The sequence below is a fragment of the Erythrobacter sp. 'gip.4 top 5' genome (assembly GCF_056495765.1).
Genome location: NZ_CP200270.1, coordinates 2,573,783 through 2,802,449, shown reverse-complemented (window position 1 = coordinate 2,802,449; position 228,667 = coordinate 2,573,783). Strand labels below are relative to the sequence as shown.

Below are 228,667 nucleotides of genomic sequence, written 5' to 3'. Positions count from 1 at the left end.
CCCCCTGTTGCAAACGGCACGACTGCGGCTGTTGGACGGCGAACAGCCGCCCGACTGCGCTTGTCGATCCCTGCGCGGTTTATCAGCACCAAGGGAACGCATGAATGTATCCTTGTTGATCTGTCATCCACCGGTGCACAGATTGCCATGGCTGCGCCTCTGCCATGCGGCGAGGTGGGGTTTCTGAAGGTTGCGGGAGTTGAGGTTTTTGGCGAAGCGGTGCGGTTTGTGCCCGGCCGTGGCGGAGGGGTGAACGGCTTGATGTTCGATGAATTGCTGCCCCATGCGGCCATCCTGTCGGTCCGGCATCATGCCGAAACCTTTCAGCAACGCGAACATCAAGCCCTTCTTGACCAGGTGCGATCCTGGGTGACCGGAGAAAAGTAACCGTTGATGCACCGCGATCGGCAAGGTTCGCACTTGCCAAATCGGGCACCACGGCATAAACGCAGCGCCAATCCCGGCATTGTCGAGACAAAGTTTGGATGCTGGCGCCTCCGGGGGCCGGCCTCAAACCGCGTTTCCGAACTGCCGAATCGCACGCAATTTTCTTGGGAGCCTGAATGGCCGATATCGCCCGCCTCACACAGCTTATCGAACCCGAAGCGACCGCGCTCGGCTTTGATCTGGTGCGTGTTGCGATGCTCCCGTCCGAAGCAGGTGATGGCGGTATGGCGTTGCAGGTCATGGCGGAAGACGCTGCCACCGGGCAACTGGTGATAGACCAGTGCGCCGCGTTGTCACGCCGAGTGTCAGACGTGATTGATGCGGCAGAAGAAGCGGGCGAAGTGCTGATCGAGGGGGCCTACCATCTTGAAGTCAGTTCGCCCGGCATTGATCGTCCGCTGACCCGCGAAAAGGATTTCGCGAATTGGGCCGGGCATGATGTGCGGATCGTCATGGACAAGGATTATGATGGTCAGCGCGTCAACAAGGGCGTGCTCGGCGGGCTGGAGGATGGTATGATCCTTATCGCCGAAGCCAAGGCAGGCGATGTGCGCTTGCCGCTGGCACAAATTCATACGGCCAAGCTCGTCCTGACCGACGCGCTGATCGCCGCCACCCGCCCACTGGATACCAGTGGAGTCGATGAACTCATCGAAGAAGAAAAGGCAGACGACTGATGAGTGCCATTTCCGCCAACAAGGCTGAACTCCTCGCCATCGCTAACGCGGTGGCAACGGAAAAGATGATCGACAAGTCCATCGTCATTGAGGCGATGGAAGAAGCGATCCAGAAATCTGCGCGTAACCGTTACGGCGCGGAAAACGATATTCGCGCAAGGCTCGATCCGCTGACCGGCGATCTGACTCTGTGGCGCGTGGTCGAGGTGGTCGAAGAGGTTGAAGATTACTTCAAGCAGGTCGATCTCAAGCAGGGCGACAAGCTGCAACCTGGTGCCAAGGTCGGTGATTTTATCGTCGATCCGCTGCCTCCGGTTGATCTGGGCCGCATTGACGCGCAATCGGCCAAGCAGGTGATCTTCCAGAAGGTCCGCGATGCCGAGCGCGAACGCCAGTTTGAAGAGTTCAAGGATCGTCAAGGCGAAGTCATCACCGGCGTGATCAAGTCGGTTGAATTCGGCCACGTGATCGTCAACCTCGGCCGTGCCGAAGGTGTGATCCGCCGCGATCAGCAGATTCCGCGCGAAGCTGCCCGCACCGGCGAGCGCGTGCGTGCGCTGATCACCAAGGTCGAGCGCAACAACCGCGGCCCGCAGATCTTCCTCAGCCGCGCGCATCCCGACTTCATGAAGAAGTTGTTCGCGCAAGAAGTCCCCGAAATCTACGACAACATCATCGAGATCAAGGCCGCCGCCCGTGACCCGGGCAGCCGCGCCAAGATTGGTGTGATCAGTCGTGACTCCAGCATTGACCCGGTCGGTGCCTGCGTCGGCATGAAGGGCAGCCGTGTGCAGGCCGTCGTGCAGGAATTGCAGGGCGAAAAGATCGACATCATTCCGTGGTCGGAAGACACCGCGACCTTTGTGGTCAACGCGTTGCAGCCTGCCACGGTCAGCCGCGTTGTGCTTGACGAAGACGATGGCCGCATCGAAGTGGTAGTGCCGGACGATCAGCTTTCCTTGGCGATCGGTCGCCGCGGCCAGAACGTGCGTCTGGCGAGCCAGCTAACCGGCCACCAGATCGATATCATGACCGAGGAAGAAGCCTCGGAGAAGCGCTCGAAGGAATTTGCCGAGCGTTCCAAGATGTTTGAAGAAGAGCTCGACGTTGACGAGACGCTGTCGCAGCTGCTCGTGGCCGAAGGCTTCGCCGAGCTTGAGGAGGTCGCCTATGTCGACCTCTCCGAACTCGCCAGTATCGAAGGCTTCGACGATGATCTCGCCGAGGAACTTCAGAGCCGGGCACTGGAAGCGCTCGAACGCCAGGAAGGCGCGCACCGCGAAGTGCGCCGTGGTCTGGGCGTGGAAGATGCGCTTGCCGAAATCCCGCACCTTAACGAAGCGATGCTGGTCACGCTCGGCAAAGCGGGGATCAAGACGCTCGACGATCTGGCGGATCTCGCCACCGACGAGCTGATCGCCAAGAAACGTGAAGCCCCGCGTCGCCGTGGCAATACCGATGGTCCGCCGCAGCGTCGTCCGCAGCGCGAAACCGACAAGGGCGGCGTTCTGGGCGACTACGGCCTCTCCGAAGAGCAGGGCAACGCCATCATTATGGCGGCCCGTGCGCATTGGTTCGAAGACGAAGTCGTCGCCGGACCCGACACGCAGGAGGCCGCCCATGCGGACTCCACCCAATGAGAGCCTGACGTCCGACATCGTTGAGCCGACGCTTCCCGACACTGCGGGGAGCGAGCGGCGCTGTATCCTCACCGGGGCGACCTCGGAACGGGACGCTTTGTTGCGTCTGGCGATTTCGTCGGACGGACTGGTGCTGCCTGACGCTGCGGCCAAGGCGCCTGGACGCGGGGCATGGATCGGCGTTAATCGTGCGGGTCTTGAAGCTGCTCTTGGTGATGGCCATCTCAAAAAGGCGCTGATGCGCGCCTTCAAAGGCGCACCTCTCACGATCCCGGAGGATCTGCCGCAAAAGGTCAAATCGTCGCTGGTGCGTGTTTTGTGTGACCGGCTGGGATTGGAATTGCGCAGCGGTAACATCGTGATGGGCTCGGCCCGGATCGAGGAACAGGCGCGCAGTGGACGAATTGCCGTCTTGCTTCATGCTGCCGACAGCAGCGAGGATGGGCGGCGTAAGCTTGACCAAGCTTGGCGAGTGGGCACTGATGCGGAGGGTTCTGGCCTGCGTGGGCAGGTCTTGCCTCTGGACCGCACCGCGCTGTCTGTGGCATTGGGCCGCGATAACGTAGTCCACCTGGGCGTCGCCGGTCATCCGGGTGACATGCGCGCGGCACATCGCGTGCTTCAGGCGGTTTCCCGACTGGTGCATTACACCGGGGATGATGGGGCGAACGCGACGAACGAAACGGGCCGGGATACATCCGGCCACGCTGATCAGCCTGATGGCGGGTCGGCGGACATTGATGAATACGTGAAGGACTGACGAGCGAATATGAGCGACGACAACGACACCCCACGCATCCGCAAACCCCTGGGCCTCAAGCGTTCGGTGGATGCGGGCGAGGTCAAGCAGACCTTCAGCCACGGCCGCACCAACAAGGTGGTGGTTGAGGTGAAGCGCCGCCGCGTGCTCGGCAAGCCTGGCAGCGAAGCGGCTGCACCGCCGCCCCCCCCGCCGCCGCCGCCGCCGCCCGCTCCGGTGGCCGAAGCATCGCGGCCGGCAGCCCCGCAACAGCGCTCGGCGCGCCCTGCGCCTGCGAGCGAGACCCCGCAGGAGCGAGTGAAGCGTCTTCAGCTTGAAGCCGAGGAAGAACGGCTGCGGATTGGCGAAGAAGCGCGCAAGCGTGAGGATGAAGAGCGTCTTCGCGCTGATGAGGACGAGCGCCGCCGCGCCGAGGAAAATCGCCGCGCCGAGGAAGAGGCCGAGCGTGAGCGTAACGCGCCCGCCGAAAAGCCCGCACCTGCCGCTGCTGAAGCAGCGCCCGAGCCTGCAGAAGTGCCCGCTGCTGCGGATGCGGCCGAGGAGGCTGGTGCGACACCTGCCGCAGAGGCTGTGGCTGCAAAGACCGATGTCGTTCCGGCCGCACGCCGCTTCACGCCTGTCGAACGCCCCGAGGTCAAGCGTCCCGAGGCCAAGGCCAAGAAGAAAGACGAGAAGCGTGCCGCACCCAGCGACGAAGGCAAGGATGCTCGCCGGTCGGGCAAGCTGACCGTCACGCGTGCGCTGAACGAGGATGAAGGTCGGCGTGCGCGCAGTCTCGCTGCGCTCAAGCGTGCGCGTGAAAAGGAACGCCGTGGCCAGGGCGGCCCGTCCAAGCCGCGTGAAAAGCAGGTGCGCGACGTGGTTGTGCCCGAAGCGATTACCGTCAGCGAGCTCGCCAACCGCATGGCCGAAAAGGGCGCGGATCTGGTCAAGGCGCTGTTCAATCTGGGCATGATGGTTACCGTCAACCAGACGATCGATCAGGACACGGCAGAATTGCTGGTTGAAGAGTTTGGCCACAACATCACGCGCGTGTCAGCCAGCGATGTCGATATCGACAGCAGCGTCGATATGGATCCGGAAGAAACGCTGGTGACGCGTCCGCCGGTTGTGACGATCATGGGCCATGTCGATCACGGCAAGACCAGCCTGCTCGATGCCCTGCGCGGTACAGACGTGGTGAAGGGTGAAGCCGGCGGCATCACTCAGCACATCGGCGCCTATCAGATCACCACCAAGGCGAAGGACAAGATCACCTTCCTCGATACGCCAGGCCACGCGGCCTTTACCGAAATGCGGATGCGCGGTGCGAATGTGACCGACATCGTCATTCTGGTGGTGGCTGGCGATGACGGGCTGATGCCGCAGACGGTCGAAGCCATCAATCATACCAAAGCGGCCGGCGTGCCGATGATCGTGGCGATCACCAAGTCGGACAAGCCCGAATTCAACCCGCAAAAGATCCGTGAACGCTTGCTCGAGCATGAAATCGTGGTCGAGGCGATGTCGGGCGATGTGCAGGATGTCGAGGTCTCGGCCAAGTCCGGTGCAGGGCTCGATAAGTTGATCGAGGCCATCGGCTTGCAGGCCGAACTGCTGGAACTGCGCGCGCGGCCCGATCGCGATGCCGAGGCGACCGTGATCGAAGCGCAACTCGACAAAGGCCGTGGCCCTGTCGCAACGGTGCTGGTCACGCGTGGCACGCTACGGCGGGGCGATACCTTCGTGGTGGGCACGCAAAGCGGCAAGGTGCGTGCGATCGTCGATGACAAGGGACAGCAGATCAAGGAAGCTGGCCCCTCGATGCCGGTCGAAGTGCTCGGCCTTGGCGGCGTTCCGTCAGCCGGTGACAATCTCTCGGTCGTGGAGAATGAACAGCGCGCGCGTGAAGTTGCCAAATATCGTCAGGAAATCGCAACGGAAAAGCGCACTGCGTTGGCCCCGACCAATTTCGATACGATGTTCAACACGCTGTCTTCCAACGTCATCGAATTTCCGGTGGTGGTGAAGGCGGACGTGCAAGGCTCCGTCGAGGCAATCATCAATGCGCTCCACAATCTGTCGAACGACGACATCAAGGTGCGCGTGCTCAATGGCGGCGTCGGTGCGATCACCGAGAGTGATGTGGTGTTGGCAGGCGGATCGAAGGCACCGATCATCGGCTTCAATGTGCGTCCAAACGCCAAAGCGCGCGAACTGCTGAAACGCGATAACGTGCGGATGATGTATTATGATGTCATCTATCACCTGACCGATGCCATCGCCAAGGAGATGATCGGCGAGCTTGGTCCGGAACGGGTTGAGCACGTGGTCGGCCGGGCACTCGTCAAAGAGGTGTTCAAGTCGGGCAAGCGCGACAAGGCCGCCGGTCTGTTGGTGGAAGAAGGGGTTATCCGCAAGGGTCTCTTCGCCCGTCTTACCCGCGCCGATGTTATCGTTTCAGCGACCAAGATCGGTTCGCTGCGGCGGTTCAAGGACGATGTCGACGAGGTTCGTACAGGTCTGGAATGCGGCGTGGTGCTGGAAGACACCAACGACATCAAGCCGGGCGACCAGCTTGAAGTCTTCTCGGTCGAGGAGCGTGAGCGGACGCTGTGAGCGAGGCAGCTTACTACCCAGACGATGCCGAGCAGTCGCCGCACACGGCGCTGCTCGGCTCGCAATTCGTCGGCTGGGACGCAGACACGCAGACCGCCACCATGCGCTTTACCGTAAAGCGTGAAATGACCACCTGGCGCGGCGGCGTGCAGGGTGGACTGGTGGCCGGCTATCTGGATGACGTGATGGGCTATGCCTATGTCGCGGCGACGGGGGGCGAAATGGCACCCCTTAATCTCGACATTTCCTTGACTCTGATCCGGTTGATCCCGGACGGCGCAAGCCTCATCGGTAAGGGCAGGGTGGTCAAGGCCGGGCGGCGGGTGGTCTTTCTCGAAGGCGAATTGCTGGCCGAAGATGGCACGCTTTACGCCCGATCGACCTCGACCGCTTTGCCAACCCCGCGCCCGACCGCGACCAGCACAGGGATGGCATCGTGACCAAGGTTCCGTTCACCGCCGAACAGCAATCGGTCCGGGTTCTCAAGGTGGGCGAGCGGGTCCGGCATATTTTGTCGGAGCTGCTTGCACGCGGCGATGTGCACGATGATGTCGTGCGCGCGGCGCACATCTCGGTCACGGAAGTGCGCATGACGCCCGATCTGCGGCACGCCACGGCCTATGTGAAGCCGCTCTTGGGGGCCGGAGAGGACGCAATTGTTCATGCGTTGCGTCAGAACACGGCCTTTCTCCAGCGCGAGGTCGCCCAGAGACTTGGGCTCAAGTTCGCTCCGAAGCTCAGGTTCCGCAAGGATGAAAGCTTTGCCGAAGCCGACCGGATCGAGACGTTGCTCCGCGATCCCAAGGTGCTGCGCGATCTCGATGAAGAGGATGGCGACGAAGACGCCTGACAGGGCACCCGGTGCGACTTTAGCGTGCCGGCTTGTCAGTGATGTCGAAACCGTCGGATACGCTGATCGCCAAAGCTGGCAATAAAACCATCCGTCAAAGGGCAGCAGGCTTGAACATGATGGCACCGAATTGCGCTAATCGGTTCCCACAGGACCGATCGGGCTCAGCGTGTGGTGAGGGGGTAATCTGACGCGATGGCTAAGCTTTACTTCTACTACGCCAGCATGAACGCTGGCAAAAGTTCGCACCTGCTCCAAGCCGATTTCAATTATCGCGAGCGCGGGATGGCGACAATGCTGTGGACGGCGGCGCTCGATAGTCGGTCGGGCGGGCAGGTCAAAAGTCGCATTGGTTTGGAACGCTCCGCACATCGGTTTCACAGCGATACCGACTTGTGGGCGGAGGTGAGCGCTGCGAATGCCGTTGCGCCGCTCGACTGCGTGATGGTGGACGAAGCGCAGTTCCTGACGCCAGAGCAGGTGTGGCAGCTGGCGCGGCTGGCGGACGAGAGCGGGGTTCCGGTGCTGTGTTATGGCCTGCGCACCGATTTTCAGGGCGAGTTGTTTCCCGGATCGGCGGTGCTGCTGGGGATCGCCGATGCGCTGATCGAGTTAAAGGCCGTGTGCCACTGCGGCCGCAAGGCGACCATGAATCTGCGCGTCGATGAAAAGGGCAAGGCCGTGCGCCAAGGCCAGCAGACCGAGATTGGTGGCAATGACCGCTACATTGCGCTGTGCCGCAAGCATTTTGCCGAAGCGATGGGGCGATGAGCGTGACGCGGGGCGTACCCCTGTCGGGCTGGCTGATCCTCGACAAGTCCAAAGGCATGGGATCAACCCAAGGCGTAAGCGCCATAAAGCGCGTGCTGCGCCAGAACGGCTATGCCAAGACCAAGGTGGGGCATGGTGGAACGCTCGATCCGCTGGCGCAAGGGGTGTTGCCGATTGCCTTGGGCGAGGCGACCAAGCTGGCCGGGCGGATGCTGGATGCGAGCAAGATCTATGAATTCACGGTGGCGTTCGGGGCCGAGACATCAACGCTCGATACCGAGGGCGACGTCGTAGCGACGAGCGACAACATCCCGGGCTTCGGCGAAATTGAGGATGTTCTTGCAGACTTCATCGGCGAGATTGATCAGGTACCGCCAGCCTATTCCGCGATCAAAATCGACGGGCGGCGCGCCTATGATCGGGCAAGGTCGGGCGAGGATGTCGAAGTGCCAGCCCGTCGGGTGACCATCTACGACATCGCCTATCTTGCTGAAGGCGCAGAAGCCGACGGGACGCGATGGGCTACCCTTCGGGCCCACGTCTCCAAAGGCACCTATATCCGCAGCCTCGCGCGCGACATTGCCTACGCGCTGGATACTTGCGGCCACGTCACCTATCTGCGACGGACCAAGGCTGGACCGTTCACGCAGCATCAGGCGATTTCGCTGGACTTGTTGGAGCAAACAGCTAAGCGCGAAGGCCTTGAACACCTCCTCCTGCCGTTAGAGGCAGGGCTGGACGACATCCCGGCCCTCCACCTCGATCAGACAAGCGCGCAGGCGGTCCGACAGGGCCGGGTGCTGTCTGACATGCCCCAATCATCCGGGCTTTATTTGGCGAAACGGGGCAACGTCCAGGTTGCGCTGATGGAAATCACGGATGGCACGGCCACGGTCGTGCGGGGTTTCAACCTTCCCGATGTCGCTGAGTAGAAAGAGACGTAGTATGTCGGTGACCGCCGAAGTTAAGCAGACAATCATTGCTGATAATGCCCGTGATTCCAACGACACAGGCAGCCCCGAAGTGCAGGTTGCGATCCTCACGCAGCGTATCCGCAACCTGACCGAGCACTTCAAGGATCACCACAAGGACAACCATTCGCGTCGCGGCCTGCTGATGATGGTCAACAAGCGCCGCACGCTGCTCGCATACCTCAAGAAGAAGGATGTCGAGCGCTACAATGCGCTGATCCAGAAGCTGGGCCTGCGTAAGTAAGAGTTTTGCATCAAAGGGCGGCTCAAACGGGCCGCCCTTTTTGCATATCGGGCGTGCAGGCATTCGGTCTGCGCGCCTTGGGGGCCAAAGCGCCCTGAACCGGACCGGGACGGTTGTTTCCCCGGCACAAGAGGCCCCGCGCAGCAATATGGCTGAGTGGGTTCAGAAGGAAAATACATGTTCGACACGAAAACCGTATCGCTGGAATGGGGCGGCAAAACCCTCACTCTGGAAACCGGGCATATTGCCCGTCAGGCCAATGGCGCCGTTCTGGCCACCTATGGCGAAACCGTGGTGCTGTGCGCCGTGACCGCCGCCAAGTCGGTCAAGGAAGGGCAGGATTTCTTCCCGCTCACCGTCCATTATCAGGAAAAGTTCTCGGCTGCCGGGCGTATCCCGGGCGGCTTCTTCAAGCGTGAACGCGGCGCCACGGAAAAGGAAACGCTGGTCAGCCGCTTGATCGATCGTCCGATCCGTCCGCTGTTCCCCGAAGGTTTCTATAACGAAATCAACGTAATTTGTCAGGTTCTGTCGTTTGACGGCGAAAACGAACCGGACATGGTCGCCATGATTGCAGCCTCGGCTGCCCTGACCATCAGCGGCTTGCCCTTCATGGGCCCGATCGGCGCCTGCCGCGTCGGTTACGTCGATGGCGAATACACCCTCAACCCCAAGCAGGATCGCGCGCTGGCCGATGGCCGCCTGGATCTGGTCGTTGCCGCCACGCAAGACGCGGTGATGATGGTGGAATCCGAAGCCAAGGAACTGACCGAGGATGAAATGCTCGGCGCAGTAATGTTCGCGCATAACGAGATCCGCAACGTCATCGGCGCGATCATTGATCTGGCCGAACAGGCCGCCAAGGAGCCTTGGACGGTCGATCTCAGCGATAACACCGCTGATATGAAGGCCAAGCTCAAGGATCTGATCGGCAGCGACATCGCGGCGGCTTACAAGGTCACTGACAAGTCGGCGCGTTCCAATCTGCTGAACGAAGCGCGGGCCAAGGCCAAGGCAGCGTTTGCCGACGAAGGCGGGCAGACCCAGAACGTGGCTGGCAAGCTGATGAAGAAGCTTGAAGCCGAAATCGTGCGTGGAGCGATCCTCAAGGATGGTCAGCGCATTGACGGTCGCGCGCTTGATCAGGTTCGTCCGATCGAAGCCATCGTCGGTTTCCTGCCGCGCACGCACGGTTCATCGCTGTTCACCCGCGGTGAAACGCAGGCGATCTGCACCACCACGCTAGGCACCAAGGATTCCGAGCAAATGATCGATGGGCTGGAAGGCCTTTGGTACACCAGCTTCATGCTGCACTATAACTTCCCGCCGTACTCGGTTGGCGAAGTGGGCCGCTTTGGCGGATCAAACCGTCGCGAGATCGGCCACGGCAAGCTTGCTTTCCGTGCGCTCAATCCGGTGCTGCCGAGCAAGGAAGATTTCCCCTACACCATCCGCGTGTTGTCAGACATTACCGAATCCAACGGCTCGTCCTCGATGGCGACTGTCTGCGGTGGCTGTCTGTCAATGCTGGACGCTGGCGTGCCTTTGACGTCGCCCGTTTCGGGTATCGCCATGGGTCTGATCCTCGAAGGGGATGACTTTGCGGTTCTGTCGGACATTCTGGGTGATGAAGATCACCTGGGCGACATGGACTTCAAGGTTGCTGGCACGGAAAACGGCATCACCACGATGCAGATGGACATCAAGATTGCCGGCATCACGCAGGAAATCATGGCCAAGGCGCTGGAACAGGCCAAGGCTGGCCGGATGCACATCTTGGGTGAAATGGCCAAGGCGCTGACCGGTGCCCGCACCGAAGTCAGCAAGCACGCACCGCGCATCGAGACGATCCAGATCGACAAGTCGAAGATCCGTGAAGTGATCGGTACCGGCGGCAAGGTGATCCGTGAAATCGTTGCCGAAACCGGCGCCAAGATCGACATTGACGATGAAGGCGTGATCAAGATCTCGTCCAGCAACGTTGACGAGATCGAAGCGGCGAAGAAGTGGATTCTCGGCATCACGCAGGAAGCGGAAGTCGGCAAGATCTATGACGGCAAGGTCGTGAACATCGTCGATTTCGGCGCGTTTGTGAACTTCATGGGCGGCAAGGATGGCCTCGTCCACGTTTCAGAAATGCGCAACGAGCGGGTCGAAAAGCCCACCGACGTTGTGTCTGAAGGCATGGAAGTGAAGGTCAAGGTGCTCGAGATCGATCAGCGCGGCAAGGTTCGCCTGTCGATGCGCGTCGTCGATCAGGAAACGGGCGCCGAACTGGAAGACACCCGCCCGGCACGTGAACCGCGTGAGCCCAGAGAAGGCGGACGCGAAGGCGGACGTGGCGGGGATCGCGGCGGTGATCGTCGTGGACCCAAGGGCAGTGGCGGCGGCGGACGCGGCGGTGATCGCGGTGGACGTGGCGGTAGCGATCGCGGTGGTGACCGCGGCAGCGCACCTGCTGGCCTGCCCGACTTCCTCAAGGACTGATCGCCTCATCTGAGGCAAACCATTGAGGCCGCCCGGAGCGATCCGGGCGGCCTCTTTGCTGACACAAGAGGCGCCAAGCGATGCTCAAACGCGAATTGATCGACAGCACACAGATTGAAGACGGGGTTTGCCTTGAGCTTTACGAACACGCCGGTCACTTCATGATCGTGCTGGGCCGCAATGAACTGATGAGCACCCGGATGCGGTTTTCGGAGGAGCAACTGGCTGAGCTGACCATCGAGCGGCTGGGTAAGTCCGATCCGCGCATCCTGATCGGTGGTTACGGCATGGGCTTCACCTACCGCGCGGCGGCCGCCCGGCTTGGCGGAAAGGCGCAGATTGTCGTGGCCGAGATATCCGAGACGATCCTGGATTGGGCGCAGGGTCCGATGGCGCAGCTTACTGGGGAAGGCCTGTCTGATCCGCGCCTTGATCTCAAGATTTGCGATGTTGCCGCGCTGATTGATGACGCCAACGATGGCACCTGTGCCAAGTTCGATGCGATCTTGCTGGATGTCGACAATGGGCCCGACGGGATCGTGCGCGATGCCAACAACCGGATTTATTCGCGTACAGGCTTGGCCAAGGCGCGCGACGCGTTACGGTCCGGCGGCATCCTCGCAGTATGGTCCGCCGGACCTGACGCGGCGTTTCGCAAGCGATTGTATGACACCGGACTGACTGTGACGGAATGGAACGTCCGTTCACGCCCTAACAACAAAGGCGCGCATCACATCATCTGGTTTGCTCAGAAGCCGTAGATTAACGTCACGCGGCTTAGCGTGTCGGTCTGAACTGCGCCGGGCGCCGGGTTGCTGTCATATTCAATCGCGTAGGAAAATCGCGCAGTCAGGCTGCTGTTGATGCTGGCATCAAGGCCTGTGATGAAATCAAGCGTGGTGTTGCGCGAATCGATGATGGCAATCGCTGAGCCGCCAGTTTCGGCGACCGCATTGGTGTCTTGGGTCAGCTTCAGCCGTTCCGTGATCGTCCAGTCAAAGTCGAGCCCGATCAGACCTGCGATACGACTTTCGGTTCGTCCATCGACGAATTCTGTCACGCGGTAGGCAGGCCCCGCCTTGACCGAAAGCTGGACATTATCGCCTGTAAGGGCCTGATAGCCAATGCCGCCCGACACGGCATAGCGTCCAGAAAAGCCCTGAAACCGGTCCCGTTCGTATTGCGCCAGTGCGTAGACGTAGAAATCGTCTGAGATGTTCACATTGGGCTCGTAACGCGCAAGATATTGCTCGCGCGTGGTGACGCCGTTGGCACGTTGGTAATCGACGCGGCCTGTCAGCCGGTGGCGCCAATCGATGCCCTGACGGTCGAGCAAAAGGCCTGCGGTGACACCGGTATTGCTGGAATTACCGGTCGCCCGGAAAGCGCCAAATTCACCGCTGCCGGACCATATGTCGAGCACGCCGGCGGAGCGGATCTGCCGCTCTTTCTCCTCCGCTTCGGCCGCTTTGCGGGCGGTGACGCCGGCCTCGAAATCCGCGACGATGGCGTCAATCTCGTCCTGATCAGAGGGGTTTGTCGTGCTAGCGACTTCAATAACCGCACGGATCTTGGCTTCATCGCCTGTGGCAATCGCCGCATCGATCATTGCGCGGACGGGCTCAGGTAACTCGGCGTGGGCCACGTTCGATACCGCAAGGGTTACCAGCGCAACCATCGCTGATGCGGACCTGACCATCACTTCAACGCTCCCATGGTCCCGCCTCAGCCGCAGCGGGCAGGGCGGGATAAGGGGTAAAACACGTGAGGCGTTACCGTACCCGCGGACCACCAAAGGGCAGCGGTGGGGGCGGACGGCGCACGCCGCGCGGAAGCTGGGCCTGATAGGCCCGGCCGCAATGTTCGACGCAATAGGGAAAGCCCGGGTTCACAGCCACGCCGCAGAAGTGGAAATCGGCCTCACCAGGGTGACCCATCGGCCAGCGGCACACCTTTTCCGATAGATCGAGCAGTGACGTTTTTCCCGCAATCTCGGGGCTGGGCTTGGCAGGAACCAGACGGCGGGGCGGAGCGGGCGGAATTGGCGCCTGCTGGTCGCCTGGACCCTGACGCAGGAAGCCGCCGGGGCCGACCGATACAATCTTAGGCAGATCCGAAGACGGTCCGGGGACCGGCTGCGAAGGGTTAGCTTTGACGGCATCATCCGTCTCGGGCGCGGTGCGCGCTGCGGGCGTGGCTGGGCGCGGCGCAGAACGTTCGGCTGGCGCGTTCGGCAAACTGCGCTGGACAGGTTCGGCGCGCGGCTCGGCGGCGCGCGGTGCAGGTGCGGCAGCAGGCTTCTTGACGGGCGCGGCCGCCTTTTTCTTGTCATTGGCCTTCACCGGAGAAGGGCGCGCCTTCAATCCAAGACGGTGTGCCTTGCCGATCACAGCATTGCGGCTGACCCCGCCAAGCTCCGTTGCGATTTCGCTTGCGGTGGAGCCGCCTTCCCACATTCTTTTGAGCGTTGCGATGCGCTCGTCCGTCCAGCCCATAAAATCTACCTGTTCCTGTGTCCGGCGCGTGCCACGTGGCGCTGATGCTTGTCAGAGCGCCTCGTGCGGCCTAGGCGCCTTAGCCATGGCCGACCGCGCACCTTCAACAAACCCGTTGCACGACGCTGCTCCCGTGACTGAATTGACGGCTGATGACAAGACCGGAGGGAGCATCCGGTTTGCTCCGCGCGGCGTCCCGGTCATTACCGGGATCAATCGCGTGGGACTGTTAGGCCTCTATATGAAGGAGGTGCGCCGGTTTCTCAAGGTCCAGACGCAGACGATTTGGGCTCCGGCGTTCACGACACTGCTGTTTCTTGTGATTTTCACGGTCGCATTGGGTCGCGAAGGCCGCGAAGTACTGGGTGTGCCCTTCGCCAACTTCGTTGCGCCGGGCCTTATCGTGATGGCGATGATGCAAAACGCCTTTGCCAATTCCAGCTTCTCGTTGCTCTCGGGAAAGATGCAGGGGACAATCATCGATCTGTTGATGCCGCCGCTGTCCTCTGGCGAGTTGATGGCCGGCATTATTGCCGCGGCGATGACGCGGGCGATTTTGGTTGGCTTCGCGGTGGCGCTGGCCGTGACGTTGTGGCCGGGTGTTTCGCTTGCGATGACGCACGCTTGGGCCGTAGTCTGGTTCGGACTGATGGGATCGCTGCTCTTGGCGATCATCGGGCTGGCCACCTCGATCTGGGCCGAAAAGTTTGATCACAACGCCGCTGTTACGAACTTCATTATTGCGCCGCTTTCGTTACTGTCAGGCACCTTTTATGTGATCGATAACCTTGATCCGGCCTTCCAGTGGGTGAGCCGATTGAACCCGTTTTTCTATGTGATCTCAGGCTTCCGGTACGGCTTTCTGGGAGCGAGTGACATCGGGCCTGATGCCACGCTGGTCGCGGCGGCGGGGGGTCTGCTGGTGCTCAACGCGGCGCTGGCTGCGGGTGTGTACGCGCTGCTGCGCTCAGGCTGGAAACTCAAAAGCTGAACCTCGGGGCCGGGGGCGGTTGTGCGCCATAAGGTTTATAGCCGTCTGCGCGCCCATGATGTCTGCCACCAGGCCGATTTCGAAATATTCGGTTTTGTGATCACCGTCGCTGTCTTTGCCGACCTTGATCGCCACTTGCAGTCTGCCTGATCCATCGCGCTTTTCGAAACGCTGCGTCAGACCGATCCGTTCAGCAGGCGCAGCCTTCACGATCAATTCGCGGCCCATTGCCAATTTGAGCGCGCGTTGCGTGGTGATCACGTAAAGCACGCGGCCGTGCTGAAACCAAGGCACAAACGGGCGCGCGAGCATTGCCATCCCGATGCCCACGAAAGGTAGTCCGAAAAGCGGGAAGGCCCACCCAATCCAGCCTGGTCCATCATCGCCCGATTGGGCCATGGCCCCGAAAGCGATTGCCGTCCACATCACCGAAAAAGCAGTCCAGGGAATGGCGAAAAAATAGAGCCCGAAGGCCATCGGTTCCAATCGGCCCGACTGCCATCCATGCCAAAGAATCGTCTCGTCGGACGCCAGTTCGCGCTCCAGAGCCAAGTGCAGACGGGCCATGGCGGGCGTATCGCGTTGAGGGTCTGCCTCGTTTGACATGGCAATTGTCTATCGCAAAAATGTTGTCAATGTGTGAGCGAGGCTCTCATCCGGTAGCGGCCGTCCTTGAAGCCTTCGAACAGCTGACGCACCGTCGGGTGATCGATCGGACCACCATCGGCGTCGCCGATCAGATTGCCCTGGCTTACATAGGCGACATACGACGAATCATCATTTTCGGCGAGCAGATGATAAAAGGGCTGATCGCGCTCGGGACGGATATCCTCGGGGATCGATTGATACCATTCTTCCGAATTGGCAAAAACCGGATCGACATCGAACACGACGCCGCGAAAGGCGAACAGGCGATGGCGAACCACATCACCAATGCCGAAGCGGGCGCGGGTCTGGCGCGGCGCAATGATCGTGCGCCCCGCTTGGCTGGAGAAAAACTCTGCGCGTTCCATACCGTTAATATGGGCGATTATCCGCGCAAAACAAGCTTGGGTACCGAGCTGTGGCAGAGATATGCCCCCAATTTGTGCACCGACAGGCCTTGGCAACGCGCACACCTTGGGCTAACGGGCGCGCTTCTTGTCAACGGCCGCGTCGACCAAGCGGTTTTATAGAGTGTGACAGGCCTCGTGGAGAGGTGGCAGAGTGGTCGAATGCGCCGCACTCGAAATGCGGTTTACCGGCGACGGTAACGTGGGTTCGAATCCCACCCTCTCCGCCACGAACCCCCAGCACTAGTCTTCCGACCGCAGGAGGTGCGCTAGACCCGCGCAAACCCGCGGCTTGCGGGCGGCAATCGGTCACTCTCCTTCGATAAACCCACGATCTCCGCCCCGATCTGGCGCGCTTTGCGCCGCCAGTCTCCGCCCCATTTGTGCTCGGTGCGGTTTCCCTGCCGTGCAGGGTATCAGCAGGGAATTTTGAAAGAAACGAGCCGGATGTGGCTATTTCGGGAGATATGGCGAAATCAGAAACGCAAAGTTAAGCGGGGTTTAGCGGTGATTTCGAGGTCGAATTCCCTGTAGATTCTGGCAGGGAATTTTAGAGCTGCGGCAGGGATTGCCATCACACGTGGCAGCGTAAATCCGTAAATAATTCAGCGACGCGCAGGCCAGCCCAAGACTTCGCGTTGGCGATGCCAGCACAGTGGAATCTGGGCATGGCGAAGCTCTTCGAGAGTGAGCTTCGGTGGCTGCCGGCCGGCAACAATGTCGCTTTGGATGTCGGGTGCGAGGAAGGCGAATTGGAGTGTAGTTCGCTTATAGTGGGAACGCGGCGATGCCTCGATGAAGGGGAGCCCGCGATGCAGCTCAATCATGGCATGCGCGGCGCGAAGCGCCTTGATCAACGAGCGATCTGGTTTGGATGTTCGCGAGCCGAGCGCGATGCTCTTTCTGCCACCACGCATCGGCATCGTCATAGGAATGGAGAGGCGAAATATTTGCTTGCTGGAGTGGACCATCCGTTCGCCGTCGCTCAAGCGAGAGGCAACGTCGCAAGCCCACTCGGCTGGAAGATCGATCAGGATCTCATGTTCACGCAGCCGAATTGCAAGTGGCAGGTCAAGCGGGCCGCTGGCATGGGGCATCCATCTTGCAACCGCCTCGCCGATTAACTTTTCGAATGCTGTCGCAGGCAGCCGCATGACCCGATCCTCAGTCTTGCCACCTTGTTGGAGCGAGGCCGACACGTAGTAACGATAGAGCTGTCCGCTGCGTCCACGTGAAAAGGTCGGCGTCATTGGCTCGTCCATCACATCAAACAACCGCCCGGTCAGCGAAGCCTTGGCAATACGCTGCTCGCCAGAGGCTCTGTGCCTGCGAGCTTGTGAGCTCAGTCGCTGTTGGACCGCATCGAACAGCACCAAATCGATAATCGCTGTATGAACGCCATCGTGCACGATGTCCTTATGCGGAATTCGGCCGACATAAATCTGGTTGCGCAGCAGGTGGAACAACGCTCCTCGGCTGAAGGGAAGACCGCCAGAGGTCCGGCCTGAACCAGTGACCCTCAGCTTAGATACGAACCCTTGCGCGTTAAGCTCACTCTGCAGCGCATGCACCGAGCCGAGTTCGAGATAGCGCGTAAAGATGTGGCGAACTGTAGCTGCTTCAGCATCGTTGACCTGCAGGATGCGTGTGCCAGAGGCAGGCAGATCATAACCTATCGGCACCTGCCCGCCCATCCACATGCCTTTGGCCTTGGAGGCGGCAATTTTGTCGCGGATGCGTTCTCCGGTAACCTCGCGCTCGAACTGGGCAAATGACAGCAGCACGTTGAGCGTCAGACGCCCCATGCTGCTGGTTGTGTTAAACGATTGGGTGACGCTGACAAAGCTAACCTCCCGGGCATCGAAGCGTTCAACGATGCGCGCGAAGTCGGTCAGGGCACGGGTCAGTCGGTCGATCTTGTATACCACGACTACATCGATCAGCCCGGCATCGACGTCTGCCAGCAAGCGTTTGAGGGCAGGGCGCTCCATTGTGCCGCCCGAGAACCCGCCGTCATCATACAGGGCAGGAAGACACTTCCATCCCTCATGGGCTTGGCTCTTCACATAGGCCTCGCCAGCCTCGCGCTGCGCATCCAAACTATTGAACGACTGGTCGAGGCCTTCATCCGAGCTTTTACGGGTGTAGATCGCGCAGCGAATGACCTTACGGCTCATGCGACATCCCGCAGACCAAAGAACCGCGGTCCGTTCCATTTGCTCCCAGCGATAGCGGTGGCCGCAGCTGAAAGGCTCGGAAACAACCTGCCCTCCCAGCGGAACCCTTCCTCTTCCACTACGACCTCAACCGGCCTGCCCTTCCAGGTTCGCGACAACCGTGCCCCGACACCGAGGTGACGGCCTTCAACTTCGATGGTGCCGGTACGGGCCAAGGCCTTGCGCGTGTCAGCATCGAGGCCGCCCATCGCTTCAGCTTGGATCCTCCAGGCAAGCATCATTCTCAGGGTCGGCACAGAGCGCAACGCGCAAGGATCGCTGTAGCGTTCCTTCCAGAACTGGCGCAAATCATCGAGGTCCATCGAACCGATCTCTTCGACCTGCTTTTGCAGAGCCAAGCGGCTCACTTCGCCGGTCCGGCCGATGGCGCAGCGTGATAGCGTCGGACGCCGTCCGCCTTGACACTGGTGATGGTGTGACCTTTGCGCTTGAGGCCGGTCATTGCTGCGCGGGTGGTATGTGGCAGCCAGGCGGTGGCCTCGATCATCTCGTCGAGGGATGCCCCGTGCTCGCGTTGCAGCAGCGCTATAACGCGTGCGGACTTGGTCTGCGGATTGGAAGCCAGTTCGGCTGTCGGCGCCAGTGCAGTAACCGGTGCTGACGAAACACCTTCGGCACCGGCCGAGGCTTCGTTCATCTCAAGATCCGGCTTGCCTTGTTTGGAAGGGATCTCGCGGACGCGCTTTGGCTTTGTAGTCTGGGTCATGGGTGGTTTCCTGTAAGACAGGCGGCTCCGTGCCGCTCTACCACCACAAGCCCCGACGGCCGGCCGTTCGGGGCAGCAGCTGGCGACTACCGTCGGCGGCTTGTCCGAACACCAATGCTTCGTTCCAACGCGAAGTCGAATGGAAAACGTGGAGTTCGACGAACCGGGCTAGAGAATCCGGTACCCACTTTTCGGCCATTGCTACCCGCATTCCAGTTGCTCAAAGGGCTGAGTCTCCTAATCTGTATGAATGGCTGCGTCTGGGACAAAACTTCCAATCGCTACTGCTTCTAGGCACACCATGTTCGGCTAGAAGCGGCCATGCTCGAAGTAGGGGAAATGGGCTTCGATTAATACTGGGTAAGCCTTATTTTGAGGTCAGTACCCGATCATTTTAAACGTCCCCACAAGACCGATCGAATGTCCTATTGATTAAAAGGCGCCTCCATGCAATTTTACCTTTTGATACAAGGGGGAATTCATGGGGCAACTACCGGACTTCGTTAAATCGGGAGAACCTGCACGGCTTTTCCCGGTCTTGGCGGACACGTCGAAGGAAGGACGGACCCTTTCTATCTTCCTCGCTTGTCTCGAGAGCGTCGGCGGCTTTGGCCGCGCGCTGCTGAGCGGGCTTGGGCAGAAGATTGGCACCCGCGGACGCATCGACACCTTCACTGAAGTCGTCCTCGGGAAGAGCGTCGGCGATGCAAAGCACCGTCCGGACGGCCTGATCGTAGTCAACACTGGCAAATCCACCTGGACAGCCCTCGTCGAGGCGAAGGTCGGCGCCGCTGAACTATCGAACGCCCAGATCGAGGGATACCTTAATCTCGCGAAGCTGAACGGCATCGATGCGGTGATCACGCTGTCGAACCAGTTCACGCCGCTTCCCACGCATCATCCGTTGACCGTCAGCCCCGTGTTAACCCGCAAGGTCGCGCTGTTCCACTGGTCGTGGGGGAACGTGATCACCCAAGCGCACCTGATGCAGGAACTTGGCGAGGTCGATGACCGCGAGCAGTTGATATTGCTTTCGGAACTGCGGCGGTTCCTCCTTCATCCCAGCTCCGGAGTGAAGGAGTTCGATCAGATGCCGGCGGCATGGTCGGAACTGTGCGAGAACGTCGCGGCGGGTGGCGTGATCAACGCCAAGAGTCAGCAGTGTCAGGACGTGGTCGGTTCGTGGCACCAGCTGCTCGACCGTCTCACCACGGTCATGAGTCGGCAGGTAAACGACCACGTGCAGATCGTGATGGGGCGGGCCGAAGCTACCGACCCGAATGAGCGCCTCAAAAAGGCTTCTGCCGCCCTAACTGCAGACGCCTCGCTTACCGCTGACATCGTCGTACCCAACGCCGCCGCCCCGATGCGGGTCTGCGCCGACTTCAGGAAGCGTGGGGTGAGCGTCTCGATGCGCCTTCGCGCACCGGGCGATCGGAAGTCCACCAAAGCTAGGGTGAGCTGGCTGCTGAAGCAGCTCGCGGGCGCAGAGCCAAAGGACTTGCACGTCAGGTTGTTCTGGCCTGGTCGGGCCAAGGCCACGCAGTATCCGCTGGCCACTCTGGCTGACAATCCCGAGATCGCGAACGACGAGCGGTCGGGCATAGTTGTCTCGTCCTTCGAGGTCCTGTTAGTACGCGAGCTCGGCGCGAAGTTCGGCCAGCGCAAGATCATCGTCGCCGAGCTGGTCAAGTCGGCAAGCCATTTTCACGCCAGCGTAGGCGGGCGGCTGACGGCATGGCAGCCGAAGCCGGCAAAGATTGCCGAGGGAAAGCTCGAACCCGCTTCCGTTGGCACCGAGGCCCTTCGTGACGAAGCCGAACGCGAGGCGCTTGAGCGCGCCGGTTGATGGTCTAGTCGGCATGGGTGCGTCGTATGGCGCGATAAGTATCGGAAGATATCGCCGGTCGGGCGGACTCGGGGTTGATGATGACGACAATGGATAACAAAGGATCGGCGCCTTCGCAGCAGCGGCGCGGCGAGGTAGCGAGGCTCTTTGACGAAACCCGTCGCCGCCTCGTCGAGACGGGAACGAGGAACCGCCTTGTCCATGTGAATCGGGCCAACACCCGTGGAAACACGATCAACGTCGTTAACGAGCGGTCCGACGATGTCCATGCCATCCTTGGCGGTTCAAAAGTGATGCGCTTCCTCGCGATCGGCCAAGACAAGTCGGACGACGACGATGTGCAACTTGCGACAATGGTAGGCGAGCCGAATGACGACCGCTATACTGACCTCCAACTAGAGACGCGTTTGGGACCCGACTCACTCCAGAAGAAGCTGCTTAAGATCGCTCGCGAGGCGCAGACCGCCGAGGAAGAGAGCGGCGTGAACATCCTCTACCTCGCGCTCGGCTTTCTGACTTGGTTCGAGGACCGAAACTCAGGGATCGAACGCGAAGCCCCACTGGTGCTCCTGCCCGTCGAGCTCGTGCGCAACCCCAGGACATCGACATACGACATCCGCGCGCGCGACGAAGAGGTCCTGACCAACCTTCCGCTGCTGCAGCGGCTCAAGGAAGACTTCGGCATCAACCTGCCCGAGATCGACACCGAAGAGGAATGGAAGCCCTCGAGCTACTTCGAGCGCGTCGAGGCCGTCATCGCCACCCGCGATCGCTGGCGCGTCAACCGCGATGCGATCCAGCTTGGCTTCTTTAGCTTCAGCAAGCTCCTGATGTACCGCGACCTTGATGTCGAATCTTGGCCCGACGAGGCACTGGCCGACCATCCGCTCACGCGTGGCCTTCTCTACGAGGGCTTCGCCAACGAGAAGCCCCTTTTCGGTCTCGAAGACCGACTTGACGACTTGCTCCCACCCGAGCGGATTTTCCACGTCGTTGACGCGGACGCATCGCAGGCGAAGGTGATCGAGGAAGTGCGGTCTGGCCGCAATCTTGTCGTGCAGGGCCCCCCAGGGACCGGGAAAAGTCAAACGATCACGAACATCATCGCGGCTGCAGCGAAGGATGGGAAGCGCGTGCTGTTCGTCGCCGAGAAGATGGCAGCACTATCCGTCGTTCACGACCGCTTGGTGAAGGTCGGCTTGCGCGACGTCTGCCTCGAACTCCACTCGCGTACGGCCAACAAGAAGATCGTCCTCGCCGAACTAGCGCGAACGATCTCGCAGGCCGCAGCGGTCCCTGAGATGCCCGATGCACCGCATTCCCTCACGAGCGTGCGTGACCGCCTGAACGGCATCGCGCAAGCCCTGCACGAGCCGATCGGATCGACAGGCGAGACCGCGTTCTCGGTCCTCGGCCGACAGGTCCGCTACATCGGCATGGACGCAGCCCCACCAGCGATGGATGCCGGTCCTCTTCTCAAGCTGACGCGGATCGAGGAAACTGCGCTGATCGACACGATCGAGCGCTATGGCGAACTGCTGGCCGCCGAGGGCGTCGATACGCCGCACCCGTTCGAGGGTGTGAGGAATCTCGATCTCCAGCCTGTCGAGCTGGCCCGCCTCGCCTCGGTGCTGACCATTGCCAAGTTAGCGCTCGAAGAGCTGGCCGCCGCCGCTGAGCAACCGCTCGCGGCTCTTGGACTGTCCCAGCCCATCACCCTTGAAATCGCAGATTCGCTGGTCGACCTGCTGTCGAGGCTAGAGGGCCTTCCGCATGGTGCCGGCCCCACCGCAGTATCCATGCTCGTCGCTTCGGATCCGGCCCGACTCCGCGAACTTCTCCAAGCCGGATCGGACTGGCGCATCGAATTTGAGGCGCAGGCGCCCAATTTCATCGACGCAGCCTTCGCCCACCCCGTAGCAGGACTGCGAGGCCCGCTCGTAGCCGGCTGCAACTCGTTCTTCTCTAGGCTCGGCGGGGCCTACCGCGGAGCGTCGCGAGAACTCGCGGGCCTGGTTCGCGCTCCGCTGCCGAAGCCCGCGGCGGACAGGGTGGCGTTAGTCGACGCACTGGGTGAGGTCGGGAGCAAACGGGCCATTTGGGAAAGTGATCAAGCTTATGGTGAGCACATCCTTGGCGATGCTTGGCGCGGCGACCGTAGTGACTTCCCCTTGCTGATCTCCATTGCGGGCTGGTGTGACAGGCTCAGCAGTGCGGCGCTCAAGGTGGCGCCCGTGGCCGCGAGTGAACTGGCCGCCTCGGGACAGGCGACGCTAATGCTTCGCCGACTGGTTGAGGCGGCAACCGCCGCCCGTTCGACGCTCACCGCCACAATCGACTTCCTCGACCTCGATCCGGCCACCGTTGGCGTCGAGCGGTTCGAGCAGGCCGATGCATGCGCCCTCGTGCGCCGCATCGGGAATATGGCGGTGGCGACCGACCGCTACGCGGGCTGGGTGCAGCTGGCACGGATGAATGGCCGGATAGCCGCTGCCGGTCTATCGGAACTCGGGGAACGCATGCGCACTGGCGCCGTCGATGGTTCGGCTGCCGTCATCGAAATGCGGTTCGCCCGCGCCGAGGGACTATGGCGCCATGCGCTCGACCAGTCTCCCGTACTACGCGAGTTGCCGATGGAGAAGCGCCACCAACTCGTCTCCACGTTCGGCCACCTTGAGCGCAAACGCCTGAAGGACAACGTCACCGACATCCTCGCAGGCCATCTCGCCCAGATCCCGCAGGGGGCACAGGGCGAGATGGGCGTCATCCGTAGCGAAATCGGCAAGAAAACTCGTCATCTCGCAATCCGTCGCCTGTTCGAGCGGGCCGGCACCGCGATCCAACGTATCAAGCCGGTACTTCTCATGAGCCCGATCTCGGTCGCCCAATACCTGCCGCCGAGCGCATTGTCGTTCGACCTGCTTGTCATCGACGAGGCCAGCCAAGTGCGTCCCGAAGACGCCCTAGGTGCGATCGCTCGCGCCAATCAGATCGTCGTGGTGGGCGACCAGAAGCAGCTGCCACCGTCCTCTTTCTTTGACAGGTTGGCGGCCAACGACGATGCCGACGAGGACGAGCCCGAACTGCTGGCGGGTGCCGCGAAGGTGGCCGCGATGGAAAGCGTGCTCACGCTGTGCGAGGCGCGCGGCCTCGGCTCGCGGATGCTGGAGTGGCACTACCGATCGCGTGATCCTTCGCTGATCAAGGTCTCGAACCGCGAGTTCTATGAAGACGGCCTGATTCTGCCGCCATCGCCGCTTCAGGCCGATCCGGAGTTCGGCTTGTGTTTCACGCAGGTCACAGGCGTCTACGACAAAGGCGGCAAGCGCGACAACCGCAAGGAGGGCGAGGCCATCGTCGCGCGCGTCGCCGAGCACGCACGCAAGCACCCGAGCCTGTCACTCGGGATCGTGACGTTCTCGTTTGCCCAGCGAAACCTGATCACTGAATTGCTCGAGCTAGGCCGTCGCAGCGACACCGTTCTCGACGCCTTCATGCGCGAGGGACAGTCCGAAGACATCTTCGTTAAGAACATTGAGAACGTTCAGGGCGACGAGCGCGACGTCATCCTCATCAGCGTCGGCTACGGCCCAGCCGTCGCGGGCGGCAGGCTCACGAGCATGTCGTTCGGTCCGGTAAACGGCGAGGGCGGGGAGCGTCGTCTCAACGTGCTCTTCACCCGCGCGCGGATCCGCTGCGAGGTGTTCGCCTCTTTTGATCCCGGCGACATCGATATCAGCAGAACCGCGGGCGATGGACCCCGGATACTCAAGCGTTTCCTCGAATACGCGAAGACGGGCCGGCTCGACGAGCCCTCGCCGACAGGACTCGGCGCCGACACGCCGTTCGAGGAGGATGTGGCCGACGTGATCCGCAGCTTCGGCTTCCTTGCAGATCCCCAGGTCGGTTCGGCCGGGTTCCGCATCGACATCGGCGTGCGCCATCCAGACCGGCCGGGGACTTACGTGCTGGCGGTCGAATGCGATGGCGCCGCCTATCACAGCGCGCTGTGGGCCCGAGAGCGGGATCGCCTTCGCCAGGACGTGCTTGAACACCTTGGCTGGAGATTCCATCGCATCTGGAGCACCGATTGGTTCTACAACCGCAGGGCCGAGATCGAGCGGCTACGTCTGGAACTAGTCGCAGCAAAGGATGCGGCCGAGGCGGGAATCAGGGTCGATGGGGCCAACAAGTCCCGGCCTGTTGCGCAGGGGGCTGACGGTCCCATTCCTGTGATCGCCATTCCCGACATTGTTGAACGCAAAATGCCGGCCTACCAGCGAGCCGTTTTCCCGGTTAACAGCGCGCAGGAGCCCCACGAGGTCAGCACGGTTGTCTTGGCCGATCTCGTCAAACGGATCGTCGAGGCTGAAGGCCCGATTCACGTCGAGGAGGCCGCGCGGCGCATCGCATCGTGCTTCGGTAAGGAGAAGGCGGGATCGCGCATCGTGACGGCGACACGAGCTGCGCTGACCCGCGCGCAGTCGCACGACAGCCAGCTGCTGTCGGACGGGACCTTCTGGTTCACAAGGGATCAGGCGGATGCGCCACCGGTGCGTGACCGCTCATTCGAAAGCGGAGCTACGCTTAAGGCAGCGAACATCTCCATGCTCGAGATCAAATCCGCAATGTCCCTCGCGCGCGAGGATAACGCTGGCGGCGATGATGCAGATCTAGTCCGGAGCGCCGCTCGGCTGCTTGGATTCCGCCGCGTTGGTGCCGACTTGCAGTCCCGACTATCTGAGGCGCTTTGATCGCATCGACCGGCTTTGTCGAATTCGGTTCGGGAAGAGAAATCCGACAATTACTGAGGCCGAGCTGAGCGGCATTCCAGCGATGGTGGTGGAGAATCGATTTGGACGAAAGGCAGATTGGCCGCTCCGATGGCTAAATCCTGAACGTCGGCCACGTTCAAATCGTGGTCTTCAACAGGTACGGGGTGCTACGCTCACGAATGGCGAAATCGGTAAAAAGCATTTGCCCCGTTGCTGACTCTGCAAAAACCAAATCTGGTCGGCAACTGCCGGAAGATCGTAGGAAATTTCCGACGTTCGCTTGCGGCATATCGAGCGGCAGCTCTTACCAGCAGCCGTCCTACAACCTTCGCCCGAGCGGCATAGTAGGACCACAAAAAACTGGGCGGGTTTCAGGCTGGCAGCTATCCAGTGATGCAATTTGCAAAGAGGACATCAGTTCGCAACGGAATCGCAATCGCTAAGATTCAAAGGCTCAAGCGGGTCACTTCCCCCGGTCTGCATTTTCTGGACGAACCTGATAGGCCTGACCATTGCTCGGAAGATCTCGCAGCCATACGGGAAATGGAGCGGATCGATCGTCATCGGTTCGTAAGCCCGGCTTGCCGACCTCTGCTGACAAAGAATGTATGGGAGACCGGTGTCGTTTCCAATCCAATGGAAGACGGCGGCAACCCATGCCACATCTATCACCCTGAGATTCCCAATTATTACGCTTGCAATCCTTGTTTTGCGAACCAGATTTATGCATGGCTAACATAGGGGGAAATAAAGTGGCGCGTCGTGTTTTTTTCAGCTTCCATTTCGACAAGGATTACTGGCGGACGCAGCAGGTGAGAAACATGGGAGCGCTCGAGGGGCAACCGCTGTGCACTCCCAACGCCTGGGAAGAAGTGAAGCGCAAGGGAAAGGCCTCCATCGAGAAATGGATCGCCGACAACATGCACGGCAAGAGCTGTGTCGTCGTATTGGTCGGATCCCAGACCGCGAGCCGCCCTTGGGTCATTCATGAAATAATCAAGGCGTGGGACGACAGGAGGGGTGTTCTCGGCATCCGGATTGACAGGCTGCTTGATCGCAACGGCCAGACCTCAGCCGCGGGGGCCAACCCGTTCGATTCGATCACCATCGGAGGCACCACCCGCAAGCTCTCGTCAGTGGTGCCGCTGATCACTCCCACGGGCAGTGACAGCAAGGCCGTTTACGCTTCGATCTCGAATGGCATCGAGAAATGGATCGAAGACGCGATCGCCATCCGTGGTCGTAACTGATGGTGTAAGAAAGGCGGCGAGATGGTGGTCCCTGCGACGACGAAGCGGTTCCTGAAGGACTACCCCGAGGCACTCATTGGCGGGGGCGGCGCCGTGTTCATTGGCGCCGGCGTTTCCATGGGAGCTGGCTACCCGTCATGGGCGTCGCTTTTGACGGAGGTTGGCGAGGAGCTCGGAGTGAAGTCTGGCGAACTTCATGATCTGGCCGCGCTCGCCCAGTGGAGCATCCAGGAGAACGGTTCCGCGACGCAGGTCAGGAACGTCATTAAGGAGCAGATCGGCGTCGAGCACGCCGTTCCCGAGACGCTAGAAATCATCGCCCGCCTGCCGATCAAGTTCATATGGACCACCAACTACGACAGGCTGGTCGAACGCGCCTTCGGCGGCATCAACCGGCCGATAGACACGGTCTCCGGGGCCGCCGACCTCGCCCTTCGCGCGACCGCCGGTGCGACCCGGCTGTTCAAGATGCACGGGTCAGTTGAGCGGCTGGACGATGTCGTCATTTCTACGGACGACTACGAACTTTACCGATCAAAGCGCGGCGCTTTCTTACCTCTGCTTCAGGCGCACCTGTCGAGTATGTCGATGCTGTTCCTTGGGATTAGCTTCACGGATCCGAACATCAAGCACGTGCTCTCGCTGATTCGCGAGAGCTTCACGTCGGCACCGCCAGAACACTTCGCCATCGTCCGTCCCCCGCAGCGAGAGGACTTCAAGACGGAGACCGAGTTCGAGGCGCGTAGCACCCAGCACAAGCTGTGGAGCCGAGATCTGAAGCGCTACGGCCTCGTCGTTGTCGAGATCGACGACTATGCAGAAGTGCCGGAGCTTCTGCGGCAGGTCGAACGCCGTGTGGCAGCGCGGCGGGTTTGGGTGAGCGGTAGCTGGCCGCCCGAGGCCGGTGGCGAAATCGCGAGAGTCTACAACATCGCGCAGGCCATCGGCCAGCTTGTGGGTGGCCGCGGTCGCGACCTCGTCAGTGGCGCGGGACTTGTCGTCGGATCCGCCTCCATCGCCGGTTTCCTAGACGCGCTGCGGTTGAGTGGCGGATGGGATCTCGAGCGGCGTCTCATTGCCCGTCCATTTCCCCAGCCGATACCCGGAGAGGCGCCTGACAGGGCGCAGTGGGCTGCCCTACGAGCCGAACTGGCCAGGATCGCCGGCGTCGTGATCTTCGTCGGCGGCATGAAGATCGACTCGACCACCGGCTCGCAGATTGTTGCGGGTGGGGTCCTCGACGAGTTCGAAGCCGCCAAGGCAGCTAAGTGCTTTGTCATTCCGGTCGGCTCAACCGGTGGTGCGGCGGCGCAGATCTCGGACAGCCTGATTGGCTCCTCCATAGATACGTCCGGGTACAACGCCATGCGGCCGACGGACGATGAACTGAAGGAGTTCGCGCGGGCCGACATTACGACCGAGGAGATTGTGAAGCTAATCACCGACATTCTCACGCGCATCGACAGGCGGGCCTGAAACTAGATGGCACAATACATTACTCGCGATGCGCTGCGCAGCGTCGCGACCGATTTGGGAGCTGTCGAAACGGCGAGGGTCAGGAAGGCCGCTGCTTCGAGATCGCTCGAAGGCTCCACCTTTCTCTCTCATTCAAGCAAGGACGATGATCTGGTAGCGGGTGCGATCCGAATTCTCGAAAACCACGGCGCAAAGGTCTATGTCGACGAGATCGATCCGGAAATGCCTCCCTACACGAGCGAAAAGACGGCCGCGCTTCTGAAGACTAGGATTCGCGATACGAGCCGGTTTGTCCTCCTCGCCAGCGAGAACAGCAAGGAAAGTAAATGGGTGCCGTGGGAGCTAGGCATCGCTGATGGCGTGAAGGGCGCTTCGAAGATCGCGCTCTTTCCAGCATCCGACTCCAGCTACAACCAGGCATGGGCATCATGGGAGTATCTTGGTCTCTACGACCGCATCGTCTGGGGAAAGCTCGAAAACTACCAGAAAGAAGTCTGGATGGTGATCGACGAAAGGAAGAATACCGCCTCTGAACTAAGCAAGTGGCTCAAGGGCTACTAGGCGTCGTTCAGCTCAGGCGGCGAGCGAACGGCAGATCACGGGATTAATCTAGGCCAAGCTGAATAGCCGAAATTACGGGGCCCTTCTGGCGGTCCGATGCGGCGCGTTTCATCGGCAGCCTCTGTCAAAAGCAGACGTTCGCAGTCTATGATCCAAATGACTGGCTGTGGGTCGGCAGCTGACCGTGCCCAGTTCACGCTGCGAACGGCGGCTTTGCCTCGCTTCTGGAAAAATCCTGCCATTCTGCAAGTGACCCTTTTCAAGACGGAGCCGTTCGGTGCCATAGCTCACTAAAGTAGGCACTTTCAAAGCCATTCCGGTCAAGGAGGCCACCATGGCTTACTTAAAGTATGATCTTGCTGCTCTAGACGGGCGGGACCAAACTATCCTTTAGTTGGAGCATAAACTCACCATCAAATGTCACACGTATACGACCAAGTTGTGAGACAGTTTCTACAAAACCAGAGAAAGTGCCCTCCATTTGATCGTGTGAATTAAGATGCCCGTAAGCATCGTAACCTGAGATTTGTTGATGGCTTACGGTTGATCTGGGCAACTCAGATGCCCCCATTTTCCAAAACTTAGAACCCGGCGGGCGCTCGTCTTTTTCATCTACAAATTTGAACCGGCTAGGCCTTGCTGGGTCTCTGGAGATAACTTGGTCTATTGACCTTACATCGATTCTATCCAATCCCATTTGCTCATTAAGTTGTTGCAACCCCTCGAAGGGCGCTCTCAGGCTGAACTGAGCGATCATTTCGCCTTCCTCTCCCCGCTGAACGGAACCACCCGTAACGGTAAAGCTTGTGCCCTCAAGCTCTGGAATAGGAACGCTTAAGTTGCGATAGGTTACGAAACCGCCAATAATCTTTGCCGATGAACCGAACCCCTCAGATAACGGATCGCCTCTCTCAAGCACTGGGCCTGCAACACCAAGAGCTGTCAAAAGACTAGTTACGCCACGCTTCCATCCCAACTTCGAAATGTCGGAATAGTGAATATCACTCAATCGCCTGCCACCACCAAGGTCTACTGACGGCAATTGCACTTTATGGACCAACAATGGGACGATCCATGGCTGCCCTGATGGTCTGAGCCTTGCCTCTTCAGCTGCGAACATCAGTTCTTCGTTTGCAACACTACGCTGACGTTTGATCCACTGATCGGTAAAGATTGGAACGTAGTATCCACCGTCCTCGATTGCCTTCCTAAGTGCATCTCTCCAATTCTGCCCAGGGAGAATTCTCCCGGCATCCTCTGAGAACCAAGGATCGAGACCGTTTGACCTTAACTGTAAGGCAATCCAATGAGCTAGCTTGGTATCTTCTGAGACGAAGGAGATGAAAACATGTGCCATGCGACGATGTTAGTGAACAGCTAGCGATTCCTGCAAGCCATTGAGTGACCGTTGTCGGGGCCAAACCGTGGACGACTATTCGTTCTCGGCCTCGCGCGCTATGTCAGCGCTTCAAAGCCAATATCTCGTCATCGCAAACATGTCCGCTTTTTTGTTCGTCGCGCAAATGCCACCGTTCCGCAAACCACCCAGTTGCAGTCCTCAGCGGGGTCGATGCTGGGTCCCGAAAGCCGCCGGGCGGCCTTCGGCGGAAGCAGGCGATCATTGCTCTGACCGTGAACGACCGGGTTTGGGTCCAGATCTGCCGACTCAATTTATCAGATTAAATGACTGCGATGGGTCTCTTGCTGGGCCGGACCTATCGTGAAAGAGCGGCCTAGCTTCGGTCACAAGCACTCGAAGCTACCCACAGAAATACTTAGTTGCTTGTGGGTGGTCGGCAAGTTGAGGTGGACGATAGGCTCGCGAACGATCTGGGCCGGGCACTGCGGACGCCTCAAGCCGTTTGATTACACTTGGATGAAGATTAAAGTCCGCCTCGACAAGGCGAGGATGGCGTTTCCAAGCCTTACGGAAGTACCACCGGTTGGTCATCTAAACTTCGTCATGCTGCAGCCCTAGTGGATCGGGTGAAGTGACAAGTAGTTTTTCTCTTATCCCTATCCAAGGTACGCAGGCCTTCAGCTCTCCGATCATCCAATCAAGCGCTATATCGCTCAGCCTAGACTCATCTTCAGGGTAACTGCCGCCAACATCACTATGGCAGCCAGCGAACCAGATCTGATCAAGCCATTTGGGCTCTTTCCCCTTGTTCTCTATCACCGCGGCCCGAGTAGCCCACTCTACGCGGGGAAAATCGACTCGGTTCTCGTCAATAGACAGCGCGTGGCGCGCAAATCCGACCTTCGGTGATAACCACCTGTCGTAGTACTCTTTGCGCCAATATGCTCGATGCGTGTTGCGCCAGATGTTGGTCCAGTCGAAGGGATTCCACCACTTGAGCGGAGCATCCGGAATTGGCTCAAAATATCGGATCTGGTCCTTTACCGTGCGCGCATACGCCAAGAGAGAAACCCCTGTAAGCACTCCGAAGATCAACTTCGGAACCCAATGCCAATCGAGGAAGACACTGGTCAGAAGCAAAAGTGCAGCAAGAGCGAATGTCCCGCGGACGAGCCACTTTGCTGCAATATTCTGAAGCGCAGCGACAGTGTCGAAAACACCGACAAAATGTGGCTCAACATTGCCTCGCTGGTTGTCCGACCCGTCGTCCGCTGTGCAGCCATAAGCAACTCGGAACCGCCCGCCCTTTTCCTCTCGCTGCATAAGGTATGGCTGCTCAGCCCGCGGCTTGCCTGTACCGTGGCCATACACGGACTTGACCGCTTCGGTGGCGACAGCACGAAGCGCGGGGCCGTATCGCGGCATGGGCGATCCGTCCGGCATCTGGGTCGGCACCCCGCACAAGTTCATCATGTTTGCGAGTGCACGCACCGTGTATGCACCGCGAGAAAAGCCAATCAGGATAATACGGTTGTCCCCCATCAGCACCAATGGCACAGATTTGAGGTTGTGATTTAAGGAGGGTTGGGGCTTCGTCGTAGTGACGAAGGAACGAAGATGAAGACCCAATCCTCCTTGAAAAAATCCCCTCCCAAGAAGGCCCCTGCTGAGCGAGTGGTGAAGGACATCCGGCGTGCAACCCGCCGACACTTCTCGGCCGAAGACAAGATCCGCATCGTGCTGGACGGCCTGCGCGGCGAAGACAGCATTGCCGAGCTGTGCCGCAAGGAAGGCATCGCTCAGAGCCTGTATTACACTTGGTCGAAGGAGTTCATGGAAGCCGGCAAGCGCCGGTTGGCCGGCGACACCGCCCGTGCCGCGACCACCGGCGAGGTGCAGGATCTGCGCCGCGAAGCCCGCGCCTTGAAGGAATGCGTAGCTGACCTGACGCTCGAGAACCGCCTGCTTAAAAAAAGCATGATCGCGGATGGGGGCGACGACGAATGAGGTATCCTGCTTCTGAAAAGCTGGAGATCATCAGGATCGTCGAGCAGTCGCACCTGCCCGCCAAGCGGACGCTGGATAAGCTCGGCATTGCCCGTCGGACGTTCTACCGCTGGTATGACCGCTACCTCGATGGTGGCCTGGAGGCGCTCGCGGATCGACCGTCAGCGCCGAGCCGGGTGTGGAACCGCATCGCGCCCGAGGTGCAGGACCAGATCATCGAAATGGCGCTGGAGCAGTCCGAGCTGTCACCGCGCGAGCTGGCCGTGCGATTTACCGATGAACGCCAATACTTTGTGTCCGAAGCCACGGTTTACCGCCTGCTGAAGGCCCATGATCTGATCACGAGCCCGGCCTACGTCGTGATCAAGGCTGCCGATCAGTTCCACACCAAGACCACCCGCCCGAACGAGATGTGGCAAACCGATTTTACCTACTTCAAGATTATCGGGTGGGGCTGGATGTATCTATCGACCGTCCTCGACGACTTCTCGCGCTACATCATCGCCTGGAAGTTGTGCACCAACATGCGGGCAGAGGATGTGACCGACACGCTGGACATGGCGCTCGCCGCATCAGGATGCGACAGTGCAACGGTGCTGCACAAGCCCAGACTGCTCAGCGATAACGGCCCCAGCTACATCGCGGGCGAACTGGCGGAATACATCGAGGCCAACAAGATGAGCCATGTGCGCGGCGCTCCGATGCATCCGCAGACCCAGGGTAAGATCGAGCGCTGGCACCAGACCCTCAAAAACCGCATCCTGCTGGAAAACTACTTCCTGCCCGGCGACCTTGAGACCCAGATCGAGACGTTCGTCGAGCACTACAACCACCAGCGCTACCATGAAGCGCTGTGCAACGTGACGCCCGCCGACGTCTACTTCGGCAGGGCACCGGCCATCATCAAACAGCGCGAAAGGATCAAGCGACAGACCATCGAACATCGGCGCTTGCAACACCGCAAGCTCGCCGCCTAAAACCAAACCCCAGACGAGGCCCGCACTCCGCTAATCTACGCCGCACATTGCGCCAAATGTTCTGACGACGGACATGGCCCAGTGCCTGCGCGACAGGCCTGCAGAAACTCTGGTGTCATTTGCTTCGCGCGCGACAATTGAACGGTTTGCGGCATTACAGATTTGATTTCTCGGAGCGGCCGACGGGGGTCTGTTGGCGTGGCTTAGGGCGCATTGTCGACCGGCAGCTTTATCAGCTTCAGACATTCAGCAAATGGGCCGCTCGTTCCGGACGGCGTGAGGTAGACAGCTGCATTACAGTCCTCACCTTAGTGACAGCAGCACCCGACCAGACCCAGTCATTTCCGAGCATCAACGGCAATGTCTGATTTTGCCGAAAGCCGCCATGCAGCTTTCGGGATCGCGCATTGATCACGCTCATGACTGCAGCTGGGTGGATAGCTGTCGGCAATCGAAAGGTAGATTTATCGAATCTGGACGCGCAGGGCGGGGCCCGCTTCGAAGGTCACAAAAAGCGAGCGAATACCAGCTACCTTTTGGCCTGTCTCGTCGGTGACAGGTAACGCGAATTGAGGATTTTTGGCGGCTTCGCAAGCAAGTTCATCAAGCTTTAGGGCGCCGCTGCTCTTGGCTATCAGAGCCCGATCCGAAAGTTGTTTAGCAATACCCGCCATATGTGATTCAGCCGTCTGTGCGAGCAGATGGAGTGGCACATGACATGGACTGGTATTGCCCGTTGCGAACATAGCCGGGATGGGTTGCGGTATCCAAGCGATTTGACGGAGCGAGAATGGGCGCTGACGGCGCCGTTCATTCCGCCCGCCAAAACCGGGGGCCGACGACGCAGCACCGACATGCGCGAGGTGTTGAACGCGCTGCTGTACATCGGCTCGGGTGGTTGTGCTTGGCGGATGCTGCCCAAATGTTTCCCGCCGGTGTCGACCGTGCAGCGCTATTTTTACGCATGGCGTGACAACGGATTGTTCGCCAGCATCAACACGGTGCTGGTGATGAACCTGCGCGAGGTCGAGGGACGCGAAGCCTCGCCGAGCGCTGGCGTGATCGACAGCCAGAGCGTCAAAACCACGGAAAGCGGCGGGGTTTGCGGCTATGACGCAGGCAAGAAGGTCAAGGGCCGAAAGCGCCATATCGTCACCGACACCTGCGGCTATCTGATCTTCATTCTCGTCCACGCCGCCGATATTCAGGACCGCGATGGCGCCGTCGATGTGCTCAAGGCGATCAGATATCGCTTCCCTTGGCTGCGCCACGTGTTCGCCGATGGCGGCTATGCTGGCGACAAGCTTCGGGACGCCCTCAGGGGGCATGGAGACTGGACGCTGGAAATCATCAAGCGGTCCGACACCGCCAAAGGCTTCGTCCTGTTGCCCCGCCGCTGGGTCGTCGAACGCACCTTCGCCTGGCTAGGCAGATGTCGCCGATTGGCCAAAGACTGGGAAACATCCATCGCCTCGTCAACCGCTTGGGCGCACATCGCCAGCATCCGTATGCTCACACGCAGAACCGCAAGATACTGCTACGCATGACAAACTTTTGAATCGGGCTCTCATACATTGTGATACATCGCCGTCATCACTCATCAATAATAGAACATCGACCAGAATTTCTGTATTCGACTGCAGTTCGGGCGACGTTACAACCAAGTCTGCCGCATCGTATGAACTGTTGCCGTTGCGCCCGTTCGGCATCCAGATTACCCTGTCGCGCCGAACCGAATAGGCGTTCAAGCCGTTTTCGTCAGACGCAGGTGTAAACCGCGCTCTTTTCGATACTGCGCTACAAACAGCTTGATCGAGATTATCGCGTCCGCTGCTAACGATGATGGCACAACCAACTGGCTTGCCTTTTTCATCGATCGTGAGGTCGAAAGTCGTGACCGCCGCATCTGAGCTTATCGCTGGAAGGTCGCGTGCCCGAACCCACTTTGCAGGATCATTCTTCGGATCAGCTTTCTGTGGTTCAGCAGCCGCAATGGCAAGAGCGCCGAGAATGGCTTCGATCATGATGGCTTTGATTCCAAGTGATGTTTTTCAGCTCGTCCAAGGATGATAGCGCGCGGTGATCATATTGAAAGAAAGGATGTCCGCTTCAGGGTCGATTTGAGAATTTCAGCTTTGGACGAAATACCCGTCGAAGCTGCCGGGCAGCTTTCGGGAAGCCAGATCGGTCCCGCTCATGACTGCTCGTGGGTTGAAAGCTGCCCGTCCGCTTCGAGCTTTAGTCAGTGCTACCGAGAGGAGCTTCTGCGTAACCGCCATGTTTTAGGTGGAGATCGAACCAGTCGATGAGCTCGCGCGTGATATCGCGGATGTTGGCAGGCGAATTGGCGAGCGAGTGGTTCTCTCCCCAGTATCGCAGCAACCTTGTCGGGCGGCCATTTCGGCGGAGTAGGGAAAACAGCGCCTCTGGCTGCGCGAGCGGCGCGCGCGCGTCGAGCTCCCCGTGGATTAGCAGCAGCGGTGTCTCGATCTGGTCGGCAAAGGTGAGGGGCGAGTTGCGGCGATAGAGAGCAGGATCCGTAGCGGGGTCGACCCTGAAGCCCAGCCCCGCCTCATAGATCGAACTGTTAACTGCCATATCCTGATCGATGCCGGGCCAATCCCGCGCCGCCGGATCGAACGCGCCGTAGTTGGTTGCAATGTCGGTTGCCCCTGCAATCGCGGCCGCCGCTTTGAAGCGGTCGGTCTGCGCTACCAGCGCGCTGACGGTGTAGCCGCCAAAGCTCTGGCCGAACACGCCAATGCGGTCGTTGTCGGTAATCCCGAGCTCGACCAGCTTGTCGATAGCGGGCAGGACACCTTCAGTGAAAGCGGCGAGCGGCTCAACAGGAGCTTCGCTGCGCCGGATCGGGATGGCCGGGATGACCACCACATAGCCGCGGCTTGCGTAAAGCTCGAGGTTGTAAAGACCCGGCATATGCGGATCGAGGAAGTAGTCGTCGATCCCGGATGGGCTGTAGCTGCCATAGACCCACATCAGCGTCGGATATCGCCTTGCGGGATCGTAACCCGCAGGAAACAGCACCGCCATCTTCAGCGCTGTGCCATCAGCGTGGCGATAATCAATCATGCGCCGCTCGCCCCAGGCGATATCGGCGAGATGCTGGTTATGTCGCATAAGAGCGCGGGGCGCCGCGGGACTGTCCCACGGTGTGAAGTTCACGACGCTGCCTTCAAACCCGTTTTCGGCCCAGACAATCCCGCTGCAATCACGATCGAGCAGCCGGGCGGACGACGCGAGAGTGATGCTCTCGGGGCGCGGGCCGTCGCTGGTCCAGAGGCTGTAGGCGGAGGCCCCGTCTTTCCACTCGGTGACAAGCTGTGCCGCGCTGCTGCAACCCGTTGGGTTGGAAGCCTGCCATGACACGAACCGGCGTGCGTCGGGATCGAAGCGGACAGGGCCGGCCTTGCTTTGCCCCGTGATCTGGCCATTTGGAAAGGTGCGGAGGCTGGCAGGCCATTCGACGCTGCCCTCGACCTCGGCCGTCCGGCCGGTAAGAACATCGACGAGCTGAAAACCGCTCGCGGCGTTGGAGTCCCTCACCAGCATTCGCGTCCGGTCAGCCCAGAGGGCATAGGTTGTCGCACGCGAATGCGCTGGCGCGGTTTCATTGAATGTGAGGCCGGGTGCTTGGGCAACCATCGCGAGGTCGCTTCCGGCAAGGGTCCAGAGGCTGGCTGATGTAATGTCCGCCGCCGGCCGGGCGCGCAGAGCGACGTATTCGGAACGCGGAGACCATCCAATGATGTCGAGCGGAAAATGTGCGCCGCTTGGTGCCTCAATCCGCTGCAAGGCGGGCCGTTCGCCAAGGTCGAGCATGAATAGGGCATTCTCCACCGCCCATGCCATGACATTCGGCATATCGGGTGACCGGCGGTGCGGCGGAATCGCCTGAACCGGTGCAAGAATTGCGGCGCGGCGGGCATCGGGCGAAAGGGCGATGGTCAGCGCGCCGAACATCGGGAATGCCGACACCTCGCCAATCTTGGTCGACGAGCCATCCGTCAGATTGAAGATCACCATTTCGGCCGAATAGTTACCCTCTGCCAAGTCCGCAGCTGCCGTGCCGCTGTCGGAGCGCGATACTGTCGGCACCTCGCCCGCACGAATCTCTTCGCCCGCCTGTGAAGCCTCGCGGTGGAACTTGGCGTAGCGATCCACCATCGCTGAACGCTCACCCGGCGGCATCAGCACCGCTAGCAGGCGATCCGGGCCGAGCCACAGGAAGGGCGCATTCTCGTCATTATCGCGGCACGTATTCGGGAGACTTGCCCCTGCAGCGCGCAGGTCAAGCTCGTTGAGCGGGGAGCCGTAGCGCACCTGCGTCATCATGGCGCGATCACTGACGCGCCGGGGCGCTTCGGCTCCGCGTTCCCACACGTAGAGGCGGGCATTGTCACCGCCGTGCGGCTCGCCTTGTTCGGGCGCGGTTGAAAGCATCGCCAGTCGCTTGCCGTCGGAGCTCCAGTAGGGGCACCAGAAGCCTGCCGCCGTCGCTTTGCCATCTGTAAGCTGACGCAGCTGCGATCCGTCGCGCTTTACCAGCCAGATGTCGGTGCGCGAGGAATCGATCTCGTAGGAATTGCGGCCATAGACCTCGCCCGATGTTGCGGGACGAGGCAGTGCAATCGCGATGTCTCCGGCATCCGGGGCACCATCGGCGCGGTCGACTGTTGTTGTTGCAAGGATATCGTCAATGGTCAAGGGGCGGGCAGCGGCGGTAACGCCGAGCAACATCGACAGGAGGCAAAGAAAAGCTGCTCTTGATGAATGTATTCTGGAAGCTTCTAACATTGCCGTCCTTCGACGCGAACATTCCCTGATCGTCCGAGGGGTTTAGCCAATCATCGCGACGGCGGCTATGGGGTCGCTTTGAGAATTTCGGCTTCTAGCGAAAAATCGGCTGAAGCCGCCAGGAAGGTTTTGGGATCGCACATCGGCCTCGTCCATGGCCGGAACTGGGTGGAAAGGCGAATGGCTGCCATCAAGATGTATCAGTATGCGTTTCTCTACTGAACTTCGAGCTGAACTGGCTTCGGATGGGGGAAGTCAATCGGAAGCGTCGGGCGGGGCGGCGGCCTCATCCTCCGGCTCATCCTCCGGCTCCGGGCCGAGATCAATCGCCGCGCCTGGCGGCGCCTTGGCGATCACTTCCATTAGTGTTTTTGCCCGAGCCGCAGCGCCGCCCCCATGCGGGTTAACTGCTACCGGCGCGAGGAAGTCGCCGGCGATGTCGAACTTGCCCTCTTTGATTAGCATCATCCCGGCATTGAGCTGCAAGCGATGGTCAAATGGCGCGAGCATCGCCGCGCGTTCCAGCGCCGCGCGGGCATTATCCGGTGGCACCGCACCGCGTTCGGCGTAGCTGCGAAAATAGAATATGAGCGGCAGCGGGTGATCATTCTCCATTGCGTTGAGCGCCGTGAACGGCTCCATCGCTGCTTTATATGCCGCCGCCGTGTCCGCCGCGTCTTGTGCTTGCCGGAAGAGAGCGAAACCCTTCTGCACGTAAGGATTGGTGCGTTTCGGATCGAGCGCAATCGCACGGTCGGCCGCAGCGATGGCCTCGGTATCATTGCCAGCATCATATTCAGCCTCGGCGAGCGCCGCCAGCACCCCCGCGTCGGCAGGATGACGCGCGGCAATGACCCGCACTTCCGGCAGAATCTCGAGCGCCTGTTCGCGGTTGACCCCGCGCTGCGAGCGGATTTGCAGCGGCAACATCTCGGCTTCGCCCGGTGGCAACGGGCGCAAGGTAATCGTGCCAGTGCTCAGCTTGTCGGAACTCAGCGAGAAGGTCATGAAGCTGCCGCGAAGGTAGGCCTTCAACTCGCGTTCGAGCGTGTTCAGATCACCAAACACCGCCTCCCCGGCCTCAAGCGGCGCCGCACCTTCGAGTAGTTTGATTTGATATGCCCGCAACTGCCCCTCGCGCTCTTGCGAGAAGGTAAGGTAGTGATAGAGCAGCCAGCTCTTGCCGTAGAATGCGGTGCGGCGGTTGCTATCGCTGTCGGCATAGCCCACCGCGCTCAGTAAATCGCGCACGTGAACGGGCGCGGCACGGGCCAGTTCGCCGCCGCGGTGTTGCGCAGCGCGCCCGATCAGCAAGCTGCCATCATCTTTGAAGGTTGCCGCCGCAAAGAACTCCGCCGCACCTTCGTTGAGCCAGCGCGGCATGGCAAAGCGCGAGGATGACATCAGGAAGTGGTGGGCATATTCGTGCAGCAGCACGATGGTGGAAAAGTCGGGATAGCCGTCCTGATTGCGGATCTCCTGCACGAAGGCGCGGCTGCCACCGGCACGCGGGATATAGAAGCCTGCGACATTGCGATTCTTGCCGCCTGCCAGATTGCGGATGTCGCGCTGGCTGCCAACGACATAGATCGTCACCCGGCTCGACGGGCTGGGCTTTTCGAGCTCGCGGCCGGTCAGGAAAGCCATCGCGCTGTGATAGCGCTCGAGATTCTCGGCGAACTGGCGGATGTCGCGTTCCTTATCGTCGGCGTAAATGACGAAGTGATCGCTCGAGGCTTCGTGCCATTCGGCCTGCGCGGGCCGGGCAACCGCAACCAGCGCCAACGCTACGATCAGAATGCGGACAATAGGAAAATTCATGCTGCGATCCTCTCCGCTGGGCCTGCGATTACCAAGCGAACGGACCTATCATAAGAATTTAGCTGTGCCGCGAAAGAGGCTTGCGGCGAATCGTATCGGATTTCTTCGTCGGCGTTGGCTCGGGTGTCTTCCAGATATTACCAGATCCAGCTCACTAAGACCGAGCCGTCGCCCACCGCGCTGGCGACCCGCTTGACCGATCCGTCTCGCACGCCGCCGACCGCGAACATTCCGGACGCGGTGGTGTCGGTTGCCGATAAGTTTGCCTGCGCGCCTCAGACGCTTCACGGGCGGGTTAAAAAAGCGGAGGTTGACAGAGGCAATCTTGCCGACCGATACTACCAACAAGATCAGGGCGTTAGAACGCGGGAACCTCGAGTTGTGCCAAATGTTCTAACGACGGACAGCAATTCATCGAAAGAAACCAAGACAGCCAGACCGGCGCCTAAGACGAGACCGACAAGAACCAGACCTTCGCGAGCTGCGCGATCTAGGCCTGGTCGCCCTTCAGGAGAGCACGATGTTCCACATGTTTGCCGCAGCGAGCCTTGCCATGCAGGGCCAGATCATCGCCACGACCCGCGAGCCGCGTGTTCCCGATCGCCAGGTCCAGACCGTCGAAGGCGAGTGCGGGGAACAACTGCTCTCCATTTCGGGGTTCGGATTGGCCCGTCCGGATTCGCTCACAGCGCGATTGTCGCTCGATCAGACCGAGTTGGCGATCACACCCGAGCTTCGGGACTATCTGTCGGTGCCGATGGCTACCTATCGTTTCGCGATCACCTGCGATCAGAGCGATGGCGCGTTCCTGATCAATGCGTATCGCGCCCATGCCCGGCCCGAAAGCGCGATCGAATACCGGCTGATAGCGATCACCGTCAGCGCCTCCAAGGCGGTGACAGCAAAGCCGGAGGAACAGCTTGAGCCGGGACAGTTCTGGTTCGAATAGCAGGTCGGTCGCATCGAAGAATGCGGCCATCAGGCTCGCGGTGACATCGACAGCAGTATACACCTTCTCGTCAAGTCTGTGTGGTAATTATCAAAAACGCGTAGATGACCATGCCGCATGCCCGGTCTGGATCACAAGGCGAACCATGCAACAAAGGAACTTTCTGTGGGGCTTGACCGTAGCGTAGCTGAGCACATGCCCGCCGTCCCGCGTGCTTGCCCGCGAAACGAACGACGTAGTCTTAGGGAGTTGGGCCTGAGCGGTCGATCGCTTTCGGCACTGCTGGCCGGACAAGCAAGTCTACTAAAAAGGTTGGACGGCTCTAAAAATAAAGCGACCTTCACACAACCATTGCAAGTCGAATGGACCTACCAACGGCGTCACTGATAAAGACCTAAGCGGAGGAATTTTCATGTTTACCGGCATTGTAGATTCGACAGCTAGGGTGAAATCCGCTTCGCTACAGGACAATATTCGGACTTTCGGCCTCGAATTTCGTCCGGGATTCACCGAGGGGCTGAAGCGCGGAGGAAGCGTTTCGGTCGACGGGGTATGCTTGACCGCCACGAAGTTTCATTCTGACGAGCTGGTGTCGTTTGATGTGATCGCCCAGAGTCTGGCAGTTACCACCTTAGCCGGCCTTGAAGAGGGGGCTGCTGTCAATGTTGAGCGCGCGGCGCACGACGGAGCTGAGATTGGAGGGCATCCGCTTTCTGGCCACGTCGATTTCGCCTCGCGGATCGTCGAGGTTGCTGTTGACGCTGGAAACAAACGCGTGCGCTTGGCCATCCCGTCCGATTTCAAACGCTACATTTTTGCCAAGGGTTACATAGCGATCAACGGTTGTAGCCTGACGATTGCCGAATGTGACCGCAAAAATGGGTGGTTCGATATCTGGTTAATCCCTGAAACCAGAGCAACGACGAATTGGGATGACAAGCGGGTCAATGACCATGTCAATGTCGAAATCGAGCGAGGCACGCAGGTCGTGGTCGATACTGTGCGCGAAACCGCTCAGGAAGCATTGGGGGACCTTTATCCGGTCTTGGTCAAGCTGTTTCAAGACAAGGACATTCCAATCGACGAACTCGTCACCAAGAGCCTAAATAGCAAGCTTTTCCAGTCGCGGTAAGGCGCGGTTACTATGACGTTCAGCCATCATCGTCGATCAGAAGGCTCGAATATCCTGACAAACGAAACGATCGAACTGAGCCGCAGGAGTGAATAGCTGCTGCAATTCCTCAATTGCCTCTGGAATGGTCGTGTCAGGCAAGGCCGTTTGACCGGCACCGGCTGCGATCCGGCCCGCAAATGTCGATCAGACAGTCTTTACCTCAGCAGTAACGAGCAAGGCGAAAAAGCTAGGTGGAATGTCGCAAATGGGGTCGGTTCCTGAATGGCAGATTTTTTCAAAGAAGGCAGATTCCTGCCGTTCGGCTTATGGTGGCGGGACCTGCCAGTCAGCTTTTGCGCGTTTCTCGCCAGCAGCTGCCATTCACCAATCGACCCCATAGCCGCCATTAAGATGGCTTCGCGCTGAAACTGAGCTCGCATCCGTTATCGGAACTGATGCGTCGCCAGCGCTGGAACCATAGCCGCCAGAATGGCCATTCCGATGAACAGGCCAACTAATACCAAGTCCCATTGATCAGAACCCATGCGCCCATTGGCGCATGCCGATGGACATGATGCGCCAGGGCTGATCGACGAGCTTGTTCCAAGCGAAGCAGCAATGGTCGACGATGTCGTCGTAGGATGAGAAGATGCGGTTGGAGAGCCAGTTGTCGCGCATGAACTGCCAGACGTTTTCGACGGGGTTGAGCTCCGGGCACCTGGGCGGCAGCGGCATGAGAGTGATGTTGGCGGGCACGACCAGTTCCGCCGAGCCATGCCATCCGGCCTGATCGAGGATCAAGACGGCATGCGCCCCCGGCGCGACGTGGAAGGCGATCTCTTCGAGGTGCATGCTCATGGCCTCGCTGTTGCAACGGGGCATGACGATGCCAGCACCCTTGCCCTCGGCGGGACAGATGGCCCCGAAGATCCAGGCTGAGGCCCGGCGCTGGTCTTTGGGCGCACAGGGCCGGGTTCCGCGCTTGGCCCAGCGGCGGGTGAGCTTGGTCTGTTGGCCTATGCGCGCCTCATCTTGCCACCACAGTTCTATCGCGGTGCCGTGCGGCAAGGATAGTCGGATTTTTGCCAACTGGCCTGCGAAGTTTTTTTAAAATCGGCAATGTCATCCGCTTTCTGGCCACGATGACGAGGGCGGGCCGAGAGCTTGCGGAAGCCCAGCGCGCGCATCTCACGGCTCAGCGTCTGTTTGGTAATCGACAGGCCAAACTCATCCCACACCCACTGCGCCAGATCGATGAGACGCCAGCGGACAACCCCGTGCGCCGCAGGAATCGGGCCTGCTTCAACTTGCTGCGCAAGAGCGCGGCGCTGCTCATCGCTCAGAATCGAGACTTTGCCGGGGGCCTTGCGTGACATCAGCCCGTCCGGGCCATCAGCATTGAAGCGGATCACCCAATCCCGCACGACCTGCAGCGTCACGCCAGCCGCTTTGGCCGCTTCGCTCCGGCTGCTGCCGTCCAGGATCAAGCCCAACGCCAACAACCGCCGTACCTGATCCGGATCGTCACATCGTCGGGAAAATCGGCTCAAATCCCGCGAAGTGAAATCTGATCGAACACCAATCGCCGTCGCCATCGCAAGCCTCCTCGTGCTTGCTCCGGTGAATCAGAAAATCAGCGCCTTGGAAATCCCCCATGAGTCAGCCTCATCGGGATTTGGTATAACGCATATCGTTCAGGGGTTGGCGCGACGAGCGTGTTAAACGGCAAAACCCATGGAAACCACTCGGCTTGCTGCGTCCGAGTGATCATCACGGCGAGCGCAACCAAGGTGCCGCCGATGCCGACGACAAGTGGCACGACGAAATTGGCGAAGCGCAAAGCGACCCACAGCTGAATGGCAACCACTGTGGTCATGGAGGCGGTCATGAGCGCACCTTGCTGCGCCAGCTGGGCCCAGGGAAAGGCCTCCCTGGGAAGGCCCGGCCCGATCGCGCCGCCCAGCAACGTGCCCAAGCTTGCGAAGCCGAGAACGAGCAGGGTCATCACGATTAACCTCATGGCCTGAGCCAACAGCGGGTTAGGGCGGACTTCGCCAGTCGGAAACGAGTTGCGGTTAGACGGACACAACCTGTCACCCCCATTCCGTTAGTAGGTGTTTTTGCCCTGACAGGACCCGCGATCTAACTCTTTCTTTTCAGACAAACGCGAATTTTGAGTGCGGCAGCAATCTAAGTAAGTTTTATAAAATTCGATCATCCTAGAACCGAGCACGACCTGCTGGCGTAGAGACCAAGATGTCAAAAACGCGCGGCCACACCGTAATCTATAGTTTTAGGAAAAATCTGGTTGAAATTTCAACAAAATTTGCCGCTTAACGTTCGATTGATGATGCCGTCAGCAGAATTTGCCTTAGGCCATGCTGCGATCCATCACGTTCGTCAGCGTGACCACACCGATGCTGCAGTTGATGCCGCACCCCACATGGCGGCTCGGTCCTGTGCGAACAATTTCAACCCGTTGGCCGTTAATGCTTCAAAGCTGTCCACCGTTTTCGTATATTTTGGCGGCCAGATGCGCGCTCTTTTTCTCGAACACACCGAACAAAAGAGCCTTCTCGAAAAGGGGAGAGCGCAAGCGCAAAGGCTCCCTTTCGTCCCGAATTTGTTTGATGGACGTCAGCCCAAAGTTGCACAGCGGAAATTTAGTAGTTTCCGAAACTAGGTGGAAAACCACTAGTAAGGTAATACCCAGTGCATCAGTGCGGCTACTTCCTTAATGTTTATTTTATTCGGAAGACTGACTTTAATCGCTCAAGATTTATTTCCCGGAGAATTTTTATGAATTTTTGTGAAGCTGCGACCCGCTCTTGTGTCCGCGACCACTTCCGCAAATCGCACTTGCGCGCCGGAACAGCCATGGTCGGAGCGTTGGCGCTCGGTGCAATGCTCCCAACAGTTGCGAGTGCGCAGGACGAGTGTGGAGCGCCAGTGGATGGCACGGTTACCTGTGCCCCGGACGGCAACCCCTATCCAAACGGCGTGACTTACATCGCGCCTCCCAGCGACCTAACGATCGTTTTGGAAGACGGCGTTGTCATCAATACCACAGGCGGACCAAATATTGGTGTGTTGGCCCTGGCCATCGGAAGTGAAAGTATAACCGTAGCTGGTGACACCAACACATCGATTACGACTAATGAATCGGGCGCCTTTGGTATTTTGGGTGCGACCAATGACGGCGCGCTCACGCTCGAGGCGGACCGCGTTACAACGTCAGGAAGCAACGCGACCGGTGTTTTTGCCAGTTCGGCCACGGGACTTACAACGGTTAGCGCCAATTCGATTGCGACTACCGGGGTGAATGCCGACGGGATCACGGCTAATACGAATAGCGGCGCGATCATCGTCGACGCGGGCACAATTACAACGTCGGGCAATGGCGCGAAGGGCGTGGACGCGCGTAGCGACGGTGCCAATGTGACTGTCACTGCCGACAGCATCAGCACCAGTGGCAATGCGACCGGCTTCATCGATCCCGGCGCAAACGGGATTATCGCAACCACAGGCGGCGCGGGTAATGTCACGGTTGATGCTGGAACGATCACGACTAATGGTACAGGCGCGATCGGGGTACGTGCGCAGACCTTCAATGGAACAGCGAAGGTGTCTGCCGATACCGTTACAACCAGCGGCGCCAACGCAAGCGGCATCAGTGTGAACGCCACTGGCGTCACAGGCATGGGTATGATCGACGCAGGCACGATTACGACTGGCGGCGATAATGCCAATGGCATCGTTGCAACCGGGCTCGGTGGCGTCGATGTGACGTTCGATGCCATTACCACGACGGGCGAAAACGCAGTTGGTGTGCTAATCCCGCAAGCAGCCTTATTTCAAGGCATTCGCGCAACACCGACGATCGTTGTCAGTGGCGGCGACATCACCACCTCAGGGGCGAATGCTGACGGTATCAGGGCATTTGCAACTGATACGGCAATGTTTGACCTCGATGGTAACATCGCCACTTCTGGCAACGGTGCGCGCGGTGTCTTCGCGACGGCAACAAACGGCGTGACGATTACCGGCACTGGCGATGTGGCGACAAGCGGCGACAATGCCAATGCGGTCGATGTGTCGAGCACGGCGGGGCCGATCGATCTTACCGTGGGCGACGTTTCCGCCGCCGGCAACCTGTCGGGCGGCGTACGTGCGATCGGTGGGCTCAACTCAAACGTGTCTGTGACAACGGGCAACGTTGTGACCTCGGGCACAGCAGGCAGCAACTACTCGTTTCTTCCCAATTCCACCGCCATCGTTGCGACCGCGCAAGGAACCGGTAAAGTCAGCGTTGACGCCGGCGATGTCTCTACCGCGGGCTTGGGTGCTGCGGGCGTGAATGCAACGGCGGCGCTTGGCGACGCAGATGTTGCCGTGGGCAATGTCCGCACGTTGGGCGATCGGGCCAATGGTGTGACCGTGCAAAGCGCAAGCGGCAATGTCGCAGTCACAACTGGCACGATTTCCACCAGTGGCGACAATTCGGCAGGGGTTTACGCGGTTGCCACCAGCGGCGCTGTAGCGATCGATACGGGTGCGATCACGACCGAAGGCTTTAATGCTCGCGGGATAAACGCCATCAGCGGCGCCGGTGGGGCGGACATCGCATTCACCACGGTCGAGGTAGGAGGAACCTTCTCCTCGGGGATCTCGGCGATCTCGACCGGCGGGGATGTTGTCGTCTCGGGCGCTAACGTCACAACGACTGGCGCCAGCAACTATGCGATCTATGCCGCATCGGATGTCGGTAATGTCGATGTGACCACCAGCGGTGATGTGTCATCGACGGGCCGGGGCAGCACTGGGATTTTTGCTTCATCAGAAACAGGGCGCACCACGGTAAACGTCAACAATGTTTCGGTTGTGGCTGCTGACGAGGCCGACCGAGCGACGACGCGCGCAGGGGTGGTCGCGACAGGCGCTAGCGCGATTGTCACCTCAACTGGCACAGTCAGGACTTCGGGCAGCGCGCTCTATGGCGGAACGGCCAACGGTGTGCAGGTAACCGGGACGGCAGGTTCGGCAACCGCCAATGTCAACAATGTCAGCACCACTGGATCGGGCGTTAATGGCGCACGTGCTGTCGTCGTTACGGCTACCGGCGGAGCTGGGGCTGCGACCGTCAATGGTACAGTTGCAACCACGGGGGCAGCGACTGACGCAGTTGTGGTCACGTCGGATCAGGCTGTTACCGTTACCAATCGAGGGACGATTACCGCGACCGGCGCTGGCAGCAACGGCGTCGTGACTACATCTGGCACAGGATCGACCATCATTAATTCCGGCAATCTTTCGGGTGCCAATTTCGCTCTGATCGCAAATGGTGGCCTCGCGACCGTAAGCAACAGCGGCGTCCTGACCGGACGAGTTCAATTGAGCGATGGCAACGACACGTTCACCAACACCGGTCGATTTGTGCTGACTGGTAATTCTAACTTCGGCTTGGGCAATGACAGTTTCATTAATAGCGGAACGATCGCAACACAGCTTGCTGCGCCCGGGACCGCAGGCTTTCTTGGCCTCGAGCTTCTCAGCAGCAGCGGATTGATCGAACTGCGCAATGGTCGCGTAGGCGACAACTTGTCGACGTCCGGCAATTTTGTCGGGAATAACGGCCAGCTTGGGATCGATGTCAATTTGGGTGCCAATACCTCGGATCGCCTGGTGATCGGCGGCAGTGCGACCGGCACCACTACGGTGCTCATTAACCGGCTCGACAATGGGCCCGTCACGCTGGGCACGAATACGACCATCATCCAGGCTGGGGCGGGTTCTGTGCCGACCGCATTTACGATCGATCCTTCGGTCGTCGATCAGGGTCTGATCCAGCTCGGCCTCGTGTTCAACCCGGACAATTCGACCTTCAACATTCAGGCGGCTCCGGGCGTCGGAGTATTCCGGACAGGTGCATTTGTCAGCAGCATGCGCAATCTTTGGCTCCAGTCAGCCGACGCATGGTCGGGTCAGTCGCGCGCGCTGCGCGACAATATCGCCGCCAATTCGGGCGGCGGCACGGGTGGCCGATTCTGGCTGCAAGGCTACGGGCAGAAGGAGGAGTTTGACCGCACGCGGGCGATCACTGTTGGCGGCATCGCAACCGATACGGATCTTGGCAGCGAACAGGACTACTTCGGCGCTCAGGTTGGTCTCGATCTTGGCGGCTCGGCAGGCGAGGGTGGTTTCGCTTTCGGGATAACCGGTGGCTATATGAACTCGAACCTCAGCTTCAACGGAACTGCTGATCGTGTGAATTTCGATGTCGTAAATGCTGGTGTCTATGCAAGCTACACCTCGGGAATGTTCTTTCTAAACGCGCTCGGCAAATACGACTATTACTGGGGCAAGAATGTCAGTCAGTCCGGCCGTTATGCCACGGATATGAACGGTTCTGTCTACGGCGCGCGCGGCGAAGCGGGTTTGCGCATTGGTGAGACTGTTTGGATCGAACCAGCGGTCAGCTTGTCGTATACCAATGTTGATATTGATGATTTCGACGTCGCGCAGGGCCGGTTCAGTTTCGAAGCAGACGAAGGGCTGTTGGGCAAGGCGGGCGCTCGATTAGGTGTCACTTTGGGATCAGCCGGCACGACCCGGGTACAGGGTTACATCGGCGGCAATTACGTTCGCGAATTTAACGGCCGAGACAGGGTCGCTTTCCTCAGCGGCGGGCAGAATGTGGCGTTTGCCCAAGACCGGCCAGATGACTTTGTCGAAGGGACTGTGGGTGTTAACATCGGATCGGATGGTGGAGCTATCAGCGGTTTCTTTGAAGGTCGTTATGCTACTGGCGATGACTATAACGGCTACGGCGGACGTGCTGGCATCCGTCTTCGCTTCTGACCCTTACATCTGTTAAAGTACAACGTGGACCGCACCTGATAAAGGTGTGGTCCACGCTTGTTTAGGTAAGCGCAATTTTGCGAAAAATTGCTCCAGCACTTGCCCCAAGGTGAGGGTTCATAATGAGTATTCAAGGCACAAAACCGTTACCCGGCGCGCCGCAATCTAATACAATTAATGTTTCGCGAGGGCTCGCTGATTGGCTGCTGGCTCACCGCGGCAGCCTAACATTTACATCATATCAGACCGGACAACTTTTTCTCGTTGGGGTTTTGCCTGACGGACGAATTTCGATCAATCAGCAGAACTACACCCGGGCGATGGGGGTATTTACCCAAACCGACCGAATTTACCTTGGAGCCATGAACCAGGTCTGGCGGCTGGAAAACATGCTGGGTCCAGGAGAATTGGGTAATGAGCATTTCGACGCTGTCTACGTTCCGCGCAATGCCCAAACCACTGGCGACATCGACATCCATGAGTTGGCGATTGCTCGGAATGGCCAAGTTATCTTCGTAAACACCAAATATAGCTGTCTCGCCACGCTCGACTTGAAGCACAGTTTTCAGCCGATCTGGAAGCCTGCGTTTATTTCCAAACTCGCTGGCGAAGATCGCTGCCATCTCAACGGGATGGCAATGGACGACGGTTCACCGCGCTACGTCACAGCGGTTAGCCGCTGCGACAGCGTCGGCGGTTGGCGCGAGCGCCGTGCCGAAGGCGGAGTTGTTATTGATGTAATGTCGAATGATACTCTCACCGATCGTCTTTCAATGCCGCACAGCCCACGGCTCGATCATGAAGGTACGCTTTGGGCCCTTGATTCAGGGCGCGGCCAGATCATTCGGATCGACCGCATTACTGGGGAAAAAACTGATGTGGCCTTCTGCCCGGGCTTTCTACGAGGTTTATCGCTGCATCAAGGTCATGCGATCGTCACGCTTTCAAAGCCCCGGGACGGCTCCTTCAAAGAGCTGAAGTTGCAATCCGAGCTTGAGGCGCGCGACGTTGAGGCTTGGTGCGGTGTGGTGATTGTCAACCTCTCCAGCGGCGATATCGTGGAATGGATCCGGCTCGATGGCGGCATCACCGAGTTATTTGATGTCGGCATTCTGCCTGGGGTACGCTGTCCAATGTCAGTCGGAGTCGATACGACCGAGATGCGGTCGACGATAACTTTTCCACCATTGCTAACAGCTGCTTCTGCCTGAGCGGCAGATTCGTGAAGACGGTCGGCCCTGTCAGAGCAATTGCACCTTGCTGACGGAACGGGTGCGATAGGTTAGGGCGGTGCAATGCCAAGACCGCGCAAGCTAGCTGGGCATTGGCACCGTGCATCGCTTCTTCGCGCGTCACCGGATCACGCGTAACAAAAGTCCGGGCACGCTATCCAGCAAAGCCGGCCCGACGTCTTGAGGCAGCGGCAGCGCTGATTCGACGACCAACTCGATCTCGATCCTGAGCGCCTCGGGTTTATCGACGAGACCTGGACCGCTACGAACATGACCGGCAGCCCTCGTCGGTGCCCGAAGGGCGAGAAGCTGCGTATGGGCTTCCCTCACGGCCATCTCAAAACCACCACGCTGGTCGCGGGCCTGCGTCTGAGCGTAAGCGGTGTCCTGAGCCCACGGTGCGCGGTTGATCTGGAGCGCCTAGTATCTGCGCCCTGATCATAGGGGCGCGCTGGTGCTATGACGATGTCATGTGATGATGCTGGTATGTCCCATGACGTCGGCACAATGAGGGTGTTCTGGAGTTTTCATGCGCTTGTCGATTGCTCTTTTCATCCTCGCGCACTTATACCAAGTCCCATTGATCAGAACCCATGCGCCCATTGGCGCATGCCGATGGACATGATGCGCCAGGGCTGATCGACGAGCTTGTTCCAAGCGAAGCAGCAATGGTCGACGATGTCGTCGTAGGATGAGAAGATGCGGTTGGAGAGCCAGTTGTCGCGCATGAACTGCCAGACGTTTTCGACGGGGTTGAGCTCCGGGCACCTGGGCGGCAGCGGCATGAGAGTGATGTTGGCGGGCACGACCAGTTCCGCCGAGCCATGCCATCCGGCCTGATCGAGGATCAAGACGGCATGCGCCCCCGGCGCGACGTGGAAGGCGATCTCTTCGAGGTGCATGCTCATGGCCTCGCTGTTGCAACGGGGCATGACGATGCCAGCACCCTTGCCCTCGGCGGGACAGATGGCCCCGAAGATCCAGGCTGAGGCCCGGCGCTGGTCTTTGGGCGCACAGGGCCGGGTTCCGCGCTTGGCCCAGCGGCGGGTGAGCTTGGTCTGTTGGCCTATGCGCGCCTCATCTTGCCACCACAGTTCTATCGCGGTGCCGTGCGGCAAGGATAGTCGGATTTTTGCCAACTGGCCTGCGAAGTTTTTTTAAAATCGGCAATGTCATCCGCTTTCTGGCCACGATGACGAGGGCGGGCCGAGAGCTTGCGGAAGCCCAGCGCGCGCATCTCACGGCTCAGCGTCTGTTTGGTAATCGACAGGCCAAACTCATCCCACACCCACTGCGCCAGATCGATGAGACGCCAGCGGACAACCCCGTGCGCCGCAGGAATCGGGCCTGCTTCAACTTGCTGCGCAAGAGCGCGGCGCTGCTCATCGCTCAGAATCGAGACTTTGCCGGGGGCCTTGCGTGACATCAGCCCGTCCGGGCCATCAGCATTGAAGCGGATCACCCAATCCCGCACGACCTGCAGCGTCACGCCAGCCGCTTTGGCCGCTTCGCTCCGGCTGCTGCCGTCCAGGATCAAGCCCAACGCCAACAACCGCCGTACCTGATCCGGATCGTCACATCGTCGGGAAAATCGGCTCAAATCCCGCGAAGTGAAATCTGATCGAACACCAATCGCCGTCGCCATCGCAAGCCTCCTCGTGCTTGCTCCGGTGAATCAGAAAATCAGCGCCTTGGAAATCCCCCATGAGTCAGCCTCATCGGGATTTGGTATTAGCCGATCCGGTAGCGGCACATTCAGACGTGGATGGGCCTCACACGGAACAAACAGTGGCCAGTGCAGAAGAGTCATTTGCACAACTCGTCCGAATGGTCGGTGTCTGGCGGCTCGCAGACAATCCGGAGAGTCCGCTTCAAATCGAGTTTTATCTGACAGCAGGTGAAACTGTGGTGGTTGAGAGTTGGCAAGTCCGCGGAAAGCCGCACTCTCTCACACTTTACCATCGTGATGGTAAAAGCTTACTGGCAACGCATTACTGTCCTCAAGGCAATCAGCCGCGGCTTGAGCTGGCAAGCCGGGACACAAGCCGGTTACACTTTGCCTTCCGGAATATCACTGATCTTGAGCCGGCGTCTGAAGCCTATCAGAACGACCTATGGTTCGACTTCTCCGATCCCGACCATCCCATTCGTAGTGAAATCTATGTCAGCAAAGATGGTGCGGGCACGCAAGAGCACGTGCGGCTTGTTTTTGTCGACAAGGATTAGTTTTTGAGAAGCTTGCGTAAACAATAGCAGCATCCTGACTGTGAACGCCCCGAAAGATGCAAGAGTAAATTCGGGTATTAGCGGTAGTCGGATGCCGCCATCTGTCCGGCCTGTTTGAGCGCCGCTGTGCCGCTGGCCCGTACGGGAGTTCGCGAACCGGATCCACATCACCCAAGTGTGCTCTGAGGCACTGTGGAAAGCGCTGTTTACCCGGTCCCGTGTCGCCGACTGTGGTGCCATAACCTCCTTTGGCCTCTTGCCTCTACCGACGACCTCTGGTGGTGGTGTCAGCATCTCCTTCAATCTCGCCAATGGCACTCTTGCCGATCATCACAGCAAGGCCGACTGCATCGACTGGACGCTTCTTTAAAGCGTGGCCTTTCAGGCATCGGGTTCATCCTGCTTTGCTTTGGCAATTCCTGCGCCTCCGCCAAAAATGAGGCCGATGACGAGGCCAAGCGCGATGTTGTCAATTATCACGCCGAGGATAATTCCGAGTGCCAATTGAACCGCTCCGGGATTGTCGGAGGCCGTTTGGTTTAAGTTATGCTGCCATGGCGGTGTCGTCCAGCATGGCATAGTATTGTTGTTCGGCTTCGGCGGGCGGGATGTTGCCGATTGGCTCCAGCAAACGCCGATGGTTGAACCAATCGACCCATTCCAATGTGGCGAACTCGACGGCCTCGAAGGAACGCCATGGTCCGCGGCGGTGGATCACTTCGGCCTTGTAAAGGCCATTGATCGTCTCCGCTAAAGCGTTGTCATAGCTGTCGCCGACGCTGCCGACCGATGGCTCGATGCCGGCTTCTGCGAGGCGTTCGGTATATTTTATCGATACATATTGCGATCCACGGTCGCTATGATGGACCAACCCGCCACGATGGACCGGTCGGCGGTCGTGCAAAGCCTGCTCCAGTGCATCGAGCACAAAGCTGGCATGCGCGGTCCTGCTGACCCGCCAGCCCACGATGTAGCGGGCGTAGACGTCGATCACGAATGCAACATAGACGAACCCGCTCCAGGCCGAGACGTAGGTAAAGTCCGAGACCCACAGCCTGTTCGGCGCCGGGGCATGGAACTGCCGGTTGACGCGATCCAGCGGGCAAGGTGCGGCCTTATCGCTGATCGTGGTGCGCACCGGCTTCCCGCGGATTACTCCATGCAAACCCATATCGCGCATCAGGCGTTCAACGGTGCAGCGGGCGATGGCGAACCCTTCACGCCTCATCTGCCGCCAGACCTTGCGCACGCCGTAAACAGCAAAGTTCTCGGCGAACACTCTGGCGATCTCGGGCTTGAGAGTGAGATCACGCTGCGCCCGCGCCGACAGGCGCAATGGATCCCGCCGCTGCGCGACATGCTTGCGGTAGGTGGAAGGGGCGATCGGCAAGACCTTGCAGATCGGCTCGACCCCATGAAGCTCGCGGTTATCATCGATAAACGCGATCAACGCTTGAACGGGCGGTCGAGCTCCGCCTGCGCAAAATATGCCGATGCCTTGCGCAATATCTCGTTGGCTTGGCGCAACTCGCGGTTCTCGCGTTCCAGCGCCTTGATCTTGATGGCAGTATCGGTCGGCACGCCAGCGCGCTTACTGCTGTCGACCTCCGCCTTCTTCACCCACTCGTGAAGCGCCTGAGGGGCGCAGCCAATCTTATCGGCAACCGACACCACGGCTGACCAGCGGGACGGATAATCGCCCTCGTGATCCAATATCATCCGCACCGCACGGGCGCGAACCTCCGGCGAAAACTTGTTCGTTGTCTCGCTCATAAGGACTCCATCTACTCAAGAGTTGGAGCCTCCGACAATCCCGGAGCGGTTCAAGGTGCAACATTGAGCTATGCGCAGCGGTCAAACAGCTTTGCTATGCCTCGGTGACGGAGTTTTGTTCGTTGCGGGTTATTGGATGGGCTCGTTAGGCGCCCCTCTGACCAACAAGAACAGGGCGCTTGATTTCCAAGCGGCTGAAGTGTGGGCTGGCGCGAACCTCCAGCGAAAACTTGTTTGTTGTCTTGCTCATATGGACTCCATCTACTCAAGAGTTGGAGGCTCTGATAATCTCGGACTGGTTCAATGGGATTGCAGATTCAATGTCCTTGTAACGAATTTCGCTAAGCTTATGAGAAATCAGGCTAACCTCTAAAATTTACCGATAATTAAGGTGTTCATGTCATCCTCAGATCAATGGCTTTGATCGGGGGTAAGTGATGAACGAAGTGTTTATCAAACAAAACGTTCCGAAACGTTTTACTGTTCTCTTGGGTGACCAAAGGGGCAGTACCTATGCCATGCTCGCTGCCTCACTTGTTCCGCTACTCGGCTTTGCCGGCATAGGCATTGACGCAGGGCGAGCATATATGGCTTCGTCCCGACTCCAGAGTGCCGTCGATGCCGCCACATTGGCCGCGGTGCGCGTGGAGCAAATTTATCCAGGAAACGGTACAACTCCGGGTCCAAAAACGGTGGAAACCGTAAATTCGTATCTCTACGCCAACATGCCCAATCAATTTATGGGCGCTAGCCAGCAGAAACCAGTTATTTCGGTCATACGTAAAGACGAAGAAGTCACTGTAAATGTATCCGTTGATGCCGGCGTACCAACGTCGCTCATGCGAGTTTTTGGTTTTGAGGTCCTCGACATCAATGCTGACGCCGTGGGCGTAGCGGGAAAGACGCTCCCAAGAGCTGTCGAAGCGATGATGGTGCTCGACGTGACGGGCTCGATGGACAGCAACCAGGGAATGACCTCGCTTAAAGCGTCTGTAAAAGATTTTCTCAACATTGTTTATGGCAATTCGCAGACGCGCAAGAATTTTGCGATCGGCATGATGCCTTACAATGTGATCGTAAATGTGGGCCGCCTTCTTCCGGGTGACAGGGTTCAAGCGATTGACGGATTTACAACAAAAGCCGCAAGCGACTCATATGGGTGGAAGGGCTGCATTTATGCCGATGAAACGAAGCGGTCACTAAGTTCCAACATCAATACAATTGACCCTGATACATATGACATGGGTAAGAACTTGCCAGGCGACCCCGGAGTGGCAAAGGCAAATCCGTTTATGTACCCGCCCATGTGGGTCGACAGCTTCCATTACCAGGATAATCGCTACAAGCTTGGCGAGGTGCCATCGCAAGCTATTGCGGCAGCCAATCACGAACCCATGCGCACATCACTGATTCGCGCATATGGAGATAACATCTGCCGTCTAGGCGGATCTGATGTTGCATGTTCCTCGAGCGCGAACGCTTTCGTAGATCCACAACGCTTGCCCGATTATTCGAATTGGAAGGCACCGTTATCGTACAATTCAACGGTTAAGCCATCAAATGCTGATAAACACGTTTCCAGATCTCCAAACTACGTGTGTCCGAGCGAAGCGCTCCCCATCAGCTACAGCCGCACAAAATCCTCGCTAGTCACCTACACTGACAATCTCCAGCCATTGTTCAACATCGGAACATGGCACAGTCAGGCGATGGCCTGGAGCTATCGGCTCATGGCCCGTGACGATGTGTTTACCCGGGCGCGGCCTGCTGATTCCGCTGTCCGGCGCGTCGTGATTTTCATGACTGACGGCAATTTTGACTCTAGAGACGATGGCCTGGATTCAAACCTTCGATCGCCCAATTTCCAGCGGGATACAGCTTACACAGGTTATGGATCTTACGCGGATAAAAGGGTGGTTAATGTCAATTACCCAAGCGGTAACAATGGGTTAAATTCCGCTCGAGCTGCACATCGCGATGCGATGGCTTTACGATTTGCGAAAACTTGCCAAGCGATGAAGTCTGAAGGTATCGAACTTTACACAATTACGTTCGCGATCGCCACCGGGACTGAAGGAAACGCGACACGTGAGATGTTTCGGACCTGTGCAACAGACAGAAACACCCATTTCTTCGAAACCAAGGATCCGGCAGATCTGCGTGCTGCGTTTACGACAATTGCCGCTGATCTTGTCGATGTGCACCTGTCCGAATGATGTCGACAATTTTCCGCCTCCTAAAAGATAAGCGCGCGACCGCGATAATCGAGTTTGCGCTCATCGCGCCACTCATGCTGTTGATATTGTGTGGATTTATGGAGTTTTCGCATGTGTCGTCGGCGCGAACGAGACTTGAGGGTTCGACCATGCGTGCGGCGCGGGCCGTTGCGGCAAGCGACTGCCCAAGCGAGCGACAAGCTCTAATGCAGCAGATCGTGACAGATGGAATGGAGGATATACCTTCGCCCAATGGCGGCATTGTAGAGGTCATTACTAAATCTTACTCAGATAAGTTTGGTGACGTTGGCGAGCCTGAGCCATTCAATGACGAAAATGGAAACTCAATCTGGAATCCAGGTGAAACTTTCACAGACGTGAATGGCAATGGCAAATATGATGACGACATGGGTACATCCGGATCAATCGGTGGAGCTGGTCAAGTCATCAGCTACACCGCCAGATACCAGGTGACGTCCTTGTTTGGTTTTATTAGCAATCAATTTCATGGATCAGGGATCTACAATATTGAGGCCAGCACCGTAATACGTAACGAGCCTATCTTTAATTCTACGGGGTGCAAATGAGAAATTTTAACTGCATTGGCACTTTGCGAAAAGTTGAACGCCATAAAGAGGGCGTCTCTGCAATCGAATTCGCTCTTATGTTGCCTTTGTTGGTATTGGTGGGCGCTGGCGGTCTTGAGTTGACAAATTTGGTATTGGCCAATCAGAAAATAGAGAGAATTGCATCCGTTGCGGCAGATAATGTCGCTCGCAATACGCTTGCGCCAAGCGAGCAGAGCTTCGCCGACACTTTTGAGGGGGTAGATGAAATCGCGGCACCGTTTGACTTCTATCCAAACGGTAGAATTATTATGACTGGTGTCATCGGCATTCCTGAAAACGGATCGGTGGTTCCCAAAGTTGTATGGCAACGCTGTCGCGGTCAATTAGCTGGGCCGGTCAGTGAGGTTGGGAAAGAGGCAAAAAATCCAGCATTGTGGGCAAATGGCCCAAACGCCAAGTTACCTAATGATATCAGATTATTACAGAACCAATTGGTCATAGTTTCAGAGGTATCCTATCGGTATGAACCTCTGATAAATCTCGCGCAGCTTCCAGGAAGCCCCAAAGAGCGAATAGCGCGGCAAAGATCTATCTTTGTTAGCCGAGGGCAGGCATTTCCGTATGTTACGCCCACTTCGGGTGTAACCCCGTCAAAATGTTCTTGATGAATCATTGGCAATAAATGTGATGTTGCAAATCCGAACGGTGCGGCATCTGCGTTTACTCAGTCGCATTTGATTTGACCTCCTGGCTTTCCCCTACCAGCAATTAGATTCTGACCTAAAGAGCACTGCTACCCAACCTTGGACTACTCAGCTATGGAACTTTTCGCCTTGCTCAAGCCCGGTGGGCTGGTTTTGATGCGTTGGATGGAGAGGTTCGATGTATCCATGCAGCCTGTTATAACTGGCTACGCACCTGGAGCGGCTAAGCATGGGCGGCGATCCGCTGAGGCCTTGGCCGGCACAATAGAGTTTGAACGCTTTCGAACGGTTCTGACCATGGGGCGATTGTGCCAACAGGTGTCGCCCGGCATTTGATCCGATTGCATTGTTTGAAGCGCCGCTAGTCCAAGCGGAGCATAATCTGTCCGATGCGTGCATCGCCAATATGACGTAACGATCGGCGACCTGTGCAGCTGGAAGTGTCTAGAAGCTTGCGGCATGATCGAAGTACGTGATCACGATGAATGACCGCCGGCACTCTTAAGTTGCATCTGGAAAGGGGGCCGGCGGTCAAAACACTAAGTGGGCTAACCCCCTCAGCCCGATCGTTTTCTCAGAAATATATTGATAAAATATAAATGCCAATTCTGCAGGTCCGATAGGAGTACTGACGGTCTAAGGGGCTCTGTCAGAGCAAATGCACCGTGCTGACGGAGTGGGTGCGATAGGCTAGGGCGGCGCAATGCCCAGATCCCGTAAGCCGGCCAGCCCTTTTCGCTACTTCAACTCCTCGCCCGAGGTAATCCGGCTGGTTGTGATGATGTATGTGCGCTTCCCCTTGAGCCTGCGGAACATCGAGGACCTGCTGGCCGAACGCGGCATCGACATCTGCCACGAGACGGTGCGATACTGGTGGAACCGGTTCGGTCCGCTGTTCGCCACTGATATTCGCCGCCAGCGGGTGAGCCGGATGAAAGGCTTCCAGCATTGGGAATGGCACCTCGACAAGGTCTACGTGAAGATCAACGGCGAAATGCATTACCTGTGGCGCGTGGTCGATCAGGAAGGCGAAGTGCTGGAAAGCTACGTCACCAAGACCCGTGACAAACAGGCCGCCCTCAAATTCATGAAGAAGGCGCTGAAGCGCCATGGCTCGCCCGAGACAATCACGACCGACGGTCTGCGCTCCTACAACGCTGCAATGACTGGTCTCGGCAATGCCCACAAACAGAGGGTGGGACGCTGGGCCAACAACCGGGTGGAGAGCAGCCACCTTCCGTTCCGACGACGCGAACGGGCCATGCTTCGGTTCCGACAGATGAAGTCGTTACAGAAATTCGCTTCTGTCCATGCCAACGTCCATAACCACTTCAATCTCGACCGCCACCTCATCGACCGTCAGACCTACAAGATCGCCCGCTCGGCCGCACTGGCTGAGTGGCAAAACCTCATGGTCTGACCCAACGCCTGGTAAGGGCAAGCTCTGCTAATTGGAGACGAGTTGCGATTAGACTGACAGCACCGCCAGTCACCCTTCCAAGATAGTCCAAGCTCCACCAAAAACTCATGCCGGCCCGTTACAATACAGGGTTTTACCGTCCAATTCGTTTCAGCCCAATTCGGCCCTAGCCAGATGCATTTCGAGGTAGATTGGGGGTAAGGAACTTTAGCGATTGGGGGGATTGGATGCTTACGGACAGGGCAATTCGCGCTGCAGCACCGAAGGACAAGGCTTACAAGGTATCCGACAGCGGCGGGCTCTTCCTGCATGTCTCGCCGAAGAGTCATAAATCGTGGCGTTTCAAGTATAGGCTGGATGGCAAAGAACAACTCCTCACTCTAGGCACCTTTCCAGAGGTCTCGCTCGCCGAGGCACGGGAGAAGCGCAACGATGCGCGCAAGCTGCTGCGGGAGGGCCGTGACCCCCGAGTTTCTGCCAAGCGTGCCAAGCTAGTTGGCAATAGCGGGACCTTCCAGACCTTTGAACAGGCAGCCCGCGAATGGCACACGGTCCAGAAGCCGAGGTGGAAACCGGTTCACGCCGATGATGTAATCACCAGCCTTGAGCGTGACATCTTCCCGCATCTGGGCACGATGCCGATGGGCGTGATCGATAAGCCGCTGCTGCTCTCGGTGCTAAAGAAGATCGAGGCCCGCGGATCGATTGAGACGGCACGACGGGTCAAACAACGGGTCGCTGCCATCTACCGCTACGTGAACGCGCGTGGCGCTGGGCTCGAGAATCCGGCGAACGACATCAATGATGCGCTCGCACCCCTGCCGCCCTCGAAGCGCTATCCTGCGTTGCTGGAGGTGGAGGCAATCAGGCGAATGCTAGGCGATATCGACCGAGCTGGCGCCTCTCCAGTCAGCCGTGTCTTAAACACCACCCATCATCGGCCCTGGGAGGCGCTGCGAGGTTCCGCAAGCGGTCTTGCGGCTTTGCCCCGTTTCTGGAGAAGTCATGCCGTTCGGCTCTCGACCCCAAGGCGGTCATTGGGGTGTCCTCGCCGCAAATGAAAGTGTACGCACCTTTGATGACTGCCCGAGAGCCTTGAGGCCTCTTCGCTGTGTCGATGTCACCGGTCCAAGACGGCTTCTTGCTCTTCACTCAAGGCTCGAAACGTGAGGACATTGTTCACCAGCAGCCCGCCGTAAAGGATGAGCAGAATTGCGGCCAAGCCCGGGCTCGCAAACGACCATATTGCTAGCCAGACTAGCAGCCAGAACCCGGCCATCCCGTAAACCCCACCCCAACTGATGACCCAGCGCAAAAGGGGATTCCCCTCACATTCGATACCGAAACGCCGGACAATCATGTGTGTAACCAGGTATTCCGAGAAGCTCATCACCATTGCCGCAACCAAGATATGGTTGGCCCAAGGTGCCAGCGCGGGGCGAGGCACGAACATGATCACCGCAGCCATCATTGCAGCGGTCGCGATCTGTACAATTCTTATCATGCAACCCTCTAATTCCACGAGGAATTAACAAGGGCACGGATCAGCAGCAAGACTCTGCTGAGGAAGATCGGCGATGAGTTGGAGCTGGCCTTCCGCAAACCACCCAACTTGCGTCATTAGCGGAGCCGACGCGCGATCCTGAAAGCGGCATGGCGGCTTTGCCCCCTTACGCCGGCATCGCACGTTCACACGATTGGTTAGCATGCATCTGGAGTTCGCCTCAACCGTTGGATCACTTTAGCAAGGGTCGGCTTCTGCCCAGCCGCCAGCAGGCTGGCGCGGAACAATCGCCCCACGAGGACAAGTTCAACCACGATTGCCAATGCAAGCAATACCCCGGAACCAACCAGTTCCCACGCCTCGATTCCCGATCCCAACCGAGCCAGCACTGCAAAAGGCGTCCACAGCGGTACCCAGGTAAAGATCTGGACCATGATCCCGTCATTCCCGGCAATCACCGCCTGCAAGAGGAAGGTGATTGGCAGCAGGATCGCAAAGAGCACCGGCATCATGTAGCCCTGCGCCTCGCTCATCGAATCCGCCATCGAACCGATGGCCACGAAGATCGCCGAGACCATGATGTAGCCCGCCAGAAAGAAGAAGATGATCGCCACAATGATTCCGGGCGACGAGATCGGCTCCAGCGCAGGTCGGATCATGTCGGCAATAATGCCCTGCGTCGCATAGGCGGCCACACCGGCGCAGCCCACCCACACCGACAGCATCATCAACCCAACGACGAGACCTCCTAGCAGCTTGCCATACATCAGTTCCTCGGGGCTGATGCAGGCCAACAGGCTTTCTATCAGCTTGTTCGAGCGTTCCTCCACAGAACCCTGCAACATCCAACTGCCCGACAGGATAAGGCTCATCATGAGAATATAGGAAAGCGCAATTGGTACGGTGGAACGCACCAAGAGAACTTCACGTGCACCGCCTCCGGGCGGCGGGGAGTCGATGGTGATGGTCGGCGCTATGGTCTGAACCAGCGCCGCGCGCTCTCCTGTAATACCGTCTTCAGCCAAAAGACGGGTGCGCAAGTCGGCTGTCAGCACCTCCTGCAGGGTAGAGATAAAGCTGCCGCGAACATCGTCCGCCGAATATATCCCGATTTTGCCATCCGTCGGATAAGCTTCGGGAATCATCACTATGATCTCAGGGTTGGTGTCATCGGGGTCATCTGCGAACAGGCCGCGCGCGGCGGCGGAGAAGGCCTCGCCCTGTACGGACAGCAATCCGGGTGGCGGGGGGACAAACCGGTAATCATGGTTTGGAATTTCGAACTGAGGCACACCGTCGGGCCGAACCGTCTCGATCTTTGCCAGCGCGGCTTCGATTCCACCGCTCGCCTCGAACGCGACGAGGTCCTGTGTCGTGTACCAAGCATCCCGCTTGGCCCACAGAGCGTCGCGGTCGGCAACCTCAAGATCATAGCGCTGTACATAGCGCGACAATTCACGCAGCAAGTATTGGGTTTCGTCGACCGTGAAACGCGCCTCTAGCGCCTTGGTCGCGTCCGCCCCCGAACGGTCGACGACAGTAACACGCGTGGGATCTGTGTCTGCAAGGGTCTCTCCCAACAACGGCCCCATCGCCAGCGCCACCGGCAGGATCAGCAATGTCAGCCAAAAGCTGCGCATCTTGAGAATCTGAGCCATTTCGCGCCGGGCAACGAGCAGAATGTGGGCGGTGTTCATGGCTTGACCTCCTCAGGCCCGACAAGCTGTACAAAGACATCATGCAAGCTTGCCTGGCGGTGGTCCCAGCGCCGCAAGGCGATACCCTGCGAAGAACAGTGCTCCAACACCGCGCCCGGATCAATTCCGGGCGCAAGGGTCAGCGTCCATTCGCGCCATTCCTCGCCCCCTATATCTTTACCAGAAGTGGCGATTGCTGACATTACCCCGGGCAGGGCTGACGGATCGGTCTTCGTGATCGCGATGAGTGTAGCGGGCAGCTGTGCGCGCGCCTCTGCGATCGTACCTTCAAACCGCTTGCACCCCTTCCTGAGCAGCAGCAGCCGGTCGCACAATCGCTCGGCGTGCTGCATGACATGGGTCGAGAAGATCACAGCCGCACCGCTCCGGGCGGCGCGCAAGATCTCGTTTTCGAGAAGCCCCTGGTTGACCGGATCAAGACCGGAGAACGGCTCGTCTAGCATGAGAAGTTCCGGCTCGTTTATCAGTGCGGTGGCCAGCTGCACCTTCTGCGCCATCCCCTTCGACATGTCACCGATCTGGCTTTTGGCCCGATCCGCCAAATCGAAGCGTTCGAGCAGTTGCAGTCCGCGGCTGCGAGCGAGCGGTTCGCGCAGCCCCTTAAGCCGCCCGAAATAGACGATCGTGTCAATCGCCGACATTCCCGAATAAAGTCCGCGTTCCTCGGGCAAAAATCCAATCGCGGACGTCGCGCGGCGATCCGGCGCTGCCCCAAGGACTTTGATCGTGCCCGATGTCGGGCGGATGATGTCGAGCACCATGCGCAAGGTCGTTGTCTTGCCCGCGCCGTTGCCCCCGAGAAAACCGAAGATCTCGCCGGACGAAACAGAAAAGGACAGATCATCAACCGCAAGCAACGTGCCGAAGCGCTTGGCCAGATGGTGAATTTGAAGGACTGACATGATGGACAGATCGGCTTTCTTTGGTCGGTCACCGCTATGAAGGTGTCGAGGAAACCGACAGCAGGCAAGTTACCGAAAGCCTTGTAATTTCTTCGCGCAGGGCCGCAAGACACATCTGATGTTGTCGACCACGTCGAATAAGCCACCGTTCCGGTTTCCACCCACGACCGGCCATGAGCGAGGCTGATGCGCGATCTTGAAAGCGGTCCTGCGGCTTTGCATTGCCTTGAAAAATTCCGGCCGTTCACAAATCGACCGCTGAGCGGACGAAATCCGGGCAAAGGGTTTCGATCTAAAGCGGTTGCGAAACCGCCCCCGTCCGCTCGATTTCATTGACGATGCAAATGTCGCCTGGGGCTCATTATGCGGATGCCTCCTCCAGCTATCTCGATGAGAGAGAAACCCAATGAGCCCCCGACAAATCCAATAATGCCAAATTCAAGTATGTAGAGGGCAAGTGAAGGATCGGTTGGCCGCAAAGTTGGTAGCACCCTGAAAACAACTAGAAGCCCCACTAGCGCAAAGGCAAGGCCGGAAATACCCGCGATCAGCCTCACGTTAGCTCGATAGCGACGGATGCGCTCCCTAATGGCAAATGCAAGGAAGACGCCAGGCAGCAGGCCAACTAGTTGAAGCAGATCATAATACATATTGGCACCTCAGCTCTGCCCGCAAGCCTATCTCGAAGGCGGTCCGGTCGCAATCGATTAACTCAGGTCTTTCTAGCTTCTCCGACTTGAGTGCGCAGCCAGCGTTTTCGGTATGCGAGCGGCCATTCGCCTATCCACCCATCATCAGCCATAAGAGGCGGCCCGGGGCGATCCCAAAAGCTGCCCTTTTGCGTGAGCGCGCCTGAGCCACCAAGGACGGCAATCAAGCTTCATCTGAAGCGTAGGCGATGTGGTCGGTTCGGCGCCCGTTCTTTCTTTGGGCCAATCAAGGCCATGGAGAAAAGTTATGACCTACTCTCACCTCGACCCGGCGATGCAGAAACGGGTCTCGTGGAATGCCGGCAGAACCGTAGGCACTAAGCGGCCGCTCACTCAAAAGCAGATTTGGGCGATCCGGTTCTTCCTTGATCGCGAGGAGCGGCTCCGTGACCGCGCCCTGTTCGACCTGGCGATCGACAGCAAGCTGCGGGGCTGCGATTTGGTGAAGCTTAAGATCGGCGACCTTGTGGCCAGATCTGAAGTCCGCGACCGCGCAATGATCATCCAGCAGAAGACAGGGCGACCCGTGCAATTTGAAATTACAGCAGACGCCCGAACAGGTCTGCTAACATGGCTCCTGCACCGGAGCGGTACCATCGATGATTTCGTGTTTCCAAGCAGAATTCGTGCCGGCCAACCGATCAATACGCGGCAGTATGCTCGCCTCGTCGATGAGTGGGTCAATCGCAGGGCTCTTGGTCGTCCGATTGTATGACTCTGTCAACGAGGTCAGCGCAATCCCATAAAAACCGCCAAGGCCGCGCGGCCCTCGGGAGTCTCCAGTGCGCCGCCATGCCCCATCGGCACAGCTTGGAAGCTCACTTTTGCCCCGCCAGCCTGAAGCGCTTGCGCAAATTCGCGCATCCGCGCAGGCCTGATCACCTTGTCTTGTATTCCTGAAATTAGCAGCACCGGTGCTCGTGCAGCAAGTGCAAAGCCGAGATAGTCGAACTTGCTTAGCGCCGGATCGACGCGCAGCTTGACGAAGGGCTTGGCAAGACCCGGCACAAAATCGCGTCCGACGGCCTGATAATCTGCCGCACTCCCTTCGATGATGAGCCCCGCAAACCCTCCTGATCGCGCCAGCGATGCCGCCATGCTGCCACCGAAAGACAATCCGTAGGCATAGACGGGCCCGCGCCCGACCCAGCCCGATCTTTTGAGAGAGTCCATCATCGCGAGGCCGAAGTCAGATGCGGCGTCTATCGTGGCGGGCAAAGTCGTCCCGCCGCGGCCGGGGTAGTCATATAAAATGATGTCCGCTCCGGTAACCTCTGCAAGTCGCGCCACCATACGGCTCGTGCCGACTGAATCTACAAATCCGGCATTGCCCGCGCTGTATATAATTACGGTTTCGCTTTCAGCGTTATCGAGCCTGACCGCGCGGACCACGCCAATCTCTCCCAAGGAAAGCAATTCATCGGTGGCGGCATAGCCGACCGGAACCTCTAACAAGGCATCAGGAGCGACCAAGCTCTCTCTGGGAAAGAAGCTGGCTTGCGAGATGACAGCTGCGCAACCGCTCAGGCTAAGGCCGAGTGTGCCGAGAAGCATCGCAGACTTGAAGGAAAACATGCGGTCCTCCACGAGAATTGCCAAGGTAACCAGAGTAATAGAAGATTGGTTCCGTGACCCTGTCGCTGCGCTGAACCGGGGATGGGCAACCTTGGCAATTGAGTTGCTGCGACGACCGGAATGGGGTCGGTTTCAGATTTTCCGCTGCTGGCAAAACATGGGCCAAAGCTGCCGGCCGGTCCGCAGGTTCGCGTGATGACCCCGCTTATGGTTGATTATAGGTGTTTTTTTGCTTGGCTGACCTGCATGATTGAGTGGGACGAGGAAGTCGGCATGTGATCAGGCGCCTTTTTTGGAATTGGAGCATAGCGAGTTGAGCGGGTTTACTATTTGGCGTTATCGGCGGGGACTCAGGGTTGCGGGAACAAGTGGGCACGTGGTGCTACGCTCTCGCACAGATGGCCTGTTTTCGGAACTTCACATCAACGGCAGTTGCGTCGCATACGACATGACTCCGCCGTTTGGGCCTGACGCGGTTCGCAACCACCGGTTGGTCGCAACGCTGCCTGATGGCTCTGCCCTCGACGTCGAGGCGGGCTACATCAGTGCGTTGAACACCGGCATCGCGGTTCGCCACAGGGGTGAACTCGTCCATGAGAGCCATCCAGGCAGAAAGATCGCTTATCCGGACGAATACAGGGAGGTTACTGTGTCCATGGACGCTGCGACGCTGACAGAAGCCCTTACAAAAGGCGTCAATGGGCCAGATGGCGCGAATGGATTGGCCAGTATTGATTTCGGTGTCTTCAAGCGTAACTGGATTCCGTTAACAGTCGACATTTTGCTGGGTTTGCTGTTCTACGTGGTCGCAAAGATGACCGATCTTACGACCGCCGCTTTGATCGGCGCCGCCACTGGGTTTGGGCTACTTGCGATCCAGCGGCTTGCAAAGATCGATCTCCTTGGCGGTCTCGCTCTGTTCGGGATCGTTTTGATGCTTTTGTCAGCTATCCTTGCGATCGCTTTCCAATCTGAAGAGGCCGTGAAGTATCGATCCTCGATCACTGGTCTCATCAGCGCAGCTCTGTTTTTCTTTGACGGATTAATGGGTGGCAACCGCCTGTCGGTCAGGCTTATGCATTATCTACCATATCGTGGAATTGATGCAGCACGCCTCGGAATTGGGATGGGCCTTTTGGGCGCTGTTATGGCCAGCCTAAACTTTCTCGTCGCGCAGCATGCCTCGACAGACATCTGGCTGTTTTACAGCACATTCGCAGATGTCGTCGTGGTGATGGCGCTGACTTTCTTCGTCTTCAGATATGCGCAGGGCAAGATGCTCCGCGGCGCTTATCCCCGCTACCAGCCGGCGGATACCTCAGATTGAGAGGAACAGTGCCACTGGAATAGAAGATGTCAACTTGAGGGTTGGCTTGAAAAATTTCCGCTGTTGGCACAATCTCTTCAGGAAGCCGCGAGGCAGCTTCGGGGATCATCGATTGATCTCCCTCGCATCCGCACTCGGCTATTAGGCCGAGGGGAAGCTTTTAAATGGGCCCCTAGAGGGCTTTGCAAGGGGCCGCGACTTTGCAACCTGGCTCGGGCTCACACCAAGGCAGCACTCGACCGGCGGCAAGGAGAGGCTCGGCGCAATCTCGAAGATCGGCGAGCGCACGCTGCGACGGCTGCTGATCATCGGCAGCAGTGCTGTGGTGCTGCAGGCCAGCAGGCGCGGCGCACCGCGCGGCTCCGGTTCGCGAACTCCCATACGGGCCAGCGGCATTACGACCGCGCAAACAGGCCGGACACATGGCAGCATCCGACTACCGCCAATACCCGATTTTTACTCTTGCATCTTTCGGGGCGTCCACAGATGGTTAGCTGAGGTGCTGCTTCCAGCGAAGGACGCGGCTGACATCGAACTCCTGATGGCGTCACCTTGCCGCGCGCCCGAGATGAGGCGCAACGCCACTTTACTCGCACTGCGGTTGGATGAAGGCGCCCGCCGAAGCGATCGATGTCGCGGACGTGCTGAAGCGCGAGGACTGGCTCGGACCGGACCGTAAACGCCAGGACGGTTGCTGTGGGGACACTGCGGCGCTAGACTCAAAGCCCTTTGATTATTATACCTTACTGGATGGTTTCTTGCATCCACGCCCCGCTCGCTGCAGCAATGCTCGTGTCATTACCTGATACCGCGCAGGCTGCGTCCCCGCCTTCGGCGCTGCCCCCGACACTTTCAGATGAACTGGTCCTTGAGGGCAATAACGTTATCTGTCCGTCGTCAGAACATTTGGCGCAATGTGCGGCGTAGATTAGCGGAGTGCGGGCCTCGTCTGGGGTTTGGTTTTAGGCGGCGAGCTTGCGGTGTTGCAAGCGCCGATGTTCGATGGTCTGTCGCTTGATCCTTTCGCGCTGTTTGATGATGGCCGGTGCCCTGCCGAAGTAGACGTCGGCGGGCGTCACGTTGCACAGCGCTTCATGGTAGCGCTGGTGGTTGTAGTGCTCGACGAACGTCTCGATCTGGGTCTCAAGGTCGCCGGGCAGGAAGTAGTTTTCCAGCAGGATGCGGTTTTTGAGGGTCTGGTGCCAGCGCTCGATCTTACCCTGGGTCTGCGGATGCATCGGAGCGCCGCGCACATGGCTCATCTTGTTGGCCTCGATGTATTCCGCCAGTTCGCCCGCGATGTAGCTGGGGCCGTTATCGCTGAGCAGTCTGGGCTTGTGCAGCACCGTTGCACTGTCGCATCCTGATGCGGCGAGCGCCATGTCCAGCGTGTCGGTCACATCCTCTGCCCGCATGTTGGTGCACAACTTCCAGGCGATGATGTAGCGCGAGAAGTCGTCGAGGACGGTCGATAGATACATCCAGCCCCACCCGATAATCTTGAAGTAGGTAAAATCGGTTTGCCACATCTCGTTCGGGCGGGTGGTCTTGGTGTGGAACTGATCGGCAGCCTTGATCACGACGTAGGCCGGGCTCGTGATCAGATCATGGGCCTTCAGCAGGCGGTAAACCGTGGCTTCGGACACAAAGTATTGGCGTTCATCGGTAAATCGCACGGCCAGCTCGCGCGGTGACAGCTCGGACTGCTCCAGCGCCATTTCGATGATCTGGTCCTGCACCTCGGGCGCGATGCGGTTCCACACCCGGCTCGGCGCTGACGGTCGATCCGCGAGCGCCTCCAGGCCACCATCGAGGTAGCGGTCATACCAGCGGTAGAACGTCCGACGGGCAATGCCGAGCTTATCCAGCGTCCGCTTGGCGGGCAGGTGCGACTGCTCGACGATCCTGATGATCTCCAGCTTTTCAGAAGCAGGATACCTCATTCGTCGTCGCCCCCATCCGCGATCATGCTTTTTTTAAGCAGGCGGTTCTCGAGCGTCAGGTCAGCTACGCATTCCTTCAAGGCGCGGGCTTCGCGGCGCAGATCCTGCACCTCGCCGGTGGTCGCGGCACGGGCGGTGTCGCCGGCCAACCGGCGCTTGCCGGCTTCCATGAACTCCTTCGACCAAGTGTAATACAGGCTCTGAGCGATGCCTTCCTTGCGGCACAGCTCGGCAATGCTGTCTTCGCCGCGCAGGCCGTCCAGCACGATGCGGATCTTGTCTTCGGCCGAGAAGTGTCGGCGGGTTGCACGCCGGATGTCCTTCACCACTCGCTCAGCAGGGGCCTTCTTGGGAGGGGATTTTTTCAAGGAGGATTGGGTCTTCATCTTCGTTCCTTCGTCACTACGACGAAGCCCCAACCCTCCTTAAATCACAACCTCAAATCTGTGCCATTGGTGCTGACGGGGGACACTTTCGTGATCTACGGTGTGCTGCGTACCGCTGATGCGGCCAGCCCGCTGGCTGCGCCGGCCGTCGCTGTCTCGCTCCTTGCGTTCGTCATCGTGTATTTCGCCGTTTTCGGCATCGGTGTTTGGTATGTTCTCAAGCTAATGTCCAAAGCGCCGCACGCTGGCGAATATGGTGTCAAGCGCGGCGATGTCGGTCCGATCCGAACCGCGGGGATCACGCCGGGGCCGACGCAGAATCCCGGTGGCAAGGAAGTCCTGCCCGCGGCCAAGCCTGAGAAGGAACTGGTGTGATGGATCTCACCGTCATCTGGGCCTTCATCATCGCCTTTGCGATCTTCGCCTATGTGGTGATGGACGGGTTTGATCTGGGCATCGGCATCCTGTTTCCGACCTTCCGGGTCGGTCAGGGCCGCAACCGGGCGATGAATTCGATCGCGCCGGTGTGGGATGGCAATGAGACGTGGCTGGTGCTGGGCGGCGGCGGGCTGTTTGCCGCGTTTCCGCTGGCCTACGCGGTGATCCTGCCGGCCACCTATCCGCTGGTCATCGCCATGCTTTTGGGCTTGGTCTTTCGCGGCGTGGCCTTTGAATATCGTTGGCGTGATGCAGCGCACCAGAACTTCTGGGATTTGGCATTCTTCGGCGGTTCGCTGGTCGCAGCGATGGCGCAAGGCATGATCCTGGGCGCGCTGCTGCAGGGCATCGATGTCGAAGGGCGCGCCTATTCGGGCGAGTGGCTGGACTGGCTCACGCCATACACCTTCCTTACCGGGCTCGGCACGGTTGCGGGATATGCGCTGCTGGGTAGCACCTGGCTGATCTGGAAGCTGGATGGCGGAGTGCAGGCCCATGCACGCTACGTTGCCAAGCGGGCAGCGTTTGCTACGATTGCGCTGATGGGCGCAGTTAGCCTCTACAACATCACGCTCAATGCCGAGTATGCGTCACACTGGCTATCCGCGCCCGAGATCTACTATGCTGCGCCCGTGCCGATCATCACGGCGATCATCGCGGTTTCGATGCTGCGCGCGATCACCAAGGAACGCAATTCCAAACCATTCTGGCTCGCCATTGCCCTGTTCTTCCTCGGCATGGCGGGGCTGGGGGGTCACGATTTGGCCCTTCGTCGTGCCGCCGGGCATCACCATCTGGGATGCCGCCGCGCCTGAATCCAGCCAGATCTTCATGCTGGTGGGCGTGGCCATCACCATGCCGCTGATCATTGCCTACACCATTTGGGCTTACTGGGTGTTCCGCGGCAAGGTAGCCGACGAGGGGTATCACTGATGTCCTCAAGCAGCGAAGCGATAGGACAACAAATTGCACCCTCCCGTAGCGCAGCGGTAGGACGCGAATAATGCTCGCGCCGCCTGAACGCCCCCCCGAAGCGCCCTTGTGGCAACGCCTGCTCTGGATGGCAGGGATCTGGGCGGCGAGCGTCGCCGTGCTGGGCGCGGTCGCCTACGTCATTCGCCTGTGGATCGCGCCCTGAGATATGACAAACGCAACCATCAAGGTCTGGTACGACGGCGCCTGTCCGCTGTGCCTGCGGGAGATCGGGCTGATGCGGCGGCTGGACACACGCGGGGCGATTGATTTCATCGATGTCGCAAAGGACGCTGATCCGTCCTGTCCGGTGGATCGGGCGCAACTGCTGGCGCGCTTCCATGCTGAAGAGAACGGTGTGATCCATGACGGCGCGGCCGCCTTTGCCGCGATGTGGCGGGCGATCCCGTTGCTGCGCCCGCTTGGGCTGGCGGCGCGGAACCGCACCGTTCTGCGTGTGCTGGAAGCCGCCTATCTCCGCTTTCTCAAGGTCCGCCCGCGCCTGCAACGCTTCTTCGCCTAGAAACCGCTTGCCCTGCACCGACTGATCGGCTGATCTGCCCCCATAAGAAACGGGAGAGAACAGCCGCCATGACGTATTTCGGCGCAATGCAGAACGAAATCTACAATGCGGGGCTGAGCGGCATTCTCCCGACCTTCCCGGTCGATTTCGCCACCCTTGAAAAGCGCGCCCATGAAGCCCTGGGCCCGATGCTGACGAATTATGTCGCGGGCGGCTGCGGGGACGAACACACGCAGGATCAAAACGCCGCCGCCTTCCACCACTGGGGCATGGTGCCGCGCATGATGGTAGACGCTGCGGTGCGCGACCTTTCGATCGAATTGTTCGGCCATACCTATCCCACCCCGCTCTTCATGGCTCCGATCGGGTTGAATGGCGAAGCATCGCTCGACCGCCATGGCGATATGGCTGCCGCCCGTGCTTCGGCGCTGACAGGAGTGCCGTTTTGCGCCTCGACACTCGCCAATGATCCGTTGGAGGATGTGAAAGCCGCCTGTGGCGAGACGCCTGCGTGGTTTCAGCTCTACACGCCCAAGAACAAGGAGCTGGCGGAAAGCCTGATCCGCCGCGCCGAGGAGGCGGGCTACAAGGCGCTGGTGGTGACGCTGGACACATGGGTCACTGGATGGCGCCCGCGTGATCTCAATGCGTCGAACTTTCCGCAATTGCGCGGCAAGGTGCTGCAGAACTACTTTACCGATCCGGTCTTCCGTTCGCTGCTGGCCAAGCCGCCCGAGCAGGACCCAGCCGCCGCCATCTTCACCTGGGCAGCGACCTTCGGACAGGTGCTGACGTGGGACGACATGGCGTGGTTCAAATCGGTGACCAAGCTGCCGATCGTGCTGAAAGGTATCTGTCACCCTGACGATGCGCGGCGTGCGGTCGATTGCGGGGCGGACGGGATCTACTGCTCAAATCACGGAGGACGACAGGCGAACGGTGGGATCGCGACGATTGACCTTCTGGCGGATGTTGTCGCCGCATCGGGCGACACGCCGGTGCTGTTCGATAGCGGCGTGCGATCAGGCACGGATGCGGTCAAGGCGCTGGCGATGGGCGCGCGCGCCGTGGGCGTGGGTCGGCCTTACACCTATGGGCTGGCGTTGGGCGGGGCCGAGGGCGCGGCCTGGGTGTTAAGATCGATCCTTGCCGAGGCTGACCTTTTGATGGCTGTTAACGGTTATCCCACGCTTGCCGATGTGCGGGCTGCCGGGGTGCGTCGGGCCGGTTGAGGGCAGCATGCGGGTCAAGCGCGTTAACCAAGATTGGTCTACGTTTTCCACAGGTTTGCTGTTAAACCTTGGGGATAGAAAAAGACCGACTCGGGGACGTAATCGATGACAAGACCAACCATCTGGTCGAGCGGACCGGATTCTATGCGCCGCACTGTCTGCCTTCAGGACGAACACTCGCGCCGGGCGCGATATGGCCGCATTCAGCCGATGCAGTCGCGCAAGTCGCTGCTGTCGCGGATCGCAGGTATGATCGCGCTGTCCTGACCCTGTTGTTCAGCCACCAGCCTTGGCCAGCATCACCAGCTTGGTTTCGGTGAAGGCGAGATAGCCTTCTTCGCCGCCTTCCGATCCAAAGCCGCTGTCGCCGACCCCGCCAAACGGGGTTTCGGGTGACGCAACGATAAGCTGGTTGATCCCCACCATGCCGGCGCGTAGCGCCCGGCCAAGATAATGCGCTTCGTCGAGGTCGCCGGAGAACGCATAGGCGGCGAGGCCATAGCGCAGCGAATTGGCAATCCCGACGGCGTCTTCGATAGCGTCGAAGGGCACAATGCCCGCAATCGGACCAAAGGGCTCCTCGGTCATGAACCGGCTGTCGAGGGCGGGGCTGGCGATCACGGTCGGCTCGAAGAAGAACCCGGTGCCCGCGATGACCGAGCCACCAGTGACCACTTCTCCGCGATTGCCGCCGGCATCGGCCACCACCGCTTCCATTGCGGCAATCCGGCGTCCGTGGGCGAGCGGACCCATGTCAACGCTGCTGTCGACGCCCGGATCGCCGACCTTGAGCCGGCCGGCCACGGCGGCAAATTCGGCGACAAAACGGTCATAAATGCTCCGGTCGACCAGAAAGCGGGTTGGTGAAACGCAGACCTGGCCGGCGTTGCGGAACTTGGTCGCGGCGCACATCGCGACCGCCCGGTCGAGATCGGCATGCTTGCTGACGATCACCGGCGCATGACCGCCCAATTCCGGGGTAAACCGCTTCATGTGGCTTGCCGCAAGCGCGCCCAGTTGCTTGCCCACCGCAGTCGATCCGGTAAAGCTGACCTTGCGGGTGATGGGCGAGGCGATCAGATGTTCGGACACCGGACCGGGATCGCCGTGAACGAGGTTCAGCACGCCCTTGGGCAAGCCGGCATCGACGAAGCATTCCACCAGCATTTGCGCCGATGCCGGGGTGTTTTCCGCCGGTTTGAGGATCGCAGTGCAGCCGGCTGCAAGCGCGCCACCGATTTTCTTGGCCGGCAGGTTCACCGGGAAGTTCCAGGGGGTCAGCAGCACGCTGGGTCCGACTGGTTCGTGCGTTACCATCTGGGCGATAAGCTGGGGCCCGCGCACCGGGATCATCCGCCCACCGCGGCGTTTTGCCTCCTCTCCGAGAAAATCGAGCACATCGGCAGCACTGGTGATTTCGCCAACGCCCTGGCTGTGCGGCTTGCCCATTTCAGCGGTGATTACGCGCGCGATCGCGGGTGCGCGTTCGCGCAGCAGGTCAGCGGCGCGGCGCAGAATGGCGTATCGCTCCGCCCCGGATGTCTGGCTCCATGCGCCAAAGGCGTCCCCCGCTGCTTGGAGTGCTGTGTCGAGCTGCGCGGGCGATGCCTTGGGACATTGACCAAGCACCGCGCCCGTGGCTGGGTTTACGACGTCCATCGTGCCGGCCTCTCCCGCTTCGATCCAAGCACCGTTGATCAAGAATTTGAGCGTGGGATAGGCAGTCACTGGAAAGGCTCCTCAGGCAAGGGGGTCGACGGCACACGTGCCTTTATGTTGGGCATACCCTAGCCGGATTTCCGTATCGCTGCGAGTGGCGTTGCATGCAGGCAGGCTTGCGATTGGCGCAGCATTCGGCGCGAGGCCGCCGGCTTCAATGCGCCAAACGCAACACACTGCGCGGTCATTTCACGCCGATTTGTGCGGCCGAATGGGATACTCTTGGGGTACGTAAACGTTATGTGAGTGATGCACCTGCAACCGAAAGATTGCCGCAATGAAACCGTTTGATACCAAGCCTTTGATCCGTCAGATTAATCCTGACATCGTGATCGAAACGCACGTCGCACCGCAGTCGGGAAGCGACCGGGTCGCGTTTGCCTTCGTGAAGCTGCTGCGTTTTTGCGCCGACCGCTTCTTTGCCAAGCGATACGGTCACCGCGCGGTTGTGCTGGAAACCGTGGCAGCGGTTCCGGGCATGGTCGGCGGGCTTTGGCAGCATCTCAATGCGCTGCGCACCATGCGCGACGATGAAGGCTGGATCCGCACGCTGCTTGATGAAGCCGAGAATGAGCGCATGCATCTGATGACCTTCATCGAGATTGCGCAACCCAATGCTTTCGAACGCTTTCTTGTGCTCGCCGTGCAGCTGATATTCTACAATTTCTACTTCTTCCTGTATCTGTTTGCACCGCGCACCGCGCACCGGGTCGTGGCCTATTTCGAGGAAGAGGCGGTGTTTAGCTACACCCAGTATCTTGCCGAGGTGGATGCCGGCCGGCTGGAGAATGTCGCAGCGCCGAAGATCGCGATCGATTACTGGCAGCTTCCGCAGGATGCGCGTCTGCGCGATGTTATTCTGGCCGTTCGTGCAGACGAAGCCGAACACCGCGATGTGAACCACTATTTCGTCGCGGAAATTGATCGCCGTGCGGATGTTTCACGCGAAACACGCGGCAAGGAAGGCCTAGAAGAGGTCAAGCACGATCTGGAGCGGGTCTAGCCCGCTCCGGCCAGCCTCGCACGCAGGCCGGACGCGGCAGGCAGCACCACCTTAAACAGCGACCACTTGCTGTTCAATCGCGCCAAAAATCGAATGATTGCGCGCATCGCGCATCTCGATCCGCACGACGTCACCTGATTGCATGAATGGCGTCTTTGCCGCGCCGTCCGCGATGGTTTCGATCATGCGGATTTCAGCGATGCAGGAATAGCCCGCGCCCCCTTCTGCCACCGGCGTCCCCGCGCCGCCATCCGCGCCTTTGTTCGAGACCGTGCCGCTCCCGATCACCGTTCCCGCGCTCAGATTGCGGGTCTTGGCGGCATGGGCGACCAATTGTGCGAGATTGAAGGTCGCGTCTTGACCGGCATTCGCCCGGCCAAACTGTGCGCCGTTATAATCGACCATCAGCGGCAGGTGGACCAGGCAATTGGCCCAGGCCTCGCCCAACTCGTCAGGCGTGACAGCGACGGGCGAGAACGCGCTGGCAGGTTTGGACTGGAAGAAGCCGAATCCCTTTTCCAGCTCGCCCGGAATCAACCCGCGCAAGCTGACATCGTTGACCAGCATGATGAGCTTGATGTGATCCACCGCATCCTCGGCGGAAACGCCCATCGGCACATCATCGGTGATGCAGGCAATCTCGCCCTCCATGTCGCAGCCCCACGCCGGATCACCCAGCGGAATATCCTGACGCGGACGCAAGAAACCATCCGAGCCGCCCTGATACATCAGCGGATCGGTGTAGAAGCTGTCCGGCACCTTGCTGCCGCGGGCCTGCCGCACAAGTTCGACGTGGTTGATATAGGCGCTGCCATCGGCCCATTGGTAGGCCCGCGGCAGCGGCGAGTGGGCCTGGCGTTCGTGAAACCGCTCGCACGGCACGGTTTCGTGCTCGACATCGCGGGCCAACACCTTGAGTTCGGGCGCCACGCGCTCCCAATTGTCGAGCGCGGCCTGCAAGGTGGGCGCGATGTAACCGGCGGCGCAGCAGCGGGTCAGGTCTTTGCTGACCACCACCAGCATCCCGTCGCGGGTACCATTATCGAGCGTTGCGAGTTTCATGGGGGTTCCTTTTTGCGCCAAACATCACGTGGCGTCGATCTGGTTATCGGGGTGGGCCGCCGCGAATGCAGGCAGGGCAAGACAGGCGGCCTCGATGCGGGTCATGTGGGGGCTGCTTGTCAGATCGTAGGCGAAGCGCCGCGCATTCGCGAGCTGCGGGATCAGCACGATCTCGAACAATCCCGGCGCATCGCCATGAAGAAAATTGCCCGTGCCCAACTGTGCGAGCCGCGCTTCGACCGGGTTCAAAGTGCGCGCCAGCCAGTGGCGATACCACACGTCGATTTCGTCCTGCGCATGGCCGAGCGGATCTTTGAGATATTTCAGCACCGGCAAATTGTTGACCGCGTGAATCTCCGTTGCGACGCCATAGGCGAGTTCGCGCACCGTATAGCGCGCCTCGATATCCTGCGGCAAAAAGCGAGGAGTGGGATAGGCTTCGTCCAGCCATTCCAGCAGCGCCATGGATTGCGCCCGGTCACGCCCGTCCGCCTCCAGCATCGGCAACGATCCAAAGGGGTTGCGCTGCGTGAAGCTTGCGTCCTTGTTCTCGGCGGTGACGAGGTTCACCGGCACATTCTCGAACGCAAGGCCCTTCAGGTTCAGCGCGATCCGCAGGCGGTAGGAGGTCGAGCTCCTGAAATAGCCGTATAGCTTCATTTTTTGTTTCCCCGCACGCCATCCGGCGCGCGAAATCCTCGCTCACACGGCCATCCGGCCGCGTCGCTGCGGGCGCCCGGTCGGACTTGTGGGCCTATCGGCCCGAGGGTTTTCTGCCAAGGTTTCACTAAAACGCTGCAATCCCCGTGATGGCACGGCCGAGGATCAGCGCGTGGACATCATGCGTGCCTTCATAGGTGTTGACCGTCTCAAGGTTCACCATGTGGCGGATCACCTGATATTCTTCGGCAATACCGTTGCCGCCATGCATGTCGCGCGCCTGACGGGCGATATCGAGCGCCTTGCCAACGTTGTTGCGCTTCACGATGGAAATCATGTCGGGCGCAAAGCGGCCTTCATCAATCAGGCGGCCCACGCGCAAGCTGGCTTGCAGGCCGAGTGCAATGTCGCTCATCATGTCGGCCAGCTTCTTCTGGAACAGTTGCGTGGCGGCGAGTGGCCGGCCGAACTGGTGGCGATCAAGGCCATATTGGCGCGAAGCGGCAAGGCAGAACTCCGCCGCTCCCATTGCGCCCCATGAAATCCCGTACCGCGCGCGGTTAAGGCAACCGAACGGGCCTTTGAGCCCTTCGACATTGGGAAGCAGCGCCGAGGCGGACACGCGCACGTCCTCCATCACGATCATGCCGGTGGTCGATGCGCGCAAGCTGATCTTGCCCTTGATCTTGGGCGCACTGAGGCCCGCCATGCCCTTGTCCAGCACGAAGCCACGGATTGCGCCGCCGTGTTCCTCGGACTTGGCCCAAACCACAAAGACATCCGCAAAGGGGGCGTTGCTGATCCAGGTCTTGCTGCCTGAAATGACGTAATCGTCCCCATCCTTTTTGGCCCATGTTTTCATCCCCGCCGGATCGCTGCCTGCGTCAGGCTCGGTCAGGCCAAAGCATCCGATCAGCGCGCCACTGGCGAGGCCGGGGAGGTATTGGCGGCGCTGTTCGTCCGAGCCATAGGCGTAGATCGGTTGCATCACGAGGCTGGACTGCACGCTCGCCATCGAGCGATAGCCGGAATCCACCCGCTCGATTTCGCGTGCGATCAGGCCGTAGGCGACATAGCCTGCGCCTGCGCCGCCGAACTCTTCGGGAATGGTCGCGCCAAGCAGCCCGGCCTTGCCCATCAACGGGAACAGTTCGGGCGCATCGATCTCTTCGCGGAACGCGGTGATTACGCGCGGCTGCAATTCGTCTTGTGCAAAGCCGTGCGCCGCGTCGCGGATCATCCGCTCTTCTTCGGTCAGCTGGCTTTCAAGATCGAAGGGATCCTCCCAATTGAATGGGGCGATGCCGGAATTCGGACGCGAAGTGTTGGTGCCGTGCAAGGGGCTGCTCCTGCTTTTCGTGTTCGTCACCGCCTTCGCAGGCTTGGCAGGCCGGGGCAAGAGGGGCCGGGCCGAGACGGACGGCAAGGCCGGTCAGGCCGGGGCCAGCACCCGGCTGACTGTATCGAGCAGCATCGCGGGCGGGCAGGGCTTGGCCAAGCTGATCGCACGCGGAAAGCGCGCTGCGACGTGGCGCACGGCGTGGCGCGCGGCGTGGCGTTCGGAATGGAGAATCACCGGCACGTTTTCGTCGATGAGTTTCTGAGCGAATTCGTAGGATGGCCCATCGGTCAGTTCGACATTGAGGATAGCCAGGTCCGGTTTTGTCTTCTGGCAGGCGAGCATCGCGAAAGATATGCCGGAATGCGGTCCTTCAACTTCGTAACCGGCTTCCTCGAAGGTGTCGCAAAGGTCAAAGGCAGCAATGACGTCGTTCTCGGCCACCAAAATGCGCAAAACCATCGACGCTCTCCCGCTCATTTTTCATCGAAGAGCGCAGATATATCACAGCATCGCTTTCAGCTTTGCGGTTTATTGTCCATTTCGGCCGAACTGTGCAACAAATGCGGTTTCATTGCCGGCGGCGAGCAGTTTGGCTTGTTCGACCCATTGATCGCGGGTGATGCGTCCGGAAAAGCGGCCAAGTTTGGCATCGAGCCGTTCGATCTCGGCAGGCTCCCATGCGGCGATCTGGGCAAAGGTGGTGATACCGAATTCGCCAAGCAGCGCGGAAAGCTTGGGGCCAAGGCCTTTGATGCGGGTGAGTTCATCGGGCGCGCCGGTGACGGGCGTGGGCGGCGTGGCGGACATGTCTGGCCCGGCTTCCGCATCGGTGCCGAGCGGCGAGGCGGCGACCGCCTGCGTGTTGGCGGCCGCCGAGATTTCGCCCTGAATGATTTCCACTGCCCGCGGCGCATCAATCAAAGCCTGATTGCGCGCAGCCCGGGCCGCGCCGTCCTCCAGCACATCGCGGGCAAGCGGCGTGGTGCTGTCATCCGTGATCACGCGCGCCTTGCGACCCATGCGTGCGAACAGCCAGACGGCCAGCACCAGCACGACCAGACCAATGATGATCAGCGGCAGATAGGTCATAAATTCAGGCGACATGGCGGGGGTTTGCTCCGTGGCGAATCATGGCGATAGGCGCTGCGCTCTAGCAGCCTCGTTGGTCTTTGCCCAAGCCCGCAGCCGTGTTCGGGCCAGGCTAGGGCACTGGCGCGGGTGCGACCTGTTTGCGAAACAACACCTTGTCGCCATCATCGAAGCCGCGCCGCCAGATGATCAGCGCATAGGTGGCAAGGATCGCGGGGATACCGAACACCAGTTCCGTCCACTCTGGCAGCCATGTAAAGGCATAGCCGACCAGCACGGCGGGCGCGGCGGCGTAAACCAGCGCCCAGCGCCAATTGGATACCGACGCTTTCAGAAGGTGTTTCAGCAAAAGTGCCTTGATCAGTGATGATACCGCCAGCGCGACCAGCAGTGCACCCGCGGCGCTTGCCGCTTCGTAGCCCTTGCCGAGGCCATATCGGTCCGCCGCTTCGATCAACGCAATGGTCAGCGCGGCTTGCAACGCGATCACTCCGACCGAGATCGCCAGATTGCGCTTCCTTGCGATGTAAACCAGCACGCTTTCCGAAACGACCGCCATGGATGCGGCGACCTCTGCCGCCAGCAAAAAGGCGAGCGCGGCTGTCCCAGCGACATAGTCCGGCCCCCATAGGCCCATCACCGCCTCGCCCGGCACGCCCAGCGCCAGCGCGATGCCAAGCTGCACCGCAATGATCCAGAACCCCACCTGTCGCACTTGGGCGGCGATCGCACCCATGTTGCCGGTCCGCAGGTTCTTGGTGATGACGGGGGAGAGGATCGGCTCGAAACTGGTTTTGAGCTTTTGCGGCAGCGATGCGATCTGCTGCGCGGCGTAATAAATGCCCACCGCCTGTGGCGGGGCGAACAGGCCGAGCATGAAAATGTCGAGCAACCGTGTCCCGCGTTCGATCGCATCCGCGCCTACCAGCGGGAAGGCGCGGCTGGCCATGGCGATCAGCGCGCGCGGGGCGGGGCGCCAGCCGCTGGGCAGGCCGAAGGTGCGAAGGAATGACCACAACGCGGTGAACAGCCCGGCGTAGATCGAGGCAATGAAGGCCAGCGCCAGGCCCGCATCGCGGGTGGCCGGGATGAAGAAAAAGACACCTGCCCCGATAGAGATCGTCCACGGCTCCACCACGGCGCGCGCGCGCACCATTGTGGCGATATCGAAGCGGTAGGCTTGCGCTGCGAGCAGGATTTCAGTGACAGCGAAGGCAGGGATGGCGGCAACTAGCCAGATGTCGAGCGGACTGTTGGTGCCATTGGGAAACATCGGCTCGGGAAAGGCCAGCAGCACCAGTGCCGCGACCCCCGAATAGGCCAGCGCCAGCAGGATGCCGTCATAAACGAGGTTTCTTTCGCCGTCACGATTGTCGCCCGCGCCTTCGGACAGGCGCTGCGCGAGGCCGCGTTTTTCCCCGAGCGAACAGACCAGCGCAACGATTTCGATCAGCACCAGCGCCGATGCAAAGCGGCCCAGCGCCTCCGCGCCATAAAGACGCGTGGCGATGACCAGAAAGGGGATGCGCGCGACCAGACGAAAGACAAAGCCCATCGTGTTGGTCCGCCCGCCCTTGGCGAGCGCGGCCAGATCGTCATCCGTCGTAGCGGTCACGCAGAGCGGTCCCGTTCGGCCTTGAGCGGCCGGGCCAGCAAGCTGGCGACGACCTTGCGGGCATCCTCGCCCTGAAGGATCGCATCGACCGCCGCGACAATCGGCATTCGCACGCCGCGCGTCACGGCAAGCGCGGCCAGAACCGGCGCGGTGTGCGCGCCCTCGGCCACGGTGCGGCGGTCAGCCATCAGTTCGGCGGGGTCCGCGCCTTCACCAAGCGCCTTGCCCAGCGAAAAATTGCGGCTGGCGGTGCTGGAGCAGGTCAGCACCAGGTCGCCCAGTCCGCACAATCCGCTCAGCGTCTCAGCGCGCGCCCCCAGGCTTTCGCCAAAGCGCAGCATTTCGGAAAATCCGCGTGCGATCAATGCCGCCCGCGCGTTCTGGCCTAGGCCAAGCCCGTCAACCACGCCGCAGGCAATCGCGAGCACGTTCTTCACCGCGCCGCCAATCTCCGCCCCGATCACATCGTCCGAATAATAGGGCCGGAAGGTCGGACGGGCGATGGCGGGCGCGATCCGATCCCACTGATCAGTGCCGCCGCCGCAAGCGAGCGTCACGGCGGTGGGCAACCCGGCAGCGACTTCATGCGCAAACGTCGGCCCCGACAACACGGCAATGGCGCTTTGCGGCGCGGCCTGGCTGGCGACATCGAACATCATGCGCCCGGTGCCCGCTTCGATCCCCTTGGAGCACAGCACCAGATCGCGAGGGCACGTGGCAAGCCCCTCCAGCACCCGGCCCAGCACTTGTGCCGGCGTGACGACCAGCGCGATGCCCAGTGCGGCAAACTCCGCCAGATCGCCGGTGGCGCGGATGGTGGGGGCAAGTGTCGCGGACGGCAGATACAGCGGATTGCGATGATCGGTGTTGATCGCGGCCACAACCTCGGGCTCGTAAGCCCAGATCAGCACATCGCGCCCGTCGCTGGCGAGCATCTGCGCAAGCGCCGTGCCCCATGCCCCTGCGCCAATGACGCCGATGGTTTCCAGGCCACTCATGCTTTGACCCCTGCCCCGCGCACGGTGTCTGCCGCCGGATCGAGCGGCCAGCGGGGGCGCGCGAGAAAATCGAGCGGATCGCCCGCGAAACCTGCGCCGCGCTGCCAGCCTTCTGCCGCCAGCCGTTCGCAGCCGGCCCAGGCGATCATCGCGGCGTTATCGGTGCACAAGGCCATGGGCGGCGCGGTGAATATCATGGCGTGCTCGGCGGCGAGGGTTTCGAGCGCCGCGCGCACATTTGCGTTGGCTGCGACTCCGCCTGCCACCACCAGCGCAGGGAAGGGGCCAGCGCGCTCCAACGCCTGTTCCAGCCGGTCGATCAGGCAATCGACCGCTGCTTGCTGGAAACTGGCCGCAATATCTTCAGGCGCGTGCGCGCCGCTGCCCGCAGCGCGCATCACCGCGCTTTTCAGCCCAGCGAAGGAAAAATGCGGCTCTGGCGAACCCTTGAGCGGGCGGGGCAGGGGGACAGCCTTGGCGTTGCCCTGCAGGGCCAGCCGTTCCACCGCAGGCCCGCCGGGATAGCCCAGACCCAGAATCTTTGCCGTCTTGTCGAACGCTTCGCCCAGCGCATCGTCGATGGTGGTGGCGAGGCGGCGATACCTGCCAACACCTTCCACAGCGAGAATCTGACAATGCCCGCCCGACACCAGCAGCAACAGATAGGGAAAAGCCAATGTTGGGTCGGCCAGCCGCGGGGAGAGCGCGTGGCCTTCAAGATGGTTGATTGCCAGCAGCGGCTTGCCTGACGCCATCGCCAACGCCTTGGCACTGACCAGTCCCACCATGACACCGCCGATCAGCCCCGGCCCAGCGGTTGCGGCAATCGCGTCGCAATCGTCCAGCGACACCCCGGCATCACCCATTACCTTGGCAATCATCGGCGCAAGCCGTTCGGCATGGGCGCGGGCGGCGATTTCCGGCACGACTCCGCCATAGGGCGCGTGTTCGGCCTCTTGGCTGGCGATCGCCTGTGCCACGACCGTCCCGTCGCCGCGCACCAGCGCCACGGCGGTTTCATCACAGCTCGATTCGATCCCCAGGACCAGCGGACCCGGGGCCAGCGCGGCATCAGAGGTGTGCGTTTGCCATCCCATCCGACTTCCATCTAGTCGCTATGGAAGCTAGGGCAAGCACAGCTATGACCCAAGACCCATCAAAGTCCCCGCGTTTACGCCTGGGCACTCGCAATTCCCCGCTTGCCATGGCGCAGGCCGTCGAAACCCGCGCGCGCCTGTGTGCCGCCCACGGCTGGAGCGAGGACGCGGTCGAACTCGTGCCCGTGCTGGCGAGCGGTGACAAGGTGCTGGATCGTCCGCTGTCCGAAATCGGCGGCAAGGCGCTGTGGACCAAGGAGTTGGATCAGTGGCTGGGCGAAGGCCGCATCGACCTGTCGGTACACTCGGCCAAGGATGTTGAGACAATCCGTCCCGATGCGTTCCATTTCCCAGCATTTCTGCCGCGCGCGGACCGACGTGACAGTCTGGTCGGCGCCGCGAGTATTGCCGCGATCCCGCAAGGCGCGGTGGTCGGCACCAGCGCACCGCGCCGGGCAGCACAGCTGCTGAACTTGCGGCCCGATTGCAAGGTCGTGATGTTTCGCGGCAATGTCGCCACGCGGCTGGGCAAATTGCAGGCGGGGGAAGCGGATGTGACCTTCCTTGCCGCAGCGGGTCTGGAACGACTTGGCCAGAGCGCGGCTGGCGTGCCGCTGGGCGAAGACGCGTGGATCCCTGCCGCAGCGCAAGGCGTGATCGCGATCGAATGCCGCGCCGATGATGCGCAAACAACCGCGCTGCTGGCCGCCATCGACCACGCGCCCACCCGCGCAGAGCTGGAAGCAGAGCGGGCATTGCTCGCCGAACTGGGCGGCACCTGCCATTCGCCCATCGCGGTGCTGTGCGTTCTGGCTGAGGGCGAACTGACCATGCGCGCCGCCTTGTTCAGCCCGGACGGGACCGAACGGATCGAGGGCAGCACGCGCTTTTCGCCGGGCGATCATGCGCCGGTTGAGGCGCTGGCCGCCGATCTGCTCGCTCGTACCACACCGGGGATCGCGCCGCATTTTCGCACGCAAAAATGACTTTTCATCTGATTGCGCTGCGCCCGGAGCCGGGCCTTGCCGCGACGCTTGGCAAGGCCCGCGACATGGGCTTTGCGATCACCGGGCTGGCGCTGTCCGAAATCCGCGCTGTCGCGTGGGATTGCCCTGATCCTGATGATTTTGACGGATTGCTGATCGGTAGCGCCAATGCCATCCTGCACGGCGGGCTGAACCTTGCGCGTCTGACGGCAAAACCGGTCTATGCCGTGGGCGCGGCGACAGCGATTGCCGCGCGCGATGCTGGCTTTGCGGTGGCGATGACGGGGAGCGGCGGGCTGCAAGGCGTGCTCGATGCGATTCCTGCCCCGGCGCACCTGCTGCGGATTGCAGGCGAAAAGCATATCCCACTTACGCCCCCGGCGGGTGTGACCTTTGCCGAAGTGATCGCCTATCGCAGTGTGCCTTTGCCGCTTGATCCCGTGGCCGACCGATTGGCCGAAGGCGCGGCGCTGGTGCTGCTTCATTCCGCCGCCACCGCGCAGCATTTTGCGCAAGAATGTGATCGGCTGGGCATCGCGCGCGCGGGCATCGCGCTCGCCGCGCTCGGACCGCGTATCGCCGCTGCTGCGGGGGCGGGCTGGGGCGCGGTTCACTGCGCCGCCCGGCCGGACGAGGCGACGTTGTTGCAATTGGCATTTGACTTGTGCCACCACCCGCGCTCCATCTGCGGCTCAACGGACCGGCTGCTGTAAGCGCAAGGCCGGACGACGCAGATGCAAGGTCGAGAAGAACGGACACCGATGGCAGCACAACCCGGACCATCGCCTTATAATGCCCGCCCCAAGCCTACCTCGGGCCGGGCGCTGATGCTGGCCGCGCTGGTCGCCTTTCTTGCAGGCGGCGCGCTGGTGGGCTGGGTGATGTGGTATAACCTGCAGCCCGGCCGTAACGGAGCCGCGCCATCGGACGTGGTGGCCGAAGCAGGCGCCGAACCGGACGCCTTGCCTGCGCCGCCGCTCACCGCCGAGCCGACACCCTTGGCGGCGGCGATAAAGGCGGAGCAGGCGGCGGAACGTGTGGCCGAACAGCAAGGCGGTATCGATCAGCGGCTCGCCGCCGCCGAACAACGCTTGACCCAGCTCGACCTGCAAGCACAGGCCGCCGCCGGCAATGCTGCACGCGCTGAAAGCCTGCTGATCGCCTTTGCCACCCGCCGCGCTGTCGAACGCGGGGCGGAGCTAGGCTACCTTTCGGACCAGCTCCGCCTGCGGTTCGGAGACCAGTGGCCCAATGCAGTCAGCACGATCATCGAGTTTTCCCGCAACCCGGTCCGGCTTGATGGCCTGGTGGCGCGACTTGAAGGCCTCGGCCCGCAATTGCGCATCAGCAGCGAAGGGCCCTCATGGTCAGCGTTCCAGCGTGAACTGGGTCAGCTGTTCGTGTTCCGCCGCGAAAGCACGCCCTCACCGCAGCCGCAACGCCGCCTTGAACGCGCACGATGGGCGCTGGAGCAGGGCCGGTATCGTGCCGCGATTGACGAGGTGAAGGGCATGCCCGGCGCGGCCAAGGCCGATGCATGGATCGCCGATGCTGAACGCTATCGCAAGGTGATGGAAGCGATGGAGGTGGTCGAAACCGCCGCCGTGCTTGACCAGCGCGGCCTTCGCGATGGCGCAGGCAATCCGGTCCGGCAATCGAGCCCGCTGATCAGGCCCTGAGGATTTCCGGCAGATCGCCCGATACGCCGCGGGCTTCGTCCATGAAAAAATCCTTGAGCATCGGCGTGCGCTGCACGGCGGCCATGCCCAGCCGGCGCACCGCCGAGGCGGTCTTTCCGGGAACGCCGAACAGGCGCGTCAGACCATCGGTGGCGAGCGCGACCATGAAGCTATCGAGCCCGCGCCAGGTTTCGTAACGCTTCAACAATTCCGGATCGCCCGGATCAAGACCAAGCCGTGCGCCATCGGCCAGCACTTCGACCAGCGCGCCCACATCGCGCAGACCCAGGTTCAGGCCCTGTCCGGCGATGGGGTGGATGCCGTGGGCGCTATCGCCGATCAGAGCGAGGCGTTCGCCTGTGATCTTGGCGGTGTGGTGAAAGCCCAGCGGCCAGCTTGACCGGTGGCCCACAGTCTTTACCTTGCCCAGAACGCCGCCCATGCGCTTTTCCACCTCGGCCAGAAACGCCCGGTCGCCCAGCTTCATCACGCCCGCGCCGTCGGCTTCCGAGACGGTCCACACCAGCGAGGAGCGATGCGTGCCATCGGCATCGTCGTTCAACGGCAGCAGCGCGAACGGCCCGGCGGGGTAGAAGATTTCCCATGCGACATGGCCGTGCGGCTTTTCGTGGGTCAGCCCGGCGATGATTGCGCGATGCTTGTAATCCCACTTGGCGATCGCAATGCCCGCAGCGTCGCGGGTGGGCGATTGCCGGCCCTCGGCAGCGATCATCAACCGGCCTCTGAGCTTCTGCCCGTCGGCCAGCAGCGCCGCAACGCCCAGCTGGCTGCGCTGCCGCTCAATCACATCGGCCTTGGCCACCCAATTGATCAGCGGTTCCTTGGCCGCAGCTTCGAACAGCGCGAGCCGTAAGCGGCGATTGGGAAACATCCGTCCCAGCGTGCCGCCGTCAGCGCCGGGCTGGAAATCGAGCCGGCCCGGCTTGTTCTGATCGGTCACGGCAATGCTGGCGATGTCGCAGGCGAATTGGTCGAGACCTGCGGCAATCCCGATATTTTCGAACAGATGCCAGCTTGCCGTCGAGATCGCTGTGGCGCGGTCATCGAAGCCCTCGGCGGTGAGTTCAGCCGGGTCGGCACGGTCGATCACATGGCTCGACATCCCCTTCTTCGCCGCTGCCAATGCCAGCGTCATGCCGACGAGGCCGCCGCCCAGGATCAGCAGGTCGCGCGGGTTGTCTGTTGTTGCTGTCACGTCTCGCGCTCCGATTGCGAAATTTAGGTGTGAAGCCTAGAGGGTAGCCGGTGCCCTACGCAACAATCTTCCCGCATCCGATCCGACAATTCGCTGCATGGGTGCTTGCGCTGATCGCAAGTCTCCTGCTGGCTGTTCCGTCTGCGGCGTACGAGGAAGTCGTGCCCACAGAGGCGCGTTACGGCGATGGCAACATCGCGGTGGAGCTGATTGCCGATGGCACGCCGCAGGCGGGCGGCGAATGGATGCTCGCGCTGCGCTTTACCCCCAAAACCTCCGAATGGCACGGGTACTGGTCAAACCCCGGTGACGCAGGGCAGGGGATGCGATTGTTCCTCGATCTGCCGGAGGGCTGGCAGATGGGCGCGCCGATTTATCCGGTGCCCCGGCGGCTTACGATCAGCGGCCTGATGAACCACATCTACGAAGGCCGCTATGTGGTGCTGGTGCCGGTCATGGTGCCTGCGGGCGCGGACGTGGTAGCGGCGCCGCGCATCACCGGCCATGTCGAATATCTGGCCTGCACCGATGAAATCTGCGTGCCGCAGGACAAGCTTCTGACCGCTCGCGCAGGCGGTGATTTCACGCGTTGGCGCGCCGAAGTCGCGCCGCTGCTGGACGCAAAAGCCAGCTTTGCAATTGTGGGCCAGACTTTGCGCGTCGCCATTCCGCTGCCCGCCAGCGCTGGCTTGACCGATCCGCACGTGTTCGTCGCCAACGACCGTCTCGTCGCCTACGCCGCCGCCCAGACCTTTCGACGGGCGGGTGATGTGCTGGTGGCCGAAATCCCGCTCGACGAATACGGCCAAGCCAAAGCCGATGCGCTGGGCGGCATCCTTGCTTTCGGGGACGGTGTGGGCGTGCGCTTTGCCGCGGCGCCCGGCGATGTCCCCACCGGCGGAGAACTGGTTGCCAGCCCGCAAGGCGCAGCGATCCCGCCGCTGTGGACTCTGATCCTCGGCGCGCTGGCGGGCGGGCTTTTGCTCAACATCATGCCTTGCGTCTTTCCGATCCTCAGCCTCAAGGCGATCGCACTGGCCCGTGCAGGCGAAAGCGAAGCGCGCGCGCAGGCCGAGGGGCTGGCCTATACCGCAGGCGTGGTGCTGGCCTGTATGGCGCTGGGTGCGCTGCTGCTGGGGTTGCGGGCGGCAGGCGAGCAGGTGGGCTGGGCGTTCCAGTTGCAGGAGCCGGGCGTTGTCGTGACGCTGCTGGTGCTGGCCGCCGCAATCACCGCGAACTTCGCAGGGCTTTTTGAACTGCCGGCGATTTCGGTCAGCATGGGGGGCGAGCGCACGGGAGCCTTTGCCACCGGGCTGCTTGCCGCTTTTGTGGCCACGCCCTGCACCGGGCCATTCATGGCGGCGGCGCTGGGCGCGGCGTTGTTGCTGCCGATCCCGCAGGCGTTGTTGCTGTTCGCGCTGCTGGGACTGGGGTTGGCGCTGCCGTTCCTGTTGCTCGGCTTCGTGCCGCCCTTGCGGCGGATGCTGCCCAGACCCGGCGCGTGGATGGAGCGGTTCCGGCGGATCATGGCGATCCCGATGGGGCTGACCGGTCTTGCGCTGTTGTGGTTGACGGTCCAGCTTGGCGGGCGACCCTTCGGCCTGATTGCGCTGGTGCTGGTGGCAGGCGTGCTGCTGGGTCTGTTCGCCGTTGGCAAGCTGCAACGCGGCGGCAAGATGGCCTGGCCCGCCTTCGGCCTCGTCGCTGCGCCCTTCGTGGCCTTTGCAGCGATCGCCTTGCCTTCGGTCTATGAGAGCCCAAGCGGCGCACCCAAGGCCAGCATTCACAATCCCCAGGCCTTCAGCCGCGATGCGCTGGCCGCAGCGCGTGCTTCGGGCAAGCCGGTGTTTGTGTGGTTTACCGCCGATTGGTGCGTCACCTGCAAGGTCAACGAAGCCGCAGCAATCGAGCGTGAGAGCGTGCGCGAAGCCTTTGCCGACGCGGGTGTGGTAACGATTGTGGGCGATTGGACCGTGCGCGATCCGGACATCACTGCCTTCCTTACCCAGCAGGGCGCAGCGGGCGTGCCGCTGTATCTGTGGTATGCTCCAGGCGCCGCAGCCCCGCAGCAATTGCCGCAGGTGCTTACACCGGATCTTCTGGAACGTGCGGCGTCACAAGACCGGTGATTGGGCGGCGGCGGGCGGCGCGAACAGATCCCGCGCTGTCGGTGCTTTTTCACGCGCGTCATTGCGGCAGGCGTCGACCAGCGTCATCGGCAGCGGGCTGGCGTTCAGCCTGACCAGTCCTGCGCCCGGAACCGTAACGGTCGCTTCGCGCTCGGGCTTCAGCGCGTTCCATTCGCGGGTTTTTGCGGGCATCTCGCCCTGCCATAGCATCCGGCCATCAACAGTGGTGGCGTCAACCGGAAAGCGACCGATCCAGCCATTGCCGATCAAGGCCAGCAGCGCCGCTGCGCCTTCATCGGCTGGCGCGTGGCGTGTGATCCTGAGACGCGCTTCGGGCTGACCGGCTTCGAGACATTCCAGCGCCAGCAGCACCGGTTGGCCCGGCACGCCATAGACCAGACGCAGCGGCTTGCGGGTTTGTGACCAGACCGCAAGGGTCGTATCGGGCGACGGCAGCGGTTCGGAGGGGCCTGCGGCAGGCGCGACCAGCGAAACGCGTGCGACGGCAGCATCGGTCGGCGGGGGCTTGCACCCGCTCAACAGGCCCGCCGCCGCCAGCCCGGTCAGCGCGGCAAGGGTTGTGATCTTCATGGCGGCGCCAAGTGACAGGATTGTGGGCGCGGTTCAAGCCCGCGACCGATCAGGCCTAGATCGCCGGACGATAACGCGGTTCGGGAGTAGGAAGACCGCGTTCGGTGGCTGTGTCGATCCGGAGTGAGACCGCGTTCACTCCGAGAACGTCGCACCGGATTAAATCAACGTACTAAGGCTTCCCGCCCATTCGTTTAGCCCGGACCTTGCCGTAGCGCGTCTTGCGCGTGCCCGGCTTTCCCTCGTTGCTGCGTCCCACAATCGGTGCGCGCTTCTCGCTGTCGGGTATCCCCAGTTCATCCGCCTCCAGTCGCCGGATTTCGTCGCGCAGGCGGCCAGCTTCCTCGAATTCGAGATTGGCGGCAGCGTTGCGCATCCGCTTTTCGAGGTCTTCGATGTAACCACGCAGGTTGTGGCCCACCAGATTGTTGCGTTCCGGATCGCCGGTATCCACCAGCACGCTATCCTGCGCGGCGGAGTGCGCGACGATGTCGTGGATGTTACGCTTGATGGTCTGGGGTGTGATGCCGTGTTCGGCATTGAAGGCTTCCTGGCGTGAGCGGCGCCGGTCGGTCTCTGCCAGCGCGCGTTCCATGCTGCCGGTCACGCGATCGGCATAAAGGATCACCCGGCCATCGACATTGCGTGCGGCGCGGCCGATGGTCTGGATCAGCGAGGTTTCGCTGCGCAGAAAGCCTTCCTTGTCGGCATCAAGAATGGCGACCAGCCCGCATTCGGGAATGTCGAGCCCTTCGCGCAGCAGGTTGATCCCGATCAGCACGTCATACACGCCGAGCCGCAGATCGCGGATCAGTTCGATGCGTTCGAGCGTCTCGACGTCCGAGTGCATGTACCGCACCCGCACGCCGGCCTCGTGCATGAATTCGGTGAGGTCTTCGGCCATCCGCTTGGTCAGCGTTGTCACCAGCGTGCGGTAGCCGTTCTTGGCGGTGGCGAGGCATTCCTGAATGCAATCCTGCACCTGATCCTCCACCGGACGGATCTCCACCGGCGGGTCGATCAGCCCGGTGGGGCGGATCACCTGTTCGGCAAAGACGCCGCCGGTCTGCTCCATTTCCCAGCTTCCCGGCGTGGCCGATACCGCAAAGGTCTGCGGGCGCATCGCGTCCCATTCGTTGAACCGTAAGGGGCGGTTGTCGATGCACGATGGCAGGCGGAAGCCGTATTCGGCGAGCGTCAGCTTGCGGCGGTGGTCCCCCTTCGCCATCGCGCCGATCTGGGGCACGGTCTGGTGGCTTTCATCAACGAACAGCAGCGCGTTTTCGGGCAGATATTCGAACAGCGTCGGCGGGGGTTCGCCGGGGAGCCGCCCCGTGAGAAACCGCGAGTAATTCTCGATCCCGTTGCAGCTTCCCGTCGCCGCGATCATTTCCAGATCGAAATGCGTGCGCTGTTCCAGCCGCTGGCGTTCCAGCAGCTTGCCTTCGATCTCGAGTTCCTTCAGCCGCTCCTCCAACTCAAACTTGATCGCGGCGGCCGCCTGTTTCATCGTCGGCCCCGGCGTGACGTAGTGCGAATTGGCGTAGACCCGCACCTTTTCCAGCGCGGCGCCTTTTGTGCCGGTGAGCGGATCGAATTCGGCAATGCCTTCGATTTCGTCACCAAAGAAGCTGATGCGCCAGGCCATGTCTTCATAGTGCGAGGGGAAGATTTCCAAGCTATCGCCGCGCACGCGAAAGGTGCCGCGGGTGAAGGCAGCATCGTTGCGCTTGTATTGCAGCGCCACCAGCTTGCGGATCAATTCGCGTTGGTCGACGCTTTCGCCCACCTTGATGTCGAAAATCATGGCCGAATAGGTTTCGACCGAGCCGATCCCGTAGATGCAGGAAACCGAAGCGACGATGATCACGTCATCGCGTTCAAGCAAGGATCGGGTCGCCGAGTGGCGCATTCGGTCGATCGCCTCGTTTACGCTCGATTCCTTTTCGATGTAGGTATCGGAGCGCGGCACGTAGGCTTCGGGCTGGTAATAGTCGTAATAGCTGACGAAATATTCGACCGCGTTTTCGGGAAAGAAGCTCTTGAATTCGCCGTAAAGCTGGGCGGCCAGGATCTTGTTGGGGGCAAGGATCAGGGCGGGGCGTTGCAGCGTCTCGATCACCTTGGCCATGGTGAAGGTCTTGCCCGAACCGGTAACGCCGAGCAGCACTTGCGTCTTTTCACCGTCAAGCGCGCTTTCAGTCAGTTCGGCAATGGCGGTTGGCTGGTCGCCGGCTGGTTCATATTCCGACACCAGCTTGAACGGGATGCCGCCCATCGACTTGTCGGGCCGGTTGGGACGGTGCGGGGTGAAGTCGGCCCCTGTTTGGGGCTCATCCAGTCCGCGGCGGATTACGAGTTCGGCCATGCCTTGCATATGCGGTTTGGCAGAGCGATTGTGAAGGGCCGGACGATTTCTGTGGGTCCATTCGGGCGGTGTTTGCGTTACTGTTGATGCAAACGGGGCAGGCCCGCCGCAGGGAGACACGTCAATGAAGCGCATCACCATCATCGCCGCCGCTGGCGCCGCTTTGCTTGCAGGATGTTCGGGCGGCGAAACCGATGCCGATGGAAATGGCGAAATCAGCAACACGGAAGTGGCTGCCAAGGTTGAAGCCGCCGGGGTCAAGCCGCAGCCCGGCCTCTACAAATCAACGGTGGTGATGACCGGGATCGACGTGCCCGGAATGCCGCCGGAAATGGAAGGCCACGGCGCGGGCCAGACGATCACCACCGAAGATTGTCTGACGCAGGAAGAGGTCGACAAGGGCTTTGAAGAGCTGATGAAGCAGGGCCAGAATGGCGAATGCAGCTACGACAGCTTCAACTTGGCGGGCGGCAAAATGGACGCGGTGATGGTGTGCAAAACGCCCGACGGCGAAGCACGCATGACCATGACCGGCGCCGCCACCGCGACCAGCACCGAATTCACCGCGCAAAGCAAAATGAATTTCGATGGCGTGGGTGAGGCAACGCTGAACTTTACTGGCAAGCATGAACGCATCGGGGAATGCCCCACGAAATAGAGCGCACACCAGGGTTGATCCGATTGTTACATTTCAGGGAACATTCATCGGTGGGATCGCTTAAGCTCGCATATGTCACCGCTCCGCTTTGTTCCTGATTTTCCGCGCTGGCCCGGCCCCTTGCTGGCGGCCGGTGCGCAGGCGCAGCAAGCCTATGCGGCATCCGCGCTGGCCCGGCGGGTCGCCCTGGCCCGCGAGGAATGCCCTGACGAACATCAGGTGGGCAAGCCGCGGTTGCTACGGTTCCTGGGCGAAGCCGATGCGCTGATCGAACCCTTGCGCCGGACAAGGCGCAAGCTCGCCATCGCGCCAACCGCCAACCCGCAAGTGGCCATGATCCTGCCGGGCTTCGGCGCCAATCCGATGCGGATGCGCTATCTGGCCCGCCAGCTTGAAGCGGCGGGTCACATCGTCAAGCGTTGGGGGCAGGGGCGCAACTGGGGCCCCGATCCTGAGCGGTTCGACCAGATCGAAGCGCGATTGCTGAAGCTTCATGCCCTTCATGGGCGCGAGGTCGTCCTCATCGGCTGGAGCCTTGGTGGGTTGTACGCGCGCGAAATGGCCAAGCGTCAGCCGCAGGCGGTGGCCAAGGTCATCACCATGGGTTCGCCTTTTTCGGGCAGCCCGCGCGCCAATAATGTGTGGCGGGCTTATCAATTCATCACCGGCCATTCGGTTGATGCGCCGCCGGTTGCTGCTGATCTATCGGTCAAGCCGCCGGTGGAAACGGTCGCCTTGTGGAGCGCCAATGATGGCGTGATCGCGCCGCGCTGCGCTGCCGGACGGGCGGGCGAACGCGACCGGGCGATTGCGCTGCGCTGCACGCACATGGGTTTCACCTATGATCCCCAAGTGGTCGCAACCTTGCTCGGGGAACTTGAAGCCACCCAAATCTGATCGTTTTGAAACGATCTTCGCTAATCTGATGCAACAGCTTTCCTTTTGCGAAAGGCGGGTTACATTGCTGCATTGCACATAAACGCAAGTGGGGGTCGATGCAGGCGCAAGGCAGCAATTTTGACGAAATGTTCGATGGCGAAGGCCGTACCCGGCCGGCCTATGCCGAATATTGCCGCTGGTACGCCGAACAGCCGCACGAACTCATGCGCCGCAAAAATCGCGAGGCGGACGATACGTTTCGCCGCACGGGCATCACTTTCAACGTCTATGGCGAGGATCAGGCCGAAGAACGTCTGATCCCCTTCGATATGGTCCCACGGATCATTACGGCATCGGAATGGCGCCGGGTTTCGCGCGGGATTGAACAGCGGGTGCGGGCGCTCAATTCGTTTTTGTACGATCTCTATCACCGTCAGGAGATTGTGCGGGCCGGGCGCCTGCCTCAACGCCTGCTGCGCAACAATGATGCATGGCTTGCCAACATGGTCGGCTTCACGCCGCCGGGCGGGATTTACACCCACATTGTCGGGATCGATCTGGTGCGCACCGGGCCGGATGAATTCTTCGTGCTGGAAGACAATGCGCGCACGCCATCGGGCGTCTCCTACATGCTGGAAAACCGCGAAACGATGATGGGGATGTTCCCCGATCTGTTCAGCCGGGTGGCGGTGGAAAGCGTCTCCGATTATCCGCGTAGGCTTGCCCGCAGCCTTGCGGCCTGCGTGCCTCCGGCCTTTTCAGGCGGGAAGCCAACCGTTGCGGTGCTCACCCCTGGCATCTTCAATTCGGCCTATTTTGAACACGCCTTTCTGGCCGATCAGATGGGGGCGGAACTCGTTGAAGGCAGCGATCTGCGCGTGGTTGAAGGGCGCGTGCAGATGCGCACCACGCGTGGCTACAAGCCGATCGACGTGCTGTATCGCCGGGTCGATGACGATTATCTCGATCCGCTCACCTTCAATCCCGATAGTGCGCTGGGCGTGCCGGGGATCATGGACGTGTACCGTTCGGGCGGCATCACCATCGCCAATGCGCCGGGAACCGGGGTTGCGGACGACAAGGCGATCTACAGCTTCATGCCCGATATCGTGGAGTTCTACACCGGCGAAAAGCCACTGCTGCCCAATGTCCAGACCTGGCGCTGCGCGGACAAGGACAGCCTTGCCTACGTGCTCGATAACCTTGCCAAACTGGTGGTCAAGGAAGTCCACGGATCGGGCGGTTACGGAATGCTGATCGGGCCGACATCGTCCAAGCGTGAAATCGCCGCGTTCCGCGAAAAGCTGATCGCGCGGCCTGAAAATTACATCGCGCAGCCCACGCTCGCGCTGTCGACCTGCCCGATCTACACCGCCAAGGGGCTCAGCCCCCGGCACCTCGATCTGCGGCCGTTCGTGCTGGTGTCTCCCGACAAGATCGACATCACGCCCGGCGGTCTTACGCGGGTTGCGCTCAAGAAAGGATCGCTGGTGGTCAATTCCTCGCAAGGCGGCGGCACCAAGGATACCTGGGTGCTGAAAGACTGATATGCTGGGACGCACTGCCAACAGCCTGTTCTGGATGTTCCGCTACCTTGAGCGGGCCGAGAATACCGCGCGCCTGCTCGAAGCGGCGCTGCGCATGGCGCTGACCCGCGATCTGGCGACGGCGGAGGCGGAATGGCGTTCAGTCATTGCGACGCTGGGCTTGCAGAAATCGTACGAAGCCCTGCATGATGGCTATGACGGTATGCAGGTCTGGAACTTCGTCCTGCGCGGGCCATCCAATCCCGGCAATGTCCGCGCCATGTTTGGCGGGGTGCGGTCCAATGCGCGCACGGCACGCACCAACATTTCGTCCGATCTGTGGGAAGCGGTCAACGAAAACTGGATGAAGCTGGAAACGCTGCTGGCCCGTCCGGTCGGGCAGATGGCCGTGGGCGAGGTGCTGGGCGTGATCCGCCGCGCCGGCACGCAGGTCCACGGTGCCTTCGATGGTTCGATGTTGCGTGACGAGGGCTATCATTTCTGCCGTGCAGGCACCTTCATCGAACGGTCAGATTCGACCGCGCGTATTCTCGACATGAAGTATTTCCTGCTGCTGCCTTCGCTGTCCTACGTTGGATCGAGCCTTGATACCGGACAATGGGAACAGGTGCTGCGATCGGTGGCGGGTGCGCGGGTCTATAGCTGGCTGAACGCCGGCCAGATCGAAGCGCGTGGCATTGTCGAATTTCTGGTGCTGGATGATCGCTTCCCGCGCAGCCTTGCCTTTTGTCGCAACGCCCTGCGTGCCTGTCTTGGCGCGCTGGCGACTACGCACGGCGTGGAAGGCGGCGCCGTTGCCCTGATGCGCGATTCCGATACCCGCATCAGCCATCTCAGCGTCGATCAGATATTCGAGCAGGGTCTGCACGAGTTTCTGATCGATTTTCTCGCCCGCAACGCCAGCATCAGCCAGGCCATTGCCGAGGATTACCGGTTCCGCGCATGAGCACGATGAAACTCAAGATCAAACACACCACCCACTATGCGTTTACGCAGCCGGTGGTCCATGCGCTCCAGCGGCTGCGGCTGACGCCCAAGGAAACGCAGGGCCAGCGGATTATCGAATGGAACATGACCTTCGATAACGCGCACGCTGAACTTCAATATGACGATCAGCATTTTAACCACGTCACGCTGATCGGGCTTGAGCAGGGCGCGCATGAGGTGACCGTGACCTGTGAGGGCGTGATTGAGACAGATGACAATGCCGGAGTGATCGGCCGGCATTCGGGCCACCTGCCGCTGTGGAGCTTTCTGCGTCAGACACCGCTGACCCGGCCCGGCGCCAAGCTGCGCGCCTTGCTGCGCGACGTGCCGGAACAGGCGAGCGCCGCGCCGCTCGAATTCCTGCACGCGCTGTCCAGCATGATCCGCGAACGCGTGATCTACGAAACCGGCCAGACCCACTCCGGCACCACCGCGGAGGAGGCAGTCGGCCAAGGCGCTGGCGTGTGCCAGGATCATGCGCATATCTTCATCGCCGCCGCGCGCGTGAACGGTATTCCGGCGCGCTATGTCAGCGGTTATCTGATGATGGATGATCGCATTCATCAAGAAGCGACGCATGCGTGGGCCGAAGCCCATGTCGAAGGACTGGGCTGGGTCGGCTTTGACGTGTCGAACGGCATCTCCCCTGATCCGCGCTATGTCCGTGTGGCAACGGGCAGTGATTACCGGGACGCTGCGCCCATAACCGGTATCAGCTTTGGCAGCACAGCGGATGAAGTGCTGACCGTGGGCGTTGCGGTGGAATCCCAGCCCACCACCAGCCAATCACAAAGCCAGAGCCAGAGCCAAAATCAGAGCCAGAGCTAAGGCCGGTTGTCGCCGCAGACCCACGCGCTTGTCCGCAAACTTTGCGCAACCGCGCGCTTCGGGCTAGGGCGCCGCTAACGGGATCGGGGCAACACAGGATGATGGTATGACCTATTGCGTTGGCATGGTGCTGGAAAAGGGCCTTGTGCTCATGAGCGACACCCGCACCAATTCGGGCGTCGACAACATCTCCACCTTCCGCAAGATGTTCCAGTGGAACGTGCCGGGCGAACGGATGATTGCGGTCATGACGGCGGGCAACCTTGCGACCACGCAGGCGGTGATCAGCCAACTTGACGAACGCACCAAGACGCCGAGTGAGCGGGACAATGCCCTGCTCAAAGGGCCGACCATGTTCCAGGTTGTGACCGAGATCGGGCGTCTGCTGCGCGCCACCATCGAAACCGCGCAGACGGTGAATGGCGAGGGCGGCAAGGGACGCTTTACCGCCACCATGATCGTAGCCGGGCAAATCGCGGGGATGCAGCCCCGCCTGTTCATGATCTATCCCGAGGGCAATTTCATCGAGGCCAGCTGGGACACGCCCTTCTTTCAGATCGGTGAAACCAAGTATGGCCGCCCGATCCTGCTGCGTGGATACAACCGGGAAATGACCTTCGAAGATGCGGTCAAGCTGATGATGGTCAGTTTCGACTCGACTCTGAAAGCTAACCTGTCCGTCGGCTTGCCGCTTGATCTGCTGGTGATCGGGAAAGACGAATTTGCCGCCACACACGAACATCGGATAACCGCGGACGACCCCTATTTTGACACGATTTCATCGGGTTGGGGGGATGCCCTGCGATCGGCCTTTCATTCTTTGCCGTCTTATCGGTTCAGCGATGACACTTAAGCGCTTTGCCTGATCTGGCTCCGATACGGAGCAAAATAATTCCATTGTTTGAGGCGCTTGGCCTATCGCGGAGACGGTAAATCGTCCGGATCGGCGGCGCTCTTGCGTGTAACCTTACATAGGTTAGCGCACAGACGATGGCATGACCCGCAAATCCTCCCTCCACTTCATCGATTCCTGCAGCCGCCAACGTGCAGAACTGGCCCGAGTGGGCTTTGCACTGGGGCATCATTGCGAGGTGTACGGGGATCTCTCCGAGCTTGCGGTGCACCCGCCCCGCGAAGGGATCATCGTGGCCCGCGATACCGCTGAGGACGGCGGTGTGGGGATGATCCTGGAACGGCTCGGTCGGCTGGGTATCTGGCTGCCGCTGATCGCTGTAGAGGTTCAGCCGCGGCCCGGCCGAATTGTCGAGGCGATCAAGGCCGGCGCGTTGGATTATCTGGCGCTGCCGCTTGACCCAGAACGCTTTACCCGTTGTCTGATGCGGATCGAGAAGGAGGCCGGACAGTTCGGCGCCGCCCGCCGCCGCATGATTGAAGCGCGCGACCGGATATCAGCTTTATCGGGCCGCGAACGCGAAGTGCTGGACTGGTTGGCTGAAGGCAGCAGCAACAAGGCCATCGCCCGTGAACTCGATATCAGCCCGCGCACGGTCGAAATTCACCGCGCCAACATGATGACCAAACTCGGCGCACGCCACGCGGCGGAAGCGGTCCGACTAAAATTGGAGGCGAAGCTGGAACCCAAGTTGCGGGCGTAGCGCCAAACGAAAGTGGCCCGGCTCCGCCTTTACCCCCGGCGAGACGCAAGCCCACGCAACCCGGTCTCTCTCAGCGTGTCCTCCTATGGCGGTCCCGGCTCTGCGGGTTTAGCAGACCGGGGCCGCCACATTCTCTTAATTTCGCCCCCCACTTTGCCGGCGCGACCTTTTCGTCATGCCCCCTTGCGCGGTTACCGGCAAAACTTCGCCCCTGTCCCTTCGAGATGGAAGTGATCTTCGTGCGCGGCATTGTATTCCGGGCCAAGCACGGTGCCAAACCGCTTGCAGGCGCTTTTGTGCACCACCCGGAGGAATTCGCGCGTGGCGGCGTCGCCGCGGTTCCAATCGCGCTTAACCTCCACACGGCGTCCGTTTTCCAGCACGAAAGCCGATACATCAATCGCCTCGGCGCGGGCATGGGCTGATCGGCGCTGGCTACCGGCCACATTGCGGCAGGAATAGGAACCCATCGTCTCGATCCGCGCAACCGGGCTGCCAAGTAAATCGCGGGCGGCACGATCAACGCCAAAGCGCGCCCAATCGCCAAAGGTCTTGGCGACGGTGCATTGAACTGGCCCCAGGTTGCTGAGGCCCAGCGGTGCGCGGTCTCCGGCCAGCGCCGTCAACTGCACGGTGCCCAACGTGTTGCACCCCGGCGCAGCGTAGGTATCGGGCAATGGGTTAAATCGTGCGCCGCTGTTGCCAAGATCAGCAAGGCAGCGGGCATCCTCAGGACGCGGCGCGTAGCTCTGCGGGGCGGACATGACAGGCACCGCCGGACGGGCTGGGGCGCGCGCCGCCTGACTCGCGCCGCCGGGCGCGGCGCCGCCGCTTCCGGGGATCAGCGAACCGCAGCCCGCCAGCATCACCGCGGCCGCCGCCATAATCACTGCACGAATTGTCGCTCGTCCCTTCATACTTAAGGACTATGGACTACGAATGGTTAACAGTCCGGAAACGAATGGCAAAAAACGACGTGATCGGCCGCCACAGCAGGAGCGCGAGGCTCAGGCGGTTGCGTCGCCCAGGTGGCGTGCGTCGCCTCGCGTCAGACCGCTCACCACCACGATCGCAATAAGCGCGGCGGCAAAGCCCGGAACGATTTCGTAAAGGCCGGGTCCGCCGAGGAAGGCTGAGTTCCAGCCCAGCGCGATCCATGCGGCGACCACGCCCGCACCCGTTACCAGACCCGCCACCGCGCCCGCGCCGGTCATGCCGCGCCCCTCGTCGCCATTCCAGGTCAGCGCCAATAAGATCAGCGGGCCGAAGGCAGCGCCAAAGCCCGCCCATGCGTTGGAAACAAGACCCAGCACTTCGCTTTGCGGATCAGCGGCAATCACCATCGCTGCGGCTGCGACCAGCGCCACGGCGACCCGGCTGACATTCACCGCCTCACGCTCGGACGCGTTCCGGCGCAGGAACAGGCGGTAGAAATCCTCTGTCAGCGAGGAGGAGGAAACCAGCAGCTGCGAGGAGATCGTGCTCATGATCGCCGCCAACAGCGCGGCATAAAGAAAGCCCGTCACGGCGGGGTGGAACAGCAATTGCGCCAGTACGATGAAAATCGTCTCTGGATCGTCAATCACCAGTCCGTTGCGCTCAACATAAGCGCGGCCTGCCAGCCCGAGGCCAAGCGAACCCACGAGCGCAATCCCCATCCAGCCCATGCCATAGGCTGCGGCGCGGGCCACATTCTTCACCTTGTCGATCGCCATGAAGCGCACGATGATATGGGGCTGGCCGAAATACCCCAGACCCCAAGTGACCGCGCTGATAAATCCGATCGCCGTCAGCCCCTGGGTGAGGTTGAGGAAACCCTCGACCGGGACCTGCGCCAGGCTTCCTCCCGCCGATCCGCCGGGGCCGAAGATCACCACCATCGGCATGATGATCAGCGCCACCATCATGATCAGGCCCTGCACGAAATCGGTGAGGCTGACCGCCAGAAACCCGCCGACCATGGTGTAGGCCAGCACGATCCCGGCGGTAATGAAAATGCCCATCATGTAATCGGACATTCCCGTGTTCGGGAGGATGCCGGCAAAGGCGGTCTCGAACAACTTGCCCCCGCCGACCAGCCCTGCGGCGGTGTAGACGGTAAAGAAGGCCACGATGATGATCGCGGACGTGACCCGCAGCATCGTGCCGCGTTCTGGAAAGCGGTTGGCGAGGAATTGCGGGATGGTGAGCGCATTGCCCAGCCTTTCGGTCTGTTCGCGCAGGCGCGGTGCAACGATGTTCCAGTTGGCCAGCGCGCCCACGAACAGCCCGATGCCGATCCACGCCTCGACGAGGCCAGCGGTGTAAAGCGCGCCCGGCAACCCCAGCAGCAACCAGCCCGACATATCTGATGCGCCCGCACTCAGCGCGGCGACCGAAGGCGGAAGGTTGCGCCCGGCAAGCAGGTATCCGGCGCTGTCCTCGGTCGACTTGCGCCAGGCATACAGCCCGATGGCAATCATGAGCACGAAGTAGGCAGCGAGCGAAGCAAGGGTATAGGCATTCATGGAGGGCGGGGTAACAAGAAGCGGCAGCGATTACTACCTTGCGCACGGCACGGGGCGCTTCTGAACGGCCCATGACCCGCCAGCACGAATTGTCGCACAGGCATCGTCTTGGCCGGACCTTGCCACGGCTCGCGGTTCGGTTCTTCTAAAAACACGACGAGCCGTGTTGCATTGCAACATGCCGATGGAACATCGTTACCACACGCCTAGTTAGGCACGGACATTCCAGCAGGAATTGTGATCAAAGTTCAAAGTTATTTGGAGTTTTCAATGACATTCGCAAAGACGTTAACCTTTACCAGCGGCTTGGTAGCGCTGTCGATCTCGTCGGCTGCGTTCGCGCAGAGTGACGACCGCTACTACAATGGCCCCTATATCTCGGGCGCCATCAGTCTTGAAATGCCCGAAGACCGGGGAAGCGATTCCATCGTGTTCGATACGAATGGCGATGGCACCTTCGGAGATTCCGTGAACACGGTGACGGGCGCCAATGCGTTCGCGCCCGGCTTCTGCCCTGGACCGGCCCTTTCAGCAGCTTCGGCGCGCTGTGGCGGCAACCCGCAAACAGAAGGCTATGCGCTGCGCATCGGTTATGACCGTCACCTCGGCGACGGACCCTTTGTAGCTGGTGTGTTGATTGAAGGTGCCCGTCAGGGTGCCGAAGAGTTCACGACGGGCTTCAGCACCACACCTGCATCTTACACCTTTGGCCGCGAAATTGATTGGACTGCCACTGCGCGCGGTCGTGTCGGCATTTCGCCGGGCGATGGTCGGACCCTGTTTTATGGCACCGGCGGTGCGGGCTTTGCTCGGATCGATCGCACCTTCACCACCACCAATGGTGCAAACTCCTTCACTCCGGAAGATTCGCGTGATTGGCAGTTTGGTTATCAGGTCGGCGGCGGCGCCGAGCTGATGTTGACCCGCAATCTTGGGCTGGGTCTTGAGTACCTGTATTCAAGCTACAACGATGACGATTACACCGTTGCCGTTGGTCCGGGCACCGCGCCTGCAACCAACCCGTTCCTGATCGATAACGGCGGCACAGATATGCGCCTGTCGAACGACCGGTTCGATTTTCACTCACTGCGCGCAACCGTGAACCTGCGCTTCTAATCGGTGATCGTCACCGCTCGAAAGGGCGGTGACAAACCCGGATACGAAAAAGCCCCCGCGTCAATTTCGACGCGGGGGCTTTTTTCATGCACGCATCAGGTGGCGGCCTAGATCGCCTCAGCTATCCTTCTTGCGGCGCATCTTCTTGCGTTCGTTCGGGTCCAGCTCGGCCTTGCGCAGGCGGATCGATTCAGGCGTCACTTCGACCATTTCGTCATCATCAATGTACGCAATCGACTGTTCCAGCGTCATGCGGCGCGGCGGGGTGAGGCGGATTGCTTCATCCTTGCCGCTCGACCGGACATTGGAAAGCTGCTTGGCCTTCATCGGGTTGACTTCCAGATCGTCAGGCTTGGCGTTCTCGCCGATGATCATGCCCTGATAGACCTTCATCTGCGCGCCCACGAACAACTCACCGCGCTCTTCCAGCATGTTGAGCGCGTAGGCATTGGCCTCGCCATCACCGTTGGAGATCAGCACACCGTTGATGCGGCCTTCGATCGGGCCTTTGTAGGCGTCATACTTTTCAAACAGACGGTTCATGATCCCGGTACCGCGTGTGTCGGACAGGAATTCGCCGTGGTAGCCGATCAGTCCGCGTGACGGGGCGGAGAAGGTGATGCGGGTCTTGCCGAGGCCCGAAGGGCGCATCTCGGTAAGATCGGCCTTGCGACGCTGCATCTTTTCAACCACCGTGCCCGAGTGTTCGTCATCCACGTCGATCACGACGGTTTCATACGGCTCCATGCGCTTGCCGCCTTCTTCGCGGAACAGCACCCGCGGGCGGCTGATGCCGAGCTCGAAGCCTTCGCGACGCATCGTTTCGATCAGCACGCCCAACTGCAATTCACCGCGACCGGCGACTTCGTAGGCGTCCTTGTCTTCGGACTCGGTCACGCGGATCGCGACGTTGGTTTCGGCTTCGCGCAGCAGGCGGTCGCGAATGATGCGGGTGGTGACCTTGCTGCCTTCGCGCCCGGCAAGCGGGCTGTCATTCACCGAGAACCGCATCGCCAGCGTCGGCGGGTCAATCGGCTGCGCGGCAATCGGTTCGCTGACCGAAGGATCGCAGATGGTGTTAGCGACGGTCGCCTTTTCGAGGCCCGCCAGCGCAATGATGTCGCCCGCACGCGCGACTTCGACCGGAACGCGCTCCAGCCCGTCAAAGCTCATCAGCTTGGTCGCGCGGCCCACTTCGACGACCTTGCCGTCCATGTCGATCGCATGGATCGGATCATTGACCCGGATGGTGCCCGACTGGACCCGGCCGGTGATGACGCGGCCCATGAAATTGTCGCGATCGAGCAGCGTCGCCAGGAAGCTGAACTTGGCGTCGGGATCGAGGCCGGGCGAACGGACATGCTCGATGATCTTTTCAAACAGCGGAGCAAGCGTACCTTCACGCCGTTCCTGGTCCTCGCTGGCGTAACCATCGCGGCCCGAAGCGTAGAGCACCGGGAATTCGAGCTGGTCGTCGGCAGCATCCAAGCTGACGAACAGATCGAACACTTCGTCCAGCACTTCTTGCGGGCGGCCATCGGGACGGTCGATCTTGTTGACGACCACGATGGGGCGAAGGCCCAGCGCCAGCGCCTTGCCGGTGACGAACTTGGTCTGCGGCATGGCGCCTTCGGCGCTGTCGACCAGCAAGATCACGCCATCAACCATCGAAAGGATGCGTTCCACCTCGGCGCCGAAATCGGCGTGGCCCGGGGTGTCGACGATATTGATGCGGGTCGTGTCGCCATTTTCCGAATGCCATTCGACACTGGTGCACTTGGCCAGAATGGTGATCCCGCGTTCCTTTTCGAGATCGCCGGAATCCATGGCGCGTTCTTCAACCCGCTGATTCTCGCGGAACGTGCCCGATTGGCGGAAAAGTTGGTCAACCAGCGTGGTCTTGCCGTGGTCAACGTGGGCGATGATCGCGATATTTCTAAGGGCGGACGACATGCGAGGGAAACTTCCGGTGAAAAGCCGGACACACGATGCGTCCGGGACAAGAAAAACAGGCACCGCAGGTGGCGCGATGCGTTAGGTACTGTTCATGGCAGGTTAGCGACAGCGGCCGGACGCTACGGCAAGCGCCGCTGATACGTCCGAGTGCTGCGTTGCAACATCGCGGTGGCGCCTAGCGCAACACAAGCCCGGGGGCAAGCGCGGGGCGCAGCCAGCGCAGCAACACGGCGCAATCGAGTGTGACTCTGGCGCAACAATTCTCCCGATTGGCCGCGAAAAGCGCCGTGTGGGCGCTTGTGAGTGGGACAGCACTGGCTTATCACCGCGATCGCATGATCACGGGAGAGAGCACACGGAAACGTGTGTGCCCAACAAAGGGCACCGGGATCGCGGCGTATTTTGGAGAGGAGCTTCCATGCATTCGACTTTCACCGGCTTTGCCGGCGCGTATCGATTCACCCTGCTTACAGGCGCTGCTACCTTTGCCCTGGCCATGCCGGGCACGGCCTTCGCTCAGGATCAGGTGCCTGACGTCGAAGAGCTTGAAACGTCCAATCAGATCATCGTTACAGCGACAAAGCGCGCTCAGACCTTGCAACAGACCCCGGTTGCTGTGTCGGTGACCTCTGCCGAAACAATTGAGCAGGCCCAGATCCGCGACATTGCTGATCTATCGTCGGTTGTTCCGTCTTTGCGCGTGTCCCAGTTGCAGAGCGCTTTTGCTACCACCTTCTCGATCCGTGGGTTCGGCACAGATGGCAACAACCTCGGGTTTGAACCGTCAGTTGCGGTGTTCGTGGACGGCGTTTATCGCAGCCGCGCCATTTCGCAGATTTCCGATCTTCCCAACCTTGAGCGTGTTGAAGTCCTGCGCGGACCGCAATCGACCCTGTTCGGCAAGAACGCCAGCGCGGGCGTGATTTCGCTCGTCAGCTCAGCGCCATCGTTTGATCTCGAAGGCAATGTCGAAGTATCTTACGGCAACTACGATGCCGTCGTAGCGCGTGGTTACATCACCGGTCCGATTTCCGACACGATCGCCGCAAGCTTCGCCGCCGGGATCAACAAGCGCGATGGCTTCATCACCAATGGGTTCAACGGCGATGACATCAACGATCGCGATCGCTGGTTCACCCGCGGCCAGTTGCTGTATGACAATGCCGAAAACTTCACGTTCCGCATTATCGGCGACTATGACGAGCTGAACGAGAAGTGCTGTGGCGTCGTCAATGTCCGTCCTTCGGCAGAAACCGGTTTGATCCAGCTGCTCGGTGGCCAGCTCAACGCGCCCGGCACCGAACTTGACGATGTCATCTTTTCTGATGTTGTTCCCTTTAACCGGGTCAAGAACTGGGGTATTTCCGGTCAGGCGGATTACGATTTCGGGAATATGACCCTAACGTCGATCACGGCGTATCGCGACACGTCAATTAGCGCAAATCAAGACGTCGACTTTACCAGTGCCGCCATCGCCAGCGGCGCGCAGATCGGCCAGTCCGACATCACGACCTTCACGCAGGAACTGCGGGTTGCATCCGATTTCGACGGTTTTGTGAACTTCCTCGTCGGCGGTTACTACTTCAAGGAAGATCTTGAGGTTTCGGACCAAATTGTTTTTGGCGAAGGCTTCCGTCCGTTTGCCAACGGTCTGATCTCGGCCGGATCGGGCGGCGCACTTAACCTTGGATCGCTCGAAGCATTGCTCGGGGCTCCGTCGGGAACCTTCTTTGGCAACGGCCAGGGCTTCTTCAGCAATTTTAAGCAGGATAACGAGGCCTACTCGATCTTCGGTCAGCTTGATTTCTCGGTAACCGATCGCCTTACTTTAACCGTCGGCGCGAACTACACCAAGGATGCCAAGGATGTGGTGTCGAACGGGCGGACGACCGAAGGATTTTCGCAGGTCGATCTGGACGCGGCGCAGTTTGCGCCGTCGCGCAACCTGTTGCTGTTCCAAGGCGCCTTGGCGCAGACCGTGGGCAACGCCCTCGGGCTTGGTCGATCGGCCACTGCGGCTGAAATCGGGGGTTTCGCGGGTGCAAATCAGGCCGCATTCGGCCAGATCAGCGCGGGCGCGCAGGCCTTTGCCACCGCAAACCAGAACAACCCTGCCGCCAATCCCTTCAACGGTTTGCGCGCATTTCAGTTCTTGCCGCCCATCGTCAACATTCCCAACGCCGTTGAAGACGGGCGGACACGCGACGATGAGGTAACGTACCTGGCCCGCGCCAATTATGAAGTGACCGACTCCATCAACGTGTACGCAAGCTATGCGACGGGTTTCAAAGCAAGCTCGTTCAATCTTTCGCGCGATTCGCGTCCATTGCCGGGCGACTTTTCACGGATCATCAGCCAAGGCCTTGGCGTTCCCAACCTTCGTCCGGGCACCCGATTTGCTCTGCCTGAGACATCATCCGTCTATGAACTCGGGATCAAGGCCAACTGGAATATTGTGGCTGCAAACCTGACCGTATTCCAGCAGACGCTCGAGGACTTCCAGTCCAACACCTTCATTGGCAGTTCTTTCGTGCTGGCAAACGCGGGCGAACTGGAAACCTTCGGGATCGAGTTTGACGGTTATGTCCGTCCGACCGACTCGCTCACGCTGTCGCTGGCGATGACCTATCTTGATTCAAAATATGTCAGCTTCCCAGGCTCGCCGGTGGGCGATCTGTCGGGCAGTACGGTGTCGGGCGTTCATCCGCTGAGCGCATCGTTTGGCGCGACGTGGGACAAGGATCTGGCCAATGGCGACCGTGTGATCCTGCGCGGCGATTACCAGTATGAGTCGCCTGTGCAGATCCTTGATGGTCTGACGAACTTCATCGGCGTAAATCCCGACGGAACGCCGGATTTTGAAGCTGCCCGTAACGCCGCGCGTGCGTTCACACGTGAAGTAAACAACGTCAACGCATCGTTCACCTATGCGCTGGACATGGGTCTGGAGTTTACGTTGTGGGCGCGCAATCTGCTTGATGATCGGTATATCACGACGATCTTCCCATCGGTGGCGCAAGGGCAGTCGATCTCCGGCTATCCCAACCAGCCACGCACCTACGGCGGCCTTGTGCGCTTCCGCTTCTGATTGGACAGATTACGATAGCAAAAGGGGGCCCTGCGCTAATGAAGCGCGGGGCCTTTTTTATTTGCCTGCGCATTGCGATTGTGGTGCCATGCAACCAGCCGGATGGTGAACGGCCAAAAGGGGGACGCAATCAATGCATTGGATGATCTTGCCATTCAAACGCTACGCCGACTTTCAAGGGCGGTCGCGGCGCAAGGAGTTCTGGATGTTCCAGCTGCTCAATATTGGCTTAACTGTGCTGCTGATCGCCCCGGCTTTCCTTTTTGCACCATCGACCAGCAATTCGGATTTCACGGCAGAAGGCGACAGCTTTGCAGCGGCAGCTGATTTCCAGAGTAATTTTGCCGATAGCCCGATCGAGCTGGCGCTGATCATCGCCTACGGCCTTTACGCGCTGGCCGCGCTGATCCCCGCGATCGCGGTCACCGTCCGACGCTTGCATGATCGTGACATGTCGGGCTAGTGGTATCCGGGGCTGGCCGTTGCCGGACTCATCCCGCTCATCGGTGTTCTCGCCAGCATTGCGCTGTTCGTGCTGATGGTGTTGCCGGGCACGGCGGGTAGCAATCGGTTCGGGACGGATCCCAAGGATCCCTACAATGAAGATGTGTTTGCCTGAGGCCCGTTGCTGCGCTCTGCTGCGAGGATGTAGGCTAAGGCCTACAACTCCCGCAGCGCCCGCGCCGGTTTGGCCCGCAGCAGCGGCAGCGAACCGGCCAGCGCGAAGACGAGCACGAGCGCAACGCCCAGGCCCAACACGCCCAGCACTTCACTCCAATCGGGCAGCCATTCGAATTGGAAGAGCTGGGTAATCACAACCCACGCAAGCCCGCCGCCAAGCCCCAGCGCCACCAGCGCCAGCACCACGGCCAGCAGGCCATACTCTGCCAGCTGCAACAACAGCACCTGCCGCCGGCTCGCGCCCAGTACGCGCAGCATCACCGTATCATAAGTGCGTGAGGCCCGTGCCGCCGCGATGGCGCCCATCAGCACCGCAAGGCCCGCCAGCACGGTCACGGCGGCAGCGGCCAGCGTGGCAAGGCTCACCTGTTCAAGGAGCTTGCGCGCCTCGACCAAAATCCCGCCCACTTCGATCACCGAGCTCGACGGCATTTCACGCACCAGCGCCCGCAACAGCGTACCGCGTGCCTCGGTGTCTGCGCCTTCGGGCAGGTCGATGGTGGCGGACAGGTTGTGCGGCGCATCGCTGATGGCATTGCGGCTGAACACCAGCAGGAAATTGAACCCCAGGCTTTCCCAGTCGATTTCGCGCAGCGAAGCGATCCGCGCGCTGCGTTCCACGCCCAGAATACCAACGGTGATGTAATCGCCCACCTCAAGCCCTGCCGCCCGCGCCAGGTCCGCATCGACTGACACCAGCGGCTCGCCATTGTGGAACGGGCTCCACCATTCGCCCGCGACCAGGCGGTTGCCCTGCGGGATCGTGTCGGCATAGGTCAGCCCGCGTTCGCCGCGCAGGCCCCATGCGCCTTCGGGAAGTTCGTCCAGATCGGCCACGCGGATCATCTGGTCCTTGGGCCCAAAGGCCAGCACCGCGCCGCGCATCGTCGGCACAGTGCGGATCGCCGCCTCAGGGAAATCCTGCTGGATCAGTTCGAAAAAGCGCGGTTCCTTGTCACGCGGCACATCCAGCACGAAGTAATCGGGGGCTTCGGCGGGCACGCGCTGCGCGATATTGCCATCGATTGCGCTTTGCACGGCGGCGAGCAGCACGAAAGCGGCAAGACCAAAGCCCAGCGCCGTCACCAGGGAACCCGTGGGCGCGCCGGGGCGGTGAATGTTGGAAAGCGCGCTGCGCAGCAGGGGGTTGGATGGACGCGGCAGCCGGCGGGCGAGGGTCTGGATACCCCAGCCAAGCCCGGCGAGCAGCACCAGCGCGCCGCCTGCCCCCAGCAGAAACCCGCCTGACAGCAGCGGCTGATCGGTGGTGAGCAGCGCCAGCGCGCAGATCGCCGCGAGGCCAAATGCGGTCGCCAGCAAGGCGCGCTTGTCCCGCGATAGTGGCACAATGCCCGACCGCATCAGCGCCATGGCAGGAAAGGTGCGGGCGCGCAGCAAGGGCGCGGCGGCAAAGGCAAAGGCCACCAGCAGGCCGTAACTCGCCGCCAGCAGCAGCGCGCCCGGCGCAATGATGAAGCCGCTTTGCACCGGCAGCAGCCCTTGCAAAGCGCCCGCCAGCAGCGGTGTAACCAGCACGCCAACCGCAAGCCCCGCGAGACTGCCCGCCAGCGCCGCAACGCCGATCTGCAGCGCGTAGATGCGCACAATATCGCTTGAGGTGGCGCCCAGCACCTTCAGCGTCGCAATGCTGGTGCGGCGCTGGTCAAGATAGGACGACACGCCGCCTGCAATCCCGATTCCGGCAATCACCAAGGCAGCCAAGCCCACCAGAGTCAGAAAATCGCTCATCTGCCGCACGAAGCGATCCGCACCGGGCGAAGCGCGGTCGCGGGTGCGGATATCGAACCCGGCATTGGGGAAGGCTTTGGTCAGCGCCTTTTCAACCGCTTCGGGATCGCGGGCGGCGTTGGCAAAGGCGATGCGGTGCTTGCTCTGGTACAGCGCGCCCGGCTCAAGCAGCCCGGCCTTACCGGGAATATCCTGCGCTACAATGATCGTCGGGCCAAGCTGGAAGCCTTCGGACAGGCGATCGGGCTCGTCCTGAATAATGCCCGCAACGCGCAAGGTGGCGGTGCCGACCTTGAAGTTGTCGCCAACGGCAATGCCAAGCCGTTCCAGCGCGGTCTGCGCGATCCAGGCGTCATTGCCTGCAGGGGCAGCGACCGCGCGGCCATCGGTCAGAATCAGCGCGCCGAACATCGGCCACTGCGCATCCACGGCCTTGAGTTCGATCGGCGCGGCCGCATCGGGCGTGCTCGCCATCGCTTGCATCCGGTAGCCGCTGGAAATTGTGCCATATTCGCCAAGCGCGGTGCGTTCATCGGCGCGCAGATCGCGCTGCCACACCTCGACCTCGAGATCGCCGCCGAGCAGTTCCTGCCCTGACGATTCGAGCTCACGTTCGATGGCGTTGGTCAGCGTGCCGATGGCGGAAAGCGCCGCTGTGCCGAGGAAAATGCACACCAGCAGCAGCCGCAGCCCTTTGAAGCGCGTGTTGAGATCGCGCCGGGCGATGCGCCACACGGTCGCCCACGGCATACGGGATGGCTGGCTCATGCCGTGCTGCCTGCCGTGTCCGACACGATCACGCCGTCCGCCATGGTCAGCACCCGCTCGCAGCGGGCGGCAAGGCTGGCGTCATGGGTGATGATCAGCAGCGTGGCCCCGGTTTCGGCGCGGCGGGCCAGCAGCAGGTTGATGATTTCCTCGCCGGTTGCGGCATCAAGGTTACCCGTGGGCTCGTCTGCAAAGATCAGGCCGGGGCGCGGCGCAGTGGCGCGGGCGATGGCGACGCGCTGTTGCTCGCCGCCGGAAAGCTGGGTGGGATAATGACCGGTGCGGTGCCCAAGCCCGACCGCTTCGAGTTCCGCGACGGCACGCGGGGCGGCGTCCGGCATGGCGGCGAGTTCCATCGGGGTGGCGACATTCTCGGCCGCTGTCATGGTGGGGAGCAGGTGAAAGGCCTGCAGCACAATGCCGATCCGGCCGCGCCTGGCTGCGGCAAGACCATCTTCGGAAAGATTGGAGAAATCCGCGCCTGCCACGGTTAGTGCGCCGCCGCTGGCGCGCTCAAGCCCCGAAAGCACCGCCATGAGCGAGCTTTTGCCCGAACCCGATGGGCCGAGCAGCGCGACCACCTGACCCTGCGGAATATCCAGATCGATACCCCGCAGAATCGTGACCGGCGCGGCCGTGCTGCCAAGGGTGAGGGTGAGATTGCGGGCGCTGATCGCGAGAGAGGGACTTGTCACACGGTTCCGATGGCATAGGTGAGAGGCAGCAACAAGTTACAGCTAGGGATGGAGTGCGGATGCACAAGCGCGTTTGGTCGATTAGGGGCGTCGTTGGTGGAGCCTCACTGGCTTTGGCGCTGATGCTGGCAGCCTGCGGGGACGCAGCGGACGATGCTTCGTCTACGGCCGAGGTAGCTGAAGACGGTGAGCCGGCCTTGCCCGCCATCCCGGTGATGGGGCCGGAACGCAAGATCATCGCCTTTGGGGACAGTTTGTTTGCCGGCTACAATCTCGACCCGCGCGATTCCTATCCCGAGAAGCTGGAAAACGCGCTGCGGGCCAAGGGCATGAACGCCGATGTCATCAATGCCGGCGTTTCGGGTGACACGACTCAGGCGGGCCTGAACCGGCTGGAATTTACACTTGCCGCGCAGGATACGCCGCCCGCGCTCTTGATTTTGGAACTGGGTGGCAATGATCTGCTGCGCGGGCTTTCGCCGGAGGAAACCAAGGCCAATCTGGCCAAGATGCTGACTATCCTACAGGCGCAAAAGGTGCCAGTTCTGCTGATGGGAATGCGCGCGCCCCCCAATTACGGTCCGGAGTTTCAGGCCGAATTTGACGCGCTTTATCGCGATCTGGCGAAGGAATATGGCGCGGCGCTGATCCCGTTCTGGTTGGAGGATATCTACCGCGATCCCTCCCTGTTTCAGGCTGACCGCATCCACCCCACCGCGGACGGCATTGAGCGACTGGTTGCGGCGACCTTGGCCGATGTCGAAGGGGCCTTGCCGCCGCCCGAGCGCCGCCAGGCCTCGCCAGACCCGTCCTAGACCCCGTTTAGACCCCGTTTAGACCCCGTTTAGACCCCTGCTAGACCCTAGTTAGATCGGCGTTAGACCGGTCCTAGACTCGTTCAGCCCGCCCCTTGCTGACGCGCCAGATCGCGGCTTCTGCGCGAATGGCGTCAAAGGGGGCGAGTTCGGTTCCGGTCATCCAGACCTGCGCCTTGCCTTCGCGCAGGCGCCGGAACAGCTCGGTGCGGCGGACCGGGTCGAGGTGCGCGGCCACCTCGTCGAGTAACAGCACGCTGGGACGGCCCGCCGCGGCCAGAATGCCGTGGGCCAGCGTGATCGCAATCAGCATGGCCTTCTGCTCGCCGGTCGAACAGGATGCGGCCAGCTGTCCGGTGGAGGCCATTTTGACTTCCATTTCATCACGTTGCGGGCCGATCAAGGCGCGGCCGGCGGCCCGGTCGCGCGGGCGGGCACGGGCAAGATCGGCGCGCAAGGCTGTCTCGTCGAGCGGACCGCCGGGGCGGTAGGTGAGCGCGGGCCGGGCGAAGGGTTCGGGGGGAAGGGCGGAGAGTTCGTCCATCAGCCGCAGCACCAGATCGGCGCGGGTGCGGGCCACAGCCGCGCCATGATCGGCCGCCTGCGCCTCGATCGCATCCATCCAGCGCGGATCGCCGTTGTTTTCCAGGAGCTTGCCGCGTTCGCGCAAGGCCGCTTCCAGCGCATTGACCCGCCGCGCATGATCGGCCGCAATCGCCAGCGCCATACGGTCCATGAAGCGCCGCCGTGTTCCCGCGCTATCGGTAAAAAGGCTGTCCATCGAGGGGGTCAGCCAGCTCATCGCAAGCCATTCGGCAAGGCTCGCCGCGCTGGCCGCCGCACCATTGACCCGCACCAGGCGCCGCCCTGGTTGCCCGGCCTCGGAATGGGTGCCGATCCGCGCCGATACAATTCCCGCCTCGGTCAGGCTCGCCCCGATCGCGAAAGGGAGCAGTGCACCCCCCGCCGTTCCCTTGCGCGCCAGATCGCCAAGGTTCGCGCGCCGAAGTCCGCGCCCTGGCCCGAGCAGCGACAGCGCTTCCAGCAGATTGGTCTTCCCCGCTCCGTTTTCGCCCACCAGCAGATTGAAATGCGCTGTGTCACCCAGCGTGGTCGCGGCGTGATTGCGGAAGTTTTCAAGGGTGATGCGGCTGAGGCCCATGGCTTTGCGGCGGGTAGCGGGAGGGGCGCGCTTTGGCCAGTCCGGGCCGCGCAAAACTCTGATCCCAATGCTTGGTGAAAAATCCCAAGCTTTCGGTTTGCTGAATAACCTGTTTGCGGGCTGTAAGGATCGAAATGGCGCAAATCCGCCATTTTTCGAGTTTGGCACACCTCCTGCAGAGTGTTCTGCGTCCCCGGGATGGTCCCGGACACCACCAAAAACACTTTCAGGAGACGCTTCATGTTCACCACCGATACCGCCAACCGCCTGTTCGCCGCCGCTTTCTCGGTCATCCTGTCGGCGTCGTTCTTCGCTTACGCGATCATCCCCGCCAGCCCGACCCTCATCGCCTGATCACCCATCACCACTCTCACACAAGGATCTCATCTCATGTTCGGCTCTGACTTCACCGCCCGCCTTGCTTCTGCTGCCTTCGCTGTTGTTTTGACCGTTGCCAGCTTCGCCTATGCTATCGTGCCTGCCAGCCCCGGCATGATTGCCTGATCGGCCACCCGCACTGCTTTTCGGAGACTGACTGACATGAACAACATCACGCGCAATTCCGACGGCAAGCCGCCGCGTGCAGGCTTCCACCTCGACAAGGCCAACGCCAAGGTCTTCGGCGTGTGTTCGGGCATTGCCGACTATTTCGCAATCGACACGATGCTGGTGCGAATCGGCTTTGTCTCTGCGACGCTGCTGGGCGTTGGTGCGCCGATCCTGATCTACATCGCGATCGCATTGATTGCGGATTGAGTGCAGCGACGAAAAGCGGTTCCCGGTTTTCGGGCCGCTGCACGCCGATCTGAACAACCGGGAGGGGCCAGCTTGGCCCCTCTCTTTTTACATGGCGCTGATGCCGCCATCCAGCTTAAGCTCTGCGCCGGTCATGAAGCGGCTTTCGTCGCTCGCCAGATACAGCACCGCGTTGGCGATATCGTTGGGTTCACCCACGAATTTAAGCGGGATCTGCCGCGCCAGCTTTTCCAGCAGCACGGCCTTATCGAGCGAAGCCGCACGGGCGGTTCCGTCAAGGATCGGCGTATCGACAAAGGTGGGGTGCACCGAATTGCAGCGGATATTCATGCCCTTTTTTGCGCAGTGGAGCGCGATCGATTTTGACAGCATCCACACCGCTGCCTTGGAGGCATTATAGGCGGGCATGGTATCGCTTGCGATCAGGCCCGCGATGCTCGAGATATTGATGATCGATCCCGGCGCGTGTTCGCGCATCAGCGGCAGCGCCTTCTGGCAACCGTGAAAGATCGAATTGACGTTGATATCGAAGCAACGCTGCCAATCGGCAAAATCACACACCTCGATATTGCCCGGCACACCGATCCCGGCATTGTTCACCAGCACGCTAAGCCCGCCGATGTGCTGGCGCGCCGCATCGACGGCCATGTCCCATTGTGCCGAATCGGTGACATCGTGGGCGATGCCGAATGCGGTGTCAGCGCCCATTTCGGCATTGATGATTGCGGCGGTTTCCTCAGCGCCGGAACCATTGATGTCGGTCGCCAGCACCCGCGCACCTTCCTGCGCCAGCCGGATGCAATGCGCCCGGCCCAGACCTTGCGCCGCGCCGGTTACCAAGGCCATCTTGCCTGCAACTCTGCCTGCCATAGTTCAATCCTCTCCCAAATATTCCGGTGTCAGCAGCATCGCGATGCGCACGTCGACAGCGTGCCCTGCGCGCCGCCATTCTGCCACGAAGCGCGAAAGATCGCGCAGCGCCACGCGGTGGACCGTGATGTTTTCACCCTCCGTACCCCCGCCTTGGCCGACGCGTTCGAGGCCTGTTGCTTTCAGCAAGGTAAAGCATTCTGAGACCATGCCGGGCGATGAATAGAATTCGCCAAGCACGTCGAGGTTGGCGGCGCGGAAGCCGGTTTCTTCCTCCAATTCGCGTGCGGCCGCGGTCAGAGCGCTTTCACCTTCGCCGCCCGCGTCATCGCCGACAAGGCCAGCCGGTATCTCAAGGCTGAAGCGGCTCAATGGCACGCGGTACTGGCTGACGAGGATCACGTGGCGGGTGCCATCCGGGTCATCGTCCAGCGCGATAATCGCTGCGGCGCGGATCCCGCGCGCCCGGCCAACATATTCCCAGCGCCCGCGCATCTTGGCGGTGATGAAGCGACCTTCCCACATTACCTCTTCGGGCAGTTCGGCGTCGCGGTCTTTTTGCACGGGAAACTCCGTCAGATGAGGCTGGAGAGCGCTCTTCGACAGGCTCGCAGGCGACCGGTCAAGAGCCTAAATGGCTAGATCTCGATCAGCCGATCCGGCAGTTCGTTCTCGTCATCGTCGCTGCGCGGAAAATGCGCGGCAAGGACATGGCCGACATCAGCTATGCCGACCGCGAGCCCTTCCGCTACGCGGCCCTTGCGGATCAGGCTGAGCATATCGCCCATCGCCTCGCCCCATACTTCAGCCGAAACGATCGCGGCGATGGTTTCATCGGCGACAATCTCGGCCCGGTGTTCGCGCATCGAAAGGTAGATCATCACGCCGGTGTGCCCCGTGGTGCGGCGTTCTGCACCAACCTTGAACTGGCGCACGGCCTGACCATGGACCCGGATCGTCTTGAGCGGGCCGGGGATCAGCGCAAACTTGAGCGCTTCCCACTGTTGCACCAGCATGACCACAATGAACGTGATGAGGCCCAAGGCGATGACCATGCTCGCCAGTTCGCCGGTGGACCATTCGTGGTCCCAGCCGCCGAAGGCCGCGTCCCAGGCTTCAAGGAAGGGAAGGGGCAAGGCCGCAAACACGCTCATGGCGGTAAAAGCCCCGCCCACTGCCCACAGCAGGGCAACATCAGCGTAACTGTCCGAACGATCTGCCAGCACCGTGACGATCTCGCCCGAGGTCGCCGCTTCGGCGGCCGTCACGGCGCGGCTGACAAGCAGGCGTCCGTCATCATCAAGATAAGCCATCGGCTACCACCCTCCCGAGGCGCCGCCGCCCCCGAACGAGCCGCCGCCGCCCCCAAAGCCGCCACCGCCAAAACCACCGCCACCAAAGCCACCGCCGCCGCGGCCACCACCGGATATCATGCCGCGCGCAATCGCGCTGCCGACCTCCCACAGGATGATATCACGCGCGGTATCGCCAAGATCGCGTTTGCCCCACGGGCCTTCGCCCTTGGAGCGATACTTGCGCCGCCGCCCGCGTCCGGCAAGGATTGGCAACACAAAGAAAAAGAACATGAAGGCAAGCCAGATCAAAGCCCCGATCGGAAAGCCGCCGTCGCTTGCCCGCGCTGCGCCCGCTTCGGCCGCGACCTTAGCGGCTTCTTCGGGCGGCAATTTCAGCTGCGCGATAATCGCATCAGCACCCGCCGCGATACCGCCGGGATAATTGCCGTCGCGAAAGGCGGGCAGGATCTGGTTCTGGATGATCAGCGAAGACAGCGCATCGGTGAGATAGCTTTCGAGACCATAGCCCACCTCGATCCGCACCTTGCGATCATTGGGCGCGACCAGCAACAGCGCGCCATCATTGCGGGTTTCATCCCCAAGGCCCCAGGCGCGGCCTAGCTGATAGCCATAGTCGGAAATATCATAGCCTTGCAGATCGGGAACGGTCGCCACCACCAACTGGCGCTGCGATTGGGTTTCGAGCGCTTCGAGCTTGGCGGTCAAGGCGGCCTCCGCCTCGGGCGAGAGAATATCGGCCGTATCGACCACCCGGCCGGTCAGCTCGGGAAACTGCGGCTGCGCGGCGAGGGGCGCGGAAAACCACGCCCCGGCCAGAACGAACAAAAATAACAGTGATCGCATCACGCCGATCAGTTCGCCGTCATGTCAAGTGTGGGCGCGGCTTCTGCGCCTTCGGTCACAGCGGCATAGGGCACCATCGCGTCGGCGCCGTGAATGATATTCGCGCCGATGGAATCGGGGAAGGTGCGGATCGTGGTATTATATTTGCGCACTGCTTCGTTATAGTCACGGATGGAGACGGCGATGCGGTTTTCCGTGCCTTCAAGCTGGCTTTGCAAGGCGAGGTAATTCTGGTTCGATTGGATGGTCGGATAGGCTTCAACGCTGGCGAGCAGACGGCCGATACCCGAACCAAGCTGGCTTTGCGCAGCGGCATATTGCTCCATCTTGGCCGGATCGTTAAGGTCAGCGCCTGAAATGTTGACGCTGGTCGCCCGCGCGCGCGCTTCGGTCACTTGCGTCAGGATCGTGCGCTCGTTTTCGCCTGCACCGCGCGTCACTTCGGCAAGGTTGGGGATAAGGTTGGCGCGGCGCTGAAACTGGGCTTCGACATCGGCCCACTTGGCCTTGGCTTCTTCCTCGGCCGCCGGAACGGAGTTGATCCCGCAAGCCGCAAGGCTAAGCGCAGCAAATGCAGCAAAGGCGCCGCGCAGCGTGGTGGCAAAATTCATGGGTTGATCCCTCCTGATTGCACGGGCCGGGCCCGGCGGCGTCATCCTGTATTGTCGATATAGCACACCACCTTGCCGCTTCAAGCGCCGTTCATGCCGTGGGCAGGCGTTTAAGGCGGCTTGGCAGGCGCGGGCTAGACTGCCAAACGTGGTAAACGGCAGGTAAGAAGGGGATAATCATGCTGTCAGAATTCAAAGCGTTCATCGCCAAGGGCAATGTCATCGATCTTGCTGTGGGGGTGATCATTGGTGCGGCATTCGGGGCGATCGTCAAATCGCTCACGGACGAGATCATCATGCCGATCGTCGGCGCGATCTTGGGCAATATCGACTTTTCGGACCGCTATGTTGTGCTCTCGGGCGAAGTTGCGCCCGGCACGCCGCTTGCCGCCGCGCGCGAAGCCGGCGCGAATGTGCTGGGGCTGGGCGCGTTTGTATCGGTGGTGATCAACTTCGTGATCCTCGCCTTCATCATCTTCTTGATGGTGCGTTACGTGAACAAGGTCACCGCGCAGTTCGCCAAGAAGGAAGAGGCCGCAGCGCCTGCCGGCCCGAATGAGGTCGATCTGCTGATCGAAATCCGCGATGCGCTGAAGAAGTAAACGCACGCTCACTTCACATTCAGGATTGCGGCGCTATATCAGATGTTGCCGGTTTCGACCGGATATGGCGATAAATTGCTGCGTACAATAGATGCAACGGACCCGGGGGCAGTACCCGGCGGCTCCACCAGAAGCGGCGGTCAGTGATGACTGTTCGCACCTCCTGATGGGGCCGAACTAGGATCGACGTGTGTTGAAAAGCGCAGTTTTTGCCCGGGCTGAGTAACCCGCATAAGGCTCAAAAACCATAAGTGCCAACGATAACGAAGCACTCGCAATCGCTGCGTAATTGATGGGCTAACGCCCTTCTTTTATTAGGCTAAAAAGCGCGGTTGGACCGAACCGGGCAACAGAATCGGATACCGGGCGTCCGGGGGTACGTAGCAACAGAAACCCCCACCTTTCCGACATTCTTATTGATGACCGTACGCATCCGCCAGGTGCAAACCGTCGAATTTTTGTCAGTCGGATGGTTCAAGCTGGCTGTGCAGCGCCGCCACTTGCTTTTCCAGCTTGAGGCAATCGAGGATCTTGGCCCCGGCCAGAAATACCGCGCCCGTGGTCGCCAGAAACAGAAGTTGCCCGCCGAGACCGGGATATTCCTGAAGGTAGGCCGAGCCACGCGCTGTCGCGCCGAGCGCCAGCGCGTAGATGATCACGAACGCCTCAAACCGGTTCTTGATCACAAACAGCCTACCAAGCTTATGCAGCATCGCGCGTCCCAATCTTCCCGCAACCCGGCCTCTGGCTGAGTCGCTTTAACAATTGAGTAACCTTACGCGTGGCGACGATGAGTCGCCAACTGCGTTAACCAAGCTGTGCCAGATCGAGCGCATCCAGCAAGGCCAGTCGTGCGGCAATCACGGTCGCTGCCAGAGCATCCGAGCCAATATCGTCGGGATCAATCTGCTCGGGCCAAGCCTGTGCGATCACACGTTCAATCGTGTCCGCCTTGGCGTCATCAAGGAGGAAGCGCGGATCGACCGTCGCCGGATCGCACACCACGCGCAGACGCAGGCACGCAGGGCCTCCGCCATTAGCCATCGACTGGCGCACATCGACCGGGATGACCTGCCGGATCGGGCCGTTTCCGGCTAGCATCGTTTCGACCCAGCCCCACACGGCCGCGCTTTCGCGGCATTCCTCAGGCACAATCAGCGCCATTTCTGTCCCGGACCCCGATCCGGGGTCGCCCGAGGGCAGGCTGAGCAATTGTACGTTGAACAGATAGGTGCGGATCGCCTCCTGCAAACTGACGGCGGACGCAGGCACCTCGACCACTTCGAGCGCGGGGAAAACAGCGCGGATCGCTTCATAGGCGCTCTGCTGGTCGGCAAAGGCTTCGGCGTGGGTGAACAGCACCCGTTCATTGGCCACCGCGACCACGTCATTGTGGAAAGCCCCGGTGGCGATCGCCTCAGGGTTCTGTTCGATGAACACCGTGCGTGCCGGATCAAGTCCATGAGCCCGCGCCACCACACGGCTGGCCTGTTCGTGCTGGCGCGCCGGGAAGCGCCCGCCGGCCTTGCCATAAACGAACACTTCGACGCCCGCAGAGCCGTGATTTTCGCACAGGCGCATATGATTGGCCGCGCCTTCATCGCCGAAGGTCGGCGGCACCGCATCATGGATCGCGAAATGGCGCGTGTCTGCGAAGGCCACCGCGAGCTGGGCTTGCGTATCGGGCCATTCCTGCGCGCGATGCAGCATCGTGACAAGGTTGGCGGGTGTCAGGTGACAGCGCCCGTCTGCGGTATCGGGCGCGGGCGAGACGGTCGCAGCGTTCGCAGTCCACATGCTCGACGCAGACCAGGCCGCGGCGCGCAATTGACCAGGCTCGCTGCCATCGAGCGCCAGCGCCCCGTGCAACGCGAGGTTGGGGCGACGCAGCGGCAGCAGGAAGCCCTGCACGCCCAGCCGCGCCAGATTTCCGCGCATCTTTTCCACCCCCTGCAACGCCGCTGCGCGGGGGAAAGATGGATTGCCCGCATGGCCCGCACTGGCGATATTGCCGAGGCTCAGGCCGGCATAATTGTGCGACGGGCCGACAATCCCGTCAAAATTGATTTCCGTCAGGCTCACCGCGCCACGCTCCATACCGTATCGCCATCGCTTACATCGAGCAGATCGGCGCTGGACGAATCAATGGCGATGCCGCCGCCATTGAGCGCATCGCCGTCCAGCACGCGCGCACCGAAACACGCCCTGAAGGTGCCAAGCCTGCCGGTCGCGAGGATCGCGCGTTCGCCCTCGCTCACATCCAAGCCTGTGACCATGCGCGACGAGCTGTTCTTGACGCTGGTGACATTGTCCGTGCGCGCCACCATGCTGGGCCCGCCATCGAAGATGTCGACATAGCCTTCGGCGCGGAAACCTTCGTCCTCCAGCATTCGCATCGCGGCGCGGCCCGTTGGGTGGGGCACGCCGATCACGCTGCGGGCGTCATCATCCAGCATGGCGATATAGACCGGGTGCTTGGGCATCAGATCAGCGATGAACTGGTTGCCGTTGATCGCATTGAAATAGTCCGCGTCCTGAAAGCTCATCCCAAAAAAGCGCCCCGCGACCCCGTCCCAGAAGGGCGATCCGCCGCGCTCGTCAATGATCCCGCGCAACTCGGCCAGAATGCGGTCGGCAAAGCGTTTGCGGTGCATCGCCACGAACAGATAGCGCGACCGGGCGAGCAGCAGGCCCAAGCCGCCTGCGCGTTCGTTGGGGTGGAGGAACAACCCGCCGACCTCGCTCGACCCTTCCAGATCGGTGACCAGACTGAGCAGTTCGGCGCGCACCGTGCGGTCCAGCTCCTGCGAATACTGGGTCAGGGTGTTGAGGCGATAGGAATAGAACGGCCAGCGCTGGCCGACTTTGCTCATCAGCTGGCAGGTGCCGCGCACTGCGCCGGACCGGGTGTCTTCGAGGACCAGCACAAACAATTCGTCTGCCAGCGTCTCACTGTCTTGCGCAAAAGCCGCCTCGGCCCGTTCCAGCTTGGTCTTGAGCGCCGTGCGATCGGGCGGCAGGTTGGTAAAACCGCCACCTGTCAGCTTAGCCATTTCATACAGTGCCTCCAGATCGGAAGCCCGTGCGGCGCGCAGGCGGAAGGTCAAGGCAAGGCTCCCTGGTCTAAATAGCCCATTGCAAGACGTTCGATCACGCGAGCGGACAGGGCTGCGCGTGTCACAAGGCTTGGGACGATGAGATATTCGTCCGGGCTGTGGATCGCGCCACCGCGCACGCCCATGGTGTCGACCACCGGGACGCCGCAGGCCGCGATGTTGTTGCCATCACACACGCCGCCAGAAGCTTGCCAGCGAATGTCCTCGCCCAGTTCCGCCCCGCAGGCGCGCACCAGATCGAACAGCCTTTGCGCCGCCGCATCCACCTTCTTGGGCGGGCGGGTCACGCCGCCGTGGCAGTGGAGGGTTACGCCATGCTCCGCCTCGATCGCGGTGAGCAGATGCGTCAGTGCATCATCGAACGCTGCGCCGGCCTCAACCGATTTGGGGCGGATGTTGAAGCGCAGCACGGCATGATCGGGCACCACATTGTTGGCCGCGCCGCCCTCCAGCTTGGCCGGATTGATGGTGAGATCGGCGTGCTCCATCGCTTTCAATCGCAGGATCAGATCGGCGCCCGCGACGATGGCGTTGCGCCCCTCGTGCGGATTGCGCCCGGCGTGGGCGCTTTTTCCTGTCACGATGATCGAATAGTTCCCCGTGCCGCCGCGCTCATGGGCGAGCGTACCGTCGGGCAAGGCGGCAGGTTCATAGGTCAGCGCGGCCAGCTTGCCCGCCGCCAGTTCCGCGATCAGCGCAGCGCTGGCGAGCGATCCGGTTTCCTCATCGGAATTGATCAGCACGTCATAGCCAAGGCCGGAGGCGCTGGCGGTCTGCTCGAAGGCTATCAGCGCGTGGAGCATGACTGCAATTCCGCCCTTCATGTCGGCCACACCGGGGCCGTTCAGGGTCTCTGCATCAAGCCAGCGCGGGCGCTGGAAGGCATGGTCCACGGGGAAAACCGTGTCCATGTGGCCGGTCAGCAAGATACGGCGATTGGCCTGCGGACGCACCCGCACAACCAGATGCTGCCCGTGGGGCTTTTCAAACGCCGCGCCATCGGAGGCAATTGCGGTGACAGAGGCGGGATCAACCAATTCCACTGTGCCGGGGAGGTTCGCGAAGGCTTCGGTCAGCATCCCGGCTTGTGCGGCCAGCCCGGCGAGGTTTGCGGTGCCGGTGTTGATTGCACACCATGTTTCGACCTGTGCCAGCATGGCAGCGCCGTCAATCGCAGTCAGGGTTGCATCCTGTGTCATGCCCCTTCTCTAGCCGCGCAGGCGTGGCTGTCCAACCCGTTGCAATCACGCCTGCCCTGCGCCATAGCGCGCCGGTCCTCTCCTCCCCAGGTCACGCCCCTAGCTAAGCCCAACGAGGACACACATGACTGACATGACCACCCGCGCCGGTATCGCTATCGATTCCCGGCTGGCGACACTCCTTGAAAGCGAAGTGCTGGCGCCGCTGGGCCGTGATGTGGATGCCTTCTGGCACAGCCTCGCGGCGCTGCTGGCGGACTTTGCGCCGCGCAATCGCGAACTGTTGGCGAAGCGTGAGAGCCTTCAGGCGCAGATCGATGCGTGGCATGGCGAACGCGTGGGCAAGCCGCATGACGCGGCGGCATACAAGGCGTTTCTGACAGACATCGGCTACCTCGTCCCCGAGCCGGGCGACTTCCAGATCGGCACCCAGAATGTCGATCCCGAAATCGCGACGATGGCCGGGCCGCAGCTGGTGGTGCCGATCCTCAATGCGCGCTTTCTGCTCAACGCCGCCAATGCGCGTTGGGGGAGCATTTACGATGCGTTCTACGGCACCGATGCGCTCGATGCGCCGCCTGCGCGGCCGGGCGGCTATGACGAAGCGCGCGGGAGCGCGGTGATCGCGCGCGGGCGGCAGTTTCTTGACGAGACCTTCCCGCTGGCAGGCGGTGCGCGCTGGGCCGATCTTGCAGGGCGCGCAGCCATCGCACTTACCGATCCAGCGCAGCAAATCGGCATCACCGAAGAAGGCATCTTTTTGAAAAACAATGGTCTACACGCGGAAATAGTCTTCGACGCGACCACCCCGGTCGGCGCCACCGACAAGGCCGGGATCGCTGATATCATCGTCGAATCCGCGCTCACCACCATTGCCGATTGCGAAGATTCGGTCGCGGCGGTCGATGCTGAGGACAAGCTGCTCGCCTATACCAATTGGCTTGGCATCATCCGCGGCGATTTGTCGGAGAGTTTCGACAAGGGCGGCAAGACGCTGACCCGCACGCTGGCGGAAGACAAGACCTTCACCGCGCCGGACGGAACCCAGCACACCCTGTCAGGCCGCAGCCTGATGTTCGTGCGCAATGTCGGCCACCTGATGACCAACCCCGCGATCCGCCTGCCCGATGGCAGCGAAATCCCCGAAGGCATCATGGACGCGGTCTTCACCAGCGCGATCAGTACGATCGATTTCGAGGGGCACGCCAAGTTCGGCAACTCGCGCTGCGGCTCGATCTACATCGTCAAACCCAAGATGCACGGTCCGGAAGAATGCGCCTTCACCAATGACCTGTTTGATGCAGTCGAAGACCTGCTCGGCCTGCCGCGCCACACCATCAAGGTCGGCGTGATGGACGAGGAACGCCGCACCAGCGCCAACCTTGCCGCCTGTATCCATGCGGTGCGCGACCGGATCGTGTTCATCAACACCGGCTTCCTTGATCGTACGGGCGATGAAATCCACACATCGATGCGCGCCGGACCGATGCTGCGCAAAGGCGCGATGAAGGGCAGCGACTGGCTCAAGTCCTACGAGGCACGCAATGTTGCGATCGGCCTCAAGCACGGTCTGTCGGGCAAGGCGCAGATTGGCAAGGGCATGTGGGCCGCGCCTGACCTGATGGGTCAGATGATGATCGAGAAAATCGGCCACCTGCGCGCCGGTGCCAACACAGCCTGGGTGCCATCCCCCACCGCCGCGACGCTGCACGCGCTGCATTATCACGCCGAAGATGTGTTCGCGATCCAGACGTCGCTGCCGGAACCGATGGGTCTTGATGCCCTTCTCAGCATCCCGTTGGCAGAGGGCGTGAATTGGTCCGAAGCGGAAATCCGTGAGGAACTGGACAATAACTGTCAGGGATTGCTGGGCTACGTGGTGCGCTGGATCGATCAGGGCGTCGGTTGTTCCAAGGTGCCGGACATCAATGATGTAGGCCTTATGGAAGACCGCGCCACGTTGCGCATCTCCTCGCAGCACATCGCCAATTGGCTGTTGCATGGCGTTGTTACGGAAGCGCAGGTGCTGGATAGCCTCGCCCGCATGGCCGCGAAGGTCGATGCCCAGAACGCTGGCGATCCGCTGTACGAGCCGCTGACCGGCAACACGGACGGCGTGGCTCTTAGCGCAGCTAAGGCATTGATCTTTCAGGGGGCGGAGCAGCCCAGCGGCTACACCGAACCGCTGCTGCACGCGTGGCGTTTGAAGAAGAAGGCGGGCTGACCCCTTTTCCTACACGCGGTGACTGCGGCAGGCTTGCCTCATGGCCTGCCGCGCACTCCTGTTCTGCTCGTCCGAAACAGGTTGGCAAAGGCCGCGGACTTTCCGTTCCAGGACAGTGTCTCATGTGTCTCCAACACGGGTCGGCAGATACAGGACCGCAGGCGGGGGACCGCAGGAGGGGGACCGGGGCGGCGCGAATTACACCGTAAGAGCGCGCGCCAATGCCACAAATTCGGCCACGCTGACCGTTTCGGCGCGGCGGGTTTCGTCGATCCCGAGGGCACCGAGCGCCGCCAGCGCGCCGGGCACGCCCTTGAGGCTCTGGCGCAGCATCTTGCGGCGCTGGCCAAAGGCGGCTTCGGTGAGGCGTTCGAGCATCCGGGCCGATACCCCTTCGGGCATTGGCGAAGGGGTCACATGGATCACAGCGCTCATCACCTTTGGGGCCGGTGTAAAGGCGCTGCGATGGACCTTCATGGCGAGGCGTGCTTCGGCCCGCCACTGAGCGAGCACGGCGAGGCGGCCATAGGCGTCGTCTCCGGCCCCGGCCACGATCCGGTCGGCGACTTCGCGCTGAAACATCAAGGTGAGCGATTGCCATTGTCCCGAGGCTTGGGGCGGCCATGCCTCGCCGCCAAGCCAGCGCACGAACAGCGCGGTGCCGACGTTGTAAGGCAAGTTGGAGGCGACATGGAACGGCTGGTCTTGCATCAACGCGGCGTGACTGATCTTGAGGGCATCGCCTTCAACGACTGTCAGTTGGCCCGGAAAGCTCTCGCCCAATTCAGCCAGAGCGGGAAGACAGCGGCGATCCATCTCAATCGCAGTGACGCGCGCTCCGGCCCGCAGCAGCGCGCGGGTGAGGCCGCCGGGGCCGGGGCCAACCTCCAGCACCTGCGCGCCGGCAAGGTTTCCTGGCAAGGCCGCGATGCGGGCAAGCAACTGCTCATCAAGCAGGAAGTTTTGCCCCAACGCTTTCGACGCGGCAAGGTTATGCCTTTGAATAACATCGCGAATGGGTGGGAGGTCAACCACCGGTTGTATTCCGCGCGACCGCCATCTCGGCTGCCATCACAATCGCTGCGGCCATCGCACCCGGATCGGCACAACCTTGCCCGGCAATGTCGAACGCGGTGCCGTGATCGGGCGAGGTTCGGATGATGGGCAGGCCCAAGGTCACATTGACACCTTTGTCGAACTCGAGGGCCTTCAGGGGGATAAGCGCCTGATCGTGATACATGCACAAAGCTGCATCATAGCCTTCGCGGGCGCGGGGCGTGAACAGGGCATCGCCCGGCACAGGGCCAAAAGCATCGATCCCTTCGGCTTGCAGAGCGGCAATGGTCGGCGCGATGATGCGGGTATCCTCGTCACCAAACTGCCCGTCTTCGCCCGCGTGCGGATTAAGCGCGGCAATCGCAAGCTTGGGGCGCAACAGGCCGAAATCTCTGTGCAAAGCTGCCGATACAATCCGCGCCTTGTGAAGGATCAGTTCGGCAGAAATCAAGCCGGGTACTTCGGCCAGTGAAACATGGACTGTCAGGGGAACGGTGCGGAGTGAGGGCCCTGCCAGCATCATCACGGCATCGCGATAAGGCCGTTTGCACACATCGGCGAGATACTCGGTCTGGCCCGGATAGCGCCACCCGATCGCCGCCAGCGCCCCTTTGGAAACCGGCGCCGTCACCAGGCCGCAGGCTCCCTGTGACACAGCCAATTTTGCCCCCCACTGGAGCGAGGCAAGCGCCAACTGGGCGCCTTCTGGCGTGGGTCTGGAAGGGGTTGAGGGGCCATCGATGCCGGCCAACACGGGAAGGCCAGCGGCAGACGCGAATACGGCTTCAGCCGGGTCCGCAATCGGAATGATCGGGCAGTCGATTTTCAGCGTCTCGGCCAGCTCGCGCAAAAGCTGCGCGCCCCCTGCCACAAAGGCGGGAGGCGCGCGGCCTTCGGACCGCAATCGCGCCCAGGCGCCAAGGATCACTTCCGGCCCGATCCCGGCCGGATCGCCGAGGCTGATCGCAAGCGGCGCGGCCGGAGACGCTGACATTGCTGTCAATTGTATTCGATGTAAGCGTCGTTACGCAGATCGCGCAAGAAGCGCTGGGCGCGCTTGCTGACGCGTTCTTCTTCCAATTGGTCCATCACCGCTGCGAAGGTCGGAGCACCGGAATCGGCGGGATCGTCGCGACCACACAGCATGAACACTCGCACGCCTTCCTGGATATTGCCGAAGGGCGGGGTGGCCTGACCGATCTGGAGATTGAGGAGGATGTCACGCAACTGCACGGGCAGAACTTCGGCCTTGATCTGGTCGTTGGTCACCACTTGGGCGCCAATCTCTGCGGCTCCAGCATCGACATCGCCGCAGCCACGCAAGCCATCGACGAATTTGCCAAATTGACTCACCCGCGCTTCAGCTTGTTGCTGTGTGGTACCAGCTGGAAACGTGATCGACACCTGCTTGAGATTGAGGATGGCCTGTGCGGGATCCGCCATCAAAACCTGCCGCTTGTTGATGAGGTAAAGGATCGAAAAACCGCCGGGGATCTCGATTGGTCCTTGCAACTGCCCGGCGCTCATCGTGCGCACCGCTGCTGCGAGCGGCGCAGGCAACTGGCCCAGACGCACCCACCCAAGATCGCCGCCGACGACCGCAGTGGTGGCTTCGGAATACTGGCGGGCATAGGCAACAAAGCTGCCGCCTTGCTGCAATTGCTCCACGATTTGCTTGGCATTGGCCAGCACGGCTTCCCGGTTTTCGCTGGTAGATGAAAGATAGATTTCGCCCATCCGGTATTCGTCTGTACCCTTCGCTTCGTTCATGCGCTTGAGCGAATCGTTGACTTCATCGGCCGAGATATTGACGAACGGCATGATGTTGCGGCGAAGCAGGTTTTCCCATGCAGCTTCCCCTTCAATCTGACGCTTGAGCGATGCAGGTGTTGATCCTATCGAAAGCAGATAGGCGTCCATTTTCTTGGCATCACCACCGAAATTCTGGGCGGCCAGCTGCTGATAAGTTCGTTCGACCTCTTCAGCCTTTACTGCCAGCTCGGCAGCGGCGGCAGCCTGGACCTTGAGTGTTTCGTCAATCAGATTGCGCAAAACCTGCACGCGCAGGCGCAGCTTTTCCTCGGGTGAGATTTCTGCTTCCGATGCTGCCGTTACCAGCGCGACACGCTGATCGATGTCAGAGCCGGTAATGACGAAGCCATTGACGATCGCGGTGGCAGTGCGGCGATCTGGATCGACATTGCCGAACAATGTGATGTCCTCGGGCAGGCCGAAGGGATTGTCCGAAGTCGGCACGGCAACGGTTTGTGCTGGCGCCGCAACCGGCGTCAACGCAAGGCCGATCATCCCGGCCGCCGCCAGCGCGGTGCCGGTTTTGGCTAACAGCGTTTTGGTAAACAGCTTTACACTCACTCGTTTGTTCCCGTCGTTTGGACCGACTAGCGGCCCGAATTGCTGCGTGACCCCTCACGCGGTTGGCTGCCGATGGCGCGCACCGGCTGAATGGAAGCTGAGTCCCGCCGCCGTTCTTCGACGTACGCAGCCATCGACCTTTGCTCGTGCCCTTAACGCTATTTCCGAAGGCTGCCAATTCACGCAGATGATTCGCGCCTGGCAGCTCTGCCTCAGCGAAAGCCGAGATTGCGCAACGCAAAGAACACCTGAAACGCATTCCCGCGCCTAGCATCGCCTGCGTCGATGAAATCGCGCCGCCAGGTGGCACCGAATTCGATGCAGTCGTCAGCATAGGCGACGCCAAGGCGCGTGCGGATCGGTTCGAATCCGTCGGGCAAGAACACCGGGTCATCCTCTTCGTCCGTCAAGTTGACCACGCCCGAACCGAACACCGACCACTTGCGCCCAATGGCTACCCGCGCCGCAGCGCGCAGTTCCTCGCGGTCACGCAGATCTTCTACTGTGACAATGTTGCGATCGAGCCGGAGGTAACCGAGCTCGAGATAAGTCCGGCGCGAACCGACGGTTGCATCGATCTCGTTACGGCGGACTGTCAAATTGTCTTTGTCCAAGCGGAAGCGGTGCGTGAAGCTGACCAGATTGCGAAAGCGCACTTCGGTGCGTCCGACGAAATCTGTGACACGTTCGGACAGGCCCGTCCCTTCGGGGAAAAGGTTCGGATCGGGTGTATCGATCCGGAAAGATTGGCCTACGGTCGTCTTGACCCGCCAGCCGGGACGCTGCAACTCCCAATCCACGCCCCACGTGACACGGCTGCCGTCCTCGACCCGGTCATAGCCGGGGAAGCGGTTAAGTGCGAAAAGGTTGGAATCTTCAAGATCGATCGCGCGCGCATCCTCGTTCGGGACGGCAAGGTTGCGCACCGGCGGGCTGCCGACGAATTGCAGGCGCGGTTTGAACACCTGTGTGCCGCCAAGGGCTTCACCCACAAAGGGCCATTCGACATCGATCGCCGCTGTGGCGATCCCACGCGTGGTCCAGCCTTCTGTGCCGCGATAGGCCTCCGTCACTGTCGCAAGAGTGTTATTGGTGTTATAGACATCGCCGCGCACCAGAGCGGTCAGCGTGACGAGCTGCCCCATGCCCGTCAGCCGTTTCAAATCCCATTGCGCGCCGGCAAAGGCGCGCTGGGTGTCCTGACCATCATTGCGCAGCAGCGCGAGGCTGTTCGCCTGCACCATCAGATTACCACCAAGAATGCGATCGCCGACCTTCTGGCGGTAATCGATGGCGGGAAGCGCCAGCGGCACCTGACCCTGATCGGCATTCAGGCGCAAGGTTTGCGTCGCCCAGCCAGCAATCGACAGGTAGGAGCGATCGGTGATGCGCTCCAGATTGACGGTTGACCGCAACCGGTCATCACGGCTGATGTCATATCGGCGCAAGAACGTTCGGTCGCTGGCGAGACGGATTGAGCTTGTAAAGCTCCAGTCGGGCGAGAACTGAAAAGTGCCATTGGCATCCAGATAGCCACGCGGGTCGCTTTGAAAGCTTTCTGCGCCCGTAAAATCGGTCGAGCGGTCGCTGAAGGTGCCGTAGCCGGTAATTTGGTAAGCGCCCATGTCCGTTAGGTGCCGCCACTGCGCGCTTGCCATCGGGGCGACGTTGGAAAAGACATAAGCGCCAACAGTCAGATCGCGATTGTCGGCAAGGCGCCAGTAATATTGGCCGCTCAACTCGAGGCCGTTGACCTGCGTGATCCGGACATCGGGAACCAAAAAGCCGCTTTCAGCTCCGCCATCGGTGCGGATTGCGAGACCGGGCAGCGGAAGGATGCTCGCGCCAAACAATTCAAGCCTTGCGCCTTCAAATCGAACGCGGCTTTCCTTCTGTTCGTAAATCACGCGCCGAGCGGTAACGCGCCAGCTGGGATCGGCGGGGCAGCCCTCGTCATCGACCACGGGGCAGGCGGTGTAGGCAGCATCGGTCAACACCGCATTGCCATCGGCGCCGCGTTCCGCCGATCGCGCTGCGAGCCTGCCGCCTGCGCGCAACGCGATCAGCAATTCGCTCATCGCGCCGGTCTCGAATTCTTCGGTGAGTTCGACCTGATCGGTGAACAGCTGGTTGCCCGCGTCGTCCACCAACCGGATATTGCCGGTGGCGATGATCCGGCCGGTGGTGCGATCCCACGTTACCTCGTCGGCACGCACCGAGCGGTCTTCGGAGCGTAAGATCACATCGCCGCGGGCGGTGACGATTTCGGACTCGTTGTTGTACGACAGCTCGCGGGCTTCGAAGTCGATCTGGCTTGGCTGGCTATCGGCTGGTTCTGTCGTCACTTGACTGACGGGTTCGATCGCAGGAGCGCGCTCCTGCGCGGTCAGCGGCGCGGCCGTCCACACCAGCGCCAGCGCCAGCGCTGCACGCGACGCGTTGACCCGCGCCGGAACGCGCTGGGCATGGCACGCGCCGTCCCGCGATCCGTCTGACAAGCCTCCCGACATGGCCTTGCCTATTGCACCGCTCGGGCCTAATCGCAATCGCGTTTGCGCACCCCTGCGCGCGGCTCGTCGCACGTGCTGGCCGCCACGGCTGTGCGCCCAGCGACACGTATTTTCGGAGAACCCATGCAGATCCACCTCAACACCACCCCACCGTCCGAAATCCGCCTCCATGCGCGGGTGATCAATCAGGGTGCGGCGCTGACCGGTCTCGATCCGGCGCTGATCGAGGGTGCATCGGCTTCGCGCTTTACGGGGCGCACGGGCCAGGTGTTTGAAGGCTTCGCGAGCGTCGACGGCGCGGTCAAGCGCATCGCGCTGGCGGGGGCAGGCGAGGCTGTGACGGATGATCGCCGTTCCAATCTGGAACGAGCAGGCGCGGCGCTGACGGCCAAATATCTGGTGTCCGGCGAGACCGCGATGGTCGTCGATCTGGCCCACGCCGGGCTGTCGGCCGATGATGCAGCCGCAATGCTGCTGGGCCTGCGTCTGCGCGGATGGCGGCACGACAAGTACCGCACCAAACTGGCCGCCGACAAGCGCCCCTCTCTCGTCAATGTCTACGTGACAGGCGCGCCGGAAGGCACGGCCGCCGCGTGGGAGCGCGAAGCCGCGCTGGCCAAGGGCGTTGAATTCACCCGTGGGCTGGTAACCGAGCCTGCCAACATCATCTACCCTGCCAGCTTTGTCGCCGCGTGCGAGGACGCCTTTGCGGACACCGGCGCAGAAATCACAGTGCTGGGCGAGGCCGAAATGGACGCGCTCGGCATGGGCGCGCTGGTGGGTGTCGGCCTGGGATCGGAACGCGAATCCAAGCTCATCGCGATCCGCTGGAATGGCGGCAGCGCCGGGGACAAGCCCACCGTGTTCGTCGGCAAGGGCGTCACCTTCGATACCGGCGGCATCTCGCTCAAGCCCGGTCCAGGCATGGAGGACATGAAGTGGGACATGGGCGGAGCGGGGGCGGTTGCAGGCGCAATGCTGGCGCTGGTAAACCGTAAGGCCAAGGCCAACATCATCGGCGTCATTGGCCTTGTCGAGAACATGCCCGATGGCAAGGCGCAGCGTCCGGGCGATGTCGTGACCACCATGAGCGGGCAGACGGTCGAAGTGCTCAACACCGATGCCGAAGGCCGGTTGGTGCTGTGCGATGCGCTGCATTGGGCGCAAGAGCAGTATGACGCGGCCCGGATCGTCGATCTCGCCACACTTACTGGCGCGATTATCGTTTCGTTGGGCCATGAATATGGGGGGATGTTCGCCAATGACGATAGGCTGGCGGCGCAGCTGACGGCAGCAGGCCAAACCAGCGGGGACAAGCTGTGGCGGATGCCGCTGGGGCCCAATTACGACAAGATGATCGATTCACCGATCGCCGACATCAAGAATGTCGGCCCGCGCGAAGCCGGATCGATCACCGCGGCGCAGTTCCTGCAACGGTTCATCAAGAACGGCACCCCCTGGGCGCATTTGGACATCGCGGGTATGGTCTGGTCGAATAAGCCGGGCCACACCTGGGAGAAGGGCGCGACGGGTTATGGCGTACGCCTGCTCGATCAGTTCGTGCGCGATGTGGTTGAGGGTTAGGGCTAAAGCCGGGAGTTCGCGTCATTCCGAAAATGCGGAAAAAGTCTGAGCTTCCGACCAAGACCTGCCTCGCCTGCGGGCTGCCGTTCACGTGGCGCAAGAAGTGGGAGCGTGATTGGGACAATGTGAAATATTGTTCCGATCGCTGTCGTCGTTCCAAAGGTGCCGCGTGAAGCTCGACTTCTGGCAGGTCACGCACGACCCGCTCGAAAAGGTCGTTGCCCTCATCGCCAAACGTGCGCTTGGCGAAGGGGAGCGGGTGCTGGTTGTCTCGGGCGATCCCGAGCTACGCACCGCGATTTCACGTGCCTTGTGGCAGGCGGGGCCGGAGAGCTTCCTCGCGAACGGCGAGGCCGATGCGCCCGGCGCAGACCGCCAGCCCGTCCTGCTTTCTGCGGAATGCGCCGCCGCCAACGGCGCCAACCATTTGATCCTCGCCGATGGCACATTTCGTGACAGCCCCGGCTTTGCCCGCGTCTTTCTGCTTTTTCCGCCCGATGCGGCACCGGCCGCCCGCGTGGCGTGGCGCGCACATGACGGGCGCGAGGACGTGACCCGCGCCTATTTCGCGCAGGAAGATGGCCGCTGGGTCAAGAAGGCCTGAAGCCATCACCGCCTGCGAAGGGCTTGCGTCGGGTTGGCGGATGGGAGATGCTCCCGCATGGGCTTGCGACTTGGGGGAATGGGGCGATGAAGCGAGCAAAACGGGTTCTTGAAGGGGGTGCTGGTCTGGCGTTGATGATGACGCTGGTGGCTTGCGGCTCGGAAACGTCGGGCGAATTCACCACCGAAGATGGTGCAAACGCCGAATACACTGTCGACAAGGCGACAGGCGAAACCAGTATGACGATCAAGGGGAAGGATGGCACTGCGACCTTGCGTTCCGGGGCTGGTGTGCCAGTGACTTTGCCGGATGGGTTCAGCCTGTTTCCGGGATCCAATGTGGTCAGCAACACCGTGGTCAACCAGCCCGATGGGCAGGGTACGATGGTCGCTTTCGAGGCTGCTGCGCCGGCCGACACCGTGATCGCCCACTACCGCGAACAGGCTGAGGCCGCAGGGTTTGACATCCAGATCGCAATGAACACCAATGGCACGGCGATGGTTGGTGGTGAGCGCAAGGCGGACAGCGCCTCGTTTTCGGTAACCGCAACGACAGGTGATGAAAGCGCCACGACGGGCCAGATCATCATTGGCACCGAAACAGGCGGCTAACGCGCCGGAAGCAACCCGAAAACGTCGTCTATTGGTGCCGGAATGACGCCAGTGCGCAGGCATGCGCGCGGGCGCTTGCCATTTTGCAGCGCAGCATCTACGGGCGCGGCCAATTCCCGATCATAAAAAGACGTTCACAGGAGCATTATCATGGCGGTTACCCGCACCTTTTCGATCATCAAGCCCGACGCCACCCGTCGCAACCTGACCGGCGCGGTCACCAAGATGCTGGAAGACGCCGGTCTGCGCGTCGTCGCAGCCAAGCGTATCCACATGACCCGCGAACAGGCCGAAGGCTTCTACGGCGTGCACCGTGAGCGTCCCTTCTTCGGCGAATTGGTCGACTTCATGATGAGCGAGCCCGTTGTGGTTCAGGTGCTCGAAGGCGAAGATGCCGTTGCCAAGAACCGCGAAGTGATGGGCGCGACCAACCCGGCTGACGCTGCGCCGGGCACGATCCGCAAGGAACTGGCGCTGTCGATCGGTGAAAACACCGTCCATGGTTCGGATTCGGAAGAAAACGCTGCGATCGAAATCGACTTCTTCTTCAAGCCCGAAGAGCTTGTCGGCTGATCGTTCAACGGAACTGACGCGGAAAGGGTCGTCCCGTGAGGGGCGGCCCTTTTGCTATGTGCGCAGCCCTCAGCCGGTATTGGAAAAACGGGCAAGCTGGGCGGCGTGGGCGTGATGGTGTCCGCCTTGGCTAGCTGCCATGACCTGCCGCATCGCCGCCAATGCCTGCGGTGTCAACGGCAAGGCGAGATCGGTGTAAACGCGCGCGATGGCCGTCTCCCAATCCGCATTGAGGTCATCAAACCGCGCTTGTGCGACCGGCCCCGGCCAACCGGCCAGCGCCTCGGCCATCCGCGCTTCGCGCAGCGCAATCTTGTGCTCCCAACGGGCCTCGATCGCGGCGAGACTGCAGGTGTCGGACTGCATCGCCATCTGGTTTGCCGCAAGGCTGACCGCGCTTCTGAGCACGGCGTCATGCGCCCGGTGCGCAATCACCAGCCGCGCATCGGGAAACTGCGCTAATAGGGTCGCCAGATCCTCGGTGAAGGCGGGGACTTTCAGAACGCGCGGGAGGTTCGCAACCCCGCGAGAGGCCGCATCGGTGCGCAGGATGCGGGTGAATTCGCGATAGATCGGGACAGGGTCACGCGCCTCGCTCCATGCCGAATAGGCCGGAATGTGCCACTGCGATTCGTAGATCGAATGGTGGAGTGCAGCGGAGATCCACGCCAGTTCCTCCTCGACGCCGTTTGCTGTCATCGCGTGGATCGATTGCATCCACGGATTAAGCGTGCCCAGCATGGCAAGTTCCACTGCGGCCCTGACCCGGTTAATGCCGAGCCGCGCTCCATGACGCGCAGGTACGGGATGATAAGCATCGCAATACCGAGTGTGCGAATGGGCCGGATCCGCTGCCAGCAAGGTGTGTATGCGGGTGGTCCCGCTGCGCATGTGGCCGACGACGATGATCGGCGGGGCCAGCGGCGTGTGGGTCAAATCGGGTCGCTCAAGCCAAAGTGCGCCAAAAGCCAACCGGTTTTTCAAAGCACGGGACAACTGCCCCCACGCCATTGCATGGCCCAGCGGATTGAGATCAGCCTCGGCGTCCAGCGCGCTGCACAGCCGCCCCAGCCGCTCGCGGAAATCGGCCACGTCCTGCTCGTGGCGTCCCCCACGCTCCACCGCTTCAGATCGCGCGCCATACAACTTGGTCGCGGTCGCCCACATCGCGTCCGGGTCGAGATCTGGCTGAGGCAACCACCCTTTCGTCCACGCTTTGTCGAGAAAAGCACTGGCCCGTTCGGCCAGTGGGCCGCGCGCCAGCAGATGGGGGCGAACGGGCGGGGCGCGGGTGACCATCAGAATGTGTCTGCAATGTCGGGCAGCCGCGTCAACCGCTTGGGTGCGGCGCTGCGCCAGCTGCGCTTGAGCCAGGCGGCGATTTCATCCCAATCCACACCTGGCCGGTTGAGGATGATCCCAACCCAGCCGCTGGCGCCGTAATAGGCTGGCTTGAAATAAACTTCCGGTTGGCTTTCGACAAGGTTCAGCAATTCGTCCATCGACCCGGTGCGCGCCAGCAGTGCGATGTGGGGCGTGCCATGATGCTGGTCGGCGAAATAGGCGAAGAACTTGCCAGTCTTCTCGCCGCCGACGCGAAAGCCGGGGCTGCCATGGCTTTCACGTTCATCGGTTTCAGGGAGCGCAAGGGCATGGCCGCGCACCTGGGCGAGCAGCGCCGCCGGATCACGCCAACGCCCGACATATTCGGCCACGGCGCGCGGGTAGAGCTGGTGTTCCGCCAGCTTGACCCGTTCGGCAAGGCTGTCGGAGGTATCGTCGCCGACAATCGGCACCCGCACCTGCGCCAGCACTTCACCAGCATCGAGTTCCGGTGTCACCAGATGGACGCTGGCCCCGCCGTGGCTGTCACCGGCGGCAAGCGCGCGGGCATGGGTGTTCAACCCCTTGTAAAGCGGCAGCAGCGAGGGGTGAATGTTCAGCATCCGGCCCTGCCATCGCTCCACGAAGGCGTCCGAAAGGATGCGCATGTACCCGGCCAGAACAATGTGATCCGCGCCTGCCTCCAGCACGGCGGCTTCCATCGCGGCGTCATGCGCTTCACGGGTAAATCCCTTGTGCGACAAAGCAAAGGTGGCGATCCCCTCAGCAGCGGCGAAGGCAAGGCCAGTGGTAGCGGGATCGTTGCTGGCAACCAGCACGACTTCATAAGGGCAATCACCAATCCGGCTGGCGTAGACAAGCGCCGCCATATTGGTGCCCGCACCGGAGATCAGCACAGCGATGCGGGCCTTTTCAGCCAAGGTGGGTGGCTTCCCAATCGGCTTTCGCAGCCCAGGTTTCCACCGACCCGCGGACGCTGCAGCCCTTGTCGCCTGCGGTGATCCGGCCAATGGTGAAGACAGTCTCGCCTGCGGCCTCGAGGCGCACAGTGACATCCGCGACCTTGTCTGCCGCAACGGCCAGTACCATGCCGATCCCGCAATTGAAGGTGCGCGCCATTTCTTCCGGTTCGATATGCCCCTGTGCTTGCAGGAAGGCCATCAGCCGTGACTGGGGCCACAGATCGGCATCGATCTGCGCGTGCGCGCCCTCCGGCAGGATACGCGGGATGTTTTCCAGCAATCCTCCGCCCGTGATGTGGGCAAGCGCATTGATCTGCCCGTCGCGGATCAGCGGAAGCAGACTCGCGACATAAATCCGCGTGGGCGTGATCAGCGCGTCAATCAGCAGTTGCTCCTGATCGAACAGGGCCGGGCGATTGAGCTTCCACCCCTTGTCCGCCGCCAGTCGCCGCACCAGCGAATAGCCGTTGGAATGGACCCCGCTTGACGCCACACCCAGCAACACATCGCCTGGCGCAACCTTATCGCCGGTCAGTTGCTCGCCGCGCTCCACTGCGCCGACGCAGAAGCCGGCTAGGTCATAATCGCCTGCCGCATACATTCCCGGCATTTCCGCCGTTTCGCCGCCGATCAGTGCGCAGCCCGCCATCTTGCAGCCTTCTGCGATGCCCGCGATCACGCGTTCGGCAACCCCGTTCTCGAGCTTGCCGGTGGCAAAATAGTCAAGGAAGAACAGTGGCTCCGCACCCTGCACGATCAGATCGTTGACGCACATGGCGACCAGATCGATGCCGACCGTGTCATGCCGGTCATGCTCAATGGCGAGCTTCAGCTTGGTCCCAACGCCATCGTTTGCTGCAACCAGCAGCGGATCGCTGTAGCCGGCCGCCTTGGGATCGAAAAACCCCCCAAACCCACCAAGCTCGCTGGTCGCGCCGGGCCGCGCTGTGGCTTTCGCCAGCGGGGCAATTGCCCTGACCAGCGCATTGCCCGCAGCGATATTTACGCCCGCAGCGGCATAGGTGTAGCTAGCGCCCTTCGGCGCGCTCTCGTCAGTTGTCCCCGAAGTCATGCACGTCGCTTTAGCCTTTCGCGCTTGGAATTCCACTCGCCATTGGGCAAAGGACGTGGGATTTTCCCCATGAGTGGCACGCGATCCTCTTCTGGCCCCAGCGCGGCCCCCTTTCGGCCTCTGCGGCGCTGGCTTGGCAGGGCTGCGCTCGCCGTGGCGATGCTGGGCGGCGGCTACACGCTGTGGGCCCAGGTCGCAGGTGAGCGCGGCATTGCACCCACCGCCGCCAGCGCCGATATCGAGGTCAAGGGAATCAGCGTGGATGCGGAGGGCAAAAGCGCCGAGGATGCTCGCGCAAATGGCTGGCGCGAGGCACAGCGCAAGGCGTGGGAGAAGCTGAAAGGCCCGAAGCTCTCTGACAGCCAGCTTGATGGCCTCGTGTCCGCAATCGTCATCGAACAAGAGCGGCTCGGGCCGCGGCGCTACATTGCTACGCTGGGCGTGGTGTTTGATCGCAGCCGTGCAGGTTCTTATCTCGGCGGGGTGGAGCGACAGGCGCGTTCCGCTCCGCTCTTGCTGATCCCGGTGCAGGAATCTGGCGGCGCCTACGTTACCTTTGAACAGCGCACCCCGTGGCAGCGCGCATGGGCCGAGTTCAATCCGGGGGCGAGCCGGATTGATTATGTCCGCCTGTCTGGCGCGGGAGGTGATTCGGTGCTCGTCAATTTCGGCCAGACGACCCGGCGCAGCCGCGCATGGTGGCGCTCGGCGCTTGACCAGTACGGCGCGACCGATGTGCTGATGGCTTTTGCCCGGCTCGACCATCAATTCCCAGGCGGGCCGGTCAGCGGCACATTTACGGCGCGGTACGGCCCGGACAGTCGTCCGCTCGAAACTTTTACGCTGGAAGCTGACAGTCAGGACGCGCTGCCGGCAATGCTGGCGCAGGCGGTCGAGCGGATGGATGGTATTTTCACTGCTGCGCTTGCCTCGGGCAAGCTGCGCCCCGATCCCAGTCTCCGGCTTGGGTCTGGCGGCGCGGTGGATCCGGCAATCCAGCAGTTGATCGAGATTGGCCGCGCAGCGCGAGCACGCAATGCCGCAGCGGCTGCCGCGGCGGCGGCCGGCGTGCCACGGATCGAGGCGCAACCTGTCACGGGAATCGAACCGGGCGAGGCAGCCGCACGCAACATCACCGTCCAATTCGCAACGCCCGATGCCGCCGTGTTCGACAGCGCGCTGGGCGCGGTGCGGGGCACCAGCGGCGTGCGCGGCGTGGGTGTCACCAGCACCGCGATTGGCGGCACATCGGTCATGGGCGTGAGCTTTTACGGAACGCTCGAAGAACTCGCCGCTGCGCTTGAAGCGCGAGGATTTGTGGTGCGCCGAGGGGCGAACGCGCTCGCCATCAGCCGTTAAGGCGCGCAAGGATGACGGCGCATGACTGAACCCTCCCAGATTGCTCTGCCGCTGTTCGCCTGCGTGCCTCCCGGCGCGCAGCGGATTGTTGTGGGCACAGCCAATGAGGCCGTGATTGAGGCTTTGCAGACACCGGCGCGCTGGCCTTTTCATGCCGCCGTGCTGATCGGCCCACCACGGTCGGGCAAAAGCCTCCTGGGGCGTTGGGCACGCAGTTATCATGGCGAAGGCGGGCTCGACGTGATCGACGATGCCGAAAAGCTGGACGAAACCGCGCTGTTTCATCGCTGGAATGCAGTGCAACAAGGAGGAAGCCGGGAGGGCGAGGCGTTGCTGCTGATTGCCAATTCCGATCCATGCTGCGGTGGCTGGCGGATCACTCTGCCGGATCTGGCGTCCCGCATCGGCGGGTCATTGCAGCTTGCGATCCGCACGCCGGATGACGAGATGGCGGGCGCGCTTATCCTGGCCCATGCCGAGCAGCGCGGTTTCAGCCTGCCCGATGGTGCGGTGGAATATCTGGTACCCCGGACAGAACGCAGCTTCGCGGCGATCGAGGCTCTGGTGGGGGCAATCGACCGGATTTCCCTTGAACGCCAGACGCCTGCCACCATGTCCGTATGGCGCGCCGCGCTCGAGGCCTTGCATGGTCCTGAACAGCAACGGCTGTTCTAGGCGCTGCGAGTTGCATCGCGTAGGATTTGATGGGAATGTAACGGGCCATGTTTGACCGGCTGATCAGTTATCTCGACTCCGTGCGCGCCCGCGATCCCGCGCCGCGTTCGCGCTGGGAAATCCTGCTTTACCCCGGCGTGCTTGCGCTGGGGCTGCACCGCGTGGCGCATTGGCTGTTTGAGGCGCGGTTGTATTTCCTCGCGCGGTTTATCAACCATGTCTCGCGGGCTTTGACCGCTATCGACATTCACCCCGGTGCGACCATCGGCAAGAATTTCTTCATCGACCACGGCTTCACCGTTATCGGTGAGACCGCCGAGATCGGTGATAATGTCACGATTTACCAATGCGTCACGCTGGGCGGCTCCAACCCCACCAATGGCAAAGGCGGCAAGCGTCACCCGACGCTGATGGACAACGTCATCATCGGCTCAGGCGCGCAGATCATTGGGCCGATCGTCGTGGGTGAGCGTGCGCGGGTTGGCGCCAACGCGGTTGTGACTGACGATGTTCCCGCGGGCGCGACCATGATTGGTCTGAAGGCTCGCTCCACTCTCGTTCCTGCCGAGGAATGGCTGCGTGAATTCATCCCCTACGGCACCCCGTGCGATGATCCGCCCTGCGATGATCAGGGGCGGGCACGTGGTGATTGCGTGGAGCGGCTCGAGGCCGAGCTGGCCGTCATGCGCGAGGAAATGGCGCTTATGAAGGCCATGCTGGCCGATCGCAGCCCACCAGCGCCCATCACGTCTGAGCCGGTGCGCCTGCATAAGCGCGCAGCAGAGGAATGACTGGGTGAAGGGCGGTTCGCAAACGCCAGGGCCCGTGGGCCAGGTGCTGGCCTTTCCGGCGCGGGCGGCCGATCAGGTCGGCTTTGAGCGGGCGGAGTTGCAGCGGATTCTCGATCTTTATGGCCGCATGGTCGCAGCCGGCCAATGGCGCGATTATGCGATGGATTTTGATGCCAACGCGGCAACCTTCGCCGCCTTCCGCCGCGCAGCCGAACGCCCGCAGGCGCGCGTGGAAAAACGCCCGGCACTGCGATCAAAGCAGGGCATGTGGACTCTGTTCGGAGAGCATGGCCAGGTACTGAAACGCGGCCACGACCTTGCCAATGTGCTTGCCCCGATGGAGCGCAAGCTGCTGAAGGCGGTTGACGACTAACGCAAAAAAGGCCCGATCCGGTTTTCGGATCGAGCCTTCTTGTTGTTCGATGATGGGGCGTTACTTACCCGCGTGCGCTGGCTGGCCCTGCGCCGGTGACCTTTTGCATCGCCTTGAGGATGTTGCCCGATTGCTCGCTGCCCGATTGCGGAGCGATGAGGTTGGTGAAGGCGTTGATGTCGTCCCAACGGGCGGCAAAGCCTTCGACCGTGCGGTCTTCATCCTTCAGCCACACAGCATCGTTCATCACGGTCCATGAGGAGTGGAACCCGCCAGCGCCTGCGCCGACGATGGCGTTGCTCGGCGCATCTTCGCTGACGAGAAACAAGGCCGCTGGGACCACGTTTTCCGGCGCGAACAGCTTGAAGGCTTCTTCGGGGAACAGGTCTTCGGTCATGCGGGTGCCGGCAACCGGCGACAGCGTGTTGCAGCGCACGTTATACTTGGCGCCTTCCAGAGCCAGCGTCTTGGTCAGGCCAGCCAGACCCAGCTTGGCCGCGCCGTAATTGGCCTGGCCAAAGTTGCCGAACAGGCCGGTTGATGACGCGGTCATCAGGATGCGGCCATAGCCCTGTTCGCGGAAGGTTTCCCAGCACGCCTTGGTAGCGTAGGCCGAACCGGTGAGATGCACCTTGACGACGAATTCGAAGTCGGCCGGCTCCATCTTGGCGAAGGTCTTGTCGCGCAGCACGCCTGCGTTGTTGATGAGCACATGGACGCCGCCCCACTTCTGCTTGGCATCGGCGACCATCTTTTCCATCTGGTCGAATTCGGTCACTGAGCCGCCGTTGGCGATGGCTTCGCCGCCCATGGCTTCGATTTCGGCGACGACCTGTGCGGCCGCGTCCGAAGTGCCGGTGCCATCACGCGACCCGCCAAGATCATTGACAACAACCTTCGCGCCGCGACGGGCGAGTTCCAGCGCATAGGCCTTGCCAAGCCCGCCGCCTGCGCCGGTGACGATGGCGACCTTGTCTTTGAAGCTGATGGTCATAGGTGTTTCTCCTGTCTTAGCGATGCGGCGCAGTTTACGCCTGCGTAAAGCTATTTTGTGGGCGCTGCGTGGCACTTTCACGCGCGGCTTGCAACAGCCGAACTGACGAGGTGCGATGCCGTAGGGTCAGGCAGAGCGCCCCATCGCGTGCAGCGCTGGAATTAGGTCCTCAAACGAATCGATCACCGCGTCTGCGCCCATTTCGTATGGGTCTTTGTCGCAGTAGCCATAAGCCGCGGCAATCACCGGAACGCCCGCTGCCGTGGCAGCGCGGACATCATAGGTCGAATCGCCAATAAAGATGAAACGGTCCCCAGACAGAGCTGCGCGCGCGGCGATCACGGGGGCAGGGTCAGGCTTGGCGATAAATTGGCCGTCCGGCCCTTTGCCCATACTATCGCCGCCGATCACCACTTCGAATATGTCGATCATGCCCAGTTGCGTCAGCACGCTTTGCGCAAAGGCTTCGAACTTGTTGGTGACCACGGCCATATGAACGCCCTGTGCGGCCAATTGCGCCAGCACCTCACGCACGCCGGGGTAGGGAACGGTGTGGACCGCGTTGTGGCTTTCGTAATAAGCCAGCATCGCCTTGTAGAGACGTCTGAACTCGTCATCGCTGACCCCGCCTTGCGCCGTGACTGCGCGGGCCAGCATGATCTTGGCTCCGCCACCGATCAGATCCTTGCTGGTCTCCACCGGTACCGCCTCGAAACCGCCCAGTTCCAACGCGTGATTCACGGCGGTGCCCAGATCGCGAAAGGTATCAAGCAGGGTGCCGTCAAGATCGAAGCCGATGGCATCAAAGGGTCGTGCGTTCATGTCGCAGGATTTGCCGGATGGTTCTTCAAACCGCAAGCATTTGCTGGCAGGTGCACGATTGCTTACAGGGGCTTTTATGACCACCACGACGACACATCCTTTCGCTGCGATCATCCTTGCTGCGGGCAAGGGCACCCGGATGAAAAGTGACACGCACAAGGTGCTGCACAAGGTGGCAGGCCGCGCGATGCTGGACCATCTGTTAGCGAGCGTCGCCGAACTGGGGCCAGAGCGGCTTGCGTTGGTCGTGGGCGCCGGGCGTGCGCAGATTGAAAAGGCCGTGGGGGAACGGGCCACAACCTGCCTCCAGGAACCTCAGCTTGGCACCGGCCATGCTGTTCAACAGGCGCAGAGAGCGCTGGCGGACTTCGCAGGCGATGTGCTGGTGCTGTATGGCGATGTGCCGTTCGTGACGGCGGCGACGATGCGTGCCATGCTGGGCCGTCTCCACGCAAATGATCGCCCCGCGGCCGTTGTGCTGGGCTTTGAGCCTGCCGATCCGCTCGCCTATGGCCGCGTGATCGCTGACGATGATGGCGGCATCCGGAAGATGGTCGAGTTCAAGGACGCCGATGACGGCGAGCGTGCCTGTGGGCTGTGTAATTCCGGCCTGATCGCCGCGCGCAAAGACGATCTGTTTGAGCTGCTGGCACGGGTCGGGAATGACAATGCGCAAGACGAATATTACCTCCCCGACATTGTTAACATCGCGATTGCCGATGGTCGCCGCTGTGCCGTTATCACCGCGCCGAGCGAAACCGAGGTCGCCGGTATCAACTCCCGCGCCGAACTCGCTCTGGCCGAAGCGCGTTGGCAGGCCGCACGCCGCCTTCGCGCGATGGACGAGGGTGCCACTCTGATTGCGCCCGATACGGTCTTTTTCGCTTACGACACCGTGCTGGGCCGCGATGTCATCATTGAACCCAATGTGTTCTTTGGTCCGGGCGTGACCATCGCCGATAATGTGCTGATCCGCGCCAATAGCCACATCGAGGGCGCACGCTTGGCCACGGGCGTCAAGGTCGGGCCGTTTGCGCGGCTGCGCCCTGGCACGGTGCTGGAGACCAACAGCTTTGTCGGCAACTTCGTCGAAGTGAAAAACGCCGTGCTGGGCGCAGGCGCCAAGGCCAGCCATCTCACCTATCTGGGCGATGCGAGCGTCGGTGCGGGCGCCAATATCGGAGCGGGCACCATCACCTGCAATTACGATGGCTATTTCAAGTACAAGACCACAATCGGTGAGCGGGCATTCATCGGTTCAAACTCCGCCCTGGTCGCGCCTGTCACCATCGGCGCCGACGCTATTGTCGCTGCCGGATCGACCGTCAGCCGCGATGTCGCGCCGGGCGAATTGCGCATGGTGCGGGCCGAACAGCTGGTAAAAGATGGCTGGGCGGATCGCTTCCATGATGCGATGAAAAAGAAGAAGGCGGCGGACAAGAAGTGAGCGACAATCCTGCCTGCTGGCTGTGCGGACGACCGCTGGGCGATATCGTCCAGTGGCACCACCCCGTGCCCAAAGCCAAAAAGGGCAAGATCAAGGTGCCGGTTCACCCGATCTGCCACAAGACCATCCACGCCAACTTCACCAACAACGAATTGGCCCGGATCGGTGACAAGGCCAGTGTGATCCGGGACAATCCTGCCATCGCCAAGTTTGTCGCTTGGGTGGCGAACAAGCCCGCGGATTTCGACGCCCCGACGCGCTAGGTTGAGGGGCATGTTTAACGGCAGGTGGAACGTTCGGGTGGCTTACGGCGTAGGGCTTTCAAGAAACCGCTATTAGGAGCTGATGTCATGAAAGCCGCCAAATGGATTGCCGCCAGTGTCGGGATCGCGGCCGTGGGCGCTGCTGCCGCCTATGCCCAGTCACGCCAAACCGAACAGCCCGATTTTGCTGTCATATCTGAAGAAGAGGATTTCGAAGTTCGCGATTATCCCGCGTTGGTTGTTGCCGAAGTCAGCCACGTCGGGAACCGTGAGCGAGCCAGTGGCGCAAGCTTCCGGCGACTGGTGGCCTATATTTTTGCGCAGGATCGTCCGGAAGGCGGCGACAAGATCGCGATGACCTCGCCAGTTTTGCAGGCTGAAACGCAGCCTGGCAAATGGCAGATGCGGTTTGTCATGCCGTCGAAATACACGCTGGAAACGCTGCCGCCCGCGCCTTGGGATATTGCGCTCACGCAAGTTCCAGCCCGGCGGATGGCGGCGATCCGGTTTTCCGGCAATGGTTCGGCGCGCGATCTGGCGCTGATGGAAGCGCGGCTGCGCGATTGGATGAGAGCGCAGGGATTGATGCCAGCGGGTGGAGCTGAGTTCGCCTTTTACGATGCACCAATGGTGCCGGGTCCGCTGCGCCGCAATGAGGTGCTGATCCCCATCGCAGCGTAGCAGTCGATGTGATCCGGAGGCCTAGGCGTCCTGCATCCGTCCCGTGTCAGAGCCAGCGTCCATACTGGCGCGGGCGTTTGCGGGTGTACTGGCAAGATAGTCCGCTTCCCACTGGGCGAATTCACTTTGGCTCAGCAAATACCGGCTCCGCGCTTCCTGGAAGCTGATGGTCTTGTCATGCACGGCGCGAACCACATCGTCCTTGCGCGCCTTGGACCAGTGAACCCGGTGAGTCTTGGGAAGTGCGTGGTAACTCTTGATCGCATCAGCGATCAAAATGTTGCTGGGGTACGCCATTGATATGCTCCTCGTCGCTGTTCCAAATCGCCCCCGATGACCCCAGTCTTGACGGGGAGGCTTAACGCGAAGTTACCGGCCTTGGTTAATTTTCCATTGATGAAACGTCCCGTGCCTGACCTGCGGCGAACCGAGCGCAACGTGTCGGACCGCTTTACAAACGAAGGGGCGGCGCCCTGTGCGGGAGCCGCCCCTTGAATGGATCTGGGAGCGTAATCAGCCGCCGTTTGCGCTGTCCGCCGGGCCCATCAGGCGCTGCATGAGGTAGACGAATTGCAACGCCTGCAGCTTGGCGCGCTGGTCATTGTCGACCCCGCCGGAGTGACCCCCAGTGGTGTCCTCGAAATAGTAATAAGGCTGACCCAGTTCCTTGAGCTTGGCTGCACCCTTGCGGGCGTGCGCCGGATGGGTCCGGTCATCCGCGGTTGAGGCCCACAGGAACGGGGCGGGGTAATCCACGCCCGCCACGATCTTCTGATAGGGCGAATAGCCTTCAATCCAGGCGCGCTGTTCCGGGATGCGCGGATCGCCATATTCGCCGATCCACGATGCCCCGCGCCCGATCAGGTGATAGCGCAGCATGTCAAACAGCGGGATCTGCACGATCGCCGCGTTCAGCAGGTCGGGCCTCTGAGTAAAGAAGGTGCCGACCAGCAACCCGCCTTGCGAGCCGCCTTGAATGCCGAGATGTTCGGGCGAGGTGAAGCCGCGCTTTACCAGATCCTCACCCACGGCGATGAAATCATCCCAGGTGCGCTGCTTGTTTTCGCGGATCGCACTCTGGTGCCACATCGGCCCGAATTCCCCGCCACCGCGCATATTGGCGAGCACATAGGCGCCGCCCTTTTCGACCCACAGCTTGCCGGTGCTTCCAAGGTAGCCGGGCAGGCGTGGCACCTGAAAGCCGCCATAGCCAGTGAGCAGCGTGGCCGTGTTGCCGTCCAGCACCATGCCCTTGGGCTTGACGACGAAGTAGGGGATCTTGGTCCCGTCCTTGCTGGTCGCCTCGTGCTGTTCAACATCCATGCCGGCCGCGTCGAAATATTCCGGCCCACGCTTCACCTGTTCCAGCGAGGTGCCATCCTCGGCGTAGAACCACGTGCCGGGGCTGAGGAAATCGGTCGAGGTGAACATGATCTGGTCGGTCTCGTCCGACGAAGCCGCGATGCCGACTGTGGCATTGTCGGGCAGGGCGAGCGTGGTGCTGGTCCACTGACCATCAGCGTAATCAAACTTTAGCACCCGCCCGCGCACATTGTCGAGCAATTGCACGAACAGGCTGCTCTTGGTGGTGGTCGCGCCCAATTTGGTCTGGCGGTCGGCCGGGGCCCACACGAGCGTCATTTCGACGCCGTTGGGATCGGCTTTCCATGCTTCCAGATCAGCAGAGACCAGCGAGTCCGCCGGGAAAGTTTGATCGCCGCGCTTCCATTCGACATCGGTCGAGATCAGAATCTGCCCGTCAATGATGCCGTAAAGCCCGGCCTTGGTTGGCAGGTCGAGTTGCAGCCACTCACCGTCCTTCTCAAAGTAATACAGCCGCTCGTGGAACGAGATGCCACGATAGGCGGTGCGTCCGTGGATCACGGCATTGCCATCGCGCAGCAGCGATGCGCCTGACGAGACATCGGTCTTGTCACCGCGGAAGATTTCGGGCGCGTCCTCGATCGCGGTCCCGCGCTTCCACAGCCGAGTGGTGAAGGGGTATTCGCTTTCGGTGGTGGTCTCGGGCGTGAAATTGCGGCTGATCAGCAGCGAGTCCGCATCGAGCCATTGGGACGAACCCTGGCTTTCAGGCAGTGCGAAGCCGCCTTCGACGAAGCTCTTGGTGGTCACATCGAACTCGCGGCCTAAGCTCGCGTCCTTGCCGCCATCCGACAGGTAGACCATGCAGCGCGTGCCTTCGGGTGGCAGGCAGGACATGCCGCCATAGACCCATTCCTTGCCCTCGGCCGCAGCGAGCGCGTCGATATCGAGGATGGTTTCCCATTCGGGCTTGTCCGAACGCCAGCTTTCCAGCGTCGTGCGGCGCAGCAGGCCCTTGGGGTTCTTGGCGTCCTGCCAGAAATTGATCATGCCGTGCGGGGTGAATGCGACACCGGGGATGCGATCATCGGAGTTGAAGATCGCCAGCGCTTCGGCCTTCAGCTGCGCATAGCGCGGATCGGCCTCGAACGCGGCCAGCGTGCGTGCATTTTCCTGGGCCACCCATGCCAGCGCCTCGGGGCTGCGGGCTTCTTCGAGCCAGATATAGGGATCTTGCTCGGGGCCGGGGACACCGTCCACGGGAGGCGGGGCCGTGGTGGTCTGCGCGACAGCGCCGCTGTTTGCAGTAACGGTCATGGCAAGCGCCAATGCGAGAGTTGAGACAAGTTTCAAACGTCCTCTCCTTCGGGATTCCTGCGCAATGTTCTGACGCGGCGCGGGCACAAAGGGAAGGGGATACAAACAAAAAGGGCGGACCAACGGCCCGCCCTCTTGCGACTTTTCAAAGAAGATAGGTTCAGCCTTCGACGTGTTCGGCGAGGACAGTCAGCCCCTTTTCGTTCACTTCGGCAAAACCGCCGCGCACCTGAATGATTTCGGGCGCCGCGTTCGCCGTAGCGAAGACCTGAACCGCGCCATCGCGGATCGTGCTCATGAAAGGCGCATGGCCTTCCAGCACGCCGAACTCACCCTCGGTGCCGGGGACGACCACCATATGGACATCCTCCGACCGGACAAGCTTGGCAGGGGTGACGAGTTCGAAATGAAGGGGCATGTTGCCTTAGACCTCTTCAGCCATCTTCTTGGCCTTTTCGACCACCTGCTCGATCCCGCCGACCATGTAGAACGCCTGTTCGGGCAGATGGTCATATTCGCCGTCAACCACCGCCTTGAAGCTCTTCACCGTGTCTTCAAGCTGCACGAACACGCCCGGGATGTTGGTGAACACCTCGGCCACGTGGAACGGCTGGCTCAGGAACTTCTGGATCTTGCGTGCGCGGGCAACGATCAGCTTGTCGTCTTCAGACAGCTCGTCCATTCCGAGGATCGCGATGATGTCTTGCAGGCTCTTGTACTTCTGCAGCGTTTCCTGAACGCGACGGGCGGTTTCGTAATGCTCGTTGCCGACGACGCGAGGCTCAAGCACGCGCGAAGTGGAGTCGAGCGGATCCACTGCCGGGTAAATGCCGAGTTCCGAAATCGCCCGGTTCAGCGTGGTGGTCGCGTCAAGGTGAGCAAACGAAGCGGCCGGCGCCGGGTCGGTCAAATCGTCCGCAGGCACGTAAATCGCCTGAACCGAGGTGATCGAACCCTTGGTGGTCGAGGTGATGCGCTCTTGCAGCTTGCCCATGTCGGTGGCGAGGGTGGGCTGGTAACCCACCGCTGAAGGAATACGGCCGAGCAACGCCGACACTTCCGAGCCCGCCTGCGTGAAGCGGAAGATGTTGTCGACGAAGAACAACACGTCCTGGCCTTCGACGTCGCGGAAATATTCCGCCATCGTCAGCCCCGACAGTGCGACGCGTGCGCGGGCGCCCGGGGGCTCGTTCATCTGGCCGAACACCAGCGCCACCTTGGAGCCTTCCGAGGTCGCATTGCCCTCGGCGTCCTTGGCAATCACGCCCGCGTCAAGGAATTCGTGATACAGATCGTTGCCCTCGCGGGTGCGCTCACCCACACCGGCGAACACCGACACGCCGCCGTGGCCCTTGGCGATGTTGTTGATGAGTTCCTGGATCAACACAGTCTTGCCCACGCCTGCGCCGCCGAACAGGCCGATCTTGCCGCCGCGCGCATAGGGCGCGAGCAGGTCGATCACCTTGATGCCGGTCACAAGGATAGCCGCGTCGGTCGACTGATCGATGAACAGCGGGGCTTCCGCGTGGATCGGCATGGTGCTTTCTGCGCCAATCGGTCCGCGCTCGTCGATTGCTTCCCCGATCACGTTCATGATGCGGCCCAAAACCTTGGGGCCAACCGGAACGCTTATCTGCGCGCCGGTGTTGATCACTTCGCTGCCGCGCACGAGGCCTTCGGTCGCGTCCATCGCGATGGTGCGCACGGTATTTTCGCCAAGGTGCTGGGCGACTTCGAGCACCAGCGTCTTGTCACCGTTGCGGGTTTCGAGCGCGGTGAGGATCGCGGGCAGTTCACCGGGGAACTGCACGTCGACAACAGCGCCGATGACTTGGCTGATAACGCCATTGGTCGTTTGATTAAGAGCGGGGGCGGTGGCCATGATTGTTTCCTTGGCTTTCGATTAGAGCGCTTCTGCGCCCGCGATAATTTCGATAAGTTCGGTTGTGATCGCCGCCTGACGCTGGCGGTTGTAGATGATGGTGAGATTGCTGATCAGGTCGCCCGCGTTGCGCGTGGCGTTGTCCATCGCGGTCATCGACGCGCCCTGTTCTGAGGCTTCGCGTTCCAGCAATGCGCCGAAGAGCTGAGTGCGTACATAACGCGGCAGCAGCTCTTCGAGGATGTCCTCCTCGCTCGGCTCGTATTCGACCACCGAGTCCGCTTCGACCGCAATGGAAGGCGCAGGCACGGGGATCAGCTGATTGATCGTCGGATCCTGCGCCAGCGCCGATTTGAAGGTCGGGTAGATCAGGTGCGCCACATCGAACTTGCCAGCGTCAAACATGGCAATCAGTTCATCGGCGATGGCTTCAGCCTCGGTGAAACCGGGGGTCTTGACCGTGCTGGTATCGAACCCATCGCCAATCAGGGTCGGGTATTCGCGCTTCAAGGGCGCACGGCCCTTTTTGCCGACAAGGTAAAACTCCACTGTCTTGCCCGCCGCCAGCAACTCGCGGGCCTTGACCTTAGCGGCCTTGACGATGTTCGCGTTAAGGCCCCCGCACAGACCCTTGTCGGTGTTGACCACCACCAGAAGACGGCGCTGGTTCGAACCCGTGCCGCCGAGCAGCTTGGGCGCGCTGTCGCCGACGACCTTGCCCGCGAGGCTCGCCATCACCGCCGCAAGACGCATGGCATAGGGGCGCCCGGCTTCGGCCGCGGCCTGCGCCCGGCGCAGTTTGGCCGCTGCGACCATCTGCTTGGCCTTGGTGATCTTCTGGGTCGACTTGACCGAGTTGATCCGACCTTTCAGTTCCTTGAGGGATGCCACCGGGCGATACCTTTACGCGAACTGCTTGGCGAAGGCTTGCAGTGCAACCTTGGCCTTGTCAGCGACTTCGCCTTCAAACTTCTTGCTGGTGCGGATCTCGGTCAGCACGTCGCCGTGTTCGCGGCGCATGAACTCGAGCATCTGACTTTCATACTCGCCCACGCGGTTCACCGGGATGGTATCGAGATAGCCGTTTGTGCCGGCATAGATCGAAAGAGTCTGTTCCTCGAACGGCATCGGGCTGAACTGCTTCTGCTTGAGCAGCTCGGTCAGACGCGCGCCGCGGTTCAGGAGCTTCTGTGTCGAGGCATCGAGATCCGAGCCGAACTGCGCAAACGCCGCCATTTCGCGGTACTGCGCGAGATCCAGCTTCATCGAGCCCGACACCTTCTTCATCGCCTTGGTCTGAGCGGCACCGCCGACGCGCGACACCGAAAGGCCGACGTTAATCGCCGGGCGGATGCCCTGATAGAAAAGCCCGGTTTCCAGGAAGATCTGGCCATCGGTGATCGAGATCACGTTGGTCGGAATATAGGCCGAAACGTCACCCGCCTGCGTTTCGATGATCGGCAGCGCGGTGAGCGAGCCCGAGCCGTTGTCGGCGTTCATCTTTGCGGCACGCTCCAGCAAGCGGCTATGGAGGTAGAACACGTCGCCGGGGTAGGCTTCACGGCCCGGAGGGCGACGCAGCAGCAGCGACATCTGGCGATAGGCAACGGCCTGCTTGGAAAGGTCGTCATACACGATCACGGCGTGCATGCCGTTGTCGCGGAAATATTCGCCCATCGCGCAGCCGGTGTAGGGCGCGAGGTACTGGAGCGGTGCCGGCTCGGACGCGGTCGCGGCGACCACGATGGAATATTCCATCGCGCCGTTTTCTTCGAGCTGCTTGACGATCTGGGCGACGGTGGAACGCTTCTGGCCGACCGCGACGTAAACGCAGTACAGCTTCTTGCCTTCGTCATCGCCCGCGTTGGCTTGCTTCTGGTTGATGAAGGTGTCGATCGCGACAGCGGTCTTGCCGGTCTGACGGTCACCGATGATCAGCTCGCGCTGACCGCGGCCCACGGGGACCAGCGCGTCAATCGCCTTAAGACCGGTCTGCACCGGCTCGGAAACGGATTCGCGCGGGATGATGCCCGGCGCCTTCACTTCGACGCGGCTGCGCTTTTCAGCCACGATCGGACCCTTACCGTCGATCGGATTGCCCAGCGCGTCGACCACGCGGCCGAGCAGGCCCTTGCCCACGGGAACATCGACGATTGTGCCAGTGCGCTTGACGACATCACCTTCCTTGATTTCGGCGTCCGAACCGAAGATCACGACGCCGACATTGTCGGCTTCAAGGTTCAGCGCCATGCCCTGCACGCCGTTGGCGAATTCCACCATCTCGCCGGCCTGCACCTTGTCGAGGCCGTGGATGCGGGCGATCCCGTCACCCACGCTCAGCACGGTGCCGGTTTCGCTGACTTCGGCCTCGGTGCCGAAATTGGCAATCTGGTCCTTGATGACCTTGGAGATTTCTGCGGCGCGGATTTGCATGGGTCGTGTCCTTTAAGCCTGCATGGCTTTGGCAAGCGAGTTGAGACGGGTGCGGATCGAGGCATCAATGCGCTGCGATCCGATGGTGACGACGAGGCCGCCGAGCAGGTCAGGATCGACCGAGGCGGTAAGCATGACGGTGCGGCCTTCGCGTTGCGTCAGCTTGGTCTTGAGTGTGGCAAGCTGCTCTTCCGAGAGCGGATGCGCGCTGGTGACGGTTGCTGTCACTTCGCCGCGCTGGGCCGCCGCAATCGCCTTGAAGGCACTGATGATAGCGGGCAGTTTGGCCAGTCGACGGTTGGCGGACAGCACGCCGAGGAAATTGGCCGTCAGATCGCTCAGCTTCAGCTCTTTCGCAACCGCTGCCATCGCCTTGCCCTGCACATCACGGGCCAGTTCCGGGTTGGTGGTCAGCGCAGCGAGATCGGCTGATTCGGACAAGGCAGCGTTCAAGGTGCCAAGATCGCTCTCGACCGCCGTGACTTTGCCGTTTTCAGCGGCGAGATCGAACAGGGCCGAGGCATAGCGTCCAGCCAGGCTAGCCTTGATACCGGCGGAAATATCCACGCGTGTGCAATCCTCTTGCGAAGCTTCAACGAAAAAATGCCTGGGCCTAGGGAGCGGAAGAAGCACGAAGGCGCCGCCGCTAAGGTTGGCGCGCGCCTAGCAAGGGATTCCCGATGGTGCAAGCCGTGAGGGGCGGGAATTGTGCAGGTGCGAAGTACGATGAGCCTTATTGCGCAGGTGCAGCGCTCTTCGCGACGCACGAATAAACCAGGCGTTCATTGGGCCGTTCCGGCAGCCGCGCGATCAGCGCCGACTGCTGCTCGCCTAGGGTTCGCGCCGCATCACTAACCCCGCAAGCGGGCGGAGTGTAGGCCGCGCGGGCTGCGCGTGCCGCAGCCAGCGCGGTCTGCCCCAGCAGATAGCGGTCGGTGCGCAGGGTGCGCGTATCGGGATCATAGGTGTTGAGAGCCACCGCCGCATCCTCTTGGGCAGCGAAGACCCGCTGCCACTGGCCGCCTTGCCCAAGGCCATATTGCGTGCGTCCGTTGACGCACCCGTCGGCGGACCAATCGAAGGCGACATCGTCGGTCCGGGCGGCGGTCACGCGGCTGCGATCGGGCACGAGGGTGCAGATCAGTGCGCCTTCAGCCGCCAGCGAGGGTTGGCCTACGATGGCGGGCCCGCCTTGGGCTTCGGACAGGGCCGCGGCGACCAGGTCTTCGATCTCGGCAAGACCGGGACGCGTTATCCATAGCAATCCCGCAATCACCAGCGCAGTGATCGCTGCGCCCGCCGCCAGGATCACGTGCTTGCGCCGCGCGGCATCAGGGCGCCACACCGCCGCCGCGTAGCCGCTACCGATCGCCGCCAGAAGCGCGATCAAGGCGAGCGCCATGCGGTTTTCGCGTGCGGCCAGCACCTCCATCTGCGCTGTCAGCCGCGCGGTTTCGCGCAAGCCCCGCAGACTTTCAGCACGATCAGCCATCCGTGCGCGTGCCTGAGACTGCTGCGCTTCGAGGCGCTGGCGTTCGTCGGCGTTCAACTCGTCGATGGAGCGGCACGGGAGCGTGTTGGTGACCGGCTCCACCCCGTTTTCGCGCAGGAACGGGAGCAGTTCGCGCAAGGATACCGCGAAATAGAACTCCGCCTCGCCGCTGGCCGAATCTGCGCTGAAGCTGTTGACCCCGATCACCCGCCCGCACGGGTCAAGCAGCGGCCCGCCCGAATTGCCCCGCGCAATGGGCGCTGTGTGCAGGATCGTGTCAAATTGCCGCGAAGGCCGCTCGCCCGACAGGAAACCGCGTGATTTCACCGGGGGCTGGGCGCGGAAGATGTCCTCTATATCAAGCCCTTGGGCCAGATCGACATTCATCGGATAGCCAACCGCAGTCACCTCGCCCAGATTAGCGCTGGCCGCGCCTGCCAGGGCCAGCGGCGGCAGGCGCAGGCTGTTCGGCACGATTTCCAGCAGCGCCAGATCATTGCGCGGGCTGATTGCGACAACCCGTGCAAAGGCGCCGCCCTCGCCTTCGGGCGGAACGATCCCGATGCGTAGCGTATCGTCCTGCGTAGCCTGCGTTACCACATGGGCATTGGTGACAATCCGGGTGGACGAGACCGCGAAACCGGTGCCGTGGCTGATGGGGGTCGGCTCACCATTCTCTTCCCCGATCAGCACCACACGCACGACGCCGCGGGCGGCGGCGTCGACATCTCCGGGGTCAGCCGCGGCGGGCTGGGCCAGAGCAAAGGCGAGCAGAACAAGAGCAAGCAGGGCGCGAAGCATGGCCTGCCTATAGCCGCTTTTTGGGCGCCCGCGACAGCGAAGCGACACCGAGTGCTGACATTGAGCGCAATTGTCGGGGGTGCAGGGGCGGGCGGGGTGTGGCAGAGTGTTTCACGTGAAACATTTACAGAACATCACCGATGATGACCGCTGGCAAATCGCGCTGGCCAAGGACCGGCGGTATGACGGTTCCTTTGTCACGGGCGTGCATTCCACTGGGATCTATTGCCGCCCATCCTGCCCGGCGCGGGCGCCGTTGCGCAGGAATGTGCGGTTCTATGCGACTCCTGCCGAGGCGGAGGCTGCTGGCCTAAGGCCCTGTAAACGCTGCTCTCCTTCCACGCAAAGCGCCGAGGAGGCCTGCGTGCTGGCCGCGATCGCCGCGATCCGGGCAGGTGGCGCGATGACGCTGGCGGCGCTCAGCGATCTCACCGGCTATACCCCAACGCACTTCCAGCGCTTGTTCAAACGCACTGTCGGAATCTCCCCCGCTGCCTTTGCCAAAGCTTTGCGCGAAGAGCGGGTACGCGACACGCTGGCCACGGGTCTAAACGTGACCGAGGCCCTGTCTAAAGCGGGCTACGGGGGGTCTAAACAGTTCTACGCAGAGACGAAAGGCAAGCTGGGTATGGCACCGAATGACTGGAGCAAGGGCGGCGCGGGCAAGCGCGTGCATTGGGCGGTGCTGCCGACATCGCTGGGGCCGATGCTGGTCGGCGCGACCGACAAGGGCGTGTGCTGTCTGGCGTTCAATGAGGGCGAGGTCGAATTGCGGGCCCGCTTCCCCCGTGCAGAACTGGTGCCCGCGGGCCAGGATTTCCGTGCGCTGTTTGCGCAAGTTCTCGCAGCGGTCGAGCAGCCGGGCGCCAATGTATCGGGCAGCGCCGCCATCCCGCTCGACGTGAAAGGCACCGCCTTCCAGCAGCGCGTCTGGGACGAACTGCGCCGCATCCCAATCGGCGAGACGCGCTCCTATGGCGCGCTGGCGGCGGCGCTGGGCAACCCTAACGCCAGCCGCGCAGTCGGCGGGGCGAACGGGGCCAATCATGTGGCGGTGCTGATCCCGTGCCACCGCGTGATCGCCAGCGACGGGACGCTGGGCGGCTATGCCTACGGGCTGGAGATCAAGGCGCAGTTGTTGCGACGGGAGCAGCGGTGAGGGTTGGGACGCCTCCCGAAACGTCAGGGTGATTTGCCATTTGGCTTCCCTATTCGGCCAAGGCGTTGGAAGGGCCGCTTTTTCGGGATTGCAGATAAAACCTGCCGTTCAGCAAACGACCCCTTTGTAGACAAAGGCTCAGCTGCTATTCTGCGTCCATGGAGCGTGGCTATAAGGGTGGAACGTCGGCGGCTAGCAAGTTGGGTTGCGTCACCTCCGCATTGGTTGCAGTCCCCTTGTTCGCGTTTCTTTTGATCGGCGACGCACTAGGCGATTGTGTGCCCGATACCCCCTGCAAGCACGGCTTTCTCTCTCAAGTTCTCGTCCCGACGCTTGCTGTGGCCGTTGTAGTCGGGTTTGCGGTTTGGGCAGCGGTCAAGGCCGCGCGTCGGAATGACAGCTAACCACCCATCAGCAGTCATGAGCGGCGACTCGGCTTGATCCCAAAAGCGGCATGGCGGCTTTGCCTCGCTTCTGGAAAATTCCAGCCGTTCTGAAACCGACCAATTGCGGTCATCACGATCCAATGCGAAAAGCGTCTATGAGGCGACGTAGTCTGACAGACGAAGAAAGGCATTTCAGAAAGATTGGATCGGGCATTCCGATCTCGCGCTGGTGGCCAGTGGTCGCTGTCGTTGTTGGCGTGCTTATCGCTGCACTGAACACTGATTTCATAGAAAGCTGCGCTGGGTTGCCGTTGCACGAATACAGCGCACGGCGATCAGCAAGGATTGCCATGCTGTTCTCCTACCCCTGTAGCCCATATCTTTTGCGTGAGGGAGTGGGAGGCTGGCTGGTCTTTCTAAGCCTTTGGGCACCTTGGCCGTTCGCATTCGTCAACTGGCGCTGGGCGAAGCGTCAGCGAAAGTTTTGGAACGGAGAGAGGACCCGTGAGGCAGAACGCCGTAGGGCGAGACGCGATACCAAAATGCTCGATCGCGATTGACCGTTTTCCACCCACTTGCGGACATCACAAAAGCGGTTGCGCACCCCCAAAAGAAGACAGCGCGTTAACGATCCTCAAAAGAACAACTTCAGTGGGGATGGCATGCGCCCCCGCTTCGTCATTGCGAGCCGAAGGCATGGCAATCGAGGGCCTCACGTTTCCGCTTGCAGCTTGGTTCGGCTGTGGATTGCCGCGTCGCCTGCGGCTCCTCGCAATGACTTGGACAGGCCTCAATCCAGCTTCGGCGGCATCCCCGGTTCGCACTTGGCCATGGCGCGCTGATACGCTTCGCGCTCGCCGATGCGCTTCAGATAGGCTTGCAGGTTCGGCATCCCGTCAATGCGCATCCCGCTCATCGCGCGGCTGGTGGTGAGCTGGAAGCCCATCATGATGTCCGCCGTCGTCAGATGCGCACCGCCGAAATAGTCGGCCTCGCCCAGGCGCTGTTCAATCATGGCCCAGCTTTTCTGCATCCGGTCAGCCACGAAGGGCGGCAAATCCTTGGCGCCCATGAACTGCGCCACCAGCGCCATCATGCCGTTGGTCATGAAGGTCGCGTTGGCCCAGTGGTAATAGAACAGGTGATCGGTGTAATCGCTGTGGCCGGGCGGGGGCGATAGCGGAGTGCCCGGCGCATATTTGGCGATGATGTAATCCATGATCGCGCCGCTTTCGCCCAGCACCAGGTCGCCATCGGTGATCACCGGCGCAATGCCCATCGGGTGCAGCGCCTTGTAGTCATCGGGCGCCAGCCGGTTGTCGGCGCGGCGGGTGTAGAGCGTGCATTCGTAATCCAGCCCCAGCTCCTCGGCCAGCCAGACGATGCGTTCGGATTGCGACAGGCGCAGGTGGTGGATGGTCAGCACAGGCTTATCTCCCTTAGTCGGCGCGTTCAGCATTTCGCGCCCAGCCTTCGCGGGCAGGCTCCAGACTGTCGAGGAATTTCTCCGCGCTCTCCAGATATTCGCGCTGCTTCGCCTCTCCCATGCGATCCCAGGTGGCAAAGATGCGGCCGATGCGGTGGTTGCTTTCCAGCCGCTTGCGGTTGGCGTCCATGAAATGCCAGTACAGCGGGTTGAACGGGCAGGCGTCCGGCCCGGTCTTCTGCGCGACCTTGTAGCGGCACTTCTTGCAGTAATCGGACATCTTGTTGATGTAATTGCCGGACGCCGCATAGGGCTTGGTCGCCAGCTTCCCGCCGTCGGCATAGAGCACCATGCCAGCGACATTGGGCAGTTCGACCCACTCGAAGGCATCGGCATAGACCGCGAGATACCAGTCCTCAACTTCGCGCGGATCGATCCCGGCGATCAGGCAGAAATTGCCCAGTACCATCAGCCGCTGGATATGGTGCGCGTGGGCATCTTCGCGCGTGGTACGGATGCAGTCTGACAGGCAGCGCATATCGGTGTCGCCGGTCCAGAAAAACTCGGGCAACGGGCGGTGCGCGGCCAGTTCGTTCGCTTCGGCAAGGCCGGGCATGGTGTACCAGTAGAAGCCCCGCACATATTCGCGCCAGCCAATGATCTGGCGGATGAAGCCCTCTACGGAGTTTAACGGAGCGCTGCCCGATTTGTAGGCAGCCTCGGCCCGTTCGCACAATTCGATCGGATCGAGCAGCCCGATATTGAGGCTGGTCGACAGCATCGAATGGTACAGATCATCCGACCCGTGGACCATCGCGTCCTGATAGGGGCCGTATTTCTCGATCCGCTGGGCAAAGAAGGCATCGGCAGCTTCCAGCGCCTCGGCCCGCGTGACGGGCCAGCCGAAGGGCTCCAGATCGCCAAAGTGATCAGCAAAGCGGGCGCCGACCAGTGCGATCACGTCCTGTGTGATGTCATCGGGCGCGAATTTGGGGGCGGGGGGCGCTTTCATATCGCCTTTGGGGGGTTCGCGATTGTCGGCATCAAGGTTCCACTGATCGCCTTCGGGTTTGCCGTCAGACCGCATCAGGAAGCCGGTCTTCTTGCGCATGTCGCGGTAGAAATATTCCATCGTCAGATGCTTGCGCCCGTCTGCGAATTTGCGGAATTCGGCATGGGTAGCGATGAAGCGCGTGTCGGAGCAAATCGTGACCGGGCAGGGCAGGCGGTCCTCCCATTCGGCGATGGCCTGAGCCACGCGCCATTCGCCGCCTTCGGTGACACGCACTTCTGCCGGGGCATGGCGTTCACAGGCGCGGGCGACTTCGCCGGTGAAGCTGCCGGTGTTGGCATCATCATCCAGCGCGACGTAATCGACCGTCCAGCCTTCGGCGCGCAATTCAGCGGCGAAATGGCGCATGGCCGCAAAGATCAACACGATCTTCTGCTTGTGGTGTTTCACATAGGTCGCCTCGTCCCACACCTCCATCATCACGATGACGGTGTTGTCGGGCGAAAGGCCGTCGAGGCTGGACAGGTTGCGGGAAAGCTGGTCGCCGAGGATGGGGACAAGGATGGGTTGGGTCATGGGAAGGGTAATGATTGACCTCGCGATTGGTGCCTACACAAAACTGTAGGGATCAATATCCACGCCTACCCGGACGCCGGGGGCAAACTGCACGCCCGCAATCCAGGCGCGCAACACCGCTTGCAGATTGGCGCTGCGCTTGGCGTTCACGAGGAAGCGGTAACGGTACCGGCCGCGCAGCAGCGAGAGCGGCGCGGGCGCAGGACCGAGAACCTGAACATCGGCAAGGTGCGGGCGCACATCACCCAGCCGCATGGCCGCCTCGCGCGCTTCGCGCTCGTCCTCTGAGGAGATGATGATCGCCGCCCAGCGTCCGAACGGCGGGGCGCCGGCATCGCGGCGGCCTTGGGTTTCGGCGGCGTAGAAGGCGTCGCGGTCCCCGTCGGCCAGCGCGGCGATGACGGGCGCATCGGGATGACGGGTCTGGATCAGCACTTCGCCCGGCTTGGCCCCGCGCCCCGCCCGGCCAGCGACCTGCGCGATTTGCGAATAGGTGCGCTCGCCTGCGCGCAGGTCTCCGCCTTCAAGGCCGAGGTCCGCATCGACCACGCCCACCAGCGTCAATTCGGGAAAGTGGAAGCCTTTGGTGACCAACTGCGTGCCGATGATAATGTCGATCGCGCGCGCTTCGGCCTGCGCGATGAACGCTGCGGCGCGTTCGGGCGTGTTGAGCGTATCGGAAGTCGCCACCACCACGCGCGCTTGCGGGAACAAGTCGGCCACCTCGGCGGCGATCCGCTCCACGCCGGGGCCGCAGGCGACGAGGCAATCGCTCTCGCCGCATTCAGGGCAGGCGTCGGGCACTTGCGTTTCAAACCCGCAATGGTGGCAGGCGAGCCGCGCCGACAGGCGATGCTCGACCAGCCACGCACTGCAAGACGGGCATTTGAAGCGGTGCCCGCAATTGCGGCACAGCGTCAGCGGGGCATAGCCGCGGCGGTTGAGGAACAGCAGCGATTGCTCGCCTTTCTCCAGCCGGTCACGCAGAGCATCGATCAGCGGCCCGGCGAGCCAGCGCTGGCTGCCGGGCTTTTCTTCTGTCAGATTGATAAGTCGCACAGTCGGCAAGCTCGCGCCGCCGAAACGGCTGGGCAGATCAAGCTTCGTGTAAACGCCGATGTCGGCCATGTGCAGGCTTTCCAGCGCCGGGGTCGCGCTGGCGAGGATCACCGGCACGCCCTCAAACCGCGCGCGCATCACCGCCACGTCGCGGGCATTGTAACGCACCCCGTCATCCTGCTTGAAGCTGATCTCGTGCGCTTCATCGACCACGATCAGGCCCATGTTGGCGTAAGGCAGGAACAGCGCCGAGCGTGCGCCGACCACCACCTGCGCGGTTCCATCGGCAATTGCCCGCCAAGCCCGCCGCCGCTCGGTGGATTTCAGCGAGGAATGCCACAGCACCGGCGCCGCGCCAAAGCGGCTGGCAAAGCGGCTGAGGAAGTTCTCTGTCAGCGCAATTTCGGGCAGCAGGACGAGCACCTGCCGCCCCTGCCGGATCGCTTGCGCCACGGGTTCGAAATAGGTTTCGGTCTTGCCGGAGCCTGTCACTCCGTCGAGCAGGAAGGGGGCAAAGGCCCGCGCCGTGACTGCCGCGGTCAGGGTCGCGGCGACCTCGGCTTGCAAGGGCGACAAATCGGGCTGGTGGTGATCGGGGTCGGCGGGCGGGTAGGGCCGGTCGATATTGACGGTCACGGGCTCCAGCAGCCCCGCACCGGCCATGCCGCGCAGCACGCCTTCGGAAACGCCCGCTGCCGCTGCAAGTTCGCGCATCGTGCCCTGTTCGCAGCCAAGTTTCTCCAGCGCAGTCTTGCGCTGCGCGGTCAGGCGTCCCGTCGCCTCGGCCCCCGTCAGCCGGTATTCGGTCATGGTGGCAGGCCCGCCCAGCGCGCCGCCGCTGGCCAGCGCCATCCGCGCCACGCTCGCAAGCGGCGCGCAGTAATAATCGGCCGTCCATTCAATCAACCGCCTAAGGGATGTGGGCAAGGGTGGCACGGGCAGCACCTCAAGGATCGGACGCAGTCGCTCATAGGCGATTTCGTCCCCCGGAAGGCGGCCTTCGTCCCACACGATGCCTGTCACCTTGCGCGGGCCGAGCGGCGCGATCACCACGCTGCCGGCTGGCGCGCCAACGCCATCGGGCAAGCGGTAATCCAGCGGGCCGAGCGCGGCGTTCAAAACAAGCAGGCGAATGCGGTTCATGTTGCCGCCATATGGGCACCGGCAAAGGACAAGGGCAACCCGGGAGACCCGACAAATGACCGCCATCACCACTTTCACCCCGACCCGCCGCCGCCTGCTCGTCGGAGCGGCCAGCGGGGCGACGTTGCTATTGCTCCCCGGCTGCACCGGCATGGGCGGCGGCTTCAGCATGGTCGAAGCGGTGCGGCGAATGCTGCTGCTGGCGTCGGAAAACGCCTTTGCGCGTCTGACCCAGCCCGGCGGTTTCTGGGATCAGCAGGTGGCGCAGGTGGGCCTCAATCAGGTGCTCGGCACCCGCGGCGATGTGCTGTCGCGGATTCTGACCTCGGCGCTGGTCAAGGATCGGCTGGAGGAACGCTTTGCCGACTTTGCCATCGACGCTAGCTTTCGCGCCGCCCCTGTAGTGACCGATGCGATTCAGATGATCGGCTTTAACAACGCCATCGCACTGGTGCGCGGCGGGCCGACGGCGGCCAGCACCTTCCTGCGCGGCGAGGTTGGCCCGGCGCTGATCAATGCGGTGGTGCCTGAACTGGGCGAGGCCATCCGGTTGAGCCGCGATCCAATCATCGGGCAGGCGCTATCCGCGCTGACGGGGGTGGATGCCGCAGCCGTGGCCGACCGGTTCGGGCGCGAGGTCGACAATGCGATCTGGGGCGAAATCGCGCGTGAAGAAGCCGCGATCCGGGCCAATCCGCAAGCCACGCGTGATCCTTTGCTGATCGGCGTGTTTGGCGTTGGGCGCATCTGACACCCGGTGGTTTTGGCAAGCAGCAGGCTAAAGTCTGATCAATGTCTTGAGCCAGATCACGTGGCTCATGCTGTCTTGTTGGTCCCTCGCGATAGCATATTGGTTCATGTAGCCGGTCAGGACTTCAACCTTTTCGGTAACCGGGACCACGATCCCCCCGAAGTTTCGGAACTGTTCGAAGCCAGAATCGAAATTCGGGCCGCCGTTGACGTTATAAAGCGCCTCGGTGAATAGCACCAACGCCGTTCCATTTTCGCGCACCGGAACGGTCGCCTGAGCGAGCAGCCGCGTGCGGATTATCTGATCAGGCAAGTTTTCATACTGGCGGCTTTCAACAAGGGAGCGGGTGTCAATTTTCAGCCCCGGACGGTCTAGCACGCGGTAATTCACCTCGGCGAAAGCGCGATGTTCAATCGTAATGCCGCTTTCCACCAGATTGCTTCGTGATCGAAAATAAGCGTAGCCGCCGCCGATCTGCAGATTGTCATTGGCCTGATAAGCGACGTAGGGCCTAAGCACGAATTGCCCCAATTCCGATACGTTCTCAGTGATGCGCTGTTGTGCTTCCAGCCGGACAAAGATGTTTTTGTCTTTATCGGCATAAAATTTGATGAATTGTGCGTTCCAAATTGCAACATCTTCATCGGCTGCCAGTGCGGAAACGGGCAGCACAGCTGCAACTAATGGCAACACGAAACGAAACAAATTCATGGGTTATCCAGTCACCAAAAAGTGCGTGTGCAGTTGCACAATGCCAGAGCCTGATAAAGTCAGGCCCTAATGTTTATCGCTCGTTTCGTCCGTTCGCTGGCTCGCATCAGCGAAACCTGTTTATCAAAAGCGATAGTTCAAAGTGACCTGCGGTACGTGACTCACTTTATCAGGCCGGCCGACGCCCGGGGTCAGTTGCACAAGATAGCCCGGCACGATGTCGAGCCTGTCGTTGATCTCGTAAATCACACCGATGGTGCCGCGCACCTGTTCGGTACCGCGATTGCCGGAATATCGGCGGGACTGGACGATGCCGAACCATTCCGCTGATCCTAACAGATCAACCTTTTCGGCAACCGGCAAAGTGTATTGTGCCCTCTGGCGGATGCGCAATTCAACCTGGTCCGCGCCATCAAACCAGCGTTGTTCAAAACGGGTGCGCAGGTCCAGGCCGCCCTTGGCATAGCGGAACTGTTGATGCGGGCGGATTTCGCTGATGGCGCCGGTCTGGAAGAAGGATAGCCCGCCGCCGATGCGCACGTCATCATCCAGACCTTTTTCCACGGTCACTCTCACCGTCTGCTGATCGGCGCCAAACACCGGATCGCGCCAGCGGTAGGAGGTGTCGATGGTGAGGAACACGTCTTCGTCTAGATGGCCTCTGACGAAACCGACCAGCCAGAATTGCGTATCTTCTTCACTCGCGCGCGCTTTGGACGGTTGCCAAGCTGCCAGCATGGCGGCAAGCAGCATCGCAAAGCGCATCAAGGCCTGTGTCATAAGCGCGCCTCTATGCCCGCCGACCGGCGCTGGCCATCGTATAATCACTGGAGTGAGCCCATGAAATTTTTCGTCGACACCGCCGAGATCGAACCGATCCGCGAACTCGCCGCCACCGGCCTGCTCGATGGGGTAACGACCAACCCCTCGCTGATTGCCAAGTCAGGGCGCGATTTCATGGAAGTGACGAAGGAAATCTGCGGGCTGGTCGACGGTCCGGTCAGCGCCGAAGTGGTCGCGCTTGATCACGCGACGATGATGAAAGAGGCTGAAGTCCTGCGCAAGATTGCGGACAATGTCTGCATCAAGGTGCCGCTGACGGTGGATGGCCTGAAGACCTGCAAGGCGCTGACGGGCGAAGGCACGATGGTCAATGTGACGCTGTGTTTCTCGGCCAATCAAGCGTTGCTGGCGGCCAAGGCGGGGGCGAGCTTCATTTCGCCGTTCGTGGGCCGCCATGACGATAACGGCTTTGACGGCATGGACCTGATCGAAGACATCCGCCTGATCTATGACAACTACGATTTCGCCACCGAAATCCTTGTCGCATCCGTGCGCCACACCACCCACGTGTTGCAGGCCGCGAAGATCGGCGCTGACGTCATGACTGCGCCGCCCAAGGTCATCCACGATCTGTTCAAGCACGTACTGACCGACAAGGGCATCGAAGGCTTCATGGCCGATTGGGCCAAAACTGGGCAGAGTATCCTCAAGTAATGGCCGATCAGACCCCGCTGGACCTGTTCAAGCAGGCGCTCACCGGCGCTGCCCGCGCGATTGCGCGTGATGCCGAGGTGGAGGTTGCCTGGAGCGCCGATGTGCCCGGCGCGGCAGGCAATCGTTTCCGCGTGCCGCTGCCGGGGCGCGATCTTCCGGCCGATCAGGTGGTCGAGGCGCGGGGCTTTGCGGATTCGTTCGCGCTCAAACTGCGCCACCACAACGCCGCGCTCCACGCCAGATCCGCGCCGCCCGAGCCCATTGCGCGGGCGTGCTATGACGCGATCGAGCAGGTGCGCTACGAAGCGTTGGGCGCAAACCGCTTTGGCGGGATGCGCGCCAATCTTGATGCCGCGACCGAGATGCGCACCGCCGGTGACAAGATCGTGCGGGCGCAAAACTCCTCCGAAGTGCCGCTGGAAACCGCGCTTGCGCTGCTGGTGCGCCAGGCGCTGACCGGCGAAGCCGTGCCCGCCAAGGCGCAAGGCGGGCTGGAGTTGGTACGCGATTTTCTGGAAGAGAAGGTCGGCAAGGATTTCGGCGCGCTGGCCGACAGCCTTAGCGATCAGGCGACGTTCCAGAAGCTCGCGCTCGATATGCTGCGCGAACTCGATCTGACCCGGCCCACCGATGCACCGGACGAAAGCGACAGCGATTCGCCCGATGACGAGGATGGCCCCGATGATGACAGCCAGGGCGAAGACGACAGCAGCAGCGAAGGCGATCCCCAGGCCGCGGAAATGGCCGGCGAGATGGCCGAAGGTGACGGCGAGGGCGAAGAAAGCTCCGACAGCCAGACCGACAGTGACATGTCCGAAGGTGAACCCAGCGACGAAGGTGACACGTCCAACGCGCCCGTGTGGCCCAATCGCCCGCAAGCCGAAATCCCGCCGAGCGTCGATTACAAGCCTTTCACCACCCGTTTCGATGAAGAAGTCGCGGCGCCCGATCTGTGCGACGCCGAGGAACTGGACCGGCTGCGCGCCTATCTCGATAGCCAGTTGACCGGGCTGCAAGGCGTGGTGACGCGCCTTGCCAATCGCCTGCAGCGCCGCCTGATGGCACAGCAGAACCGCAGCTGGGATTTCGACATGGAGGAAGGCGTGCTTGATGCAGCCCGCCTCGCCCGTGTGATCATCTCGCCCGGCACGGCGCTGTCCTACAAGGTCGAACGCGATGTCGAGTTCAAGGACACCATCGTCACGCTGTTGATCGACAATTCGGGTTCGATGCGGGGCCGCCCGATCTCCATCGCTGCCATCAGCGCGGACATTCTGGCGCGCACGCTGGAACGCTGCGGGGTGAAGACCGAGATCCTGGGCTTCACCACCCGCGCATGGAAGGGCGGGCAGGGGCGCGAAGCCTGGCTCGCCGATGGCAAGCCGCAGAATCCAGGGCGGCTCAACGATCTGCGCCACATCATCTACAAGCAGGCCGACGAACCCTGGCGCCGCGCACGCCGCAATCTCGGGCTGATGATGCGCGAGGGGCTGCTGAAGGAAAACATCGACGGCGAGGCACTGATCTGGGCGCACTCGCGGTTGCTCTACCGCCCCGAAGAACGCCGCATCCTGATGGTGATCTCCGACGGCGCACCGGTGGACGATTCGACGCTTTCTGTAAACTCGGCGGGGTATCTGGAAGCGCATCTGCGCAGCGTGATCGAGTGGATCGAGAAGGTTTCGCCCGTGCAATTGGTCGCCATCGGGATCGGCCATGATGTGACGCGCTATTACCGCCGCGCGGTGACGATCATGGACGTGGAACAGCTCGGCGGCACGATCATGGAGCAGCTGGCGGAGTTGTTCGAGGATGAGAAGGGCGTGAAGGGGCGGTGAGTGTAGGTGAGGATAGTGTGGAGTATATCCACCTACCCGCAGGTTCCACGCTGCCGCCCCTCGAGCCCGCCCCCCGCCGTGTCATCGTGATCGTCGAGCAGGACGTGACCAGCGATTGGCAGGGCAAGGTCAACAAATTGATCGTGGATAGCGGCTGCCTCTACATGATGGCTTGGGGGCGCGACTGTTCGTCGTGGGATGACAGTGTCGACTGGGCGAATCTCAGAGCGAACGGTACGGACGAATTGACCGACGACAATCATGTCATGACAACGTGGCACGAGAGCGAGCCGTTGCACGATGTGTTTTTCTTCGCTCGAATGTGTGCCTTTCATCCAACCCTGCCACTTCCACTTTTGACCATTCTCGACATTCGCAAAGAGGCGCGCGAGTCGGCGATCCGTGCATTGCATCAAGCCGAAAGCGCCGGCCTGCTGGAAGATGCTCTTGAAGATCCGCGATCCCTGCCGTTCAGGGATCGTTTGAAAATTTTGATGAGGACCAGATGAACGTCACCCAAGCAGTCACCACCCGCCGCTCGATCCGGGCTTTCACCGACCAGCCTGTTGACGTCGAAACCCTGACCCGCGTGATGGACACCGCGCGCTGGGCGGCTTCGGGGTGCAATTACCAGCCGTGGGAAGCGAGCATCGTCACCGGCCAGCCGCTCAAGGACTTGCAGGCCAAGATCCTGGCCGATGGTCCGGGGGCAGCGGAATATGACTGGGCCGCTCCGGGCGCGGAACCCGCTTACAAGAAACGCCTCGACGGGATTTCGGCCGGTATGTTCGGCGCGATGGGAATTGCCCGTGATGATGGCGCGGCCCGCATGGCGGCGATGATGCGCAATGCCACCAGCTTCGACGCGCCCGCTGTCATGTTCGTCTATTTCCCACGCCTGATGAAGGAGCCGCAATGGTCCGACGTGGGAATGTGGCTGCAAACCGTCGCGCTGCTGCTGCGCGAAGAGGGGCTGGATTCGTGCTGGCAGGAATACATGGCGCTCTATGCGAACACGATCCGCGAATTCCTTGGGCTGGATCACGAACGCTATATGTTCTTTTGCGGCATGGCGATCGGGTATCGTGATACCGAGGCGCCGGTGAACAATTTTGCGCGCGAGCGTGTGCCGCTGGAAGACCACGTCAAGTTTATCGGGTTCGATTGAGCCGCCTTGCGCTGGGGTGACGGATTGGGGCAAAGGCGCTGCCCATGACCGATGCTGCCCCAAATACCGAACTGAAGCTGTTCAATTCGCTCACCCGCCAAGCCGAGGTGTTTGCGCCCGTGCATCCCGGCGAGGCGCGGGTCTATACCTGCGGGCCGACGGTCTATAACTACCCGCATATCGGCAATATGCGCGCCTATGTGTTCGCCGATGTGCTGGGGCGCACGCTGTCGTGGAAGGGGCTGAAACTCACCCATGTCATCAACATCACCGATGTCGGCCATCTTACCGATGACGCCGACGCGGGTGAGGACAAGATGGAGCGCATGGCAGCAGCGCAAAAGCAGTCGATCTGGGACATTGCTGAACATTACAAGCAGGCCTTCTGGGCCGACGTGCGCGCACTGAATATCCGCGCACCCGCGCAGTGGACGGTCGCGACCGATTACGTCCCGCAGATGACCGAATTTGCGAAGGGCATCGCGGACAAGCACTGCTATGTTCTGGATAGCGGGCTCTATTTCGACGTGTCGACCGTGGCCGATTATGGGCGTCTGGCGCGCGCTGTCACCGAAGACGGAGAGGGCCGGATCGACAGCGTCGAAGGCAAGCGCAACGCCGCCGACTTCGCGATCTGGCGCACAACGCCGCCGGGCGAGACGCGGCAGATGGAATGGGATTCGCCCTGGGGCCGGGGCGCGCCGGGCTGGCATCTGGAATGCTCGGTGATGAGCGGCGCAGTGCTGGGCTTTCCCTTCGACATTCACACCGGCGGGATTGACCATCGCGAAATCCACCACCCCAACGAAATCGCACAGAATCAGGCGCATTGCTGCGCTGGCGGGTTAAACGACCCGCGCAACTCCGGTGCGAACATCTGGATGCACAACAACTTCCTCGTCGAGCGGTCAGGGAAGATGAGCAAGTCGTCGGGCGAGTTCCTGCGGCTGCAATTGCTGATCGACCGGGGCTACCACCCGCTCGCCTACCGCCTGATGTGCCTGCAGGCGCATTACCGCAGCGAGCTGGAGTTTTCGTGGGAGGGACTTGCAGCGGCGCTAACGCGGCTGAAGCGGATGGTGATGGCAGCATCCCAACTGACTGATGCAGAACCCCAGCCCGAAGCCGAACACCCCAAGTTTGCGCCTGTGCTGGCGAAGTTTGACGCGGCGATGGCGGATGATCTGAACACCGCGATTGCACTGACGGCGCTGGAAGATGCGCTTGCCGTCAAGAAGGTTGATGCCGGAATCAAGCGCGCTGTGATCGAGGACATGGACGCGGTGCTGGGCCTTGGTCTGTTCGCGATCACCCGCGCCGATCTGCGCATCCGCCCCAAATCCGCGACGATCACCGAAGCCGAAATCGACACCGCGCTTGCCCGCCGCAAGGAAGCCCGCGCTGCCAAGGACTTTGCCGCGTCGGACGCAATCCGCGATGAACTCGCCGCGCAGGGCGTCGAAGTGATGGACGGCGACCCGCTGGGGTGGGAGTGGAACCTTACCTAACCCTCACCCCGTCCCGGGCTTGACCCGGGACCCTGCTGCCTTCACCTCAGCCAGCACAAAAGCTGGACCCCGGATCAAGTCCGGGGCGGGGGAACAGAGGAATAAGTATGACCACCCTAGCCATTTCCGGCCTGATCCGCCCAATGCTCGAAGCGCGCTTGCCCCAAGGGCTCGACGTGCGCTGGTTCATGTCCGCCGAGGAAGCCATCGACGCTGTGGCCGAGGCGGAGATCGGCTGGTTCGACATGAACGACAAGGACGCGATGGCAGAAACGCTGCGCGCCGCCAAAAAGCTCAGATGGCTCAATTCGATCTACGCGGGCCTTGATTTTCTGCCGATGGACGTGCTGATCGAACGCGAGATTACCGTCACCAACGGGGCGGGCATAAATGCCATCACCATCGCCGAATATGTGGTGATGGGGATGCTTAACATCGCCAAGGGTTACCGCGATGTCGTGCGCGCACAGGAGCGGCGCGAATGGCTGCTCGATTCGCCGGGTAAGCGCGAGCTGGCCGGATCGAAGGCGCTGCTGCTGGGCTATGGCGCGATCGGCAGGCTCATAGAGCCCCGCTTGAATGCCTTTGATGTTGAGGTGAGCGTCGTGCGCCGCACGCCTCCGGTCTCTGGGGGGCCCAACACCCTGGGCCCCGATGAATGGCGCGCGCGGCTGGGGGAGTTCGACTGGATCATCCTCGCTGTCCCCGCGACGCCCGAAACCGACGGCATGATCGGCGCAAGCGAGTTGGCGGCGATGAAATCCGATGCGGTCATCGTCAACATTGCACGCGGCAGCGTGATCGATCAGCCAGCGCTCGTCACAGCATTGGAAGGCAAGGCGATCGGGGCCGCGTTCCTTGACGTTACCACCCCCGAACCGCTGCCCGCCGATCACGCCCTGTGGGCGCTGCCCAATGCGCATATCTCGATGCACCTGTCGGGCCGGGCGCAGGACAAGATGTTCGTGCGATCAGGGGACCGCTTTCTCGATAATCTTGATCGGTACTTGCGCGGTGAGCCTATCGGTCCGGTGTTCGATCCCAAATTGGGCTATTGACCGCGTCAAACGTGCGCGCTGATGCTTTTCATCAAGATACCTTCGCCCTAGAACTCTATATCCGCAGATTACGCAGGTGGACGGCTGGGCCGGATCGAAGGCGCGGTGTCGTGGCAGGCGAGACAGTTTGCCGCAGCATCGGGAGATTGAACACATGAGCGAAACGCAAAAAGCATCAGACCTGTTTGTCGAATGCCTGGAGGCCGAGGGCGTCGAATATATTTTCGGCGTGCCGGGGGAGGAAAACCTCGATTTCCTCGAAAGCTTATCCAGGTCCAAGACGATCAAGCTGATCTTGACCCGCCATGAACAGGGCGCGGGGTTCATGGCCGCGACCTATGGGCGGCACACCGGCAAGACTGGCGTGTTTCTCGCCACGCTGGGGCCGGGGGCGACCAATATGGTCACTGCGGTCGCCTATTCGCAGCTGGGCGGGATGCCGACGCTGGCGATCACCGGACAAAAGCCGATCAAGACATCCAAGCAGGGTCGCTTTCAGATCCTCGACGTAGTGGCCATGATGGAGCCGATCACCAAGTTTACCCAGCAGCTTGCCAGCGCCGACAATATCCCCAGCCGGGTGCGCGAGGCGATCCGGCTGGCGGAGGAGGAAAAGCCGGGCGCTGTGCACCTCGAACTGCCCGAGGATATTGCTCAGGAACACACCGCGAGACGCCCGATCCCCGCGTCACTGGCGCGGCGCCCTTCGGCTGAGCAAAAGGCCGTGCGACAGGCGGTGCTGGCGATCGAAGGTGCGAAGGCGCCAATCCTGGTGATCGGCGCAGGCGCCAACCGCAAAATGACCGGGCGGATGCTGCGCCAGCTGATCGACAAGGCCGGCATTCCCTTTGTCACCACCCAGATGGGCAAGGGCGTGGTCGATGAACGCCACCCGCTGTTCCTTGGCTGCGCGGCGCTGTCGGCGGGCGATTTCGTGCACCGCGCCATTTGCGATGCGGACTGCATCGTCAATGTCGGCCACGATGTGATCGAAAAGCCGCCGTTTTTCATGGAAGCGGGCGGGCCAATGGTGATCCACCTGTCAACCAAGACCGCTGAGGTCGATCCGGTCTATTTCCCGCAAATCGAAGTGATCGGCGATATTGCCAACGCCATCTGGCAGATCAAGGAAGCCGTGGTCCCGCAGGATGGCTGGGATTTCCGCCGGATGCTGGAATATCGCGCCGCCGAAATTGCGCACACCGCGCCGCTGGCCGATGATGCGCGCTTCCCGATTTTCCCGCCGCATCTGGTGGCGCAGGTGCGCGAGGCTGTGCCCGAAGACGGGATCATCTGTCTCGATAACGGGATTTACAAGCTATGGTTCGCACGCGGATACAATGCCTATCTGCCCAACACCGTGTTGCTCGACAATGCATTGGCCAGCATGGGTGCTGGCCTGCCGAGCGCGATGATGAGCGCGATGTTGTATCCCGGCCGCAAGGTCATGGCGATCTGCGGCGACGGCGGGTTCATGATGAATTCGCAGGAGATGGAAACCGCCGTGCGGTTGGGGGTGAACCTTACCGTTCTGATCCTGCGCGATGATGCCTACGGGATGATCCGCTGGAAGCAGGCCAATATGGGCTTTGCCGATTATGGTCTGACCTATGGCAATCCCGATTTCGTCAAATATGCCGAAAGCTACGGTGCCACCGGCCACCGCGTGACGTCAGCAGAGCATCTCACCGATTTGCTTGCGCACTGCCTTGCAATGCCCGGCGTCCATCTGATCGATTGCCCGGTTGATTATTCGGAAAATGATCAAATCCTGAACCATGATATCAAGCGGCTGAGCAAGGAATTGTAGGCCGATAGTCCCCCTCTCGCTGGCGGGAGGGGCTAGGGGCGGGCGCGGAATTGTGCTTGCCCTGATCCCACCCCCGGCCCCTCCCGCAAGCGGGAGGGGGGAAGGAAGCGACGATGCTCAAGGACGTGTACCCGCTCTACCTCAACAACAGGCCGGTGCAGCCCAACACCGATCTTGACGTCACCGACAAATACACCGGCGAGGTCGCGTTCCGCACTGCGCTCGCCACGACCGATGTGATCGAGGAAGCGATTGCGGGGGCCGTGCGCGCAGCAGAGCCGATGGCGCGGCTGGCGTCTTATGAAAAGCAGGACGTGCTGATGCACTGCGTCGCGCGGTTCCGTGAGCGCTTCGATGAACTCGCCTATGCGCTGTGCGTCGAGGCAGGCAAGCCGATCAAGGATGCGGAGGGCGAAGTCACCCGCCTGATCGACACCTTCCGCATTGCGGCTGAGGAATCGGTGCGCAATTACGGCGAGGTCCAGCCGCTCGACATCTCGGAGCGGGCCAAGGGCTACATGGGGATGTGGAAGCGCGTGCCGATCGGGCCGTGCAGCTTTATTTCGCCGTTCAATTTTCCGCTGAACCTCGCCGCGCACAAGATTGCGCCCGCCATTGCGATGGGCTGCCCGTTCGTGATGAAGCCGGCGTCCAAGACCCCGCTGGGCGCGATCATCATGGGCGAAGTGCTGGCCGAATGCGATGTGCTGCCCGAAGGCGCGTTCAGCATCCTGCCTGCGAGCCGCGATGGGGCGGACCTGTTCACCACCGACGAACGGCTCAAGCTGCTCAGCTTCACCGGGTCGCCCGGCGTGGGCTGGGACTTAAAGGCCAAGGCAGGCAAGAAGAAGGTCATCCTCGAACTCGGCGGCAATGCGGCGGTTATCATCGACAAGGACGCCGATCTGGAGGACGCGCTGGAACGGGTGATCTTCGGCGCGTTCTACCAATCCGGCCAGTCCTGCATCGGGGTGCAGCGCATCCTGATCCACGACGCGGTATATGATGATTTCAAAGCGATGCTGGTGACAAAGGCCAGGACGCTGGTCGCGGGCGATCCCAAGGACCGCGACACCTTCATCGGCCCGATGATCTCGGAAAGCGAGGCCACACGGTTGAAAGGCTGGATCGACGAATCCATCGAAGGCGGCGCAACGCTGTTGTGCGGCGGCGGCCTGTCGCGCGGCAATATGCTGGAGGCCACGCTGCTGGAAGGCGTGCCCGATGACGCCAAAGCGAAGAACGAGGAAGCCTTCGGGCCGCTCGCGATCCTGCAACGCTTCGATGATTTCGGCGCGGCGCTCGCGGAAGTGAACGATTCGCGGTTCGGCCTGCAGGCCGGCATTTTCACCCGCGACCTGTTCCAGATGTTCGACGCGTGGGACCGGCTCGATGTCGGCGGCGTCGTTATCAACGACGTGCCAAGCTACCGGGTCGACAATATGCCATATGGCGGCGTGAAGGATTCAGGCCTGGGCCGTGAAGGCATCCGCTTCGCGATGGAGGACATGAGCGAGATTCGGAACTTGGTGGTGCGGCGAACGTAATTAAATACGTCTCCCCGGCCCCCGAGCCGGGCCCCCGCTTGTCCTTCGCAGCAGCAAGGAAGCGGAATCCCGAATCAAGTCAGGGAAGACGTAGAATAGTGAGTCACACCTCCTCCAGCAGGAGCAACACCGCGGTCACCACCAGCCGCTCCATCGCGCCGAAGCGGTGATCGACTGCGCTGATGGTCGCATCGGCAACCAACTGACGGGGGATAACGAATTCGTGATCGGGCAGGCGTTCGATCAGCTCTTCGCCCGCTACGACCGCGTCGGCCCCGCAGAACTCCAGCACCACTTCGTGGCGGGTGCCTGAAAAGGTGATCGAGGCCCAAGGCGTCTCGGTATGGGCGAGGACCGTGCCGACGCCGCCGGTCAGGCCCAGCAGCGCAGCCCGCACCCGGTCAGCCAGCGTGCGGCGGGGGCGGAAGGGGGCGAGGGGGGCGGGCGCGGATTTCACCTCGATCTGGTCGAAATCGGCGAGGATGTGCGCGAAGGGATCGCGCAGGCTTTGCGTCAACATCATGCCATCTCCTTCGTCTGCGCGTTTGTGTGGTTGGCGGCGCGGTCAGCGGCGCGGTCGGCATAGCCCTGCATCCAGGCGCGGGTGCGTAGCTCCGTTTCGGGACGCGGCGTGCGCCCCATCCTCAGATCGAGCACGAAGCGCGGGTCATGGGCGGCAAGCCGCCCGAACTTGGTGGCGGGCAAATTATGTGTCCGCAGGAAGGTTTCGATGGTCCGAAGCAGCATGGTTTGCGTCCCTGTTGATGCTCAGTGCGTTGACGATCACCGGACGAATCACCCGATGTTCCTGATTTGTTTCACTTCATTTCCTACTTGTCTAGGATAAATCCTAAGTGTAGGACATTTCCATGGCTGAAATCCTGCAAAACCCCCGTGATCCCCTTGATGGTCCTCGCGCACGACTGCTCGAATTGTCGCAGGTGCGCGGGGTGAGCCTTGCTGCCCTATCCGAATTGCTGGGGCGCAATCCGTCCTATCTCCAGCAATTCATTCGCAAAGGTTCACCGCGAAAGCTGGAGGAACAGGATCGCGCCACGCTGGCGCAATTCCTCGGAGTGGGGGAGGAGGAATTGCGGGAGGCGCAGGAAAAGTCCTACGTAAATGCCCCTAAGCGGCGCGAATCGGGTGAGTGGGTGGAGGTGCCCCGTCTGGATCTCGGTGCATCGGCCGGGCCGGGGCGGGTGCCGGGCGCGGAAGCCGCGTTCGACACCTTCCGCTTTTCGCGCCGTTGGCTCGACGAGCAGGGCCTGGCCCGTGCGCAGCTGTCAGCGATCCGGGTGGAGGGCGATTCGATGGAGCCGCTGCTCAACGATGGTGACGAGATCCTGGTCGATTGCTCGCCCCGCCCGTTCCGCGATGGCATCCACGTGGTGCGGGTTGGGGATACGCTGATGGTGAAACGCGTCGCCAGCGCCGGGCCGGGGCGCGTGGCACTGCTATCGCAGAACTTCGCCTACCCGCCGGTCGAGATCGCGGTGGAGGAGGTGGTGATTATCGGGCGGGTTGTGTGGAAGGGGGGGCGGGTTTAAGTCTCCCGTATGACCGACACCGCCAAGCCCACACCCCCCCATGAAGGCCGCCATCATTCCCGTGACGCCGCTGCAGCAGAACTGCTCGCTGATCTGGTGCACCGCTACCATGCGCGGAGCGTTGATCGATCCGGGCGGGGATCTCGACAAGCTGAAGGAAGGCGTCGCCAAGGCGGGTGTGACGCTGGAGAAGATCCTCGTCACCCACGGCCATCTCGACCATTGCGGGCAGGCGGGGATGCTGGCCGAGGAACTGGGGCTGACAATCGAAGGCCCGCACGAGGACGACCTGTTCTGGATCGAAAAGCTCGACGGTGACGGCGCACGCTATGGCATGGAAGCCAGGAGCTTTACGCCGGATCGTTGGCTCCAGCATGGCGACACGGTCACTGTGGGCGAACTGACGCTCGATGTGATCCATTGCCCCGGTCACACGCCGGGCCACGTGGTATTCTTCCATGCGCCCAGCCGCTTCGCGATCGTTGGCGATGTGCTGTTCCAGGGCAGCATCGGCCGCACGGATTTTCCGAGGGGCAATCATCAGGATCTGATCGACAGCATCACGCAGCGCCTCTGGCCGCTGGGTGAGGACGTCATGTTCATTCCCGGACACGGCCCCACCAGTACCTTCGGTCGCGAGCGCAAGACCAATGCGTTTGTGAGCGACTACGCGCTCAGTTGATCCTTGCCACGGGGTAGAGGTGTTACATCACCCCTGCTGCCACCAGCGCCGCGACCACGGCGAGGCCAAGCTGCGCCAGCATTGTCGTGATGATTCCGACCACGCGGGCCCAGCCCAAATTGCCACCATCCATGCCGAAGCCGTGCAGCACCCGGCCGATGAAATAGGCCGCCGCGACATAGGCCAGCCACCAGCTGCCTCGCCCCGCGAGCTCAATCGCGCCGATCAGCACCAGCACGAAGGCGGTGTTCTCGACGTAATTCAGCTGCGCGCGCATCCGGCGTTGCAGCGCTTCGCTGCCGCCATCGCCGACGCTAACCTTTAGCTTGGTGCGCAGCGCACCGATCCGCAGCATCAGCCAGATATTGAGCACGGCCGCCGCCGCCGCCGCGGCGAGCGTCACTGGAAGAACGGTCATCATGATATCCCTTTGATAAAGTGGCACGCGTGCTATGACGGCGCTGCGCGGGTTGCAACGCGTGATTTTTTCGGTATGACGCGCGGCTTCCCGCCACTGCGGGCCAAGGAGTGTGCGCACCTGCAACGCTTGTGCGAGCGTCCTCCTTGTCCTATGGGCGGCCTTCGAGAATCACGCCTTCGCAAACCCAAGTGCCTGTGGCGCGTTTAACTGCATTTATTTGAGGAAATGGTGCCACCATGGCTGTCCCCAAGAGAAAAACTTCGCCTTCCCGTCGCGGCATGCGTCGGTCGCACGATTCGCTGAGGGTGGAAGCCTTCGGTGAATGCAGCAACTGCGGCGAACTGAAGCGCCCGCACAACATCTGCGGCCACTGCGGCCACTACAACGGACGTCAGGTTGTCGCCGTCGGCTGATTGCCGATGGCCTGCACACTAGACCGGAGTAACGCACGATGAGTCTCCCGCGTATCGCCGTCGATGCGATGGGCGGCGACGAAGGCGTTCGCGTCATGATTGAAGGTGCCGCATTGGCGCGCCGCAATCATGACAGCTTCAACTTCCTGCTTGTCGGAGACGGCAAGCGGATTGAAGCGGCGCTGGAAAATCATCCGAACCTGCGGGCGGCCTCGGAAATCCTGCATTGCGATGATGTGGTGGGCGGCGATGAACTGCCCAGCCGCGCGGTTCGCCGTGCCAAAACCACCAGTATGGGCCTTGCGGTCAATGCCGTGAAGACCGGCGATGCGGGCGCTGCTGTCAGTGCCGGCAATACCGGCGCGCTGATGGCCATGAGCAAGCTTGCCTTGCGTACCATGCCGGGGATCGACCGACCGGCGCTTGCCGCGATCATGCCGACTTTGCAGGCGCATGACGTCGTGATGCTTGATCTGGGCGCCAACACCGAAGCCGATGCGCGCAATCTTGTGCAATATGCGGTGATGGGCGCGGCCTATTCGCGGATCGTCACCGGTTTTGACAAGCCGGTGGTCCGGCTACTGAATATCGGCACTGAGGAAATCAAGGGCACCGAGGAACTGCGCGATGCGGCGGCGATGCTCACCGCAGCCTGCTCGCGCGCCGATGGCGGGTTGGCGCTGATTTTCGACGGGTTCGTTGAAAGCGACAAGATCAACCGCGGCGAGACCCACGTTGTCGTGACCGATGGTTTTTCCGGTAATATCGCGTTGAAAGCGATTGAGGGTTCGGCTCGCTTCGTCACCGATCTGCTGCGCCAGGCCTTCACCTCGTCTCTGCGTTCCAAGATCGGCTTTCTGGTTTCGCGCCCTGCGACCGAGCTTCTCAAGCATCATCTTGATCCCAACAACCACAATGGCGCGGTATTCCTGGGCCTTAACGGCGTCGTGGTGAAAAGCCATGGCAGCGCGACGGTTACGGGCGTGGCCCATGCTGTGGCGGTGACGGCGCGGCTGCTCGAAAACAAGCTCACTGAGCGGATTGCGCATGATCTATCGCAATTGGGTGATGGCGCGCTGACCAAGACAAAGCGGGTGAGCAAAACCAAGGACAGCGAGGCCACCACGTGAGCGGATCGCGGGTGCTTGGTACCGGGTCGGCGCTACCGCGCCGAGTGGTGACGAATGCTGAGCTGGCCGAGCGGGTGGACACCTCGGACGAATGGATCGTGGCGCGCACCGGCATTCGCCAGCGCCATATTGCCGAACCGGACGAAACCACTGCGACCCTTGCAACAGCGGCGGCACGCGCCGCGCTGGCGGACGCTGGCGTGGAGGCCTCCAGCATCGATCTGATCGTGCTCGCCACCGCGACGCCTGACAATACCTTTCCCGCGACCGCCACCAAGGTTCAGGCCGCGTTGGGCTGCAACGGCGGAATCGCCTTTGATGTGGCGGCGGTGTGTTCTGGCTTTCTCTATGCGCTGACTGTCGCCGATTCGCTGCTCAAGACCGGCACGGCGCGGCGTGCGCTGGTGATTGGCGCCGAAACCTTCAGCCGCATCCTTGATTGGGAAGACCGCACGACTTGTGTGCTGTTTGGTGACGGGGCGGGCGCCGTGGTGCTCGATGCGCCCGAAGCCGGAAACGACGGCAAGGGTGCGTCCGGCATTCTCGGTAGCAAGCTGCACGCCGACGGTGCGTGTCATGATTTGCTCTATGTTGATGGCGGTCCTTCGACCACGCAGACGGTCGGGCATCTTCGAATGAAAGGCCCCGAAGTGTTCCGCCACGCAGTTGTGAACCTTTCCGCTGTCTTGCGTGAAGTGCTTGAGGAAACGGGTGTTTCTGTCGATGAGATTGATTGGGTGGTGCCGCATCAGGCCAATGCGCGGATCTTGGATGCCACGGCACGCAAGCTGGGTATTTCACGCGACAAGGTGGTGGTGACCGTTGATCGCCATGCCAATACTTCGGCGGCTTCGGTGCCACTTGCGCTCGATTACGCACGCAAGGATGGGCGGATCAAAGCTGGCGATCTTGTCATGCTGGAAGCGATGGGCGGCGGGTTCACATGGGGGGCCAGCCTGATCCGCATGTGACCGGTCGAAAGACAATCTGTTTCCGTTGCTAACACAATTGCTGAATATCCGTGAATATGTGCGGCATCGCATTGCAAAACCGCCAAAAAATCTGTAATTGCAATCCATTCTTTCGGGTCGCGCCGCGAAGGAGAATACGCATGATGCGATCTGTGGGCACTTTGACGCGCGCTGATCTGGCCGAAACCATTAATCGCAAGATGGGTTTCAGCCGGGCCGAGTCGCTCGATATGGTAGAAGCCATCCTCGCCAAGATGAGCGATGCTCTTGCCAAGGGTGAGAACGTCAAGATTTCCGGCTTCGGCAGCTTTGTGCTGCGTGACAAGAATGAACGGATCGGTCGCAATCCCAAGACCGGGATTGAAGTGCCGATCACGCCGCGCCGGGTGATGACATTCCGGGCGAGCCAACTGCTCAAGGAACGCATCACGAAGGGGTAATCCTCTGTTGTGATGACGGGTCCAAGTGAGGTTTGATGACCGCTTTCGATGACGGCAAGGACGAGGGCGCGCTGCGCACCATCGGCGAAGTCAGCGATGCGCTGGACATCAAACCGCATGTTTTGCGGTATTGGGAAGCGCAATTTCCCCTGTTGAAGCCGCTCAAGCGGAGCGGCGGGCGGCGGTATTATCGCCCTGACGATGTTGCCCTGGTCGAAACGATTGATCGTTTGGTCAACCGTGAAGGCTACACGCTGAAGGGTGCCGAAGCTGTGCTGCGCGCATCGGCCAAGTCTTCATTGGACCGGCGCATGGACGATCGGCGCAGCGGCGAGCGCCGGGCCGATGGTGTGCCGGATGATAACCCCGGCGTGCGGCTAATGGTGACAGAGGCACCCGATATGGCTGAAACCATCGCGGCGCTGAAAGCGATCCGCGCGCGATTGGCCCGCGCGCTCGAAGCCTGAAGCCTATTCCGCCGCAAGCAGCCCGGCCTCGCCCAGGTCGACGCTGACCAGGCGCGAAATACCTTTTTCCGCCATCGTCACCCCGAACAGGCGGTGCATCCGGCTCATCGTCACTGCGTTGTGCGTGACAATCAGGTAGCGGGTCGCCGTGGTGCGCACCATCGATTCCAGCAAATCGCAGAACCGTTCGACGTTCGCGTCGTCCAGCGGAGCATCGACTTCGTCGAGCACACAGATGGGCGCAGGATTGGTGAGAAACAGCGCAAAAATCAGCGCTGTGGCCGTCAATGCCTGTTCGCCGCCTGACAACAGCGAAAGCGACTGCAGCCGCTTGCCGGGCGGCTGGGCGTAGATTTCAAGGCCAGCCTCCAGCGGATCATCGCTGTCGACCATCGCGAGATGCGCCTGACCTCCCTCAAACAGGCGGGTAAACAGGACGCGAAAATGGCTGTCGACCTCCTCGAAGGCGGCCCGCAACCGCTCCCGTCCTTCGCGGTTGAGGCTACCGATCGACCCACGCAGTCGGGCGATAGCTTCCGCCAGTTCGGCCTGCTCTTCAGCGCTGGTACCATGCTCGCCTTCGATCCGGGCAAGTTCGTCGGCAGCGACGAGATTGACTGGCCCGATCCGCTCGCGCGTTGCGGTCAGGCGTTCAAGTTCCGCCGATTCGTCGGCGGCGGGGGCAAGGTCCCCCTCTGAAAAGCCGAACCTGTCCCCCAGCAGGGGCGGCGGACATTGGAAGCGTTCGCCTGAAATGCGCGCCATCTCGGCGCGGCGCAGTTCCTCGTTCTCGGCTCGCGCGGCGAGGCTGGCACGGCTTTCGCGGGCCTGAGCCAGTGTTTCATTGCGGCTGGCGAGCGCGCAGTCGGCGGCGCGCTGCGCGGTCTCGGCTTCGCGCATTGCAGCCTCGGCTGCAGCAAGATCGGCCGTGATCCGCACGCGGGCCTCCTCGCCCGATTGGATCTCGGCGGTCAGGGCTGGGGGTTTGACTGCGTGGACAGCGTGGTCCTGGACGATCTCTGCCAGCCGCCGTGCGGTTTCGACCATGCGCCGTTCGGCATCGCTGGAACGGGCCTGCCAGCCTGCGTGATCGGCGGCTTGCGCTGCGAGCCTCTCGCGCGCGACGGCCATTGCCTGATCCTGCGCCGCCAGCTCGGCCAGCGCAGCCTGCACCGCGGCCCGCGCGGCAGCGTTGCGTGTATGCGCTGCCTCAAGGGCGGCGCGTTCGGCATCGCGCGCAGGCAGGAGAGCGCGGGCCTGCCTGGCGGTATCGACCTCGGCCTTTGCACTGGCGATCTGGGTAGCGATCTCGGTTGTGCTGGTGGCCAGTTCGGCCAGGCGGGCGGCAAGGCGTTCCCTGGCGGCTTCAGCAAAATCGAGCCTGCGCATCGCCTGTCGTTCAGCCTCGATTGCTCCTGCAAGAGCGCGTTCCTGCCCCACCAATGCGGTTTGCGAGGCGCTGAGTTCCTCCCGCACGGCTTTGTCTTCGGCCTCGGCGCGGATCGCTGCTTCGCGCAAAGGGGGGAGCGCGGCATCAAGTTCGGCCAAGCGGTTGGCCGCTTCGAGCTGCGCGGCTTCGGCCGCCCCTTCGCCGCGCGCGACAAAGCCGTCCCAGCGGCGCAAATGCCCTGTGCGGGTGACGAGCCATTCGCCCGGCGCGAGCGTGCGGCCATCATCGCTGTCCACACAATGCACCAGCGCGAGGCGGGCGGCGAGTTCATCGGGGCAGGTGGGAACGCGGGTTAGCAGGCTGTCGGGGACGGGCTTGGGCGCTGTGGCAGCGCCTGTCCAGAATCGTCCATCCTGCGAAGCAGCCGGCGTGCCGAGCGGCGATTTGCCGTCGCGTCCCAGCACCGCGGCGAGCGCACGTTCATAGCCCGGTGTCACGCGCACCCGGTCAAGCGCCATCGCCATGCCGTGGCGCCCGGCTTCCCGCTTGGCGCGAGCGTCGCGGTCGCGGGCGAGGGCACTGTGTTCCCGCTCGACCCCGGCAAGTTCGGCGCGGCCTGCCGCAAGTGCGCTGGCCGCATCATCGCGCAATGCCTGCAATTCGGCCTTGCGCGTTTGATCTTCGGCCAAGCGGGCGCGCAGCCGCCCGACGTCGCTGGCGGCGTCTTCGACAGCGTCCCGCGCGGCGATCACGGCACTTTCTACATCGCCGGTGGCTGCCAGATCGGTCCGGGCGCGGGCAATGCGGGCGGCTTCGGCTTCAATTCGGGCAAGGCGGCTTTCGGCCTGGTCGACAGCGGCTTCGGCAACGCGCCATTCCGCTTCGACGCTGGCGTGATCGGCCGTCGCTTTGGCCAATGCGAGTTCGGCGGCACGGCTGGCGCGGTCACGGTCCTCGGCCTTGTCAGCAAGCGCCGGGCGCGCGGCATCGGCAGCGCTTACAGCGGCGCGGCTGGCGGCGAGTTCGCTGGTCAAGCGCCCCAGCGCCTCGACTGCAGCCGAGGTCAGGCGGTCAGCATCATCACGATCCTCCTCAAGCCGGCACTTCTGGCGCGCCAGATCGGCGAGGCGGGTTTCGGCCGCGTCCAGTTTTTCGGCAAGCGCGGCCATCCGGTGGCCATGGGCGCTGGCATCATCGCGCCGATCGGCAAGTTCGTCGCGGGCCGCGGCCAGCGTGTGGGCGGCGCTGGATTGGTCGTTCTGCGCAACCTCGACGGCGGCTTGCGCTTCGGTGACAGCGGCGGCGGCCGCCTCGGCTGCGGCACGTGCGGCCTTGGCGGCCGCCGCTGCCTCGCGCCAGCGCGCAAACAACAAGCGGGCCTCGGCCGACTGAATCAGCTTCGTCAATTCGGTGTAGCGTTCCGCTTGCTTGGCCTGCCGCTTCAGCGACGCGATTTGCGAATCCAGTCCCGCCATCAGGTCTTCGAGCCGCGCCAGGTTCGCCTCGGCCCCGCGCAGCTTGCTTTCGGCATCGCGGCGGCGGACGTGAAGCCCGATGATCCCGGCGGCTTCTTCCAGCATGGCACTGCGTTCGGCAGGCTTGGCTGCGATCACCTGCGCGATCTTGCCCTGGCTGACAAGCGCGGGGGAATGCGCGCCGGTGGCCGCATCGGCGAAGGTCAGCGCCACGTCCTTGGCCCGCACGTCGCGGCCGTTGACCCGGTAGGCGCTGCCTGCGCCGCGTTCGATCCGGCGCGTGACGACCAACTCCTCGCCTGCGTCATCCTGCGCGTGCAAGACCACTTCGGCAAAGTCGCGCGGTGGGCGGGTGGAGGTGCCCGCGAAGATCACGTCCTCCATCCCCCCTGACCGCATCGATTTGGCCGAGGTTTCCCCCATGACCCAGCGGATCGCTTCGAGCAGATTGGATTTGCCGCAGCCATTGGGGCCGACGACTCCCGTCAGACCCGGCTCGATACGCAGTTCCGCCGGCTCGACAAAGCTCTTGAAACCGCTGAGCTTGAGCCGGTGGATCTGCATCAGGTGGCTATTCGCCCCTGCCGAGGCCTAGCGCGCGCCTGCGCTTTGCAGCGCCTGTTCGACAACATCCCATGATGTTCCGTTTAGCCGTTCGCCATTGAGGAAAAAGGTCGGCGTACCGGCAATCTCGTCCTTCGCATTGTTGGCTTCGGTGGTTTTTACCAGCGCTTCAATCTTGGCAGTATCGGCCAGGCAGGCGCGGCCCTGATCGGCTGAAACCCCGCGCGCGGCAAAGAATTCAAGCAGGCCGGTGGCTTCGGCAATCGCAACAAAGCGTTGGTTGAGTGGTAATTGCGCAGCGGCCTGAACGGCCTGCGGGTTGCCTTGAAGACCGGTAAAAACGCTATCCAGATTTTGCCACACCTCGTCCGAAAGTGGCTGCATCTGTTCCTTGGCCCCGCATTGGGCGAGGCCCGCGATGACGACGTCGAAGGGATTGAGAAACGCTTCGCGCTGCTCGAAGCTCACGACGCCGCTCGCGACATATTCGTTTTTGAGCGGCGCCTTGCCGGTCGTGGCGAATGCGGCGCAGGCGCCGCAGGTGTGCGAGGCATATTCCACCAGCTTGAGCGGTGCATCAGGATTGCCGATCTTGTAGCCGCCTTCCGGGGTCACTGTGACGGTGTCAGCCCATTGGGCGCCCGCCGGAGCGGCGATCGCAGGCAAAGCCTCGCCGCTTGCCGTTCCAGCGCCGTCAGTGGTTGCAGCGTCGTCGCAGCCAGCCAGCATCAGCGGCGCGAGCGCAAGCAAGGGGAGCGAAAGCAAGCGGGGGATAATCATCGTGGTGCTGATCCTTGAGGAATTAATAGAGTTGGAATTAGCCGACGCCGACCCGGTGCATCAAGCATCGTGCGTCCGGCCTTTGAACAATTTTATCAGCCCGGCGCTCCGAGCGTTTCTGTCGGCTTTTCAGTGAATTTGGCCGAAAGCAACGGATAGAGCGTGTCCCAGCTATGGACCTCGTTCAAAAGCTTGCCGTCGAGCGCGAAGCTGGGGGTGCCCTGAACGCCGATGTCGTTGAAATCCGCGCGCGTGTTGTCGACCAGCGCCTTGGCCGCGACATCGTTGACGACGCAGGCGTCCAGTTCGCTTTGCGATTGACCGCGGTTGACGAGCCGCATCGTCAGCCCAAGCGCGCTTGCGGCATTCATTCTACCTGCCTTGTCACCGCGCAACAAGATTGCGCGCTGGCTTTCAGGCGCGGCCCGCGCCTTGTTCAGCCAATCGGCCTGCGTCCGCATCAGGGTTTGGTGGCGGCTTTTGAATCCGGCAGGATCGCCGCATTGGGCCAGCAGCGTCACGGTAAGGTCAAGCGCGTTGCGGATTACCGGACGCACCTCGAGGGCCATCTTCCCCGGGGTCAACAGCGTCAGTTCAAGGGCAGGTTCGCCCTGCGCGGCGAAATCGGAACAGTGCGGGCACGTGTAGCTGATGAATTCGATCAGCCGGGTGTCGGCTTCGGGATTGCCAATCAGGTGGCCGCGCGCTGTGCGCACGATCACCGATTGCCAGCTTCCGGGCGTTCCCTTGCCTTCAAACGCGCTGTCGGGGCGCGATAGGTCTTGCTGGGCCAGCGCGGGGACGGTTGCGAGCGAAATCACGGCGGCTGCGCTGGCAGCGGCGGCAAGAAGAAGCGGCTTTATCATTGCGGGACATCATCCTGTGACGCGGTTTTTTCGCTGTTGCCGAGGCTGCGGGCGAGCGATTCGAGCACGGTGCGCAGTTCGGGATCGCCAATATCGCGCAAGCTATCGCCCAGTTCCAGCGGGATCGGCTTCAAGGACGGCGGCGGCTTGGCGGGCCTGCTGTCGGCGGGCGGCGTCACCGCGCCTTGCCGCAGCTTCACGCGGGCGACGGCGCGATAGCCAAAAAAGCGGTTCACTCGCTCGATAATCTCAGGAACGACCTGCTGGATCAACGGCGCATGGGCCGGGATCACCACCAGTTCGAGGATGCCTTCGACCTTCTCCCCTGGCGGAAAACGGATGGCTTCGGGGCTGCACACGCGGGCGTGGCGCGGGCCGACGATTTCGGGCCAGCGGGTGACGACCGAGCTTTGCACAAAGCCGAACCTGCGGAACGCGGTGCGCCCGATTTCCGGCATGAGATCACCAATCGCGCGCGAACCCGACCCACGCGGACGCGTATAGGGTTTGGCCGTCCGCGCTTTGGCAGGCGCCTTCTTGCGGGGTGCCGCTTCGCTGCCCGAGGCTGGAGGTTTCTTGTCACTTCCCATGATCGCACCCGCCATGCCATAGGCCGCGCGTGACTGCCAGCATCTCTGCATCCTTGCTCGCGTGGTATGATATTCATGCCCGCGATTTGCCGTGGCGCTTGCCGCCGGCCAGTGCGTTGCCCGATGATCCGGCGTGGCCCTATCGGGTGTGGCTGTCTGAAGTGATGCTACAACAGACCACCGTGGCGGCGGTTAAGCCCTATTTTGCGAAGTTCACCTCTATTTGGCCAACGGTCGACGCGCTGGCGGGGGCATATGACGAGGCCGTGATGGCGGCGTGGGCCGGGCTGGGGTACTATTCGCGGGCGCGAAACCTGTTGAAATGCGCGCGCGTCGTGGCCGAATGCGGTGGCTTTCCCGACACCGAGGCCGAGCTTCGCCAGCTTCCTGGTCTGGGCGACTACACCGCTGCCGCAATCGCCGCGATTGCCTTTGGCCAGCGGGCGGTGGTGGTCGATGCCAATGTCGAACGGGTGGTGGCGCGGCTGTTCGCCATTGACGAACCGCTGCCCAAGGCGCGCAAGGCGATCCGCGCTGCGACCGACACGATCACGCCGCACCAGCGTTCAGGCGATTTTGCCCAAGGCCTTATGGATCTGGGCTCGCACATCTGCACCAGCCGGACGCCGCGCTGTATGCTGTGCCCACTGTCCGGCGCCTGTGACGGCCGCAAGGCGGGCGAGCCGGAACGCTTGCCCGTCAAGCCGCCGAAGAAGGCCGTGCCCGAGCGGCGCGGCGCGGCATTCTGGATCACGCGCCCCGACCCCTCTGGCGCGGGCGCCGAAGTCTGGCTCGTCACCCGCCCGGCGAGCGGAATGCTGGGCGGGATGCGCGCTTTGCCCGACGACGGCTGGACGGCGCGCGCGGACGGATCGGGAGAGCCGCCGATTGACGGGGAGTGGCGCACCTGCGGCGCTGTTCAGCACGGCTTTACCCATGCGCAGCTCACATTGCAGGTGCTGGCGAGCGAAACATCAGTTCAGCCCGCAGGCGAGGGGCTCTGGTGGCCGGTCAGCCGGATCGAGGAGGCCGGTCTTGCGACCCTGTTTGCCAAGGCCGCCCAGCTTGCCCTGGGCGCAGACTAGATGATCCCGCCGCCCAGCGACAGGCGCACCGCTGCGATCAGCAGCACGATGATACAGAAATTGCGGCCGCCATTCTTGGATGACATGGCGCCGATTATGATGCCGACCACGATCAGCGGCAGCGCAAACCAGTTGGCCCAGCCGAGCAGCGGGATCTGCGCCGGAATGACGATGATGAGGCTTACAAGGCCGACGAGAAAGGCGATGACGTTGAACATGTGTCTTAGATAAATAAGACACCGCAAAATTGCAACCCGTCTGCCAGCGATTGACCCGCGCTGCCGCCTGCCGCAGACATGACAGCGCACGTCAAGTTCGGAGATTCTGATCCCATGCTTTCCCACGAAACCGCAATGTCTGCCCTTTCCCGCCGTTCGCTGTTTCGCCATGGCGCGATGCTGGCAGGCGGGGCGGCGCTGGCAGGCTTGCCCTATGGTCGGCAATTGCTGGCGCATGATGTCGCGGAAAATTGGCCCAAGGTGGCCGCGATGGCCAACCGTTATGTTTCCGAGCGCAAGCTGGCCAATCTGTTTCTGACATTCGGCTGGGGTCAGGAAGATCACGCGCATACAGTTGGCGGCGGGACGCTCTCATTGGCCAAGCCCGCGCCGGTGGATGAAAATTCGCTGTTCCGCATCTATTCAATGTCCAAGCCGATCACCGGCATGGCGACGATGATCCTGATTGATGAAGGCAAGCTGGGCCTTGATCAGCCGGTGGCGGAGATACTGCCCGCCTTCCGCGACATGAGAGTGCTGGTCGATCCGGCCGGGCCGCTGGACGAGACTGTGCCGGCGAATCTTCCGATCACGATCCGCCAACTGCTGACCCACACATCAGGCCTCGGTTATCAGATCATCAGCAAGGGGCCGTTGCAGGCCGCTTACAACGCACAGGGTCTGGTCGGCGGTCGGGTGAGCCGGATGCCGCTACCGGGCTTCCCCAATGTGACCCCGGCGCCCGGTCTCGCCGTCTGGGCTGACCGTCTGGCCGAATTGCCGCTGATGTATCAGCCTGCCACCAAGTGGAGCTATTCCTGTTCGATCGACCTGCTTGGCCGGGTGATTGAAGTGGTAAGCGGGAAGGAATTCGAGGCCTTCCTCAAGCAGCGCATCTTTGACCCTTGCGGCATGACGAGCACCTGGATGCAGGTGCCCGCTAGCGAGGCGGACCGCCTGACTGACAATTACGGCGTGCTGGGCGGCAATGTCTTCCCGCTTGATCCGGGGGCCAATTCGATTTTCCTCGATGCGCCTGAAGTCCCGGCTGGCGGCGGCGGGCTGGTGTCGAGCCCCAAGGATTATGATCGCTTCCTGCGGATGCTGCTGGGGTATGGCACGATCGACGGCAAATTCGTGATGAGTGAAGAGGCGGTGCGGGTCGGGGTGTCGGATCTGGTTCCGGCGACGGTTGATCTTACCGGCAGCTGGATTGAAGGCGAAGGCCACGGCGCAGGCGGACGCTCCAAGGGTGCGACGTTCGGCTGGGGCGGCGCGGCCGGTACGCTGGCGGCGGTGGACTTCGATCTGAAGCTGCGCACGGGCCTGTTCACGCAGTACATGCCGTCCGAAGCCTATCCGATCCGAGAAGAGTTCCTGGCGGCGATGGAGGCCGATTTGGCCGCGATGCGGGCCAAGAAGAAAGCTGCCTGATGCACGCGCCTGCCGCTGCGCCGCCGATGGCGTTTTCCGGCTCGCCGCTGGACCGGGCCGATCACATCCGCGCAGATGACACGGCGCTGGCGGGCCTGATGAACTGGCGTGCGCGGGTGCTGCTGCTCGATGGGCTGCTGCCGGGCGTGGACGATGCAGGCGGGCTGGTGTGGGGCAGCCTTGCCGATGTGGCCGAAGATGCCGAACTGGTGTTCCTCGGAATGCTGGACGACAAGGCGCATTTCGCGCCGGTTCCCTCTGGCGGCGCGGATGGTCCGGCCTATGCGCAGCCCGCGGCATGGCAGCTGATGCAGCTGCTCTCGCCGCCTGATCTGGCGATCTACGGCGGCGCGCGCAGTCTGGTCGATTGGCACGCCCGGCACCGCTTCTGTGCGCGATGTGGCGGCGCGACCAGGCTTGTGAAGGGCGGCTGGCAACGGCACTGTGATGGCTGCGGTGCGGATCACTTCCCGCGCACTGACCCTGTGACGATCATGCTGGTCGAGCATGAGGACAAGCTTCTGCTCGGCCGCCAGCCGCGCTTTCCGCCCCGGATGTACTCCGCGCTCGCCGGATTTGTCGAACCGGGCGAAACCATCGAGGAAGCCGTCGCCCGCGAAATTCACGAGGAAGCGGGCGTCAGGGTGCGCGATGTGCGCTACCTTGCGAGCCAGCCGTGGCCGTTCCCGAGCCAGCTGATGATCGGCTGCACGTGCGTTGCAGACGATCCGGCGCTGACCATTGACCGCACCGAGCTTGAAGATGCGCGCTGGTTCACCCGCGCCGAGTTGGAGGACGCCCGCGCCGCAGGCGAGCACGGCACCGATCTCCTGTATTTCCCGCGCCCCTTCGCGATCGCACATCACCTTGTGACATGGTGGCTCGACCGATGACGGTGCAGACCCCTTTGGCCCTCATCATTGACATCTATTCCGATGTGATGTGCCCGTGGTGCCTGATCGGATATGGCCAGTTGACCAAGGCGCTGGACGCGCTCGAAGGCGAAATTGCGGCGGAAATCCGGTGGCGGCCGTTCGAGCTGAACCCCGACATGCCGCCTGAGGGAGAGGAGCAAGAGGCGCATTTGCAAAGGAAATACCGCCGCTCTGCCGAAGAGGGTGCTGGTATCCGGGGTCAGATGAAGACAATCGCGGATCAGGCCGGGGTGTCGCTATCGTGGGACGGCGAAGGCGAAGCGCCACCGGCGATGATGTGGAACACGCGTGATTGCCACAAGCTGCTCGCCTTTGCGCTCGAACAGGCGGGGCCGAAGGTGCAAACCGCGCTCAAGCTGGCCCTGTTCCGTGCGCATTTCAACCAGCGTGCCGACCTGTCCGATCACGCGGTTCTGCTTGATATTGCGGCCGGAACTGGCCTCCACCGGGAGGCAGCGAAAGCCGCGCTTACTGATCCCGAACTGGAAGCCCGCGTGCTCGCGGAGGAGGTGCAGGCGTGGGATATGAACATCTCCGGCGTGCCCGCCATGATCGTGAACGGCAAGTTTCTGATCCCCGGTGCACAGGCACCCGACGTCTATGTCAACGCGCTGCGGCGGGTGGCCGAGAAGAGCCGACCGGGGGCCTAGGGCGGGCCTAGCGCAGGCCTAGCAAGGGTCTAACACGGGTCTGGATGCAGTCTGGCAGCCTCAAAGCTACACCAGTCCCAGCCGCTCCAGCTTCATCGCCAGCTTGCCCGGCAGTGCGTCGCCGACATCGTCGCCGTCCGCCAGATCCTTGGGTGCCTTGTCTTCGGTAAGATACCGCCAGCCCTGATGCGCGCGCTTGGCTTGCTGGTGGACGCGGACCAGCTTGGGTTCGAGGCAGATGTCCCAGCGCCCGTCATCGGTCTTGACGAAGCCGGTGATGGTCGACCGCGCCACGATGGCATGGTTGATGATCCAGTACAGCGAACCGCCCACACATTCTTCGTGCCGCGTCGGGCGGTTGCGGGTTGTGAGGCGGATTGTGCCGCGCTCCCCTTCTACGTTGGCATACCATCCGGCGAGATGGTCATAGCTTTTCGCCCCGAAGGCGATTTTGGTCAGGTTGAGCGGCATGGTGCCAATGTGGGCCATTCGGCGCCGCGATCAAGCGTTGACGCGCCTCCCGTCCACAATCAACCGCCGCTTTAGCCGGTCAATCCCAGCGCCACGGCCAGGCCCAGGAAGGCAAAGAATCCCATCGAATCGGTAATCATCGTCACAAACACGCTGCTGGCGACCGCCGGGTCCTGATCCAGCCGTTCGAAGATCACCGGCACGGCGACGCCTGCAAGCCCGGCGATGGCAATGTTGATGACCATGGCGAGCGCGATCACCACGCCCATCATCGGGGTGAACAGCAGCCCGGTCGCCAACCCGATCAGCACCGCGATGGTGGCCCCGTTCATCAGCGCGACGCGAAATTCGCGCCACAAGATGCGTTTGGTGTTGGACCGGGTGAGCTGGTTGGTCGCAATCGCGCGCACCGCCACTGCCATGGTCTGCGTGCCCGCATTGCCGCCGATGCTGGCGACGATCGGCATGAGAATGGCCAGCGCCACCAATTGTTCGATCGCCGCACCGAAAAAGGCGATGATCGAGGAGGCGACCACGGCTGTTCCCAGATTGGCAATCAGCCAGCGCACACGGCTGGAAAAAGCTTCGCGCAGCGGCTCGTTGATGTCGCCATCGCCTGCGCCGGACATAAGCAGGGCATCCTCGCCTGCTTCTTCGGAGATGATGTGGACCACATCGTCCACCGTCATCTGGCCTACCAGCCGCCCGCTTTCGTCCACCACGGCTGCCGATATCAGCGCGTATTTCTGGAACATCAGCGCCGCTTCTTCCTGATCCATCGTCACCGGGATCAGGGTCTGGTCGCGCTTCATCAGATCGGTGAGCCGCACACTGCGCGGCGTGGTGAGGATCCAGTTCAGCGCGCAGGTGCCGACCGGATGGTGGCGTTCGTCGATAACGAAGACTTCAAAGAAATCGTGATCGATATCGCCGTTTTCGCGCAGATAATCAATCAGATCGCCCACGGTCATGTGTTCCGGCACAGCGACGAAATGCCGGCTCATCAGGCGTCCGGCGGTTTCTTCGGGGTAGGCGAGCGCGCTGGACACCGCAGCGCGGGTCTCCGGCTCCAGTTCCGCCATGACTGCGCGCTGATCGGCTTCGTCCAGATCCTCGATCAACTGCACCGCGTCATCGGTGTCGAGCTGTTCGGCGATGATGGCGACTGCGTGCGCGGACAGCGTGTCCATCAGGTCTTCGCGGACGTAATCGTTGAGTTCCGCGATGACATCGCTGGTCATCAGGTCGCTGATCGCCGACGCCAACTGCGCGCGTTCGGACGGTTGCAGCAGCTCGATCAGGTCGGCAATGTCAGCGGCGTGCAGCGGTTCGACGAGATTGTACACCGCGCCTTTGTCACGCGCGGCCAGCGCATCGTGCACCGCGCTGACATAGGCGGGCTTCAGCCGGTTTTCCTCGTCATGCCGCTCATCATCGACCCGGTCGTCCGGGCGCACTTCCGCATCACCCGACTCAAGGCCGTGCTCTGCGGTCAGCAGGTCATCATCAAGGCGGCGATCATCGGCCATGAACAGGCGTTTACGGAGGGGCCTATGAAATGCAAGCGGGGAGGGTGACAGGACGCCTGCAGGCGCTATAGAAGCGCGCAAATCGCTTCAGGAGATACGCACATGGCCGATACCCTTACCCTCACGCTCGACACCGGCGATGGCACCGCCAAGGACGTGGTCATCAAGCTGCGCGCCGATCTGGCCCCCGGCCATGTCGCCCGCATCACCGAACTGGCGAGCGAAGGCTTTTACGATGGCGTGATCTTCCACCGCGTCATCAACGGCTTCATGGCGCAGGGCGGCGATCCGACCGGCACCGGCATGGGCGGCAGCGACAAGCCTGACCTTGCCGCTGAATTCAACGCCGAACCCCACGTCGAAGGCGTCTGTTCGATGGCCCGTTCGCAGAACCCGAACAGCGCCAATTCGCAGTTCTTCATCTGCCTTGACGACGCACGCTTCCTCGACAAGCAGTACACCGCGTGGGGCGTGGTCGAGAGCGGCATGGAACACGTCCATGCGCTGCCCAAGGGCGAACCGCCGCGCAGCCCCGGCAAGATCGTCAAGGCGACTGTCGCTTAAGACCGGCAAGGGGATCGGGGGGGTGACGACACGGTCTGTCGCGGCGGCGCTGTGTGCCCTGCTGCTATCGGGTTGCGTCACCTACCCAGACATTTCGCAATCGCGATCGCCCTGTCAGCTTGAACCTGGCGGGTGGTGCGGCTTTGTTCGCGATGCAGCGGTGGATGCCTTCCCCTACGCGCTGGCCTCCACCAATGCCTACACGGGCGACAGCGATGTCTTCGCGCAGCCCGGGCGAGTCTTGCAGCGGCTTGAGCATCTGCCGATTGCTCCGGAGGATGCCGACAAGGGCTTCGGCTACGAGGTGTTCAATCAGTATGAAAGCGGCAGCGGCAGCAACGCCAACCGCAAGCCGGTGGCCCGGATCATCGCCTTTCGCGGGACCGACTTCAAAGGTTTGAGCGACATCTTCTACGGCAGCCTGCGCAACGACCAGATCGAACTGGCGCTGCGTTATTTCTCGGCGGAAAAGGCGCGACTGGGAACGGATGTGCCGTGGGTGGTTACAGGCCATTCTCTCGGCGGGGCGTTGGCGACCGAGGTGTCTGTGGCACACCCCGAAGTGCGCGCTTACATGTTCAACACCTCACCGTTCTACCGCAGCGAAACTCGCGAGAACGCGCTCAAACGTATCGTTTTCAACGAACGCGGTGAAGCGCTGCGGCGGTTCGCCCGCTATGACGAACCACCGGCGGCCGATGTCTTCACGCTCAATTGCGAGCCGCGCAAGAACGCGATCACCAAGCACAAGGTGCGGCCGCTGGCCGATTGCATCACGTGGATCGCCGCCTACGCCAGCGCCGATGCGCATGAGGTGGTGAAGGCCAACGGCATCCCCAAACCTTTCGTGGAATGCGGCCCGGATGATCGCGCACACCCCGGCCCGTCCTCGTCCAAAGCGGAGCCGTGCCTGCACAACGGCCTGCGCAAGAGCAAGAACGCCAAACGCAGTGGCGATTGAACCGGATCGCCATCGGCGCTAAGGGCGCAGGCCTCATGAAACCAGTCGCGCCTCCCAAAACCTACCGGGTCAAAAGCTTTGGCTGCCAAATGAACGTCTATGATGGCGAGCGCATGGGCGAATTGCTGGGGGCACGCGGCATTACCCCTGCGCCCGACGGCGAGGAGGCCGATCTGGTCATCCTGAACACATGCCACATCCGCGAAAGGGCCGCCGAGAAGGTCTATTCCGATATTGGCCGTCTGGTGAAAGCGGGCAACGCCGCAGACAAGCAGCCGCTGATCGCGGTCGCCGGATGCGTCGCCCAGGCCGAGGGTGAGGAGATCATGCGGCGTGCACCGGCTGTCAGCATCGTGGTTGGCCCGCAGGCCTATCACCGCCTGCCCGACATGCTCGACAAGGCGGTGGGCGGAGAGCGTGCGACTGATACCGATATGCCCGCCATCGCCAAGTTCGACGCGCTACCGCAGCGCAAGAAGCGGGGTCCCAGTGCGTTTCTGACCGTGCAGGAAGGTTGCGACAAGTTCTGCACCTATTGCGTGGTGCCCTATACCCGCGGCGCGGAAATCTCTCGTCCCTTTGCGCATCTGATCGCCGAAGCGCAGAGTCTGGTCGAGACAGGCGCGAAAGAGATCACGCTTCTGGGCCAGAATGTGAATGCCTGGGCGGGTGAGGACGACAAGGGGCGGTCTGCGGGACTGGCGGGCCTGATCCATGCGCTGGCCCGGATCGATGGGCTGGAGCGCATCCGCTACACCACCAGCCATCCCAACGACATGGACGAGGCGCTGATCGCGGCCCACGGCGCAGTCGAAAAGCTCATGCCCTATCTGCACCTGCCCGTGCAAAGCGGCAGTGACCGGGTGCTGAAGGCGATGAACCGGCAACACACGGCAGACGGTTATCTGCGGCTGCTGGAGAAGTTTCGCGCCGTGCGGCCCGATATCGCGCTTTCGGGTGACTTCATTGTCGGCTTTCCGGGCGAGACCGAGGCCGAGTTTGAAGACACGCTGCGGATTGTCGACGCTGTTGGCTATGCCCACGCCTTCAGCTTCAAATATTCTCCGCGCCCCGGCACGCCTGCGGCCACCATGGACGGTCAGATCGCGCCCGAAGTGATGGACGACCGCCTGCAGCGCCTGCAATCGCGCATCGGTGAGCATCAATTTGCCTTCAACAAGGCCAGTGTCGGTAGGACCTGCCAAGTGCTTGTCGAACGCACGGGCAAGCTGCCGGGTCAGTGGCTCGGCAAGTCGCCTTGGTTGCAATCGGTTTGGTTTGATGCGCCGGCAGCGATCGGCGATATGATTAAGATTACCCTTGATGAGGCAGGCCCTAACTCCCTGCGCGGCGTCGTAAACGCAACGTAGTTGCTTACGTTGACACCGATCGTTCGCGCCTTTGAGAATTATAAGCGCCGAAGCTATCTAACAATTCTCATCGATTCTTGCGATTGCTAGACACATCTTGTTGCGAAAGCGCGACGCAAGGTGGTCGTATGACAATCACCTATCAACCTAAGCCCGTATTTTTACGGCTTTCAAAGCGAACCTCATTCTGCGTCACTTCCTACCCGTCGCGTTACGAGTGATTTGTCCATAGACATTATGAGCCGGCGAGTTCGGCGGGATTTCGTAAACGCCGCGCAGGTAAGCCAGATCGAAAGGCGTCAATTCGGGCGGAGCGCCTGCCGGATCCTTGAACAATGTCATGATCGTAGCTGGTTCGCCTCCCGCGAGATCGGTCAGTTCGGCTGTGGGCGCCAGCAAGCGCAGACTGGCATAATCGGCCAACTGGACCGCAGTTTTGCCTTCAATGGCGTTCTTGTCGATCACCACGATCGCTGCTGTGACATCGATTTTGAACGTATTGGAAAGCCGGCCTCCGCCATCAACCGTGCTGCGATTCTCCGGGAATTCGCGGTTCTCGATATCGAATGCCATCCCAGTAAGGCCCATCGGCTTGGTCGACTGCCAGGCAAAGGCCTCGTCCCTCGATTTCAGCATTCTATCAAGCGCCGACTTGCCAATATCACCGAACATCCAGCGGTTTGTTTTACGGATCTGCATAAGGTCTTCGCGACTTTTATCCGTGAAAGCGACCAGCGCGTTTGGCTTGCAGTCACCCTTGTCAACTGGGATCCCGGCAATTTCCGCATTTTCAATAATGCGCGCGGCGAAGCTGTTCACCAACGCATCATTCACCCCAGCTACGGCGAGACACACCCTGCGATGAAAGCGCGGGATTGGACGCGTGGGATTCAAGCGCCCGCTGACTTTACGCGCTAGCTCTCGCACCTGCTCTGCCTGCTGCTTGCGCGCCGATTGAACAAGAATCTCGGCTTCTGCGGTGTCTTTAGTCTCCTGCGCCAAGGCCGGTGCGGATGCACCGGACACGACAAAAAGCGCGGCTACGGCGGCGAGGCAAGCAATCTTTGGTGGCATCGGGTCCTCACTCATCAGTAGCGTCACTCGCCCTTTGCCTGACGCTTAGCCTTGCTGAACGCAAAGCATTTGAACCAAAGGCACTGGCTGGCATTTTGTAAAGCGCGCAAAGTCGGCATGTTGAACCGGATCACGATAGCAAGCGCTCTGGCGCGGGCGGCCTCGACCCTCTTTGTGCTCCCGTTCATTGACCAGACCGGGCGAGGTGTTGGCCCGACGGCTTTTGAACGCTGGCGGCGGCAGGTGGGCCGAGGATGGCATCACTCCAAGATCGCTCCTTCCATCCAAATATCAACTCATTAGTCATTAATGCCGGATGAATATTGTCGTTCCCAAGCTAGCGGCAATGCGCTTGATAACAACACCGCTGATGCTGAATCGATGACTATCCACCACGATCTCGGCGCCGCCTGCTTGCTTTGCTCAAGGCCCGCCCTACCTTCCCGACTCAGGGTCGTGGAACTGTTTCGTGGCCCCAGCCAAAGGAACCTATGGGCCGCAGACCCTCACGAGCCGGACACCCGGCGCTTTCGCCCGATCCGCGCGGCATCCCCGAACCGCGCCGCGCGCGAATTGATCTGACCTTCGAGAATCAGGCCCTGCTGGGGCCGCTGTTCGGGCAGTTCGATGCGAATCTGGTGCAGGTCGAAAACAGGCTTGGGGTCTACATCCACGCCCGCGGGCATCAGGTGGTGATCGAAGGGCCGGAAGACGATGTGGCGCGTGCGCGTGAGACGCTCAAGACCATGTATGACCGTCTGGCCCGGGGCGAGGCGCTGGATTCAGGGGCGATTGAATCGATGATCGCCATGTCGTCCGAACCGACGCTTGAAGGCATTATTGCGGGCGACATGGACGGCCCGCCGATCATGATCCGGACGCGCAAGAAAACCATCGTGCCGCGCTCCGCGACACAGATCGAATATATGCGCAGTCTTGCGAAGGACGACATCATCTTCGCGCTCGGTCCGGCAGGGACGGGCAAGACCTATATCGCCGTGGCGCAGGCCGTCAGCCAGTTGATCACCGGGAGCGTCCAGCGACTGATTTTGTCGCGCCCGGCCGTGGAGGCGGGCGAAAAGCTCGGCTTTCTGCCCGGTGACATGAAGGAGAAGGTCGATCCCTATCTGCGGCCTTTGTATGACGCGCTGAATGACTGCATGCCGCCCGAGCAGGTTGAGCGGCGGCTGGCCAATGGCGAGATCGAAATCGCGCCGATTGCCTTCATGCGCGGGCGCACGCTAGCGGACAGCTTCATTATCCTCGACGAAGCGCAGAACACCACGCGCGAGCAGATGAAGATGTTCCTCACCCGCTTCGGCCAGAACAGCCGGATGGTGGTGTGCGGCGATCCGCGTCAGGTCGACATTCCGGGCGGACCGCGCATGAGTGGGCTGAATGATGCGGTTGAGCGGCTGGAGGGCGTGGACGGTTTCGGCACGATCCGCTTCACGGCGGCGGACGTGGTGCGCCACCCGATCGTGGGCCGCATCGTTGAAGCCTATGAGGGCAACGGCGAAGACGCCTAGGTCAGGGGAGGGGCGACGCGCAGCGCGCCTGCCGCCTGATGATCGATGAGCGATACAGTCCGACCGACGAAACCGCGTTGTGCGGACATCGGCGGACTGTTAGCAACATGATGATTTAATTGCCGAGCTTGGCGTACGTCCGGGCGCGGATCGTGACCGGTTGGGTCTCAGGGGGCAGGCATCGTGGTTCAGGATCAGCGTTGGGACGGAGCATGACGGCTTGCGGCAAACGGCGCCGGATGGGTGCGGTACGGTACACCGCGCCGCTGTCGGTCGCCGTGCTGGCTTTGGCGGGTTGTGCCATCCCCAGGGACGCGCCGCCGCCGATGGCCAATGTTCAGGCGATTCCGGAACGCTGGGTCCTGGCCGAGCCTGAGGGCGCTGACATTCCGCTCGATCAATACTGGCTGCTGCTTGATGATCCGCTGGTAGAGCAATTCGTTGCAGAGGCGCAGGGCAATAATCTCGATCTGGCGCAGGCCGTCACCCGGTTGCGTGCGGCACGAGCCGGCTTGCGTCAGGCCCGCGCCGCACGCTTGCCGCAAATAAGCGGCAGTGGCGGGGCCGGCCGTGATGTCGGGGACTTTGCCAGCAATGATGTGCTGTTCTCGCTGGGCGGCGATGTCGCGTGGGAAGTGGACGTTTTCGGGCGGCTGGGCGCTTCGGTTGATGCAGCGCGCCGGGATCTTCAGGCCGCAGGCTATTCGCTGGGCGATCTGGAGCGGCTGGTCGTGGCGCAGGTGGCCGGACAGGTGGTAACGGCACGCTCGCTCGCCGCGCAGCTTGCCATCGCACGCGAAACGCTCGCCAATCAGGACGATAACCTCCAGATTGCGCGCTGGCGCAACCAGGCCGGTCTGGTCGCCAGCCTCGATGTCGAACAAGCCCGCACGCAGCGCGCGCAGACGGCGGCCACCATTCCGCTGCTCGAAGGCGATCTCGTCGCGGTATCCAATGCGATCTCCACGCTGATCGGTGAGCCGCCGGGCCGCGTCTATCGCGCTTTCATAGATGCACCGCGCAATGTGCCCGCACCGCCGACCGAGGTTGCACTTGCAGTTCCGGCCGACATGCTGCGCCGCCGTCCCGATGTGAGCGGGGCCGAAGCGCGGCTGGCGGCCGATCTTGACCGTATCGGCGTGGCGCGCGCGCAGCTTTATCCGCTGGTGCGCCTCAGTGGCACAATCGGCACCAGCGCCACCAGTGCCGGCAATCTGCTCGACATCGTGACGGGCAATGTCTTTGCTGGCCTGACCCAGCTGATTTTCGATGGCGGGCGCGTGCGCGGGCAGATCGAGGGCGCTGAAGCGATTGCAGATGGATCGCTGGCGGCCTGGCGGCAAAGCATTCTTCTGGCGCTGGAAGAGGTCGAAAGCTCCGCGGTCGATCTTGATACCAGCGATGAGCGGGTGATAGCCCTTAACGAAGCCAGCGACGGCGCGCAGAACGCGGCCTTGCTGGCGCGCAGCCAATATCAGGCCGGGTTGATCGACTTTCAGACGCTGCTGGTGATCGAAAGCCAGTTGCTGAACACGCGCACCGCCGCGGTCAACGCCGAAGCGGCGCGGGCGCTTGCCTTTATCAGCCTGGCGCGATCGCTGGGCGGCGGATGGTCGGTGCCCGAAGGCGCTGGCATTCAAGACATTGCGGCGAGGGGGCCCAACGAGTGACCGATACGATCAACCCGCCCGAACAGGAACAGCCGAGCGTCGATGAGTTCCTCGGCACCAAGCCGCGCCCGCGCTGGCGGCGATGGATGAAGTATTGGCTGCCCGGCCTGCTCATCGTGCTGCTGGTGCTGGGGATCGTGCAATGCACCAGCGATGGACCCAAGCCCGATTACATCACCACGCCGGTTGCGCAGGAATCGCTTTCGCTGTCAGTGACGGCCACCGGCAATCTGCGCCCGACCAATCAGGTCGAAGTGGGCGCGGAAGTCACCGGTCCGCTCGATAGCGTGCTGGTCGATGTCAACGACCGCGTGACCAAGGGGCAGGTGATCGCGGTGATCAACACCGAAATCATCGATCAGCAGATCGCGCAGGCCCGCGCCAATCTCAACGCGGCGCGCGCGGCCCGTGCGCAGGCGCAGGCAGTGCTGGATATCGACAAGGTGCAGCTTAATCGCCTCGAAGAAGTGCGCCGCCTTTCGGGCGGACGCGTGCCCTCGCAGATCGAGATTGAACAAGCCGAAGCCGCGGTGGAGCGTGACAGCGCGGCTGTTGCTTCCGCGCGCGCCAATATCGAGGCGGCTGAAGCGTTGCTGCGCGGCAACCTTACCACACGCACCCGCGCCGTGATCCGCGCGCCGGTGACCGGCGTGGTTCTCGCCCGGCGGGTCGAGCCCGGCCAGACCGTGGTGGCGAGCTTCAATACCGTCACGCTGTTCGTCATCGCGGAAGACCTGTCCGAAATGCAGCTGCGCGTTTCGATCGACGAGGCGGACGTCGGCCAGGTCAACGCAGGGCAGCAGGCAACCTTTACCGTCGATGCCTATCCCGGCCGGCGGTTTCCGGCCACGCTGCAACGGGTCGATCTGGCATCGAGCAATACTGTGCAAAGCGCGACCGGCGGAGCGGCAACAGCCGCCGGTGGATCGGTTGTCAATTATGAAGCGCGGCTCGCCGTGCAGAATATCGATGGCCTGCTGCGCCCCGGCATGACCGCGACGGCCACCATCGCTACGCAGAACACCGGCAATGCCCTGCTGGTCCCTAACGCCGCGCTGCGCTTCCGTCCGGATGCCGAAGAGGAAGGCGGCGGCGGGGTGTTCCAGCCGCAGATCGGATTGGAGGACCAGAAACAGCAGGCCAGCATCGGCGAAGGCAGCCGCCAGCAGGTGCAGGTGTTGCAAGCCGATGGCACGCTCAAGGCGGTTGATGTGGTTACCGGCCGCAGTGACGGTCGCCGCACCGTGGTGCGGTCCTCCGCGCTGAAACCCGGAATGAAGGTCGTCACCGGCATCAAGGCGGCGGGCCAGTGACCGAAGAACCCCTGATCCGGCTGGAAGGCATAACCAAGACCTTCGGTAGCGGAGCGGCGGCGTTTCAGGCGCTGAAGGGGATTGATCTCACCATTGATCGCGGCGAGTTCGTGGCGATCATGGGGCCATCAGGCTCGGGCAAGTCGACCACGATGAACATACTGGGTTGCCTGGATGTGCCCACCGGCGGTGTCTTCCGGTTTCGCGGGGTTGAAGTGCAGAAGCTTGACCGCGACCAGCGCAGCCTGCTGCGCCGCCGCTATCTCGGCTTCGTGTTTCAGGGGTTCAACCTGCTGGCGCGCACCACCGCGTTGGAGAATGTCGAACTGCCGCTGCTCTATCGGGGCGAAAACAAAACCCAGCGACGCGAATCCGCCTTGCGCGCGCTCGATCAGGTAGGGTTGGTGCCGTGGGCGTCGCACAGTCCGGCAGAGCTTTCGGGCGGGCAGCAACAGCGGGTCGCCATTGCAAGGGCGCTCGTGACGCAGCCCGATGTGCTGTTGGCGGACGAGCCGACCGGCAACCTCGACAGTGAGCGGTCGGTGGAAATCATGCTGCTGCTGCAACGCCTGAACCGCGAAGGTATCACGGTGCTGATGGTCACCCACGAGGAGGAGATGGCCGCCTACGCCAAAACGATTGTGCGGTTTCGCGATGGGTTGGTGGAAACAATCGAGCGCGGTGCACGCGTGCTCGCGCCCGAGAGCGGGGCCGTCTGATGTTCGGATCGACGCTCCTTTTGGCTTTGCGCGAAATCCGCCGCCACATCCTGCGTTCGATCCTGACGACGCTCGGCATTATTATCGGCGTGGCTGCGGTGGTGACGATGGTGACTTTGGGCAACGGTGTTACGGCGTCGGTGCAGGAAGAGATTTCCTCGCTCGGTGCCAGCAACTTCATCATTTTCCCGGTGCGCACGACCCGCGGCACAATCCGGCCCTTCGACGAAGCGGACGTGCGCGCGGTGGAACAGCAGATCGCCGGAGTGGAACTCGCGGCGGGCAGTGTCGGTGCGCCCAGCACGGCGTTTTACAATGGGCAAGATTGGGACACCCGGGTCGAGGGGGGAACCAATGACCTGCTCCAAGCACAGTCGATCAAAATCGAGGAGGGCCGCCCCTTCACCGCGGACGAGGAGCAAGCGGGCAAGAACGTCTGCCTGCTCGGTATCAAGGTGCGCGACGCGATTTTTCCGCCCGCCACCAGCCCAATCGGCGCAAATATGCGGCTGGGCGATATCCCCTGCCAGGTGATCGGCGTGATGGAAGAGCGCGGGCAGGGCGGGGGCGGCGCGGATGATGACGATGTTGTGTTCATGCCGTTGAAAACCGTTCAGCGGCGTTTTCGGGGCAATGACAACCTCGATTATTTCGTGGTCAAATACGATGCCGCCTACGCTGCGACCGCCATCCAGGATTCGCTGGTCGACCTGCTGCGCGAGCGGCGCTTGTTGCAGGGCGAAGAGCCCAACGACTTCAATGTTATTGATACCGCGCAGGTCAATCAGGCGCTGGGCGCGGTGACGGGCGCGCTGACGGCGATGGTGGCGGTGATCGCCTCTATCAGCCTGCTGGTAGGCGGGATCGGCATTATGAACATCATGCTGGTGTCCGTCACTGAACGCACCCGCGAAATCGGTATTCGCCTGGCCATCGGCGCGCTGGCGCGCGAGGTGCGTTTGCAGTTCCTCACTGAAGCCGTGGTGCTGTGCGCGCTGGGCGGACTGGTGGGGATTGCGCTGGGCTTTGGCGCTTCGATCGGACTGGCCGCGCTGATTGACGTGCCGTTTGTGTTCGATCCAATGATCAACATTGTCAGCTTCGTCTTTGCGGCCGGGATGGGAATCGTGTTCGGGTATTATCCCGCCAGCCGCGCCTCCAAGCTCGACCCGATCGACGCGCTGCGACACGAATAGATCGGGGGTTGCAAGCGGGCGTTTCGCCATCTTGCGTTTGGCGCTAAGGCGCGGCGCATCATGGATCTGGATATCGACATCGAAGACTGGCCGGCAGGTGCTTGGGAGGCGCTTGCGGATCGCGCGGCACAGGCGGCCGGCGACGGCGAGCCGCTGCTGGCCAACCCGCGCTTAATGGCGAGCGTCTTGTTCACATCTGACGCCGAAGTCCACACACTGAACCGTGAATGGCGGCAAAGAGACAAGCCTACCAATGTGCTCAGCTTCCCGATGCTTGAGTGCGCCGAACTGGCAAACCTCGACCCCGACGGCCCGCCTGTGATGTTGGGCGATATCGCACTGGCGTACGGAACCTGCGCGCGCGAAGCGGCGCAAAAGGGCGTCACGCTGGAGGACCATGCCATCCATCTGATCGTCCACGGCCTGCTTCATCTGGCGGGCCACGACCATGTCGACAGCGATGAACAGGCCGAGGCAATGGAGGCGCTGGAAACAGCGATACTTGCCAAACTGGGCATCGCTGACCCATATGGCGATTGAAACCACGTAGGAGCTGTTTCGAAGGCCATGGCCGATTCCCATTCGCCCGCATCTCAATCCGGAGACGCGGACAGTAGCAGCGGGCTTTGGCCCGCCTTGCGTAAAATCCTTGGCTTTGAAGCTGCGCGGTCCTTGCGCGAACAGCTGGAAGAAGCGATCGACGATCACGAGGATGAAAACGGCGCCTCGGGTTCCGATGCCGGCGGCAACACCGGCGGCGACCTGTCACGGGTCGAACGGCAGATGCTGCGCAATCTTCTGCACTTTTCCGAACATGACGCCGATGACGTGGCTGTGCCGCGCGGCAAGATCATTGCCGTTGACGCCGGGATCAGTTGGGAAGCCATGGTTGCGGCGTTCAGCGAACACGGGCATTCGCGGATGCCAGTCTATCGTGAGACGCTGGATAGCGTTGTGGGCATGATCCATATCAAGGATATTTTTCCCTTCCTGGCCAATGGCACCCCGCCGCCGGCCGACTGGACCACGCTGATGCGCCAGCCGCTTTACGTGCCGCAGGCCCGCGGGGCGCTGGATGTGCTGGCCGATATGCGCACCCAGCGCGTGCATCTGGCCATCGTGCTGGACGAGTTCTCGGGCACCGATGGGCTGATCACCATCGAAGATCTGGTCGAGGAAATCGTCGGAGACATTGAAGATGAACACGACGATGCGCCCGAGGAACTGATTACGCCGATCGGGGAAGGCATGTGGGATTGCGATGCCCGCGCCGAGCTTGACGATGTGGCCAAGCTGGTTGACCCGCGCCTGGCGGAGGTTGCGGAGTCGGTCGACACGCTGGGTGGTCTGGCCTTTGTGCTTGCAGAGCACGTCCCGCCGGTTGGAACGGTGCTGGAACATCCCAGTGGCTGGCGCATTGAAGTGACCGCAGGGGACGAAACCCACGTCACCCGGCTCCGCCTGCACCCGCCCGAAGATGCGAATGACGTGCAGTAGGCGCAAGCAATTGCCGCTTTAGGCATTTTTTCTTCGATTTTTTGCATCCCTTTGGCGTTTGAAGCGTATCTCCTGTCACCAAGGAGAGATTTCATGCCTGCACGTCGTTTGCCCCCTTTGCGCGCGCTTGAAGCCTTTATGCGCACGGTTCGCCTGGGTTCAGCCCGTGCAGCGGCGGAGGAGATTGGACTCAGTCCGTCGGCATTGTCGCGGCGGATCAGCAACTTGGAAGAATTCGTCGGCAAAAAGCTGTTCACGCGGGCGCGCCAGTCGATGCAGCTAACCGATGAAGGGCAGGCCTTTTACGAAGCGGTCAATCCGCACATGGAAGCGCTTGCCCGTGCGGTTGAAAGCCAGTCCGACAACATTGCGTTGCTGCGGCTCCGGCTAGGTGTGTTGCCGATGTTCGGCAGCCAGCGGCTGTTTCCGCGGCTGGGCGAACTGCGCAAACGTCACCCGCTGCTGCATATCGACATCGACACCGCGCCGCATCTGGAAGACCGGGTCGGCGACACGCTCGATGCAGCGATCATCCTGTCACGCGGTCCGGCGAGTGGGCTTCATGCGGTGCGGCTTGACCACAATCTCGTCCATGCGATCTGTTCCAAGGACACCGCTCGCGCGATCGGCGCGGATATCACGCCCGAGGTGATGACCAAGCAGACCTTTCTGATCCACAACGAGTTGCCCGAAAGCTTCATGGCCTGGAAAAAGGCCAATGCGCTCGATACGATGGATCCCGCAGCCATTGACCACTACGATTCCGGCGCGCTGATGCTGGAAGCCGCCGCGCAGGGCCTTGGCATTGCGATCATGCACGACGATCACCTGCGCCGTGCGAATGACAACCGCCTGACCAATCTGCCGGGCAAGCCGGTGGAAAGCCCCTATTCCTACTGGTTTGTCTGCAAGCCGGTGGCGCTGGAAAGCCGCCCGGTGCGGATTTTCCACGATTGGCTGGTGCGCGCGGCGCTTTAGTCTGCAGGTTCGCTGGCTTTGGCTTCATAGCGCACCGGTGGGACCGTGTGCGCAAAGGCGCGCAAGGGATGGCCCAGAACAGCGACCAGCGCGTCCTCGATCCGACGGCGCGATTCCATGCTGATCGCCTTGCGCCCGCGGAAATCTTCCGGTGAGAAGGGTTCGAGATAATACAGGCGTACCTTGAAACTGCCTTTGCGGGAAAGAACGCGCTTTGCGTTGTTCAGCCCGCTTTCCTCGCCGATCCACCCGATCCATTCGGCAACGGGGCCATAATCGACGATCACCGGCTGCACCAGCACGCCCGGCGGGGGCGGTTCGAGGACGGAGAGCATCGAGGTCTTGAACGGCAGCAGCGATTGGCCATCGGTGGTGGTGCCTTCGGGAAAGACCGTGACTGACCAGTTATCGACCAGCGCCTCCTTCAGCGCATTGATCTGTTCAGCCACACCCATGCGGTTTTCGCGTTTTACGAAGACCGTGCGGTTCAGGCTGGCGAGCCAGCCGACCATGGGCGCGTCGGCCAGCTCTGCCTTGGCGACAAAAGCCGTGCCGCTGGCACCCGCCAGCGCCAGAATATCGACCCACGAAATGTGATTGGAGACAAAGAAGACATCGCGTTTCAGATGGGTGCCGTTCACCTCCACCCGCGCGCCGCACACCCGCGCGGCATAACGCAGGAACAGCATCGGAAAGGGCGAGCCATAGGACAACGCCCGGTAAAGGTAGTGTAGCGGCACAAACACCAAGATCAGCGCAATCAGCGCCAGCGCACGGGCCCCAATCCGCATCCAGCCAAGCGCGGATATCGGCGTTGTCTCACCGCGTGCGGCGGCCTGCCGAAGTTCCCAATCGGTCATTATACGGCGTCAGTCATTGCGGGACAGGCGCACACCGTAAAGCTCCATGCGGTGATCGACGAGGCGATAGCCCAAGCGTTCAGCGATCTGGCGTTGCAGGGCTTCGACTTCGGGATCGACAAATTCGACGACCTTGCCGGTCTCGACATCGATCAGGTGATCGTGATGCGCTTCGGGCACGGGTTCATAACGCGAGCGACCGTCGCCAAAGTCATGGCGGTCAAGAATGCCTGCCTCTTCGAACAGGCGCACCGTGCGGTACACCGTGGCAATCGAGATGCGCGGATCAACCGCGGCGGCACGGCTGTGGAGCAATTCCACATCGGGGTGATCGTCACTGTCTGAAAGAACCTTGGCAATGACCCGGCGCTGTTCAGTAATGCGCAGGCCTTTTTCGGCACACAATTGTTCGAGATCGATTTTCTGGTTCAAGGAACGCTCCATCGCCAAGTGCGCCGCCCCGGTGGGATGCGATCGCCCGAAAGCAAGACAGCCTCATCCCTACAGGGACGAGGCTGCTTGCTCAAGCGGGCCGTCTGCCCTCTCAACAGGGGCGGATTGACCGGCTGGGGATGATGCGACCGGAAGGCGAGCGTTATGCCGGCTTTTTCGGGCGACGCGCCTTGGGCGTCACGGTGGTGCCGGGCTTGCGACCCAGACCGATCTTCTTTGCAAGATCGCGGCGCTTTTCGGCATAGTTGGGTGCGACCATCGGATAATCGGCGGCCAGGCCCCAACGCGCCCTATATTCTTCGGGGGTCATATCGAAATTGGTCCGAAGATACCGCTTCAGCATCTTCAGCTTTTTGCCATCTTCAAGGCAGACAATGTAGTCAGGCTTGATCGAATTGCGGATCGCAACCGCAGGCTGCGGCTTGGGTTCTTCAACTTCAATTTTTTCACCAAGATTGGCGAGCGCGCCATAGACGTTGATGATGAGTCCGGGGAGATCAGTGACGGCGACATCATTATTGCTGACATGCGCTGCGACGATGTCGCTGGTTAGCGTTATCAGAGTTTCATTCATATTGATTTCCAGATCCTGCATGAGTTCCTCTTTAACGGCGTTCAATATGCGCCGGTTACTATCTCATGGATCAAAGCGCCAATCTTGGCAACCGATGTGCTCTCCTTGATCACCACATTGCGATCAATGGAGTTCTATTCAATCGAACGTGCAAAAGTAATAGCGTCAACACGCTCGCCATTGGCCATGCGGTAATAGTTACGCCGCTCGCCAATCGGTTCAAAACCAAACCTGCGATACAATTCGATTGCAGGATTGCCGCGTCGCATTTCCAGAAAGATGCGGACGACACCCCGCAATTTCGCTTTAGCAAAAAGAAGTTCGATCAGCGCTGCTCCGACACCGCGTCGCCGTGCGCCGGGAATGACCGCGATCAGCAGCAATTCTTCCTCGTCGAGCACATGGCGGGTCAGCACAAAGCCCGCTGGCGTCCGCACCGCAACAGAGCCTTCGGGATCTTCTTCGCTGTCCCCAATCGGCTTGCCGCTCGCGTCGACCACAACGGCATGGGTGCTGGACAGCGTCAGTGCATCGGCTACCTGCCGCCGGTTCCAGCCTTCGCCATAGGCGGGATCGAAGGCTGCTTCCATCACCGCCATAATCCGGTCGATAATGGCTGAATCGGGCGCAGAACTGGACGCTGGGCGGGGAGTCATGCTGGTTTGCGGTCGGCCATCGGAATTGCATCGGCGCCGCGGCCATAGATCGGGGCGAGATGGCCGGTCAGCAACACTTGGGGCACGCGATCAATCTGCGCTGCATCGGGTAGCAGGCCTATGGCCTTGTACGGATCGCCCAGCAGCGCCGCAAATTCCTCAGCGCGGTTGCCGGCGACAAGTTGTTGCGCCCCGGCGCCAATGGCGGCTTCCGGCGCAAGGGAGCGCAGATCGTTGGTCGGCAGGCCATCGGCTGCGAAATCCTGAACGAACCATTCGCCATGTCCGCCGTTCATGCAAACCGTGACAGGCGAACCGGGATTAGCTTGCTGCGCCTGCGCCGCGATGAGCGCCAGCGTCGGATAACCGCGTACGTCGGCGCCCCAGGCAAAGCCCAGCGCACGTGCCGTGGCAAGACCGATGCGCACACCTGTGAAACTGCCCGGCCCCAGCGAGACAAGCAGCGAATCGGCGCGGCCCTTGTCGGGCAGCGCGCCGATCATTGGCACCAGCGCCTCAGCGTGGCCGCGCCCCATCACGCGATGTTCATGCGCGATCAGGTGCCCGTTATCAAACAGGGCAACACAGCAGGCCTCTGAGGCGGTTTCGACGGCAAGCATCCGCATGGAATGCGCCGATGCCTCACACCGGGCGCAGGCGCAAGCGTGCTTTGCGCGTCAGGCGATCCGGTTGAACTTGGCAAACTCCGGACGCGGGCTGCGATCGTAGACGCTGTCCTTATCGCCATAGCCGACCGAGCAGATGAAATTGACCCGGTGGCGCGGTTCATCTGCGAAGAACGCGGCATTGACGGCATCGGTATCAAATCCCGACATCGGCCCGCAATCCAGCCCGATCGCGCGTGCGGCAAGCATCAGATAGGCACCCTGCAAGGAAGAATTGCGGAACGCGCCTTCCTTGCGGCCTTCTTCATCGCCATCGAACCAGCTTTTCGCGTCGGTATGCGGGAACAGCCAAGGCAGTTCTTCGTGGAAGTCGATGTCATATCCGATAACGGCGGTGACCGGCGCGGCCGCGATCTTGTCCTTGTTGCCATCGGATGCGCACTCGACCAGCTTGGCTTTCGCTTCGTCCGATTTCACCCACACGATCCGCACCGGCTGCATATTGGCCGATGTCGGTGCCATTTTCATCAGATCCCAGATGGCGTGGAGTTGTTCGTCGGTCACGTCCCGATCGAGCCAGTCGTTGTAGCTGCGCGCTTCGTTGAACAGTTGCGCGAGCGCCGCGTCCGACAGGGCGTGATCGTGAAATTGCTTAGTCATGGGAAATCCCCGTCGTTGTGAAAGTGAATATTCAGGCTGCCCTGACTTCAACCACCTCGGGGACATAATGTTTCAAAAGGCCTTCGATACCGTGCTTCAAGGTCGCGGTGCTCGATGGGCAACCCGCGCATGAACCCTGAAGCGTCAGATAGACCACCCCGTCGCGGAAACCGCGATAGGCGATGTCGCCCCCGTCGCCAGCGACCGCCGGGCGCACGCGGGTTTCGAGCAATTCGTGGATTGCAGAAATGATCTCGGCATCTTCGGGCCGTTCTTCCACCACCGCTTCGTCTTCGGAGGGAACCGCAATTCCGTTGCCCCCTGCGGTCACGAACAGCGGGGCTTCCGAGACAAAATGATCGAGCAGGATGGAAACAACCTGCGGTTTCAACACGCTCCAGTCCGCGCCCGGGGCGGCAGTGACGCTGACGAAGTCCATGCCGAAGAACACGTTGACCACTTCGCCGGTGTCAAAGATCGCCTGCGCCAACGGGCTGGCTTCAGCCGCTTCGGGCGATGCAAATTCGCGGCTGCCCGATGCCATGACAGTCATGCCGGGCAGGAACTTCAGCGCCGATGGGTTCGGAGTGGTTTGGGTTTCTATGTACATGGTCATCATTTAGGCGGCCTCGATGCGCGGGGCAAGGGCGCGCCGATCCAGAAGCATTCACTATCGCTTCAGACTTTGCCGCACTATATGTCAGGGATGAAGTCGATTTTCCGCGCGACCAGCGCTCTCGCCATCCTGCTCGTTCCGTTTGCGCTGGTGCAGCCGCTGCTTGCCCAGCAAGTGCCCACACCCGCGCAGGCGCCGGCCCAGCCGGTCGTTCCCCAGCCGCAATCGCTGCAGACGGGCAGCGAAGTTCCCTGGCTGTATCGCGGCTCGGATGTGCCGGTTGATGACCAATGGCTGTTCGGGGAAATGAAGAACGGTCTGCGCTATGCCGTTCGCCGTAATGGGGTGCCGCCGCGCCAGGTCTCGATCCGGGTGCGGGTCGACGCCGGTTCGCTGCACGAGACCGACAATGAACAAGGCTACGCGCACCTTCTGGAACACCTGTTGTTCCGCGAGAGCAAGTATCTCGGGCAAGCCGAGGCAATCTCGGCATGGCAGCGGCTGGGCGCGACCTTCGGCAGCGATGCCAATGCCGAAACCACGCCGACCCACACCGCTTACAAGCTCGATATTCCCAATATCGATTCGGCCAAATTGGCGGAAAGTTTCAAGCTGCTATCGGGCATGATCCGTGAACCGGTGCTCAATGACGCCAATGTCTCGGCTGAACGGCCCATTGTGCTCGCTGAAAAGCGCGAACGTGGCGGAGCGGGCTTGCGGATGGCTGACCTGACACGCCAGACCTTTTTCGCCGGACAAAGGCTCGCCACCCGCAGCCCGATCGGCACGGACGAGACATTGCGGGCCGCCAACGGCAAGGACGTAAAGGCGTTCTATGACCGCTGGTATCGCCCCGAAAACACCGTGATTGTGGTGGTGGGCGATGCGGACCCGATGGAGCTTGCCGGACTGGTGGAGCAGTGGTTCGGTGACTGGAATGGCACCGGCACGCCGGGCACCGCGCCCGATTTTGGCGATCCTGTACCGCCCGCAGGGGCGCAGGATGACGCTGTGACCGGAGCACCGATTGGCCAATTGGCAGTGGGTGTCGAACCCGATCTGCCGCGCAGCCTCACCTACGCCGTGATGCGCCCGTGGCGGCCGGTCGATGATACGATCGCCTATAATGAAGGCTTGCTGACCGATGCGGTCGCGCAGGCCATCATCAACCGGCGGCTGGAATCGCGCGCTCGCGCAGGGGGCAGCTATCTTTACGCGCAGGTCCAGCAGGATGACTTGTCGCGTTCCACCGATGCCACCTTCGTGACCTTCGCGCCGCTGACGGGCGATTGGCAAGCGGCGCTGGGCGATGTCCGCAGCGTTATCGCCGATGCGCTCGACACGCCGCCAACGCAGGAGGAAATCGACCGCGAAGTTGCTGAATTCGATGTCGTCTTCGCCAACGGGGTCGAACAGGAAAGCGTGCAATCGGCCTCTGACCTTGCCAACAATATCGTAAATGCGGTCGATATCCGCGAAACCGTGGCGTCGCCCAAGGTGGTGCTCGATGTGTTTCGCGGCATGAAGCCGCGCCTCACGCCCGAGATCGTGCTGGAACGCACGCGCGGGCTGTTTGAAGGCACGGTCACACGCTCGGTCTACGTTACCCCGACCGCAGGTGAGGCGGATGTCGCCGCGCTGCGGATGGCGCTGGCGAGCGAGGCGGCGGTGGATGGAACTGCGCGGCTTGCTGCACAAACCATCTCGTTTGATGACCTGCCGTCGGTGGGCACGCCCGGCACCATCACGGCGCAAAAGCCGCTTGGTGTGCTGGAGATCGAACAAGTTGATTTCGCCAATGGGGTCAAGGCTCTGGTGTGGGCCAATGATGCCGAACCGGGCCGTGTGACTGTGCGCGTGCGTTTTGGGGCAGGCTACCGCGCCTTTGACAAAGACAATGCGGCCTATGCCGCGCTGGGGCAGGGTGCCCTGGTGGGTTCGGGCGTAGGCGAACTCGGCCAGAACGAGATTGATCGGCTGGCCACGGGCCGAAAGCTGGGCTTCGACTTCGCGATCGACGAAGCGGTGTTCACCTTCACCGCGCAGACCCGGTCGGAAGACGTGAACGACCAGTTGTATCTGTTCGCCGCCAAGCTGGGGATGCCGCGCTGGGACAAGGATCCTGTGATCCGCGCCAAGGCAGCGGCTGCACTGGCCTACAACACCTATTCGACCAGCCCCGGCGGCATTCTCAACCGCGATCTTGAATATCTGGTGACGGGCGGCGATGAACGCTTTGCAACGCCCGATCCGGCGGCATTGAAGGCCGTCACACCCGAAGGCTTCCGTGACGTGTGGGAGCCGCTGCTGAAACAAGGCCCGATTGAGGTACTGGTGTTTGGCGAGTTCGATCAGGCCGCTGTCATCGAACAATTGCGCCAGACCTTCGGCGCGCTGGCTCCGCGTGAAGCAATTGCGCCAGACGTTGCCGCCCGCGTGCCGGCGTTTGCACCGGAAGCGCCGACACCGTCGGTCGTCACGCATCGCGGCGATGCCAATCAGGCCGCCGCTGTGGTCGCATGGCCAAGCGGGGGCGGGGTCGCGTCCTTGCGGGAAAGCCGTCAGCTGGAAATCCTCACGCAGCTGTTCAACAATCGCTTGATAGAAGCTCTGCGCGAGCGCGCCGGGGCGAGCTATTCGCCGCAGGTGTTCTCCAGCTGGCCGAGCGATCTGGCGAGCGGCGGACGCATCACCGCGCTCGCTCAGCTCGAACCGGAATTCGTGCCGGTGTTCTTTACCGAAGCACAGCGGATCGCACAGGATCTCGCCGCCAATCCGCCCACAGCCGATGAACTTGCGCGGGTGACAGAGCCGCTCAGCCAGATGATCCGCCGCGCATCGACCGGCAATCAGTTCTGGCTCTACAATCTCGAAGGGGCAACGCTCGATCCGCAGCGCACGGCATTGCTGCGCACGCTGCTGGCGGATTATTCGCAGACCACGCCGCAGGTGATGCAGTTCTTGGCAGAACGCTATCTCGCCAAACCCTTGCCCTTCCGTCTCGCCGTCATTCCCGAGGGGCAGGCGTTAGCTGAAGCGCCGACTGCCGGATCGGGTGCCAATGGCAATGCCAGCGCCACTGCGGCGAGCCCCGTGCCTGCAGGGCGTTGATCGGAGCCTTTGCTGACAGTGGGCGGGAAATAATGTTGTCCGAAGCTGCGTTGCCGCTTTACAGTTGAAACGTGCCTCCTGTAGCGGGCGCCCCTGCGGATGAACGCGCGTGCCTTGATAGAAAAGAGTTGTGATTGTGCCCGAAACCTGGACCCCGGAAAGCTGGAAGGCTCACGAAGCGCGCCATTTGCCGCATTATGAAAACGCGGCCGAATTGGCGGAAGCGGAACAGACCCTCGCGCATTATCCCCCGCTCGTCTTCGCAGGCGAAGCGCGCGCGCTGACGGCCGATCTTGCGCAGGTTGCCAATGGGCACGGCTTCCTGCTGCAAGGTGGGGACTGCGCGGAAAGCTTTGCCGAATTTCACCCCAACAACATTCGCGACACCTTCCGCGTGCTGTTGCAGATGGCGGTCGTCATGACCTTCGCCAGCAAGCGTCCGGTGATCAAGGTCGGGCGCATGGCCGGCCAATTCGCCAAACCGCGCTCGGCGCCGACCGAGACGATCGATGGCGTGACGCTGCCCAGCTACCTCGGCGACAATATCAACGGGATTGATTTTGATCCGGTGTCGCGCCGCAATGACCCGCAACGCATGGTGCGCGCCTATTCGCAGGCGGCCGCCACGCTCAACCTGCTGCGCGCTTTTGCGGGCGGCGGCTACGCCAATCTGCGTCAGGTGCACCAGTGGACGCTCGATTTCATGGGGCGCACGCCGTGGACCGAAAAGTTTGCCCAAATGGCCGACCGGATTGGTGAAGCACTCGATTTCATGGAAGCCTGCGGTATCGATCCGGGCACGGTGCCGCAGTTGAAGGGCACCAGCTTCTACACCAGCCACGAAAGCCTGCTGCTGCCGTACGAACAGGCGATGACCCGGCAGGATTCGCTGACCGGCGATTGGTACGCGACATCGGCGCACATGCTGTGGATCGGTGATCGCACCCGCTTCCCCGGCAGCGCGCACATCGAATTCGCGCGCGGGATCGGCAATCCGCTCGGCATGAAATGCGGCCCTTCGCTGGAGCCGGATGCGCTGCTGACCTTGCTCGACCAGTTGAACCCGAAGCGTGCGCCCGGGCGCATCACACTCATCAGCCGCTTCGGCCATGACAAGGTCGAGGACGGCCTGCCGCGCCTTGTGCGCGCTGTGCAGCGCGAAGGCCATCCGGTGGTGTGGAGCTGCGATCCGATGCACGGCAATGTCGTGAAGTCCGACACCGGCTTCAAGACACGGCCCTTCGATCGCATCACCCGCGAAGTGAAGGGCTTTTTCGCCGTCCACCGCGCCGAAGGATCACACCCCGGCGGCATCCATATCGAGATGACCGGACAGGACGTGACCGAATGCGTCGGCGGGGCCGTGGCGATCACGGAAGAACGCCTGGGCGACCGTTACCACACCCATTGCGATCCGCGCCTCAATGCCGAACAATCGCTGGAACTGGCGTTTCTGGTAGCCGAGATGCTCAACGAGGCGGCAGGCGCACGCGATGCGGAGGTCAGCGCCCACGCGGCGTGATTGTGCGCTGTCGGGGTCTGTTTCCCATGCGATTTACCGGCAAAAGCCTGTTCTTGCGATAATCGTGTGTTAGCGCCGCGGCGCCCTCGCGCCCGTTTTCCATGGAACAATGGCCGGCCTGGCGTCTTTTCTGTGTCATGGCGGACGGCTATCGCCCGTGTCTGCGCCATGCGAGAGCAGGAGAGCACGTGCGTCGTAGCGAACATCATACGCCCGCCGTCCCGAGTGGCGACGCCCCTCTGGGTGAGGCTTTTCGTGCTACCCGTGCGCTGACAGAGGCGCTGGCCGCACCGCTGAGCGATGCCGATGCCAGTATTCAGTCAATGGAAGACGCAAGCCCCGCCAAGTGGCACCTTGCCCACACGACCTGGTTCTGGGAAACCTTCCTGCTGCGCGAACACGCGCCCGGTTACAGGCTATTTCGCGACGATTGGCCCTTCCTGTTCAATTCCTATTACGAGGCAGAAGGTGCGCGGATCAGCCGCACGGCACGCGGCATGCTGTCGCGCCCGACACTGAATGAGGTGCTGGAATGGCGCGGTGTGGTGAACGACGCCATGACGCCGCTGCTCGATGATCCGGCGCTTGCGCCCCTGATCGCGCTCGGCGTGGCGCATGAACAACAGCACACCGAATTGCTGCTGACCGACATCAAGCACGCGCTGTTCCAGAACCCGCTGGGAGTCGCCATGTGGGACGGCGCTGCGCTGGCCGCGCTTGCGCCTGCTTCGCCGATGGATTGGCACCGTCACCCTGGCGGGATCGCCTTGGTTGGGCACCAGAGCGCCGATGACCAAAGCGACTTTGCCTTCGACAACGAAGGCCCCCGCCACCGCGTCCTGCTAGAACCCTTTGCCCTTGCCGACCGATTGGTCACCCATGGCGAATGGGATGCCTTCATCGCTGATGGCGGATATCGCGATGCGCGGCTGTGGCTTTCGGATGGGTGGGGCTGGGTCCAGCGCGAAGGCATCACCGCACCGATGTATTGGCGCGACGATCAGCATTACACCCATCAAGGCTGGCAGGCCCGCGATCCCCACGCGCCCGTCACCCACATCTCGCATTTCGAGGCTGATGCCTTTGCCACCTGGGCCGGCGCGCGGTTGCCGACCGAGTTTGAGTGGGAAGCGATCGCCCGCGGACAGGATGGGGCTTCGGCTGTGCCTGCGCATGATCCTGCGGCCGGCAATCAACTGGATGTGGGCGCGCCGCCGCTCCCGATGGGCGGCGCGGGCCTGTTTGGCGATTGCTGGCAGTTCACCCGTTCCGCCTATCTGCCATACCCCGGTTTCCGTACGGCGAGAGGCGCAGTGGGCGAATATAATGGAAAGTTCATGAGTGGACAGGTGGTGCTGCGCGGCGCGTCCTGCGCCACCGTGCGCGGGCATTCGCGTGCCTCCTATCGCAATTTTTTCTACCCCCATCAGCGCTGGCAGTTCACCGGGCTGAGACTGGCCAAGGATGCCTGAGATGACATCGAACACAGGTTTGCAACTGGTCAATCGCGACGCAGGCGGGGTTGATCTGGCGTTCCGCGCCGATGTGCTGGCCGGTCTTGCCGCGCCGCAAAAAGCGATCCCGGCGCGGTGGTTCTATGATGATGCCGGGTCACAGCTGTTTGAAGATATCACCCAGCTTCCCGAATATTACCCGACCCGCGCCGAGGCTGCGATCTTGCGCGACAAGTCTGCGCAGATTGCCGATCTGATCGGGCCGGGGCGGGCTGTGGTGGAGTTCGGCTCCGGCTCCTCGGTCAAGACGCCGCTGCTGCTGTCCGCGATTCAGCCGTCCGCCTATGTTCCGCTCGACATAGCGGGCGATTTTCTGCGGGCATCCTCGGCGGCATTGGCGCAGAAGTTTCCGGGCCTTCCGGTCCACCCGGTCGAAGCCGATTTCATGCGCCGCGTGGAATTGCCTGCCGACGTGGCAGATCTGCCCAAACTCGGTTTCTTCCCCGGCTCGACCATCGGCAACATGATTGCGCGCACCGCGACCGACCTGCTCCGCTCGATGCGTGAGACCCTGGGGGAAGGTGCATTACTCCTGATCGGCATGGATCTGGTCAAGGACACGGACGTGCTGCTGGCTGCTTATGACGACTCGGCAGGGGTCACAGCGCGGTTCAACCTCAACTTGCTGACCCGCATTAATCACGAGCTCGATGGCGATATTCCGGTGGAAGCCTTCCGCCACGAAGCGCGCTGGAACGATACCTTCGCGCGGATCGAAATGCATCTGGTCGCGCATCGGGATGTGACGTTCACCGTCAGCGAACAGACTGTCACGATGCGTGCGGGCGAGAGCATCCACACCGAAAACAGCCACAAGTTCACCAGGCGTTCAGGTCAGATGTTGCTGGCGGCGGGGGGCTGGGAGCCACGGGCGCGCTGGACTGATAAGGGTAAGCAGTTCTCGCTGCTACTAGCCGAAGCCTGCGCCCCGCGATCTGCGCCTTGAAATAGACGCGCGTGAAACTTCGCCGGCTCCCACGCGTTGGCGCGGGATGGATGAACATTGTGATATTCTGATTATCGGTGGCGGTATGGCGGGGCTTTCTGCGGCCACGGCCCTATCGGCGTCAGGCCTGCGCACCATCGTGCTCGACAAGGGGCGCGGTCCGGGCGGGCGAATGGCGGCGCGGCGCGCCGAGATCGCGGGCCAGACGGTCGGTTTTGATCATGGCGCGCAATATTCCACGGCGCGCGACACTGCCTTCCGCGAGAAAGTGGCTGAATGGGAAGCGGCGGGTGTGGCCGCACGCTGGCCCGCTGCGGGCGATGAGGCTTGGGTCGGTACCCCCGGAATGAATGCCTGTGTAAAGGCGATGGCCGAGACGCAAGATGTGCGCTGGGGTGTGCGGGCCGAGCGGCTGGGCCGCACGCCAGAGGGCTGGCAGGTCCACGCAGGCGAGCAGATATTTGTCGCGGCAAATGTGCTTGTAGCCGTACCTGCCGAACAGGCCGCCGTGCTGCTGGCCGATGTCGCACCCGATTTTGCGGCGCTGGCGGGAAGCGTTGAGTCTGCGCCGTGCTGGGCGGTGATGGCGGGCTTTGCCGCGCCCTTGGGCTACGGGTCCGATACCTTCCGCAATGACAGCGGGCCCATCAGTTGGGCAGCGCGCAATTCGGCTAAGCCGGGGCGCAGCGGGGCGGAGACATGGGTGATCCACGCCTCACAATCGCGCAGCCGCGAACTGATCGACCTGCCCAAGGAGGAGGCTGCGCAAACGCTGCTAGCGGATTTCTTCGCTGCAACCGGCACTGCGCCAGCCGTACCGGTGCACCTTGATGCGCATCGCTGGCTTTATTCCCTGCCAAAAGCGTTGACGGGAGCGGGTGGGCGGTTCGATCCGGAACTGCGACTTGGGATCGCAGGCGACTATTTGCACAGTCCCCGCGTTGAAGGCGCCTGGCTGTCAGGCCGGGCGCTGGCGCAGCAGGTGCTTCAGGAGCGGGTTGCCAGCACGTCGTAGTGATGCCCGCGCCCGTATTTCGCAAAGCGGGTGAAGCCGGTGGCGCGCAGCGAGGTCTCGATCTCGCGGGCGCTCGCCCAGCGGTCGTCGACTTCGTAGAAGATTGCTTGGACCTGCGCGAAGCTGGCCGTCTTGGCGAGTTCGGCGATCACCACCGCTTCCAGCCCTTCGACATCGATCTTGACGAACATGGGAAGCTCGCCCGCCAGCAACGGATCAAGCAGCGCTGCGTCAATCGTCTGGATCAACACGCCGCCGCCGCTTTGCCCCTCGCGTCCGATCCCATCGCGCCCGGCTAACGTCGCTGTCCCGGTATGATCGGCGGCCACGCTGATTTCAACTTCGCCCACGCTGTCCGCGATGGCGAGCTTATGCAGCACCGTCCGATCTGCCCCACCATTCAGCGCAACATTGGCCGCAAGCCGCGCATGGGTTGCAGGCACCGGTTCGAAGGCGATGATCGTGCGGCAGTGCGGGTTTTGCGCGGCGATCAGCGAATACAGCCCCTGATTGGCGCCGATATCGACGAACACGAAATCGTCGCGCTGGCCGAAGAGCAAATCGGACAGGTCGCGGCCATAGGTGCCAAAGATGCAATAGCGGAAGGTCGTGTCCTGCCAGTTAGGCACCATCCGCACGCCATAGGCCGATCGCACCGGCCCGTCCCCGCGTGCTGCCAGTACGGGTGACAGGGCGGCGGCCTTCCATTTGCGCAGGGTCTTGACCACGCCGTAACGCCAGAATGCAGTGAGACTAGCCAAGGGAGGGTGTTCCTTCGAGAAAGGCGCCAATCGCATCCGCCGCCCGATCGGCAGAAGCGCGTTCGCTGAGCGAAAAAGTCGCATCGATCAGCGCTTGCTGGGTCGCCGCATAGTCCGGATGAGACGCCACCGCAGCATCAATCGCATCCAGCAGGCCGTCGGCATTATCCAGCACCGGCCCGGCTCGCCAGTGCAGGTAGTTGGGGTCATCCTGCCACGCCACCTTATGTGCGTTCAGGAACAGGCAGGGGCGGGGGCTACGCAGAAATTCATACACTTGGCTGCTGACATCGCCGAGGTAGATGTCCGCGCGATTGGTGTAGCGCATATCGCTGCTGGAGGCGCTGCCGGTGTCGATGTGAATACGCGGATCGGCGCGGGTTTCGGGACCGGGCGGGGTTACGCGGGCAAGGCTGGGCGGATCGACTGTGAACACCCATTTGCGCGCAAACAGCATCACGTGAGGTGCGAAGATCAAGTTGTAGCGGTTCTGGTTACGAAACGCTGCGATCACCGCCGCGCCGTGCCTGAACCAGCTTGAAAGCTTGGGTGAAGGGTGCGGGTTGTAAATCACCACCGGACGCTCTGGCGCGGGGAAGGTGTCGGCAAAGCGATTATCTGCGCACAGATCGAACTTGGGATAGCCGACCATCGCGATCTGTTCCGGCCGCAATCCCGCATCGGCCATCAGCCGGTGGCGGATCTTGGGGCCGGAAACCAACACCAGATCAAACCCTGCGCTTTCCGGGTTGAACCCGATTGCCCGATCGCCTGCGCCGTGGCGGGTGTGGATCAGCTTGAGATTGTCGAGGCCATAGCGGGTCTTGAGCAGCAGCGTTGTCTTCTCCGACACCACCACCGCATCGAAGCTTGCGAAGAAATCGAGATTGTCGCGATAAACGAGCAATTTGGTGGCAGGCACCAGCCGTTCAAACGCATTTGCCAGCGCCTGCGAACCCCCGCGCTTGAGGGCAAGCTGCACCAGCTCGATGCGCGCCAGCAGCGCCGGATCGGCCTGTCTTGTGATTTCCTGGCGGATGGCGTCCTTCACGTAAGCCAGGACGATGCGGTGTTGCCCGCGCGCCGCCAGCGCCAGCGCAATCGGAAGAGAATGCGCCAGCTGGTGCGTCTGGTCGTGATTGAACAGGAAACAGATGCGTTTCATGCCCTGGTGCTTCTCTCCGCAAAGCGCCAATCGGCTTGCGCCCATCCGGCCTGTGGCTTGGCGTAGCGGCCCACCAGCACGCCCGCATCAGCGAAGTTCAGGATCGGCGCGTCGCTGGCGTGATCGGTGTAAGCGGTGATGTGGCAATCGGCGCGAGCAAGGCCCTGCGCAGTCAGCCATGCTTCGACGCGGATGATCTTTTCGGCACCGTAGTTGTTTGCGCCGTCGATTGTGCAGAGCAGGTTGTCGTGGGCATCGCGCTGGTGACGGGTGGCGATACAGGCGTCAAAGCCGATGGCTTGGGCCATCGCCTCGGCATAGATTTCGGGCGCGGCAGTGATGAGCACAAGGGTTGCGCCCAGCGTTCGGTCCGCTGCAATCTGAGCGCGCGCGCCAGGCTGGATGTTGCGTGCCAATTGCCGTGCCACGAAAGCGTCGATCCGGGGCTGAAGAGACGTATTGCGCACTTGGCGCCCGACCAGCAGGCGAAGGCCGAACTGCTTGAGCGGCTTTCTGCCATAGAGTTTTGCTTTGTAGCCCAGCATCGCCAGCACCCACAGCGGTGCGCCCAGCAGCCGCAGCGGATTGCCGCTTGCCGCCATGTGGACAAGGAACGGCGTGAACGTCGGCGCGCGGGTCACCGTGCGGTCGAGATCGTAAAGAGCGATGCGCTGCAATTCAGCCTCGTGCCGCCAACAGGCGTTCGGCGAGCGCGTGATCTTCAACCTTGTCGACATCCACACCCATGCGCCCGTCCGATAACAGCACAGGCGCCGCCGTTGCGCCCAGCTTGGCGCCGGCGGCGGCGAGCGCTTCATGAACCGTCATCCGCCGCAGCAGCAGCTTTGCCATCAGCACCGGGCCGAAATGCGCCGCAAGCCGCAGCACGGACTTGCGGTCTTGTTCGACCCGTTCCCAGAAGGTCAGTGCATTGCGCGCTGCAGGGGTGTTGAGCGCAAACAGGTTCGCGCCGGTGAAGGCGCCGTCCCTGAAGGTCAGCCATGTGCGCTTATTCGGGCCGACGGCGGCCTCCAGACGCCCGCGTTTCACCATCGCAATCGCCACATCGCTCGTTTTCGCACCGGCGATGAACTCGGCAATGGTGGCGGGCGTGAGCATGACGTTATCGGCTGTGGTCACCACAACGGGCAGCCCGATTGCGGCGTCCGCTATGGCATCGCGCACCGATCCGCTGATGGTGCGGCCCGATATGCGAGCGGTGATGCACGGATCGGCCGCGGCCCACGCCAGTTCGGGATGCGCCATCAGGTCGGATGCGTTCTGTGCCAAAACAATGATGCGCGCCACGTCCGGCGTGTCTGCCAGTGCCTTCAGCACGCGCCCCAGCATCGTCTCGCCTGCGACCGGGATCAGCGCTTTGGCTTCCAGCCCGAAATGAGCCGCCACCGGGTCCACGCCCGGACGTTGTCCGGCCAGGACCAGCGCGGTCCAACCGTGCGGTTCATGGGTCATGGCGGGAAACCTCACAGGCAGGCCGGGGGCGATCGGTCCCCCTTTCAGCCGTCACCCCCGTTTGTCAAGAATCGCCTATTCGTCCGTTCGCCCGGTTACGCGGCCATTGGCGCGGGGCAATAGCGCGCAAGGTAATCGCCATGCCCCGGCATGGCCTGCACAAGGGAGCGGATCGACTTTTCCATCTCGTCCACTTCGGTGCGGGTCTGGGCGGGGTCGAGCGCGTCGGCCATCGCATTGTGACCGCCCATTTGGATCCCCTGACCCATCATCACTGCGGCCCAGCTTGTTTCAGTAAACAGCTCATCCTCCTCGCGGAAGATCTGGCCATTGGCCCGGAAGATCTCGACCTTTTCCCTCAGCGTATCGGGCACATCCATCGTGCGGACGTAGTTCAAGAATTCGGAGTCGCTGCGCTGGGTGGCGTTGTAATGCAGGATCAGAAAGTCGCGGATGCGGGCATATTCGCGCCCCGTCAGGCGGTTGAAGGTATCCTCCTGCGCTTGCGTGATGCCGTCCAACGACAGCAGCGAGATCAGCTTGTCGATCCCGGTGTTGATGAGGTGGATCGAGGTCGATTCCAGCGGTTCCATGAAGCCGGCGGCCAGCCCCAGCGCGACCACGTTCTTGTTCCAGAACTTTTTGCGGCGCCCAGTGGTGAAGCGCAGCCAATTGGGTTCAGCCTGCGGCTTGCCCGCGATGTTGCCGAGCAGAATGTCGAGCGCCTGTTGGTCCTCCATGAAGCTGGAGCAATAGACATGGCCGTTGCCGTTGCGATGTTGCAGTGGCACCTGCCATTGCCACCCGGCACTGTGCGCAGTGGCGCGTGTGAAGGGCGGGGGTGGGCTGCCGTCTTCGCGCTGGCACGGCAGTGCCACGGCGCGGTTGCAGGGCAGATACTGGCTCCAGTCATCATAGCCGGTCTTCAGCGCCTGTTCGATCAGCAGGCCGCGGAAGCCCGAGCAATCGATAAACAGATCGCCCGCGAACTGCCGCCCGTCCTCCAGCGTCACGCCGGTCACAAAGCCGGTCTCGCCATCAAGGGCAACATCGGCAATCTTGCCTTCCTGCCGCACCACGCCGCGCGTTTCGGCAAAGCGACGCAGGAACGCGGCATACCGGCCGGCATCCAGATGATAGGCGTAATTGACCGGCGGCAGATCGTCGCGCTTGAAATCCTCGGTTCGCGCAAACTTGCCGAAATAGGCGGCCATGGTTTCTACGTTGAAGACCTGGATCGGGCGCTTGTCACCGGCGCGGTTCATGCGATGCCACACATGGTGGAAGCTGATCCCGCCCATCGTGTAACCATAGGCGCCGAAAGGGTGGATGTAGCTGTCACCCAGATTGCCCCAGTTTTCGAACTGGATGCCCAGCTTGAAGGTGCCGCCGACTTCAGCCAGCATTTCGCTTTCCTTGATGCCGAGCAGATCGTTGAAGCCCACGAAGGGTGGAATCGTTGCCTCCCCGACACCAACCGTGCCGATGCTTTCGGATTCGATCAGCGTGATTTCCACAGCCCGTCCGGCCTTGATGCGCGACAGAGCTGCGGCGGCCATCCACCCGGCTGTGCCGCCACCAACGATGATAATCCGTTCTATTGCCACGATTTCCTCGATCCCTGCCGGGCCTCTGCGGGCCATGATGATCACGCGATGATGGTGCGCTACCTGTTGCCAAGATGCAATATGAACACAAGATTACAAGTCTTGAGAACGCTCTCAAGATACGCTAATAGCTGCTTGGACACCGCAGCGACAGGCACGAATCTGTCGCGCGGCATGGGGAGAGTGAAATATCATGAACATCGCACCTGTTGCGCCGCGTCGGCGCCTGTTCGCTCTTGGTACGGCATCCGCGCTGGCGATTTCTGCGGCGACCGCCGCCCCGGCTTGGGCGCAGGACGCCGAGGCCGACGAAGCGATCGCCGACGAGGAAGCCGAGGATGCGATCGTCGTCACCGGCTTTCGCGCCTCGTTGCAATCCGCTCAGGCGATCAAGCGCAGGGCAGATACCGTGGTCGACGTGATCACGGCAGAAGATATTGGCGCACTCCCTGACCGTTCGGTTGCCGAAACGCTTCAGCGCATACCTGGCGTGAACATCGGTCGTTTCGAAAAGACTTCAGACCCCACGCGTTTCTCGGTCGAAGGCACCGCTGTCATCATTCGCGGCTTGCCTTACGTCAGCTCGCAGCTCAACGGCCGCGACATCTTCTCGGCCAATGGCGGCCGCGCGCTGAGTTTCGAGGATATCTCGCCGGAACTGGTGGGCCGTGTCGAAACCTACAAGAACATCACCGCCGACCAGATCGAAGGCCACATTGCCGGTCTCGTCAATCTCGTCACCCGCAAGCCGCTTGACCGGCGCGGGTTCCGGATCGCCGGTTCGGTCGAGGCCAACTATGGCGATTTGCGTGGGGAATGGTCGCCGACCTTCAACATTCTGGCATCGGACACGTTCGAAACCGGGCAGGGCACCTTCGGCGTTCAGCTCAGCTATTCGAAGTCGGAGCTGAAGAGCCGCACCGATGCCTCGCAGCTGGTCGATTATTGCTATCGTCCGGAGAACCTCAGTGCTGGCTGCGCGCGCATTTTCCCGCTCAATTCAGGCGGTTTCGGCGATGCGCCCAACTTCACGAAGGACAATTTCCCGCCGGCCAATTCGGTGCTGGTACCGCAGTTTGCCAACGTGCGTTCGACGATGCTTGATCGGGACCGCGAAGCCTTCTCGGCCGTTGGTCAGTTCGAAACGCTTGATGGCGATCTGGTGATGACGCTGGAATTCCTGCGTTCCGAAACCACCTTTTCTACCGAAGAATACGCGCTGCTCGGCCGGATCGATGATGGCGTGTTGACCAACCAGCCACGCCCGGGCACGAGCTACCAGTTCGATGACAACGGCAAATTTGTGAGCGGAATTCTCACGCAGAGCGTCGGCGATGCCTATGCCAACCCGTTCGGGCGCGGCGGCATCCCGATGGATTCGCTGCGCTTCCTGCGGGAAGCCAATTCGGTGACGCAGGACATCTCGTTCGATGCGAAAATGAACTTCTCCGAACGGTTCCGCGGCAAGGTCGAAATGCAGACCTTGAGCTCGAACCTGACCCGCGATGCGGTATTTGGTGCCATGAGCACCTGGTCTGACATTGCGATTGATCTGCGCGGCAAGACCCCGGACATCCAGTTCCTCGCCCCCGTCGGTGCGCCTGCCGATTACTACACCCGCGGGCGCAACAATTACTACTGGTTCGGCCTCGACGGCCGCGAGAAGAACGAAGGCGAGCTGTTCACGCTTTCCGGCAGTCTCGAATATGACCTCAGCGATGACGGGTTCTTCCGCAGGGTCGAAATTGGCGGGCGCTGGGCCGCGCGCGACCGTATCAACCGCAATACCAACTTCAGCACCTGGGGTAACCTTTCGGCGCCCTGGGCGGGCCGTGCCGGCTGTGCGCCGTGGAACGAAGGGCCGGGCTGCGCCGCGACCGGCGGCTTTGTGCCGGGCCGCTTCTTCACCGGGCTGCCAGGTCAGGAATTTGCCATTGCGGGCGGTGTCTACTCCGACGAATTCCCCAGCGCATCGTCCTATCGCACGCCCTTTGCGGACAATTTCCAGCGCGGCGAGGCATCGACGCCGATCGCAGGCGGAGGGGCGTTCTTCTACGGCGGGGACGATTTCTTAAAGGAATATCTGGACGGCGTGACCGACCAGCAGTGGGATGCCATCAGCACTCTCGGCCAGTCGCCCGAACGCTTCAACCTGGGTGTTAATGGTCGCACCCGCACGCTGATCGACGGCACCTTGGTTGCATGCGATACGTTCTGTCCCGAGGAAATCTCGGATGTGACCGAAATCACATCGGCAGCCTATGCGCGGCTCGACTTCGGTGCCGACTTTGATGGCGGCGCTTCGATCTCTGGCAATATCGGGCTGCGGTATGTCCGCACAAAGGTCGGCAACAATTCGGTGCTGGCGTTCCCCGATCCGGCACGCTTTGACGCCGCTACCAACGGTGGCAATGGTGACGGGATCGTGCAGGTGGCTGAAATCGAGGCTGCCTGTCGTGGTGCGAGTCCGGATGTCCCGCAGCAAGCCTTCTGTCAGCTGACCGGTGCCCGTCTCTCCGACTTTGCAGGCCTGCATACTGGCGAGCTGATCCGCGATAACCGGCCCATCGATTTCGATCACTTCCTGCCGTCTTTCAATGTCCGTTATGATAACGGCGCCGGGATCGTCGTTCGCGGTGCCGTGTCGAAGGGGATCAGCCGTCCCGACCTCAATCTGTTCAACGCCAGCGGCGTGCTCGGGTTCAGCGGGCGGCCGACCGACGGGCCACTCCTGTCGGTGAGAACCGGCAATCGCAATGTTCTGCCGACTGAGGCGTGGAATTACGATCTGAGCTTCGAATGGTATTTTGCCAATGTCGGCCAGCTCAGCCTCGCGTTGTTTGCCAAGGACATCACGGGGATCATCAGCAACGGGACAGGTCTGGTCAATTACACAACACCCGGCGGCACGTCGCAGGACGTGATCATCAGTGGTCCGGCGAACGATATCAATGGCTTGCTCAAGGGTGTGGAATTCAGCTACCAGCAGACCTTCGATTTCCTTCCCGGGTTCCTCGACGGGCTCGGTACGGCAGTCACCTATACCTATATCGATGCCGGGGATTTCCCGAACCCGAACATCTCAGGGATCGGCTCGCCTTCGGTCAATTCGAGCGGTCAGCCGCTTAACAATGGTCCGTTCGGCGGTCAGCTGCCGCTGGCTGGCACATCGAAGCACACGGTCAACGCCACGCTGTTCTACGAAAAGGGACCGTTGTCGGTTCGCGCGGCCTATAACTGGCGCAGCGACTTCCTGGTCACGCCGCGCGATGATCTCTTCCCGTTTTCGGCGATCTACCAAGATGCCGGTGGCCAGCTGGACGGGACGATCTTTTACAGCCTTACCCCCAACATCAAGCTGGGCGTGCAGGGTGTGAACCTTCTCGACGAAACGACGCAGCTTTCGACAGTGGTCGATTTCGACGGGACGCGCCCGACGTCTGCGGTGTTCCGCAATGATCGTCGCTACACCTTTATCGCCCGCTTCAATTTTTGATGGTTGTTGGCAAGATGGCAGGGCAGCGAAAGGCGGCAACGCTGACCGCGGCCCTGCTGCTTTTGAACGGTTGCGCAGGCCCGGGTGATCCGCTGATTGCCACCACGCCCCTTGCGCTGGCGCCGCTTGAAGGCGCAGGCTGGGAACTGGTCTGGGCCGACGAGTTTGCGGGAGAGGGGCTCGACCGCAGCAAATGGACGCCCGAAGTTTCCTGCTGGGGCGGAGGCAACAACGAACGCCAGTGCTATACCGACCGGCCTGACAACATCGCGGTGGAAGGCGGTCTGCTGCTGCTGAAAGCGCGCGCGGAGCCTTTCACCGGCCCGGCGCGCCCGCCCGAAATTGCGGACACGCCCAACCCGCAAGTGTCGCAGCCCTACACCTCGGGGAAGATCCGCACCATTGGGCTTCATGCGTGGCGCTACGGCCGGATCGAAGTGCGCGCCAAGGTGCCGCCGGGGCAGGGGACATGGCCTGCCGTGTGGATGATGCCGCAGGACAATGCCTATGGCGCCTGGCCACGGTCGGGCGAGATCGATATTCTCGAAGCGGTCAATATTGGCGCCGCTTGCAAGGAATGCGCTGGCGGACGCGGCGAGAACCGCTCCATCAGCGCGTTGCATTTCGGCGATTTTGCACCGGCCAACCGTTATGTCGACAACCGTACCGCGCTGCCCGATTTGGCGCTGCCCTCGGATGGTTTCCATGTCTATTCGGTGGAATGGGGCGCGGGCCTGATCCGCTTTTTGGTGGATGACCGCGTGCACCTGACCGTTACGGCCGACCAGTGGGACTCCGCCAGCCCCCTTGCCAAGGGCAATCGCGTTGCACCCTTCGATCAGCCCTTCTACGTGATGGCCAATCTGGCCGTGGGCGGCGGATTGTCCGAAAAAAACAACGCCAAGGGGGTTGCCGCGGACAGTTTTCCTGCGCAATTCGCAATCGATTGGATCAGGGTCTATGTGTGCGCCAGCGATCCCGAGACGGGACGGGCCTGTATCCGATAGGCGTTGCGAGTGACAGGCTGAGCGGAGGTCGACAGGTAATGGCGCGGGTGCGCAAGACAGTCACGATCAGGGACGTGGCCGAAGATGCGGGTGTCTCGCTTCAAACAGTAAGCCGGGTGGTGAACGGCGGGCCGAACGTGCGGCCGCAGATGCGCGACAAGGTGCGCGCTGCGATCGAACGGTTGGGCTATGTCCCCAGCCTCGCGGCGCAGCGGATGAGCGGATCGCGCTCCTACATCATTCTTGCCATCAATGACCGCGAACGCACGCTGGCCGATTGGCGGGCGCGGCTGGGCACCGACTGGGTTGACCAGATGCTGCTGGGCGGCATTCTGACCTGCTCCAAGCACGGTTACCGGATGATGGTGGAACTGGTTGATACCCATTCCGACCATGTCGAGCGCGAATTGGGCGCGGCGCTTTCCGCCCTGCAACCCGATGGCGTGATCCTGACCCCGCCGCATTCCGAAAATCACCTGATCACCGCATTGCTGGCCGAACGGCAGATCCCCTTTGCGCGCATAGGATCGAATGCGCCGGGGCCGGGGATCGCTTTGACCATGGGAGACGAAGGCGCAGCGCGTCTTGCCACCCACCGCCTGATCGAACTGGGTCATACCCGCATCGCGATGATTGCCGGGCCGCAGCAATACAGCCTCAGCGGCTGGCGGATTGACGGCTGGAGACGCGCTATGGCGGAAGCCGGGTTGCCTGAAGACGGCCTGCTGGAAGTGGGCGATTTTGGTTACGAATCCGGCACCCGCGCCGCGCGCGCCTTGCTTGATCGCAATCCCGATCTGACCGCCATCGTCGCTTCATCCGATCAAATGGCGCTCGCCGCGCTGGAAGTGGCGCGGGACCGTGGATTGGCCGTGCCGCATGATCTTTCGCTGATTTCCTTCGACAACACCCCGATCGTGCGCTTCTCGCAGCCGCCACTCACCGCAATCGATCAGCCGATTGCCGAGACAGTCAGCCGCGCTGTCGAGCATCTGATCGTGCGCGGACCGGATGGCGACGCGGATGCCGTGATCGAAGTGGCCGCCGGACTGGTCGAACGATCCTCTACAGCCCGTCCGCCGGTGCGGCGCTCTGCGCAGGCAGCGGGCCAGGCTTGATAGCCGACCCCGCCGCTGAAACGTCCGAACGCCAGCCGGTCTGGTTTCTCGCCCTGTTCGCACTCGCCGCCGCCGGGGGCGCGGTTGCTTACGTCCCGCTGCTGACTGTGCTGCTCCCCCAGCGTATTGCCGAGCTGCAAGGCGGCGAGGATGTGGCGGCGCTGGCACAGGTCACGTTCCTCGGAGCGGTCATGGCGAGCCTCGCCAATATCGCGGTCGGCATGTTGAGCGATCGCACCGGCACCCGGCGACCGTGGATCATCGCCGGCTTGTTCGCCTCCAACGGTGCGTTACTCGCAGTGGGCGCGGCGTCTTCACTTGCCGAAATTATCCTGCTGATAATGGTATGGCAGGTCGCGCTGAACCTGATGCTTGCACCCTTGATGGCGTGGGCCGGGGATTGCTTTCCCGACGCGCAGAAGGGTGTGCTCGGCGGCGCCTTGGCGTTGTCGCCAGCCTTAGGCGCGGTGGCCGGATCGGTGGTCACTTTTGCGGGGCTTGTTGATCCTGCTTCGCGTTTGGTATTGGTGGCGCTGCTGGTCAGCGCGATGGTGCTACCGGCGGTGCTGCTGGGCCGGGGCCGGGTGCGTGCAGACCTGATGTTGCCTTGCGTGCGACCGCCCAATCCGCTGCCGTTGCGCGACCGGGTGGTGGTGCGGATGTGGGTGGCGCGGCTGCTGGTGCAGGTGGCGGAAGGCGGGATGTTTGCATTCTTGCTATACTGGTTGCGATCGCTCGCGCCCGGCTACCCGGAGAACGCCGCGGCCAACATTTTCAGCCTTGTGCTGATTGGCGCGGTGCCGCTGTCCTTGATGCTGGGGCGCTGGTCGGACCGTCATGGCCGCCCGATCCAGCCACTGGTGGTCACCGCTGTGCTGTGTGCAGGCGGAATGCTGATCATGGCAGCCGCCGCAACGCTGCCTTTGGCGATTGCGGGCTACGTGGTTTTCGCCATCGCCGCCGCGATCTTTCTGTCGCTTCATGCCAGCCAGACCTTGCGCGTGCTGCCCGCGCCCCAGCACCGGGCGCGCGATCTGGGCGTGTTCAATCTGACCAATACGGTACCGGGGATGATCATGCCCTGGCTCACCGTGCTGCTGGTGCCGCGTTTGGGCTATGACGCGCTGTTCATCCTGTTTGCCTTTCTTTCGCTGGCGAGCGCGGTGCTGCTGGCAGGTTTTGTCCGCCGGACTTAGGCGGCGCGTTCGATGCTTGCCAAAGCTCATGTGCGGCGGCATAGTTTGATAACGTTCACAAGTATGTTTTCGGTCTTGGGAGGGACTGGCGGGATGGCACGATACGGGTTTGGGCAGTTGGCGTGCGGGGCTGCTCTAGCTGCGCTTTTGGCAGGATGCAGCGCCGCGCCGCAGGTCAGGTCGGCAAGCGAGGGTATCACCGCAGCGATGGACGCGTCGTCGCCCGAAGCCCTGCTTGCGCGCATGAGCCTTGAACGCAAGGTTGCGCAGATTGTGATGCCTGATATCGGGTCCATCACCCCCGCTGACGTGCGCGAATATCGCTTTGGCACGATCCTCAACGGTGGCAATTCCGGCCCCTATGGTGACGACAAAGCTCCGGCATCGGATTGGCTGAAGCTTGCGGACGAATATTGGGAAGCGTCCACCGCGCCGCTGCCCAATGGCGAGCCGGCGATCCCTGCCGTTTGGGCCACCGATGCCGTGCACGGCCATGCCAATGTCATCGGCGCGACTGTTTTCCCGCACAATATTGCCCTGGGCGCGACGGGCGATGCCGATCTGATCCGCCGCATCGGCGCGGCCACGGCGGTTGAAATCGAAGTAACCGGGATCGACTGGACCTTTGCGCCCACCATCGCGGTGGCGCGCGATGACCGTTGGGGCCGCACGTATGAAAGCTATTCCGAAGACCCCGCACTGGTCAGCCGCCTGGGCGCTGCCATGGTCGAAGGGCTGCAAGGCTGTCCGGACGAGCCGGGGTTCCTGGGGACAGGCAAGGTCGCGGCCACGGCAAAGCATTTCTTTGGCGATGGTGGCACAGCGCAGGGCGTCGATCAGGGCGATGTCAACGGTGATCTGGCGTCGCTGATGGCGATCCATGCCGCGCCCTATCCGGCCGCCATAGGTGCAGGCGTTGCCAGCGTGATGGCCAGCTTCAATTCGATCAACGGCACCAAGATGCACGGCAACGGCCCGCTGCTGACAGGCGAGCTGCGCGGCAATCTGGGCTTTGGCGGTTTGGTGGTGGGTGACTGGAACGGCCACGGCCAGGTGGAGGGGTGCACCAACGCCGATTGCGCGCCCGCACTGCTGGCAGGTCTTGATGTCTTCATGG

207 protein-coding genes, 1 tRNA gene, 1 other RNA gene, 5 pseudogenes and 1 other annotated feature (2 of these 215 cut by a window edge) are annotated in these 228,667 nt (G+C 61.7%); of the genes and pseudogenes, 118 read left to right on the top strand and 96 right to left on the bottom strand.

Going from position 1 to position 228,667, the window contains the following annotated elements; all coding sequences use genetic code 11:
- From ACRANW_RS13555 to ACRANW_RS13500, 12 genes are all read left to right on the top strand, one after another.
- Positions 1-387, top strand: the 3' portion of a protein-coding gene (locus tag ACRANW_RS13555) for a PilZ domain-containing protein (protein WP_479432284.1). It extends 15 nt beyond the left edge of the window; 387 of the gene's 402 nt are visible here — the last part of the coding sequence; its start codon lies off the left edge, out of view; it ends in the stop codon at positions 385-387.
- A 176-nt stretch (positions 388-563) separates the two neighbouring features.
- A complete protein-coding gene (gene rimP / locus ACRANW_RS13550; protein ID WP_479432283.1) occupies positions 564-1,124 on the top strand; it encodes a ribosome maturation protein RimP in 561 nt (186 codons plus the stop codon).
- A complete protein-coding gene (gene nusA / locus ACRANW_RS13545) occupies positions 1,121-2,764 on the top strand; it encodes a transcription termination factor NusA (protein ID WP_479433957.1) in 1,644 nt (547 codons plus the stop codon). Before rimP ends, nusA begins: the two co-directional genes overlap by 4 nt.
- Positions 2,745-3,524 carry a DUF448 domain-containing protein gene (locus tag ACRANW_RS13540; protein ID WP_479432282.1) on the top strand — a complete coding sequence of 260 codons (780 nt, stop codon included), beginning with the start codon at positions 2,745-2,747 and terminating at the stop codon, positions 3,522-3,524. Before nusA ends, ACRANW_RS13540 begins: the two co-directional genes overlap by 20 nt.
- A gap of 9 nt (positions 3,525-3,533) precedes the next feature.
- The gene (gene infB / locus ACRANW_RS13535) at positions 3,534-6,122 is read left to right on the top strand and encodes a translation initiation factor IF-2 (protein ID WP_479432281.1); all 2,589 of its coding nucleotides are present in this window, start codon (positions 3,534-3,536) and stop codon (positions 6,120-6,122) included.
- Complete coding sequence (locus ACRANW_RS13530) at positions 6,119-6,562, top strand: PaaI family thioesterase (RefSeq protein WP_479432280.1); 444 nt, start codon at positions 6,119-6,121, stop codon at positions 6,560-6,562. Before infB ends, ACRANW_RS13530 begins: the two co-directional genes overlap by 4 nt.
- Positions 6,559-6,972, top strand: a complete 414-nt coding sequence (gene rbfA / locus ACRANW_RS13525) for a 30S ribosome-binding factor RbfA (protein WP_479432279.1) — start codon at positions 6,559-6,561, stop codon at positions 6,970-6,972. The genes ACRANW_RS13530 and rbfA overlap by 4 nt, the downstream gene beginning before the upstream one ends.
- A 195-nt stretch (positions 6,973-7,167) precedes the next feature.
- A complete protein-coding gene (locus tag ACRANW_RS13520) occupies positions 7,168-7,743 on the top strand; it encodes a thymidine kinase (RefSeq protein WP_479432278.1) in 576 nt (191 codons plus the stop codon).
- Positions 7,740-8,675 carry a tRNA pseudouridine(55) synthase TruB gene (gene truB / locus ACRANW_RS13515; protein ID WP_479432277.1) on the top strand — a complete coding sequence of 312 codons (936 nt, stop codon included), beginning with the start codon at positions 7,740-7,742 and terminating at the stop codon, positions 8,673-8,675. The genes ACRANW_RS13520 and truB overlap by 4 nt, the downstream gene beginning before the upstream one ends.
- 13 nt (positions 8,676-8,688) lie before the next feature.
- Positions 8,689-8,958 (top strand): 30S ribosomal protein S15, encoded by a 270-nt coding sequence (rpsO, locus tag ACRANW_RS13510; RefSeq protein ID WP_479432276.1) that lies wholly within the window; start codon positions 8,689-8,691, stop codon positions 8,956-8,958.
- Positions 8,959-9,135: 177 nt separating this feature from the next.
- Positions 9,136-11,445, top strand: a complete 2,310-nt coding sequence (gene pnp / locus ACRANW_RS13505; protein ID WP_479432275.1) for a polyribonucleotide nucleotidyltransferase — start codon at positions 9,136-9,138, stop codon at positions 11,443-11,445.
- Positions 11,446-11,525: 80 nt separating this feature from the next.
- Entirely contained in the window at positions 11,526-12,206 is a 681-nt protein-coding gene (locus tag ACRANW_RS13500; protein ID WP_479432274.1) for a spermine/spermidine synthase domain-containing protein, read from the top strand.
- Here ACRANW_RS13500 and ACRANW_RS13495 read toward each other — a convergent pair.
- The gene (locus tag ACRANW_RS13495; protein ID WP_479433956.1) at positions 12,194-13,144 is read right to left on the bottom strand and encodes a DUF481 domain-containing protein; all 951 of its coding nucleotides are present in this window, start codon (positions 13,142-13,144) and stop codon (positions 12,194-12,196) included. The two genes, ACRANW_RS13500 and ACRANW_RS13495, sit on opposite strands and share 13 nt — an antisense overlap.
- A gap of 73 nt (positions 13,145-13,217) precedes the next feature.
- Complete coding sequence (locus ACRANW_RS13490) at positions 13,218-13,940, bottom strand: GcrA family cell cycle regulator (RefSeq protein WP_479432273.1); 723 nt, start codon at positions 13,938-13,940, stop codon at positions 13,218-13,220.
- 85 nt (positions 13,941-14,025) lie between these two features.
- On the opposite strand from ACRANW_RS13490, the gene ACRANW_RS13485 reads away from it, so the two are divergent.
- Positions 14,026-14,931 carry an ABC transporter permease gene (locus tag ACRANW_RS13485; RefSeq protein ID WP_479432272.1) on the top strand — a complete coding sequence of 302 codons (906 nt, stop codon included), beginning with the start codon at positions 14,026-14,028 and terminating at the stop codon, positions 14,929-14,931.
- Here ACRANW_RS13485 and ACRANW_RS13480 read toward each other — a convergent pair.
- Positions 14,908-15,537, bottom strand: coding sequence for a hypothetical protein (locus tag ACRANW_RS13480; RefSeq protein ID WP_479432271.1), 630 nt, complete (start codon positions 15,535-15,537; stop codon positions 14,908-14,910). The two genes, ACRANW_RS13485 and ACRANW_RS13480, sit on opposite strands and share 24 nt — an antisense overlap.
- 26 nt (positions 15,538-15,563) lie before the next feature.
- Complete coding sequence (hspQ, locus tag ACRANW_RS13475; protein WP_479432270.1) at positions 15,564-15,944, bottom strand: heat shock protein HspQ; 381 nt, start codon at positions 15,942-15,944, stop codon at positions 15,564-15,566.
- A 179-nt stretch (positions 15,945-16,123) separates the two neighbouring features.
- On the opposite strand from hspQ, the gene ACRANW_RS13470 reads away from it, so the two are divergent.
- A tRNA-Ser gene (locus ACRANW_RS13470) sits at positions 16,124-16,213 on the top strand.
- A 375-nt stretch (positions 16,214-16,588) separates the two neighbouring features.
- On the opposite strand, the gene ACRANW_RS13465 is transcribed toward ACRANW_RS13470, so the two are convergent.
- Genes ACRANW_RS13465 through ACRANW_RS13455 form a run of 3 tightly spaced genes read right to left on the bottom strand, consistent with a single transcriptional unit; the run spans position 16,589 to position 18,926 of the window.
- Entirely contained in the window at positions 16,589-18,160 is a 1,572-nt protein-coding gene (locus tag ACRANW_RS13465) for a recombinase family protein (protein WP_479432269.1), read from the bottom strand.
- Positions 18,157-18,567, bottom strand: coding sequence for a DUF2924 domain-containing protein (locus ACRANW_RS13460; protein ID WP_479432268.1), 411 nt, complete (start codon positions 18,565-18,567; stop codon positions 18,157-18,159). Before ACRANW_RS13460 ends, ACRANW_RS13465 begins: the two co-directional genes overlap by 4 nt.
- Complete coding sequence (locus ACRANW_RS13455) at positions 18,564-18,926, bottom strand: DUF3489 domain-containing protein (RefSeq protein WP_479432267.1); 363 nt, start codon at positions 18,924-18,926, stop codon at positions 18,564-18,566. Before ACRANW_RS13455 ends, ACRANW_RS13460 begins: the two co-directional genes overlap by 4 nt.
- Positions 18,927-19,407: 481 nt before the next feature.
- Between ACRANW_RS13455 and ACRANW_RS13450 the strand changes: the two genes are divergently transcribed.
- The 5 genes from ACRANW_RS13450 to ACRANW_RS13430 all read left to right on the top strand — a co-directional run bounded on the left by ACRANW_RS13450 (position 19,408) and on the right by ACRANW_RS13430 (position 28,837).
- Positions 19,408-20,775: a hypothetical protein gene (locus ACRANW_RS13450; RefSeq protein ID WP_479432266.1), complete on the top strand. Its 1,368-nt coding sequence runs from the start codon at positions 19,408-19,410 to the stop codon at positions 20,773-20,775.
- 77 nt (positions 20,776-20,852) lie between these two features.
- Complete coding sequence (locus ACRANW_RS13445; protein WP_479432265.1) at positions 20,853-25,529, top strand: DUF3320 domain-containing protein; 4,677 nt, start codon at positions 20,853-20,855, stop codon at positions 25,527-25,529.
- A 773-nt stretch (positions 25,530-26,302) separates the two neighbouring features.
- Positions 26,303-26,800 carry a TIR domain-containing protein gene (locus ACRANW_RS13440; protein ID WP_479432264.1) on the top strand — a complete coding sequence of 166 codons (498 nt, stop codon included), beginning with the start codon at positions 26,303-26,305 and terminating at the stop codon, positions 26,798-26,800.
- Positions 26,801-26,821: 21 nt separating this feature from the next.
- A complete protein-coding gene (locus ACRANW_RS13435; protein ID WP_479432263.1) occupies positions 26,822-28,276 on the top strand; it encodes an SIR2 family protein in 1,455 nt (484 codons plus the stop codon).
- Between the two features lie 6 nt (positions 28,277-28,282).
- Positions 28,283-28,837 carry a toll/interleukin-1 receptor domain-containing protein gene (locus tag ACRANW_RS13430; RefSeq protein WP_479432262.1) on the top strand — a complete coding sequence of 185 codons (555 nt, stop codon included), beginning with the start codon at positions 28,283-28,285 and terminating at the stop codon, positions 28,835-28,837.
- Positions 28,838-29,201: 364 nt separating this feature from the next.
- Here the strand turns inward: ACRANW_RS13430 and ACRANW_RS13425 are convergent, their stop codons facing one another.
- Both ACRANW_RS13425 and ACRANW_RS13420 read right to left on the bottom strand, forming a co-directional pair.
- A complete protein-coding gene (locus ACRANW_RS13425) occupies positions 29,202-30,194 on the bottom strand; it encodes a toll/interleukin-1 receptor domain-containing protein (RefSeq protein WP_479432261.1) in 993 nt (330 codons plus the stop codon).
- A 594-nt stretch (positions 30,195-30,788) separates the two neighbouring features.
- Positions 30,789-31,826: a phospholipase effector Tle1 domain-containing protein gene (locus tag ACRANW_RS13420; protein WP_479432260.1), complete on the bottom strand. Its 1,038-nt coding sequence runs from the start codon at positions 31,824-31,826 to the stop codon at positions 30,789-30,791.
- Between ACRANW_RS13420 and ACRANW_RS13415 the strand changes: the two genes are divergently transcribed.
- Positions 31,815-33,181, top strand: a protein-coding gene (locus tag ACRANW_RS13415) for an IS3 family transposase (protein WP_479431339.1) whose coding sequence is annotated in 2 segments (ribosomal slippage) — positions 31,815-32,165 and positions 32,168-33,181 — 1,365 coding nt in all. Because the reading frame shifts where the segments join, the coding sequence is not laid out codon by codon here. The two genes, ACRANW_RS13420 and ACRANW_RS13415, sit on opposite strands and share 12 nt — an antisense overlap.
- A 464-nt stretch (positions 33,182-33,645) precedes the next feature.
- Here the strand turns inward: ACRANW_RS13415 and ACRANW_RS13410 are convergent.
- Positions 33,646-33,855: an energy transducer TonB gene (locus ACRANW_RS13410; RefSeq protein ID WP_479432259.1), complete on the bottom strand. Its 210-nt coding sequence runs from the start codon at positions 33,853-33,855 to the stop codon at positions 33,646-33,648.
- A gap of 39 nt (positions 33,856-33,894) precedes the next feature.
- On the opposite strand from ACRANW_RS13410, the gene ACRANW_RS13405 reads away from it, so the two are divergent.
- Positions 33,895-34,728 (top strand): IS5 family transposase, encoded by an 834-nt coding sequence (locus tag ACRANW_RS13405; RefSeq protein ID WP_479432258.1) that lies wholly within the window; start codon positions 33,895-33,897, stop codon positions 34,726-34,728.
- On the opposite strand, the gene ACRANW_RS13400 is transcribed toward ACRANW_RS13405, so the two are convergent.
- The 3 genes from ACRANW_RS13400 to ACRANW_RS13390 all read right to left on the bottom strand — a co-directional run bounded on the left by ACRANW_RS13400 (position 34,657) and on the right by ACRANW_RS13390 (position 39,817).
- The gene (locus ACRANW_RS13400) at positions 34,657-35,205 is read right to left on the bottom strand and encodes an energy transducer TonB (protein ID WP_479432257.1); all 549 of its coding nucleotides are present in this window, start codon (positions 35,203-35,205) and stop codon (positions 34,657-34,659) included. The genes ACRANW_RS13405 and ACRANW_RS13400 overlap by 72 nt on opposite strands.
- Positions 35,206-35,419: 214 nt before the next feature.
- The gene (locus ACRANW_RS13395; RefSeq protein WP_479432256.1) at positions 35,420-37,939 is read right to left on the bottom strand and encodes a S9 family peptidase; all 2,520 of its coding nucleotides are present in this window, start codon (positions 37,937-37,939) and stop codon (positions 35,420-35,422) included.
- Between the two features lie 312 nt (positions 37,940-38,251).
- Positions 38,252-39,817: a hypothetical protein gene (locus ACRANW_RS13390; RefSeq protein ID WP_479432255.1), complete on the bottom strand. Its 1,566-nt coding sequence runs from the start codon at positions 39,815-39,817 to the stop codon at positions 38,252-38,254.
- Positions 39,818-40,337: 520 nt separating this feature from the next.
- Here ACRANW_RS13390 and ACRANW_RS13385 point away from each other — a divergent pair.
- Together ACRANW_RS13385 and ACRANW_RS13380 are read left to right on the top strand one after the other, a co-directional pair.
- Positions 40,338-40,766 (top strand): hypothetical protein, encoded by a 429-nt coding sequence (locus ACRANW_RS13385; RefSeq protein WP_479432254.1) that lies wholly within the window; start codon positions 40,338-40,340, stop codon positions 40,764-40,766.
- A gap of 412 nt (positions 40,767-41,178) precedes the next feature.
- The gene (locus tag ACRANW_RS13380) at positions 41,179-41,898 is read left to right on the top strand and encodes a riboflavin synthase subunit alpha (RefSeq protein ID WP_479432253.1); all 720 of its coding nucleotides are present in this window, start codon (positions 41,179-41,181) and stop codon (positions 41,896-41,898) included.
- A gap of 516 nt (positions 41,899-42,414) precedes the next feature.
- On the opposite strand, the gene ACRANW_RS13375 is transcribed toward ACRANW_RS13380, so the two are convergent.
- Together ACRANW_RS13375 and ACRANW_RS13370 are read right to left on the bottom strand one after the other, a co-directional pair.
- Positions 42,415-43,475, bottom strand: a protein-coding gene (locus tag ACRANW_RS13375; protein WP_479431320.1) for an IS630 family transposase whose coding sequence is annotated in 2 segments (ribosomal slippage) — positions 42,415-42,983 and positions 42,983-43,475 — 1,062 coding nt in all. Because the reading frame shifts where the segments join, the coding sequence is not laid out codon by codon here.
- A 38-nt stretch (positions 43,476-43,513) separates the two neighbouring features.
- Complete coding sequence (locus ACRANW_RS13370; RefSeq protein ID WP_479432252.1) at positions 43,514-43,885, bottom strand: hypothetical protein; 372 nt, start codon at positions 43,883-43,885, stop codon at positions 43,514-43,516.
- A gap of 303 nt (positions 43,886-44,188) precedes the next feature.
- Between ACRANW_RS13370 and ACRANW_RS13365 the strand changes: the two genes are divergently transcribed.
- From ACRANW_RS13365 to ACRANW_RS13350, 4 genes and pseudogenes are all read left to right on the top strand, one after another.
- Positions 44,189-44,563: a hypothetical protein gene (locus ACRANW_RS13365; protein WP_479432251.1), complete on the top strand. Its 375-nt coding sequence runs from the start codon at positions 44,189-44,191 to the stop codon at positions 44,561-44,563.
- A 266-nt stretch (positions 44,564-44,829) separates the two neighbouring features.
- On the top strand, positions 44,830-48,738 hold the full coding sequence (locus tag ACRANW_RS13360; protein WP_479432250.1) for a beta strand repeat-containing protein: 3,909 nt from the start codon (positions 44,830-44,832) through the stop codon (positions 48,736-48,738).
- Between the two features lie 122 nt (positions 48,739-48,860).
- A complete protein-coding gene (locus ACRANW_RS13355) occupies positions 48,861-49,949 on the top strand; it encodes a TIGR03032 family protein (RefSeq protein WP_479432249.1) in 1,089 nt (362 codons plus the stop codon).
- A 121-nt stretch (positions 49,950-50,070) separates the two neighbouring features.
- Positions 50,071-50,366: pseudogene (locus ACRANW_RS13350) on the top strand (IS630 family transposase); the annotation flags it as partial.
- Between the two features lie 188 nt (positions 50,367-50,554).
- On the opposite strand, the gene ACRANW_RS13345 reads toward ACRANW_RS13350, so the two are convergent.
- Positions 50,555-51,615, bottom strand: a protein-coding gene (locus ACRANW_RS13345; RefSeq protein WP_479431320.1) for an IS630 family transposase whose coding sequence is annotated in 2 segments (ribosomal slippage) — positions 50,555-51,123 and positions 51,123-51,615 — 1,062 coding nt in all. Because the reading frame shifts where the segments join, the coding sequence is not laid out codon by codon here.
- Positions 51,616-51,674: 59 nt separating this feature from the next.
- On the opposite strand from ACRANW_RS13345, the gene ACRANW_RS13340 reads away from it, so the two are divergent.
- Complete coding sequence (locus tag ACRANW_RS13340; protein ID WP_479432248.1) at positions 51,675-52,196, top strand: hypothetical protein; 522 nt, start codon at positions 51,675-51,677, stop codon at positions 52,194-52,196.
- Between the two features lie 381 nt (positions 52,197-52,577).
- On the opposite strand, the gene ACRANW_RS13335 is transcribed toward ACRANW_RS13340, so the two are convergent.
- Both ACRANW_RS13335 and ACRANW_RS13330 read right to left on the bottom strand, forming a co-directional pair.
- Positions 52,578-52,700 carry a hypothetical protein gene (locus ACRANW_RS13335; protein WP_479432247.1) on the bottom strand — a complete coding sequence of 41 codons (123 nt, stop codon included), beginning with the start codon at positions 52,698-52,700 and terminating at the stop codon, positions 52,578-52,580.
- A 40-nt stretch (positions 52,701-52,740) separates the two neighbouring features.
- Positions 52,741-53,969 (bottom strand): IS3 family transposase gene (locus ACRANW_RS13330; protein WP_479432246.1). Its coding sequence is split into 2 segments (ribosomal slippage): positions 52,741-53,681 and positions 53,681-53,969, totalling 1,230 coding nucleotides; the frame shifts between segments, so codons are not numbered across the junction.
- Positions 53,572-53,688 (bottom strand) — a sequence feature (AL1L pseudoknot). (Overlaps the previous gene by 117 nt.)
- Positions 53,970-54,406: 437 nt before the next feature.
- Here ACRANW_RS13330 and ACRANW_RS13325 point away from each other — a divergent pair.
- The 5 genes from ACRANW_RS13325 to ACRANW_RS13305 all read left to right on the top strand — a co-directional run bounded on the left by ACRANW_RS13325 (position 54,407) and on the right by ACRANW_RS13305 (position 59,939).
- Positions 54,407-56,185: a pilus assembly protein TadG-related protein gene (locus ACRANW_RS13325; protein ID WP_479432245.1), complete on the top strand. Its 1,779-nt coding sequence runs from the start codon at positions 54,407-54,409 to the stop codon at positions 56,183-56,185.
- Positions 56,182-56,772 (top strand): TadE/TadG family type IV pilus assembly protein, encoded by a 591-nt coding sequence (locus ACRANW_RS13320; protein ID WP_479432244.1) that lies wholly within the window; start codon positions 56,182-56,184, stop codon positions 56,770-56,772. The genes ACRANW_RS13325 and ACRANW_RS13320 overlap by 4 nt, the downstream gene beginning before the upstream one ends.
- Positions 56,769-57,419, top strand: a complete 651-nt coding sequence (locus tag ACRANW_RS13315; RefSeq protein WP_479432243.1) for a TadE/TadG family type IV pilus assembly protein — start codon at positions 56,769-56,771, stop codon at positions 57,417-57,419. Before ACRANW_RS13320 ends, ACRANW_RS13315 begins: the two co-directional genes overlap by 4 nt.
- Positions 57,420-58,161: 742 nt before the next feature.
- The gene (locus tag ACRANW_RS13310) at positions 58,162-58,878 is read left to right on the top strand and encodes an IS6 family transposase (protein WP_479432242.1); all 717 of its coding nucleotides are present in this window, start codon (positions 58,162-58,164) and stop codon (positions 58,876-58,878) included.
- A gap of 191 nt (positions 58,879-59,069) precedes the next feature.
- Entirely contained in the window at positions 59,070-59,939 is an 870-nt protein-coding gene (locus ACRANW_RS13305) for a tyrosine-type recombinase/integrase (RefSeq protein WP_479432241.1), read from the top strand.
- A 59-nt stretch (positions 59,940-59,998) separates the two neighbouring features.
- Here ACRANW_RS13305 and ACRANW_RS13300 read toward each other — a convergent pair whose 3' ends face one another.
- The 4 genes from ACRANW_RS13300 to ACRANW_RS13285 form a co-directional block, all read right to left on the bottom strand.
- Positions 59,999-60,349: a hypothetical protein gene (locus ACRANW_RS13300; RefSeq protein WP_479432240.1), complete on the bottom strand. Its 351-nt coding sequence runs from the start codon at positions 60,347-60,349 to the stop codon at positions 59,999-60,001.
- 230 nt (positions 60,350-60,579) lie between these two features.
- On the bottom strand, positions 60,580-62,079 hold the full coding sequence (locus ACRANW_RS13295) for an ABC transporter permease (protein ID WP_479432239.1): 1,500 nt from the start codon (positions 62,077-62,079) through the stop codon (positions 60,580-60,582).
- Positions 62,076-63,002: an ABC transporter ATP-binding protein gene (locus ACRANW_RS13290; protein ID WP_479432238.1), complete on the bottom strand. Its 927-nt coding sequence runs from the start codon at positions 63,000-63,002 to the stop codon at positions 62,076-62,078. The genes ACRANW_RS13295 and ACRANW_RS13290 overlap by 4 nt, the downstream gene beginning before the upstream one ends.
- 329 nt (positions 63,003-63,331) lie before the next feature.
- Positions 63,332-63,652, bottom strand: coding sequence for a hypothetical protein (locus tag ACRANW_RS13285; protein ID WP_479432237.1), 321 nt, complete (start codon positions 63,650-63,652; stop codon positions 63,332-63,334).
- Positions 63,653-63,959: 307 nt separating this feature from the next.
- On the opposite strand from ACRANW_RS13285, the pseudogene ACRANW_RS13280 reads away from it, so the two are divergent.
- Positions 63,960-64,415 (top strand): annotated as a pseudogene (locus ACRANW_RS13280) (tyrosine-type recombinase/integrase); the annotation flags it as partial.
- A gap of 26 nt (positions 64,416-64,441) precedes the next feature.
- On the opposite strand, the gene ACRANW_RS13275 reads toward ACRANW_RS13280, so the two are convergent.
- Positions 64,442-65,287 (bottom strand): alpha/beta hydrolase family protein, encoded by an 846-nt coding sequence (locus tag ACRANW_RS13275; RefSeq protein ID WP_479432236.1) that lies wholly within the window; start codon positions 65,285-65,287, stop codon positions 64,442-64,444.
- Positions 65,288-65,735: 448 nt separating this feature from the next.
- Between ACRANW_RS13275 and ACRANW_RS13270 the strand changes: the two genes are divergently transcribed.
- Both ACRANW_RS13270 and ACRANW_RS13265 read left to right on the top strand, forming a co-directional pair.
- Complete coding sequence (locus tag ACRANW_RS13270) at positions 65,736-66,614, top strand: septation protein IspZ (protein WP_479432235.1); 879 nt, start codon at positions 65,736-65,738, stop codon at positions 66,612-66,614.
- Positions 66,615-66,795: 181 nt separating this feature from the next.
- A pseudogene (locus ACRANW_RS13265) lies at positions 66,796-66,942 on the top strand (transposase); the annotation flags it as partial.
- A 634-nt stretch (positions 66,943-67,576) separates the two neighbouring features.
- On the opposite strand, the gene ACRANW_RS13260 reads toward ACRANW_RS13265, so the two are convergent.
- Positions 67,577-68,943, bottom strand: a protein-coding gene (locus ACRANW_RS13260; protein WP_479431339.1) for an IS3 family transposase whose coding sequence is annotated in 2 segments (ribosomal slippage) — positions 67,577-68,590 and positions 68,593-68,943 — 1,365 coding nt in all. Because the reading frame shifts where the segments join, the coding sequence is not laid out codon by codon here.
- 87 nt (positions 68,944-69,030) lie between these two features.
- On the opposite strand from ACRANW_RS13260, the pseudogene ACRANW_RS13255 reads away from it, so the two are divergent.
- The 6 genes and pseudogenes from ACRANW_RS13255 to ACRANW_RS13230 all read left to right on the top strand — a co-directional run.
- Positions 69,031-69,318 (top strand): annotated as a pseudogene (locus ACRANW_RS13255) (cytochrome ubiquinol oxidase subunit I); the annotation flags it as partial.
- Positions 69,318-70,314 (top strand): annotated as a pseudogene (cydB, locus tag ACRANW_RS13250) (cytochrome d ubiquinol oxidase subunit II). The pseudogenes ACRANW_RS13255 and cydB, both read left to right, overlap by 1 nt.
- A 70-nt stretch (positions 70,315-70,384) precedes the next feature.
- Positions 70,385-70,519 (top strand): DUF2474 family protein, encoded by a 135-nt coding sequence (locus ACRANW_RS13245; RefSeq protein ID WP_479432234.1) that lies wholly within the window; start codon positions 70,385-70,387, stop codon positions 70,517-70,519.
- Positions 70,520-70,522: 3 nt separating this feature from the next.
- Complete coding sequence (locus ACRANW_RS13240; RefSeq protein WP_479432233.1) at positions 70,523-70,876, top strand: thiol-disulfide oxidoreductase DCC family protein; 354 nt, start codon at positions 70,523-70,525, stop codon at positions 70,874-70,876.
- Positions 70,877-70,944: 68 nt separating this feature from the next.
- A complete protein-coding gene (locus ACRANW_RS13235) occupies positions 70,945-72,108 on the top strand; it encodes an alpha-hydroxy-acid oxidizing protein (RefSeq protein ID WP_479432232.1) in 1,164 nt (387 codons plus the stop codon).
- Between the two features lie 105 nt (positions 72,109-72,213).
- The gene (locus ACRANW_RS13230; protein ID WP_479432231.1) at positions 72,214-72,375 is read left to right on the top strand and encodes a hypothetical protein; all 162 of its coding nucleotides are present in this window, start codon (positions 72,214-72,216) and stop codon (positions 72,373-72,375) included.
- A gap of 9 nt (positions 72,376-72,384) precedes the next feature.
- Here the strand turns inward: ACRANW_RS13230 and ACRANW_RS13225 are convergent, their stop codons facing one another.
- On the bottom strand, positions 72,385-73,836 hold the full coding sequence (locus ACRANW_RS13225; RefSeq protein ID WP_479432230.1) for an NAD-dependent succinate-semialdehyde dehydrogenase: 1,452 nt from the start codon (positions 73,834-73,836) through the stop codon (positions 72,385-72,387).
- A gap of 268 nt (positions 73,837-74,104) precedes the next feature.
- Between ACRANW_RS13225 and ACRANW_RS13220 the strand changes: the two genes are divergently transcribed.
- A complete protein-coding gene (locus tag ACRANW_RS13220; RefSeq protein ID WP_479432229.1) occupies positions 74,105-74,830 on the top strand; it encodes an alternative oxidase in 726 nt (241 codons plus the stop codon).
- A 51-nt stretch (positions 74,831-74,881) separates the two neighbouring features.
- Here ACRANW_RS13220 and ACRANW_RS13215 read toward each other — a convergent pair whose 3' ends face one another.
- From ACRANW_RS13215 to tsaD, 8 genes are all read right to left on the bottom strand, one after another.
- A complete protein-coding gene (locus tag ACRANW_RS13215; RefSeq protein WP_479432228.1) occupies positions 74,882-75,892 on the bottom strand; it encodes a fumarylacetoacetate hydrolase family protein in 1,011 nt (336 codons plus the stop codon).
- 24 nt (positions 75,893-75,916) lie between these two features.
- Positions 75,917-76,552, bottom strand: a complete 636-nt coding sequence (gene maiA / locus ACRANW_RS13210) for a maleylacetoacetate isomerase (RefSeq protein ID WP_479432227.1) — start codon at positions 76,550-76,552, stop codon at positions 75,917-75,919.
- Positions 76,553-76,679: 127 nt separating this feature from the next.
- Positions 76,680-77,855, bottom strand: coding sequence for an acyl-CoA dehydrogenase (locus tag ACRANW_RS13205; RefSeq protein ID WP_479433955.1), 1,176 nt, complete (start codon positions 77,853-77,855; stop codon positions 76,680-76,682).
- Positions 77,856-77,984: 129 nt separating this feature from the next.
- Positions 77,985-78,353, bottom strand: a complete 369-nt coding sequence (locus ACRANW_RS13200) for a response regulator (protein ID WP_479432226.1) — start codon at positions 78,351-78,353, stop codon at positions 77,985-77,987.
- Between the two features lie 69 nt (positions 78,354-78,422).
- Positions 78,423-78,998 (bottom strand): hypothetical protein, encoded by a 576-nt coding sequence (locus tag ACRANW_RS13195; protein ID WP_479432225.1) that lies wholly within the window; start codon positions 78,996-78,998, stop codon positions 78,423-78,425.
- Positions 78,999-79,095: 97 nt separating this feature from the next.
- Positions 79,096-80,538 (bottom strand): lipopolysaccharide biosynthesis protein, encoded by a 1,443-nt coding sequence (locus ACRANW_RS13190; protein ID WP_479433954.1) that lies wholly within the window; start codon positions 80,536-80,538, stop codon positions 79,096-79,098.
- 56 nt (positions 80,539-80,594) lie between these two features.
- A complete protein-coding gene (locus ACRANW_RS13185; protein WP_479432224.1) occupies positions 80,595-81,596 on the bottom strand; it encodes an NAD(P)H-dependent glycerol-3-phosphate dehydrogenase in 1,002 nt (333 codons plus the stop codon).
- A complete protein-coding gene (gene tsaD, locus ACRANW_RS13180) occupies positions 81,593-82,693 on the bottom strand; it encodes a tRNA (adenosine(37)-N6)-threonylcarbamoyltransferase complex transferase subunit TsaD (protein WP_479432223.1) in 1,101 nt (366 codons plus the stop codon). The genes ACRANW_RS13185 and tsaD overlap by 4 nt, the downstream gene beginning before the upstream one ends.
- Positions 82,694-82,737: 44 nt before the next feature.
- Between tsaD and hemC the strand changes: the two genes are divergently transcribed.
- From hemC to ACRANW_RS13165, 3 genes are read left to right on the top strand one after another with little or no spacing between them, the layout of a single operon-like run.
- Positions 82,738-83,679: a hydroxymethylbilane synthase gene (hemC, locus tag ACRANW_RS13175; protein ID WP_479432222.1), complete on the top strand. Its 942-nt coding sequence runs from the start codon at positions 82,738-82,740 to the stop codon at positions 83,677-83,679.
- Positions 83,676-84,392, top strand: coding sequence for a uroporphyrinogen-III synthase (locus tag ACRANW_RS13170; RefSeq protein ID WP_479432221.1), 717 nt, complete (start codon positions 83,676-83,678; stop codon positions 84,390-84,392). Before hemC ends, ACRANW_RS13170 begins: the two co-directional genes overlap by 4 nt.
- A 48-nt stretch (positions 84,393-84,440) precedes the next feature.
- The gene (locus ACRANW_RS13165; RefSeq protein ID WP_479432220.1) at positions 84,441-85,358 is read left to right on the top strand and encodes a hypothetical protein; all 918 of its coding nucleotides are present in this window, start codon (positions 84,441-84,443) and stop codon (positions 85,356-85,358) included.
- Here the strand turns inward: ACRANW_RS13165 and ACRANW_RS13160 are convergent.
- Positions 85,348-86,574: an FAD-dependent monooxygenase gene (locus ACRANW_RS13160; RefSeq protein ID WP_479432219.1), complete on the bottom strand. Its 1,227-nt coding sequence runs from the start codon at positions 86,572-86,574 to the stop codon at positions 85,348-85,350. The genes ACRANW_RS13165 and ACRANW_RS13160 overlap by 11 nt on opposite strands.
- Positions 86,575-86,624: 50 nt before the next feature.
- Here ACRANW_RS13160 and ACRANW_RS13155 point away from each other — a divergent pair, with 50 nt between their 5' ends.
- Positions 86,625-88,703, top strand: a complete 2,079-nt coding sequence (locus ACRANW_RS13155; RefSeq protein WP_479432218.1) for a protein-disulfide reductase DsbD family protein — start codon at positions 86,625-86,627, stop codon at positions 88,701-88,703.
- Here ACRANW_RS13155 and ACRANW_RS13150 read toward each other — a convergent pair.
- Together ACRANW_RS13150 and uvrB are read right to left on the bottom strand one after the other, a co-directional pair.
- Complete coding sequence (locus ACRANW_RS13150) at positions 88,689-89,294, bottom strand: hypothetical protein (protein WP_479432217.1); 606 nt, start codon at positions 89,292-89,294, stop codon at positions 88,689-88,691. The two genes, ACRANW_RS13155 and ACRANW_RS13150, sit on opposite strands and share 15 nt — an antisense overlap.
- Before the next feature lie 172 nt (positions 89,295-89,466).
- The gene (gene uvrB, locus ACRANW_RS13145; RefSeq protein ID WP_479432216.1) at positions 89,467-91,662 is read right to left on the bottom strand and encodes an excinuclease ABC subunit UvrB; all 2,196 of its coding nucleotides are present in this window, start codon (positions 91,660-91,662) and stop codon (positions 89,467-89,469) included.
- 124 nt (positions 91,663-91,786) lie between these two features.
- Between uvrB and ACRANW_RS13140 the strand changes: the two genes are divergently transcribed.
- The 7 genes from ACRANW_RS13140 (at position 91,787) to ACRANW_RS13110 (ending at position 98,177) form a co-directional block, all read left to right on the top strand.
- On the top strand, positions 91,787-92,320 hold the full coding sequence (locus ACRANW_RS13140; protein ID WP_479432215.1) for a DUF3617 domain-containing protein: 534 nt from the start codon (positions 91,787-91,789) through the stop codon (positions 92,318-92,320).
- Between the two features lie 72 nt (positions 92,321-92,392).
- The gene (locus tag ACRANW_RS13135) at positions 92,393-93,217 is read left to right on the top strand and encodes an esterase/lipase family protein (protein ID WP_479432214.1); all 825 of its coding nucleotides are present in this window, start codon (positions 92,393-92,395) and stop codon (positions 93,215-93,217) included.
- 98 nt (positions 93,218-93,315) lie between these two features.
- Positions 93,316-94,746, top strand: coding sequence for a circularly permuted type 2 ATP-grasp protein (locus ACRANW_RS13130; RefSeq protein WP_479432213.1), 1,431 nt, complete (start codon positions 93,316-93,318; stop codon positions 94,744-94,746).
- 1 nt (position 94,747) lies between these two features.
- A complete protein-coding gene (locus tag ACRANW_RS13125; RefSeq protein WP_479432212.1) occupies positions 94,748-95,692 on the top strand; it encodes an alpha-E domain-containing protein in 945 nt (314 codons plus the stop codon).
- A 5-nt stretch (positions 95,693-95,697) separates the two neighbouring features.
- Positions 95,698-96,561, top strand: a complete 864-nt coding sequence (locus ACRANW_RS13120; protein WP_479433953.1) for a transglutaminase family protein — start codon at positions 95,698-95,700, stop codon at positions 96,559-96,561.
- Between the two features lie 106 nt (positions 96,562-96,667).
- On the top strand, positions 96,668-97,414 hold the full coding sequence (locus tag ACRANW_RS13115; protein WP_479432211.1) for a proteasome-type protease: 747 nt from the start codon (positions 96,668-96,670) through the stop codon (positions 97,412-97,414).
- Between the two features lie 142 nt (positions 97,415-97,556).
- Complete coding sequence (locus ACRANW_RS13110; protein WP_479432210.1) at positions 97,557-98,177, top strand: response regulator transcription factor; 621 nt, start codon at positions 97,557-97,559, stop codon at positions 98,175-98,177.
- 191 nt (positions 98,178-98,368) lie between these two features.
- Here ACRANW_RS13110 and ACRANW_RS13105 read toward each other — a convergent pair whose 3' ends face one another.
- Positions 98,369-99,061 carry an extensin family protein gene (locus tag ACRANW_RS13105; protein WP_479432209.1) on the bottom strand — a complete coding sequence of 231 codons (693 nt, stop codon included), beginning with the start codon at positions 99,059-99,061 and terminating at the stop codon, positions 98,369-98,371.
- A gap of 123 nt (positions 99,062-99,184) precedes the next feature.
- Positions 99,185-100,684, bottom strand: a complete 1,500-nt coding sequence (gene putP / locus ACRANW_RS13100; protein ID WP_479432208.1) for a sodium/proline symporter PutP — start codon at positions 100,682-100,684, stop codon at positions 99,185-99,187.
- Positions 100,685-100,954: 270 nt separating this feature from the next.
- Here putP and ACRANW_RS13095 point away from each other — a divergent pair, with 270 nt between their 5' ends.
- Positions 100,955-101,800 carry an outer membrane protein gene (locus ACRANW_RS13095; RefSeq protein ID WP_479432207.1) on the top strand — a complete coding sequence of 282 codons (846 nt, stop codon included), beginning with the start codon at positions 100,955-100,957 and terminating at the stop codon, positions 101,798-101,800.
- A gap of 117 nt (positions 101,801-101,917) precedes the next feature.
- Here the strand turns inward: ACRANW_RS13095 and typA are convergent, their stop codons facing one another.
- A complete protein-coding gene (typA, locus tag ACRANW_RS13090; protein ID WP_479432206.1) occupies positions 101,918-103,753 on the bottom strand; it encodes a translational GTPase TypA in 1,836 nt (611 codons plus the stop codon).
- Positions 103,754-104,174: 421 nt separating this feature from the next.
- Between typA and ACRANW_RS13085 the strand changes: the two genes are divergently transcribed.
- Both ACRANW_RS13085 and ACRANW_RS13080 read left to right on the top strand, forming a co-directional pair.
- A complete protein-coding gene (locus ACRANW_RS13085) occupies positions 104,175-106,844 on the top strand; it encodes a TonB-dependent receptor (protein ID WP_479432205.1) in 2,670 nt (889 codons plus the stop codon).
- A gap of 205 nt (positions 106,845-107,049) precedes the next feature.
- On the top strand, positions 107,050-107,307 hold the full coding sequence (locus ACRANW_RS13080; RefSeq protein ID WP_479432204.1) for a DUF805 domain-containing protein: 258 nt from the start codon (positions 107,050-107,052) through the stop codon (positions 107,305-107,307).
- Positions 107,308-107,504: 197 nt separating this feature from the next.
- Here ACRANW_RS13080 and ACRANW_RS13075 read toward each other — a convergent pair whose 3' ends face one another.
- Positions 107,505-110,042 (bottom strand): ABC transporter permease, encoded by a 2,538-nt coding sequence (locus ACRANW_RS13075; protein ID WP_479432203.1) that lies wholly within the window; start codon positions 110,040-110,042, stop codon positions 107,505-107,507.
- Positions 110,039-110,737 carry an ABC transporter ATP-binding protein gene (locus ACRANW_RS13070; protein WP_479432202.1) on the bottom strand — a complete coding sequence of 233 codons (699 nt, stop codon included), beginning with the start codon at positions 110,735-110,737 and terminating at the stop codon, positions 110,039-110,041. Before ACRANW_RS13070 ends, ACRANW_RS13075 begins: the two co-directional genes overlap by 4 nt.
- 59 nt (positions 110,738-110,796) lie before the next feature.
- On the opposite strand from ACRANW_RS13070, the gene ACRANW_RS13065 reads away from it, so the two are divergent.
- Entirely contained in the window at positions 110,797-111,552 is a 756-nt protein-coding gene (locus ACRANW_RS13065; protein ID WP_479432201.1) for an arylesterase, read from the top strand.
- A gap of 73 nt (positions 111,553-111,625) precedes the next feature.
- Here the strand turns inward: ACRANW_RS13065 and recF are convergent, their stop codons facing one another.
- Positions 111,626-112,714 carry a DNA replication/repair protein RecF gene (gene recF / locus ACRANW_RS13060; RefSeq protein ID WP_479432200.1) on the bottom strand — a complete coding sequence of 363 codons (1,089 nt, stop codon included), beginning with the start codon at positions 112,712-112,714 and terminating at the stop codon, positions 111,626-111,628.
- Positions 112,715-112,954: 240 nt separating this feature from the next.
- Between recF and ACRANW_RS13055 the strand changes: the two genes are divergently transcribed.
- The 3 genes from ACRANW_RS13055 to ACRANW_RS13045 are packed head-to-tail and all read left to right on the top strand — an operon-like array spanning position 112,955 to position 113,470.
- Positions 112,955-113,068, top strand: a complete 114-nt coding sequence (locus tag ACRANW_RS13055) for an enoyl-CoA hydratase (protein WP_479432199.1) — start codon at positions 112,955-112,957, stop codon at positions 113,066-113,068.
- A 36-nt stretch (positions 113,069-113,104) separates the two neighbouring features.
- Positions 113,105-113,218 (top strand): enoyl-CoA hydratase, encoded by a 114-nt coding sequence (locus tag ACRANW_RS13050; RefSeq protein WP_479432198.1) that lies wholly within the window; start codon positions 113,105-113,107, stop codon positions 113,216-113,218.
- A 36-nt stretch (positions 113,219-113,254) separates the two neighbouring features.
- The gene (locus ACRANW_RS13045) at positions 113,255-113,470 is read left to right on the top strand and encodes a PspC domain-containing protein (RefSeq protein ID WP_479432197.1); all 216 of its coding nucleotides are present in this window, start codon (positions 113,255-113,257) and stop codon (positions 113,468-113,470) included.
- A gap of 87 nt (positions 113,471-113,557) precedes the next feature.
- Here ACRANW_RS13045 and ACRANW_RS13040 read toward each other — a convergent pair whose 3' ends face one another.
- From ACRANW_RS13040 to ACRANW_RS13020, 5 genes are all read right to left on the bottom strand, one after another.
- Positions 113,558-114,340: an SDR family oxidoreductase gene (locus ACRANW_RS13040; RefSeq protein ID WP_479432196.1), complete on the bottom strand. Its 783-nt coding sequence runs from the start codon at positions 114,338-114,340 to the stop codon at positions 113,558-113,560.
- Positions 114,341-114,343: 3 nt separating this feature from the next.
- Entirely contained in the window at positions 114,344-114,865 is a 522-nt protein-coding gene (locus ACRANW_RS13035; protein ID WP_479433952.1) for an NUDIX hydrolase, read from the bottom strand.
- A gap of 113 nt (positions 114,866-114,978) precedes the next feature.
- Positions 114,979-115,653 carry a TPM domain-containing protein gene (locus ACRANW_RS13030; RefSeq protein WP_479432195.1) on the bottom strand — a complete coding sequence of 225 codons (675 nt, stop codon included), beginning with the start codon at positions 115,651-115,653 and terminating at the stop codon, positions 114,979-114,981.
- 3 nt (positions 115,654-115,656) lie between these two features.
- Complete coding sequence (locus tag ACRANW_RS13025; RefSeq protein ID WP_479432194.1) at positions 115,657-116,499, bottom strand: TPM domain-containing protein; 843 nt, start codon at positions 116,497-116,499, stop codon at positions 115,657-115,659.
- Between the two features lie 8 nt (positions 116,500-116,507).
- Positions 116,508-117,110, bottom strand: coding sequence for a LemA family protein (locus ACRANW_RS13020; RefSeq protein ID WP_479432193.1), 603 nt, complete (start codon positions 117,108-117,110; stop codon positions 116,508-116,510).
- A gap of 179 nt (positions 117,111-117,289) precedes the next feature.
- Between ACRANW_RS13020 and mscL the strand changes: the two genes are divergently transcribed.
- Together mscL and ssrA are read left to right on the top strand one after the other, a co-directional pair.
- Positions 117,290-117,712, top strand: a complete 423-nt coding sequence (gene mscL / locus ACRANW_RS13015) for a large conductance mechanosensitive channel protein MscL (RefSeq protein ID WP_479432192.1) — start codon at positions 117,290-117,292, stop codon at positions 117,710-117,712.
- Positions 117,713-117,720: 8 nt separating this feature from the next.
- Positions 117,721-118,076, top strand: a transfer-messenger RNA (tmRNA) gene (gene ssrA / locus ACRANW_RS13010).
- A 97-nt stretch (positions 118,077-118,173) separates the two neighbouring features.
- On the opposite strand, the gene ACRANW_RS13005 is transcribed toward ssrA, so the two are convergent.
- The 4 genes from ACRANW_RS13005 to ACRANW_RS12990 form a co-directional block, all read right to left on the bottom strand.
- Positions 118,174-118,425, bottom strand: a complete 252-nt coding sequence (locus ACRANW_RS13005) for a hypothetical protein (RefSeq protein WP_479432191.1) — start codon at positions 118,423-118,425, stop codon at positions 118,174-118,176.
- A gap of 94 nt (positions 118,426-118,519) precedes the next feature.
- Complete coding sequence (locus ACRANW_RS13000) at positions 118,520-119,794, bottom strand: N-succinylarginine dihydrolase (RefSeq protein ID WP_479432190.1); 1,275 nt, start codon at positions 119,792-119,794, stop codon at positions 118,520-118,522.
- Entirely contained in the window at positions 119,791-120,819 is a 1,029-nt protein-coding gene (locus ACRANW_RS12995; protein ID WP_479432189.1) for an arginine N-succinyltransferase, read from the bottom strand. Before ACRANW_RS12995 ends, ACRANW_RS13000 begins: the two co-directional genes overlap by 4 nt.
- Positions 120,816-122,027, bottom strand: a complete 1,212-nt coding sequence (locus tag ACRANW_RS12990; protein WP_479432188.1) for a hydrolase — start codon at positions 122,025-122,027, stop codon at positions 120,816-120,818. The genes ACRANW_RS12995 and ACRANW_RS12990 overlap by 4 nt, the downstream gene beginning before the upstream one ends.
- A gap of 124 nt (positions 122,028-122,151) precedes the next feature.
- Here ACRANW_RS12990 and ACRANW_RS12985 point away from each other — a divergent pair, with 124 nt between their 5' ends.
- Positions 122,152-124,251: a malate synthase G gene (locus tag ACRANW_RS12985; protein WP_479432187.1), complete on the top strand. Its 2,100-nt coding sequence runs from the start codon at positions 122,152-122,154 to the stop codon at positions 124,249-124,251.
- A 198-nt stretch (positions 124,252-124,449) separates the two neighbouring features.
- Here the strand turns inward: ACRANW_RS12985 and rsmA are convergent, their stop codons facing one another.
- The 4 genes from rsmA to ACRANW_RS12965 form a co-directional block, all read right to left on the bottom strand.
- Positions 124,450-125,286, bottom strand: coding sequence for a 16S rRNA (adenine(1518)-N(6)/adenine(1519)-N(6))-dimethyltransferase RsmA (gene rsmA / locus ACRANW_RS12980; protein ID WP_479432186.1), 837 nt, complete (start codon positions 125,284-125,286; stop codon positions 124,450-124,452).
- Positions 125,279-126,301: a 4-hydroxythreonine-4-phosphate dehydrogenase PdxA gene (pdxA, locus tag ACRANW_RS12975; protein ID WP_479432185.1), complete on the bottom strand. Its 1,023-nt coding sequence runs from the start codon at positions 126,299-126,301 to the stop codon at positions 125,279-125,281. Before pdxA ends, rsmA begins: the two co-directional genes overlap by 8 nt.
- 5 nt (positions 126,302-126,306) lie before the next feature.
- Positions 126,307-127,614, bottom strand: coding sequence for a peptidylprolyl isomerase (locus tag ACRANW_RS12970; RefSeq protein WP_479433951.1), 1,308 nt, complete (start codon positions 127,612-127,614; stop codon positions 126,307-126,309).
- Positions 127,615-127,892: 278 nt separating this feature from the next.
- Complete coding sequence (locus ACRANW_RS12965; protein ID WP_479432184.1) at positions 127,893-130,190, bottom strand: LPS-assembly protein LptD; 2,298 nt, start codon at positions 130,188-130,190, stop codon at positions 127,893-127,895.
- Positions 130,191-130,313: 123 nt separating this feature from the next.
- Between ACRANW_RS12965 and ACRANW_RS12960 the strand changes: the two genes are divergently transcribed.
- The 5 genes from ACRANW_RS12960 (at position 130,314) to ndk (ending at position 133,562) form a co-directional block, all read left to right on the top strand.
- Positions 130,314-131,774, top strand: a complete 1,461-nt coding sequence (locus ACRANW_RS12960; protein WP_479432183.1) for a leucyl aminopeptidase — start codon at positions 130,314-130,316, stop codon at positions 131,772-131,774.
- A 32-nt stretch (positions 131,775-131,806) separates the two neighbouring features.
- Positions 131,807-131,947 (top strand): DUF2256 domain-containing protein, encoded by a 141-nt coding sequence (locus ACRANW_RS12955; protein ID WP_479432182.1) that lies wholly within the window; start codon positions 131,807-131,809, stop codon positions 131,945-131,947.
- Positions 131,944-132,378: a DNA polymerase III subunit chi gene (locus tag ACRANW_RS12950; RefSeq protein WP_479432181.1), complete on the top strand. Its 435-nt coding sequence runs from the start codon at positions 131,944-131,946 to the stop codon at positions 132,376-132,378. The genes ACRANW_RS12955 and ACRANW_RS12950 overlap by 4 nt, the downstream gene beginning before the upstream one ends.
- An 86-nt stretch (positions 132,379-132,464) precedes the next feature.
- Complete coding sequence (locus ACRANW_RS12945) at positions 132,465-132,989, top strand: hypothetical protein (RefSeq protein ID WP_479432180.1); 525 nt, start codon at positions 132,465-132,467, stop codon at positions 132,987-132,989.
- Between the two features lie 150 nt (positions 132,990-133,139).
- Positions 133,140-133,562 carry a nucleoside-diphosphate kinase gene (gene ndk, locus ACRANW_RS12940; RefSeq protein ID WP_479432179.1) on the top strand — a complete coding sequence of 141 codons (423 nt, stop codon included), beginning with the start codon at positions 133,140-133,142 and terminating at the stop codon, positions 133,560-133,562.
- A gap of 69 nt (positions 133,563-133,631) precedes the next feature.
- On the opposite strand, the gene ACRANW_RS12935 is transcribed toward ndk, so the two are convergent.
- Genes ACRANW_RS12935 through purM form a run of 3 tightly spaced genes read right to left on the bottom strand, consistent with a single transcriptional unit; the run spans position 133,632 to position 136,940 of the window.
- Positions 133,632-134,861, bottom strand: coding sequence for a sulfotransferase (locus ACRANW_RS12935; protein WP_479432178.1), 1,230 nt, complete (start codon positions 134,859-134,861; stop codon positions 133,632-133,634).
- The gene (purN, locus tag ACRANW_RS12930) at positions 134,861-135,826 is read right to left on the bottom strand and encodes a phosphoribosylglycinamide formyltransferase (protein ID WP_479432177.1); all 966 of its coding nucleotides are present in this window, start codon (positions 135,824-135,826) and stop codon (positions 134,861-134,863) included. The genes ACRANW_RS12935 and purN overlap by 1 nt, the downstream gene beginning before the upstream one ends.
- Positions 135,819-136,940, bottom strand: a complete 1,122-nt coding sequence (gene purM / locus ACRANW_RS12925; RefSeq protein WP_479432176.1) for a phosphoribosylformylglycinamidine cyclo-ligase — start codon at positions 136,938-136,940, stop codon at positions 135,819-135,821. Before purM ends, purN begins: the two co-directional genes overlap by 8 nt.
- Positions 136,941-137,009: 69 nt before the next feature.
- Between purM and ACRANW_RS12920 the strand changes: the two genes are divergently transcribed.
- From ACRANW_RS12920 to ACRANW_RS12905, 4 genes are read left to right on the top strand one after another with little or no spacing between them, the layout of a single operon-like run.
- Positions 137,010-138,299 carry a heavy-metal-associated domain-containing protein gene (locus ACRANW_RS12920; RefSeq protein ID WP_479432175.1) on the top strand — a complete coding sequence of 430 codons (1,290 nt, stop codon included), beginning with the start codon at positions 137,010-137,012 and terminating at the stop codon, positions 138,297-138,299.
- Positions 138,300-138,320: 21 nt separating this feature from the next.
- Entirely contained in the window at positions 138,321-138,974 is a 654-nt protein-coding gene (locus tag ACRANW_RS12915; protein ID WP_479432174.1) for an HdaA/DnaA family protein, read from the top strand.
- Between the two features lie 47 nt (positions 138,975-139,021).
- Positions 139,022-139,765 (top strand): serine O-acetyltransferase EpsC, encoded by a 744-nt coding sequence (gene epsC, locus ACRANW_RS12910; RefSeq protein ID WP_479432173.1) that lies wholly within the window; start codon positions 139,022-139,024, stop codon positions 139,763-139,765.
- A gap of 4 nt (positions 139,766-139,769) precedes the next feature.
- The gene (locus tag ACRANW_RS12905) at positions 139,770-140,138 is read left to right on the top strand and encodes a DUF2794 domain-containing protein (protein WP_479432172.1); all 369 of its coding nucleotides are present in this window, start codon (positions 139,770-139,772) and stop codon (positions 140,136-140,138) included.
- Positions 140,139-140,202: 64 nt separating this feature from the next.
- Here ACRANW_RS12905 and ACRANW_RS12900 read toward each other — a convergent pair whose 3' ends face one another.
- Both ACRANW_RS12900 and ACRANW_RS12895 read right to left on the bottom strand, forming a co-directional pair.
- Positions 140,203-141,132 carry an SDR family NAD(P)-dependent oxidoreductase gene (locus tag ACRANW_RS12900; RefSeq protein ID WP_479432171.1) on the bottom strand — a complete coding sequence of 310 codons (930 nt, stop codon included), beginning with the start codon at positions 141,130-141,132 and terminating at the stop codon, positions 140,203-140,205.
- Positions 141,133-141,258: 126 nt separating this feature from the next.
- Positions 141,259-141,954, bottom strand: coding sequence for an HAD-IA family hydrolase (locus ACRANW_RS12895; protein WP_479432170.1), 696 nt, complete (start codon positions 141,952-141,954; stop codon positions 141,259-141,261).
- Positions 141,955-142,030: 76 nt separating this feature from the next.
- Here ACRANW_RS12895 and glmU point away from each other — a divergent pair, with 76 nt between their 5' ends.
- From glmU to ACRANW_RS12880, 3 genes are all read left to right on the top strand, one after another.
- On the top strand, positions 142,031-143,401 hold the full coding sequence (glmU, locus tag ACRANW_RS12890; protein ID WP_479432169.1) for a bifunctional UDP-N-acetylglucosamine diphosphorylase/glucosamine-1-phosphate N-acetyltransferase GlmU: 1,371 nt from the start codon (positions 142,031-142,033) through the stop codon (positions 143,399-143,401).
- A complete protein-coding gene (locus ACRANW_RS12885; RefSeq protein WP_479432168.1) occupies positions 143,398-143,664 on the top strand; it encodes an HNH endonuclease in 267 nt (88 codons plus the stop codon). Before glmU ends, ACRANW_RS12885 begins: the two co-directional genes overlap by 4 nt.
- An 87-nt stretch (positions 143,665-143,751) precedes the next feature.
- Positions 143,752-144,345, top strand: a complete 594-nt coding sequence (locus tag ACRANW_RS12880; RefSeq protein ID WP_479432167.1) for an SOUL family heme-binding protein — start codon at positions 143,752-143,754, stop codon at positions 144,343-144,345.
- 21 nt (positions 144,346-144,366) lie between these two features.
- On the opposite strand, the gene ACRANW_RS12875 is transcribed toward ACRANW_RS12880, so the two are convergent.
- The 8 genes from ACRANW_RS12875 to ACRANW_RS12840 all read right to left on the bottom strand — a co-directional run bounded on the left by ACRANW_RS12875 (position 144,367) and on the right by ACRANW_RS12840 (position 153,593).
- Positions 144,367-144,642, bottom strand: coding sequence for a DUF1153 domain-containing protein (locus ACRANW_RS12875; protein ID WP_479432166.1), 276 nt, complete (start codon positions 144,640-144,642; stop codon positions 144,367-144,369).
- Positions 144,643-144,858: 216 nt separating this feature from the next.
- Positions 144,859-146,985 carry a prolyl oligopeptidase family serine peptidase gene (locus ACRANW_RS12870; RefSeq protein WP_479432165.1) on the bottom strand — a complete coding sequence of 709 codons (2,127 nt, stop codon included), beginning with the start codon at positions 146,983-146,985 and terminating at the stop codon, positions 144,859-144,861.
- A gap of 160 nt (positions 146,986-147,145) precedes the next feature.
- A complete protein-coding gene (locus ACRANW_RS12865) occupies positions 147,146-147,403 on the bottom strand; it encodes an ATP synthase F1 subunit epsilon (RefSeq protein WP_301751621.1) in 258 nt (85 codons plus the stop codon).
- 6 nt (positions 147,404-147,409) lie between these two features.
- Positions 147,410-148,867 (bottom strand): F0F1 ATP synthase subunit beta, encoded by a 1,458-nt coding sequence (atpD, locus tag ACRANW_RS12860; RefSeq protein ID WP_479432164.1) that lies wholly within the window; start codon positions 148,865-148,867, stop codon positions 147,410-147,412.
- A gap of 21 nt (positions 148,868-148,888) precedes the next feature.
- Positions 148,889-149,758, bottom strand: a complete 870-nt coding sequence (locus ACRANW_RS12855) for a F0F1 ATP synthase subunit gamma (protein ID WP_479432163.1) — start codon at positions 149,756-149,758, stop codon at positions 148,889-148,891.
- Positions 149,759-149,770: 12 nt separating this feature from the next.
- A complete protein-coding gene (gene atpA / locus ACRANW_RS12850) occupies positions 149,771-151,300 on the bottom strand; it encodes a F0F1 ATP synthase subunit alpha (protein WP_479432162.1) in 1,530 nt (509 codons plus the stop codon).
- A 12-nt stretch (positions 151,301-151,312) separates the two neighbouring features.
- On the bottom strand, positions 151,313-151,867 hold the full coding sequence (locus tag ACRANW_RS12845) for a F0F1 ATP synthase subunit delta (protein ID WP_479432161.1): 555 nt from the start codon (positions 151,865-151,867) through the stop codon (positions 151,313-151,315).
- 166 nt (positions 151,868-152,033) lie between these two features.
- A complete protein-coding gene (locus ACRANW_RS12840; RefSeq protein WP_479432160.1) occupies positions 152,034-153,593 on the bottom strand; it encodes a S1 family peptidase in 1,560 nt (519 codons plus the stop codon).
- 115 nt (positions 153,594-153,708) lie between these two features.
- Here ACRANW_RS12840 and ACRANW_RS12835 point away from each other — a divergent pair, with 115 nt between their 5' ends.
- Positions 153,709-154,752, top strand: a complete 1,044-nt coding sequence (locus tag ACRANW_RS12835) for a bifunctional transcriptional activator/DNA repair enzyme AdaA (RefSeq protein WP_479433950.1) — start codon at positions 153,709-153,711, stop codon at positions 154,750-154,752.
- Between the two features lie 1,176 nt (positions 154,753-155,928).
- Here ACRANW_RS12835 and ACRANW_RS12830 read toward each other — a convergent pair.
- From ACRANW_RS12830 to ACRANW_RS12820, 3 genes are read right to left on the bottom strand one after another with little or no spacing between them, the layout of a single operon-like run.
- A complete protein-coding gene (locus ACRANW_RS12830) occupies positions 155,929-156,564 on the bottom strand; it encodes a glutathione S-transferase family protein (RefSeq protein ID WP_479432159.1) in 636 nt (211 codons plus the stop codon).
- A 13-nt stretch (positions 156,565-156,577) separates the two neighbouring features.
- The gene (locus ACRANW_RS12825; RefSeq protein ID WP_479432158.1) at positions 156,578-158,152 is read right to left on the bottom strand and encodes a cryptochrome/photolyase family protein; all 1,575 of its coding nucleotides are present in this window, start codon (positions 158,150-158,152) and stop codon (positions 156,578-156,580) included.
- Positions 158,153-158,185: 33 nt separating this feature from the next.
- Complete coding sequence (locus ACRANW_RS12820; protein ID WP_479432157.1) at positions 158,186-160,354, bottom strand: primosomal protein N'; 2,169 nt, start codon at positions 160,352-160,354, stop codon at positions 158,186-158,188.
- Between the two features lie 55 nt (positions 160,355-160,409).
- On the opposite strand from ACRANW_RS12820, the gene ACRANW_RS12815 reads away from it, so the two are divergent.
- Positions 160,410-161,105 carry a DUF4197 domain-containing protein gene (locus tag ACRANW_RS12815; protein ID WP_479432156.1) on the top strand — a complete coding sequence of 232 codons (696 nt, stop codon included), beginning with the start codon at positions 160,410-160,412 and terminating at the stop codon, positions 161,103-161,105.
- 27 nt (positions 161,106-161,132) lie between these two features.
- Here the strand turns inward: ACRANW_RS12815 and ACRANW_RS12810 are convergent, their stop codons facing one another.
- Together ACRANW_RS12810 and ACRANW_RS12805 are read right to left on the bottom strand one after the other, a co-directional pair.
- Positions 161,133-161,816, bottom strand: coding sequence for a DUF2490 domain-containing protein (locus ACRANW_RS12810; RefSeq protein WP_479432155.1), 684 nt, complete (start codon positions 161,814-161,816; stop codon positions 161,133-161,135).
- 123 nt (positions 161,817-161,939) lie between these two features.
- On the bottom strand, positions 161,940-162,596 hold the full coding sequence (locus ACRANW_RS12805) for a DUF2490 domain-containing protein (RefSeq protein WP_479432154.1): 657 nt from the start codon (positions 162,594-162,596) through the stop codon (positions 161,940-161,942).
- Between the two features lie 60 nt (positions 162,597-162,656).
- Between ACRANW_RS12805 and fsa the strand changes: the two genes are divergently transcribed.
- The 8 genes from fsa (at position 162,657) to ACRANW_RS12765 (ending at position 172,242) form a co-directional block, all read left to right on the top strand.
- Positions 162,657-163,313 carry a fructose-6-phosphate aldolase gene (fsa, locus tag ACRANW_RS12800; RefSeq protein ID WP_479432153.1) on the top strand — a complete coding sequence of 219 codons (657 nt, stop codon included), beginning with the start codon at positions 162,657-162,659 and terminating at the stop codon, positions 163,311-163,313.
- Positions 163,313-165,151 carry a cobaltochelatase subunit CobT gene (gene cobT / locus ACRANW_RS12795; protein WP_479432152.1) on the top strand — a complete coding sequence of 613 codons (1,839 nt, stop codon included), beginning with the start codon at positions 163,313-163,315 and terminating at the stop codon, positions 165,149-165,151. The genes fsa and cobT overlap by 1 nt, the downstream gene beginning before the upstream one ends.
- 17 nt (positions 165,152-165,168) lie before the next feature.
- A complete protein-coding gene (locus ACRANW_RS12790; protein ID WP_479432151.1) occupies positions 165,169-165,660 on the top strand; it encodes a DUF7684 family protein in 492 nt (163 codons plus the stop codon).
- Complete coding sequence (locus ACRANW_RS12785) at positions 165,657-166,319, top strand: nitroreductase (RefSeq protein ID WP_479432150.1); 663 nt, start codon at positions 165,657-165,659, stop codon at positions 166,317-166,319. Before ACRANW_RS12790 ends, ACRANW_RS12785 begins: the two co-directional genes overlap by 4 nt.
- A gap of 44 nt (positions 166,320-166,363) precedes the next feature.
- A complete protein-coding gene (cysS, locus tag ACRANW_RS12780; protein ID WP_479432149.1) occupies positions 166,364-167,827 on the top strand; it encodes a cysteine--tRNA ligase in 1,464 nt (487 codons plus the stop codon).
- 107 nt (positions 167,828-167,934) lie between these two features.
- A complete protein-coding gene (locus tag ACRANW_RS12775; RefSeq protein WP_479432148.1) occupies positions 167,935-168,885 on the top strand; it encodes a D-2-hydroxyacid dehydrogenase in 951 nt (316 codons plus the stop codon).
- Between the two features lie 154 nt (positions 168,886-169,039).
- The gene (locus tag ACRANW_RS12770; RefSeq protein WP_479432147.1) at positions 169,040-170,695 is read left to right on the top strand and encodes an acetolactate synthase large subunit; all 1,656 of its coding nucleotides are present in this window, start codon (positions 169,040-169,042) and stop codon (positions 170,693-170,695) included.
- A gap of 113 nt (positions 170,696-170,808) precedes the next feature.
- Positions 170,809-172,242, top strand: coding sequence for an aldehyde dehydrogenase family protein (locus ACRANW_RS12765; protein ID WP_479432146.1), 1,434 nt, complete (start codon positions 170,809-170,811; stop codon positions 172,240-172,242).
- Positions 172,243-172,345: 103 nt separating this feature from the next.
- Here the strand turns inward: ACRANW_RS12765 and ACRANW_RS12760 are convergent, their stop codons facing one another.
- Entirely contained in the window at positions 172,346-172,765 is a 420-nt protein-coding gene (locus tag ACRANW_RS12760; RefSeq protein ID WP_479432145.1) for a hypothetical protein, read from the bottom strand.
- Positions 172,762-172,989 carry a hypothetical protein gene (locus ACRANW_RS12755; protein WP_479432144.1) on the bottom strand — a complete coding sequence of 76 codons (228 nt, stop codon included), beginning with the start codon at positions 172,987-172,989 and terminating at the stop codon, positions 172,762-172,764. The genes ACRANW_RS12760 and ACRANW_RS12755 overlap by 4 nt, the downstream gene beginning before the upstream one ends.
- Positions 172,990-173,111: 122 nt before the next feature.
- On the opposite strand from ACRANW_RS12755, the gene ACRANW_RS12750 reads away from it, so the two are divergent.
- Both ACRANW_RS12750 and ACRANW_RS12745 read left to right on the top strand, forming a co-directional pair.
- Positions 173,112-173,792, top strand: a complete 681-nt coding sequence (locus ACRANW_RS12750; protein WP_479432143.1) for a LexA family transcriptional regulator — start codon at positions 173,112-173,114, stop codon at positions 173,790-173,792.
- 40 nt (positions 173,793-173,832) lie between these two features.
- Positions 173,833-174,474 carry an MBL fold metallo-hydrolase gene (locus ACRANW_RS12745; protein WP_479432142.1) on the top strand — a complete coding sequence of 214 codons (642 nt, stop codon included), beginning with the start codon at positions 173,833-173,835 and terminating at the stop codon, positions 174,472-174,474.
- A gap of 22 nt (positions 174,475-174,496) precedes the next feature.
- On the opposite strand, the gene ACRANW_RS12740 is transcribed toward ACRANW_RS12745, so the two are convergent.
- Complete coding sequence (locus ACRANW_RS12740; protein WP_479433949.1) at positions 174,497-174,892, bottom strand: MAPEG family protein; 396 nt, start codon at positions 174,890-174,892, stop codon at positions 174,497-174,499.
- A 239-nt stretch (positions 174,893-175,131) separates the two neighbouring features.
- On the opposite strand from ACRANW_RS12740, the gene rpmF reads away from it, so the two are divergent.
- From rpmF to ACRANW_RS12715, 5 genes are all read left to right on the top strand, one after another.
- The gene (gene rpmF / locus ACRANW_RS12735) at positions 175,132-175,308 is read left to right on the top strand and encodes a 50S ribosomal protein L32 (RefSeq protein ID WP_479432141.1); all 177 of its coding nucleotides are present in this window, start codon (positions 175,132-175,134) and stop codon (positions 175,306-175,308) included.
- Between the two features lie 38 nt (positions 175,309-175,346).
- On the top strand, positions 175,347-176,438 hold the full coding sequence (plsX, locus tag ACRANW_RS12730; RefSeq protein ID WP_479432140.1) for a phosphate acyltransferase PlsX: 1,092 nt from the start codon (positions 175,347-175,349) through the stop codon (positions 176,436-176,438).
- The gene (locus ACRANW_RS12725; protein WP_479432139.1) at positions 176,435-177,409 is read left to right on the top strand and encodes a beta-ketoacyl-ACP synthase III; all 975 of its coding nucleotides are present in this window, start codon (positions 176,435-176,437) and stop codon (positions 177,407-177,409) included. The genes plsX and ACRANW_RS12725 overlap by 4 nt, the downstream gene beginning before the upstream one ends.
- A gap of 140 nt (positions 177,410-177,549) precedes the next feature.
- On the top strand, positions 177,550-177,849 hold the full coding sequence (locus ACRANW_RS12720; protein ID WP_479432138.1) for an integration host factor subunit alpha: 300 nt from the start codon (positions 177,550-177,552) through the stop codon (positions 177,847-177,849).
- Between the two features lie 35 nt (positions 177,850-177,884).
- Positions 177,885-178,316 (top strand): MerR family transcriptional regulator, encoded by a 432-nt coding sequence (locus tag ACRANW_RS12715; RefSeq protein WP_479432137.1) that lies wholly within the window; start codon positions 177,885-177,887, stop codon positions 178,314-178,316.
- 3 nt (positions 178,317-178,319) lie between these two features.
- Here ACRANW_RS12715 and ACRANW_RS12710 read toward each other — a convergent pair whose 3' ends face one another.
- The 4 genes from ACRANW_RS12710 to ACRANW_RS12695 all read right to left on the bottom strand — a co-directional run bounded on the left by ACRANW_RS12710 (position 178,320) and on the right by ACRANW_RS12695 (position 183,996).
- Complete coding sequence (locus ACRANW_RS12710) at positions 178,320-181,745, bottom strand: chromosome segregation SMC family protein (protein WP_479432136.1); 3,426 nt, start codon at positions 181,743-181,745, stop codon at positions 178,320-178,322.
- Positions 181,746-181,772: 27 nt separating this feature from the next.
- Entirely contained in the window at positions 181,773-182,525 is a 753-nt protein-coding gene (locus ACRANW_RS12705; RefSeq protein ID WP_479432135.1) for a thioredoxin domain-containing protein, read from the bottom strand.
- 95 nt (positions 182,526-182,620) lie between these two features.
- Entirely contained in the window at positions 182,621-183,391 is a 771-nt protein-coding gene (locus ACRANW_RS12700; RefSeq protein WP_479432134.1) for a DsbA family protein, read from the bottom strand.
- Positions 183,388-183,996: a DUF721 domain-containing protein gene (locus ACRANW_RS12695; protein ID WP_479432133.1), complete on the bottom strand. Its 609-nt coding sequence runs from the start codon at positions 183,994-183,996 to the stop codon at positions 183,388-183,390. Before ACRANW_RS12695 ends, ACRANW_RS12700 begins: the two co-directional genes overlap by 4 nt.
- 14 nt (positions 183,997-184,010) lie before the next feature.
- Here ACRANW_RS12695 and ACRANW_RS12690 point away from each other — a divergent pair, with 14 nt between their 5' ends.
- On the top strand, positions 184,011-185,066 hold the full coding sequence (locus ACRANW_RS12690; RefSeq protein ID WP_479432132.1) for an A/G-specific adenine glycosylase: 1,056 nt from the start codon (positions 184,011-184,013) through the stop codon (positions 185,064-185,066).
- Here the strand turns inward: ACRANW_RS12690 and ACRANW_RS12685 are convergent.
- Positions 185,063-185,284: a hypothetical protein gene (locus ACRANW_RS12685; protein ID WP_479432131.1), complete on the bottom strand. Its 222-nt coding sequence runs from the start codon at positions 185,282-185,284 to the stop codon at positions 185,063-185,065. The two genes, ACRANW_RS12690 and ACRANW_RS12685, sit on opposite strands and share 4 nt — an antisense overlap.
- 114 nt (positions 185,285-185,398) lie before the next feature.
- Here ACRANW_RS12685 and ACRANW_RS12680 point away from each other — a divergent pair, with 114 nt between their 5' ends.
- The 3 genes from ACRANW_RS12680 to ACRANW_RS12670 are packed head-to-tail and all read left to right on the top strand — an operon-like array spanning position 185,399 to position 188,303.
- Positions 185,399-186,718, top strand: a complete 1,320-nt coding sequence (locus ACRANW_RS12680) for a serine hydrolase domain-containing protein (protein ID WP_479432130.1) — start codon at positions 185,399-185,401, stop codon at positions 186,716-186,718.
- Complete coding sequence (gene nudC / locus ACRANW_RS12675) at positions 186,718-187,611, top strand: NAD(+) diphosphatase (protein ID WP_479432129.1); 894 nt, start codon at positions 186,718-186,720, stop codon at positions 187,609-187,611. The genes ACRANW_RS12680 and nudC overlap by 1 nt, the downstream gene beginning before the upstream one ends.
- Positions 187,608-188,303, top strand: coding sequence for a DsbA family oxidoreductase (locus tag ACRANW_RS12670; protein ID WP_479432128.1), 696 nt, complete (start codon positions 187,608-187,610; stop codon positions 188,301-188,303). The genes nudC and ACRANW_RS12670 overlap by 4 nt, the downstream gene beginning before the upstream one ends.
- Before the next feature lie 66 nt (positions 188,304-188,369).
- Here the strand turns inward: ACRANW_RS12670 and ACRANW_RS12665 are convergent, their stop codons facing one another.
- Together ACRANW_RS12665 and mgtE are read right to left on the bottom strand one after the other, a co-directional pair.
- On the bottom strand, positions 188,370-188,774 hold the full coding sequence (locus ACRANW_RS12665) for a DUF1489 family protein (RefSeq protein ID WP_479433948.1): 405 nt from the start codon (positions 188,772-188,774) through the stop codon (positions 188,370-188,372).
- A gap of 71 nt (positions 188,775-188,845) precedes the next feature.
- A complete protein-coding gene (gene mgtE, locus ACRANW_RS12660) occupies positions 188,846-190,303 on the bottom strand; it encodes a magnesium transporter (protein ID WP_479432127.1) in 1,458 nt (485 codons plus the stop codon).
- 102 nt (positions 190,304-190,405) lie between these two features.
- On the opposite strand from mgtE, the gene ACRANW_RS12655 reads away from it, so the two are divergent.
- Genes ACRANW_RS12655 through miaB form a run of 3 tightly spaced genes read left to right on the top strand, consistent with a single transcriptional unit; the run spans position 190,406 to position 193,198 of the window.
- Positions 190,406-190,867, top strand: a complete 462-nt coding sequence (locus ACRANW_RS12655; RefSeq protein WP_479432126.1) for a peptidylprolyl isomerase — start codon at positions 190,406-190,408, stop codon at positions 190,865-190,867.
- A gap of 22 nt (positions 190,868-190,889) precedes the next feature.
- Positions 190,890-191,828 (top strand): alpha/beta fold hydrolase, encoded by a 939-nt coding sequence (locus tag ACRANW_RS12650; RefSeq protein ID WP_479432125.1) that lies wholly within the window; start codon positions 190,890-190,892, stop codon positions 191,826-191,828.
- A gap of 35 nt (positions 191,829-191,863) precedes the next feature.
- Entirely contained in the window at positions 191,864-193,198 is a 1,335-nt protein-coding gene (miaB, locus tag ACRANW_RS12645; protein ID WP_479433947.1) for a tRNA (N6-isopentenyl adenosine(37)-C2)-methylthiotransferase MiaB, read from the top strand.
- Between the two features lie 192 nt (positions 193,199-193,390).
- On the opposite strand, the gene ACRANW_RS12640 is transcribed toward miaB, so the two are convergent.
- The gene (locus ACRANW_RS12640; RefSeq protein ID WP_479432124.1) at positions 193,391-194,287 is read right to left on the bottom strand and encodes a hypothetical protein; all 897 of its coding nucleotides are present in this window, start codon (positions 194,285-194,287) and stop codon (positions 193,391-193,393) included.
- A gap of 476 nt (positions 194,288-194,763) precedes the next feature.
- Between ACRANW_RS12640 and ACRANW_RS12635 the strand changes: the two genes are divergently transcribed.
- The 8 genes from ACRANW_RS12635 (at position 194,764) to ACRANW_RS12600 (ending at position 203,174) form a co-directional block, all read left to right on the top strand.
- Complete coding sequence (locus ACRANW_RS12635) at positions 194,764-195,801, top strand: PhoH family protein (RefSeq protein ID WP_479432123.1); 1,038 nt, start codon at positions 194,764-194,766, stop codon at positions 195,799-195,801.
- A 239-nt stretch (positions 195,802-196,040) separates the two neighbouring features.
- Positions 196,041-197,471: an efflux transporter outer membrane subunit gene (locus tag ACRANW_RS12630; protein ID WP_479432122.1), complete on the top strand. Its 1,431-nt coding sequence runs from the start codon at positions 196,041-196,043 to the stop codon at positions 197,469-197,471.
- Positions 197,468-198,784, top strand: a complete 1,317-nt coding sequence (locus tag ACRANW_RS12625) for an efflux RND transporter periplasmic adaptor subunit (RefSeq protein WP_479432121.1) — start codon at positions 197,468-197,470, stop codon at positions 198,782-198,784. The genes ACRANW_RS12630 and ACRANW_RS12625 overlap by 4 nt, the downstream gene beginning before the upstream one ends.
- Positions 198,781-199,503 carry an ABC transporter ATP-binding protein gene (locus ACRANW_RS12620; RefSeq protein ID WP_479432120.1) on the top strand — a complete coding sequence of 241 codons (723 nt, stop codon included), beginning with the start codon at positions 198,781-198,783 and terminating at the stop codon, positions 199,501-199,503. Before ACRANW_RS12625 ends, ACRANW_RS12620 begins: the two co-directional genes overlap by 4 nt.
- Positions 199,503-200,699 carry an ABC transporter permease gene (locus tag ACRANW_RS12615; protein ID WP_479432119.1) on the top strand — a complete coding sequence of 399 codons (1,197 nt, stop codon included), beginning with the start codon at positions 199,503-199,505 and terminating at the stop codon, positions 200,697-200,699. The genes ACRANW_RS12620 and ACRANW_RS12615 overlap by 1 nt, the downstream gene beginning before the upstream one ends.
- Positions 200,700-200,759: 60 nt before the next feature.
- Positions 200,760-201,239: an rRNA maturation RNase YbeY gene (ybeY, locus tag ACRANW_RS12610; protein ID WP_479432118.1), complete on the top strand. Its 480-nt coding sequence runs from the start codon at positions 200,760-200,762 to the stop codon at positions 201,237-201,239.
- Positions 201,240-201,266: 27 nt separating this feature from the next.
- Complete coding sequence (locus tag ACRANW_RS12605) at positions 201,267-202,196, top strand: hemolysin family protein (protein WP_479432117.1); 930 nt, start codon at positions 201,267-201,269, stop codon at positions 202,194-202,196.
- A 93-nt stretch (positions 202,197-202,289) separates the two neighbouring features.
- The gene (locus ACRANW_RS12600) at positions 202,290-203,174 is read left to right on the top strand and encodes a LysR family transcriptional regulator (protein ID WP_479432116.1); all 885 of its coding nucleotides are present in this window, start codon (positions 202,290-202,292) and stop codon (positions 203,172-203,174) included.
- Here the strand turns inward: ACRANW_RS12600 and ACRANW_RS12595 are convergent.
- The 7 genes from ACRANW_RS12595 to ACRANW_RS12565 all read right to left on the bottom strand — a co-directional run bounded on the left by ACRANW_RS12595 (position 203,171) and on the right by ACRANW_RS12565 (position 207,613).
- Positions 203,171-204,034: a lysophospholipid acyltransferase family protein gene (locus ACRANW_RS12595; protein WP_479432115.1), complete on the bottom strand. Its 864-nt coding sequence runs from the start codon at positions 204,032-204,034 to the stop codon at positions 203,171-203,173. The genes ACRANW_RS12600 and ACRANW_RS12595 overlap by 4 nt on opposite strands.
- 9 nt (positions 204,035-204,043) lie before the next feature.
- On the bottom strand, positions 204,044-204,466 hold the full coding sequence (locus tag ACRANW_RS12590) for a Fur family transcriptional regulator (protein ID WP_479432114.1): 423 nt from the start codon (positions 204,464-204,466) through the stop codon (positions 204,044-204,046).
- 163 nt (positions 204,467-204,629) lie between these two features.
- A complete protein-coding gene (locus ACRANW_RS12585) occupies positions 204,630-205,082 on the bottom strand; it encodes a Ros/MucR family transcriptional regulator (RefSeq protein WP_479433946.1) in 453 nt (150 codons plus the stop codon).
- A 113-nt stretch (positions 205,083-205,195) separates the two neighbouring features.
- Complete coding sequence (locus tag ACRANW_RS12580; RefSeq protein ID WP_479432113.1) at positions 205,196-205,717, bottom strand: GNAT family N-acetyltransferase; 522 nt, start codon at positions 205,715-205,717, stop codon at positions 205,196-205,198.
- A complete protein-coding gene (gene tsaB / locus ACRANW_RS12575; RefSeq protein ID WP_479432112.1) occupies positions 205,714-206,343 on the bottom strand; it encodes a tRNA (adenosine(37)-N6)-threonylcarbamoyltransferase complex dimerization subunit type 1 TsaB in 630 nt (209 codons plus the stop codon). Before tsaB ends, ACRANW_RS12580 begins: the two co-directional genes overlap by 4 nt.
- A 51-nt stretch (positions 206,344-206,394) precedes the next feature.
- Positions 206,395-207,003, bottom strand: a complete 609-nt coding sequence (locus ACRANW_RS12570) for a malonic semialdehyde reductase (protein WP_479432111.1) — start codon at positions 207,001-207,003, stop codon at positions 206,395-206,397.
- Positions 207,004-207,034: 31 nt separating this feature from the next.
- Positions 207,035-207,613, bottom strand: a complete 579-nt coding sequence (locus ACRANW_RS12565; protein ID WP_479433945.1) for a NifU family protein — start codon at positions 207,611-207,613, stop codon at positions 207,035-207,037.
- 96 nt (positions 207,614-207,709) lie between these two features.
- Between ACRANW_RS12565 and ACRANW_RS12560 the strand changes: the two genes are divergently transcribed.
- The 5 genes from ACRANW_RS12560 (at position 207,710) to ACRANW_RS12540 (ending at position 215,727) form a co-directional block, all read left to right on the top strand.
- Positions 207,710-210,730, top strand: a complete 3,021-nt coding sequence (locus tag ACRANW_RS12560; RefSeq protein ID WP_479432110.1) for a M16 family metallopeptidase — start codon at positions 207,710-207,712, stop codon at positions 210,728-210,730.
- A gap of 136 nt (positions 210,731-210,866) precedes the next feature.
- Complete coding sequence (locus ACRANW_RS12555; RefSeq protein ID WP_479432109.1) at positions 210,867-212,252, top strand: class II 3-deoxy-7-phosphoheptulonate synthase; 1,386 nt, start codon at positions 210,867-210,869, stop codon at positions 212,250-212,252.
- Positions 212,253-212,440: 188 nt separating this feature from the next.
- Positions 212,441-213,724 carry an ergothioneine biosynthesis protein EgtB gene (egtB, locus tag ACRANW_RS12550; RefSeq protein ID WP_479432108.1) on the top strand — a complete coding sequence of 428 codons (1,284 nt, stop codon included), beginning with the start codon at positions 212,441-212,443 and terminating at the stop codon, positions 213,722-213,724.
- Position 213,725: 1 nt separating this feature from the next.
- Positions 213,726-214,712 carry an L-histidine N(alpha)-methyltransferase gene (gene egtD, locus ACRANW_RS12545; protein ID WP_479432107.1) on the top strand — a complete coding sequence of 329 codons (987 nt, stop codon included), beginning with the start codon at positions 213,726-213,728 and terminating at the stop codon, positions 214,710-214,712.
- A gap of 46 nt (positions 214,713-214,758) precedes the next feature.
- On the top strand, positions 214,759-215,727 hold the full coding sequence (locus ACRANW_RS12540) for an NAD(P)/FAD-dependent oxidoreductase (protein ID WP_479432106.1): 969 nt from the start codon (positions 214,759-214,761) through the stop codon (positions 215,725-215,727).
- On the opposite strand, the gene ACRANW_RS12535 is transcribed toward ACRANW_RS12540, so the two are convergent.
- From ACRANW_RS12535 to ACRANW_RS12515, 5 genes are all read right to left on the bottom strand, one after another.
- Positions 215,700-216,488 carry an FkbM family methyltransferase gene (locus ACRANW_RS12535; protein ID WP_479432105.1) on the bottom strand — a complete coding sequence of 263 codons (789 nt, stop codon included), beginning with the start codon at positions 216,486-216,488 and terminating at the stop codon, positions 215,700-215,702. The two genes, ACRANW_RS12540 and ACRANW_RS12535, sit on opposite strands and share 28 nt — an antisense overlap.
- A complete protein-coding gene (locus ACRANW_RS12530; protein WP_479432104.1) occupies positions 216,481-217,653 on the bottom strand; it encodes a hypothetical protein in 1,173 nt (390 codons plus the stop codon). The genes ACRANW_RS12535 and ACRANW_RS12530 overlap by 8 nt, the downstream gene beginning before the upstream one ends.
- Positions 217,650-218,330: an HAD family hydrolase gene (locus ACRANW_RS12525; RefSeq protein ID WP_479432103.1), complete on the bottom strand. Its 681-nt coding sequence runs from the start codon at positions 218,328-218,330 to the stop codon at positions 217,650-217,652. The genes ACRANW_RS12530 and ACRANW_RS12525 overlap by 4 nt, the downstream gene beginning before the upstream one ends.
- A gap of 1 nt (position 218,331) precedes the next feature.
- Entirely contained in the window at positions 218,332-219,126 is a 795-nt protein-coding gene (locus tag ACRANW_RS12520; RefSeq protein WP_479432102.1) for a nucleotidyltransferase family protein, read from the bottom strand.
- Between the two features lie 95 nt (positions 219,127-219,221).
- A complete protein-coding gene (locus ACRANW_RS12515; RefSeq protein ID WP_479432101.1) occupies positions 219,222-220,769 on the bottom strand; it encodes a tryptophan halogenase family protein in 1,548 nt (515 codons plus the stop codon).
- A 157-nt stretch (positions 220,770-220,926) separates the two neighbouring features.
- On the opposite strand from ACRANW_RS12515, the gene ACRANW_RS12510 reads away from it, so the two are divergent.
- The 5 genes from ACRANW_RS12510 to ACRANW_RS12490 all read left to right on the top strand — a co-directional run.
- Positions 220,927-224,229, top strand: coding sequence for a TonB-dependent receptor (locus ACRANW_RS12510; protein WP_479432100.1), 3,303 nt, complete (start codon positions 220,927-220,929; stop codon positions 224,227-224,229).
- Positions 224,230-224,243: 14 nt separating this feature from the next.
- Entirely contained in the window at positions 224,244-225,236 is a 993-nt protein-coding gene (locus tag ACRANW_RS12505; RefSeq protein ID WP_479432099.1) for a glycoside hydrolase family 16 protein, read from the top strand.
- Between the two features lie 38 nt (positions 225,237-225,274).
- Entirely contained in the window at positions 225,275-226,354 is a 1,080-nt protein-coding gene (locus tag ACRANW_RS12500) for a LacI family DNA-binding transcriptional regulator (protein ID WP_479432098.1), read from the top strand.
- Positions 226,351-227,550, top strand: coding sequence for an MFS transporter (locus tag ACRANW_RS12495; protein ID WP_479432097.1), 1,200 nt, complete (start codon positions 226,351-226,353; stop codon positions 227,548-227,550). The genes ACRANW_RS12500 and ACRANW_RS12495 overlap by 4 nt, the downstream gene beginning before the upstream one ends.
- A 93-nt stretch (positions 227,551-227,643) precedes the next feature.
- On the top strand, positions 227,644-228,667 hold the beginning of the coding sequence (locus ACRANW_RS12490; RefSeq protein ID WP_479432096.1) for a glycoside hydrolase family 3 protein. The gene runs 1,355 nt beyond the window's last position; only the first 1,024 of its 2,379 coding nucleotides appear in the window; it begins with the start codon at positions 227,644-227,646; the stop codon falls past the right edge of the window.

Excerpts from the sequence above, each read along its gene's own strand:
- ACRANW_RS12605 (WP_479432117.1), top strand. The coding sequence starts at position 201,267 with ATGGCCGATTCCCATTCGCCCGCATCTCAATCCGGAGACGCGGACAGT.
- plsX (WP_479432140.1), top strand. The coding sequence starts at position 175,347 with ATGAGTCTCCCGCGTATCGCCGTCGATGCGATGGGCGGCGACGAAGGC.
- ACRANW_RS13295 (WP_479432239.1), bottom strand. The coding sequence starts at position 62,079 with ATGAACACCGCCCACATTCTGCTCGTTGCCCGGCGCGAAATGGCTCAG.
- ACRANW_RS13520 (WP_479432278.1), top strand. The coding sequence starts at position 7,168 with ATGGCTAAGCTTTACTTCTACTACGCCAGCATGAACGCTGGCAAAAGT.
- uvrB (WP_479432216.1), bottom strand. The coding sequence starts at position 91,662 with ATGGCCGAACTCGTAATCCGCCGCGGACTGGATGAGCCCCAAACAGGG.
- ACRANW_RS13065 (WP_479432201.1), top strand. The coding sequence starts at position 110,797 with ATGCACAAGCGCGTTTGGTCGATTAGGGGCGTCGTTGGTGGAGCCTCA.
- ACRANW_RS13425 (WP_479432261.1), bottom strand. The coding sequence starts at position 30,194 with ATGGCACATGTTTTCATCTCCTTCGTCTCAGAAGATACCAAGCTAGCT.
- ACRANW_RS12720 (WP_479432138.1), top strand. The coding sequence starts at position 177,550 with ATGATGCGATCTGTGGGCACTTTGACGCGCGCTGATCTGGCCGAAACC.
- ACRANW_RS12820 (WP_479432157.1), bottom strand. The coding sequence starts at position 160,354 with ATGAACCGCATTCGCCTGCTTGTTTTGAACGCCGCGCTCGGCCCGCTG.
- ACRANW_RS12760 (WP_479432145.1), bottom strand. The coding sequence starts at position 172,765 with ATGATGTTGACGCAAAGCCTGCGCGATCCCTTCGCGCACATCCTCGCC.
- ACRANW_RS13170 (WP_479432221.1), top strand. The coding sequence starts at position 83,676 with ATGACTTTTCATCTGATTGCGCTGCGCCCGGAGCCGGGCCTTGCCGCG.
- recF (WP_479432200.1), bottom strand. The coding sequence starts at position 112,714 with ATGGGCCTCAGCCGCATCACCCTTGAAAACTTCCGCAATCACGCCGCG.
- ACRANW_RS13190 (WP_479433954.1), bottom strand. The coding sequence starts at position 80,538 with ATGGGCTTTGTCTTTCGTCTGGTCGCGCGCATCCCCTTTCTGGTCATC.
- ACRANW_RS13340 (WP_479432248.1), top strand. The coding sequence starts at position 51,675 with ATGAGTCAGCCTCATCGGGATTTGGTATTAGCCGATCCGGTAGCGGCA.
- pnp (WP_479432275.1), top strand. The coding sequence starts at position 9,136 with ATGTTCGACACGAAAACCGTATCGCTGGAATGGGGCGGCAAAACCCTC.
- ACRANW_RS13435 (WP_479432263.1), top strand. The coding sequence starts at position 26,822 with ATGGTGGTCCCTGCGACGACGAAGCGGTTCCTGAAGGACTACCCCGAG.
- ACRANW_RS12600 (WP_479432116.1), top strand. The coding sequence starts at position 202,290 with ATGCCTGCACGTCGTTTGCCCCCTTTGCGCGCGCTTGAAGCCTTTATG.
- ACRANW_RS12670 (WP_479432128.1), top strand. The coding sequence starts at position 187,608 with ATGACGGTGCAGACCCCTTTGGCCCTCATCATTGACATCTATTCCGAT.
- ACRANW_RS12935 (WP_479432178.1), bottom strand. The coding sequence starts at position 134,861 with ATGGTCACCCGCGCCCCGCCCGTTCGCCCCCATCTGCTGGCGCGCGGC.
- ACRANW_RS12740 (WP_479433949.1), bottom strand. The coding sequence starts at position 174,892 with ATGACCGTTCTTCCAGTGACGCTCGCCGCGGCGGCGGCGGCGGCCGTG.
- ACRANW_RS13240 (WP_479432233.1), top strand. The coding sequence starts at position 70,523 with ATGACAAACGCAACCATCAAGGTCTGGTACGACGGCGCCTGTCCGCTG.
- ACRANW_RS13290 (WP_479432238.1), bottom strand. The coding sequence starts at position 63,002 with ATGTCAGTCCTTCAAATTCACCATCTGGCCAAGCGCTTCGGCACGTTG.
- ACRANW_RS13135 (WP_479432214.1), top strand. The coding sequence starts at position 92,393 with ATGTCACCGCTCCGCTTTGTTCCTGATTTTCCGCGCTGGCCCGGCCCC.
- ACRANW_RS12970 (WP_479433951.1), bottom strand. The coding sequence starts at position 127,614 with ATGATCGGCCTTGCGTTGACGCCGGTTGCGGCGCCAGCACAAACCGTT.
- ACRANW_RS13005 (WP_479432191.1), bottom strand. The coding sequence starts at position 118,425 with ATGCTGCATAAGCTTGGTAGGCTGTTTGTGATCAAGAACCGGTTTGAG.
- ACRANW_RS12715 (WP_479432137.1), top strand. The coding sequence starts at position 177,885 with ATGACCGCTTTCGATGACGGCAAGGACGAGGGCGCGCTGCGCACCATC.
- ACRANW_RS12665 (WP_479433948.1), bottom strand. The coding sequence starts at position 188,774 with ATGCCGCTCAACCTGACCAAAATCGCCTTCGGGGCGAAAAGCTATGAC.
- glmU (WP_479432169.1), top strand. The coding sequence starts at position 142,031 with ATGACCACCACGACGACACATCCTTTCGCTGCGATCATCCTTGCTGCG.
- ACRANW_RS12915 (WP_479432174.1), top strand. The coding sequence starts at position 138,321 with ATGACTGAACCCTCCCAGATTGCTCTGCCGCTGTTCGCCTGCGTGCCT.
- purM (WP_479432176.1), bottom strand. The coding sequence starts at position 136,940 with ATGACTTCGGGGACAACTGACGAGAGCGCGCCGAAGGGCGCTAGCTAC.
- ACRANW_RS12865 (WP_301751621.1), bottom strand. The coding sequence starts at position 147,403 with ATGCCCCTTCATTTCGAACTCGTCACCCCTGCCAAGCTTGTCCGGTCG.
- ACRANW_RS12960 (WP_479432183.1), top strand. The coding sequence starts at position 130,314 with ATGCAGATCCACCTCAACACCACCCCACCGTCCGAAATCCGCCTCCAT.
- ACRANW_RS13450 (WP_479432266.1), top strand. The coding sequence starts at position 19,408 with ATGGGGCAACTACCGGACTTCGTTAAATCGGGAGAACCTGCACGGCTT.
- ACRANW_RS12840 (WP_479432160.1), bottom strand. The coding sequence starts at position 153,593 with ATGCTTCGCGCCCTGCTTGCTCTTGTTCTGCTCGCCTTTGCTCTGGCC.
- hspQ (WP_479432270.1), bottom strand. The coding sequence starts at position 15,944 with ATGGAACGCGCAGAGTTTTTCTCCAGCCAAGCGGGGCGCACGATCATT.
- ACRANW_RS13300 (WP_479432240.1), bottom strand. The coding sequence starts at position 60,349 with ATGATGGCTGCGGTGATCATGTTCGTGCCTCGCCCCGCGCTGGCACCT.
- ACRANW_RS12520 (WP_479432102.1), bottom strand. The coding sequence starts at position 219,126 with ATGACCCATGAACCGCACGGTTGGACCGCGCTGGTCCTGGCCGGACAA.
- ACRANW_RS13050 (WP_479432198.1), top strand. The coding sequence starts at position 113,105 with ATGTTCGGCTCTGACTTCACCGCCCGCCTTGCTTCTGCTGCCTTCGCT.
- ACRANW_RS12685 (WP_479432131.1), bottom strand. The coding sequence starts at position 185,284 with ATGTTCAACGTCATCGCCTTTCTCGTCGGCCTTGTAAGCCTCATCATC.
- ACRANW_RS12705 (WP_479432135.1), bottom strand. The coding sequence starts at position 182,525 with ATGATTATCCCCCGCTTGCTTTCGCTCCCCTTGCTTGCGCTCGCGCCG.
- ACRANW_RS13275 (WP_479432236.1), bottom strand. The coding sequence starts at position 65,287 with ATGTTTTCCTTCAAGTCTGCGATGCTTCTCGGCACACTCGGCCTTAGC.
- ACRANW_RS13285 (WP_479432237.1), bottom strand. The coding sequence starts at position 63,652 with ATGTATTATGATCTGCTTCAACTAGTTGGCCTGCTGCCTGGCGTCTTC.
- ACRANW_RS13325 (WP_479432245.1), top strand. The coding sequence starts at position 54,407 with ATGAACGAAGTGTTTATCAAACAAAACGTTCCGAAACGTTTTACTGTT.
- ACRANW_RS13455 (WP_479432267.1), bottom strand. The coding sequence starts at position 18,926 with ATGACCCAGACTACAAAGCCAAAGCGCGTCCGCGAGATCCCTTCCAAA.
- ACRANW_RS12745 (WP_479432142.1), top strand. The coding sequence starts at position 173,833 with ATGAAGGCCGCCATCATTCCCGTGACGCCGCTGCAGCAGAACTGCTCG.
- ACRANW_RS12505 (WP_479432099.1), top strand. The coding sequence starts at position 224,244 with ATGGCAGGGCAGCGAAAGGCGGCAACGCTGACCGCGGCCCTGCTGCTT.
- ACRANW_RS13130 (WP_479432213.1), top strand. The coding sequence starts at position 93,316 with ATGCAGGCGCAAGGCAGCAATTTTGACGAAATGTTCGATGGCGAAGGC.
- ACRANW_RS12880 (WP_479432167.1), top strand. The coding sequence starts at position 143,752 with ATGAAAGCCGCCAAATGGATTGCCGCCAGTGTCGGGATCGCGGCCGTG.
- ACRANW_RS13125 (WP_479432212.1), top strand. The coding sequence starts at position 94,748 with ATGCTGGGACGCACTGCCAACAGCCTGTTCTGGATGTTCCGCTACCTT.
- ACRANW_RS12640 (WP_479432124.1), bottom strand. The coding sequence starts at position 194,287 with ATGAGTGAGGACCCGATGCCACCAAAGATTGCTTGCCTCGCCGCCGTA.
- ACRANW_RS12965 (WP_479432184.1), bottom strand. The coding sequence starts at position 130,190 with ATGTCGGGAGGCTTGTCAGACGGATCGCGGGACGGCGCGTGCCATGCC.
- ybeY (WP_479432118.1), top strand. The coding sequence starts at position 200,760 with ATGGATCTGGATATCGACATCGAAGACTGGCCGGCAGGTGCTTGGGAG.
- ACRANW_RS12825 (WP_479432158.1), bottom strand. The coding sequence starts at position 158,152 with ATGACCCAACCCATCCTTGTCCCCATCCTCGGCGACCAGCTTTCCCGC.
- ACRANW_RS13270 (WP_479432235.1), top strand. The coding sequence starts at position 65,736 with ATGACTCCGCCGTTTGGGCCTGACGCGGTTCGCAACCACCGGTTGGTC.
- ACRANW_RS12810 (WP_479432155.1), bottom strand. The coding sequence starts at position 161,816 with ATGAATTTGTTTCGTTTCGTGTTGCCATTAGTTGCAGCTGTGCTGCCC.
- ACRANW_RS13315 (WP_479432243.1), top strand. The coding sequence starts at position 56,769 with ATGAGAAATTTTAACTGCATTGGCACTTTGCGAAAAGTTGAACGCCAT.
- ACRANW_RS13540 (WP_479432282.1), top strand. The coding sequence starts at position 2,745 with ATGCGGACTCCACCCAATGAGAGCCTGACGTCCGACATCGTTGAGCCG.
- ACRANW_RS12510 (WP_479432100.1), top strand. The coding sequence starts at position 220,927 with ATGAACATCGCACCTGTTGCGCCGCGTCGGCGCCTGTTCGCTCTTGGT.
- ACRANW_RS13445 (WP_479432265.1), top strand. The coding sequence starts at position 20,853 with ATGATGACGACAATGGATAACAAAGGATCGGCGCCTTCGCAGCAGCGG.
- ACRANW_RS12895 (WP_479432170.1), bottom strand. The coding sequence starts at position 141,954 with ATGAACGCACGACCCTTTGATGCCATCGGCTTCGATCTTGACGGCACC.
- ACRANW_RS12700 (WP_479432134.1), bottom strand. The coding sequence starts at position 183,391 with ATGATAAAGCCGCTTCTTCTTGCCGCCGCTGCCAGCGCAGCCGCCGTG.
- ACRANW_RS13220 (WP_479432229.1), top strand. The coding sequence starts at position 74,105 with ATGAAACCGTTTGATACCAAGCCTTTGATCCGTCAGATTAATCCTGAC.
- tsaD (WP_479432223.1), bottom strand. The coding sequence starts at position 82,693 with ATGGGATGGCAAACGCACACCTCTGATGCCGCGCTGGCCCCGGGTCCG.
- ACRANW_RS13215 (WP_479432228.1), bottom strand. The coding sequence starts at position 75,892 with ATGAAACTCGCAACGCTCGATAATGGTACCCGCGACGGGATGCTGGTG.
- ACRANW_RS13355 (WP_479432249.1), top strand. The coding sequence starts at position 48,861 with ATGAGTATTCAAGGCACAAAACCGTTACCCGGCGCGCCGCAATCTAAT.
- ACRANW_RS12990 (WP_479432188.1), bottom strand. The coding sequence starts at position 122,027 with ATGACACAGGATGCAACCCTGACTGCGATTGACGGCGCTGCCATGCTG.
- ACRANW_RS12630 (WP_479432122.1), top strand. The coding sequence starts at position 196,041 with ATGGGTGCGGTACGGTACACCGCGCCGCTGTCGGTCGCCGTGCTGGCT.
- ACRANW_RS13115 (WP_479432211.1), top strand. The coding sequence starts at position 96,668 with ATGACCTATTGCGTTGGCATGGTGCTGGAAAAGGGCCTTGTGCTCATG.
- ACRANW_RS12750 (WP_479432143.1), top strand. The coding sequence starts at position 173,112 with ATGGCTGAAATCCTGCAAAACCCCCGTGATCCCCTTGATGGTCCTCGC.
- ACRANW_RS12765 (WP_479432146.1), top strand. The coding sequence starts at position 170,809 with ATGCTCAAGGACGTGTACCCGCTCTACCTCAACAACAGGCCGGTGCAG.
- epsC (WP_479432173.1), top strand. The coding sequence starts at position 139,022 with ATGTTTGACCGGCTGATCAGTTATCTCGACTCCGTGCGCGCCCGCGAT.
- ACRANW_RS12710 (WP_479432136.1), bottom strand. The coding sequence starts at position 181,745 with ATGCAGATCCACCGGCTCAAGCTCAGCGGTTTCAAGAGCTTTGTCGAG.
- ACRANW_RS12635 (WP_479432123.1), top strand. The coding sequence starts at position 194,764 with ATGGGCCGCAGACCCTCACGAGCCGGACACCCGGCGCTTTCGCCCGAT.
- ACRANW_RS13405 (WP_479432258.1), top strand. The coding sequence starts at position 33,895 with ATGACATGGACTGGTATTGCCCGTTGCGAACATAGCCGGGATGGGTTG.
- pdxA (WP_479432185.1), bottom strand. The coding sequence starts at position 126,301 with ATGTCAGCGTCTCCGGCCGCGCCGCTTGCGATCAGCCTCGGCGATCCG.
- mscL (WP_479432192.1), top strand. The coding sequence starts at position 117,290 with ATGCTGTCAGAATTCAAAGCGTTCATCGCCAAGGGCAATGTCATCGAT.
- ACRANW_RS12585 (WP_479433946.1), bottom strand. The coding sequence starts at position 205,082 with ATGCAGGATCTGGAAATCAATATGAATGAAACTCTGATAACGCTAACC.
- ACRANW_RS13485 (WP_479432272.1), top strand. The coding sequence starts at position 14,026 with ATGGCCGACCGCGCACCTTCAACAAACCCGTTGCACGACGCTGCTCCC.
- ACRANW_RS13500 (WP_479432274.1), top strand. The coding sequence starts at position 11,526 with ATGCTCAAACGCGAATTGATCGACAGCACACAGATTGAAGACGGGGTT.
- ACRANW_RS13110 (WP_479432210.1), top strand. The coding sequence starts at position 97,557 with ATGACCCGCAAATCCTCCCTCCACTTCATCGATTCCTGCAGCCGCCAA.
- ACRANW_RS13385 (WP_479432254.1), top strand. The coding sequence starts at position 40,338 with ATGTTCCACATGTTTGCCGCAGCGAGCCTTGCCATGCAGGGCCAGATC.
- ACRANW_RS12695 (WP_479432133.1), bottom strand. The coding sequence starts at position 183,996 with ATGGCGGGTGCGATCATGGGAAGTGACAAGAAACCTCCAGCCTCGGGC.
- rpmF (WP_479432141.1), top strand. The coding sequence starts at position 175,132 with ATGGCTGTCCCCAAGAGAAAAACTTCGCCTTCCCGTCGCGGCATGCGT.
- ACRANW_RS13235 (WP_479432232.1), top strand. The coding sequence starts at position 70,945 with ATGACGTATTTCGGCGCAATGCAGAACGAAATCTACAATGCGGGGCTG.
- ACRANW_RS12680 (WP_479432130.1), top strand. The coding sequence starts at position 185,399 with ATGCTTTCCCACGAAACCGCAATGTCTGCCCTTTCCCGCCGTTCGCTG.
- ACRANW_RS12515 (WP_479432101.1), bottom strand. The coding sequence starts at position 220,769 with ATGGCCCGCAGAGGCCCGGCAGGGATCGAGGAAATCGTGGCAATAGAA.
- ACRANW_RS12560 (WP_479432110.1), top strand. The coding sequence starts at position 207,710 with ATGAAGTCGATTTTCCGCGCGACCAGCGCTCTCGCCATCCTGCTCGTT.
- ACRANW_RS13390 (WP_479432255.1), bottom strand. The coding sequence starts at position 39,817 with ATGAATTTTCCTATTGTCCGCATTCTGATCGTAGCGTTGGCGCTGGTT.
- ACRANW_RS13310 (WP_479432242.1), top strand. The coding sequence starts at position 58,162 with ATGCCCAGATCCCGTAAGCCGGCCAGCCCTTTTCGCTACTTCAACTCC.
- ndk (WP_479432179.1), top strand. The coding sequence starts at position 133,140 with ATGGCGGTTACCCGCACCTTTTCGATCATCAAGCCCGACGCCACCCGT.
- ACRANW_RS13370 (WP_479432252.1), bottom strand. The coding sequence starts at position 43,885 with ATGACCCTGCTCGTTCTCGGCTTCGCAAGCTTGGGCACGTTGCTGGGC.
- ACRANW_RS13465 (WP_479432269.1), bottom strand. The coding sequence starts at position 18,160 with ATGAGCCGTAAGGTCATTCGCTGCGCGATCTACACCCGTAAAAGCTCG.
- ACRANW_RS12615 (WP_479432119.1), top strand. The coding sequence starts at position 199,503 with ATGTTCGGATCGACGCTCCTTTTGGCTTTGCGCGAAATCCGCCGCCAC.
- ACRANW_RS12920 (WP_479432175.1), top strand. The coding sequence starts at position 137,010 with ATGAGTGGCACGCGATCCTCTTCTGGCCCCAGCGCGGCCCCCTTTCGG.
- ACRANW_RS13140 (WP_479432215.1), top strand. The coding sequence starts at position 91,787 with ATGAAGCGCATCACCATCATCGCCGCCGCTGGCGCCGCTTTGCTTGCA.
- ACRANW_RS12900 (WP_479432171.1), bottom strand. The coding sequence starts at position 141,132 with ATGACCATCAGCTTCAAAGACAAGGTCGCCATCGTCACCGGCGCAGGC.
- typA (WP_479432206.1), bottom strand. The coding sequence starts at position 103,753 with ATGTCGTCCGCCCTTAGAAATATCGCGATCATCGCCCACGTTGACCAC.
- ACRANW_RS12755 (WP_479432144.1), bottom strand. The coding sequence starts at position 172,989 with ATGCTGCTTCGGACCATCGAAACCTTCCTGCGGACACATAATTTGCCC.
- ACRANW_RS13150 (WP_479432217.1), bottom strand. The coding sequence starts at position 89,294 with ATGAAGATCACAACCCTTGCCGCGCTGACCGGGCTGGCGGCGGCGGGC.
- atpA (WP_479432162.1), bottom strand. The coding sequence starts at position 151,300 with ATGCAAATCCGCGCCGCAGAAATCTCCAAGGTCATCAAGGACCAGATT.
- ACRANW_RS13185 (WP_479432224.1), bottom strand. The coding sequence starts at position 81,596 with ATGAGTGGCCTGGAAACCATCGGCGTCATTGGCGCAGGGGCATGGGGC.
- miaB (WP_479433947.1), top strand. The coding sequence starts at position 191,864 with ATGAAACCAGTCGCGCCTCCCAAAACCTACCGGGTCAAAAGCTTTGGC.
- ACRANW_RS13025 (WP_479432194.1), bottom strand. The coding sequence starts at position 116,499 with ATGCGATCACTGTTATTTTTGTTCGTTCTGGCCGGGGCGTGGTTTTCC.
- fsa (WP_479432153.1), top strand. The coding sequence starts at position 162,657 with ATGAAATTTTTCGTCGACACCGCCGAGATCGAACCGATCCGCGAACTC.
- ACRANW_RS13480 (WP_479432271.1), bottom strand. The coding sequence starts at position 15,537 with ATGTCAAACGAGGCAGACCCTCAACGCGATACGCCCGCCATGGCCCGT.
- ACRANW_RS13080 (WP_479432204.1), top strand. The coding sequence starts at position 107,050 with ATGTTCCAGCTGCTCAATATTGGCTTAACTGTGCTGCTGATCGCCCCG.
- ACRANW_RS12570 (WP_479432111.1), bottom strand. The coding sequence starts at position 207,003 with ATGACTAAGCAATTTCACGATCACGCCCTGTCGGACGCGGCGCTCGCG.
- ACRANW_RS13030 (WP_479432195.1), bottom strand. The coding sequence starts at position 115,653 with ATGGCTTATCTTGATGATGACGGACGCCTGCTTGTCAGCCGCGCCGTG.
- ACRANW_RS13400 (WP_479432257.1), bottom strand. The coding sequence starts at position 35,205 with ATGATCGAAGCCATTCTCGGCGCTCTTGCCATTGCGGCTGCTGAACCA.
- ACRANW_RS13395 (WP_479432256.1), bottom strand. The coding sequence starts at position 37,939 with ATGTTGCTCGGCGTTACCGCCGCTGCCCGCCCCTTGACCATTGACGAT.
- ACRANW_RS12875 (WP_479432166.1), bottom strand. The coding sequence starts at position 144,642 with ATGGCGTACCCCAGCAACATTTTGATCGCTGATGCGATCAAGAGTTAC.
- infB (WP_479432281.1), top strand. The coding sequence starts at position 3,534 with ATGAGCGACGACAACGACACCCCACGCATCCGCAAACCCCTGGGCCTC.
- ACRANW_RS13020 (WP_479432193.1), bottom strand. The coding sequence starts at position 117,110 with ATGAATTTTGCCACCACGCTGCGCGGCGCCTTTGCTGCATTTGCTGCG.
- ACRANW_RS13200 (WP_479432226.1), bottom strand. The coding sequence starts at position 78,353 with ATGGTTTTGCGCATTTTGGTGGCCGAGAACGACGTCATTGCTGCCTTT.
- ACRANW_RS13075 (WP_479432203.1), bottom strand. The coding sequence starts at position 110,042 with ATGAGCCAGCCATCCCGTATGCCGTGGGCGACCGTGTGGCGCATCGCC.
- ACRANW_RS12595 (WP_479432115.1), bottom strand. The coding sequence starts at position 204,034 with ATGACCGATTGGGAACTTCGGCAGGCCGCCGCACGCGGTGAGACAACG.
- ACRANW_RS12805 (WP_479432154.1), bottom strand. The coding sequence starts at position 162,596 with ATGACACAGGCCTTGATGCGCTTTGCGATGCTGCTTGCCGCCATGCTG.
- putP (WP_479432208.1), bottom strand. The coding sequence starts at position 100,684 with ATGAATGCCTATACCCTTGCTTCGCTCGCTGCCTACTTCGTGCTCATG.
- nudC (WP_479432129.1), top strand. The coding sequence starts at position 186,718 with ATGCACGCGCCTGCCGCTGCGCCGCCGATGGCGTTTTCCGGCTCGCCG.
- ACRANW_RS12655 (WP_479432126.1), top strand. The coding sequence starts at position 190,406 with ATGGCCGATACCCTTACCCTCACGCTCGACACCGGCGATGGCACCGCC.
- ACRANW_RS13230 (WP_479432231.1), top strand. The coding sequence starts at position 72,214 with ATGACAAGACCAACCATCTGGTCGAGCGGACCGGATTCTATGCGCCGC.
- ACRANW_RS12500 (WP_479432098.1), top strand. The coding sequence starts at position 225,275 with ATGGCGCGGGTGCGCAAGACAGTCACGATCAGGGACGTGGCCGAAGAT.
- ACRANW_RS13040 (WP_479432196.1), bottom strand. The coding sequence starts at position 114,340 with ATGGCAGGCAGAGTTGCAGGCAAGATGGCCTTGGTAACCGGCGCGGCG.
- rimP (WP_479432283.1), top strand. The coding sequence starts at position 564 with ATGGCCGATATCGCCCGCCTCACACAGCTTATCGAACCCGAAGCGACC.
- ACRANW_RS13055 (WP_479432199.1), top strand. The coding sequence starts at position 112,955 with ATGTTCACCACCGATACCGCCAACCGCCTGTTCGCCGCCGCTTTCTCG.
- ACRANW_RS12955 (WP_479432182.1), top strand. The coding sequence starts at position 131,807 with ATGCGGAAAAAGTCTGAGCTTCCGACCAAGACCTGCCTCGCCTGCGGG.
- ACRANW_RS12945 (WP_479432180.1), top strand. The coding sequence starts at position 132,465 with ATGAAGCGAGCAAAACGGGTTCTTGAAGGGGGTGCTGGTCTGGCGTTG.
- ACRANW_RS13085 (WP_479432205.1), top strand. The coding sequence starts at position 104,175 with ATGCATTCGACTTTCACCGGCTTTGCCGGCGCGTATCGATTCACCCTG.
- hemC (WP_479432222.1), top strand. The coding sequence starts at position 82,738 with ATGACCCAAGACCCATCAAAGTCCCCGCGTTTACGCCTGGGCACTCGC.
- tsaB (WP_479432112.1), bottom strand. The coding sequence starts at position 206,343 with ATGCGGATGCTTGCCGTCGAAACCGCCTCAGAGGCCTGCTGTGTTGCC.
- ACRANW_RS12770 (WP_479432147.1), top strand. The coding sequence starts at position 169,040 with ATGAGCGAAACGCAAAAAGCATCAGACCTGTTTGTCGAATGCCTGGAG.
- ACRANW_RS12985 (WP_479432187.1), top strand. The coding sequence starts at position 122,152 with ATGACTGACATGACCACCCGCGCCGGTATCGCTATCGATTCCCGGCTG.
- ACRANW_RS12785 (WP_479432150.1), top strand. The coding sequence starts at position 165,657 with ATGAACGTCACCCAAGCAGTCACCACCCGCCGCTCGATCCGGGCTTTC.
- ACRANW_RS13165 (WP_479432220.1), top strand. The coding sequence starts at position 84,441 with ATGGCAGCACAACCCGGACCATCGCCTTATAATGCCCGCCCCAAGCCT.
- ACRANW_RS13495 (WP_479433956.1), bottom strand. The coding sequence starts at position 13,144 with ATGGTCAGGTCCGCATCAGCGATGGTTGCGCTGGTAACCCTTGCGGTA.
- ACRANW_RS13410 (WP_479432259.1), bottom strand. The coding sequence starts at position 33,855 with ATGGCGGGTATTGCTAAACAACTTTCGGATCGGGCTCTGATAGCCAAG.
- ACRANW_RS13045 (WP_479432197.1), top strand. The coding sequence starts at position 113,255 with ATGAACAACATCACGCGCAATTCCGACGGCAAGCCGCCGCGTGCAGGC.
- ACRANW_RS13245 (WP_479432234.1), top strand. The coding sequence starts at position 70,385 with ATGCTCGCGCCGCCTGAACGCCCCCCCGAAGCGCCCTTGTGGCAACGC.
- mgtE (WP_479432127.1), bottom strand. The coding sequence starts at position 190,303 with ATGGCCGATGATCGCCGCCTTGATGATGACCTGCTGACCGCAGAGCAC.
- truB (WP_479432277.1), top strand. The coding sequence starts at position 7,740 with ATGAGCGTGACGCGGGGCGTACCCCTGTCGGGCTGGCTGATCCTCGAC.
- cysS (WP_479432149.1), top strand. The coding sequence starts at position 166,364 with ATGACCGATGCTGCCCCAAATACCGAACTGAAGCTGTTCAATTCGCTC.
- ACRANW_RS13105 (WP_479432209.1), bottom strand. The coding sequence starts at position 99,061 with ATGGCGGCGGCCGCGGTGATGCTGGCGGGCTGCGGTTCGCTGATCCCC.
- ACRANW_RS13035 (WP_479433952.1), bottom strand. The coding sequence starts at position 114,865 with ATGTGGGAAGGTCGCTTCATCACCGCCAAGATGCGCGGGCGCTGGGAA.
- ACRANW_RS13095 (WP_479432207.1), top strand. The coding sequence starts at position 100,955 with ATGACATTCGCAAAGACGTTAACCTTTACCAGCGGCTTGGTAGCGCTG.
- egtD (WP_479432107.1), top strand. The coding sequence starts at position 213,726 with ATGACATCGAACACAGGTTTGCAACTGGTCAATCGCGACGCAGGCGGG.
- ACRANW_RS13430 (WP_479432262.1), top strand. The coding sequence starts at position 28,283 with ATGGCACAATACATTACTCGCGATGCGCTGCGCAGCGTCGCGACCGAT.
- ACRANW_RS12870 (WP_479432165.1), bottom strand. The coding sequence starts at position 146,985 with ATGACCGTTACTGCAAACAGCGGCGCTGTCGCGCAGACCACCACGGCC.
- ACRANW_RS12540 (WP_479432106.1), top strand. The coding sequence starts at position 214,759 with ATGGATGAACATTGTGATATTCTGATTATCGGTGGCGGTATGGCGGGG.
- maiA (WP_479432227.1), bottom strand. The coding sequence starts at position 76,552 with ATGAAGCTATACGGCTATTTCAGGAGCTCGACCTCCTACCGCCTGCGG.
- ACRANW_RS12530 (WP_479432104.1), bottom strand. The coding sequence starts at position 217,653 with ATGAAACGCATCTGTTTCCTGTTCAATCACGACCAGACGCACCAGCTG.
- ACRANW_RS12565 (WP_479433945.1), bottom strand. The coding sequence starts at position 207,613 with ATGTACATAGAAACCCAAACCACTCCGAACCCATCGGCGCTGAAGTTC.
- ACRANW_RS13120 (WP_479433953.1), top strand. The coding sequence starts at position 95,698 with ATGAAACTCAAGATCAAACACACCACCCACTATGCGTTTACGCAGCCG.
- rpsO (WP_479432276.1), top strand. The coding sequence starts at position 8,689 with ATGTCGGTGACCGCCGAAGTTAAGCAGACAATCATTGCTGATAATGCC.
- ACRANW_RS13380 (WP_479432253.1), top strand. The coding sequence starts at position 41,179 with ATGTTTACCGGCATTGTAGATTCGACAGCTAGGGTGAAATCCGCTTCG.
- ACRANW_RS13320 (WP_479432244.1), top strand. The coding sequence starts at position 56,182 with ATGATGTCGACAATTTTCCGCCTCCTAAAAGATAAGCGCGCGACCGCG.
- ACRANW_RS13195 (WP_479432225.1), bottom strand. The coding sequence starts at position 78,998 with ATGTCGCCTGAATTTATGACCTATCTGCCGCTGATCATCATTGGTCTG.
- ACRANW_RS13490 (WP_479432273.1), bottom strand. The coding sequence starts at position 13,940 with ATGGGCTGGACGGACGAGCGCATCGCAACGCTCAAAAGAATGTGGGAA.
- ACRANW_RS12775 (WP_479432148.1), top strand. The coding sequence starts at position 167,935 with ATGACCACCCTAGCCATTTCCGGCCTGATCCGCCCAATGCTCGAAGCG.
- atpD (WP_479432164.1), bottom strand. The coding sequence starts at position 148,867 with ATGGCCACCGCCCCCGCTCTTAATCAAACGACCAATGGCGTTATCAGC.
- ACRANW_RS12815 (WP_479432156.1), top strand. The coding sequence starts at position 160,410 with ATGACCGCCATCACCACTTTCACCCCGACCCGCCGCCGCCTGCTCGTC.
- ACRANW_RS12580 (WP_479432113.1), bottom strand. The coding sequence starts at position 205,717 with ATGACTCCCCGCCCAGCGTCCAGTTCTGCGCCCGATTCAGCCATTATC.
- cobT (WP_479432152.1), top strand. The coding sequence starts at position 163,313 with ATGGCCGATCAGACCCCGCTGGACCTGTTCAAGCAGGCGCTCACCGGC.